General features: G+C 60.6%; 202 protein-coding genes, 2 pseudogenes and 1 other annotated feature (1 of these 205 running past the window's edge). Of the genes and pseudogenes, 106 read left to right on the top strand and 98 right to left on the bottom strand.

All coding sequences use genetic code 11. The features are described from left to right. Positions 1-190 (bottom strand): hypothetical protein (locus tag QLG02_RS14865; RefSeq protein WP_282465533.1); only part of this gene is annotated, 190 nt, incomplete at its 3' end. A 35-nt stretch (positions 191-225) separates the two neighbouring features. On the opposite strand from QLG02_RS14865, the gene QLG02_RS14860 reads away from it, so the two are divergent. Together QLG02_RS14860 and yjjG are read left to right on the top strand one after the other, a co-directional pair. Beyond that, positions 226-1,722, top strand: a complete 1,497-nt coding sequence (locus QLG02_RS14860; RefSeq protein WP_282465532.1) for a leucyl aminopeptidase family protein — start codon at positions 226-228, stop codon at positions 1,720-1,722. Positions 1,723-1,730: 8 nt separating this feature from the next. Then, positions 1,731-2,411 (top strand): pyrimidine 5'-nucleotidase, encoded by a 681-nt coding sequence (gene yjjG / locus QLG02_RS14855; protein ID WP_024946307.1) that lies wholly within the window; start codon positions 1,731-1,733, stop codon positions 2,409-2,411. 82 nt (positions 2,412-2,493) lie between these two features. Here yjjG and QLG02_RS14850 read toward each other — a convergent pair whose 3' ends face one another. From QLG02_RS14850 to elyC, 4 genes are all read right to left on the bottom strand, one after another. After that, complete coding sequence (locus QLG02_RS14850; protein ID WP_011706226.1) at positions 2,494-3,750, bottom strand: M20 family metallo-hydrolase; 1,257 nt, start codon at positions 3,748-3,750, stop codon at positions 2,494-2,496. A 1,204-nt stretch (positions 3,751-4,954) separates the two neighbouring features. Continuing rightward, positions 4,955-5,926 carry a 6-phosphofructokinase gene (gene pfkA / locus QLG02_RS14845; protein ID WP_011706225.1) on the bottom strand — a complete coding sequence of 324 codons (972 nt, stop codon included), beginning with the start codon at positions 5,924-5,926 and terminating at the stop codon, positions 4,955-4,957. Between the two features lie 147 nt (positions 5,927-6,073). After that, complete coding sequence (tpiA, locus tag QLG02_RS14840) at positions 6,074-6,829, bottom strand: triose-phosphate isomerase (protein ID WP_282465531.1); 756 nt, start codon at positions 6,827-6,829, stop codon at positions 6,074-6,076. 135 nt (positions 6,830-6,964) lie between these two features. Beyond that, positions 6,965-7,735 (bottom strand): envelope biogenesis factor ElyC, encoded by a 771-nt coding sequence (gene elyC, locus QLG02_RS14835; protein ID WP_199796293.1) that lies wholly within the window; start codon positions 7,733-7,735, stop codon positions 6,965-6,967. Positions 7,736-8,033: 298 nt separating this feature from the next. On the opposite strand from elyC, the gene cmoM reads away from it, so the two are divergent. The 13 genes and pseudogenes from cmoM (at position 8,034) to QLG02_RS14765 (ending at position 20,303) form a co-directional block, all read left to right on the top strand. Further along, positions 8,034-8,810: a tRNA uridine 5-oxyacetic acid(34) methyltransferase CmoM gene (cmoM, locus tag QLG02_RS14830; protein ID WP_029303111.1), complete on the top strand. Its 777-nt coding sequence runs from the start codon at positions 8,034-8,036 to the stop codon at positions 8,808-8,810. A 76-nt stretch (positions 8,811-8,886) separates the two neighbouring features. Beyond that, the gene (gene mukF, locus QLG02_RS14825) at positions 8,887-10,206 is read left to right on the top strand and encodes a chromosome partition protein MukF (RefSeq protein ID WP_043119003.1); all 1,320 of its coding nucleotides are present in this window, start codon (positions 8,887-8,889) and stop codon (positions 10,204-10,206) included. After that, positions 10,187-10,924 (top strand): chromosome partition protein MukE, encoded by a 738-nt coding sequence (mukE, locus tag QLG02_RS14820; RefSeq protein WP_011706220.1) that lies wholly within the window; start codon positions 10,187-10,189, stop codon positions 10,922-10,924. Before mukF ends, mukE begins: the two co-directional genes overlap by 20 nt. A gap of 27 nt (positions 10,925-10,951) precedes the next feature. Then, positions 10,952-15,379, top strand: coding sequence for a chromosome partition protein MukB (gene mukB, locus QLG02_RS14815; protein WP_282465530.1), 4,428 nt, complete (start codon positions 10,952-10,954; stop codon positions 15,377-15,379). A gap of 171 nt (positions 15,380-15,550) precedes the next feature. After that, positions 15,551-15,949 (top strand): septal ring lytic transglycosylase RlpA family protein, encoded by a 399-nt coding sequence (locus QLG02_RS14810; protein ID WP_017410169.1) that lies wholly within the window; start codon positions 15,551-15,553, stop codon positions 15,947-15,949. A 134-nt stretch (positions 15,950-16,083) separates the two neighbouring features. Then, a complete protein-coding gene (locus tag QLG02_RS14805; RefSeq protein WP_282465529.1) occupies positions 16,084-16,404 on the top strand; it encodes a putative quinol monooxygenase in 321 nt (106 codons plus the stop codon). 309 nt (positions 16,405-16,713) lie between these two features. Further along, a complete protein-coding gene (locus QLG02_RS14800; protein ID WP_282465528.1) occupies positions 16,714-17,169 on the top strand; it encodes a GNAT family N-acetyltransferase in 456 nt (151 codons plus the stop codon). Between the two features lie 26 nt (positions 17,170-17,195). Continuing rightward, positions 17,196-17,696, top strand: a complete 501-nt coding sequence (gene def, locus QLG02_RS14795; RefSeq protein WP_282465527.1) for a peptide deformylase — start codon at positions 17,196-17,198, stop codon at positions 17,694-17,696. A gap of 64 nt (positions 17,697-17,760) precedes the next feature. Then, positions 17,761-18,372 (top strand): annotated as a pseudogene (locus QLG02_RS21820) (DJ-1/PfpI family protein). A gap of 66 nt (positions 18,373-18,438) precedes the next feature. Further along, positions 18,439-18,921: pseudogene (locus tag QLG02_RS14780) on the top strand (GNAT family N-acetyltransferase); the annotation flags it as partial. Between the two features lie 55 nt (positions 18,922-18,976). Further along, positions 18,977-19,285 (top strand): hypothetical protein, encoded by a 309-nt coding sequence (locus QLG02_RS14775; protein WP_282465525.1) that lies wholly within the window; start codon positions 18,977-18,979, stop codon positions 19,283-19,285. Then, positions 19,282-19,485: a GNAT family protein gene (locus QLG02_RS14770; RefSeq protein ID WP_348994631.1), complete on the top strand. Its 204-nt coding sequence runs from the start codon at positions 19,282-19,284 to the stop codon at positions 19,483-19,485. The genes QLG02_RS14775 and QLG02_RS14770 overlap by 4 nt, the downstream gene beginning before the upstream one ends. A 5-nt stretch (positions 19,486-19,490) precedes the next feature. Beyond that, complete coding sequence (locus QLG02_RS14765) at positions 19,491-20,303, top strand: hypothetical protein (protein WP_282465539.1); 813 nt, start codon at positions 19,491-19,493, stop codon at positions 20,301-20,303. A gap of 79 nt (positions 20,304-20,382) precedes the next feature. Here the strand turns inward: QLG02_RS14765 and QLG02_RS14760 are convergent, their stop codons facing one another. After that, on the bottom strand, positions 20,383-20,586 hold the full coding sequence (locus QLG02_RS14760) for a hypothetical protein (protein WP_024946319.1): 204 nt from the start codon (positions 20,584-20,586) through the stop codon (positions 20,383-20,385). Positions 20,587-20,773: 187 nt separating this feature from the next. Between QLG02_RS14760 and QLG02_RS14755 the strand changes: the two genes are divergently transcribed. Further along, complete coding sequence (locus QLG02_RS14755) at positions 20,774-21,661, top strand: PhzF family phenazine biosynthesis protein (RefSeq protein WP_282465524.1); 888 nt, start codon at positions 20,774-20,776, stop codon at positions 21,659-21,661. A gap of 71 nt (positions 21,662-21,732) precedes the next feature. Here the strand turns inward: QLG02_RS14755 and QLG02_RS14750 are convergent, their stop codons facing one another. Beyond that, positions 21,733-23,010, bottom strand: coding sequence for an alpha/beta hydrolase (locus QLG02_RS14750; RefSeq protein WP_282465523.1), 1,278 nt, complete (start codon positions 23,008-23,010; stop codon positions 21,733-21,735). Between the two features lie 247 nt (positions 23,011-23,257). Between QLG02_RS14750 and QLG02_RS14745 the strand changes: the two genes are divergently transcribed. Beyond that, positions 23,258-24,247, top strand: a complete 990-nt coding sequence (locus tag QLG02_RS14745) for a Wadjet anti-phage system protein JetD domain-containing protein (protein WP_202000870.1) — start codon at positions 23,258-23,260, stop codon at positions 24,245-24,247. Between the two features lie 400 nt (positions 24,248-24,647). Here QLG02_RS14745 and QLG02_RS14740 read toward each other — a convergent pair whose 3' ends face one another. Beyond that, positions 24,648-25,226, bottom strand: a complete 579-nt coding sequence (locus tag QLG02_RS14740; RefSeq protein ID WP_016350625.1) for an alkylphosphonate utilization protein — start codon at positions 25,224-25,226, stop codon at positions 24,648-24,650. 225 nt (positions 25,227-25,451) lie between these two features. Between QLG02_RS14740 and QLG02_RS14735 the strand changes: the two genes are divergently transcribed. The 6 genes from QLG02_RS14735 to QLG02_RS14710 all read left to right on the top strand — a co-directional run bounded on the left by QLG02_RS14735 (position 25,452) and on the right by QLG02_RS14710 (position 30,913). Beyond that, positions 25,452-26,681 (top strand): methyltransferase, encoded by a 1,230-nt coding sequence (locus QLG02_RS14735; RefSeq protein ID WP_282465522.1) that lies wholly within the window; start codon positions 25,452-25,454, stop codon positions 26,679-26,681. Positions 26,682-26,997: 316 nt separating this feature from the next. Beyond that, positions 26,998-28,446: a chitinase gene (locus tag QLG02_RS14730; protein ID WP_282465521.1), complete on the top strand. Its 1,449-nt coding sequence runs from the start codon at positions 26,998-27,000 to the stop codon at positions 28,444-28,446. Positions 28,447-28,893: 447 nt separating this feature from the next. Then, on the top strand, positions 28,894-29,274 hold the full coding sequence (locus tag QLG02_RS14725; RefSeq protein WP_282465520.1) for a VOC family protein: 381 nt from the start codon (positions 28,894-28,896) through the stop codon (positions 29,272-29,274). 136 nt (positions 29,275-29,410) lie between these two features. Further along, entirely contained in the window at positions 29,411-29,809 is a 399-nt protein-coding gene (locus tag QLG02_RS14720) for a GFA family protein (RefSeq protein ID WP_282465519.1), read from the top strand. A gap of 49 nt (positions 29,810-29,858) precedes the next feature. Continuing rightward, complete coding sequence (locus tag QLG02_RS14715; RefSeq protein WP_282465518.1) at positions 29,859-30,248, top strand: GFA family protein; 390 nt, start codon at positions 29,859-29,861, stop codon at positions 30,246-30,248. Beyond that, on the top strand, positions 30,248-30,913 hold the full coding sequence (locus QLG02_RS14710; RefSeq protein ID WP_282465517.1) for a histidine phosphatase family protein: 666 nt from the start codon (positions 30,248-30,250) through the stop codon (positions 30,911-30,913). Before QLG02_RS14715 ends, QLG02_RS14710 begins: the two co-directional genes overlap by 1 nt. A 53-nt stretch (positions 30,914-30,966) precedes the next feature. Here QLG02_RS14710 and QLG02_RS14705 read toward each other — a convergent pair whose 3' ends face one another. Then, the gene (locus tag QLG02_RS14705) at positions 30,967-32,262 is read right to left on the bottom strand and encodes a diguanylate cyclase (RefSeq protein WP_043161635.1); all 1,296 of its coding nucleotides are present in this window, start codon (positions 32,260-32,262) and stop codon (positions 30,967-30,969) included. A 220-nt stretch (positions 32,263-32,482) separates the two neighbouring features. On the opposite strand from QLG02_RS14705, the gene QLG02_RS14700 reads away from it, so the two are divergent. Beyond that, complete coding sequence (locus tag QLG02_RS14700) at positions 32,483-32,893, top strand: SRPBCC family protein (protein ID WP_011706200.1); 411 nt, start codon at positions 32,483-32,485, stop codon at positions 32,891-32,893. Positions 32,894-32,989: 96 nt separating this feature from the next. Here the strand turns inward: QLG02_RS14700 and smrB are convergent, their stop codons facing one another. Next, a complete protein-coding gene (gene smrB / locus QLG02_RS14695) occupies positions 32,990-33,514 on the bottom strand; it encodes an endonuclease SmrB (RefSeq protein ID WP_016350633.1) in 525 nt (174 codons plus the stop codon). Between the two features lie 65 nt (positions 33,515-33,579). On the opposite strand from smrB, the gene prmB reads away from it, so the two are divergent. Together prmB and aroC are read left to right on the top strand one after the other, a co-directional pair. Then, on the top strand, positions 33,580-34,515 hold the full coding sequence (gene prmB / locus QLG02_RS14690) for a 50S ribosomal protein L3 N(5)-glutamine methyltransferase (protein ID WP_024945276.1): 936 nt from the start codon (positions 33,580-33,582) through the stop codon (positions 34,513-34,515). A gap of 12 nt (positions 34,516-34,527) precedes the next feature. Beyond that, positions 34,528-35,616, top strand: a complete 1,089-nt coding sequence (aroC, locus tag QLG02_RS14685; protein ID WP_016350634.1) for a chorismate synthase — start codon at positions 34,528-34,530, stop codon at positions 35,614-35,616. A gap of 100 nt (positions 35,617-35,716) precedes the next feature. Here the strand turns inward: aroC and QLG02_RS14680 are convergent, their stop codons facing one another. Further along, the gene (locus QLG02_RS14680; protein ID WP_282465516.1) at positions 35,717-36,532 is read right to left on the bottom strand and encodes a transporter substrate-binding domain-containing protein; all 816 of its coding nucleotides are present in this window, start codon (positions 36,530-36,532) and stop codon (positions 35,717-35,719) included. 323 nt (positions 36,533-36,855) lie between these two features. On the opposite strand from QLG02_RS14680, the gene QLG02_RS14675 reads away from it, so the two are divergent. Next, on the top strand, positions 36,856-38,256 hold the full coding sequence (locus QLG02_RS14675) for a DEAD/DEAH box helicase (protein ID WP_011706195.1): 1,401 nt from the start codon (positions 36,856-36,858) through the stop codon (positions 38,254-38,256). Positions 38,257-38,362: 106 nt separating this feature from the next. Here the strand turns inward: QLG02_RS14675 and QLG02_RS14670 are convergent, their stop codons facing one another. From QLG02_RS14670 to cra, 4 genes are all read right to left on the bottom strand, one after another. After that, a complete protein-coding gene (locus QLG02_RS14670; protein ID WP_282465515.1) occupies positions 38,363-39,052 on the bottom strand; it encodes an RES family NAD+ phosphorylase in 690 nt (229 codons plus the stop codon). After that, positions 39,052-39,456, bottom strand: coding sequence for an MbcA/ParS/Xre antitoxin family protein (locus QLG02_RS14665; RefSeq protein WP_282465514.1), 405 nt, complete (start codon positions 39,454-39,456; stop codon positions 39,052-39,054). Before QLG02_RS14665 ends, QLG02_RS14670 begins: the two co-directional genes overlap by 1 nt. 261 nt (positions 39,457-39,717) lie before the next feature. Continuing rightward, positions 39,718-40,911 (bottom strand): aromatic amino acid transport family protein, encoded by a 1,194-nt coding sequence (locus tag QLG02_RS14660; protein WP_254201261.1) that lies wholly within the window; start codon positions 40,909-40,911, stop codon positions 39,718-39,720. A 306-nt stretch (positions 40,912-41,217) separates the two neighbouring features. Continuing rightward, the gene (gene cra / locus QLG02_RS14655) at positions 41,218-42,204 is read right to left on the bottom strand and encodes a catabolite repressor/activator (RefSeq protein ID WP_201902891.1); all 987 of its coding nucleotides are present in this window, start codon (positions 42,202-42,204) and stop codon (positions 41,218-41,220) included. 305 nt (positions 42,205-42,509) lie between these two features. On the opposite strand from cra, the gene fruB reads away from it, so the two are divergent. The 4 genes from fruB to QLG02_RS14635 all read left to right on the top strand — a co-directional run bounded on the left by fruB (position 42,510) and on the right by QLG02_RS14635 (position 47,078). After that, positions 42,510-43,610 (top strand): fused PTS fructose transporter subunit IIA/HPr protein, encoded by a 1,101-nt coding sequence (fruB, locus tag QLG02_RS14650; protein WP_282465513.1) that lies wholly within the window; start codon positions 42,510-42,512, stop codon positions 43,608-43,610. Then, positions 43,610-44,599, top strand: a complete 990-nt coding sequence (gene pfkB / locus QLG02_RS14645) for a 1-phosphofructokinase (RefSeq protein ID WP_282465512.1) — start codon at positions 43,610-43,612, stop codon at positions 44,597-44,599. Before fruB ends, pfkB begins: the two co-directional genes overlap by 1 nt. Next, positions 44,596-46,320, top strand: coding sequence for a PTS fructose transporter subunit IIBC (gene fruA / locus QLG02_RS14640; RefSeq protein WP_282465511.1), 1,725 nt, complete (start codon positions 44,596-44,598; stop codon positions 46,318-46,320). Before pfkB ends, fruA begins: the two co-directional genes overlap by 4 nt. Before the next feature lie 188 nt (positions 46,321-46,508). Beyond that, a complete protein-coding gene (locus QLG02_RS14635; protein ID WP_282465510.1) occupies positions 46,509-47,078 on the top strand; it encodes a glucose-6-phosphate isomerase family protein in 570 nt (189 codons plus the stop codon). 21 nt (positions 47,079-47,099) lie between these two features. Here QLG02_RS14635 and QLG02_RS14630 read toward each other — a convergent pair whose 3' ends face one another. Continuing rightward, positions 47,100-48,107: a LacI family DNA-binding transcriptional regulator gene (locus QLG02_RS14630; protein ID WP_016350646.1), complete on the bottom strand. Its 1,008-nt coding sequence runs from the start codon at positions 48,105-48,107 to the stop codon at positions 47,100-47,102. A 212-nt stretch (positions 48,108-48,319) separates the two neighbouring features. Here QLG02_RS14630 and QLG02_RS14625 point away from each other — a divergent pair, with 212 nt between their 5' ends. The 6 genes from QLG02_RS14625 (at position 48,320) to QLG02_RS14600 (ending at position 53,935) form a co-directional block, all read left to right on the top strand. Beyond that, the gene (locus QLG02_RS14625) at positions 48,320-50,086 is read left to right on the top strand and encodes a class I mannose-6-phosphate isomerase (RefSeq protein WP_282465509.1); all 1,767 of its coding nucleotides are present in this window, start codon (positions 48,320-48,322) and stop codon (positions 50,084-50,086) included. A 5-nt stretch (positions 50,087-50,091) separates the two neighbouring features. After that, complete coding sequence (locus QLG02_RS14620; protein ID WP_282465508.1) at positions 50,092-50,523, top strand: PTS fructose transporter subunit IIA; 432 nt, start codon at positions 50,092-50,094, stop codon at positions 50,521-50,523. A 9-nt stretch (positions 50,524-50,532) separates the two neighbouring features. Then, positions 50,533-51,027, top strand: a complete 495-nt coding sequence (locus QLG02_RS14615) for a PTS sugar transporter subunit IIB (protein ID WP_016350649.1) — start codon at positions 50,533-50,535, stop codon at positions 51,025-51,027. A 12-nt stretch (positions 51,028-51,039) separates the two neighbouring features. Beyond that, positions 51,040-51,843, top strand: coding sequence for a PTS sugar transporter subunit IIC (locus QLG02_RS14610; RefSeq protein WP_011706182.1), 804 nt, complete (start codon positions 51,040-51,042; stop codon positions 51,841-51,843). Next, the gene (locus QLG02_RS14605; protein WP_052143503.1) at positions 51,843-52,691 is read left to right on the top strand and encodes a PTS system mannose/fructose/sorbose family transporter subunit IID; all 849 of its coding nucleotides are present in this window, start codon (positions 51,843-51,845) and stop codon (positions 52,689-52,691) included. The genes QLG02_RS14610 and QLG02_RS14605 overlap by 1 nt, the downstream gene beginning before the upstream one ends. A gap of 86 nt (positions 52,692-52,777) precedes the next feature. Continuing rightward, positions 52,778-53,935 (top strand): AGE family epimerase/isomerase, encoded by a 1,158-nt coding sequence (locus QLG02_RS14600; protein WP_282465507.1) that lies wholly within the window; start codon positions 52,778-52,780, stop codon positions 53,933-53,935. Positions 53,936-53,959: 24 nt separating this feature from the next. On the opposite strand, the gene QLG02_RS14595 is transcribed toward QLG02_RS14600, so the two are convergent. Beyond that, positions 53,960-54,211 (bottom strand): DUF1289 domain-containing protein, encoded by a 252-nt coding sequence (locus QLG02_RS14595; RefSeq protein WP_077096264.1) that lies wholly within the window; start codon positions 54,209-54,211, stop codon positions 53,960-53,962. Between the two features lie 150 nt (positions 54,212-54,361). On the opposite strand from QLG02_RS14595, the gene mltA reads away from it, so the two are divergent. Beyond that, complete coding sequence (gene mltA / locus QLG02_RS14590; protein WP_139387905.1) at positions 54,362-55,513, top strand: murein transglycosylase A; 1,152 nt, start codon at positions 54,362-54,364, stop codon at positions 55,511-55,513. 108 nt (positions 55,514-55,621) lie between these two features. On the opposite strand, the gene yfaE is transcribed toward mltA, so the two are convergent. From yfaE to ubiG, 5 genes are all read right to left on the bottom strand, one after another. Then, positions 55,622-55,942, bottom strand: coding sequence for a class I ribonucleotide reductase maintenance protein YfaE (gene yfaE / locus QLG02_RS14585; protein WP_168967574.1), 321 nt, complete (start codon positions 55,940-55,942; stop codon positions 55,622-55,624). Further along, a complete protein-coding gene (gene nrdB / locus QLG02_RS14580; RefSeq protein WP_282465506.1) occupies positions 55,939-57,072 on the bottom strand; it encodes a class Ia ribonucleoside-diphosphate reductase subunit beta in 1,134 nt (377 codons plus the stop codon). The genes yfaE and nrdB overlap by 4 nt, the downstream gene beginning before the upstream one ends. Positions 57,073-57,138: 66 nt before the next feature. After that, positions 57,139-59,406 (bottom strand): class 1a ribonucleoside-diphosphate reductase subunit alpha, encoded by a 2,268-nt coding sequence (gene nrdA / locus QLG02_RS14575; RefSeq protein ID WP_029300959.1) that lies wholly within the window; start codon positions 59,404-59,406, stop codon positions 57,139-57,141. Positions 59,407-59,985: 579 nt separating this feature from the next. Next, positions 59,986-60,672: an HAD-IA family hydrolase gene (locus QLG02_RS14570; RefSeq protein WP_017410131.1), complete on the bottom strand. Its 687-nt coding sequence runs from the start codon at positions 60,670-60,672 to the stop codon at positions 59,986-59,988. Further along, the gene (ubiG, locus tag QLG02_RS14565; RefSeq protein ID WP_016350657.1) at positions 60,672-61,388 is read right to left on the bottom strand and encodes a bifunctional 2-polyprenyl-6-hydroxyphenol methylase/3-demethylubiquinol 3-O-methyltransferase UbiG; all 717 of its coding nucleotides are present in this window, start codon (positions 61,386-61,388) and stop codon (positions 60,672-60,674) included. Before ubiG ends, QLG02_RS14570 begins: the two co-directional genes overlap by 1 nt. Before the next feature lie 201 nt (positions 61,389-61,589). Between ubiG and gyrA the strand changes: the two genes are divergently transcribed. Continuing rightward, on the top strand, positions 61,590-64,313 hold the full coding sequence (gene gyrA / locus QLG02_RS14560) for a DNA topoisomerase (ATP-hydrolyzing) subunit A (protein WP_348994630.1): 2,724 nt from the start codon (positions 61,590-61,592) through the stop codon (positions 64,311-64,313). A gap of 266 nt (positions 64,314-64,579) precedes the next feature. After that, positions 64,580-64,750, top strand: coding sequence for a hypothetical protein (locus QLG02_RS14555; protein ID WP_282465505.1), 171 nt, complete (start codon positions 64,580-64,582; stop codon positions 64,748-64,750). Between the two features lie 30 nt (positions 64,751-64,780). Here the strand turns inward: QLG02_RS14555 and QLG02_RS14550 are convergent, their stop codons facing one another. After that, entirely contained in the window at positions 64,781-65,836 is a 1,056-nt protein-coding gene (locus QLG02_RS14550) for a PA0069 family radical SAM protein (RefSeq protein ID WP_282465504.1), read from the bottom strand. A gap of 174 nt (positions 65,837-66,010) precedes the next feature. Here QLG02_RS14550 and QLG02_RS14545 point away from each other — a divergent pair, with 174 nt between their 5' ends. The 14 genes from QLG02_RS14545 (at position 66,011) to QLG02_RS14480 (ending at position 82,913) form a co-directional block, all read left to right on the top strand. Next, positions 66,011-66,598 (top strand): tetratricopeptide repeat protein, encoded by a 588-nt coding sequence (locus tag QLG02_RS14545; RefSeq protein ID WP_282465503.1) that lies wholly within the window; start codon positions 66,011-66,013, stop codon positions 66,596-66,598. Positions 66,599-66,834: 236 nt separating this feature from the next. Beyond that, on the top strand, positions 66,835-68,763 hold the full coding sequence (gene thrS / locus QLG02_RS14540; protein WP_282465502.1) for a threonine--tRNA ligase: 1,929 nt from the start codon (positions 66,835-66,837) through the stop codon (positions 68,761-68,763). A gap of 21 nt (positions 68,764-68,784) precedes the next feature. Next, a complete protein-coding gene (gene infC, locus QLG02_RS14535) occupies positions 68,785-69,315 on the top strand; it encodes a translation initiation factor IF-3 (RefSeq protein WP_208021905.1) in 531 nt (176 codons plus the stop codon). Positions 69,316-69,401: 86 nt separating this feature from the next. Then, on the top strand, positions 69,402-69,599 hold the full coding sequence (gene rpmI, locus QLG02_RS14530; RefSeq protein ID WP_005300673.1) for a 50S ribosomal protein L35: 198 nt from the start codon (positions 69,402-69,404) through the stop codon (positions 69,597-69,599). 15 nt (positions 69,600-69,614) lie between these two features. Then, entirely contained in the window at positions 69,615-69,971 is a 357-nt protein-coding gene (gene rplT, locus QLG02_RS14525; RefSeq protein WP_005300683.1) for a 50S ribosomal protein L20, read from the top strand. A gap of 316 nt (positions 69,972-70,287) precedes the next feature. After that, positions 70,288-71,271: a phenylalanine--tRNA ligase subunit alpha gene (gene pheS / locus QLG02_RS14520; RefSeq protein ID WP_282465501.1), complete on the top strand. Its 984-nt coding sequence runs from the start codon at positions 70,288-70,290 to the stop codon at positions 71,269-71,271. A 12-nt stretch (positions 71,272-71,283) separates the two neighbouring features. After that, the gene (pheT, locus tag QLG02_RS14515) at positions 71,284-73,671 is read left to right on the top strand and encodes a phenylalanine--tRNA ligase subunit beta (RefSeq protein ID WP_282465500.1); all 2,388 of its coding nucleotides are present in this window, start codon (positions 71,284-71,286) and stop codon (positions 73,669-73,671) included. Between the two features lie 3 nt (positions 73,672-73,674). Further along, a complete protein-coding gene (ihfA, locus tag QLG02_RS14510) occupies positions 73,675-73,971 on the top strand; it encodes an integration host factor subunit alpha (protein WP_005300715.1) in 297 nt (98 codons plus the stop codon). 54 nt (positions 73,972-74,025) lie between these two features. Beyond that, complete coding sequence (locus QLG02_RS14505) at positions 74,026-77,985, top strand: transporter substrate-binding domain-containing protein (RefSeq protein WP_282465538.1); 3,960 nt, start codon at positions 74,026-74,028, stop codon at positions 77,983-77,985. Position 77,986: 1 nt separating this feature from the next. Next, the gene (locus QLG02_RS14500; RefSeq protein ID WP_282465499.1) at positions 77,987-79,234 is read left to right on the top strand and encodes a response regulator; all 1,248 of its coding nucleotides are present in this window, start codon (positions 77,987-77,989) and stop codon (positions 79,232-79,234) included. A gap of 3 nt (positions 79,235-79,237) precedes the next feature. Continuing rightward, complete coding sequence (locus tag QLG02_RS14495) at positions 79,238-79,837, top strand: GNAT family N-acetyltransferase (RefSeq protein ID WP_077096256.1); 600 nt, start codon at positions 79,238-79,240, stop codon at positions 79,835-79,837. Positions 79,838-79,924: 87 nt separating this feature from the next. Continuing rightward, entirely contained in the window at positions 79,925-80,698 is a 774-nt protein-coding gene (gene cobB / locus QLG02_RS14490; protein ID WP_011706162.1) for a Sir2 family NAD+-dependent deacetylase, read from the top strand. An 89-nt stretch (positions 80,699-80,787) separates the two neighbouring features. Next, positions 80,788-81,264: a hypothetical protein gene (locus QLG02_RS14485; protein WP_168755288.1), complete on the top strand. Its 477-nt coding sequence runs from the start codon at positions 80,788-80,790 to the stop codon at positions 81,262-81,264. Continuing rightward, positions 81,264-82,913, top strand: a complete 1,650-nt coding sequence (locus QLG02_RS14480; protein ID WP_282465498.1) for a sensor domain-containing diguanylate cyclase — start codon at positions 81,264-81,266, stop codon at positions 82,911-82,913. The genes QLG02_RS14485 and QLG02_RS14480 overlap by 1 nt, the downstream gene beginning before the upstream one ends. 71 nt (positions 82,914-82,984) lie before the next feature. Here QLG02_RS14480 and QLG02_RS14475 read toward each other — a convergent pair whose 3' ends face one another. From QLG02_RS14475 to QLG02_RS14445, 7 genes are all read right to left on the bottom strand, one after another. Continuing rightward, positions 82,985-84,004 (bottom strand): substrate-binding domain-containing protein, encoded by a 1,020-nt coding sequence (locus QLG02_RS14475; RefSeq protein ID WP_282465497.1) that lies wholly within the window; start codon positions 84,002-84,004, stop codon positions 82,985-82,987. Then, positions 84,004-84,936 (bottom strand): ribokinase, encoded by a 933-nt coding sequence (gene rbsK / locus QLG02_RS14470; RefSeq protein WP_085734956.1) that lies wholly within the window; start codon positions 84,934-84,936, stop codon positions 84,004-84,006. Before rbsK ends, QLG02_RS14475 begins: the two co-directional genes overlap by 1 nt. A gap of 107 nt (positions 84,937-85,043) precedes the next feature. Continuing rightward, on the bottom strand, positions 85,044-85,919 hold the full coding sequence (rbsB, locus tag QLG02_RS14465; protein ID WP_010634030.1) for a ribose ABC transporter substrate-binding protein RbsB: 876 nt from the start codon (positions 85,917-85,919) through the stop codon (positions 85,044-85,046). Positions 85,920-85,940: 21 nt separating this feature from the next. Continuing rightward, positions 85,941-86,906 (bottom strand): ribose ABC transporter permease, encoded by a 966-nt coding sequence (gene rbsC / locus QLG02_RS14460; protein ID WP_011706157.1) that lies wholly within the window; start codon positions 86,904-86,906, stop codon positions 85,941-85,943. Then, entirely contained in the window at positions 86,903-88,435 is a 1,533-nt protein-coding gene (gene rbsA, locus QLG02_RS14455) for a ribose ABC transporter ATP-binding protein RbsA (RefSeq protein ID WP_282465496.1), read from the bottom strand. Before rbsA ends, rbsC begins: the two co-directional genes overlap by 4 nt. A gap of 18 nt (positions 88,436-88,453) precedes the next feature. Further along, positions 88,454-88,873, bottom strand: a complete 420-nt coding sequence (gene rbsD / locus QLG02_RS14450; RefSeq protein ID WP_282465495.1) for a D-ribose pyranase — start codon at positions 88,871-88,873, stop codon at positions 88,454-88,456. 198 nt (positions 88,874-89,071) lie between these two features. Next, a complete protein-coding gene (locus tag QLG02_RS14445; RefSeq protein WP_282465494.1) occupies positions 89,072-89,689 on the bottom strand; it encodes a glutathione S-transferase family protein in 618 nt (205 codons plus the stop codon). Positions 89,690-90,031: 342 nt separating this feature from the next. On the opposite strand from QLG02_RS14445, the gene QLG02_RS14440 reads away from it, so the two are divergent. Together QLG02_RS14440 and QLG02_RS14435 are read left to right on the top strand one after the other, a co-directional pair. Then, positions 90,032-90,769 carry a hypothetical protein gene (locus tag QLG02_RS14440; protein ID WP_282465537.1) on the top strand — a complete coding sequence of 246 codons (738 nt, stop codon included), beginning with the start codon at positions 90,032-90,034 and terminating at the stop codon, positions 90,767-90,769. A 71-nt stretch (positions 90,770-90,840) separates the two neighbouring features. After that, positions 90,841-91,518: a DUF2987 domain-containing protein gene (locus QLG02_RS14435; RefSeq protein WP_282465493.1), complete on the top strand. Its 678-nt coding sequence runs from the start codon at positions 90,841-90,843 to the stop codon at positions 91,516-91,518. Between the two features lie 84 nt (positions 91,519-91,602). Here QLG02_RS14435 and ttcA read toward each other — a convergent pair whose 3' ends face one another. From ttcA to ccoN, 11 genes are all read right to left on the bottom strand, one after another. Continuing rightward, the gene (gene ttcA, locus QLG02_RS14430; protein WP_011706151.1) at positions 91,603-92,511 is read right to left on the bottom strand and encodes a tRNA 2-thiocytidine(32) synthetase TtcA; all 909 of its coding nucleotides are present in this window, start codon (positions 92,509-92,511) and stop codon (positions 91,603-91,605) included. A gap of 67 nt (positions 92,512-92,578) precedes the next feature. Then, entirely contained in the window at positions 92,579-93,523 is a 945-nt protein-coding gene (gene uspE / locus QLG02_RS14425; protein WP_005300766.1) for a universal stress protein UspE, read from the bottom strand. Positions 93,524-93,657: 134 nt separating this feature from the next. Continuing rightward, positions 93,658-94,413: an FNR family transcription factor gene (locus tag QLG02_RS14420; RefSeq protein WP_005300768.1), complete on the bottom strand. Its 756-nt coding sequence runs from the start codon at positions 94,411-94,413 to the stop codon at positions 93,658-93,660. 68 nt (positions 94,414-94,481) lie between these two features. Beyond that, on the bottom strand, positions 94,482-95,168 hold the full coding sequence (locus tag QLG02_RS14415; protein ID WP_282465492.1) for a sulfite exporter TauE/SafE family protein: 687 nt from the start codon (positions 95,166-95,168) through the stop codon (positions 94,482-94,484). Continuing rightward, positions 95,152-95,343 carry a cbb3-type cytochrome oxidase assembly protein CcoS gene (ccoS, locus tag QLG02_RS14410; RefSeq protein WP_024945238.1) on the bottom strand — a complete coding sequence of 64 codons (192 nt, stop codon included), beginning with the start codon at positions 95,341-95,343 and terminating at the stop codon, positions 95,152-95,154. The genes QLG02_RS14415 and ccoS overlap by 17 nt, the downstream gene beginning before the upstream one ends. A gap of 128 nt (positions 95,344-95,471) precedes the next feature. Then, the gene (locus QLG02_RS14405; RefSeq protein ID WP_282465491.1) at positions 95,472-97,871 is read right to left on the bottom strand and encodes a heavy metal translocating P-type ATPase; all 2,400 of its coding nucleotides are present in this window, start codon (positions 97,869-97,871) and stop codon (positions 95,472-95,474) included. 92 nt (positions 97,872-97,963) lie between these two features. Then, on the bottom strand, positions 97,964-98,452 hold the full coding sequence (locus QLG02_RS14400) for a FixH family protein (protein ID WP_011706148.1): 489 nt from the start codon (positions 98,450-98,452) through the stop codon (positions 97,964-97,966). A 118-nt stretch (positions 98,453-98,570) separates the two neighbouring features. Next, positions 98,571-99,560: a cytochrome-c oxidase, cbb3-type subunit III gene (ccoP, locus tag QLG02_RS14395; protein ID WP_011706147.1), complete on the bottom strand. Its 990-nt coding sequence runs from the start codon at positions 99,558-99,560 to the stop codon at positions 98,571-98,573. After that, positions 99,560-99,739 (bottom strand): CcoQ/FixQ family Cbb3-type cytochrome c oxidase assembly chaperone, encoded by a 180-nt coding sequence (locus QLG02_RS14390; RefSeq protein WP_005300779.1) that lies wholly within the window; start codon positions 99,737-99,739, stop codon positions 99,560-99,562. The genes ccoP and QLG02_RS14390 overlap by 1 nt, the downstream gene beginning before the upstream one ends. A gap of 12 nt (positions 99,740-99,751) precedes the next feature. Further along, entirely contained in the window at positions 99,752-100,366 is a 615-nt protein-coding gene (ccoO, locus tag QLG02_RS14385) for a cytochrome-c oxidase, cbb3-type subunit II (protein ID WP_005300783.1), read from the bottom strand. 16 nt (positions 100,367-100,382) lie between these two features. Beyond that, complete coding sequence (ccoN, locus tag QLG02_RS14380) at positions 100,383-101,807, bottom strand: cytochrome-c oxidase, cbb3-type subunit I (protein ID WP_016350679.1); 1,425 nt, start codon at positions 101,805-101,807, stop codon at positions 100,383-100,385. Positions 101,808-102,090: 283 nt separating this feature from the next. Between ccoN and QLG02_RS14375 the strand changes: the two genes are divergently transcribed. The 14 genes from QLG02_RS14375 (at position 102,091) to rmf (ending at position 122,830) form a co-directional block, all read left to right on the top strand. Beyond that, positions 102,091-102,549, top strand: coding sequence for a hypothetical protein (locus QLG02_RS14375; protein ID WP_166464561.1), 459 nt, complete (start codon positions 102,091-102,093; stop codon positions 102,547-102,549). Between the two features lie 110 nt (positions 102,550-102,659). Then, on the top strand, positions 102,660-103,118 hold the full coding sequence (locus tag QLG02_RS14370; RefSeq protein ID WP_011706144.1) for a GAF domain-containing protein: 459 nt from the start codon (positions 102,660-102,662) through the stop codon (positions 103,116-103,118). 101 nt (positions 103,119-103,219) lie between these two features. Beyond that, the gene (gene proQ / locus QLG02_RS14365; RefSeq protein ID WP_017410055.1) at positions 103,220-103,858 is read left to right on the top strand and encodes an RNA chaperone ProQ; all 639 of its coding nucleotides are present in this window, start codon (positions 103,220-103,222) and stop codon (positions 103,856-103,858) included. Between the two features lie 8 nt (positions 103,859-103,866). Beyond that, on the top strand, positions 103,867-105,882 hold the full coding sequence (gene prc, locus QLG02_RS14360; protein ID WP_016350681.1) for a carboxy terminal-processing peptidase: 2,016 nt from the start codon (positions 103,867-103,869) through the stop codon (positions 105,880-105,882). Positions 105,883-106,016: 134 nt separating this feature from the next. Continuing rightward, complete coding sequence (gene pepN / locus QLG02_RS14355; RefSeq protein ID WP_282465490.1) at positions 106,017-108,641, top strand: aminopeptidase N; 2,625 nt, start codon at positions 106,017-106,019, stop codon at positions 108,639-108,641. Positions 108,642-108,713: 72 nt separating this feature from the next. Continuing rightward, positions 108,714-108,935, top strand: coding sequence for a DUF2835 domain-containing protein (locus QLG02_RS14350; RefSeq protein WP_005300804.1), 222 nt, complete (start codon positions 108,714-108,716; stop codon positions 108,933-108,935). A 278-nt stretch (positions 108,936-109,213) separates the two neighbouring features. Next, positions 109,214-114,052 (top strand): NAD-glutamate dehydrogenase, encoded by a 4,839-nt coding sequence (locus tag QLG02_RS14345; protein ID WP_282465489.1) that lies wholly within the window; start codon positions 109,214-109,216, stop codon positions 114,050-114,052. A gap of 76 nt (positions 114,053-114,128) precedes the next feature. After that, positions 114,129-115,139: a quinone-dependent dihydroorotate dehydrogenase gene (pyrD, locus tag QLG02_RS14340; protein ID WP_103826873.1), complete on the top strand. Its 1,011-nt coding sequence runs from the start codon at positions 114,129-114,131 to the stop codon at positions 115,137-115,139. Between the two features lie 87 nt (positions 115,140-115,226). Next, positions 115,227-115,763 carry a cell division protein ZapC gene (locus QLG02_RS14335; RefSeq protein WP_011706138.1) on the top strand — a complete coding sequence of 179 codons (537 nt, stop codon included), beginning with the start codon at positions 115,227-115,229 and terminating at the stop codon, positions 115,761-115,763. 682 nt (positions 115,764-116,445) lie between these two features. Beyond that, a complete protein-coding gene (rlmKL, locus tag QLG02_RS14330) occupies positions 116,446-118,617 on the top strand; it encodes a bifunctional 23S rRNA (guanine(2069)-N(7))-methyltransferase RlmK/23S rRNA (guanine(2445)-N(2))-methyltransferase RlmL (RefSeq protein WP_282465488.1) in 2,172 nt (723 codons plus the stop codon). Continuing rightward, entirely contained in the window at positions 118,617-118,847 is a 231-nt protein-coding gene (locus QLG02_RS14325; protein ID WP_017410049.1) for a glutaredoxin family protein, read from the top strand. The genes rlmKL and QLG02_RS14325 overlap by 1 nt, the downstream gene beginning before the upstream one ends. 74 nt (positions 118,848-118,921) lie before the next feature. After that, positions 118,922-120,844: an ABC transporter ATP-binding protein gene (locus QLG02_RS14320; RefSeq protein WP_282465487.1), complete on the top strand. Its 1,923-nt coding sequence runs from the start codon at positions 118,922-118,924 to the stop codon at positions 120,842-120,844. 8 nt (positions 120,845-120,852) lie between these two features. Beyond that, entirely contained in the window at positions 120,853-122,490 is a 1,638-nt protein-coding gene (locus QLG02_RS14315) for a DUF3466 family protein (RefSeq protein WP_282465486.1), read from the top strand. A 163-nt stretch (positions 122,491-122,653) separates the two neighbouring features. Beyond that, positions 122,654-122,830: a ribosome modulation factor gene (gene rmf, locus QLG02_RS14310; protein WP_010674759.1), complete on the top strand. Its 177-nt coding sequence runs from the start codon at positions 122,654-122,656 to the stop codon at positions 122,828-122,830. Positions 122,831-122,912: 82 nt separating this feature from the next. Here rmf and fabA read toward each other — a convergent pair whose 3' ends face one another. The 3 genes from fabA to QLG02_RS14295 all read right to left on the bottom strand — a co-directional run bounded on the left by fabA (position 122,913) and on the right by QLG02_RS14295 (position 125,976). Next, positions 122,913-123,473 (bottom strand): 3-hydroxyacyl-[acyl-carrier-protein] dehydratase FabA, encoded by a 561-nt coding sequence (fabA, locus tag QLG02_RS14305; protein WP_016350690.1) that lies wholly within the window; start codon positions 123,471-123,473, stop codon positions 122,913-122,915. Between the two features lie 81 nt (positions 123,474-123,554). After that, on the bottom strand, positions 123,555-125,534 hold the full coding sequence (locus QLG02_RS14300; protein WP_043122920.1) for a Lon protease family protein: 1,980 nt from the start codon (positions 125,532-125,534) through the stop codon (positions 123,555-123,557). Positions 125,535-125,583: 49 nt separating this feature from the next. Further along, positions 125,584-125,976: a helix-turn-helix domain-containing protein gene (locus QLG02_RS14295; RefSeq protein WP_252377175.1), complete on the bottom strand. Its 393-nt coding sequence runs from the start codon at positions 125,974-125,976 to the stop codon at positions 125,584-125,586. A gap of 124 nt (positions 125,977-126,100) precedes the next feature. Here QLG02_RS14295 and QLG02_RS14290 point away from each other — a divergent pair, with 124 nt between their 5' ends. From QLG02_RS14290 to QLG02_RS14255, 8 genes are all read left to right on the top strand, one after another. Next, positions 126,101-126,352: a hypothetical protein gene (locus QLG02_RS14290; RefSeq protein WP_017408446.1), complete on the top strand. Its 252-nt coding sequence runs from the start codon at positions 126,101-126,103 to the stop codon at positions 126,350-126,352. Then, a complete protein-coding gene (locus QLG02_RS14285; RefSeq protein WP_158513277.1) occupies positions 126,339-126,500 on the top strand; it encodes a hypothetical protein in 162 nt (53 codons plus the stop codon). Before QLG02_RS14290 ends, QLG02_RS14285 begins: the two co-directional genes overlap by 14 nt. After that, complete coding sequence (locus QLG02_RS14280) at positions 126,497-127,996, top strand: replication initiation factor domain-containing protein (protein ID WP_282465485.1); 1,500 nt, start codon at positions 126,497-126,499, stop codon at positions 127,994-127,996. Before QLG02_RS14285 ends, QLG02_RS14280 begins: the two co-directional genes overlap by 4 nt. A gap of 26 nt (positions 127,997-128,022) precedes the next feature. Beyond that, complete coding sequence (locus tag QLG02_RS14275; RefSeq protein ID WP_017408443.1) at positions 128,023-128,346, top strand: hypothetical protein; 324 nt, start codon at positions 128,023-128,025, stop codon at positions 128,344-128,346. Between the two features lie 300 nt (positions 128,347-128,646). Continuing rightward, positions 128,647-128,859, top strand: coding sequence for a Flexible pilin (locus tag QLG02_RS14270; protein ID WP_201891542.1), 213 nt, complete (start codon positions 128,647-128,649; stop codon positions 128,857-128,859). A 340-nt stretch (positions 128,860-129,199) separates the two neighbouring features. Then, positions 129,200-130,294: a hypothetical protein gene (locus tag QLG02_RS14265; RefSeq protein ID WP_282465484.1), complete on the top strand. Its 1,095-nt coding sequence runs from the start codon at positions 129,200-129,202 to the stop codon at positions 130,292-130,294. 3 nt (positions 130,295-130,297) lie between these two features. Continuing rightward, positions 130,298-130,612 (top strand): DUF2523 family protein, encoded by a 315-nt coding sequence (locus QLG02_RS14260; protein WP_282465483.1) that lies wholly within the window; start codon positions 130,298-130,300, stop codon positions 130,610-130,612. A gap of 3 nt (positions 130,613-130,615) precedes the next feature. Further along, a complete protein-coding gene (locus QLG02_RS14255; protein WP_282465482.1) occupies positions 130,616-131,818 on the top strand; it encodes a zonular occludens toxin domain-containing protein in 1,203 nt (400 codons plus the stop codon). A gap of 217 nt (positions 131,819-132,035) precedes the next feature. Here QLG02_RS14255 and QLG02_RS14250 read toward each other — a convergent pair whose 3' ends face one another. Next, entirely contained in the window at positions 132,036-132,968 is a 933-nt protein-coding gene (locus QLG02_RS14250) for a DUF2971 domain-containing protein (protein ID WP_187267199.1), read from the bottom strand. Between the two features lie 180 nt (positions 132,969-133,148). On the opposite strand from QLG02_RS14250, the gene QLG02_RS14245 reads away from it, so the two are divergent. Beyond that, on the top strand, positions 133,149-133,358 hold the full coding sequence (locus QLG02_RS14245) for a DUF2158 domain-containing protein (protein WP_282465481.1): 210 nt from the start codon (positions 133,149-133,151) through the stop codon (positions 133,356-133,358). 39 nt (positions 133,359-133,397) lie between these two features. On the opposite strand, the gene QLG02_RS14240 is transcribed toward QLG02_RS14245, so the two are convergent. The 3 genes from QLG02_RS14240 to QLG02_RS14230 all read right to left on the bottom strand — a co-directional run bounded on the left by QLG02_RS14240 (position 133,398) and on the right by QLG02_RS14230 (position 135,816). After that, positions 133,398-133,592, bottom strand: a complete 195-nt coding sequence (locus QLG02_RS14240) for a phage protein (RefSeq protein ID WP_257878338.1) — start codon at positions 133,590-133,592, stop codon at positions 133,398-133,400. Between the two features lie 353 nt (positions 133,593-133,945). Further along, entirely contained in the window at positions 133,946-135,223 is a 1,278-nt protein-coding gene (locus tag QLG02_RS14235) for a site-specific integrase (protein WP_282465480.1), read from the bottom strand. Between the two features lie 278 nt (positions 135,224-135,501). Further along, positions 135,502-135,816, bottom strand: a complete 315-nt coding sequence (locus QLG02_RS14230) for a YebG family protein (RefSeq protein ID WP_017408434.1) — start codon at positions 135,814-135,816, stop codon at positions 135,502-135,504. 173 nt (positions 135,817-135,989) lie between these two features. Between QLG02_RS14230 and QLG02_RS14225 the strand changes: the two genes are divergently transcribed. Next, a complete protein-coding gene (locus QLG02_RS14225) occupies positions 135,990-136,886 on the top strand; it encodes an alpha/beta fold hydrolase (protein WP_282465479.1) in 897 nt (298 codons plus the stop codon). Positions 136,887-136,935: 49 nt separating this feature from the next. Here the strand turns inward: QLG02_RS14225 and QLG02_RS14220 are convergent, their stop codons facing one another. Continuing rightward, the gene (locus QLG02_RS14220; protein ID WP_282465478.1) at positions 136,936-138,906 is read right to left on the bottom strand and encodes an SDR family oxidoreductase; all 1,971 of its coding nucleotides are present in this window, start codon (positions 138,904-138,906) and stop codon (positions 136,936-136,938) included. Positions 138,907-139,154: 248 nt separating this feature from the next. Between QLG02_RS14220 and QLG02_RS14215 the strand changes: the two genes are divergently transcribed. From QLG02_RS14215 to QLG02_RS14200, 4 genes are all read left to right on the top strand, one after another. Beyond that, the gene (locus QLG02_RS14215) at positions 139,155-139,736 is read left to right on the top strand and encodes a phasin family protein (protein WP_024945221.1); all 582 of its coding nucleotides are present in this window, start codon (positions 139,155-139,157) and stop codon (positions 139,734-139,736) included. 88 nt (positions 139,737-139,824) lie between these two features. Then, on the top strand, positions 139,825-141,009 hold the full coding sequence (locus tag QLG02_RS14210; protein ID WP_103850973.1) for a patatin-like phospholipase family protein: 1,185 nt from the start codon (positions 139,825-139,827) through the stop codon (positions 141,007-141,009). Between the two features lies 1 nt (position 141,010). Then, complete coding sequence (locus tag QLG02_RS14205) at positions 141,011-141,661, top strand: TetR/AcrR family transcriptional regulator (protein ID WP_282465477.1); 651 nt, start codon at positions 141,011-141,013, stop codon at positions 141,659-141,661. A 42-nt stretch (positions 141,662-141,703) separates the two neighbouring features. Further along, positions 141,704-142,504 carry a hypothetical protein gene (locus QLG02_RS14200; protein WP_282465476.1) on the top strand — a complete coding sequence of 267 codons (801 nt, stop codon included), beginning with the start codon at positions 141,704-141,706 and terminating at the stop codon, positions 142,502-142,504. An 80-nt stretch (positions 142,505-142,584) separates the two neighbouring features. On the opposite strand, the gene QLG02_RS14195 is transcribed toward QLG02_RS14200, so the two are convergent. Both QLG02_RS14195 and QLG02_RS14190 read right to left on the bottom strand, forming a co-directional pair. Next, entirely contained in the window at positions 142,585-144,009 is a 1,425-nt protein-coding gene (locus QLG02_RS14195) for a wax ester/triacylglycerol synthase family O-acyltransferase (RefSeq protein WP_044799986.1), read from the bottom strand. Between the two features lie 282 nt (positions 144,010-144,291). Next, positions 144,292-144,624: a polyhydroxyalkanoic acid system family protein gene (locus QLG02_RS14190; protein WP_041213446.1), complete on the bottom strand. Its 333-nt coding sequence runs from the start codon at positions 144,622-144,624 to the stop codon at positions 144,292-144,294. Positions 144,625-144,868: 244 nt separating this feature from the next. On the opposite strand from QLG02_RS14190, the gene QLG02_RS14185 reads away from it, so the two are divergent. Further along, positions 144,869-145,612: a hypothetical protein gene (locus QLG02_RS14185; RefSeq protein ID WP_252453753.1), complete on the top strand. Its 744-nt coding sequence runs from the start codon at positions 144,869-144,871 to the stop codon at positions 145,610-145,612. A gap of 83 nt (positions 145,613-145,695) precedes the next feature. Here QLG02_RS14185 and QLG02_RS14180 read toward each other — a convergent pair whose 3' ends face one another. From QLG02_RS14180 to prpB, 3 genes are all read right to left on the bottom strand, one after another. Next, entirely contained in the window at positions 145,696-147,141 is a 1,446-nt protein-coding gene (locus QLG02_RS14180; protein ID WP_282465475.1) for a bifunctional 2-methylcitrate dehydratase/aconitate hydratase, read from the bottom strand. Between the two features lie 129 nt (positions 147,142-147,270). Further along, the gene (prpC, locus tag QLG02_RS14175; RefSeq protein WP_282465474.1) at positions 147,271-148,398 is read right to left on the bottom strand and encodes a 2-methylcitrate synthase; all 1,128 of its coding nucleotides are present in this window, start codon (positions 148,396-148,398) and stop codon (positions 147,271-147,273) included. An 11-nt stretch (positions 148,399-148,409) separates the two neighbouring features. Then, positions 148,410-149,297: a methylisocitrate lyase gene (prpB, locus tag QLG02_RS14170; RefSeq protein WP_024945212.1), complete on the bottom strand. Its 888-nt coding sequence runs from the start codon at positions 149,295-149,297 to the stop codon at positions 148,410-148,412. 148 nt (positions 149,298-149,445) lie between these two features. Between prpB and QLG02_RS14165 the strand changes: the two genes are divergently transcribed. The 4 genes from QLG02_RS14165 to rsmF all read left to right on the top strand — a co-directional run bounded on the left by QLG02_RS14165 (position 149,446) and on the right by rsmF (position 154,852). Beyond that, a complete protein-coding gene (locus tag QLG02_RS14165; protein WP_016350706.1) occupies positions 149,446-150,078 on the top strand; it encodes a paraquat-inducible protein A in 633 nt (210 codons plus the stop codon). Beyond that, positions 150,056-150,664: a paraquat-inducible protein A gene (locus tag QLG02_RS14160; RefSeq protein WP_016350707.1), complete on the top strand. Its 609-nt coding sequence runs from the start codon at positions 150,056-150,058 to the stop codon at positions 150,662-150,664. The genes QLG02_RS14165 and QLG02_RS14160 overlap by 23 nt, the downstream gene beginning before the upstream one ends. A 77-nt stretch (positions 150,665-150,741) precedes the next feature. Further along, positions 150,742-153,294 carry an MlaD family protein gene (locus tag QLG02_RS14155; RefSeq protein WP_274278268.1) on the top strand — a complete coding sequence of 851 codons (2,553 nt, stop codon included), beginning with the start codon at positions 150,742-150,744 and terminating at the stop codon, positions 153,292-153,294. A 130-nt stretch (positions 153,295-153,424) separates the two neighbouring features. Next, on the top strand, positions 153,425-154,852 hold the full coding sequence (gene rsmF, locus QLG02_RS14150; protein ID WP_282465536.1) for a 16S rRNA (cytosine(1407)-C(5))-methyltransferase RsmF: 1,428 nt from the start codon (positions 153,425-153,427) through the stop codon (positions 154,850-154,852). A 220-nt stretch (positions 154,853-155,072) separates the two neighbouring features. Here rsmF and QLG02_RS14145 read toward each other — a convergent pair whose 3' ends face one another. From QLG02_RS14145 to QLG02_RS14060, 18 genes are all read right to left on the bottom strand, one after another. After that, on the bottom strand, positions 155,073-155,342 hold the full coding sequence (locus QLG02_RS14145; protein ID WP_282465473.1) for a RepB family protein: 270 nt from the start codon (positions 155,340-155,342) through the stop codon (positions 155,073-155,075). 179 nt (positions 155,343-155,521) lie between these two features. Continuing rightward, positions 155,522-156,550, bottom strand: a complete 1,029-nt coding sequence (locus tag QLG02_RS14140) for a site-specific integrase (RefSeq protein ID WP_282465472.1) — start codon at positions 156,548-156,550, stop codon at positions 155,522-155,524. 296 nt (positions 156,551-156,846) lie between these two features. Then, positions 156,847-157,626: a YchF/TatD family DNA exonuclease gene (locus QLG02_RS14135; protein WP_043167719.1), complete on the bottom strand. Its 780-nt coding sequence runs from the start codon at positions 157,624-157,626 to the stop codon at positions 156,847-156,849. Between the two features lie 21 nt (positions 157,627-157,647). Next, a complete protein-coding gene (gene holB / locus QLG02_RS14130) occupies positions 157,648-158,595 on the bottom strand; it encodes a DNA polymerase III subunit delta' (protein WP_282465471.1) in 948 nt (315 codons plus the stop codon). Then, a complete protein-coding gene (tmk, locus tag QLG02_RS14125; protein WP_282465470.1) occupies positions 158,580-159,221 on the bottom strand; it encodes a dTMP kinase in 642 nt (213 codons plus the stop codon). Before tmk ends, holB begins: the two co-directional genes overlap by 16 nt. After that, positions 159,221-160,222, bottom strand: a complete 1,002-nt coding sequence (gene mltG, locus QLG02_RS14120; RefSeq protein WP_016350715.1) for an endolytic transglycosylase MltG — start codon at positions 160,220-160,222, stop codon at positions 159,221-159,223. The genes tmk and mltG overlap by 1 nt, the downstream gene beginning before the upstream one ends. Next, entirely contained in the window at positions 160,212-161,066 is an 855-nt protein-coding gene (gene pabC / locus QLG02_RS14115) for an aminodeoxychorismate lyase (protein WP_282465469.1), read from the bottom strand. Before pabC ends, mltG begins: the two co-directional genes overlap by 11 nt. A 19-nt stretch (positions 161,067-161,085) precedes the next feature. Continuing rightward, entirely contained in the window at positions 161,086-162,327 is a 1,242-nt protein-coding gene (gene fabF / locus QLG02_RS14110) for a beta-ketoacyl-ACP synthase II (protein ID WP_017408413.1), read from the bottom strand. An 82-nt stretch (positions 162,328-162,409) separates the two neighbouring features. Continuing rightward, positions 162,410-162,646 (bottom strand): acyl carrier protein, encoded by a 237-nt coding sequence (gene acpP / locus QLG02_RS14105; protein WP_005300909.1) that lies wholly within the window; start codon positions 162,644-162,646, stop codon positions 162,410-162,412. A gap of 157 nt (positions 162,647-162,803) precedes the next feature. Next, complete coding sequence (gene fabG, locus QLG02_RS14100; RefSeq protein ID WP_005300916.1) at positions 162,804-163,538, bottom strand: 3-oxoacyl-ACP reductase FabG; 735 nt, start codon at positions 163,536-163,538, stop codon at positions 162,804-162,806. Positions 163,539-163,551: 13 nt separating this feature from the next. Further along, positions 163,552-164,487 (bottom strand): ACP S-malonyltransferase, encoded by a 936-nt coding sequence (gene fabD / locus QLG02_RS14095; protein ID WP_282465468.1) that lies wholly within the window; start codon positions 164,485-164,487, stop codon positions 163,552-163,554. A gap of 69 nt (positions 164,488-164,556) precedes the next feature. Beyond that, positions 164,557-165,516, bottom strand: a complete 960-nt coding sequence (locus tag QLG02_RS14090) for a beta-ketoacyl-ACP synthase III (protein WP_011706104.1) — start codon at positions 165,514-165,516, stop codon at positions 164,557-164,559. 7 nt (positions 165,517-165,523) lie between these two features. Next, positions 165,524-166,543, bottom strand: a complete 1,020-nt coding sequence (gene plsX / locus QLG02_RS14085; RefSeq protein ID WP_282465467.1) for a phosphate acyltransferase PlsX — start codon at positions 166,541-166,543, stop codon at positions 165,524-165,526. A 9-nt stretch (positions 166,544-166,552) separates the two neighbouring features. Then, on the bottom strand, positions 166,553-166,720 hold the full coding sequence (gene rpmF, locus QLG02_RS14080) for a 50S ribosomal protein L32 (RefSeq protein ID WP_005300935.1): 168 nt from the start codon (positions 166,718-166,720) through the stop codon (positions 166,553-166,555). A gap of 19 nt (positions 166,721-166,739) precedes the next feature. Beyond that, positions 166,740-167,261, bottom strand: coding sequence for a 23S rRNA accumulation protein YceD (yceD, locus tag QLG02_RS14075; protein WP_011706102.1), 522 nt, complete (start codon positions 167,259-167,261; stop codon positions 166,740-166,742). Between the two features lie 248 nt (positions 167,262-167,509). After that, on the bottom strand, positions 167,510-168,175 hold the full coding sequence (locus QLG02_RS14070) for an START domain-containing protein (protein WP_282465466.1): 666 nt from the start codon (positions 168,173-168,175) through the stop codon (positions 167,510-167,512). Positions 168,176-168,244: 69 nt separating this feature from the next. Next, entirely contained in the window at positions 168,245-169,219 is a 975-nt protein-coding gene (yidZ, locus tag QLG02_RS14065; RefSeq protein ID WP_282465465.1) for an HTH-type transcriptional regulator YidZ, read from the bottom strand. 2 nt (positions 169,220-169,221) lie between these two features. Next, entirely contained in the window at positions 169,222-170,415 is a 1,194-nt protein-coding gene (locus QLG02_RS14060) for an MdtL family multidrug efflux MFS transporter (RefSeq protein ID WP_282465464.1), read from the bottom strand. Positions 170,416-170,601: 186 nt separating this feature from the next. On the opposite strand from QLG02_RS14060, the gene QLG02_RS14055 reads away from it, so the two are divergent. Then, positions 170,602-171,183: a nucleoside triphosphate pyrophosphatase gene (locus tag QLG02_RS14055; RefSeq protein ID WP_282465463.1), complete on the top strand. Its 582-nt coding sequence runs from the start codon at positions 170,602-170,604 to the stop codon at positions 171,181-171,183. A gap of 77 nt (positions 171,184-171,260) precedes the next feature. Here QLG02_RS14055 and QLG02_RS14050 read toward each other — a convergent pair whose 3' ends face one another. Both QLG02_RS14050 and rluC read right to left on the bottom strand, forming a co-directional pair. Beyond that, entirely contained in the window at positions 171,261-171,908 is a 648-nt protein-coding gene (locus QLG02_RS14050; RefSeq protein WP_282465462.1) for an HAD-IA family hydrolase, read from the bottom strand. Then, positions 171,908-172,852 (bottom strand): 23S rRNA pseudouridine(955/2504/2580) synthase RluC, encoded by a 945-nt coding sequence (gene rluC, locus QLG02_RS14045; RefSeq protein WP_201356046.1) that lies wholly within the window; start codon positions 172,850-172,852, stop codon positions 171,908-171,910. Before rluC ends, QLG02_RS14050 begins: the two co-directional genes overlap by 1 nt. A gap of 411 nt (positions 172,853-173,263) precedes the next feature. On the opposite strand from rluC, the gene rne reads away from it, so the two are divergent. Continuing rightward, a complete protein-coding gene (gene rne, locus QLG02_RS14040; protein WP_282465461.1) occupies positions 173,264-176,401 on the top strand; it encodes a ribonuclease E in 3,138 nt (1,045 codons plus the stop codon). Positions 176,402-177,179: 778 nt separating this feature from the next. Here the strand turns inward: rne and QLG02_RS14035 are convergent. The 4 genes from QLG02_RS14035 to apbC all read right to left on the bottom strand — a co-directional run bounded on the left by QLG02_RS14035 (position 177,180) and on the right by apbC (position 181,538). Then, positions 177,180-178,649: an inorganic phosphate transporter gene (locus QLG02_RS14035; protein ID WP_076360745.1), complete on the bottom strand. Its 1,470-nt coding sequence runs from the start codon at positions 178,647-178,649 to the stop codon at positions 177,180-177,182. Between the two features lie 407 nt (positions 178,650-179,056). Then, positions 179,057-179,638, bottom strand: coding sequence for a dCTP deaminase (gene dcd / locus QLG02_RS14030; RefSeq protein ID WP_011706092.1), 582 nt, complete (start codon positions 179,636-179,638; stop codon positions 179,057-179,059). Positions 179,639-179,701: 63 nt separating this feature from the next. Beyond that, positions 179,702-180,346 (bottom strand): uridine kinase, encoded by a 645-nt coding sequence (udk, locus tag QLG02_RS14025; protein ID WP_011706091.1) that lies wholly within the window; start codon positions 180,344-180,346, stop codon positions 179,702-179,704. 109 nt (positions 180,347-180,455) lie between these two features. Further along, positions 180,456-181,538 carry an iron-sulfur cluster carrier protein ApbC gene (apbC, locus tag QLG02_RS14020; protein WP_282465460.1) on the bottom strand — a complete coding sequence of 361 codons (1,083 nt, stop codon included), beginning with the start codon at positions 181,536-181,538 and terminating at the stop codon, positions 180,456-180,458. A 186-nt stretch (positions 181,539-181,724) separates the two neighbouring features. Between apbC and metG the strand changes: the two genes are divergently transcribed. The 3 genes from metG to QLG02_RS21815 all read left to right on the top strand — a co-directional run bounded on the left by metG (position 181,725) and on the right by QLG02_RS21815 (position 184,601). Further along, a complete protein-coding gene (gene metG, locus QLG02_RS14015) occupies positions 181,725-183,758 on the top strand; it encodes a methionine--tRNA ligase (RefSeq protein WP_241872387.1) in 2,034 nt (677 codons plus the stop codon). A 207-nt stretch (positions 183,759-183,965) separates the two neighbouring features. Next, the gene (locus QLG02_RS14010) at positions 183,966-184,175 is read left to right on the top strand and encodes a glutathione S-transferase N-terminal domain-containing protein (RefSeq protein WP_282465459.1); all 210 of its coding nucleotides are present in this window, start codon (positions 183,966-183,968) and stop codon (positions 184,173-184,175) included. Between the two features lie 3 nt (positions 184,176-184,178). Next, positions 184,179-184,601, top strand: coding sequence for a glutathione binding-like protein (locus QLG02_RS21815; RefSeq protein ID WP_348994634.1), 423 nt, complete (start codon positions 184,179-184,181; stop codon positions 184,599-184,601). 79 nt (positions 184,602-184,680) lie between these two features. On the opposite strand, the gene QLG02_RS14000 is transcribed toward QLG02_RS21815, so the two are convergent. After that, a complete protein-coding gene (locus QLG02_RS14000; RefSeq protein ID WP_016350729.1) occupies positions 184,681-184,953 on the bottom strand; it encodes an acylphosphatase in 273 nt (90 codons plus the stop codon). Between the two features lie 85 nt (positions 184,954-185,038). On the opposite strand from QLG02_RS14000, the gene QLG02_RS13995 reads away from it, so the two are divergent. Continuing rightward, entirely contained in the window at positions 185,039-186,469 is a 1,431-nt protein-coding gene (locus tag QLG02_RS13995; protein ID WP_282465458.1) for a methyl-accepting chemotaxis protein, read from the top strand. 105 nt (positions 186,470-186,574) lie between these two features. Next, positions 186,575-187,768 carry a class I SAM-dependent methyltransferase gene (locus tag QLG02_RS13990; RefSeq protein WP_029300865.1) on the top strand — a complete coding sequence of 398 codons (1,194 nt, stop codon included), beginning with the start codon at positions 186,575-186,577 and terminating at the stop codon, positions 187,766-187,768. Between the two features lie 483 nt (positions 187,769-188,251). Here QLG02_RS13990 and QLG02_RS13985 read toward each other — a convergent pair whose 3' ends face one another. After that, positions 188,252-188,896, bottom strand: coding sequence for a glutathione S-transferase family protein (locus tag QLG02_RS13985; protein ID WP_282465457.1), 645 nt, complete (start codon positions 188,894-188,896; stop codon positions 188,252-188,254). 260 nt (positions 188,897-189,156) lie between these two features. Here QLG02_RS13985 and QLG02_RS13980 point away from each other — a divergent pair, with 260 nt between their 5' ends. The 4 genes from QLG02_RS13980 to QLG02_RS13965 all read left to right on the top strand — a co-directional run bounded on the left by QLG02_RS13980 (position 189,157) and on the right by QLG02_RS13965 (position 193,530). After that, positions 189,157-190,341 carry an acyltransferase gene (locus tag QLG02_RS13980; protein ID WP_282465456.1) on the top strand — a complete coding sequence of 395 codons (1,185 nt, stop codon included), beginning with the start codon at positions 189,157-189,159 and terminating at the stop codon, positions 190,339-190,341. 382 nt (positions 190,342-190,723) lie between these two features. After that, a complete protein-coding gene (gene selD, locus QLG02_RS13975; protein ID WP_282465455.1) occupies positions 190,724-191,761 on the top strand; it encodes a selenide, water dikinase SelD in 1,038 nt (345 codons plus the stop codon). Further along, complete coding sequence (gene mnmH / locus QLG02_RS13970; protein WP_282465454.1) at positions 191,758-192,858, top strand: tRNA 2-selenouridine(34) synthase MnmH; 1,101 nt, start codon at positions 191,758-191,760, stop codon at positions 192,856-192,858. The genes selD and mnmH overlap by 4 nt, the downstream gene beginning before the upstream one ends. 27 nt (positions 192,859-192,885) lie before the next feature. Next, positions 192,886-193,530 carry an MBL fold metallo-hydrolase gene (locus QLG02_RS13965; protein ID WP_282465453.1) on the top strand — a complete coding sequence of 215 codons (645 nt, stop codon included), beginning with the start codon at positions 192,886-192,888 and terminating at the stop codon, positions 193,528-193,530. On the opposite strand, the gene QLG02_RS13960 is transcribed toward QLG02_RS13965, so the two are convergent. From QLG02_RS13960 to QLG02_RS13930, 7 genes are all read right to left on the bottom strand, one after another. Next, the gene (locus tag QLG02_RS13960) at positions 193,520-194,521 is read right to left on the bottom strand and encodes an HD domain-containing phosphohydrolase (RefSeq protein WP_011706078.1); all 1,002 of its coding nucleotides are present in this window, start codon (positions 194,519-194,521) and stop codon (positions 193,520-193,522) included. The two genes, QLG02_RS13965 and QLG02_RS13960, sit on opposite strands and share 11 nt — an antisense overlap. After that, a complete protein-coding gene (locus QLG02_RS13955) occupies positions 194,518-197,688 on the bottom strand; it encodes a response regulator (protein ID WP_282465452.1) in 3,171 nt (1,056 codons plus the stop codon). Before QLG02_RS13955 ends, QLG02_RS13960 begins: the two co-directional genes overlap by 4 nt. A 204-nt stretch (positions 197,689-197,892) precedes the next feature. Further along, entirely contained in the window at positions 197,893-198,180 is a 288-nt protein-coding gene (gene rplY, locus QLG02_RS13950) for a 50S ribosomal protein L25 (protein WP_024945378.1), read from the bottom strand. 106 nt (positions 198,181-198,286) lie between these two features. Continuing rightward, positions 198,287-199,153 (bottom strand): hypothetical protein, encoded by an 867-nt coding sequence (locus tag QLG02_RS13945; RefSeq protein ID WP_282465451.1) that lies wholly within the window; start codon positions 199,151-199,153, stop codon positions 198,287-198,289. 66 nt (positions 199,154-199,219) lie between these two features. After that, entirely contained in the window at positions 199,220-203,119 is a 3,900-nt protein-coding gene (hrpA, locus tag QLG02_RS13940) for an ATP-dependent RNA helicase HrpA (protein WP_282465450.1), read from the bottom strand. Between the two features lie 226 nt (positions 203,120-203,345). Then, positions 203,346-203,768 (bottom strand): CBS domain-containing protein, encoded by a 423-nt coding sequence (locus QLG02_RS13935; protein ID WP_017408387.1) that lies wholly within the window; start codon positions 203,766-203,768, stop codon positions 203,346-203,348. Between the two features lie 84 nt (positions 203,769-203,852). After that, on the bottom strand, positions 203,853-204,923 hold the full coding sequence (locus QLG02_RS13930; RefSeq protein WP_011706072.1) for a transcriptional regulator: 1,071 nt from the start codon (positions 204,921-204,923) through the stop codon (positions 203,853-203,855). Between the two features lie 1,037 nt (positions 204,924-205,960). On the opposite strand from QLG02_RS13930, the gene QLG02_RS13925 reads away from it, so the two are divergent. Then, positions 205,961-207,649, top strand: a complete 1,689-nt coding sequence (locus QLG02_RS13925) for a phospholipid carrier-dependent glycosyltransferase (protein ID WP_282465449.1) — start codon at positions 205,961-205,963, stop codon at positions 207,647-207,649. A gap of 185 nt (positions 207,650-207,834) precedes the next feature. Here the strand turns inward: QLG02_RS13925 and QLG02_RS13920 are convergent, their stop codons facing one another. The 4 genes from QLG02_RS13920 to QLG02_RS13905 all read right to left on the bottom strand — a co-directional run bounded on the left by QLG02_RS13920 (position 207,835) and on the right by QLG02_RS13905 (position 212,057). Beyond that, on the bottom strand, positions 207,835-208,164 hold the full coding sequence (locus QLG02_RS13920) for a YbaB/EbfC family nucleoid-associated protein (protein ID WP_011706069.1): 330 nt from the start codon (positions 208,162-208,164) through the stop codon (positions 207,835-207,837). A gap of 115 nt (positions 208,165-208,279) precedes the next feature. After that, entirely contained in the window at positions 208,280-210,820 is a 2,541-nt protein-coding gene (dnaX, locus tag QLG02_RS13915) for a DNA polymerase III subunit gamma/tau (RefSeq protein ID WP_282465448.1), read from the bottom strand. A 182-nt stretch (positions 210,821-211,002) separates the two neighbouring features. Next, positions 211,003-211,548 carry an adenine phosphoribosyltransferase gene (gene apt, locus QLG02_RS13910; protein WP_016350746.1) on the bottom strand — a complete coding sequence of 182 codons (546 nt, stop codon included), beginning with the start codon at positions 211,546-211,548 and terminating at the stop codon, positions 211,003-211,005. A 131-nt stretch (positions 211,549-211,679) separates the two neighbouring features. Further along, positions 211,680-212,057 (bottom strand): YbaN family protein, encoded by a 378-nt coding sequence (locus QLG02_RS13905; RefSeq protein ID WP_011706066.1) that lies wholly within the window; start codon positions 212,055-212,057, stop codon positions 211,680-211,682. Positions 212,058-212,266: 209 nt separating this feature from the next. Here QLG02_RS13905 and dusC point away from each other — a divergent pair, with 209 nt between their 5' ends. From dusC to QLG02_RS13890, 3 genes are all read left to right on the top strand, one after another. Continuing rightward, positions 212,267-213,211 carry a tRNA dihydrouridine(16) synthase DusC gene (gene dusC, locus QLG02_RS13900; protein WP_282465447.1) on the top strand — a complete coding sequence of 315 codons (945 nt, stop codon included), beginning with the start codon at positions 212,267-212,269 and terminating at the stop codon, positions 213,209-213,211. A gap of 97 nt (positions 213,212-213,308) precedes the next feature. Then, positions 213,309-213,677, top strand: a complete 369-nt coding sequence (locus tag QLG02_RS13895) for a conjugal transfer protein TraR (protein ID WP_282465446.1) — start codon at positions 213,309-213,311, stop codon at positions 213,675-213,677. Positions 213,678-213,771: 94 nt separating this feature from the next. After that, entirely contained in the window at positions 213,772-214,530 is a 759-nt protein-coding gene (locus tag QLG02_RS13890) for a transporter substrate-binding domain-containing protein (RefSeq protein WP_282465445.1), read from the top strand. Positions 214,531-214,576: 46 nt separating this feature from the next. On the opposite strand, the gene rnd is transcribed toward QLG02_RS13890, so the two are convergent. The 7 genes from rnd to QLG02_RS13855 all read right to left on the bottom strand — a co-directional run bounded on the left by rnd (position 214,577) and on the right by QLG02_RS13855 (position 222,190). Beyond that, entirely contained in the window at positions 214,577-215,689 is a 1,113-nt protein-coding gene (gene rnd / locus QLG02_RS13885) for a ribonuclease D (RefSeq protein ID WP_282465444.1), read from the bottom strand. A 96-nt stretch (positions 215,690-215,785) separates the two neighbouring features. Beyond that, positions 215,786-217,462, bottom strand: a complete 1,677-nt coding sequence (fadD, locus tag QLG02_RS13880; RefSeq protein WP_348994633.1) for a long-chain-fatty-acid--CoA ligase FadD — start codon at positions 217,460-217,462, stop codon at positions 215,786-215,788. 198 nt (positions 217,463-217,660) lie between these two features. Continuing rightward, complete coding sequence (locus QLG02_RS13875; RefSeq protein ID WP_282465442.1) at positions 217,661-218,527, bottom strand: alpha/beta hydrolase; 867 nt, start codon at positions 218,525-218,527, stop codon at positions 217,661-217,663. An 8-nt stretch (positions 218,528-218,535) separates the two neighbouring features. Further along, positions 218,536-219,051 carry a Slp family lipoprotein gene (locus QLG02_RS13870; RefSeq protein WP_011706059.1) on the bottom strand — a complete coding sequence of 172 codons (516 nt, stop codon included), beginning with the start codon at positions 219,049-219,051 and terminating at the stop codon, positions 218,536-218,538. Positions 219,052-219,146: 95 nt separating this feature from the next. Next, positions 219,147-219,848, bottom strand: a complete 702-nt coding sequence (gene tsaB / locus QLG02_RS13865; RefSeq protein ID WP_282465441.1) for a tRNA (adenosine(37)-N6)-threonylcarbamoyltransferase complex dimerization subunit type 1 TsaB — start codon at positions 219,846-219,848, stop codon at positions 219,147-219,149. A 109-nt stretch (positions 219,849-219,957) separates the two neighbouring features. After that, a complete protein-coding gene (locus QLG02_RS13860) occupies positions 219,958-221,880 on the bottom strand; it encodes an ATP-dependent DNA helicase (RefSeq protein WP_024945368.1) in 1,923 nt (640 codons plus the stop codon). A 67-nt stretch (positions 221,881-221,947) separates the two neighbouring features. Further along, on the bottom strand, positions 221,948-222,190 hold the full coding sequence (locus QLG02_RS13855; RefSeq protein WP_011706055.1) for a hypothetical protein: 243 nt from the start codon (positions 222,188-222,190) through the stop codon (positions 221,948-221,950). Between the two features lie 186 nt (positions 222,191-222,376). Then, positions 222,377-222,501: a sequence feature (His leader region), on the top strand. Positions 222,502-222,529: 28 nt separating this feature from the next. Between QLG02_RS13855 and hisG the strand changes: the two genes are divergently transcribed. Next, positions 222,530-223,426, top strand: coding sequence for an ATP phosphoribosyltransferase (gene hisG, locus QLG02_RS13850; RefSeq protein ID WP_011706053.1), 897 nt, complete (start codon positions 222,530-222,532; stop codon positions 223,424-223,426). A gap of 12 nt (positions 223,427-223,438) precedes the next feature. Next, positions 223,439-223,795 carry the 5' end (the start) of a histidinol dehydrogenase gene (gene hisD, locus QLG02_RS13845; protein ID WP_282465440.1) on the top strand. Its footprint extends 969 nt past the window's final position, so the window shows 357 of its 1,326 coding nt (coding positions 1-357); its start codon is at positions 223,439-223,441; its stop codon lies beyond the right edge, outside the window.

The following is a 223,795-nucleotide window of genomic DNA, read 5'->3' as shown; positions in this document are numbered from 1 at the left end:
CGTCGGGCTCATAACCCGAAGGTCGTCGGTTCAAATCCGGCCCCCGCAACCAACTTCCTTTCTCTATTACGCTAACCCTCCAGTTTTTAATCCAGCCGCCTTCGCGGTCGTTCTGCTTTGTGTCGCCTTCACGCTTGATATTGATTTTCAAGTGCAAATCTGGCTGTGACCCCGCTTTGTTGGGTATCATCTCTGATATCTCTTCATGGACGAGGGCCTTGCCCAATGATGCAACCATTTACCTATTTGCCGCCGCAGATCGACATTCACGACGCCGGCCTCGCTGCCGTCCTCACCAACGGCCTGGCCGCCAATCTGCTGATCTGCGCCGAAGATCGCCGCGAAAGCCTGCTGGCCCTGCCCGAGTTTGCCGCCGTCGGCGCCCAGATCGCGCTGGGGCAGAAAGCGCCCTACAGCCTGGTGCTGCACAATACCCTGCAATTGCTGATCTTCCTGCCGGCACACCCCGCACGCGATCATGCCCTCTACAAGCAGGCGCGCGGCTGGGTTGCGCCGCTGGCCGGGCTCAAGATCGAGCGGTTGGGGCTGCACCTGGAAGGTTTTGACGAGGCCGATACCACGCTGTTGGCCGAACTGGTGCTGGCCACCTTGCTGGCCGCCAACGTGCCGCTGCCCAGTCACAAGCATCGCAGCGAAGATCCCTGGCGCTACCAGCAGATTGCGGTGTCCCCCAATTGCGTGCTGGATCTGGCGCGGATCTATGCCGAGGCGGAGGGCAACGGCCTGGCGCGCCATCTGGCGGTGTCGCCGGCCTCCGATCTGACCGCCCGCAGCTACCGGGAGTGGGTACGCCAGCTAGCCCAGAGCGAAGGTTGGCAGTGGCATGAGTACGATCAGGCCCAGCTCGCCGAGCGGGGGGCTGGCGCTTTCATCGCGGTGGCGCGCGGCTCGGAAGACAACCAGGCCGCCATGGTCAAGCTGAGCTACTGCCCGCCCAATGCGGTGCGGCGGCTGGCACTGGTGGGCAAGGGGATCTGCCACGATTCGGGCGGCTACAACCTCAAGATCTCCGGCAGCATGTATGGCATGCACCTGGACATGGGGGGCAGCGCAGTGGCGCTGGGGACGCTCCACGCCATCAGTCGGGCCAGGTTGCCCTATGAGGTGCACTGCTGGCTTGCCATCGCCGAGAACCACATAGGCCCGCTGGCCTATCGGCCGGGGGAGGTGGTGACCGCCCTCAACGGCACCACCATCGAGGTGGTGGACACCGATGCCGAAGGGCGCATGGTGCTGGCGGATACCCTCTGCATGGCGGTGCAGGACAATCCGGATCTGCTGATCGACTACGCCACCCTGACCGGGGCTTGCAAGCGGGCACTCGGCAGCCGCTACAGCGGCGCCTTCACCAACCGCCCCCAGTGGCTGGGGGAGCTGATCAATCTTGGCCAGCGCAGCGGCGAGCGGATCTGGCCCTTCCCGCTGGATGAAGACTACGACGACAACCTCGATAGCGAATGGGCCGATCTGTTACAGTGTGCGCCGGGCTCGTCGCCGGATCACATCGATGCGGCCCGCTTCCTCAGCCGCTTCGTACCCGCCCAGACCCCCTGGCTGCACCTCGACTTGAGCGGTTTTCGCAACAAGGGCGGCAATGGCGTGGTCAGCAGCGAGGTGACCGGATTCGGGGTCAGATTGACACTGGATCTGCTGGCCGGCCCGCTGGGGCGGCGCAATGAACTTGATCAACCAGAACAGTAAGGGATCCCGTGAAAGTACCAAGTTATGACTGGGTGTTGTTCGATCTGGACGAAACACTGCTCGATTTCCCGGTCGCCCAGGCGCTGGAACAGACGCTGCACATTTACGGCGTGACGCCGACCCCGCCCAAGATGGCGGAGTACCATGCCCTCAACCACCGGCTCTGGCAGCAGTACAACTCCGGCGAGATCGATGCCGCCCACCTGCAGCAGACCCGCTTCTCCCTGTTTGCCGAACAGGTGGACGTGGCGCCGATGGCGATGAACGATACCTTCCTGCAGCAGATCATCGCCCTGAGCATGCCATTGGAGGGAGTGGTGGAGACCCTGCAGGCGTTGAAGAGCAAGGTGAAGATGGGGATCATCACCAACGGTTTCAGCCTGCCGCAGCGCGGCCGCCTCGACAAGCTGGGCTGGAACGAGTGGTTCGAACCGCTGGTGATCTCGGACGAGGTACAGGTGACCAAGCCGGCGGCGGCCATTTTCCAGCATGCCCTCGAGCTGATGCAGCGCCCGGATCCGGCGCGGGTGCTGATGGTGGGGGACAACCCCAAGACCGATATCGCCGGCGCCGCGGCGCAGGGGCTGGCAACCTGCTGGTACAACCCGGCTCGCCAGGATGGTCCGTGCGAGGCGACCCACGAGATCCACCACTTTGCCCACCTCTCGGCCATCGTGCTGGGGCAGTAGGTGCAACAGACCCCCTTGCCACACAAGGAGTGAAAAAAAACAAGGCAGCCCACGGGCTGCCTTGTTTGTATCCGGCTGTTTGCTAGCGGCCGAGGCGAGCCAGCAACCAGGACTCCAGCAGTGCCACGCCGGGGGCCAGCACGGCCTCGTCGAAGTCGAACTCCGGGTGATGATGGGGCGCCGCCAGATTGGCCCCCAGGATCAGGTAGGCCGCCTCGCCACCGCTTCGCTGCACCCGTTCGATGAGAAAGCCCGCGTCCTCGCTGGCGCCGAAACGGCGGGTATGGATGGTCTCCAGCTTGAGCGCCTGGGCGAGCGGAATGATCTCTTCGAGCAGGGTCGGACTGTTGTCGATGCCGATGGCTTCACCCTGCTTGCGAATGAGGTAGGTGGCGCCCTGCATCATGGCTGCCCCTTCCACCATCTGCTGCACCTGGCTGAACATGTAGTCGTTGAGGGCCGGCGTGGCGCCCCGGGTCTCTCCCTGCAACAGGGCGTGACCCGGGATCACGTTGCGGCCGCTGCCGCCATGGAGCTGGCCTACGTTGATGCGGGTCATGCCATCGCGGTGGCGGGCGATGCCGAGCATGGCGGTGGTGGCCATGCAGGCCGCCGCCAGCGCATTGCTACCGGCGTTGGGCTCAAGCCCCGCGTGAGCGGCACGCCCCATGAACTCCACGTCGAACTTGGTGGAGCAGAGAAACTCGGTGGGATTGACCACCAGCTCGCCGCTGTTGGCATGAATGCCGATGTGCAGCGCCAGCAGGGCATCCACGTCGTCGAGCTGACCGCCGGCGGCCAGCGCCTTGCCGCCGCGACAGCCCTCTTCGGCGGGCTGGAAGAACAGCTTGATGCGGCCGTTCAACCGATCGGCGAGGGCGGCGATCCGCTCGGCCAGCACCAGCCCGATGGCGGTATGGCCATCATGGGCGCAGGCGTGCATCCAGCCGGCATTGCGCGAGTGCCACCCCTCCTGGCTGGGAGGATGCAGCTCATCCTGGCTCTCTTCGACCTCCACCGCATCGATGTCGAAGCGAAAGGCCAGGGTCGGGCCGGGACGGCCGCTGTCCCACAGCCCCATCACGCCAGTTATCTCTTCGATCCTGCCCAGCCAGTCCGGATGGGCACCCTGGCGCAGGGCTCGCTCCTTCTGGGCCTGCACGTCGATGTTGCGGCCCATGATGAGGTTGCTGGCCAGCAGCTTGTCGCCCAGCATGATGGAGAAACCGAGTTCACTGAGGTGGTGGGCGATGAGGGAGCTGGTACGAAATTCACACCAGGCCGCTTCGGGCAGACGATGAAGATCACGACGCCAATGGCTTAGCGCATCTTGTGTCATGGTAATTCCTGCATGGCGAATCCAGCGGACATTGTGACGGGCAGGGGGACAAGAGTAAATCCCGCAGACGCAAATGCAACAGGGGGAGCCACTGGCTCCCCCTGTTGACAGGCTACCTCTGGCAGGCAGCTGTAATTATGTTCGCTTGGTCGTACTAATAGCCGTATTGGTCGCTGTTTACGATGAACCACCAAAAAATGACATTAAGCGGTGAATTAACCAGCGTGGCGATGCCTGTCGTTGCCCATCAGGCTCATCGGGTGGGCAACTAACCGCCTCAAAGCTGTGACAGTGACGGCAGAGAGACGGCAACCAGAGTGAAAAACACAGTAAAAACTGCAGTAACCACAAACTCTTTCATATTTTTGTCTCCCTTGGCTGACTGTTGATGGAACCAAGATACCACAATTGTGCGGTAAAACAATAGTAAATTGCATTTATTGGCTTTAATCTGCTTAGTGAGTATCGAAAGCTTCATTTTTGCACCTTTAAGTTCATTTTATCGTCTTGATGGTCATGTCATGCGGTGTAGAGAAGTGGATTTTTAAGTTATTTCAATTAAAACAGTCTATTAGGTCATTCCATTATGATACTGTAGAGGGGTTTTATATGAGGCTTTTTTGTTTTTCTAAAATTATGTCGGCAAAAAAAGACGATTTTGAGGGGAGAGTGATGACCCCGCCATGGTTTGGGCGGCTGTCAGCGCCATTTTCCGTCTCCAACATGTTTTTGTCGCAGTCGAACGGTTTTTCCCTGTCGTGACGCCACCTTCTGACATGTCTCTTCCCGTCTTTTTGCAAAATCCCCTCTGCTGATGGTGCCCTGTCGACCCACTTTTCGTCTCTGTTCGGATCTTTTCCTGGCATGTTGGCGGCCCGATGGGGCGCCTGCGGTCGGCAACGCCAAGGGACAGAGCAAGAAGACAGAGCAAGAAGAGTGTGCAGAGAGGTGGCGCTGTTCTCGGCAGAAGCCGGACTGCAGAGGGCCGTGTACCGCGTTGTTGATGTGCAATGCCGGTTGAACCGGTTAACGGTGCAAGGAGCCTCGAAGAAGGGGGTGGGCAGGCGATAAACAGAGGAAGTACTGCGAGGAGCGCAGGGATGGTTGCAACGAGGTGGTGTCATGGCCCCGGGCGTGGCGAGCAGGGCTCAATAAAAAAGCCCTCCAGTGGAGGGCTTTTGTCACAGCAACCTGAAAGCGGGGCTTAGAACAGGGTGGTGGAGAGATCGTAGAGCTCCTGATCGAACGGGCGCTTGAGGTTCTCGATGCAGTCGATGATGTCGTGGTGCACCATCTCGTTGCGCTGGATGCCGACGCAGCGACCACCGTGACCGGCCAGCAGCTGCTCGACGGCGTAGGCACCCATACGGCTGGACATGATGCGGTCACGCGCGGTGGGGGTACCGCCACGCTGGATGTGGCCCAGGATGGTGGCGCGGGTTTCGCGGCCGGTCAGGGCTTCGATGTCCTTGGCCAGGGCGTTCACGTCGGTGACGTGCTCACAGATGGTGATGATGGCGTGCTTCTTGCCCTTGGCTTCGCCTTCCTTGATCTGTTGCAGCAGTTTGTCCTTGTCGAACGCCACTTCCGGCACGATCACGTACTCGGCACCGCCGGCAACGGCGGCGGACATGGCCAGATCACCGCAGTGACGGCCCATGATCTCGACCACGGAGATGCGATGGTGGGAGCTGCAGGTGTCACGCAGACGGTCGATGGCGTCTACCACCACGTTCAGTGCGGTATCAAAGCCGATGGTGAAGTCGGTACCGGCGATGTCGTTGTCGATGGTGCCCGGCAGGCCGATGCAGGGGAAACCCTCTTCGGTCAGCTTCTTGGCACCCATGTAGGAACCGTCACCACCGATCACCACCAGGGCGTCGATGCCGTGCTTTTTCAGATTTTCGATCGCTTCGGCGCGCACTTTCGGATCTTTGAAGGCGGGGAAACGGGCGGAGCCGAGGAAGGTACCACCACGGTTGACCACGTCGGAGACGCTGTGACGCTCCAGCTTGACGATACGGTCCTGATGCAGACCGAGGTAGCCATCATAGATGCCGTAGACTTCCAGGCCATGATGCAGACCGGCGCGCACCACGGCGCGGATGGCTGCGTTCATACCCGGTGCGTCACCACCACTGGTCAAAACACCAATACGTTTGATTTGTTTGGTCATGAGTGCCTCTGGATCTGAGTTGTCGAATACGAAATGGTTGAATGAGACAAGCCACTTTTACTATATCGGCTTTCCTATGGGATGCGGCGGCTGCCATAGGAAAAGCGATATGCAGGAGGGGGCAAGTGCCCCCTCCATGGCAGCCGATTACTTGGCCGCGCCAGAGATGATCTGGGAGAAGTCGTCCACTTTCAGGGACGCACCACCCACCAGGCCGCCGTCGATGTCCGGCTGACCGAACAGGTCAGCAGCGGTGGCGCCGGTGACGGAACCACCGTACAGGATCTGTACCTTGGCAGCCACGGCGGCGTCGAAGCCGGCCAGGTACTGACGGATGTGAGCGTGAACGGCCTGAGCGATTTCCGGGGTGGCAGTCTTGCCGGTACCGATGGCCCATACCGGCTCGTAAGCCACGACGGCGTTGTTGAAGGAGGCGATACCGCAACGGTCTATCACGGCTTTGAGCTGGGTTTCGACCACGGAGTTGGTGGTGCCGGCTTCGAACTGAGCCAGAGTCTCACCGATGCACAGCACGGGGATCAGGCCGCCTTTCTGGATGGCTTCGTACTTGGCAGCAACCACGTCGTCGGTCTCTGCGTGCAGGGTACGACGCTCGCTGTGGCCGACCAGGGAGTAGGTGCAACCGAAGGCTTTGAGCATGGACGGAGCGTTTTCGCCGGTGAAGGCGCCGGACTCGTGAACGTCGGCGTTCTGGGCACCGTAGGCAATCTTGCTGCCGGCGGTCAGTTGCTCAACCAGACCCAAAAAGATAACCGGCGGGCAGACGGCGACTTGCACAGAAGGATGAGCGGCAGCAGCCGGGGTCAGTCCTTTGATCAGAGCTTCGACGGAAGCTTTGGTGCCGTTCAGTTTCCAGTTACCCATTACCAGGTGCTGTCTCATCTTGTATATCTCCTAGGCATTTGATTGCGCGACATTATATGAATTGAACCGAGCCCAAGATAGCTGACCCGGCGGCAAATGACGTAATTTTTTTTCGCTTTCCTGATCCAAATCAGGAATGAAAGGCTCGATTGCTCAATCGTTAACCTGCCCCCGCAAACGGGCCCACCATACCCCAATCCATTCGTGAATGGCAGCCTCGGAATACATCAGATAGCGCCCTTTTGGCAGGTAGCTGTAGAGAGGTTGCGCCACCTGACTCTGCTTGGCGGTGTAGTCGGTGGGGGCGGGCACGGCGTTCAGTCCCTGACCCTGATAGAGCGCCATGGCCCGCGGCAGATGGGTTGCCGAGCTCACCAGCGCCACTCGTTTGCCCTTGAGATGACGGCTGATGCTGACCGCCTCGTCGTGGGTGTCTTTGTTGTTTTCAAACAACGTCATCCGCGTGCGGGGAATGCCGAGGCTCACCGCCATGCGGGCGTTGACCTCGGCGTTCGACAGGGGATCCCCGGACACATAACCGGAGAAGATGAGTTCCGCCTGCGGATAAGCCTGGGCCAGCCGTACCCCCTCCAGGGTGCGGGCCAGCGCAATATTGTTCTGCCAGGATCGCTCGGGCACCGCCGGGTCGCTGACATGGCCGTTGCCGAGCACCACGATGGCCTCGATGTCGGGATGCTGGCTTGTCTCGAAGGGGGGAAAGGTCTGCTCCAGCCCGCGGGCCAGCTCGTAGCTCACCGGTCGCATTCCCATCAGGGTGACCAGCAGCAGCGAGAGGGTCGCCAGCAGCTTGCCGCTCTTCTGAAAACGGGTGAACCAGAGCAGCAATAGCGCCAGCAGCAGCAGGCTGAGGGAGAAGGGGAGCGGCATCAGCAGCTGGCCCAGCCACTTTTTGAGGTCAAACAGGGCGTCCACTTGTTATTCCTTATATAACAATGCATTAAAAAATTATTAAGGATTTTGGCGCCCTTGTATAGGCGCCTCTTCCCAGGGCTGCATGGCGCCATCAAGGTACACAGGTTGTGCAGTGCCTGCCCGCACACCCCGAAAAGCGCGAAATGGGGGCAAAGTGGGCGCCAAACGATGTTTTTTCCATCACCTGGGGGAGGGAGCTGCGCCTTGAGTTTTCAGCAAATTCGGGATGTGACAGAATACCCTCTTTTTCGTCAGGCCCGTTTCCCGTGGCCACAGAGTTGAGTTCGTCTTGAAGCAAGATCAGAGTTTTGACGGGCGCGCCGACAAGTTCGCCCGCAACATTTATGACTCCACCAAGGGGCGCATCCGCACCACAGTGGTGTGGAGCGACATCGAAGCCTGCCTGGCCCGCCTTGGCAACCGGCCGCTGCGCATCCTGGATGCGGGGGGCGGCTTTGGCTATTTCGCCCAGAAGCTGGCGGCCATGGGCCATCAGGTGGAGCTGTGCGATCTGTCGGCGGAAATGCTGGCACTGGCCCGCAGCCAGATCGCCGAGAAGGGGCTGGAAGACAGAATTCGTCTCATCCATTGCCCCATTCAGGATCTCAAAGCACACGTGACCGGCACCTTCGATCTGGTGCTCTGTCACGCGGTGCTGGAGTGGCTCGCCGAGCCGCGCCAGACCTTGCTCGGTCTGTTCCCTTTCGTCAATGCCGGGGGCATACTGTCGCTGCTTTTTTACAACCGTCACGGTCTGCTGTTCCAGAGCCTGGTGGTGGGCAATTTTGACTACGTGCGTCAGGGGCTCAACAAGAAGCGCCAGACGGCGCTGACCCCCACCAATCCCCAGCTGCCGGAGCAGGTCTACGACTGGATTGGCCGAGGCGGGCTCAAGATCATCGGCAAGACCGGGGTGCGGGTGATCCACGACTACATGCGCCACAAGCAGGATCAGCGGGAAAAGTTCGACGATCTGCTGGCCATGGAGCTGCAATATTGCCGGCAGGAGCCGTTTATCTCCTTGGGGCGCTATATCCACGTGATGGCGCAAAAACCCACCGGCTGAGGCCCCTTTTTTGATGCTACCGGATGTAGCCGCGCGCAAGGCTTTGCGCCCAATACAACAACGAGATGACAACATCATGATGAGTACATCCCGTACCCTGCCCGAAATGGTGGGATGGGTCAGGCAGGAGGGGTTGGCGCTGAGCCTGCCCACCGATCGGCTGGCCTTTCTGATTGCAATCAAGACGCTGTCCGAAGATGAATCGGATCTGTCTGAAGCGGCGCTGCACGATGCCTTTGGCTATGTCAGCAACGCCTTCGGCCAGATGGACGAGACCCTCACCGGTCGCGCCAACAACGCCATCAACGATCTCATTCGCCAGCAACTGCTGTCGCGCTTCAACACCGACATGGTGGCGGGGGAGAGCCTCTATCGCCTGTCGCGCCTTGGCATGAGCATCGTCGATTTCTTCATGGATCAGCGCCAGGTTGACTCCATCAAGCTCTCCATCCTGCTCGAACACCTGGCGGCCGAGCTCGACACCGCCCGCAAGGCGGCGCTCGAGACCAACACCCGCGAGCAGTGGGATGCCGAGGTGCTGCCACGGCTCACCTTCTCGCTGGAAGAGACCCTGGGGCGCATCGATCTCACCCAGCGCGCCATGGACGAGCAGCAGAATCAGGTCAAAACCGAGATCGCGGCCCTGCTGACCCAGAACTGGGTCGATGCCATCCACAGCTGCGAAAAACTGCTGCACGAGACCGGCCAGACCCTGCGCGAGCTGCAAGATACCCTGGACGCCGCCGGCCACCGCCTGCAGGCGGGGCTGCTCAACATTCAGGAAGCGGCGCAGGGGCGCGAGGATCTGTTCCACGTCGAAGAGCTGACCCACGCCCTGCAGGGGCGGCTGGACGTCATCACCAGCTGGGGTCAGCAGTGCATCGAGCTGTGGGCCCGCTATGACAGGCACGTCCACAAGTTCATCCGCAATGCCATCGATATGGACAAGAACCGCGCCTTCAGCCAGCGGTTGCGCGACTCCATCCGCAATTTTGAGCAGCACAACTGGCTGCTGCGGGTGGCCGAAGAGCCGCGCCTGCTGGAGCTGCGGGACGAGACCATCGCCATCCACGACGAGGAGGTGACCGGCGAGGTGCCGCTCGAGATGGAGTACATGGAGATGGTGGACATCAACCAGGAGCTGGCCGAGCGCATCGAGCGCTACCTGGCCCGCTACCCCGAGCAGGGCCAGCAGCTGGATCTCGCCGACGTGCTGCGCGAGTACCTGCTGGACTACCCGGCCCATGCCCACTTCGACGTGGCGCGTCTTCTGATCGACCAGGCCGTGCGCCTGGGCCATGCCAGCGGCGAGCACCAGCTGCATCGTCAGCCCGCATGGAAACCCATTAACCAAGCTGGATCCAAGGTTCAGGCCTATGTCATTGATCAATACTGAGTTTCCCTTGCCGCTGCGGCTCGCAGAGGCGATTGCCAACCCCTTGTTTCCGCGCATCGACACCGCCTTGCGCTCCGGCCGCCACATCAGTGCCGACGAGTTCGAACAGCACTCGGCGCTGGTGGAGTACCACCAGGAGCTGGAGATCTTCTACGGCCGCTATCAGGTTGAACTGATCAAGGCGCCGGAAGGCTTCTTCTATCTGCGCCCGCGCCCGAGCGCCGACATCGGTACCACCGTCCTCTCCGAGCTCGACATGCTGGTGGGCAAGGTACTCTGTTACCTCTACCTGAGCCCGGATCGGCTCGCCTCGGAAGGGGTGTTCGCCATGGGCGAACTGCAAGAAGAGGTGCTGAGCCTGGCCGACGAGAAGCAACTGCTGCGGATGGTCAACAGCCGATCCGGTGGCACCGATCTGGACAAGAAGAAGCTCTTGGAGAAGATCCGCACTTCCATGCGCCGTCTGCGCCGCCTTGGCATGATCACCGCCCTTGGCAACAGCGACAAATTCCGGGTCAACGAATCGGTGTTCCGCTTTGCCGCCGACGTACGCTCCGATGAGGATCCGCGCGCCGTCCAGCTGCGGATGATCCAGGAGGGTGAGGCCATCTTCCACGACGACGAGATGCCGAGCAGCGATTCGCTGTTTGAGGATATCGAGGCGGATCTCGATGAAGAGCAGCTTGAACTGGAGGTGGAAGATGACTTGCAGCGTTAAATCCAAGGCCCAGATGGAGGCAAAGTCGTGAGAGGCAAATTCAAATCCCTGACCATGGTCAACTGGAACGGCTTCTTCGCCCGCACCTTCGATCTCGACCAGCTGGTCACTACCCTGTCCGGCGGCAACGGCGCGGGCAAGTCCACCACCATGGCGGCCTTTATCGCGGCGCTCATTCCCGACCAGTCGCTGCTTCACTTCCGTAATACCACGGAGGCGGGCTCCTCCAGCGCGTCCCGCGACAAGGGGCTCTACGGCAAGCTGCAGCGCGGCCACTGCTATTCGCTGCTGGAAGTGATGAACAGCCGCGAGCAGCGGATCTGGGTCGGCGTTCACCTCGAGCAGGTGGCCAACCGCGACAACAAGGTCAACATCACCCCGTTCGCGCTGGTGGATGTGCCCGAGCAGTTGCAACCCACCGATCTACTGCTGGAAAAGCTCGATGACGGCAAGGGCCGGGTACGTGCCTTCGCCGATCTGAAAGGGGCCGCCGCCGAGCTGGGGGCGCTCAAGGTCGCCAAGTTCAATACGGTGACCGATTATCACAACTTCATGTTCGAGTTCGGCATCACCCCGAAGAAGCTGCGTGATCAAAAGGATCGCGGCAAGTTCTATCGCCTGATCGAAGCCTCCCTCTACGGCGGCATCTCTTCGTCCATCAGCCGCTCCTTGCGTGAATACCTGCTGCCGGAGAACTCCGGGGTGCGCAAGGCGTTCCAAGACATGGAGGCGGCCATCTACGAGAACCGCCGTACCCTGGAGGCGATCAAGGAGACGCAGGGTCAGCGGGATCTGTTCAAGAACCTCATTACCGAGACCACCCACTATGTGGCGGCCGACTATGTGCGCAACGCCGCCGAGAAGAATCGCCTCTCCGAGCTGGCCCTCAAGGCCCGCCAGGAGCTGGCAGGCAAGCGTCGCCTGCTGGCCGAAGAAAAGCAGCGCGCCATCTATCTGGCCGACGAGGTGGAGCAGCTCACCAACCGCGAAAAATTGCTGACCGACGAGCTGGAGTCTGCCTCCGAGCACCTGGCCAAGGTGATGGCTGCGGTCAGCTTGCAGAAGAAGATCGAGATGTACCGCGCCGATCTGGCGGAGCTGATGGACAAGCTGGAGCAGCAGCAGGCGATCGTGGAGGAGATCCATGGCCAGTTGCTGGAGGTGGAAGAGCGCAAGGAGCTGGCGCAGGCAGAAGTCGACAGCCTCAAGACCCAGCTGGCCGACTATCAGCAGGCGCTCGATATCCAGCAGACCCGCGCCATTCAGTACCGTCAGGCGGTGCAGGCGCTGGAGACTGCCCGCGAGCAGTGCGAGCTGCCGGGGCTGACCGCCGAACAGGCGAGCGACACCCTGCATCAGTTCCGCGCCGCCGAACAGAGCCTCACCAGCCGGGTGCTGGGGGCCGAACAGCAGCTGGCGCTGGCCAAGGCGGCGGTGGCCGAGCATGAAGCGGCGCTGGTGCTGCTGCTCAGCATCGCCCCCGAGACAGTGCGTGAGGCCGCCTGGCCTACCGCCCAGGCGCTGCTCAAGCGTCACATTGAAAACAAGGCCCGCATCGCCCAGGGGCAGGGGCTGCGCGCCGCGCTGGCTCGCCTCGAGAAAGAGAGCGAAAGTCAGCAAGCGCTGCTGCGCTTGCGTGACGAGCTGCAGCAGGCCTCTGGCCAGCTGATCGCGAGCCAGGACGAGCTGGAGATCTTCCTCGAAGCCCAGCGCACCCGTCAGGAGGAGCTGAGTGAGTTGCGGGCAGAGGTGGATCAGCGCCGCGCCAGCTTCGAGCATCAGGGCAGCCAGCTCGGCCGCGATATCAGCGAGCTCACCAAGCTGGCGCCGCGCTGGCTCAAATCCTTTGAAAAACTCGAGCAGCTGCGCGAGCAGAGCGGTCTGCCGCTCACCACCGCCGAAGAACTTTCTTCCGGCATGCAGGGCGTGCTCGACAAGGAGCGCGAGTTCGAACAGGAGAGCAACCGCATCGCGGCGCAGAAACAGGCGCTGGAGCTGCAAATTCGCAACCTGCAGCTGGGTGCCGGCGAGGCGGATCCGCGTCTTGCCCGCATCGCCGAGCAGGTGGGGGGCGTGTTGCTCTCCGATGTCTATGACGACATCTCCATCGACGATGCCCCTTACTACTCCGCGCTCTATGGCCCGGCTCGCAGCGCCCTGGTGGTGCTCGACCTCGAAGGGGCCATCGAACGGCTGAAAAAGCTGGAAGATTGCCCGGAGGATATCTACCTCATTCAGGGCAACCCCGACTCCTTTGACGAGGATCTGGTGGAGGCGGACGAGCTGGGGGACGCCGTGCTGGTGCGCACCAGCAAGCGTCAGGTGCGCTTCTCCCGCTACCCCGAGCTGCCGCTGTTTGGTCGCGCCGCCCGGGAAAAACGCATCGAGCAGCTCGACCTTGAGCGCGAAGGGCTCATCGAGGGCTACGCCAAGGCCGCCTTCGAGCAGCAGAAGTACCACCGTCTCTACGGTCACTTCCGCGACTTTATCGGTCAGCATCTGGACATCGCCTTCCGCCCCGATCCCGAAGCCGAAGTGCAGGCCAAACAGGCCGAGCTGCGCGCGCTGCAAGGGGCCATCGGTGAGTGCGACAAGCAGCTGGCCGAGGCCAAAGCGGCCGCCGCCCAGCTGACTCGCCATATCCAGCTGGTGCAGGGCATGCTGCCCTTTGCCCATCTGTTTGCCGAGACAGATCTGGCAGCCCGCCTTGAGGCGGCTCACGCTGACGTTGAAGCCCTGAAACAGGCCGAAGCCTTTATCGCCAAGCACGGCAAGGCGCTGGAAAAACTGGAAACCATGGTGCAGGTGCTGCGTCAGGATCCGCAGGATCTGGCCGCGCTGCAGGCGGCTTACGATGAGGTGAGCGACTTGCTGGCCGAGCAGAAGCGCCGTTGCTACGCCCTCGATCAGCTGGTGGCCCGTCTGCCGCACTTTGCCTATCAGGATGCGCAAGACCTGCTGGGCAAGGCCTCCGAGATGAGCGAGCGGCTCAAAGAGAAGCTGAAAGCGGCCGAGCTGGCGGCCCGCACCGCTGGCGAGCAGCACAAGCAGATTGCCCAGCGCCACACCGAGGCGTTGCAACTGCGTACCGCCCTCAACTCCAGCGTCGAGGCCAAACGCCAGACCCTGACCGAGTTCGAGCAGGAGCTGGCGGCCATGGGGCTGACCCTCTCCGACGACATGGAAGAGAAGGCGCGCGCCCACAAGAAAGAGATTGAAGAGCTGCTGATCCGCACCCGTTCCCGTCGCACCAGCGCCGAGGCCCAGTTGCAGGTCACCAAGCGCGAGATCGAATCCCTTGGCGGTCGTCTCAAGCTGGAAGGCAAGGATTACTACAGCGCCCGTAAATCCCTGGTGGGCCACAAGGCGAGCTGGTCGCGGGTGGTGCGGCTGGCGCGGGAGACCGACGTCGAGAAGCGCCTCAACAAGCGCGAGCTGGCTTATCTGGACAGCGACGAGCTGCGTTCCATGTCGGACAAGGCCCTTGGCGCCCTGCGGGTGGCGGTGGCCCACGACGAAGCCCTGCGCGATGCGCTGCGCCTCTCTGAGGGCAACCGCAGCACCGAGCAGAAGGTGGCCTTCTACGTGCAGGTCTACCGTTACCTGAAAGATCGCATCCGTAACGACATCATCCGCTCCGATGATCCGGTGGAAGCGATCGAGGAGATGGAGATCGAGCTGGCCCGTCTCGCTGACGAGCTCAAGCAGCGGGAAACCCATCTGTCGCTCTCCTCCCACGAGGTGGCGGCCAAGATCACCAACATCATCCGCCGCGAGCAGAACCGAATCCGGGTGCTCAACCAGGGCTTGCAGAACATCGCCTTCGGTCTGGTGCGCGGGGTGCGCCTCAACGTCAATATCCGCGAGGCCCACACCCGTCTGCTGACGGCGCTGGCGGATCAAACCGCCATGCACAACGATCTGTTCGCCGACAAGGAGCTCAGCTTCTCCGAGGCGATGGCCAAGCTGTTCCAGCGCCTCAACCCGCAAGTAGAGCAGGGGGATCGCAGCTATCAGGTGATGGGCGACGTGCTGCTCGACTATCGCAACTATCTGGAGCTGGAGATCGAGGTGCAGCGCGGGGCCGATGGCTGGCTGCGGGCCGAGAGCGGCGCGCTCTCCACCGGCGAGGCGATCGGTACCGGTCAGGCCATCCTCTTGATGGTGCTGATCAGCTGGGAGGAGGAGTCCCGTCGTCTGCGCGGCAAGGACATCGCTCCCTGCCGCCTGTTGTTCCTTGACGAAGCGGCCCGTCTGGATGGCAAGTCCATCGCCACCTTGTTCGAGCTGTGCGAGCGGCAGGATATGCAGCTGCTTATCGCTGCGCCCGAGAACATCAGCCCCGAGAAGGGCACCACCTACAAGCTCATCCGCAAGGTGCAGGGCAAGCACGAGCATGTGCATGTGGTGGGGCTGCGCGGCTTTGGCTTCGCCGATGACAAGCTCATCGCCTGACAGAGGCTGACGGACGAGGTATGAAAACGGGAGGCTTGGCCTCCCGTTTTGTTTGGAAACTGTGGCAAAGTAGCGGCGCGGCCATGGCTGGCCGGCACCACGCCGGTTCGCTCATGCCCGCTACCGCTTCATTGGCATCGACAACCCCGCAGGGGAGCAAGGACAAGGCACATGGTTGAAAAGGGGCAATTTTTGCGAAAGGGGCTGCTGCTGTCGCTCACCGTGCTGCTGGCCGCCTGCAGCAGTCGCTATGACGAGAGCCACGGCGGCAGCTGGCGCGGCTATAGCGAGACGGGGCTTGCTTCCTACTACGCTGATCGCTACCACAACAAGCGCACTGCCAGCGGCGAGCCTTATCAGCGCCACGCCAACACCGCCGCCCACATGGAGTTGCCCTTTGGCGCCATGGTGCGGGTCACCAACCTCGCCAACGGCAAGAGCGTGGTGGTCAGGGTCAACGACAGGGGTAATTTCCCGCGCGGGCGCATCATCGATCTCTCCAAAGCGGCCTTCAGCGCCATCGGCAATCCCCGCGCCGGGCTTATCAAGGTGAAGATAGAGGCGCTCTAGGCGCTGATTCCTTCAGTGGCTTGAACAGAGTGTCCATCCTGCCCGGCTATATCCCGCCAGGCCGCTCCTCTTACACTGCTGCTCGATGCGAAGGTGGCGCCCGGATTGGGGCCCCTTTGCTTACCCTTGAGAACATGGAGCAGACCAAGATGAGTGAACAGAAACGGGTGTCCATCGCCGTGCTGAAAGCCCGCGCCGGCATGAGAGAGGCGCTGCACCGCGAGCTGCTCAAGCTCATTGCGCCGACTCGGCGTGAGCCGGGCAACCTGGATTACGTGTTGTTTGAACTGCAGGACGAGCCGGGCACCTTCTACATGCGCGAGGCGTTCGTCAATCAGGCCGCGCTGGACAGCCACTGCCAGACGGACTATTTCCAGGCCTTTGCCGCAGAGGCTAAGGCGCTGCTGGCAGAGCCGCTGCGGCTGATTTTTATGGAGGAGGTGAGCCTCCCTTAAACCCATCGGGCCCAAGGTTGGCCCGGTTGCTGTTTATGCTCCGACACTCATGCTTCTATGTCGCCCCGGACGTAATCCCATCATGGCACCCCTGGTCTGTCTCTGCATCCTCTACCGAGAGGTTGAGTGGGGGCTTATTGCTCTTATCCCGCCTGTTTATGCCTGCCATCTTTTCATCGCCAGATTGTCCGGTAAGATACCCAAATGAAAATCAATGTTGGGGCCAAGCGACATGACCGCCATGGCGGGTGGGCGCTCTGACGAGCGGCGGTCATCAGGCCGCCAAGGTGGTTGAGCCGAGGAGGCGGGATGGAGATCGAACTGGTGGGGATAGCGCCAAGTGAGTTTGAACAGCGCTTTGCGGCCGTCAAGGAGGGGATTTTTCCCTATGTCGAGGCAGTGTTTGGCTGGGATGACGAGATGCAGCGTGAGCGGTTGACCAGCGAATATGAGCCGCACTGGTTTTCGTGGATCCTGGCAGAGGGGGAGCGAGTCGGTCTGCTCTGCTGCAAGCCATACGACGATGCGCTGCACGTTCATCTGTTGATTATCTTCCCCCCTCATCAGGGCCGGCAGCTTGGCTCGGTCGTCATGGCTCGGCTGCATTGCAAAGCGGCATCTGAGGGGAGACTCCGGGTGACCCTGTCGAGCTTTAGCGCCAATCAGAGGGCGATAGGGTTTTATCGGCGCCTCGGTTATCAGGTGGTGGCGGAAGAGCCGGCGTTCGTCTCCTTGTCCCGGCCGGTGACGAGAGAAGAGTTGTAGGTACTAATGGTTGACGGAGAGCCCTCATGGCAAGGCTGGAGATTTTAACGGTTCCCGACCCTCGATTGGGCATCAAGGCCGAGCAGGTTGAGGATATTGCGGCCGTGCAAGGCCTGATCGATGACATGCTGGAGACCCTCTATGCCACCGACAATGGTATTGGTCTGGCGGCCACGCAAGTGGGGCGCAAGGAGGCCATCGTCATCATCGACCTGTCAGAAAAACGGGATCAGCCGCTGGTGTTGATCAATCCGCAAGTGATTCGTGGTACTGAAAAGGTGCTTGGCCAAGAGGGGTGTCTCTCCGTGCCGGATTACTACGCGGATGTCGAGCGTTACAGCTCGGTGGTGGTGTCGGCACTGGATCGCCATGGCGTGCCTATCACGGTAAAGAGCAGCGATTTCCTGGCCATCGTGATGCAGCATGAGATCGATCATCTGCAGGGCAAGGTGTTTATCGATTATCTCTCGCCGCTAAAGCGCAAAATGGCGTTGAAGAAGGTGAAAAAGCACCTCAAGGTGACATGACGTGATATTTCATGCGGCGCATTACATATCCATTTGATTATCTGCACAGGAGGGCGGGGTAGCCATGTACAAGGTTGGTATTGTTTTATTTGATGATTTCACCGATGTGGATTTTTTCTTGATGTATGACCTGCTTGGGATAAACAAAGAGAGCTGGTCGGTGAAAATACTGGGAACCAAGCCTGAGCATGGCTCTGCACTGGGTATCAACGTAAAGACGGATGGAGATGTGGCGGAAGCACGTGATCAGGATGTGGTGCTGATCACCTGCGGGCAGCGTGGTATCCCTGCCGCGCTGCAAGACCACGAGTTCATGTCCGCGTTGCGGCTGGACCCATAGCGGCAGCTGATTGGCTCAATCTGTGCTGGTTCATTCATATTGCATGAACTGGGCTTGCTGAAGGGGAAAAAATTAACAACCAACTCTGCAGCCAAAGCCCAGTTGCTGGAGATGGGGGGAGATGTTCAGGACTTTCCTCTGGTCGTGCAAGGAAATATTGCAACGGCAGGCGGCTGCCTCTCACTGGTTTATTTGATTGGTTGGGTGGCCGAACGGTGTTTTGGTCCGGAAAAACGTAGATTGATGCAATCTCAGCTTATTCCTGCCGGACAAATGGAAATCTTCGAACAGCTGATCTCCTCCACTATCAGAGAGGCTGAAGAGTCATTCGACTGATGTTATTGCTCACTGTTTATATCTGTCTGGACCCATAGCCGGTCTGCCCAAGCAAACAGGATGGCGATGAATCTCGAATTCAAAAAAATAAACCTGGCGCGTGACTATGGGTTTTGTGTGGCGTCCCGCCGGGACGCCTATGTTTGCAGCTTCCATCGCGACGAGGGATTTGAGGAGTTTCTGGCGGGCTATCGGGAGCGAATGGCGACGAGGCTGACCAGCCAGGAGTGGCATTATCTGCATGTTTGGCAGGGGGGCGAAATAGTGGGGCAGCTGGAGTTTTGCACTGTCTCAGCCGAACCGGAAACCGGCTATGTATACCTGATCTATTTGACGCCACAGGCTCGTGGTCAAGGCATGGCCGATCTGCTGTTGCAATATATCGGCCGCACCTTGTGGCAGGCTGGCAGCCGGCGAGTGGTGTTGTCGGTCAGCCGCCTCAACCTGCGGGCGCTGCGTTTCTATCGGCGCTGCGGGTGGCAATATTCGAGGCCCAACCCCAAGCATGCCGAGACAGACTTCTATGAATATTGGTTGCCGGGCCCGGCGTGCTCAGTAGTCGTATTTGAACGGAAAAAACAAAGTCCCATGGAGGGGAAAATAGATGGAAGTAAGACAAGTCCGGGTATCGGATGCAGATAACCTACTGGCCTTGATGAACAGACTCGACAATGAAACAACCTTTATGCTCTATGAGCCGGGTGAGCGCACCACAACTGAGGTCGAGCAAGCTCAAATATTGGCCTCGTTTGTCGATGCAAACAACAAAGTCATGCTGGTACTGTCGGAGCATGGCGAAATTGCAGGTTTTATTGTCGGCATCGGTCAACCGGCAAATCGCAACAAACATGTACTGTATTGCGTTATCGGCATTCAACTCTCTGCAACTGGACAGGGCTTTGGCAAAAAATGATGTCTTCGCTGGAGGCGTGGGCCAGGGCGCACGGCTTTACCCGTATGGAGTTGAGCGTCATGTGTCACAATGCCCGGGCTTGTGCGCTATACCGCGCCTGCGGATTCGAGGTGGAAGGGGTCAAACGCAATACGATGAGGGTCGATGGTGCATATGTCGATGAATATATGATGGCCAAGCTAATTGAGGAGGTGGCATGAGCAAGATGCAGTGGCAGGTTTCCTGGAACGTCGCTCGGTCGTCAAGGTGTGCGCGCAGCGGGGTGATGCTTGTGCTGCTGGGCTGGCTGCTGACCATGGCGCCAGCTTATGCCGAGGAGCCGCAGCTCGGCGCCGAATATTGCCCTCTGGTACAGAAGGTGATCGATGCCGCCAAGGCGCGGGATCCACAGGCCCTTGCCCGTCAGTTCAAATACCCCTTCAAGCAGGAGTATCCCATCCCGGTCATCAAGAATCCGTCCGAGATGGTGGCCCGTTTCGACGAGGTGTTTGATGAGGCTCTTTTAAACAGCATCGCCAGCTCCCGGGTCGGGCAGGATTGGCAGGCCATGGGCTGGCGCGGCATCATGCTGGGCAGTGGCGAGGTGTGGCTGGATTTTGATGGCAAGGTGATCGGTATCAATCACCAGACGGCGCAGGCTGCAAAACGCAAGGCCGAGCTGGTCGCCAAACAGAAAAGCGATCTGCATCCCGGTCTGCGGGAGTACCAGCGCCCCGAGCTGATGTGGCAGACCGAGAAATTTACCATTCGCATCGACGAGCTGGGTGACGGCCGTTATCGCTATGCCTCCTGGGCGAAGGGCAAGGTGCTCAGCGACAAGCCGGACCTGGTGCTCAGCAATGGCACCGTCAGGGTGGAGGGGACGGGGGGCAACCACACCTATCTATTCACCAGCGGCCCTTACCGCTACGAGTGCGCCGTGACCGTGTTGGGTGAACGGGGCATGCCGCCGGGCGAGTTGGTGGTTTATCAGAACGAGGTTGCCATCATGCACCAGCCGGTGATCAAGGTGCTCTGATATCCCGTGATCTGCCCGGAACGTTCAACGCGCGGCCAAGAGCCGCGCTTTTGTTAGCTGTAATCGCTGATGGCTTTCGCTAGCCCTGCGGCACTCGAACCCCCTTGTCGAGATAGAGGCTGCTGTAGTGGGCACGGTGGGTGACAAACATCACCTGATGACGGCTGCCATCGGAGAGGATGATGAAATCACCGGCCTGGGCGGGAGTGTGCAGGCTGATTTCATGTTCGGGGGCGGTCAGCTTGTCGACCTCCTCCTTGAAGGTGAGGGTGTAAGAATACATAGGGTGCTCCACAACAGGACCTTATACAGACACGCATCAAACGTAGCTGCTGTGGCCCGGATCTGCGGCGCCCAAGCGGCACCCGCGCACCCATTTAATTTACCGGCCGCAGCGGGCTCGCTATCTTATGGAAAGCGGCCTGCGGCAAGTGCAGGCCTATCATGTCGGCGACAGTCAGGAGCGAGCGATGACAGAGCGTGAGTGGGAACCCGAGTTGGTGCGCATTGCCGCCTTCTCCACCGGTGCCAAGGGCGGCAATCCGGCCGGTGTCTGGCTGGGGCCGCAGCTGCCCGGTGTCGAGGAGATGCAGCGCATCGCTGCGGAAGTGGGCTTTTCGGAGACCGCGTTCGCCGCGCCCTTGCCCTCGCCAGCAGCGCCGGTGGATGAGCAGGCTGGCCCGCGGCAATGGCGGGTTCGCTATTTCTCTCCCGCCGCCGAGGTGCCGTTTTGTGGGCACGCCACCATTGCCCTCGGGGTGGCGCTGGCCCGCCGGGTTGGCGCCGGCGAGTATCAGCTGCAACTCAATCAAGCCACCATCTCGGTATCGAGCTGGCTGGATGGGGAAGGGGAGTGGCAGGTGGCGCTGCAATCGCCCCCCACTCGCAGCAAACCAGCCCCTGCCGAACTGGTGAGCGCCGCGCTGGCGCTGTTTGGTTATACCCAGGCAGATCTGGATCCCCGCATTCCCCCGGCCCTCATTCATGGTGGCGCCGATCACCTGGTGCTTGCGCTCAACAGTCGCGCCGCCCTGGCGGCCATGCACTACCAGATGGCCGAAGGACGAACCCTGATGCAGCGAGAGGGGCTGGTCACCATCTTGCTGGCGTATGCTGCCCGCGAGCAGCTGTTTCATACCCGCAACCCCTTTGCCTATGGCGGCGTGTATGAGGATCCCGCCACCGGCGCTGCCACCGCGGCCTTTGCCGGTTACCTGCGGGATCTGCACTGGCCCCACGGCGGCATCATCGATCTCTTTCAAGGGGAGGATATGGGGATGGCGTCGCACCTGCATGCCGAGATCCCCCCCGAGCCCGGCAGCTCAATCCGCGTATTTGGCCGCGCCCGCCTGATGTGACTGCCAGACAATGAAAAAACCGCCGGCTGGCGGTTTTTTACTTTATGTCGGGGCAAACCGGCCGCTTTGGCCTATTGCGGGTCGTGCTCCTCAGATGGGATCTGCTCCTGGTGATCACTCTGTAGCCAGCGCAGCAGCTGGCGAGCCACCTGCAGGCTGCCGAGCAGAGCCATGTGGCTGGTGCGATAGGCAATCATGGTATGGGCGGGGAGAAAAGCCAGCTGGTGGCGTGCCTCGTCATGCAGGCCAAGGGCACTGCGCAGGGGCACCAGACCGTCACCAATCAACCGATCTGCCAGCACGCTGCGTTTGGCTGCCGTGGTGGCCGCAATGGCAAAGCAGTGCACTCCGCTTGGCAGGGGCAAGGGGGGGCGAGGATCGGTCAAGGGGGAAGAAGGGGGATTCTGGGCAGGGGATGAGTCCATCACCTTGCCGTGGCGCAGATCCTTGATGCCGACGCTGCGCAGCTGTGCCAGCCTGACGAACGGCTCGCTGTAGGCAGTCGCCGGCAGCAGTTGCTCCAGCCAGTGGCCAGCAGATTCGAGCGGTGCGCCATGATGGGGTGTACCGAGGAACAACAGGTTTTTAAGGTGAGCCGGCCAGGTCTGGGCGGCCAGGTCGGCGCTGTGACAGGCGCTGCGGATCACCAGTCCGCCCATGCTGTAGGCCAGCACGCTGATCTCGCCAAGGCCGCCGGGCCAGTGGGTAGCCAGTTGTTCCAGCTGACGGGCCAGTGCGTGACCGTTCTGTACGATGGAGAGGCCCGAGTTGTAGCGCACATAGATGGGGATGTAACCGAGCGCCTTGGCCAGCATCTCACCGTGATTGACCGGCGCATCCTGATGCCGGGTCTGCCACTGCAGATCGTTCATGCACAGCCCGTGCACCATCAGCAGCACCCGTGCGCGAGGGGGCAGTGGCGCCGGCAGGGCCGGCCAGCTCAGGGGCTTGCCGAGATAACGCAGGGTCATGGGGGTGGCCAGGGCATTGTGACTCTCGACCAGCTTGTCCCCCATCACGCCATTGAGGGTGGCGAGCAGGGCCGCGCGGCTGGGGGTGTCGGGAATTTGCTGCGAAGGCGGGGCTGGCGGCAGATGGGCAAGCAGGGCATGGATACCGCTGCCCAGCGCGCTGGCGGCGCCATGTACTCCTTTGTAAACCAGCCCGGTGATCCCCGCCGTCTTTCCTTCCTCCCGCCCCTTGAAGCCCATGCCGCTCAATACCGCCTGATGGACGGCCTCGGTGAGCTGTATCGTCGCAGGCAGGGCCTGAATGAACAGTCGGGTCAGCTCGCGAATGTCCGCAAGATGCCAGGAAGAGGCGGGTTGCGGTGCTGTAGGTTGCGTCATGAAAAGCCCCTGTGAAGGTATCGCCGGCCTGCTCCCACCCGGCAGCGGGGCGGCATGCATGACAACCAGCTTGCGCCGTTTGTCCCGAGTTTGCCAGTGACGCGCCGGCGGTTCTTGGCGAGAAGGCTACCTAGTGCGCCTAAAGGCTAGGAGCGTGATCTTTCCTTGGTGGGAGTCGGGTCACGGCAGCGGGCAGTAAAATCCACTCTACTTCTTTTCCATATGGCACCGAAATGGGGAGGCAAAGATGTCACTGTTTGATGAGCGTAGGGTACAGGATTTGTGTGTGCGCATGCTGGCGGGTACCAATGAGAAAGGGGAGTCACTTGCTAGCAGGCATGGCCGTGAGTTGCATACCCTGTTGCAGGCAGTGGACGGAATCAAGCCGGTGGGGCGAGGCGCTCGTCATGTGCTGACTGATGCCGGGCGTGCTTATCTCACCGGACAGCTAGCGCAAGTGGCGCCAACGATGGCGAACAGGCGTGACACTTTACTTGCTCTCGGGGGGGACCTGCCTACGAGCCTCAACCAGGCCAGTTTTCATGCCCTCTGGTATGGGGACAGCAAGAGCGGGATAGGTCCAGATAATGATGCTATCGAGATAACATTGACACAGGATGAGGTGGTCCGGCTGCGTACCATGAGCCCGTTGCGACTCATTGATAAGAGCGGCCAGCGTCATGATATGACGGCACAGTTGGCGCTATTGGGAGAGCTGGTCTTGCCGGAGCGTTGTCTTTGCAAGTTGCAGGACATCGAGTGGCAAGGGCAGCAGATAGTCACGGTGGAGAACAAGGGGGCCTTCGTGGATTACCCGTTGCAAGCAGGGGAGTTGTTGCTTTATGTGCCTGGCCGCAATACCAGGCTGGCGCGGCAAGTGATCCCGCTGCTGCCGGCGGTTGTTCCTTGGGCCCACTTTGGCGACCTGGATCAGCGGGGATTGGATATTGCTGCTGAACTGGCCAATGTCCTCCATCGCCCCTTGGTGCTCTGGTTGCCCGACGCATTGGTGGCGTATGTTCATCACTATGCCCGCCCGCTGACTCAGCGTCTGGAGGGGCAACTGATCAGCAGAGGTAAGACGCCCTGGAGCATTGAGCCTGAGACCGGCGGGCAGGGCAATCCGCTGGCAGAGGCGCTTATGCATCTGATTGGACAGGGTCGGTGGCTGGAGCAGGAGGTATTGGTACTGGCCAGGGGATGGCAAGCATGGCCATTGAACGTAGCTTGCGACTGATGTCGCCACAAAAAAACCGCCATCAGGCGGTTTTTTTGTTCTGCCGGCCCTTATTTCAGGGCTTTTTTCAGCTTCTTGATCTTGCTCTCGTGCTTGGCAATTTTTTCAAGGCGGGCGGCAATCTTCTGCTTGATCTCTTTCTTGCTGACTTTGGCCATCTGGTGTGCTCCTTTTGCAGTGATGACACTCGCGGTGTCGGGGGTAGGTCAGTCCATGAAACGCCAGAGTGCCACAGGGTTGCTGATGACACCAACTTTTCGCTCAAAATAACGGCAGACAGCATGCCGGCGTAGGGCCTTGTGTCGCGACGGTCCGCGGCAAGAAGAGGGGGATGGCGGGCAATCGGCAGGCACAAAAAAAGCGCCCCGCGGGGCGCTCTTGCTAGCAGGGCTGAGGGCGATCAAGCCTTTTTCAGGTAGGCGGCGACCAGCACGATCTGCACGCCGTTGACCTTGCCTTCGATGTGCAGCGGGTTGTTGGTGAGGCGGATGCCCTTCACCAGGGTGCCGCGCTTGGCGGTGAAGCCCGCACCCTTGACGTCCAGATCCTTGATCAGGGTCACCGAGTCACCTTCGACCAATACGGCGCCGTTGGAGTCGACGGTGGGCACGCTGTCGTCATCGTCGCTGGCCATGCCCGCTTCGGCCCAGGCTTTGGTCTCTTCTTCCATGTACATCATGTCCAGCATGTCCTGGGCCCAGACCTCGCCTTGAGCGGAGAGGTTCTTCAGCTGGCGCCACGCCATGACCTGTACCGCAGGTACCTGGCTCCACATGCTGTCGCCCAGGCAACGCCAGTGGTTGACCACTGTGGTCGCCGGCTGCTCCAGCTGGCCACGGCAGGTGTCGCACAGGGCAACGCTGTGATCATCATCGCTGGCCGGAGAGTGGGGGACCGCGAAGGCAGTCAGCGCCTGTTCGGCACCGCACAGTTCACACTTGGCGCCCGCGCGCGCTTGCAGGATGGCATTGATGGTCATGTTTTGGTTCCATTCACGTTGGTAAAATGGCCCGCGATGGGCAGGCCAAGATAATGAAGGGGCGGAATATACCACAAAACCCCGCTCTTTGTCAGGCTAAGCCCGGTCGCGGGCCTGCTGTCGACCAGCGGAGGCATCATTGGGACCTGTTGGCGCAGGAGGACTGCGGGACAGCTGTGATGGCGCAGCATAGATGAGAGTGCTTTTTGACGCGGGATCGCTAGAATGAGCCTCCATTTTGACGGCAGAACAGGGGCGCGCGTGCTGGCTCAACGTTTTCAACAACTGGATCGACTGCTGAGCGAAGCCCGGCACTGGTGGCAATACCAACCCTACCACCACCTGGACCTTGCCTTTGCCAAGGCGGCGCCTGCGCTGGCTGAGCGGCTCAATGCCCTGTCGCTGGCCGAGATTGAACGGCTCGATGGCGACATGCCTGCCCTGTGCGAGCTGCTGGCCCCCTGGATCCCGCAAGGGGCAGGGCTGCATGCCCTGAGTGCGTTGCCGACCCTGACGGCCGAGCCCATCCCGTGCGAGCGGACAATGGCGATGTACATGCCGGGGCGCAAGCAGGCCCAGATTGAAGCCTTCACTGCCTGTCTGCCCGCGCACCGCGGCCCCTATCTGGAGTGGTGTGCGGGCAAGGGTCACCTGGGGCGGCTGGTCTCCCTGCACCGTCAAGCCGAGGTGCTGAGCCTGGAGCTGCAGGCGCCACTGTGCGAAGAGGGGCGCCAGCTGGCCGCTCGCGACGGCGCCCGGATGACATTTGTCTGTGCCGATGCCTTCGCCGATGAGACGGCCCAGCTGATCGCCCCGGCCCATCACGCCATGGCGCTGCACGCCTGCGGCGAGCTGCACACTCATCTGATTGAACAGGTGGCGGCGCGCGGTGCCGAGGGGGTGACCCTCTCCCCCTGCTGTTATCACCTGATCCGCACCAGCCACTACCGCCCGCTCTCCGGTCCGGCCAAGGCCAGTGTGCTGCAGCTTGCCAAGAGCGATCTGAAGTTGCCGCTGCAAGAGACGGTCACCGGCGGCGCCCGCATCGCCCGCCTGCGCGAGCAGGAGGTGGCCTGGCGGCTGGCCTTTGATTGCCTGCAGCGCCAGGTGCGCGGGGTGGATGAGTATCTGCCGGTGCCCAACATGCAAAAGAGCCTGCTGACCGGCACCTTCGAGGATTTCTGTGGCTGGGCCGCCGAGCGAAAGGGACTGGTGTTGCCGGCCGGCCTCGACTACGCCGGGTTTCTGGCAAAAGGGGAGGCGCGCTATGGCGATGTCGCCCGCATGGAGCTGGTGCGTCACCTGTTTCGTCGTCCGCTGGAACTCTGGCTGGTGCTGGATCGCGCCCTCTTCCTGCAAGAGCAGGGCTACCGGGTGGAGGTGGGCGAGTTTTGCGACAAGCCCATGACCCCCCGCAATATCCTGATCCGCGCGGTGCGAGCACGGCACGGATAAGCGGCGTGCTTCGTCGCGGCGAGGCCTGTTGCAGCGCTGTGTGGTTTGCCCTTTGGTGCTTCCCGTTGATGGGATCGTGTCGTTGAAAGAGCGGCGTGACCGCTCTTTTCTCATTTTTCTTCGGTTTATTTTCATATAACCGAAAGGCTCGCCATCACATCGCTGCACAATGCATTTTATGCTCGCCAACCGGCAGAGTGAATTGGCTCACAGTTCCGGCAATATTCTTAATTTTCATCGTGAATTTAGTGGCCTGTAGGATTATTCTCGAGGCGACTCTTATCCCGACGTTATTCTGACATAAGGACTGTCTGTTATGTTCAAGCCTACACATTGTGCCTGGCTGGTTGCGGCTGCCTGCGCATTGCCAAGTTATGCCATGAATATTCAACCCGACCCGAAAAATGCCGGTGGATATGTCATTGCCGCCCCGGATCTGGCGGCGGTTGAAAAAACCAAGACGGCCAATCCCATGTACGGGATTTGGGCAAAGGCGTTGGCGACACGTTCCAATACCATTGTCGATGCCATAAAGCCAAGGGCGGCCAGCAATCCGGATAACGTCAAACGGGTCGAGCGGGTATTCACCGAATCGGATTGGGATTATTTAACCCAGATGGCGGCGCCGGAATATACCTATGAGCGCTTCTTGCGGGCGGTCGGGAAATTCCCGGCTTTTTGCGGCGAATATACCGATGGCCGCGATGCCGATGCCATCTGCAAAAAATCCATCATCACCGCCTTTGCCCATTTCGCCCAGGAAACCGGCGGTCACATCGCCAAGGAGAATGTCTCCGACAACCCGCTGGCGCTGGAGGAGTGGCAGCAGGCGCTGGTGCACGTGCGCGAGATGGGCTGGTCGGAGGGGCAGACCGGCTACACCACCGGTTGCGGCCAGAACGACTGGCAGAACAAGAAGTGGCCCTGCAGCACAGGCCAGGGCTATTTCGGCCGCGGCGCCAAGCAGCTCTCCTATCACTTCAACTACGGCGCCTTCTCCGAGGCGATGTTTGACGGCGATGCGTCCGTGTTGCTCAACAACCCCGGGTTGGTGGCCGACTCCTGGCTCAACCTCGCCTCCGCCATCTGGTTCTTCCTGACCCCGCAGGCACCCAAACCCGCCATGCTGCACGTGATTGATCGCACTTGGGTGCCCTCCCAGCGCGAGATCGCCGCCGGTATCGGCTACGGCTTTGGTACCACCATCAACGTCATCAATGGCGGCATCGAGTGCGGCGAGCAGAACAAGAACAAGGGCCAGCCGGTCAACCGCATTCGCTACTGGGAAGGGCTCGCCGAGCACTATCAGATCCCCGTCAAGGCCGACGAGAAGAACACCTGCTGGCAGCAGACCCCCTATGGCAGCCTCAACCTTAACGGCGCCACCGACGTGCTCTACACCAACTGGGACGGCAACTGGAAATACTATCCGGATCGGCCCGGCGGCTACTCGTTCGAATGTGAGCTGGTGGGGTTCCAGACCGCCTACTCGGCACTGGTGCCGGGGGATTACGAGAAGTGCGTGACCAACTTCTACGGCTCCCACGCCAACTGGCCCAAGGTGCGGGTAGTGGCCAAGCTGGATCCTGCGCCGGTTGATCCGACCGATCCTCCCGTGGGGGATGTGGCCGCCTGGAGCGCCAGCAAGGTCTACACGGTGGGCAACAAGGTGAGCTACAAGGGCGCCATCTATCAGGCCAAGTGGTGGACCCAGGGCAATGAACCGGGCAAGGGAGATCCCTGGGTGCTGGTGCCGGCGAAATAGCATAAAGCGGCTGGTATCAATAAACTCGGCAATGGATAACACCTCTCTTGCCAAGTCGGGGGACATATTGTCCCCCTTTTCGATATCCGGCCTTGGAAAATAAAACCAGTGTCTAATTGGATGGGGTAGGTTGCGGTGCTGGATGTTTATCAGTGTATAAGCGTGCTCGGGGGTAAAAATATCAGACAACAATGAGTGAGGGGGGACAGTGGGAAATATCTCGCCTGTCCTATTTTTGACCTGGGCTGTGTGCCATCCAATAGTATTTATGAGGGCCGACATTGGTGACTGCCAGGTGTTATTGCGCTGCCTCCTTTTTTCGCCAGGCACCCATCACCAGAATATTCATTTTTATCGAAGCAGGTATATCCAGCGGTTAAAAAGCATTGGCCATCACCCTGCAATGAGGTATCACTGTGCCGATGAGTGAAAATCAGAGGAGACTTCATGTTCAATATCGCCATGCATTTTGAAATCCCGGTGACGGATATGGCGCGTGCCACGGCGTTTTACCGCCGTGTGTTTGGCATCGAGTTTGAATTGACGCAGATTGATGGCAACGAGATGGCGCTGTTCCCGCTGACAGAAGGGGTAGAGGGTTGCTCCGGCGCCTTGGCCAAAGGGGAGAGCTATGTGCCCAGTATCGACGGCACGCGGATCTATCTTGCGGTCAGCGAGATTGAGCGGGTGATGGCGAGGGCCCAAGCGGCCGGTGCCCGGCAGCTCTATCCGGTGACTCAGGTTGGGGAGGGCATCAAGGTGGCCGAGTTTCAGGACTTGGAAGGCAACCGGATTGCATTGCAGGAGCGTTGGCTGCCGGCCTCGTGAGTCATCTAGCAGCCGGTTTTGTGATGAGGGCGGTGGCCGACGAGGGCGCAACATGGTACTCATCTGATCCGGCAGTGGCGGCGATGGCGCAGCCACGTCAGCGACGGCAAGCGACAACAAGAGGCAAGGAGGAGTGATGAAAGGACATTGTCTGTGCGGCGGGATTGAGGTCTCGGCCGGCGATAATAAGGAGGTGGGGATGTGTCACTGCAGCACCTGTCGGCGCTGGTCGGGCGGCCCCCTGTTTGCGGTGCACTGTGGCAAGGAGGTGCGCTTTCGCGGGCTCACCCCGGTGGCCTATCGCTCCTCGGAGTGGGCGGAGCGAGGATTTTGCCCCACCTGCGGTACCCACCTTTTCTATCACCTGTTGCCGACGGATGAGTACATAGTGCCGGCCGGCCTGTTTCAGAGCGAATCCTTCCAGCTGGCGAGCCAGATCTTCATCGATGAAAAGCCGGACTTCTACGAGTTGAAAAACGAGACACCGACCCTGACCGGTCAGCAGGTGTTCGATCAATTTGCGCCCAAGCCGTGATGAACCAGCAGGGAAGGTGAACTCGAAATTATTGACATAAGGAGTTGTAATGGAAGGCGGATGTCACTGTGGACATATCAGGTATGTGTTGTCGGCTTTGCCCTTTGCAGCCGATTTTTGCCACTGTCGAGATTGTCAGCGCACCACTGGAGCACCGGTCGGTGCTTGGATGGATTTTCATACCCTTGAAGTGAACTGGCTAAAAGGAGCTCCGACAGAATATGCCTCGTCGGATAAGGTCCGGCGTGGATTTTGCCCCAACTGTGGAGCGACATTGAGCTATCGCAGTCTCGAGTACCCCGATTATCTGACGCTGAGTATCACTTCACTCGATCATCCAGAGGAGGTGAGGCCAACCTATCATATTCACACCGATCGGCAGCTTTCTTGGATGCCGCTTGCTGATACCTTTCCACGTTACTCCAAGGGAAAGTCGTGATGGCAGAGTCAATAAATGACGATGACCAGGATCGGGCCACATTGGTAGTCATGCGCCACGGGCAAACCCCGGCCAATGCCGAGGGGCGCTATCAGGGGGCGCTGGATATCGGTTTGAGCGACACTGGGGTGGTCCAGATCAGAGCGCAGGCAAGGGCACTGGCCTTGGCGCAGGCTCCGTTTCAGCGGCTGCTGAGCTCCCCCTTGCTGCGGGCACGGCAAAGCGCGGCCCTGGTGGCGGACGAGCTGGGGTTGCCGGTGACGCTCGTCCCCGCTTTTCGTGAGCGCCATGTCGGGGTGTTCGAGGGACTGACCCAGCAAGAGGCGAGGGAGCGTTACCCTGCGCTGTGGGCACGCAACATCACCCGGCGCTGGGCCGAGGCGCCACCTGGCGGCGAGTCGCTGGACGCAGTCATTGCCCGGGTCGGGCAGGGACTGGCGGAACTGGCGCAGAGCGGCCGTCAGGAACGGGTGTTGCTGGTGGCGCACGGCGTGGTGGCCAAGGTGATCCGAGCGCTGACCGTGGCGGGATTTGACGACTTCTTCGAGTGGCAGCTGGCCAACGGGGCCGTGCTGGAGGTGTCGCTGGCATGTGGCGACGCTGGCGGGCCGCTGGGTTTCTTTGCCCGGCCGGGCAGTGAACATGGCGCCGCGGCCTTGAATTGAGACAAAGGTGCCAGGCCTGCTGAGCGTTTCTCAGGCCTGGCATGTATTACCTGTCAGGGGGAATCTGGCAGTGCCTTTCTTGAGCAGTTGCGCCCCTGTTTCTTGGCCAGATAAAGAGCGGTATCGGCCCGGCGCACCATGCGTTCCACCGTATCCTGCGGGCCCAGGCTGGCACTGATGCCGATGCTGATGGTGAGCGGCACCTCGGTGCCTGCGCCCAGCTGATGCAACTGCGACTCGACGGCGAGGCGGATCCGCTCCGCACTGGCCCAGGCCAGCTCCAGCGAGGTTTCCGGCAGCAGCACGATGAACTCCTCGCCGCCCCAGCGGCCCAACATGTCCACCTCCCGCAGCTGTTTGGCGACCCGTCTGACTAGGCTGAGAATGGCCTGATCCCCTTGCTGGTGGCCATAGGTGTCGTTGATCTGCTTGAAGTGATCGATGTCGATCAGCAGCAGGCTCATGGTGTGACCGAAGCGCTGACAGCGCTGCATCTCCAGCTTGACCAGCTCGTCGAAGCGGCGCCGGTTGGCGATCCCGGTGAGGGGATCCGTGGTGGCCGCCACCTTGAGCTCCTCCACCAGCCGGGCCCGCTCCGAGATATCTCGCAGGATGGCGGTCATCTCGGTGGTCTGACCCAGGTTGATCTTGGCAATGGTAACTTCCAGCGGAAATTCGCTGCCGTCGCGGCGCAGCCCCATCACGGAGGCGCGGGCATGCATGGGGCGCGAGTTGATGGGGGAGTTGCTGAAGGCCTTGAAGTAGCCGTCGTGGTTGGCCCGAAAGCGCTGGGGCAGCAGGGTCTCCAGCCGTTTGCCGAGGTAGCTTTCGTCCACCCCGAACATCTCGCAGGCAGCGGTGTTGATAAGTTCGATGCGCGACTCGCTGTTGACGCTGATGATGCCGTCGTAGGCGGAGTTGACCACCGCCTCGAAGCGCTTGCGGCTCATCTTGAGCGCCTCCTCCAGCTGCTTTTTGGCGGTGATGTCGATGGCGGTGACCATGATGCGGGTGATGCGGGACTGCTCGGGAATGATGGGGGAGATGACGAAACGCCACCAGCTGGTGCGCGACAGGGTGTCGATGGGCAGCTCGCTCTCGAGCCCCGTCTGCTGGCTCACGCACTCGTGCATCGGCTGCTCTATGCTGCCGGTGATGTAGCGGGGAAACATTTCGTTCAGGCGCTTGCCGATGCTGCCGAGCACGTCCAGCTCGAAGGCCTGGGCAAAGGTGTCGTTGGCGGAGACCAGGGTAAAGCGATCGTCGTCGTCGAGGGAAAACACCGCAACGGCGGCACCGATGGCATCGAGAGACGACTTGATGTCGGCATGGGAACCCTGTGTGAACATGCAACCTCCATGGCGAATAAGGTATTGATATTCAGTATAGTGCGGCCGTTTTTGATCCTTGGTCTGCAGGCAGAAGCAACGCTTTGCCACTGGGTTGGCGGTGGTCAGCCCCGCCAGATGGACTGGCTCGACGCCATCGGCTGGGCTTTACTTGCTGGCATCTGCAAGCGAGCTGGCCGGCAGGCCAGTCTTCCCACAGCAAACTGGCACGGAGCGCGTCATGAAGATCAGCATCGAGGCACATATCGAGCAGGAGATAGAGGCCGTCTGGTGGGCCTGGAACGATCCGGACTGCATCGCCAGATGGAATGCGGCCTCCAGCGACTGGCACACCACCGGCAGTCGGGTCGACTTGGTGGTAGGCGGGCGTTTTTGCCATCACATGGCCGCCAAGGATGGCAGCGCCGGTTTTGATTTCACCGGCACCTTTACCCGGGTGGAGGCGCCGACCCGTCTCTCGTTCGTGATGGATGACGGGCGCGAGGTGGATGTGCAGTTTGCGAGCGAGCCGGGCGGCACCTGGGTGCAGGAAACCTTCGATGCTGAGACGAGCCACACCCCGGCCCAGCAGCAGGCGGGCTGGCAGGGGATCCTCGACAACTTCAAGCGTTATGTGGAAGCGGCAGGCTAGGGGAGGAGCCTGCGTCCATAAAAAAACCACCGCCAGGTCGCGGTGGTTTTTTTATGCCGCTCTGCACGTACGCCAGAGCATGCCAGAGGACGAGGGCTACTCCTCGATATCCAGCAGCACCAGGATGGCGCTGTCGCCGCCCCACTCGCGGGGGGCCTGATGGAACGCCTGCACGTTGGGGTGCTGGGCCAGCCAGCTTGGAATGCGCTGCTTGAGGATATGTTTGCCGATGCCGTGCATCACTGAGGCGACGTGAATGTTCTCTTTTTGGCAGAGGGTCAGCAGGGCCGCCAGCTCCTGTTTGGCCTGCTGCTGGTTCATGCCGTGCAGGTCGAGGTAGATCTCGGGCGGATAGCTGCCGCGCTTGAGCTTTTTCAGCTCGAATTTTGACACATCTTCGCGCACGTAACGGGTCGGGCCATCCTCCTCCAGATGGGGCTGATACTCGTCGCTGAAATAGTGGTCAACCCCAAGCTTTTCGCGGCTCTCACGCAGTTCGCGTTTCTGCTTGACCGGGCGCAGGTCGGCCCTTATGGTATCTTGCTTGATTTTCCGGGTACCTTTTATCGCATCGCGGAACAGCTGGGTTTCCTCGTCTGTCGGTGAGGGCGTTTTTTTCATCAGGTACTCGTCTTGCTCGCTGTATAGAATTCTCGGGCCGGATATTACTCGACTTGGAGGTGGATTTGGACAAGATATTTATCGATGAGGTGGTTGCCGAGATGCACACCATCCAGGACATGTTGCGCTGGGCCATGAGTCGTTTCAACGACGCCGGGATCTTCTACGGACATGGTACCGACAACGCCTGGGATGAAGCCGTGCAGCTGGTACTGCCCGCGCTACATCTGCCGCCGGACGTGGATCCGGGTATGCGCCACTCCCGTCTGACCACCAGCGAACGGCACCGCATCGCCGAGCTCATCATCCGCCGCGTGCAGGAGCGGGTACCGGCCGCCTACCTGACCAACAAGGCCTGGTATGCCGGTTGGGAGTTCTACGTGGACGAGCGGGTGCTCATTCCCCGTTCCCCCATCGCCGAGATGGTGGCCAACCGCTTCGCCCCTTTCCTCAAGCATGAACCGACCCGGATCATGGACTTGTGTACTGGCTCCGGCTGCATCGCCATCATCATGGCCCACGAGTTCCCACAAGCCGAAGTGGATGCCATCGACATCAGCGTCGATGCTCTCAACGTGGCCGAGCGCAACATCAACGATCACGGGCTGGAGCAGCAGGTCATCCCGATCCGCTCCGATCTGTTCCGCGATCTGCCGGTGGGCGACAAGTACGATCTCATCGTCTCCAACCCGCCCTACGTGGATTCCGAAGACATGTCGGATCTGCCGGACGAGTTTCGTCACGAACCCGAGCTGGCGCTGGCCTCCGGCTCCGATGGCCTCAAGCTCACCAAGCGCCTGCTGGCCAATGCCGCCGATTTCCTCAAAGAGGATGGCGTGCTGGTGGTCGAGGTGGGCAACAGCATGATCCATCTGGAAGCCCAGTTCCCGGACGTGCCCTTTACCTGGGTCGAGTTCGAGAACGGCGGTCACGGCGTGTTCGTGATGAGCCGTGCCGATCTGGTGCAATACCAGGACTATTTCGCGATTTACAAGAGCTAAGCAGGAGCACTCATGGCAGGGAACAGTTTCGGCCAACTCTTTCGTGTGACGACCTTCGGCGAGAGTCACGGCCTGGCGCTGGGCGCCGTGGTCGACGGCTGCCCGCCGGGACTGGAGATCAGCGAAGCGGATCTGCAGGGGGATCTGGACCGGCGCAAGCCCGGTACCTCCCGCTACACCACGCCGCGCCGCGAGCCGGACGAGGTGAAGATCCTCTCCGGGGTATTCGAGGGCAAGACCACCGGCACCTCCATCGGGCTCTTGATCGAGAACACCGATCAGCGCTCCAAGGACTACTCCGACATCAAGGACTTGTTCCGTCCGGGCCACGCCGATTACACCTATCACCAGAAGTACGGCCAGCGCGACTATCGTGGCGGCGGTCGCTCCTCCGCCCGTGAAACCGCGATGCGGGTGGCGGCGGGGGCCATTGCCAAGAAGTACCTGAAGCAGGTGCACGGTATCGAGATAACCGGCTTTCTCTCCCAGCTCGGCCCCATCAAGGCAGAAGCCTTCGACGCGGCGCAGATCGAGCAGAATCCCTTCTTCTTCCCCGATGCGGGCAAGCTGGAAGCGCTCGATCAATACATGCGCGACCTGAAAAAAGAGGGCAACAGCATCGGTGCCAAGGTGCAGGTCATCGCCAGCAATGTGCCGGTGGGCCTCGGTGAGCCGGTGTTCGATCGCCTCGACGCCGACATCGCCCATGCCATGATGGGCATCAATGCGGTGAAAGGGGTGGAGATCGGTGACGGGTTCGCGGTGGTGGAGCAAAAAGGCTCCGAGCACCGCGACGAGATGACCCCGGCTGGCTTTGCCAGCAACCATGCGGGCGGCATTCTGGGCGGCATCTCGTCGGGTCAGGATATCGTGGTGAGCTTAGGCTTAAAGCCCACCTCCAGCATCACGGTTCCGGGCAAGACCATCACCACCGAGGGCGAGGCCACCGAGATGATCACCAAGGGGCGCCATGATCCTTGCGTCGGCATTCGTGCCGTGCCCATCGCCGAGGCGATGCTGGCACTGGTACTGATGGATCACCTGCTGCGCCACCGTGCCCAGAACCAGGGAGTGTTGACCCATACCCCGCAACTGCGCTGATCGGCCTGTTTACTGCTCGGCTGATCGAGTGGTACAGACGCAGTCACAGTCAAAAGGCGACCTCAGGGTCGCCTTTTTCATGGGCCTTCATCGCGCTGGATCACTGACCGGGCGCCACCTGCTCAGCCGCCGGGTTGTCGAGCCGGCAGGGGGGAGGCGCCACGTCACGGCCGGGTGGGGGCAGGCCGGCAATCACCCCATTGACCCGGGCGAGCTGCGCATCGGTGACGGCCGAGTTGGCAAACATCAGGCTGACCGGTTGGTGGTGGAGCAGCAACTGACAGCGGATAAAGCTGTCAGCCCCCAGCTGTTGCAGCCGGTAGCGGGCGTATTGCCACTCCATGATGACGCCGTCCAGCCGGCGAGCCAGCAACAGATCGACCAGTCGGTCATCGGCGTTGTATTCGCTCGCGTTCTTGAGGGCGGGGCACGCTTCCATCAGCTGGATGGGGCGAGTGCCGCGCAGCTTGCCAAGGCGCAGCTGGCTTTGCTGGCAAAGCTGCGGCAGGTCTGACACCGCCAGCCAAGGATCACGCTGGCCCGGGATGGGGTTGTTGCTCAGCAGCACGAAGGTACTGCGCCGATAGGGCACCGAGAAGCGGGCAAAGGCACGCCGCTCCGGCGTATCGAGCGCCCCCATGGCCACGTCCAACTGTTGCTGTTCGAGCAGATGGATGGCCCTGGCCCAGGGCAGGTTGCGAAAGTGAGATTCCAGCCCCGCCTGGCTCAAGATCTGGCGGGTCAGGGTGACGTCCAGCCCATCCAGCGTCCCCTGGGGATTGATGTAACTGAACGGGGGCCAGTGGCTCCAGGCCACCGATAGCCTGGGCTTGGCTTGCAGCGGCAGAGAGAGCCCAATCGCCAGCAGGGAGAGCAAGAGCCAGCCAGGGGCGGCTGACAGAAGATGAACACGCATGAACCTGAACCTCCTTGTACAGGACGGATGCGGCGGTATCGCCGTTATCTGGCATCAAGCATAGCCTGATTCGAATGAGTTCTTGAGCGGCTTTTCCGGGCGGGACGGTGACCTGCTTTTGGCAAACATGCTGGGAGGAACGTCACATTTTTCTCGTTTCTCCTCAATAACTCCGTTAGACTGCGCCCCTATTCTTTCCCCTTTGCTCTGCTCCCCGGGGAAATCGTTGTGTTCTCAACAGGCCCGAGTCTGGCGAGATGGCATCGGCTCAGCAGAGGAGCCCCATCCCGGATTGTCGGCGCCCCTATCCCTAGCAGGTAACTATGAGTTTTACTTCCCTCGGTCTGGCCGAACCCTTGTTGCGTGCCGTTGCCGAGCAAGGCTACGACACCCCGTCTCCCATTCAGCAACAAGCGATCCCGGCGGTACTGGCTGGCCGTGATCTGATGGCCGCCGCCCAGACCGGGACCGGCAAGACCGCAGGTTTTACCCTGCCGATGCTGCAGCGTCTGACTGAAAGCAAGCGCAAGGTCTCCCCGAATCGCATCCGTGCCCTGGTGCTGACCCCGACTCGCGAGCTGGCCGCCCAGGTGGGCGAGAGCGTGCGCAACTACGGCAAACACCTGCCGATCCGCAGCCACGTGGTATTTGGCGGCGTGAGCATCAACCCGCAGATGATGGCCACCCGCCGTGGTCTGGACGTGCTGGTGGCCTGCCCGGGCCGCCTGATGGATCTGTACAACCAGAACGCCGTCAAGTTCGACGAAGTGGAAATCCTGGTGCTGGACGAAGCGGATCGCATGCTCGACATGGGCTTTATCCGCGACATCCGCCGCATCCTGGCCCTGCTGCCGAAGAAGCGCCAGAACCTGCTGTTCTCGGCCACCTTCGCCGACGAGATCCGCGAGCTGGCCACCGGCCTGCTGGACAACCCGGCGGTGATCGAAGTCGCCCCGCGCAACAGCACCGCCGAGCGTATCGAGCAGCTGGTGCACCCCTGTGACAAGGCCAACAAGATTGCCCTGCTGAGCCACCTGGTCACCAGCAACAACTGGCAGCAGGTGCTGGTGTTCACCCGTACCAAGCACATGGCCAACCGCGTCGCCGAGACCCTCGACAAGAACGGCGTCAGCGCCGCCGCCATCCACGGCAACAAGAGCCAGGGGGCCCGTACCCGCGCCCTGGCCGGTTTCAAGGATGGCAGCGTCAAGGTGCTGGTGGCGACCGACATTGCCGCCCGTGGTCTGGACATCGACAAGCTGCCGCAGGTAGTCAACTTCGAGCTGCCGAACGTGGCGGAAGACTACGTGCACCGCATCGGTCGTACCGGCCGTGCCGGCGCCGCCGGTCATGCCATCTCCCTGGTCGCGGCCGATGAAGGCAAGCTCATCAAGGCCATCGAGCGGCTGACCAAGCAGAACATTCCGTGCGAGCAGGTGGCCGGTTTTGAAGCCTCCCGCGAGACCTTGGACAACATCGCCCGTGGCATCGGTGCGCCGCTGCGCAAAGAGCCGCGCGATCCGAGCGAGCAGCGCCGTGCGCCGCGCCCGCAAGGTCAAGGCCAGCGTCAGGGTGCCGGTCGCTCTGCCAATGGTGGCAATGGCGGCGGTAACCGCTCCGGCAACGGTGGCAAACCCAAGCCTCAGGGCGGTCAGCGTCCGGAAGGCGGTGCCGGCAAACCGGCTCAGGCTCGTCGTCCCCGTCGCGCTACCCACAACCAGTAAGCGGCCAGGGAGCCCGCTCCCTCGCTCGGTTGATGTAAAAAGCCCCGCCACTCTGGCGGGGCTTTTCTATATCCGGGAGTCGGCCGAGTGAGGCGGGCAGTGCCGGTCACTCGCCATAGAGGGTGATTTGCAGCACGTTGGCGATGGCGCTGCCGTTCCAGTGGTACTCCAGATGGCGGGGCTGATGAACGCGGCTGACCAGGCGTGGGCGATAGAGCAGGTAGCAGTCGTGGCCGCTGTGGCGCACCGAGCGGTAACAGATGCCGTCCACATCCAGGGCTTTCTGCTCGCGGGCGAAGGCCTGGGAATATCCGTAGTCGGTCGCATGGTAGAGCGGTGTGGCGAGAAAGGCCTCGCCGGTAATGTCGACCAGGCTGGCGCTGAACTCGGCATGGATCACCCGCATCTGCACCTTCTGGGCGGGTTCACGGGTGTAGCCGAAGACGCGCTCCTGGTGGTAGACCGTCTCCTTGATGGCGGTGTCGAGACTGGGGGCGCAGTAATAACCGCCAAAATCACCGGTGGTGAAGCGGGCCCCCTCCGGATTGAGGTGGGTGAAGGCGGCCATCACATGGCTGCCGCCAGCCAAGCCCACCAGCCAGTCTGCTTTCGGTACTCGCGTCAGCTCGCCGGCCTCTTCCCTCAGCCTGTCGTTGGTCAATGCCTCGATGGCCCAGACCGCCTCCAGTTCGTCGGCGTTGGCCACATCCTCATAGATGCAGATGGTGGGGTAGCGGCTCGGGATGATCCGGTAGGCGGACTCGTCCTTGAATGCACGCTGCGGGGGAGTCTGCATCAGGCCATGCCTCCGCGCCAGGCGTGCAGGCGGGTAGCGACCTCATAGAGATCGGCCACGCGGCCACCCTGCATCACCTCCATGGCGCTGCGGCCGGCGAAGAAGGGGTGGCTGTTGGACTTGCGTACCCAGCCATAGATACTCTCGTCCGCGCTGAACAGCACCCGCAGGCTCTTGTGAATGTTGAGCAGGTAGCTCATTCGCTCCTGCTGATCCGCACTCAGTCTGATCCCGCCGTGGGACTCTTTGTACTTGTTCAAGGTTGAACGGGAAGAGATGCCGAGCAGTCGCAACTGTTCATCTGTGTTGCACTGCCATTTGTCCAGGATGCGAAACACCACCGGCAGCGCCTTGCTGGGATCAACGGCGTCATCTTGCCGTTGCACGTGTGCGGTTGCGACCATGTCAGGCTCCTTGCGGGATTGAGCGTGTGTTCTGTTGCCAAAAAGGCGATCTGTTATCAGTGTACAAGAATTGTTCACATATATACAGAATGTCGATATATGGTGCATATATGAACGCGTGGTGCATCAGGGAGATGATCACCGCGCCAGCGGACCCCTTTATATCGATGGCATGTACCGATGGCATAGAAAAAGCCCCGCCAACTGGGTTGGCGGGGCTTTTGTGCTTTTGCTATTGGGGCATGCAATACCGATTCTGGCTTAGAGTGCGGGCAGCAATCCCATGCTGACGCTTATCTGCACCCCGACGATCAGCACCCCCATGGCGCCGGCAAGGCCCAGGGCCAGCACGCCACCCGGGGCGCGGTAGTGGTGCGTCTCGGTTTGCTTGCGGCTCTGCCACACCAGGGCCACCGGCAGCAGCACAGCCAGCACCGCCAGCGCGATGGCGGCGTAGCCGAGCGCCATGATGAAGCCCTGCGGGAAGTAGAGGGCAAACAGCAGGGGCGGCACAAAGGTGATGAGGCCGGTCTGGGTGCGGCCCTGCCAGTTGTCCTTGCGGCGGGTCACCTTGGCCATGAAGTCGAACAGTCCCAGCGTCACCCCGAGGAAGGAGGTGGCCAGCGCCAGATCGGCGAACAGATGCATCGCCTGGTTGAAGGCGGGCCAGCTCACCAGATTGCTGACGTTGGCCAAAAGGCTGTCCAGCGCCCCGCCGGTCTGGATCAGGGATTGTTGACCGAGCAGCCCCAGGATGGCCACTTGCCACAGTACATACAGGATGAGTGGCAGGGCGGAGCCCCACACGAAGACCCGGCGCAGCTGCTTGGGGCAGTCCCCCAGGTAGAGCATCACGCTCGGGATGGAGCCGTGAAAACCGAACGAGGTGAAGATGACCGGCAGGCCTGCCAGCAACAAGCCCTGACCGAGCGGCATGGAGAGCAGGTGCTGTCCCTCGGCGCGCGGCAGCAGCAGCCCGAGGACGGCCACCATGATCACCAGCTTGACGGTGAACATCAGTCGGTTGAGGTAATCCACCTGTTTGGTGCCGACGCAGACCATGCCGCCAAACAGCAGGGTAAAGGCCCAGGCCGCCTGCTCCTGGCTGAGGGGCAGGCCGGCATCGGCCAGCGCCTGGGCCAGCAGGCTGCTACCGCCGCTGATGTAGGCGGAGGCCAGCGAGTAGAACAGCATCAGGATGCAGAAGGAGGCAATGCGTTTGCCCCAGGGGCCGAGCAGGTGATCCGCCAGTTGGTGCAGGTACCACTTGCCGGTGTTGAGGCTCGCTTCCACCTGCAGCATGGCGGTAAAGGCCATCAGGCCCCAGAGACCGATCATCAGCAGCAGGGTGGCGGGTCCGCCAAGGGAGGAGGAGGCCAGCGGCAGGGCCAGCATGCCGGCGCCTATGGTGGTGCCGGCAATCAACAGGGTACATCCCAGGGTTTTGGTATTCATGGTGTCCATCCGAATCGAGAAACTGCGCCGTGCGCAGCAGGCATATGAGGTGTTGGCAAGGCGCCTCCGGGGTCGAGACCGGAGGCTAGCAATATCGGAGTGAACCCATCGTTACGAAAAATCCGCTGGTTGTAAAAGATGGTTGCCAACTTAGCGAATTAAAATGTTGGGTACAAGCGTGTAAAGGCGGATTTTGTACTGAGTGGGCAGAATAAGTGGAAATAAAAGATGACAGGAGTGCACTTCGACTGGTGAAAAAACGCGCCCCGGCGCACCGGGTCGCAGCGGCGCGCGATGCAGAGAGTATCAGCGGCGGCGTTTGAGGGTACGGCTCACATAGTGCAACCCGCACTGATATTCACCGCCAATCGCCTTGAGGGCCAGCTCCAGCGCCTGGCTGGCGAGGGCATCGTGCTGCTGTGGCAGGGAGTTGATGCCGAAGGGGAGAAAATCGAGCAGGCGATCGTCGCCGAAGGTGGCCATGGCCAGCCGGCTCATGTCGGTCTCCTGTTCCAGCAGATAGTCGAGCACCCCCTCCATCAGGATGTAGGAGGTGGCTATCAGTGCCTGGGGCAGCTGGCCGAGCTGTTGATGCAGCGTCTTGATCAGGCGGTAGCCCTCGGCGCGGGAGAAGTGGGCCCCTTCACACAGATGGCAAGCCGTGCTGTGGCTGGCGACGGCCTGCTCGAAGCCCGCTTTGCGTTCCCGGCTGATCGTGAGTGCCGGTAGTGCGGTGATCAGGGCGATGTGTTTGATTGCTGGCGAGAGCAGGGAGGCGGTGAGATCGCAGCTCGCCTTCTGGTTTTCGCTGGCCACGGTGACGAACTTGTCGGCCGCCATGGCCCGGTCGATGGCGAGCACCTGGATGCCGCGCGTCTGCAGGCCGAGGTAGAAGGGATCTTCGGGCGGCAGGCAACTGGCCACCAGCAGCGCGTCCACGTGGCGGCTGGCCAGCATCTCGGCCAGCTCTTTCTCGGTGGCGGGGTCATCTTCCGAGCAGACGATCAGCAGCTGATAACCCTGTACCCGCGCTCCTTGCTCCAGCCGTTTGGCGAGCTTGGCGTAACTGGCGTTCTCCAGGTCGGGCAGGATGAAGCCCAGGGTCTTGGTCTGGCCACCGCGCAGGGAGGCGGCGCGGCTGTCCGGCTGGTAGTTGTGGGCGGTGACCACCGCCATCACCTTGTCGCGGGTGGCCTGGCTGATGCGGTATTGGTCGGCCTTGCCATTGATCACATAGCTGGCCGTAGTGCGCGAGACACCGGCGAGGGCGGCGATTTCATCCAGTTTCATCATGTTGGCTCTGTTTGAGTTGCAAGGCCCACGGGCACTGCCTGGTGAGGGCACCGAAAAGTGTGCGCGGGATCATATCATTGAAAAGCACTCTTTGTGGGTACTTGATCAATTCGCTGAAACGATTCAGTCTGAGTGTAAGTGAAACGATTCAGCTTGTCAGCAGACAATCGATGGTCGGGCATAAAAACCGGGTATGACCCGCGAAGGGATGCAATCCGGTCTATTGTCAGCAGGCGAGTGGTACGAATGGTTATGTTTGATGAGCCGGTACGGTCAGGCCGCCCGGCACCTGATGGAGAATCTCTATGTTGAAGTTGGCGCGACAGCAGATCCTGCTGGGGCAGTCGGTGGCAACCAAGGCCGAGGCCATTGCCCTGTTGGCAGGCAAACTGACCGAAGCCGGTCTGGTGGAAGCGGGATATGTAGATGGCATGCTGGCGCGTGAAGCGCAGCACGCCACCTATCTTGGCAGCGGCATCGCCATTCCCCACGGCACCACTGACACCCGGCATCTGGTGAAGAACACCGGCGTCATGGTGGCCCAGTTCCCGCAGGGGATCGAGTGGGATGAGGGGCAGATCGCCTACGTCGCCATCGGCATCGCCGCCAAATCCGACGAGCATCTGGGTATTTTGCGCCAGCTTACCCACGTGCTGGGTGACGAGCAGGCGGCGGTGCAATTGAAAGAGGCCACCGATGCCGACACCATCATCAATATCCTGACCGGTGCGACGGCGCCCAAAGAGGTGCAGTTCCTGGCCCTGGCCGACTTCCCGGCCGACGATCGCGACCAGCTGCTGCTGGGCGCAGCCGCCCGCGCCAAATCCGCCGGCTGGGGCGATGCCGCCATGGTGAGCGCCCTGCTGGCAAGTGAACCCGCCTACCTGGGCGAGGGCATCTGGCTGGCGCGGGCACAAGCAGCCCAGACCGGCTGGGTGCTGGCCACCCCGAGCACTGCGCTGAGCGCAGGGGAACAACCGGTCAGCGCCCTGCTGCTGCTGTGCGCCGCAGATAGCGGCCATCTGGCGCAGCTCGACAATCTGGCCAAACTGGCTGCTGCCGGTCAGCTGGCCACGCTGGCAGGCGGCGAGGGGCTGGCCATGCTGCAAGCGGGGCCGGCGAGCGGTCTGTCCGACACCTTCACCATCATCAACCCCCATGGGTTGCACGCCCGTCCGGGCGCCATGCTGGTCAAGGTGGCCAAAGAGTATGAATCCGATATTCGCGTGGCGAATCTGGATGGCAGCGGCGAAGCGGTCTCCGCCAAGAGCCTGATGAAGGTCATCGGTCTGGGCGTCAAGTGCGGGCACCGTCTGGCGTTTCGTGTCGAAGGCCCGGATGCCGAAGCGGCGCTCAAGGGCATAGGCGCCGCCATTGCGGCCGGGCTGGGCGAGGGGGCACACTGATGGACATAGTGACCATCACCCTCAATCCGGCGCTCGATCTCACCACCCGTCTCGAGGCGATGAGCCTGGGCGAGGTGAACCTGGTGAACGAGGCCAACCTGCGTGCGGCGGGCAAGGGGATCAACGTTGCCATGGTGCTCAAGGACTTGGGCCGCAAGGTGGGCGTCACCGGCTGGCTTGGCGCCGATAACCAGCAGAGCTTTGACTCCCTGTTTACGGAGCGTGCCCTGGCCGATCACTTCGTGCGCGTGGCGGGCAGCACCCGCATCAATGTCAAGATCTCCGAGCAATCCGGTAGGGTCACCGATCTCAATCTGCCGGGGCTCACCATCCACCAAGGGGAAGTGAGCGCGCTGGAGCAGGCCATCGACCAACTGGCAGCGCACGCCGACTGGTTTGTGCTGGCGGGCAGCCTGCCCAAAGGGGTGGCCCCCGATTACTGCGCCCATCTGATCCGCCTGCTCAAGGCCAGAGGCAAGCAGGTGATCTTCGATTGCAGCGGCGCGGCCTTAAGCGAAGGGATCAAGGCGGCGCCGACCCTGGTCAAACCCAATCTGGAGGAGCTGAGCCAGTGGGCGGGTCGCCCCATCAAGACCCTGAGCGAGCAGGCCGAATGTGCCCGCGCGCTGCAGGCAAGTGGGATCCCCAACGTGGTGATCTCCAACGGCGCCGATGGCCTGATCTGGTTTGCTCCGGATGCCGTCTGGCAGGCGATTCCGCCGCGCATGCAGGTGGTCAGCACGGTCGGTGCCGGTGATTCCCTGGTGGCAGGTCTCGCCCATGGTCTCAGTCTTGGCTGGACGCCGGAGCAGACCCTGCGGCTGGCCACCGCCGTCTCGGCACTGGCGGTCAGCCAGGTGGCAGTCGGCTTTAGCGATATCAGTGTGCTCAACCCCTTGCTTGAACAGGTGCGCGTACAGCGTCTGGATGCGCTGGCACCGGTTCAATGCCATACCCCCTCAATGGAAAACTCAGGAGATGCCCAATGAAAGCAATCTTGGTTACGGCTTGCCCGGCGGGCATTGCCACCAGCTTTCTCGCTGCAAAACGCATAGAACAGCAGGCCAAACTGGCTGGCTGGGAGCTCACCCTCGACGTCGGCTCCAGCGTGCAGCCTCGCCAGGTACCGGGCAAGGAGCAGATTGCCGCCGCCGACCTGGTGCTGGTTGTCGCCAGCGCCCCGGTGGATCTCGCCGCCTATGATGGCAAGCGGGTCTATCAGGGCAGCATGGATCTTGCCCTGCAGGATCCGGCCGCCTTGCTGGACGCCGCCGCCAGCGGCGCCAGCCTCTATCGCCATCAAGCCGCGCCCGCAGCGACCAAACCGGCCGCTGCTGGCAAGCGCATCGTGGCGGTGACTGCCTGCCCGACGGGGGTGGCCCACACCTTCATGTCGGCAGAAGCGCTGGAGACCATGGCCAAACAGCTGGGTCATCAGATCCGCGTCGAGACTCAAGGCTCGGTCGGTGCCCAGAATGCCCTGACTGCCGAGGAGATTGCCGCCGCCGATCTGGTGTTCCTCGCCACCGACATCGAGGTGGACATGGCCCGTTTCGACGGCAAGCCGGTCTATCGCACCAGCACGGGCGCTGCGCTCAAGAAAACCCGTGCCGAGCTCGACAAGGCCTGGACCGAGGCGAAAACCTATCGCCACAGCGGTGCCAGCCAACCCAAGAAAGAAGAGAAGGCTGGCCCCTACAAGCACCTGCTGACCGGGGTCTCCTTCATGCTGCCCATGGTGGTGGCGGGCGGCCTCATCATCGCGCTCTCGTTCGTGTTCGGTATCGAGGCGTTCAAGGTGGAAGGCACTCTGGCCGCCGCCCTGATGAAGATCGGTGGCGGCTCCGCCTTTGCCCTGATGATCCCGGTGCTGGCCGGCTATATTGCCTACTCCATCGCTGACCGCCCGGGTCTCGCCCCCGGCATGATCGGCGGCATGCTGGCAAGTTCCTTGGGCGCCGGTTTCCTTGGCGGCATCGTGGCTGGTTTCCTGGCCGGTTACAGCGCCAAGTACCTGAGCGACAAGGTGCGCCTGCCGGTGACCCTGGAAGCGCTCAAGCCCATCCTGATTATTCCGCTGTTTGCCAGCCTGTTTACCGGTCTGGTGATGATTTACGTGGTGGGTGGCCCGGTGGCCGGTATCATGAATGCCATGACCACCTTCCTCAACAACATGGGCTCCGCCAACGCCGTGCTGCTGGGTGTCATCATCGGTGCCATGATGTGCTTCGACATGGGTGGCCCGGTCAACAAGGCGGCCTATGCCTTCGGTGTCGGCTTGCTGGCCTCCAAAACCTACGCCCCCATGGCTGCCGTAATGGCCGCCGGTATGGTGCCGGCACTGGGGATGGGGATCGCCACTTTCCTGGCCCGCACCAAGTTCATCAAGGCGGAGCAGGAAGCGGGCAAGGCTTCCTTCGTGCTGGGTCTGTGCTTCATCTCCGAGGGGGCCATTCCGTTTGCCGCCAAGGATCCGATGCGGGTCATCCCGGCCTGCATGGTGGGTGGCGCCCTGACCGGTGCGCTCTCCATGCTGTTCGGCTGTGAACTGATGGCGCCCCACGGCGGTCTGTTCGTGCTGTTCATCCCGCACGCCATCAGCAACGTCATGATGTATATCGTGGCGATTGCGGCAGGCTCGCTGCTGACCGGCGTCTCCTACGCCATGCTCAAGCGCGGTGAAGAGCAGGCCAAGCTGGCCACGGCATAATCCGCCAGCCAGTGATACGCCATACAAGAGAGCGGCCTTTGGGCCGCTTTTTTTATTGCCCAAATTAATTGTCCAAAAAGTGACGAGGATGGGGCAACCTGGCTTGTGGTTAATGGATTAACCCTCTAGCGTGGGACCCCGAAGGGCGCCGCTGCGCCTGCCGATAACCCGATCCCCAGGAGCAGATGATGACCCCCATGATCCCCCCCATTCTCGATTTTGCGACCGGCAAGCTCGGCGGCGCCGAACTGGTGGAAAAGAGCACCACCCTGGCCGACCTGCAGGGGCTTTTTGCCGACCCGCACGCCGAGGCGGCGCTTTCGCCCGATACGCCGCTCTACCGGGTGATCATGTTGCCTGGCCATGGTGGCGAGGGGGATCTCAACATGGGGGTCACCTATCTGGAGGCGGGTCGGGTTGGCCAGGAGTTCTTCATGACCCGCGGTCATCTCCATGCGCGCGCCGAGCAGGCGGAATACTACTTCGGGTTGTGCGGGCAGGGGTTGTTGCTGTTGCAGGATATGGCCGGTGTCTGTCGGCTGGAGCAGGTCTTTGTCGGCAGCGTTCACCATATCCCTGGCCATGTGGCCCATCGACTCATCAACACCGGCGAGACGCAGCTCTCGGCGCTGGCGGTCTGGCCCGCCGTCGCCGGTCACGATTACGGTGCGCTGGGATCGCGCGGCTTTGGCCTGCGGGTGCTGGCCGGGGAGGATGGCACGCCCCGCATTGTCACTTCTGCTGGGAAAGCCACTTGAAACAGCGCGTGCGGCGGCCCGCTAGGGGCTGCCGCAGGATTGGCGCACCACCAGGGTGGGGGGCAGTATGATGCTCTTGGCCGGTTCGTCGTTGCCGGCCATCCGCTCGAGCAGCAGCTCGCCGGCTTTTCGGCCGATCTCCCGCGACGCCACCGAGACGGTGGTGAGGGGTGGGTCCACCAGCGCCGTCTCCGGCAGATCGTCAAAGCCCACCAGTGCAAAATCCTGACCGATGACTCGCCCCAGCTTGCGCAGCGCCAGAATGGCGCCGAGCGCCACCACGTCCTGATAGCAGACCGCCGCCGTCACCTCGGGGTGCTGTTCCAGCAGCGCCGTGATGGCGCGGGTGCCTTCCACCCGGCTGGCGCCGCAGCCGATGATCCACTCCGGCCTTGGGGAGATGCCGTGTTCGAGCAACTTGCTCATGTAGCCGCCGAGGCGCTGGGAGCGACTGATGGAGGCAGGATTGCCCCCGACAAAGGCGATGTGGCGGTGACCCAGCTTCAGCAGGTGTTCGGTCGCCAGCTGGCAGCCCAGAAAGTTGTCGGTGCCGACGAAGTCGATCGCCACGTCCGGCACCGGCCGCACGATCAGGATGGTGGGCATGCGGCGGCGCTGCAGGCTCTCGAAGAAGCTGCGGGGAGTGGTCTGGGTGGCGCAGATCACCATGCCGGCGGCGTTGTTGCGCTGCAGCGAGTCGGTGAACTGCTGCTGCCGGGTGGCCGACTCCTCGCTGTTGGCCAGAAACAGCATGAGATCGTGATGCTCCATCTCCCGGCTCAGGCCCGCCGTCATCTCCGCATAGAAGGGGTTGGTGATGTCGTGCAGCAACAGACCAACCTGGTTGCTGCTCTTGTTGCGCAGGTTGGCGGCGGTCTGGTTGTAGACATAGCCCAGCTCGTCGATGGCCCTGAGTACCCGCTGGCGGGTGTGCTCGGAGATGCGCCCCTTGTTGCGCAGGGTCATGGAGACGGTGGCAGTCGACACCCCCAGATGGCGGGCGATGTCGGCAACGGTCACATTGCTCATGGGATGGATCCTGTCAGGGAGTAGGTTTTAAAGGTATATCGATTAACCTTTGGTTGTTAACTTGCCATGATGAAATTGCCGTCATGATCACACATTTCGCCCATGTTGGCGATCAAATGCACCATTTTATGAGGTTAATCTTGTTTATCAGGTTGTGGTTAACAGGTTAATCGATTTATCTATTTCGTAGGTGTCAACGAGAGAGCAAGCCAATGATTCATTCGAGTTACGTCTCCAACTACGACAAATTCCCGGAAGTGGTGGTCGCCGGCCATGAGGGCGCCGCCTGTGCCGGCTGGCACGAGATAGCCCGGCGACTGCAGGCCGCGGCAGACGGGCAAGGTGGGGCAAGGGTGGTGCTGGTGATCGACTGCTATCACGGCGTGGATCAGGACGAGCTGCGTAGCCAGCTGCTGGCGAGGCTTGGGCCCCACACGCTCATCGAGGTGGAGCAGGCCCGTCTGCCCGAATCAAAAGTGCTGGCGATGCTGGAGCGCTTCATTACCGACGACCGGGTCTTTGGTGTGCTGGCTCCCCACAAGATGGTGGAGTTTTTTGACCCGGCCGCGCTGGCTAGCCTGCAGCGGCAGGTCGCAGAGATAACCGGTGGCCTAGTGGTAGTGATGGGCAGCGGCGCCTCGCTGGTGGCGAGAGGGGATGTGCGGGTCTATGCCGATCTCGCCCGCTGGGAGATCCAGCAGCGACTGCGGCGCAAGGAGCTGGGCAACTGGGGGGCCGGCAACGAGGAGGAGGACATACTGCGCCGCTACAAGCGTGCCTTCTTCATCGAGTGGCGGGTGTTTGACCGCCATAAACTGGCCCAGCTGCCCACCATCGATTTCCTGCTCGATACCAACACCCGAGGCAAGCCGACCCTGGTGACGGGGCAGGCGCTGCTGGCGGGGTTGCATCAGGCCGCGCGCCAGCCGTTTCGGGTGGTGCCCTTCTTCGACCCCGGGGTCTGGGGCGGGCAGTGGATGAAGCAGGTGTGCGATCTGGACCCGGCCCAGCCCAACTATGCCTGGTGCTTTGATTGCGTACCGGAAGAGAACAGCCTCTACCTGCGCATTGGCGAGGTGCGGGTGGAGATCCCGTCGCAAAACCTGGTGCTGTGCCAGCCCAGCGCCTTGCTCGGGGAGCGGGTACACGCTCGCTTTGGCGCCGAGTTCCCGATCCGGTTCGATTTTCTCGACACGGTGGGGGGGCAGCCACTCAGCCTGCAGGTGCATCCGCTGACCGAATACATCCAGCAGGAGTTCGGCATGCACTACACCCAGGACGAGAGCTACTACCTGCTCGATGCCAAACCGGGTGCCTGCGTCTACCTCGGCACCCGCACCGGTATCGACCCGCAGGAGATGCTGGCAGATCTGGCTGCCGCCCAGCGTGGTGAGAAGCCTTTCGATGACGAGCGCTTCATCAACCGCTTTCCGGCCCGTAAACACGATCACTTCCTGATCCCGGCCGGGACCGTTCACTGCTCGGGAGAGGGGGCCATGGTGCTCGAGATCAGTGCCACCCCCTACATCTTCACCTTCAAGCTGTGGGACTGGGGTAGGGTCGGGCTCGACGGCATCCCGCGCCCCATCCATCTGGAGCATGGCAGCAAGGTGATCCAGTGGGAGCGCGACACCGATTGGACCCGCGAACACCTGGTCAATCGCATCGAGCCCATTGCCGAGGGGCCAGGCTGGCGCGAGGAGCGCACCGGGTTGCACGAGCGGGAATTCATCGAGACCCGTCGCCACTGGTTCAGTGTGCCGGTGGAACACGACACCGGCGGCACCGTACAGGTACTCAATCTGATCGAGGGGCGAGAGGCGACGGTGGAAAGTCCCGACCATGCGTTCGCGCCGTTTGTGGTGCACTACGCCGAGACCTTCATCGTCCCGGCCTCGGTGGGGCGTTATTGCATCCGCCCGAGCGGTGAGAGTGAAGGGGCGACCATCGCCACCATCAAGGCCTATGTGAGGGGGTAACCAAGATGCTGAGGATCCTTATCGCAACCCATGGTTCACTGGCGCCGGCCCTGCTGGCCAGCGCCAGCATGGTTTACGGCGAACTGCCCGCTGTGGCGACCGTCTCCCTCACCGAAGAGGGGGGAATAGCGGCGTTTCGCACCGAGTTTGAACAGACCCTGCGCTGCCATGGCGCGGGGGCTGACGGGGTGCTGGTGCTGTGCGACATGGAGTGCGGCACCCCCTACAACGTGGCGTGCCGCTTCGCGTTTGACCCCGAATGGCGGCAGCCGCTGGCGGTGGTGACCGGGGTCAACTTCCCCATGCTGCTGATGAGCGCCGAGCTGCTGGATGCCGTGGATGTGCACGAGGCGGCCCGCCAGTTGCTGGTCCAGGCGCTGGAATCCATGGTGATCGCGGCCCCGGCGGTTGCGCACCAGCAAGACGACAACTTCTAGGAGAGCGAGATGGCCATTTCATTTGTACGCATTGACGATCGGGTGATCCACGGTCAGCTGGTGACGCGCTGGGCCAGGGAGCTGCCTTGCGACGGCATCGTCGCAATCGATGACGAGGTGGCGGCCGATCCGCTGCTCTCCCAGGTGATGATCGGTGCCGTGCCGGATACCCGGGTATGGCTGTTCGACGTGGCGACGGCGATTGCCAAGCTGCCCAAAGTGATCGCCAGCGACAAGCGCTACTTCGTGATCGGCAAATCGCCGGTCACCCTGCAGCGGCTCTGCGCCGCCGGTATCTCCCTTGAGAACCACAACGGCAAGATCAACGTCGGGCCCATGAGTGCCCGCGAGCAGACCACCACCATAGGCCCCAATCAGTCGGTCACGGCGCAGGAGATCGCCGCCTTTGACTACCTGGCCGGTCTTGGCCACGACATTGACTTTCGGCTGGTGCCGGATGCCAGTCATTACAGCTGGGCGGATGCCCAGAAAAAGCTGAAATAGGGAGCAGACATCATGTTTCTGGAAGCAACACTCATCGGGATACTCTGTTATCTCGGTGCCCTCAGCAGCCCCTGGCTGCTGGGATTGACCGGGGGCTGGTACACCATCACCCGTCCGCTGGTCTCGGGCATGCTGGTGGGGGCCATCCTCGGTGATATCCAGACCGGGATCCTCATCGGGGTGGCGGTGCAGGCGGTCTACATCGCCATGGTGACGCCGGGCGGTTCCATGCCGGCGGATCTCAACTTCGTCGCCTTTCCGGCCATTGCGCTGGGCATCCTGTCGGGCAAGGAGCCGTCGGTGGCGGTGGCCATTGCTGCCACCATCGGCATCGCCGGTACCATCCTCTTCAACTTCATGATGGTGCTCAACTCCTACTGGAACCACAGGGCCGACGTGGCACTGGAGCAGGGGGACGAGCAGGGGGTCTACCTCAACAGCGCGATCTTCCCGCAGGCCAGCAACTTCGTGCTGCGCTTCGTACCCACCTTCATCGCCGTCTATTTTGGCAACCAGTACATCGAAGGCTTCATGAACAGCCTGCCGGAGCTGGTGATCCGCACCATGACGGTGGTGGGGGGCATACTGCCGGCGGTCGGCATCGCCATCCTGCTCAAGCAGATCATCAAGCAGAGCAGCATGCTGATCTATTTTCTGGTGGGCTTTGTCGGCATCGTCTTTCTCAAGCTCAACATGGTGGGGCTGGTGATGATCGGCGCCCTGCTCGCGCTCATCCACTACAACTACAAGCCGGAGCCGCGCCCTGCACCGGCTGCCCGCGCTGCCACCCAAACCGACGATGAGGATGAATTCTGATGGACGCAAAGCTGCAAGCGGGCCAGCCGGTGAACAAGGCGCCGGTGGCCCTCACTCTCAAGGATCTGCGTGCCTGCTGGCGCGCCTGGATGATGTACAACCTCTCCTCCATGAGCTTCGAGCGGCTCGAATCCTTCGGCTTCTGCCTTGGCATGATGCCGGCGCTCAAGAAGCTCTATCCCGGCAAGGCGGAGCGGACGGAGGCGATGAAGCGTCACGCCTCCTTCTACAACACCGAGCCTCAGCTTGGCGCCATCATCAACGGGTTGGCGGTAGGGCTGGAGGAGAAGCGGGCCAACGGCGAGCGGATCGATGGCGAGACCATCAACACCCTGAAAGTGGGGTTGATGGGGCCCATCGCCGGGATCGGGGACTCCATGATCCCGGGCATGCTGGTGCCCATTCTGCTCAGCATCGGCATGGCGCTGGCCGCCGGCGGCAGCGTGCTGGGGCCGCTCTTTTACATCATCAGCTTCAACGCCATCGTCATCACCGGCTCCTACATGCTGTTCATGAAGGGCTACCGGATGGGGACCGGCTCGGTGGAGGCGCTGGTGAGCTCGGAGTCGGTCAAGCTGCGCGAGGCGCTCTCCCTGCTCGGGGTCTTCGTGATGGGCGGGGTGGCGGCCAGTTACGTCAATCTCTCCACCGGGCTCGATTTCGTCACCTCGGACGGGGTCAACATCCAGCTGCAGGCCATGCTGGACGGCATCTTTCCCAAACTGATGCCGCTGCTGGTGGTGCTGGGCACCTGGTATCTGATGGCCAGACGCAACGTCTCGCCGGTCAAGGCCATGCTGGGGCTGCTGGTCGTGGCCTTTGTCGGGGTCGCCGTCGGGCTGTTCTAGGCCGGTTGAGGGTGAGCACAGACAGGGGAGAGCGGGGCTCTCCCTTTTTATGGGCTGGATGATGGGTTGGCTGGAGAGGTGCTGAGATGCATGACGAGATAAGAGAGGCGGCGCAGCGCTGCCGACGCTGGCTGGTGGAGGAGGCGCTGCCTCGTTGGGGAGCAAGGGGTTTTGATTGGGAGCGGGGGCTGTTTGCCGAGGGGCTGGATGGCGCAGGAGCGCCGCTCTGGCAGCCCATTCGTTTTCGGGTGCAGAGCCGCCAGATCTACGTGTTCAGCCACGCCACCCTGCTCGGCTGGTATGAGGGGGGCGAGCTGGCAGAGCGCTGCGCCAGGTTCGGCATGAGGCACTTTGATGATGGCGCCGGCAACCAGCTGTTTTCCCTCAATGCCGATGGCTCGCTCGCCGATGGTTCGGTGTGCTGCTACGAATACGCTTTTGCCCTGCTGGCCGAGTGCTGGCTCTACCGTTTGAGCGGCGAGCCGCGCTGGCAGCAGCAGGCCGAGTCGCGCTATCAGGCCATCGAACTGCTCTTTGCCGATCCCCTGTATGGTGGGTTTCACTCCCGCTTTCCGCCAAGCGTGCTGCGCAGTCAAAACCCTCATATGCATCTGTTCGAAGCGCTGCTGGTGGCGGCGGAGTGCTTTGATGATCCGCGCTGGCAGGGGCGCACCCATCGGCTCTATCAGCTGTTTCGCCAGCGCTTTCTGGAGCCCGTCTTGCTGCGGGAGTTCTTCGATGAACGGCTTCTCCCGACCCATCCCGATTCGCACCTGATCGACCCGGGCCATCACTACGAGTGGTGCTGGCTGCTGGCCCGTTACCGGGCATTGGCACAAGAGTGGGAATGTGGGCCGAGTGAGGGCGAGATAGGCGAGGGGATCGCCATCCTGACCCGCTTTGCCGCCGCTCACGGCCACGGGCCGACCGGGCTGGTGCTGGATGAACTCACCGATGACGGGCTGCCCCATCGGGCGACCAGCCGGCTCTGGTGTCAGACCGAGCAGCTCAAGGCGCTGCTGGCAGCCTACGAGCGGCGAGGGGAGGCTGAGACAGCCCGCCGGATTGGTGAGGTGGTGGGGCGGATCTTTGACTATTACCTGATGCCAGCCCTGCCGGGTCAGTGGCTAGATCAGGTGGATGTGACGGGGGCGCCGTTGGCCGACCATGCACCGGCCAGCACCTTCTATCACCTGTTCGTGGCGTTCAGCGAGCTGGTGCGGGTGGCGCAAAGGGAGGGGTAAAGAGGGATAAAAGAAGGGCTGGGTTTAAAAATCCCAGCCAGGTTGCTCTGGCGACTCGGGTTGGGCCCCCTCCTGCGCCTTGCGGCGAGCGGCCTCCACCCGCGCCTTGCGACCACGGCACAGGCGCATCACCTCTTGTTGCTGGGCATGGCTCATGGTGAGCCAGTTGAAACGCTCCTCGCGGCTGCGCAGGCACCCCTTGCAGTAGCCCTTGTTGTTCACTTCGCAGACCCCGATGCAGGGGCTCTGCAGCGGGAAAATTTCGAGCTGTTCCATCCATGGCCTCTCACACCCTGTTACCTTGTTATAACCCAGAAGATCCCCTTTGGAGAAATCCGCCGTCCCAGGCCTGAAGGCGTTTGCTTTCCCCCTGCAAATTTGGCATCTTCCCCGCCGAACATAACCCTTGGTGTTATATGAGGACATATGAATAAACACGCTTACTGGCTGACCGCCGCAGTGCTGGGGTTGGCCGGTTGTGCGGGCAATTCTGAGCAAGCCCAGGTGCCCAAAAACAAACCCGATGCCAGATGTTTTCTCAACTGCGAGGTGCCGGAAAATCTGGGCAAGCAGTATCTGGACGGTCCCCTGCCTGATGATCTGGTGCGAGTGGAGCGGGTCAACAGCCGACAGCGCGCCGACTACAGCAAGTTCGGCCCCCAGAGCCGGCTGGTGCTGGAGCGCTCCGGCAAGATGACCCGTCGCTATGGCGAGCTTTACCATCAACTCTCCCGCTGGGTGGCCAATGGCGGCGATCCCGCTCAGATCACCCGTTACGGCATCAGCCTGGCCCAGCTGGGCGGCTCGGATCGGATGGGCAACGTGCTGTTCACCGGTTACTACTCGCCGGTGCTGGAGGTGCGTCACCGCCCGGATGCCAAGTACAAGTACCCCATCTATGCCATGCCCAAATGTGGTGGCCGCTGTCCGACCCGGGCCCAGATCCACCAGGGGGCTCTGGCCAACCGCGGGCTGGAGCTGGGCTACAGCAAATCCCTCATCGACAATTTCCTGATGGATGTGCAGGGCTCGGGCTTCGTTCACTATGGCGATGATGATCGGCTGCAATATCTGGGTTACAGCGGCAAGAACGGTCACGGTTACGTCAGCATCGGCCGGGTGCTGATCGACCGCGGTGAAGTGCCCAAGGAGCAGATGTCCATGAAGGCCATCAAGGAGTGGGCCAACCGTCAGCCGGAGGAGAGCGTCAAGGAGCTGGTGGAGCAGAACCCCTCCTATGTCTTCTTCGAGCGTCGCCCCACCAACGACGTGATCGGGGCTGCCGGCATTCCGCTGTTGCCGATGGCGGCGGTGGCCGCCGACAAGACCCTGCTGCCGATGGGCACGCCGATCCTGGCGGAAGTGCCGCTGCTGGACAAAGAGGGCAACTGGACCGGCAAGCACCAGCTGCGGCTGTTGATCGCGCTGGATGTGGGCGGGGCGGTGAAGAAGGGCCACCTCGACCTCTACCACGGCATGGGTGAGAAGGCCGGTGTCGCGGCCGGTCACTACAAGCACTTCGGCCGGGTCTGGAAGCTGGGTCTGCACCATGGGCCGACCGCCGCGCCCTGGCTGTAAGGTCCTGTGGGGGCGGTTGTGCATCAGCCGCCCGCCTACAAGGCATAGAAAAAAGCCGCCGGAGCAATCCGGCGGCTTTTTGTTTGCTGACGCGAACCTGAGGGGGGCTCAGCGCTTCTTGATGTCCAGCCGGATGGCGCCCACCGGTTTGCAGCAGCAGGGCAGGCACTCTCCGTGGGAGACAAAGGCGAGCGGCACGGCGGCATAGTGCACCTTGCCTGCCAGCAGCGGGGTGCGGCAGGCGCCGCAATAGCCGCTGCGGCACTGGAACTCCACGTGATGACCGTGGCGCTCCAGGGTTTCCAGCACGCTCTCGCCGGGATGGGCGTGCAGCACGCCATCCTGGGTATGCACCCGTGGCGAGCCTGCGTCGCTTGGAGCGGGGGCCGCGTGCGGGGCAGGGGTCAGCGTGCTGCTGGCGTCACTCACAGTTCGAAATCACCCAGGTCTTCGGCATTCACTTCGCTGTCGATCTGACCCACCAGATAGGAGCTCACTTCCACTTCCTGCGGGGCGACCTGCACGTTGTCGGACGACAGCCAGGTGTTGATCCAGGGGATCGGGTTCTGCTTGGCCCCGGCAAAGGCTGGCTGCAGACCCACCGCATTCATGCGCAGGTTGGTGATGTACTCCACGTACTGGCAGAGGATGTCCTTGTTCAGACCGATCATGGAGCCGTCCTGGAACAGGTACTCGGCCCATTCCTTCTCCTGAATGGCCGCTTCCTTGAACAGCTTGAAGCAGGCCTGCTCGCACTCGGCGGCAATCTCGGCCATCTCGGGGTCGTCCTGGCCGCTGCGCATCAGGTTCAGCATGTGCTGGGTCCCGGTCAGGTGCAGCGCTTCGTCGCGGGCGATCATCTTGATGATCTTGGCGTTGCCCTCCATCAGCTCGCGCTCGGCGAAGGCGAAGGAGCAGGCAAAGCTGACGTAGAAGCGGATCGCTTCCAGCGCGTTGACGCTCATCAGGCACAGGTAGAGTTTCTTTTTCAGCTCGCGCAAGGTGATGGTCACGTCACGACCGGCCACCCGGTGGGTGCCTTCACCGTGCAGGTTGTAGAGCGCGGTCGCCTCGATCAGATCGTCGTAGAAGTGGCTGATGGAGCCGGCGCGCTTCAAGATCTGCTCGTTGGTGACGATGTCGTCGAACACCTGGGCGGGGGTGTTGACGATGTTGCGGATGATGTGGGTGTAGGAGCGAGAGTGGATGGTCTCCGAGAAGGCCCAGGTCTCGATCCAGGTTTCCAGCTCCGGAATGGAAACCAGCGGCAGCAGCGCCACGTTGGGGCTGCGACCCTGGATGGAATCCAGCAGGGTCTGGTACTTCAGGTTGGAGATGAAGATGTGCTGCTCGTGGGGCGGCAGGGCCTGGAAGTCGATGCGGTCGTGGGAGACGTCCACCTCTTCCGGGCGCCAGAAGAAGGAGAGCTGCTTTTCGATCAGCCGTTCGAACACTTCGTGTTTTTGCTGGTCATAACGGGCCACGTTGACCGATTGGCCGAAAAACATCGGCTCCTTGAGCTGGTCGTTTTGGGTCTGGCAGAACGTTGAATAGGCCATGGTGATTTGAATGTCTTGAATAAGGGGAAACAGGAGGGCGGGAGCTTCATGCTCCCGCCCGGTTCATCAGATCTTGCAGGCGCCGCCAGCACAACCGTCATCTTGCAGATCGGTCTGGGCATCGTCCGCACCATCACGGGTGTTGTGATAGTAGAGGGTCTTGAGGCCGTATTTGTAGGCGGTCAGCAAGTCCTTCAGCAGCTGCTTCATCGGTACCTTGTTGCCTTCGAAACGGGCGGGATCATAGTTGGTGTTGGCGGAGATCGCCTGATCCACAAACTTCTGCATGATACCGACCAGCTGCAGGTAACCATCGACGCTCGGTTGCTTCCAGAGCAGTTCGTATTGATCCTTCAGGCGGTCATACTCGGGCACCACCTGCTTGAGGATGCCGTCCTTGGAGGCCTTGACCGACACCAGGCCGCGCGGCGGCTCGATGCCGTTGGTGGCGTTGGAGATCTGGCTGGAGGTCTCGCTCGGCATCAGGGCGGTCAGGGTGGAGTTGCGCAGACCCACGGTACGGATCTCTTCGCGCAGCGCTTCCCAGTCCAGGTGCAGCGGCTCGTTGCACAGGTTGTCCAGATCCTTTTTATAGGTATCGATGGGCAGGATCCCCTGGGCATAGGTGGTCTCGTTGAAGGCCGGGCAGGGGCCGAACTCGCGGGCCAGCTGCACGGAAGCCTTCAACAGGTAGTACTGGATCGCCTCGAAGGTGCGGTGGGTCAGCGCCAGACCGGAACCGTCGGAGTAGCGGGCACCGTTCTTCGCCAGGTAGTAGGCGTAGTTGATGACGCCGATCCCCAGGGTACGGCGGTTCATGCTGCCCTTCATCGCGGCTTTGAGCGGGTAGTCCTGATAGTCGAGCAGGGCATCCAGAGCGCGCACGGCGAGATCCGCCATCTCTTCCAGATCTTCCAGCTTCTCGATGGCACCCAGGTTGAAGGCGGACAGGGTGCAGAGCGCGATCTCGCCCTCTTCGTCATCCACGTTGTTGAGCGGCTTGGTGGGCAGCGCAATCTCGAGGCAGAGGTTGGACTGGCGCACCGGCGCCACGCTCGGATCAAACGGGCTGTGGGTGTTGCAGTGGTCCACGTTCTGGATGTAGATGCGACCGGTACCGGCGCGCTCCTGCATCATCAGGGAGAAGAGATCGACCGCCTTGAGGGTCTTCTTGCGAATGCTCGGATCCTGCTCGTACTTGACGTAGAGCTCTTCGAACTTGTCCTGATCCGCGAAGAAGGCATCGTACAGGCCAGGTGCATCGGACGGGGAGAACAGGGTGATGTCGCCGCCTTTGATGAGGCGCTGATACATCAGCTTGTTGATCTGCACGCCGTAGTCCATGTGACGGACCCGGTTCTCTTCCACGCCGCGGTTGTTCTTCAGTACCAGCAGGCTCTCCACTTCGGTGTGCCACAGCGGGTAGAACAGGGTGGCCGCACCGCCGCGCACGCCGCCCTGGGAACAGCACTTCACGGCAGTCTGGAAGTACTTGTAGAAGGGGATGCAACCGGTGTGGAAGGCTTCGCCGCCACGGATGGGGCTGCCCAGACCACGGATGCGGCCGGCGTTGATGCCGATGCCGGCGCGCTGGGAGACGTAACGCACGATGGCGCTGGCGGTGGCATTGATGGAATCCAGGCTGTCGTCGCACTCGATCAGCACGCAGGAGCTGAACTGACGGGTCGGGGTGCGCACGCCGCTCATGATCGGGGTCGGCAGCGAGATCTTGAAGGTCGAGACCGCATCATAGAAGCGCTTGATGTAGTCCAGACGGGTATCTTTCGGATACTTGGAGAAGAGGCAGGCCGCTACCAGGATGTAGAGGAACTGCGGGCTCTCGTAAATTTCGCCGGTGACGCGGTTCTGGACCAGGTACTTGCCTTCCAGCTGCTTGACCGCCGCGTAGGAGAAGTCCATGTCGCGCCAGTGATCCAGGTGCTGGTTCAGCTCCTCGAATTCGGCCTGGCTGTAGTCTTCCAGCAGGTGCTTGTCATACTTGCCCATGTCCACCAGCTTGGCGACGTGCTGATAGAGGTGGGGCGGCTCGAACTGGCCGTAGGCCTTCTTGCGCAGGTGGAAGATGGCCAGGCGGGCGGCCATGTACTGGTAGTCCGGGCTTTGCTCGGAGATCAGGTCAGCAGCGGCCTTGATGACGGTTTCGTGGATATCGGCGGTACGGATACCGTCATAGAACTGGATGTGGGACTTGAGTTCCACCTGGGAGACCGACACGTTGTCGAGACCCTCGGCAGCCCAGTCGAGCACGCGGTGAATTTTATCCAGATCGATGGGTTCTTTGTGGCCGTTACGCTTCGTCACAAACAAGTTCATTGGCTGATGACCTTTAGTTGATTCCCGAAAAACCATCGCACGGCGTTCGCCTCCAGACCTGTGAGAGGCGTGGGAGGTGGGGACCTATTGTGCGATGAATCACAAGATATAGTGTTATTTTGATTTCGAGCTACAAGATAGTGAGGTCGGCCCGGCTTTGCAATCTGTGGATAAGGGATTAGCTGTGGATAAATTGTGGGTGTTCCGCTCTGTGTTAGTGGACGCTCACAGCGAGTGGGTTTTCATCCGTCCGATCCGGTAAATGCAAGTCTGATGATCGAACATGGAAAATTTAAATAACTTTTTTTGCTTGCGAAAAGGGGGTGTTTTTACTAGCAAATTCAGCCTGATTATCCCTTGTGCAGCAAGGGTCAAAAGGTGTCCGATCTCGCCGCTTCCCTGCTTGTCAAACCGCCAAAACGGGGGATCGCCAGCGATCCCCCGTGGTGACTACCGAGGCACTGCCGCGATCAATCAACAGTGCTCATCTGGCCACCCTTTGGCGGCAAAGCTGCCTTTGTGATCCATCTCTGTTGTCTGCTTCCTGTACCAGAGGGTACCCGGCACGGGCTGGCAATCTCAGCCCAGCTCGTAGCGCAGCCAGTGGTGCAGGGCCTGCACGGTGTCAAAGTGCAGGTCGGCGCCCCACTGGGCCGGATCCTCGTCGTCATTGAGATAACCCCAGCCGGCGACCGCGGTGCGCATGCCGGCGTTGCGGCCGGCCTCGATGTCGCGCACGTGATCTCCCACATATAGGCAGTGGCTCGCCTCGACGCCAAGCTGGTCGCAGGCAAAGTACATGGGGGCGGGGTCGGGCTTGCGCACTGGCAGGGTGTCGGCGCTGACGGTCACGCCACAACTGGCGAGCTCGGGCAGGGCCGCCAGCAGCGGCTCGGTGAGAAAGCCCGGCTTGTTGGTGACGATGCCCCAGGGCAGCTGCTTCTCGTCGAGCCACTCGATGAGATCCACCATCCCTTCATAGGGACGGGTGCCAACGCAGAGGTTGGCGGCGTAGTAATCGAGCAGGGCGGTGCGAAGGCGGGTGGCGCCTAGCTCTTCGAGCAGTTCGTCACCAAGACCGGCCCTGAGCAGCCCGAGCGCCCCGTGGGAGGTGGTCTGACGGATGATGTCGTCAGAGAGGGGGGCAAAGCCTTCGCTTATCAGCACGTGGTTGACGGCGGCCCCCAGATCGGGCGCGGTGTCGAGCAGGGTGCCGTCCAGATCGAACAGCACGCAGCCAAGGGGCGCAGCAGAGTGAGTCGTCATCAGCCTTGCTCCGGGCGCTCGAACGCCACCATGTAGTTGACGTCGACGTTGCGACCGAGCTTGAAGCTGTTGGAGAGCGGTGCGTAGTGCACCCCGCTCATGTCCCGTACCAGCAGGCCCGCCGCCTCACCCATGCGACACAGTTCGGCGGGGGTGATGAACTTCTTGTGGTCGTGGGTGCCCTTGGGCACCATCTTCATCAGGTACTCGGCGCCGAGGATCATCATCAGATAGGCTTTCGGGTTGCGGTTGATGGTGGAGACGAACACCTTGCCGCCCGGGCGCACCAGGGTGGCGATGGCGCGCAGTACGGAGGCGGGATCCGGCACGTGCTCCAGCATCTCCATGCAGGTGACCACGTCGTACTGGCCGGGGGCCTCATCGGCGTGGGCTTCGGCGGTGATCTGGCGATACTCGAGCTCCACGCCTGCCTCGAGGGCATGGAGGCGGGCGACCCCGAGGGGCTCCTTGCCCATGTCGATGCCGGTGACCTTGGCGCCCCGGCGGGCCATGCTCTCGGCGAGAATGCCGCCGCCGCAGCCGATGTCGAGGATGCGCTTGCCGAACAGGCCGCCGCTCTTGTCGGTGATCCAGTCAAGGCGCACCGGGTTTATCTGGTGCAGCGGCTTGAACTCTCCCTCCATGTCCCACCAGCGGGAGGCGATGGCTTCGAATTTGGCAATTTCTGTCAGATCGACATTGGCATCACTGTGCATTTTTTGATGATCCTGTGGCAAGGGCGCGCAGGCTGGGTGGGGCGCGCGCAATCTGTTGTCCTGGCGGGCATTATAACGGACGGACTTTGTCACACCAGCCCGACTTGTTACCGGATTTGTGGCTTAAGGTATTTGGCTCAGTGTGTTACCATGTCGCGCTGTTTAAGCCAAAGAACAACTAATTAGGGATTAAGGCTTTCTATGAGCGATCTGGCCAGAGAGATCACGCCGGTCAACATCGAAGAAGAGCTCAAGAGTTCCTATCTTGATTACGCCATGAGCGTGATCGTAGGACGAGCTCTGCCGGATGTGCGTGATGGCTTGAAACCGGTTCACCGCCGCGTTCTGTATGCAATGAACGAGCTGGGGAACGACTGGAACAAGCCCTATAAAAAATCGGCCCGTGTGGTCGGTGACGTAATCGGTAAATATCACCCGCACGGCGACAGTGCCGTGTATGACACCATCGTTCGCATGGCGCAGGATTTCTCCATGCGTTACATGCTGGTCGATGGTCAGGGCAACTTCGGTTCGGTCGACGGCGACAGCGCCGCCGCCATGCGTTACACCGAAGTGCGGATGGCCCGCATCTCCCACGAGCTGCTGGCCGATCTGGACAAAGAGACCGTGGACTGGGTGCCGAACTATGACGGCACCGAGATGATCCCGGCTGTCATGCCCACCAAGGTTCCCAACCTGCTGGTCAACGGCTCCTCCGGTATTGCGGTGGGCATGGCGACCAACATTCCGCCTCACAACCTCACCGAGATAGTCAACGGCTGTCTGGCGTTGATCGAGAACGGCGACCTCACCATCGACGAGCTGATGACCTACATCACCGGCCCGGATTTCCCCACTGGTGGCATCATCAACGGTCGTTCCGGCATCGTGCAGGCGTACCGTACCGGTCGTGGCTCCGTCTATGTGCGTGCCAAGGCCGAAGTGGAGGTGGACGAGAAGACCAGTCGCGAGACCATCATCGTTCACGAGATCCCCTATCAGGTGAACAAGGCGCGGCTGATCGAGAAGATCGCCGAGCTGGTCAAAGAGAAGAAGATCGAGGGCATCAGTGCCCTGCGCGATGAGTCCGACAAGGACGGCATGCGCATCGTTATCGAGATCAAGCGCGGCGAGTCCGGCGAGATTGTGCTGAACAATCTCTACAAGCACACCCAGATGCAGACCACGTTCGGCATCAACATGGTGGCGCTCGATAACAACCAGCCCAAGGTGATGAACCTCAAAGAGATCCTGGATGCGTTCCTGCTGCACCGCCGTGAAGTGGTGACCCGCCGGACCGTGTTCGAACTGCGCAAGGCGCGGGATCGGGCTCACATCCTGGAAGGCCTGGCGGTGGCGCTGGCCAACATCGACCCGGTCATCGAGCTCATTCGCCACAGCGCGACCCCGGCCGACGCGAAAGCGGGCCTGGTTGCCCGCGGCTGGGAGCTCGGCAACGTGGCCTCCATGCTGGAGAAAGCCGGTGACGACGCGGCACGCCCCGAGTGGCTGGAACCCGAGTTCGGCATCCGCGAAGGTCACTACTACCTGACCGAGCAGCAGGCCCAGGCCATCCTTGACCTGCGTCTGCACAAGCTGACCGGCCTCGAGCACGAGAAGATCCTGGAAGAGTACCAGTCTCTGCTGGATCTCATCGCCGAGCTGCTGTTCATCTTGGCGAGCCCGGTGCGGTTGATGGAAGTGATCCGTGACGAACTGCTGGCCGTGCGCGAGCAGTACGGCGACGAGCGTCGTACCGAGATCAGCATGTCCAGTGCCGAGATCAACATCGAAGATCTGATCACCCCGGAAGACGTGGTCGTGACCTTGTCTCACCAGGGTTACGTGAAGTATCAGCCGCTCTCCGACTACGAGGCCCAGCGCCGTGGTGGTCGTGGCAAGTCGGCCACCCGGATCAAGGAAGAGGACTTTGTGGAGCGTCTGCTGGTGGCCAACACCCACGACACCATTCTGTGCTTCTCCACCCGTGGCAAAGTCTACTGGCTCAAGGTGTATCAATTGCCGGAGGCGTCCCGTGGCGCGCGCGGTCGTCCGATCATCAACCTGCTGCCGCTGGATGAGGGTGAGCGCATCACCGCCATTCTGCCTGTTGAAGAATATGACGCTGACAAGTATGTGTTCTTCGCCACCGCCAACGGCACCGTGAAGAAGACCAGCTTGTCTGACTTTAGCAATCCGCGCTCCTCCGGTATTCACGCCATCAAACTCAAAGAGGGTGATGAGCTGATCGGGGTGGACATCACCGATGGCAGCAACGAGATCATGCTGTTCTCCGATGCGGGCAAGGTGGTTCGCTTCGCGGAAGGCAGCGGTCGCGCAGATGCCGATGCCACTGACGAAGTCGATACCGATGACGACGCCGGCAACGACGATGATGGCAGCGACAATGGCGAAGGCACCGAAAGCAAGGGCACCTTCAAGGGCGTACGTCCCATGGGTCGTACCGCTGCCGGTGTGCGCGGCATCAAGCTGGGCGCCGGTGACAAGGTGGTGTCCCTCATCGTGCCGCGTGGCGACGGGGCCATCCTCACCGCCACCGAGAACGGTTACGGCAAGCGCACCGCACTGGACGAATACCCGACCAAGAGCCGCGGTACCCAGGGTGTTCGTTCCATCAAGGTTGACGAGCGCAACGGCAAGGTGATCGACGCGATCCAGGTCGAGAATACCGACCAGATCATGCTGATCACCAATGGTGGTACCCTGGTACGTACCCGGGTTGCCGAGGTGAGCATCATCGGCCGTAACACCGGCGGTGTGCGTCTGATCCGTACCGGTGAAGACGAGACCGTGGTCGGTCTGCAGCGCGTCGCTGAAAGTGATGAGGAAGACGTTAAGAGATATTACTACTGCCCATGTTCCGGCTACAATCAACCTCTTTTACCACCACCTGATTATTCCTAATAATTAGGCACAGTTATGATCATGAGAGCGACCCAGGTGGTCGCTCTTTATTTATCCACTTGTTTATTTATGTCGGTAGGATCCTCTTCTGTTCCCGGTTGTCTGCCCCAGGCAGCTTGTTCCCCGTGACTGACATGGATTGCGGCCATGTCGCTTATAACAGTTCCTTCAGCTGGATGTCATCCCCCTGCCATAGAGGGCCATCATGCTGCTCCCGTTGGAGAGAAACCACCATAGACGCAGGTAACGCCTGTCAGGAGCATGTCATGACCAGCTGGGTAATGTGGGAGATCTGGTGGAGCCGGGTATGGGGCGAGGCAGAGATGGATGCGCGCGCAGGCGAATATGAACCTGAGGTGGCACATGAGCCAGCCCGTTTGCCCGCCGAGTTGATTGCCCGCAGCAGCAAGGCCAGTGCGTCGCGGCCAAGGGGCTGAGGCTTTGCCCGTGGCGGGCTTGACGGGAGCCTAGAACAATCGCAACTGCTCGCCAGGGCGGATGAAGGCATCCTGGCGCAGCTGAAAGTGGCGCTTGCCGAGCCCGAGCCGTTTGGCGATCAACCGAAAGCGCTGGGCCAGCAGATCGGCAAACTGGCCTTCTCCCCGCATCCGGCTGCCGAAGGCGGGACTGTTGAGGGCGCCGTCCCGGCTGGCCCGCAGCTGGTTGAGGATTGCCTCCTTCTGGCCGGGATAGTGCTCATCCAGCCAGTCACTGAACAACGGTGCCAGCTCGTGGGGCAGTCGCAACAGGATATAGTCGGCGCAGTGGGCTCCGGCCTCGGCAGCGCCTTTGATGATCTGCTCGAGCTCGGGCTCGTTGAGCCGCGGGATCATGGGGGCCGCCAGCACGCCGACCGGCACACCGGCCCTGGCCAGTTTCTCCACCACCTTGAGCCGGCCGGCCCCGGTGCTGGCTCTTGGCTCCAGCTGTCGCCGCAATGTCTCATTCAAGGTCGTGACCGACACCATCACCTGGCAGAGCCCCTCCCGGGCCAGCTCCGTCAGCAGCTCGAGGTCGCGCAATATCATGGCGCTCTTGGTAATGATCCCGACCGGATGGCGGTGGGCCAGCATCACCGTCAACAGCTCGCGGGTGAGGCGATAGTGATGCTCGATGGGCTGATAGGGATCGGTATTGGCTCCCAGCACTATGGTCTGCGGCTGATAGGCGGGTCTGGCAAACTCCCGGCGCAGCAGCTCGGCGGCATTGAGCTTGGCGAACAAGCGGGTCTCGAAGTCGAGGCCGGGGGAGAGCTCGAGATAGGCGTGGCTCGGTCTGGCGTAGCAATAAATGCAGCCGTGTTCACAGCCCTGATAGGGGTTGATGGAGCGGCTGAAAGGGACGTCGGGAGAGCTGTTGTAACTGATGATGCTGCGGGCGCTGATCTCCGTCACCTCGGTGCGGGGATCGCTGGTGGCAAATGCCGCTTCCCACTCGGGTTGGGACCAGCCATCGTCGACCGCATCGACCCGCTGGCCGCTGAAACGGTGATCAACATTGTGGGAACTGCCTCGACCTGCCATCGCATTACACCAATACTGTTTATATATACAGTTATCATGCTGGCCCCCATTGCCGAATGCAAGCCCTGCCGACTCAGCCGGCCATAAAAAGCATGTCAAAGGGATCTCTTGCTTGATCGCGGCGCTACATTTCGTTTACATAGACGAAATGCGAACTGGATCACGGAAATCATCATGGCACCCATCACCTCTCGCTGGCTCTTCATCGCTGTCATTGCGCTGGTTATCTGGCGTCTGATCCCGCTCTCCACCGAGCAGGAGATGGCCTCGGCCAATCGCGCCTGGCGTACCGGTCATTTTGATGAGGCGACCCGGATCTGGTCGCCACTGGCCGAGCAGGGCCAGCCACGGGCCCAGGCGCTGATGGGCTGGAGCCATGAAGTGGGGCAGGGGAGCGAGCAGGATATCAGCCGGGCCATCACTCTCTATCGTCAGGCGGCGCAGGCGGGGGATGCCTTCGGCCAATACCGGCTGGGGGAGGTCTACCTGCGGGGGGCCGGGGTGAAGCGGGATCTGCGCGAGGCGTTTCACTGGATGGAGCTGGCGGCCAAGAACGGCGATGTCCCCGCCATGTTGAAGGTGGGGGTACTGCATCTGATGGGGGTCAGCGGGCGGGTCGATCTGCCCCGTGCCAAGGAGTGGCTCTATCAGGCAGCCAAACAGGGCAACCAGCTGGCGCTCAAGGTGTTGCAGGAGCTGGAACTGGCGCAGGAGGGGAGCTCCACGTTCGATTTCAACTGGCAGTCTCTGCTGGGGGAATAGCTGCCAAGCACTTCATCTGACTGTAGAAAATCTCAGCAAACCAGATACAGCCCCGCCTACTTCTGGTAGCATGGTCCGGTTTTTGGTTTGTCTTGCGACGTTGAACGGGTTGTTTGCGTCGCGGGGCGCCTTCGCAAAGTGCTGTGGAGAGCCAGAACATCACCCATTTTTGAATGAATCTTTCCATCCCGCATGTGCCCTTTGGTAGGGGGCACCACTGTATAAGGAAACACACAATGCCAATCATTACTCTGCCTGATGGCAGCCAACGTCAATTTGCCCACGCCGTTTCCGTCATGGATGTGGCCGCGGACATCGGTCCCGGTCTCGCCAAGGCGTGCATTGCCGGTCGGGTAAACGGTGAACTGGTGGATGCCTGCGAGCTGATCGAAGCCGATGCCTCTCTGGCCATCATCACCGCCAAAGACGAAGAAGGTCTGGACATCCTGCGCCACTCCTGTGCTCACCTGCTGGGTCATGCCATCAAGCAACTCTGGCCCCAGACCAAGATGGCCATCGGTCCCGTCATCGACAACGGTTTCTACTACGACATCGATCTCGATCGCACCCTGACTGACGAAGATCTGGCGGCGCTGGAAGAGCGCATGCTGGCGCTGGCCGCCAAGGATTACGACGTCATCAAGAAGAAGGTCTCCTGGCAGGAAGCACGCGACGTGTTCGAAGCCCGTGGCGAGACCTACAAGGTCGAGATCCTGGATCAGAACATTGCCCGTGATGACCAGCCCGGTCTGTATCATCACGAAGAGTACATCGACATGTGTCGCGGCCCGCACGTGCCCAACATGCGTCACTGCCATCACTTCAAGTTGCAGAAGATGTCCGGCGCCTACTGGCGCGGCGACTCCAACAACAAGATGCTGCAGCGCATCTACGGCACCGCCTGGGCCGACAAGAAGCAGCTCAAGGCTTACCTGCAGCGCCTCGAAGAGGCCGCCAAGCGAGACCACCGCAAGATCGGCAAGCAGCTCGACCTGTATCACATGCAGGAAGAAGCGCCCGGCATGGTGTTCTGGCACAACGATGGCTGGACCATCTTCCGTGAGCTGGAAACCTTCATCCGCGGCAAGCTCAAAGAGTACGACTATCAGGAGGTGAAAGGCCCCTTCATGATGGATCGCGTGCTGTGGGAGCGTTCAGGTCACTGGGAGAAATACGCCCAGGCCATGTTCACCACCCAGTCCGAGAACCGCGAGTACGCCATCAAGCCGATGAACTGCCCGGGTCACGTGCAGATCTTCAACCAGGGTCTGAAATCCTACCGCGATCTGCCGCTGCGCATGGCCGAGTTCGGCTCCTGCCACCGCAACGAGCCGTCCGGCTCCCTGCACGGTTTGATGCGAGTACGTGGTTTTACTCAGGATGATGCGCACATCTTCTGTACCGAAGAGCAGATCATGGAAGAGGTGTCTGCCTGTATCCGCATGGTCTACGACGTCTATGGCACCTTCGGCTTCGAGAACATCGTGGTCAAGCTCTCCACTCGTCCGGAACAGCGTATAGGCTCCGATGAGGCCTGGGATCGCGCCGAGGCCGCGCTGGCCGAGGCCCTGGTGCTGAACAATCTGAAGTACGATCTGCAGCCGGGTGAGGGGGCCTTCTACGGTCCCAAGATCGAATTTACCCTGCACGATTGCCTTGATCGTGCGTGGCAATGTGGTACCGTGCAGCTCGATTTTGCCCTGCCGGGCCGTCTGGGCGCCACCTACGTGGGTGAAGACAACGAACGTCATGTTCCCGTGATGATCCATCGCGCCATTCTGGGCTCACTGGAACGTTTCATCGGGATCCTGACCGAAGAGTACGCCGGACTGTTCCCGACCTGGCTGGCACCGACCCAAGCCGTGGTCATGAATATCACCGACAATCAGGCCGATTATGCCGTGAAAGTAGCCAAAGCATTGAATGATGCGGGCCTTCGCGCAAAAGCGGACTTGAGAAATGAGAAGATTGGCTTTAAAATCCGCGAGCATACTTTGAAGCGAGTACCCTTCATGCTGGTCTGCGGCGATAAAGAAGTAGAAGCCGGCAAGATTGCAGTGCGTACTCGTAAAGGGGCTGACCTGGGCACTTATCCTGTTGAAGAGCTGATTGCTCTGTTGACCCAGGAAGTTCAGACCCGCGGACAAAAGAAAGTGGAGGAATAAGCTATAAAAGGCGGAAAAAAACTGGGCAAGCAACCGCAAGCCCGCGCTCACCGGATCAACGAAGAGATCCGTCTGAAAGAAGTTCGTCTGACTGGTCTGGATGGTGAAGCCATTGGCATCACCTCCATCCAGGATGCCCTGAACTTGGCCCTTGAGGCCGGAGTGGATCTGGTCGAGATCAGTCCGAACGCTGAGCCGCCCGTTTGCCGGATCATGGATTACGGCAAATTCCTCTACGAAAAAAGCAAGACCACCAAAGAACAGAAGAAAAAGCAGAAAGTCGTCCAGGTCAAGGAAATCAAATTCCGTCCTGGCACCGACGAAGGCGACTATCAGGTAAAACTACGCAACCTGGTTCGCTTTCTGGAAGACGGGGACAAGGCAAAGGTCACTCTGCGCTTCCGTGGTCGTGAAATGGCCCACCAGGAACTTGGTATCAAGGTTCTGGAGCGCGTCAAGAACGATCTGGAAGAGCTGGCCGTAGTCGAATCGTTCCCGAAAGTCGAAGGCCGTCAAGCTGTGATGGTCCTCGCACCTAAGAAGAAATCTTAAGGCCCACAAGAAATTGACTCATGGGGCCAGCCCCATGAGTCGGTTCGCCTTGCGATTTTGTTGTCACTCACAATGCGGAGTATGAAATGCCGAAGATGAAAACCAACCGGGGCGCCGCAAAGCGCTTCAAGAAGACTGGCTCAGGTCGCTTCAAGTGCAAGCACAACCACCTGCGTCACATCCTGACCAAGAAGAGCAGTAAGCGTAAGCGTCAGCTGGGACCGAAGTTCTTTGTTTCCGCTGCCGACCACAAACGTGTTGTCGCTTGTCTGCCGTACGCATAAGGGGGGATGTGAAAAATGCCAAGAGTTAAACGTGGTGTGACCGCTCGCGCTCGTCACAAGAAAGTAATGAAAGCCGCCAAGGGTTACTACGGCGCCCGTTCCCGTGTCTACCGCGTAGCGGTACAAGCGGTAACCAAAGCTGGTCAGTATGCCTACCGTGACCGTCGCCAGAAAAAGCGTCAGTTCCGTCAACTGTGGATTGCTCGTATCAACGCAGCAGCCCGTCAGAACGGTCTGTCCTACAGCCGTCTGATCAACGGTCTGAAGAAGGCTTCCATCGAGATCGATCGCAAGATCCTGTCCGATATCGCCGTTCACGACAAGCTGGCTTTCACCGCCCTGGTTGAAAAGGCCAAAGCAGCTCTGGTTTAATCCGGTCCTGTTATAAATGCTAAAAGGAGGCTCAGGCCTCCTTTTTTGTTGTCTGTCATTTACCGTCTGCAGACGGTGATGATTCGACCATCATGATAGCTAGGCATATGGCTCCATATGCCATCAAACTAAAATTGTGTAGCCAATCACGAAGAAGAAGCCGGTCCGGCTCGAAGCCCTACTTGATAACAAAATGATTTCTAGAGAGAAAAGGGCACCTTAACTATGGTCAGTGAAGGGGCTTTTTTTGTATTATTCCCCTCTTGACCTTATTTAGCCTAAAGGCTCCTGTACCGGGAGTGGTGACGAGGAAGACATGCAACAGCTTGAAGAAGTAGTCGGCCAAGCCAGGGCCGAAATTGAGGGCGTAAGCGACATCGCCGCCCTTGACGAAATCCGGGTCAAATATCTGGGTAAAAAAGGCTTTTTTACCGAGCAGATGAAGGGCCTGGGCGCCCTGTCCGCTGAAGAGCGTCCCGCCGCGGGCGCCGTGATCAACCAGGCCAAACAGCAGGTTCAGGATGCCCTGAACGAGCGTCGTGAAGCCCTCGAAGTCGCCGTGCTCAACCAGAAGCTGGCCGCCGAGACCATCGACGTCAGCCTGCCGGGCCGTCGCATCGAGAATGGCGGTCTGCACCCGGTGACCCGCACCATCGAGCGCATCGAGCGCCTGTTTGGCGAGATGGGCTTCAAGGTTGCCCGTGGTCCCGAGATTGAAGATGGCTTCCACAACTTCGATGCGCTGAACATCCCGGCTCACCACCCGGCGCGTACCGATCACGATACCTTCTACTTCAATCCTGATCTGATGCTGCGTACCCACACCTCCGGTGTGCAGATCCGCACCATGGAACATCAGCAGCCGCCGATCCGCATCATCGCGCCGGGCCGCGTCTATCGTAACGACTACGACATAACCCATACCCCGATGTTCCACCAGGTCGAAGGCCTGCTGGTCGACGAGCATGCCAGCTTCACCGAGCTGAAAGGGATCCTGCACGACTTCCTGCGCAACTACTTCGAGGAAGACCTGACCATCCGTTTCCGTCCTTCCTACTTCCCGTTCACCGAGCCGAGCGCCGAAGTGGACGTGATGGGCAAGAACGGCAAGTGGCTGGAAGTGCTGGGCTGCGGCATGGTGCACCCGAACGTGCTGCGCTCGGTCGGCATCGATCCGGAAAAATACTCCGGCTTTGCCTTCGGCATGGGCGTTGAGCGCCTGACCATGCTGCGTTACGGGGTCAACGACCTGCGTGCCTTCTTCGAAAACGACCTGCGCTTCCTCAAGCAGTTCAAGTAAGGGCGAGAGAACATGAAATTCAGTAAATCCTGGGTGATGGAGTGGGTCCGCACCGAGTTGAGTGACAACGCACTGGCCGAGCAGATCACCATGGCCGGTCTGGAAGTGGACGCCGTGGAAGCGGTGGCCGGCCAGTTCAACAACGTGGTGGTGGGTGAAGTGGTCGAGTGCGCCCAGCATCCTGACGCCGACAAGCTGAGGGTGACCAAGGTCAACGTGGGCGAGGCCGAGCTGCTGGACATCGTCTGCGGCGCGCCGAACTGCCGCGCCGGCCTGAAAGTGTGCGTGGCCAAAGTAGGGGCGACCCTGCCGGGTGATTTCACCATCAAGAAAGCCAAACTGCGCGGCCAGCCGTCTCACGGCATGCTGTGCTCCTTCAGCGAGCTGGGTATCGACGTCGACGCCGATGGCATCATCGAGCTGCCGCTGGATGCGCCCATCGGTACCGATATCCGCGAATACCTCGCGCTCAACGACGTCAGCATCGACGTGGATCTGACCCCGAACCGTGCCGACTGCCTCGGTATCGCGGGCCTGGCCCGTGAAATCGGCGTGCTCAACAGCGTCGATGTGGTCGAGCCGACCTGGGCGCCGGTTGTTGCTACCATCGACGCTAGCTTCCCGATCCGGGTTGAAGCGCCAGCCGATTGCCCCCGTTATCTGGGCCGCGTCATCAAGGGGCTGAACCTGCACGCCCAGAGCCCGCTCTGGATGCAGGAGAAGCTGCGCCGTGGCGGCATCCGTTCCATCGACGCCATCGTCGACATCACCAACTACCTGCTGCTGGAATACGGTCAGCCGATGCACGCCTTCGATCTGGCGACGCTTGAAGGGGAACTGGTGGTGCGCCGTGCCCACGCTGATGAGCCGATGACCCTGCTTGATGGCAACGAAGTGAAGCTCAAAGAGACGACTCTGGTGATTGCCGATGCCAAAGGTCCTGCCTGCATGGCCGGTATCTTCGGCGGCGATCGCACCGGTGTCTCCGAGACCACTACCGACATCCTGCTGGAGTGCGCCTTCTTCGCGCCGCTCTCCATCACCGGCCGTGCCCGTGCCTACGGTCTGCACACCGACTCCTCCCACCGCTTCGAGCGCGGGGTGGATCCGCAGCTGCAAGCCAAGGTGATGGACAGAGCCACCCGTCTGCTGCTGGATATCTGCGGCGGTGAAGCGGGTCCGGTCATCGAGGTCAAATCCGATGCCCATCTGCCCAAGGCTGCCCCCATCCGCTTGCGTCGCGCCAAGCTCGACAAGGTGATCGGCATCAGCGTGGCGGATGCGCAGGTGGTCGAGATCCTGACCCGACTGGGTATGCAGGTCACCGTTGAAGCCGACGGCTGGACCGCGCTGGCCCCCTCCTGGCGTTTCGATATCGCCATCGAGGAAGACCTCATCGAGGAAGTGGCCCGCATCTACGGCTACAACAACATCCCGAACCTCAAACCCGCCGCCTCCTTGGCGATGGTGGAGCAGGCAGAAGGGCAGGTGACCTTGAAGCGCGTGCGCGACCTGCTGGTTGATCGCGGCTTCCAGGAAGCGATCACCTACAGCTTCGTCGACCCCAAGGCTCAGCAGACCCTGTTCCCGCAGAGCGATGCCATCGTGCTGCCGAACCCGATCTCGGTCGAGATGTCCGCCATGCGTGTCTCTCTGTTCCCGGGGCTGGTGCAGGCCGTGGTTTACAACCAGAACCGTCAGCAGCCGCGGGTGCGCCTGTTCGAGCAGGGCCTGCGCTTCATCAAAGACGAAAATGCCGAGAACGGCATCCGTCAGGAGCCCATGCTGGCCGGCATCATCACCGGCAACCAGAGCGACGAGCACTGGGACATCAAGAGCCGCGCTGCCGACTTCTTTGATTTGAAAGGGGATCTGGAAGCGGTGCTGGACTTGACCGCCGAAGGGGCCACCTTCAGCTTCGAGCGTGCCGAGCACAGTGCCCTGCATCCGGGCCAGAGCGCGGCCATCCTGCGCAATGGCGTGGTGATCGGCCACATCGGCGTGATCCACCCGAGCCTCGAGAAGAAGCTGGGTCTGAAGAGCCGCGCCGTCATGTTCGAACTGGAGCTGGACAAGCTGACCCCGGCCAAGGTGCCGGTTGCTGCCGAGGTTTCCAAGTTCCCGGCCAACCGTCGTGACATCGCCGTGGTGGTTGATCGTCATGTCCTGGCCGGTGATGTCCTCGCAGTAATTAAAAAAGTTGGCGGAAATCAGGTAGTTGGAATAAACTTGTTTGACGTATACCAGGGAGCTGGCATGGCAGAGGACAAGAAGAGCCTGGCCATCAGTCTTGTTCTGCAAGACACCCAGCGCACTCTGGAGGAGAAAGAGATTGCCGAGACCGTAGACAATGTCGTGCGGGCCCTTGGTGAAGAGTTGAATGCATCCTTGAGGGATTGATCTATGGCGCTTACCAAAGCCGACATTGCAGAGCACCTGTTCACCCAGCTCGGGATGAGCAAGCGTGAAGCCAAAGATATGGTGGAAGCCTTCTTTGAAGAGATCAGACAAGCGCTTGAGCGTGGTGAACAAGTCAAGATTTCAGGCTTCGGTAACTTTGATCTTCGTGAGAAGAACCAGCGTCCTGGACGTAACCCGAAAACCGGCGAAGATATTCCTATCAGTGCCCGGCGGGTGGTCACCTTCCGCCCTGGTCAGAAGCTCAAGGCCAGGGTCGAAAATGTTGAGCCCAACGAGTGACAAAAAGCCAGGCAGCCGCCTGGCTTTTATTTTTTCATGAGAAAAACCAGCCTATTGCTAGGCCTGCTGCTGGCTACGCCACTGCAGGCGATGGATCTCCCCCTCTCTCCGGCGGCCAAGGCGTATGCCGATGCCACCAAGTCGCTGACCATCTGTTATCCGGCGCTGATCCGGCCGCCTTATCTCGAGGAGTCGGGAGGCTTGCTGATCGATCAGATGGAGCGGTTGGCAGAGCAGCTTCCTTTTCCGCTCCTGCACGAGAAGCTGCCCAACTGGTCAGCGGTGCAGCGTGGCTTGCAGGAGGGGCGCTGCGATCTCATTCCCAATGTCGGCCCTTCGTTGCAGGCCCTGCCAGGCATGGCGCTGAGTCGTGCCATGCTGGAGGCCGAATCCGCCATCCTCTATCGCGGCGATCTGGAGCGGGCGACCTTCCTGGTGTCTCCCATCTGGCAGGCGAACGAGGTGCTCAAGGCGCTTTATCCCCGCTCAACCCAGTTGCCCCTGACCGAGGCGGACAACTGGTACGCGGCGCTGGCGGCGGGCAAGGGGACCGCCTACCTCGGCGACTATCTGCAACTGCGCTACCTGATGCGCGAATACCCGGATCAGGGGCTGCGGCTGCGCCGGCTGCGCAGCGATGAACTGGTGGTGAGCTACCGGCTGATGATGCGCGACCAGCCGGAACTGCGCGAGCTCATCGATACCGCCATCCGCTATCTGCCGCCCGGTGCCCTCTACAAGGATCTGGACCGTTATCTGGCGCAAGGGGAGCAGGACATCAACCCGCTTCACTTCACCGACAAGGAGCAGGCCTGGCTGGTCGGCACCTCCCGTGCCATCAAGCTGGTCGTCAACCCGGATTTCATGCCCTACAGCGGTCTCGACGAGCAGGGGGAGCTCAAGGGGTGGAGCGCCGACGTACTGCGGCAGGTGAGCCAGCAGACCGGCCTCAATTTCCACGTGATCCCGACCGCCAGCAAGGAAGAGGCGCTGGCCAAGCTGCGCAGCGGTGAGGCGGACATGATGGCCGGCCTGCTGGAGACGCCGGCGCTGACCGATGCCTTCGACTTCACCCGCATCATGGCGCTCAATCGCTATGCTCTGGTCAGTCGCAAGGCGAAGTCGTTCGATACGCTGGCGGCGGTGAAGGGCGACATAGTGGTGCCCGCCACCCTCTATGACGAAGGGATGCTGGCCAGGCTGGATGGCGAACATCATTGGCGCAAAAGCGACACCTTGGCGCAGGGGCTTGCGGCGGTGCAAAGCGGTGAGGCCGACGCCATGCTGGCCGAGCTCTACCAGCTGCAATACCCGCTTCGCAACAACCAGCTGGACGGACTGGATATCAGGGAGCTGCCTCAACGCTTCGGGCTGGGGTTTGCCATCAGTCATCACAGCCCGCGACTCGCCGGGGTGATGGAGCAGAGCCTGATGGCCTTCACCAGCAGGCAGAATGACGATCTCAATCAGCGCTGGCGCCGGCTGGTGCTGACCCAGCAAGCCGGGGTCAGCTACGGGATCTGGCTGGGGTCGGTGTCGCTGGCGCTGTTGATCAGTGCTGGCGTCATCTGGCTGATCTGGCGCTCCCGCCAGCAGCTGGCCAGAGAGGTGAGCCAGCGTCAGGAGATGGAGCAGACCCTGGCGCTGGAGAGCCAGTTCAGGGAGTCCCTGTTCCAGGCGCTGCCGGTGCCGGTGTTTCTGCGGGACAACCAGGGCGAGATCATCAAGCGCAACAAGCAGGCCAAGCGGCTGGAGGCGCGCTATCTGGCCGAGCTGCACCTGCCAGAGGCCCAGTTGCAGGGGGGCGAGGGGGAGATGGCTTTGGGCGATCAGGTTTACTCCTATGCCCAGATCCCGCTTCAGCTTGGCAAGCAGTCGCCGGCGGGGGATCTCATCGCGCTCTCCAACATCAGCGCCCTGCGTGAGCGCACCCGCTTGCTGCGCCAGGCCGAGCGCCGCCTGCGGGCATTGACCAATACGGTGCCCGGGGTGGTGATCCAGTTCCTGCTGCAGCGGGAAGGCATCGCCCAGGTAGAGTTCATCAGCCGTGGCAGCTACGAGCTGCTGGGGCTGGCCAGCCAGCAGATCCGCCGCAATCCCGGTCAGGCGCTGAGCCGGCTGGATCAACATGACAGGCGCAAGATGCAGATCCCCATGCTGGAGATGCTGCAGGCCGGTCAGCCTTTTTCCTACGCGCTGCGCTATGAGCACCCGGGCAAGGGTACCCGCTGGCTGCAGTTCTACGGCCGGGGACGCAGCCAGTCCGAGCAGGGTTGGCGGGTGTACGGGGTGGTGCAGGATGTGACGACCCGGGTCGAGCAGGAGCAGGCGCTGCAGGCCTCCCACGAGCGGGCCGAGCAGGCGGTGCTGGCCAAGGGGCGCTTCCTCGCGGCAGTGAGCCACGAAATTCGCACCCCCATGAACGCCATTCTGGGGTTGCTGGAGTGGCTCAGCCACACCTCCCTCAATGCCGAGCAGCGCTCGGCACTGGCCCACGTCCGCCAGGCGGGGGACGAGCTGCTGGGCCTGCTCAACGACGTGCTGGACTTCAGTCGCAACGAGAACCGGCAGCTGGCGCTCTCGCTGCAACCCACCGATCTGGTGGATTTGTGCGAGCACGTGGCGGCCGTGCACTGGTCCAAGGCCCGCTCCAAGCGACTGCAACTGCGGCTGGATCTCGATCATCGACTGCCTGCCCAGGTGGAGCTGGATCCCCACCGGGTGCAGCAGGTGCTGCACAACCTGCTGGCCAATGCCATCAAGTTCAGCTCCCGTGGCGAGGTGGTGCTGTGGGCCCGCCGCGCTGGCTCCCAGCTGTTGTGCGGAGTGGACGACGAGGGGCCCGGCATCAGTGCCGAGCTGCTGCCGCGGCTGTTCCTGCCCTTTGAGCAGGGCGGGGAGGCGGGTCAGCCGCGGGCCCAGGGCACCGGGCTCGGACTTGCCATCTGTCGCCAGTTGATGGAGCAGATGGGTGGCGAGATCCGGGTCGAGCCGCGGCCGACCGGCGGCAGCCGTTTCCTTTGTGCGCTGCCACTGGTGTTGCTGCAGGAGATGCCGCGCTGGCGGCCACGGGTGGCCAGCGTGCATGTGCAACTCGGCGGGGCGGAGCGGGACTATCTGCTGCCCTGGCTGGGTGAGCTGGCTTTGCAGGACGATCCGGCCGGCCCGGTATTGAGCGTCCGGCTGGATGAGCAGGGATTGCGCTACTGGGACTGGCAGGGGGAACCCTGGGTGCCGGGCTCGGTGGTGAGTCTGATGCAGCCAAGGCTGGTGCCCTCTAGCCAGGGCATGATCACGCTGCCGGGGCAGGGGATGCGGGTGCTGCTGGTCGAAGATCACGAGGTGAACCGGGTGTTGATCAGCATGCAGCTGACCCAGCTGGGGGCCCGGGTGATCAGCGCCGCCAACGGCCAGCTGGCGCTCGATATCCTGCAGCATGAGACGGTTGATCTGGTGTTGACCGACCTGCAGATGCCGGTGATGGACGGGGCCGAACTCTGCCGCCAGCTGCGGGACTCGCCGCGCTGGCAGCATCTGCCCACCTACGTCATCACCGCCGATCTCAGCGAGCAGGCGGCGGCGCAGCTGGCCAGCTGTGGTTGTCGCGGTCATCTGGACAAGCCGCTGCTGCTCAAAGACCTGGCCAATCTGCTGCGCAGCCTGGGCGAGTCCGACCAGGCGCCCGCACCCGAGCCAACCCCTCAAAGCGACGTATCGACCGAAGGGGAGGTCTGGGCAGCGCGGGAAGTGTCATTGCTGGCGCCGGAGCTTATTCCCCTCTATCTGGACGCGACCGGGCAGGATCTGGCCGACATTGAGCGCTGCGTCACACAAGGGGACGAGATGGCGCTTGAAGCCGCTTTACACAAGATGAAGGGGGCCGCCAAAATGGTGGGAGCCACCCCGCTTGTTCAGGTGATCGAGCAGTGGAAACGGGATCCACGGCAACCCCTGCTACCCCCGCTGCGGCAAGCTCTGGATGAGGTGTGCCGGCGACTACGTGAGAGGCTCTGACATGATCATCACAGATGAAGAGTTACTGGCGTTGCTGAACTCGGAAGAGACGGACGAGCGCCTGTTCCACCCCGTGACCATCTACGCCCTGGACGGGGTCGCCTATCGGACGGCAAAGGCCGTCGAGCTGCCCGAGTTCGCCACCTTGCGCCGTACCCGCCCCGATGCCTGCTGGCAGTGGGAAGGGCTGTTTGCCGCCGGCGCCATCGCCCTGTTCGATCCCGACTCCCATGTGGGGGCTGACTATCTGCCACAGCTGACGGCGCAGGCCGAGGGTGTCTATCGCCTCACCGACGACTGGCTGGCGGGGGTCAATGGCCGCTACCTGGCGTGGCAGGAGTGGCTGGCCCAGACCCAGGTGCTGCTGCTGGAGGATCACCCGTTTCAGGGGGCCCACATCCAGCAGGAGATCAAGGGACTGGGGGTGCCCTGCCAGTGGGTGCAGGATGGCAACGCCTGCATCAAGGCGCTGGCCAGCGGCGAGGTGAAGCTGCTGGTGAGCGATCTCAGTCTGGTAGAGCAGGATGCCATCAGCCTGCTGATGAGCCAGCCCCAATACCAGCACAGTGGCTTGCCCATCGTGCTGCTCTCGGCCCACGATCAGACTCTGATCGACGGTGCTCGTCGCCTGCTGCACGACGCCGGTTTCAACGTGCTGGCCGCCCTGGCCAAGCCGCTGCTGGCCGACGATCTGCTGCGGCTGCTCAAGACGCTCTATCTGGGACCGCAGCGTCAGCGCCGGTTGAGCGGCCTGCGCCGCACCATCCGCACCTGGCAGGGAGAAGAGAAAGGACTGCTCGGACTCTTGTCCGATCCCCCATCGCCCTTGCCCATCTGGCTGGCGGTGACCGGCTTGCCGCCGCGCTGGGAGCGGGTGCGCGAGTGGCTGGTCCAGCAGGGCCGGGAGCCTGGCGAGCTCACCCTGCTCATCCACCGGCGCGACCACCTGCTGAGCCAGGCGGAGCGTTTTGCCCTGGTGCTGCAGGCCAGTCTGGCGGGTGCCAAGCTGGCACTGCTGCTGGACAACGATCAGCACATCCCGTTCGACTTGCTGGAGCGGATGCCGCTGCAGCACCTGCTGCTGGGACAGACTCTGCTGCCCGGACTGGAAGCCATGACCCCGGACTCCCTGCTGGGGCGTTTCATCAACCGGGCCAGGGAGCTCGGGATCGCCCTCTATCTGGACGATCCCTTCAACCTGCTGGACAGCAATCTGTGGCGCGATCAGGGCGTGGCGGGGCGCTGGTAGACTATGGCCCGCTATCTCTGCTGGCCACCGGACGAGGCCCGCTTGCGGCGCGCCCTGGCCGGCTGGCTGCATCCTCATTCACGGGCAGCCCTGCCGCTGATGATGGAGGTGGGGGGCATTCCCTGTCGCTTGCAGGAACTGGCGGGGGCCGATCCCGAGCGGATCAGGGCCGCCTATGGCGAGCTCAGTGAACAGAGTGTCTACCTGCGTTTCATGCGCGCCAAGCAGCTCCCGAGTGACGAGCAGCTCGCCTTCTTCCTCGATTACCCCAAGGAGCAGCAGATCGGGCTGCTGCTGACCGACGGTCAGGGGCGACCGCTGGCCCAGGCCCAGTCCATCCGGCGGCGACTGCACCCGGATCGGGCCGAGTTCTCCTGCATCGTCGCCGATCACTTCCAGCACCGGGGGGCGGGACGGCGCATCCTGCTGGCGCTGGCCTTGCTGGCGCGCGCCGAAGGCATTCGCGAGTGGACGGCGGAGGTGCTGCCCCAGAATCGCCCCATGCTGGCGCTGCTGCGCGGGCTGGGCTTGCCGCTCACTCTGGTGACGGGGCGGGAGCTGGTGTTCGTGCGACTCGATCTGAGCGTGCTCGACACCCTGTAACCGCGTCATAAGACCAAGGGCGAATAGGCCGGTTTTTCACCCTGTGCTAAGGTCAGCCAGAGAAGTAGCAAGAGGGAGTAGTCAGTCATGGTGCAGTCAGCGAAACACATCGTCATTCTTACCGGTGCCGGGATCTCGGCCGAGTCGGGCATCAAGACCTTTCGCGCCTGTGACGGTCTGTGGGAAGAGCACAGGGTCGAAGACGTGGCGACGCCGGAGGGCTACGCACGGGATCCCGCCCTGGTACAGGGTTTTTACAACTCCCGCCGCCACCAGCTGCAGCAACCCCACATCCACCCCAATCCGGCCCACTATGCGCTGGCCAGGCTCGAGCGCCTGCTGCCGGGCTGCGTCACCCTGGTGACCCAGAACATCGACAACCTGCACGAGAGCGCCGGCAGCAAGAACCTCATTCACATGCACGGGGAGTTGCTCAAGGCGCGCTGCCCGGGCTCGGGCCAGGTGATCGAATGGCGCGGTGATCTGCAGCAGGAGGAGCTGTGCACCTGCTGCCAGTTCCCCCAGCCGCTGCGCCCGCACGTGGTCTGGTTCGGCGAGATGCCGCTCGGGCTGGATCGCATCTACAGCGCGCTGGCCCAGTGCGATCTGTTCATCTCCATCGGCACCTCGGGCGCCGTCTATCCGGCGGCCGGTTTCGTGCACGAGGCGGGATTGAACGGGGCCCACACCATCGAGCTCAATCTCGAGCCGAGCGAAGTGGGCAGCCAGTTTGACGAGAAGCGCTACGGCCCGGCATCGTTGCTGGTGCCGGCCTACGTGGATGAGCTGCTGCAAAGTTGCGGCGTCCACCAGCCAGCGCAGATCGAGGGCCACAACTGGATGGAGATGCGCGGTCCCTGAGCTATTGTGCGACTGGACAGTTGCAATGAACCGGTGAAATCGCCACACTGGCAGCCACAAAAAATGGGACGCAGTTGGCGCAAATTACCATGACCGCAGTAAAGCAATGGATCGCTTTTTTCCTCCTGATGCTGGCCAGTGCCGGCGCATCGGCCTCGATCCCCCTGATGACCCTGGTGCTGCCAAGCGGCCAGCAAGTGACCCTCGATGAGGCGGCCCTGTCCGCCCTGCCGCAGACCGAATTCACCACCACCACCCCCTGGACCCAGGGCGCCCACCACTATCGCGGGCCGACCCTGGCAGCCGTGCTGGCGGCGCAAGGGATCCTGGATGCCCGCAAGATCGCCGTTTCGGCCCTCAACGGCTATCAGCAGGTGGTGGATCTGGCCCTGTTCGACGGCGTGCCACTGACCCTGGTGCGCCAAGAGGACGGCAAGCCGCTGACCCGGCGCAACAAGGGCCCGCTCTGGCTGCTCATTCCGTTCACCACCTATCCCAAGCTGGACGTGCCCGCCATCCACAACTGCATGGTGTGGCAGGTAACCCGCATCGAGATCGTCGATTGATGGGGCTATCCCGCCACAAACTGCTGTTGGTTGTGGTGTCGCTGCTGTTTCTGCTCTCCTCGGGCAGCAGCCTCTATCTGCAGCATCGCCAGGAGCAGCTGGTCGATACCTTTTACCGCAATATCCACTGGAACATCAGCCAGGTGATGCTGGAATCCCAGCGTTTCCTCTACGATCTGCAGCTCTATCGGGCCGGCAGGCTGGGGATGGAGACCCTGAGCCTGGATTACGATCTGCTGTGGAACCGGCTCGATATCTTCCTCATCAGCAGCGAAACCGCCGAGGCACGCCAGCGGCACGGGCTCGGCAAGGCGCTGGCCGGACTGTTCGAGCAGATCAAGCAGCTCGAACCCCAGATGGAGGCCGGTGCCCTGCGCGAGGGGGCTGAGCTTGCTCGCTTGCAGGAGGCGATCGCCAGCCAGACCCACCTCATCGAGCAGATTGGGGATCAGATCCTCTCCGGCCAGGAGCGGGAGCGTTCGGTCAGCCAGATCCGCAGCAGCCTGTTCTGGCTGCAGATCTGGCAACTGATCCTGTTGCTGACCGGCGGCGCCCTGGTGGCCGCCCTCATTCGCGCCAACCTGGCGAATCGCCGGCTCGCCCTGCTCGATCCCCTGACCCGGCTTGGCAACCGCCGTGCCCTGCAGGAGCAGCTCTCCCGCGCCCTGCATGCCGGCGAGGCGAGCGCCCTGGTGGTGCTCGATCTCAAGCGCTTCAAGCAGGTCAATGATCTGCTCGGCTATCAGGTCGGTGATCGGCTGTTGCAGACGGTGGCCGACAAGCTGCAGCAGGCCCACGGTGGCCACGCCTACCGGCTCGGTGGCGACGAGTTCGCGGTGGTGTTGACCAGCGCGGATGGCGCGCTGGAGACTCGCATTCATGAGCTGGTGAGCCTGCTCCATTTCGAGTTCGTGACCCGGGAGTGCAGCTTCGATCTGGCCTGTCGGCTCGGGGTGGCCAAGGCGCAGCAGCAAGATGCCGGCCGGCTGCTGGATCAGGCCATCCTGGCCCTCAATCAGGCCAAACGCAGCCAGGAGGGGGACATCTGCTGGTTCGAACCGGCCATGCTGCAGCAGTTGCAGTTGAGCCAGCATCAGCTTCATCAGCTGCGCGACTGGCTGGCCGGGCGCGAGCCTGCGCCGCTGCGAGTGGCGTTGCAGGGGCTGACGGACGGGCAGGGCAACGACCTGTGGCAAATGACGCTCTACTGGCGTGAGCAGGGGGCGCCCTGCCAGATGCGCTGGCTGCAGGAGTGCGGCGTGCTGGGGCCCGTGCTGGCCCGGCTGCTGCAAGCGCACGAGGCGCAGCATGTCGATGGGCGGGCGTTGTTGCTTCCGCTCGACAACCAGGCCCAGCTGGCCCATGTCGTGGCCTATCTGCCGGACGCCTCCCGCACGCCGCGGGTGCTGCTGGTGCCGGCGCTGCAGCCGGATGCAGCCTTGCTGGCGGGGTTGCGGCAGCAGGGTTGCGCCCTGGCGCTCAGCGATATTGGCAGCGCCACCCCGGCCCAGCTGGCGGCCGGCTGGCCTGTCCGTTACTGGCTGCCAGATGATGCGGAGCACAGCGAGCTGTTGCAGCCGCTGGCCCGGCGACTGGGGTTGGTGCAACTGCAGGTGCTGGTGGGCAGTGAGGCAAGACAGCTGGCTTGAGCACAAATGGCGCTATTGAACCGGCCAGAGACAAAATGCAGCAAGGCGACCCCAGGGTCGCCTTGCTGCGTTTAATGCCCGTGAATGTCAGGGGCGGGGGCGCAGGAATCCCTGATCACCAGGTCTGGGTCGACGGTGATCAGATGATCCGCCACCGCCTCGCCATTGATGCGCGCCAGCAGCCGGGTGACGGCGAGGCGACCCAGCTCCTCTTTCGGCTGATTGACGGTGGTGAGCGGCGGCGACATGAATTCGGCCAGCGCCACGTTGTCATAGCCGACGATGGAGAGATCGCGTGGGATCACCAGCCCAGCCTGATGAGCGGCGCTGATGGCCCCCATCGCCATCATGTCGTTGCAGACGAACAGCGCGGTGGGGCGCTCGGGCTGCGCCAGCAGGCGGGTCATCGCCTGGTGGCCGCTGGCACAGTCGAAGTCACCCTCCTGAAGCCACTGTGGGTTGACGGTAAGCCCGGCCTCCTGCATCGCCTGCTCGAAGCCTGCCTGACGCTGGTTGGCGGGGGCGCGGCTGTGGGGGCCGGTGATGCAGCCGATGGCGGTGTGACCCAGCCCCAGCAGGTGGCGGGTCGCCAGGTAGCCGCCGCGATGGGAGTTGTCGGCGATGAGGTCCACGTCGGCACTCTCCATCCCCCAGTCCATCACCACCACCGGCAGGCTCTTGAGCCAGTCGAGCTGGTTGAACACCTCCTGCTGCCCCTCGCTGCACATGATGAGCAGGCCGTCGACCCGCTTGCGCAGCATCATCTTGAGGTAGGAGAGCGCCGTCTCGGCCTGCCCCTCGGTGTTGCCCAGCATCAGGTTGTAGCCCTGCTCGAAGCAGTAACGCTCCACCCCGCGCACCACCTCGGCGAAGAAGGGGTTGCTGGAGGTGGTGACCAGCATGCCGATACTGTTGGTCTCCTTCACCTTGAGGCTGCGGGCCACCAGGCTCGGGGCATAGTTGAGCTCGCGCATGGCGGCGAAGACCCGCTCGCGGGTCTCTTCGGCGACGAAACGGGTCTCGTTGATGACGTGGGAGACGGTGGTGGTCGACACCCCCGCCAGCGCCGCCACCTCCTTGATATTGGCCATCAGTGCCCCTGCGCAGTCTGCTCAAGCAGGAAGGCGTCGACCTCCTGCTTGCTCGGGATGGAGCTTTGGGCACCAAACCGGGTGACGGAGAGCGCCGCGGCGCCGTGGGCAAAGCGCACGGCAGCGTCAAAGTCGGCACCGGCGAGCTCGGCCGCCAGCAAGGCGCCATTGAAGGTATCGCCGGCCGCCGTGGTGTCTACTGCTTTCACCCGAAAACCCGGGATGAGCGCTTGCTGCTGCCCCTTGCTGCAGTAGACTCCTTGTGACCCCAAGGTGATCATCACCTCTCCGATGCCCATCTGGTGGAAGCGGGCAGCCGCCTCGGCTGCGCTCGCCTCGTCGGTGACCTTGACGCCGGTCAGCAGCTCGGCCTCGGTCTGGTTGGGGGTGATGAGGTCGACCAGTGCCAGCAGTTCGCTCGAGAGCGGGCGAGCGGGGGCGGGGTTGAGCACCACCCGGGTGCCGTGGGCGCGGGCCAGGCGGGCGGCTTCCAGCACGCTCTCCAGCGGCACTTCCAGCTGCAGCAGCAGGGTGTGGGCGGCGGCGATCATCGCTTCATGGCTTTTCACCACGGCCGGGGTGAGGGCGCCGTTGGCTTCGGCGGAGATGCCGATGCTGTTCTCCCCCTCATCGCTCACATAGATGATGGCAATCCCGGTCGGGAGCTTGGGGTCGAGCTCGACGGCGCTCACGTCGATACCGTCTTTGGCAAAGCCGGTCTTCATCTGGTGGCCGATGGCGTCATCGCCGATGCGGGCGATAAAGGAGACTTCAGCTCCTAGCCGAGCGGCGGCCACCGCTTGGTTGGCGCCCTTGCCACCGGGCACCACTTGATAGCTGTGGCCGGTCAGGGTTTCACCAGGGCGAGGAAAATGGGGAACGCGCAGCACGTGGTCTGCATTGACACTGCCCAGAACGACGAGACGATTCATGTTGAGTACTCCTGATGCATCTTGGCATGGACACGAAAGCCGGATCCAGGCCGGGAGGCACCGTAAACCTTGAGTGAAAAGGGGGAGGCGAACCTCCCCCCGTCAACTTACTTGCTGACCACTTGCAGCGGAACCGGGATGGATTTTTCCACCGGCTGCCCCTTGAGCACCTTGTCGGCGGTTTCCACGCCGATGGCGCCAATCAGGGCGGGCTGCTGGGCCACGGTGGCGGCCAGTTTACCCTTGGCCACGGCGGCCTTGCCATCGTCGGTGCCGTCGAAGCCGACGATCATCACCTCTTTGCCGGCGGCCTGCACGGCGCGGATGGCACCCAGCGCCATCTCGTCGTTCTGGGCGAACACCGCCTGCACGCTCGGGTGAGCGGCCAGCAGGTTCTCCATGACGTTCAGACCCTTGGTGCGGTCAAAGTCGGCGGGCTGGGAGGCCAGCACTTCCAGCTTGTTGGCGGCCACGGCCAGGGCAAAGCCTTCGCCGCGGTCACGGGCGGCGGAGGTACCGGCGATCCCTTCCAGCTGGATCACCTTGGCACCGGCACCCAGCTTCTGGGTGATGAAATCGCCGGCAAGTTTGCCACCCGCCACGTTGTCGGAGGCGATGTGGGCCTTGACGTCACCCTGCGCCGCGCCGCGGTCCAGGGTCAGCACCGGGATGTTGGCCTTGTTGGCCAGCCGGATGGCGTTGCCCACCGCTTCGGAATCGGTCGGGTTGATCAGGATGGCGTTGACCTTGCGCACGGTGAGATCTTCCATGTTGGAGAGCTCCTTGGCCGGGTCATTCTGGGAGTCCAGCACCACCAGCTCGTAGCCAAGCTCCTTGGCCTTGGCTTCGGCCCCTTCCTTCATGGTGACGAAGAAGGGGTTGTTGAGGGTGGAGACCACCATGGCCAGGGTGTGATCGGCGGCCTGGGCGGTGCCCAGCACGGACATGATGGCGGCAGCGAGCAGGGTATTGAGCTTTTTCATCATTTCATTCCTTGTGTGTGCTTACTTGCTTTTGTTATCGATCATCACGGCGAGCAAAATCACGCTGGCCTTGGCGATCATCTGGTAATAGGACGATACGTCGAGCAGGTTGAGGGCATTGTTGAGGAAGCCGATGATCAGGGCCCCGATCAGGGTACCCATGATGCGGCCCTTGCCCCCCATCAGGCTGGTGCCACCCAGCACCACGGCGGCGATGGCATCCAGCTCGTACCCCATGCCGGCGGTCGGCTGGGCGGAGGAGAGGCGGGAAGTGACGATGAGCCCGGCCAGTGCCGACAGCATGCCGCACAGACCATACACCGCGAGCTTCACCCGGTCCACATTGATGCCGGAGAGGCGGGTGGCCGATTCGTTGCCGCCGAGGGCATAGATGTAGCGACCCAGGCGAGTGTGGTTGAGCATGAACCAGGCCAGCAGGAAGACGATGGCCATCAGCCAGATGGGCACCGGCAGACCGAACAGGTAACCGGTACCCAGCCAGGCGAAGTGATCGGCGCCGTCACTGAAACCGGTGGAGATGGGGCGCCCCTCGGTATAGACCATGGTGACGCCGCGCAGGGCGGTCATGGTGACCAGGGTAGCGATGAAGGCCTGTACCTTGCCCTTGGCAATGATGAGACCGCTGATGCCGCCAAGCAGGGCGCCGGCCCCCAGGGTGAGGGGGATCACCAGGGCAATGGGCAGCTCCATGGCGACCATGGTGGCGGCCAGGGCGCCGCACAGGGCCAATACCGAGCCGACCGACAGATCGATGCCGGCGGTGAGGATGACCAGGGTCATGCCGACCGCCATGATGGCGTTGACCGAGGTCTGACGCAGGATGTTGAGCAGGTTGTCGGCGGTGAAGAAGTTGGGGCTCAGGAAGGAGACCACGCCGATCAGCACCAGCAGCGCGACCAGGGATTTGTTCTCGATCCACCAGGCCTTGCTCATGACGCCGCGGCGGGAAAGGGTTTGGGTTGTCATTGTGCTGCCTCTTGCTCTGCTTGCCACTGTTTACCGACTGCCGCTGCCATCAGCTTCTCCTGATTGGCATCGCGGGTGTTGAATTCTGCGCTGATGCGCCCTTCGTGCATCACCATGATGCGATCACTCATGCCGAGCACTTCCGGCATCTCGGAGGAGACCAGGATGATGCTCATCCCCTCCTTCTTGAACTGGTTGATGAGCTGATAGATCTCCTTCTTGGCGCCGACATCGACGCCGCGGGTCGGCTCATCCAGGATCAGCACCTTGGGCCTTGTCAGCAGTCCCTTGGCGATGGCCACCTTCTGCTGGTTGCCGCCGGAGAGGAGCTTGATCAGCTGATCCTGACTCGGGGTCTTGATGTTGAACAGACGCACATAGTCGCCCACCGCCTGGCGCTCGGCCTGGCCGTCAATCTTGCCGTGGCTGATGAACTCGCCGAGGGCACACAAGCTCATGTTTTCGCGCACCGACAGCTCCAGCACCAGGCCGTCGCCCTTGCGATCCTCGGAGATGTAGGCGATGCCGGCGGCCAGGCCATCGGCCGGGCTCTTGGGGACCAGTGCGTGGCCATCCACGGTAATGTCACCGGCGCTGATGGGGCTGGCACCGTAGATGAGCTTCATCAGCTCGGTACGCCCGGAGCCCATCAGGCCGCTGAAGCCCAGAATTTCACCCTGACGCAGGGAGAAGCTCACCCCGCGCACGCCGGGGCCGGCCAGATCCTTGACCTGCAGGCTGACCGGCCCGAGCTCGCGGGCGAGGCGCGGGTACTGCTCTTCCAGCCGGCGACCCACCATCATCTCGATGATCCTGTCTTCGTCGAGCTCGCTCACCGCCTGCTCGCCGATCCACTTGCCATCGCGCAGCACGGTGACCCGATCACAGATTTCGAAGATCTCCTTCAAGCGATGGGAGATGTAGACGATGCCGCAGCCCTGTTCACGCAGCTCGCGGATAACCACGAACAGCTGCTCGGTCTCGGTGTCGGTGAGGGCATCGGTGGGTTCGTCCATGATGATGACGCTGGCATCAAACGACAGCGCCTTGGCGATCTCCACCATCTGCTGTTCACCGATGGAGAGAGCCCCGAGCCGGGTATCCGGGCCGTGTTTGACGCCAAGTCGCGCCAGCAGGGTGCTTGCCCGTTCGCGCAGTTGTTTGTGGTCGATGCTGCCAAAACGGGTACGAGGTTCGCGGCCGAGGAAGATGTTGGCGGCAATCGACAGCTCAGGCAGCAGGTTCAGCTCCTGGTGGATGATGCTGATCCCCTGATCCTGGGAGTCGCGGGGGCCCTTGAAGTGAACCGGCTGGCCGCGATAGCTGATGCTGCCCGCATCGGCCTGGTAGATGCCGGTCAGCACCTTCATCAGGGTCGACTTGCCGGCGCCGTTTTCGCCGAGCAGGGCCATCACCTGACCCGGATAGACCTTGAGGCCCGCCTCATCGAGGGCACGCACCCCGGGGAAGGTCTTGACGATCCCGGAAAGAGCCAGAATGGGCGAGGGGGGCATATTGGCGTTGCTCATAGCTGCTTCCTTGGGAATTTAAAACGCCACGCCGGCGCAGAGAATGAGATTGGCGTAGGGGGTCACCTCGCCGCTGCGCACGATGGCCTTGCTCTGGCGGGAGCGAGCCTTGAATGCTTCGTGCAGGCAGTACTCGATGGTGATGGGCTTGCCCTGGGCTGCGGCGTGCGCCTCCAGCTGATCCACCAGCGCCTGATGGGCGGCGGGGCTGATCTGCTTAATCTCGCTCGCCATGATCACCTTCTCCACCACCAGGTCGGTGAGCAGGGCGGTCAGCACGGTTTCAAGGCTCGGCGTCCCCGCCATCAGCGCCAGATCGATGCGCTCCGGGCCGGCCGGAATGGGCAGGCCCGCATCGCAGACGGTGATCTCGTCGGTGTGACCCATCCGTGCCACCAGGGCACTCAGGGGAGCATTGAGCAGTACGCCTCGTTTCATACAGCACCTCGGCAGGCTATGCCCGCGTATCTGATGTTAGCTAGGCAACCGGTTACGCAACCGGTTGCGTCATGGGGTGGAAGATAGGCGCTCAGGCGGTTTTGATCCACCAAGAGATGGCAGAAATGTGAAAACGATCTCAATGCGGGGCAAACATAAAGTACAAATGGGGCCAGCAGAGCGCTGGCCCGCAAGGGATTAAACGATCAGCGCCTGTTGTACTGCGGGACGGGCCAGCACCCGCGCCGTGTGGGCGGCCACCCTGGGGAACTCGTCGATGGCGATCCCGTCACTCTTGAGCCAGCTCGCCACCACGAACAGGTAGATGTCGGCCAGGCTGAAACACTCTCCCAGCACCCAGGGACCGGCGAGATAGTGGTTTTCTATTTGGGAGAAGCCATCGCGCATGTTGCGCGGCACCTTGGCCTGCATGGCGGCGATGGCCTGCTCATCATCGGCCCAGCGACTGCCACGGCGACCGTGGGCATGGGAGACGTGCACCGTGGAGGCGAGGAAGCTGTTCACCTCCTGCATGCGGGCCAGCAGGAAGGGATCGTCCAGCGGTGCAAGCCGGGCGTTAGGGAAGCGCTGCGCCACATAGAGCAGCAAGGCCGGGGTTTCGGTCAGCACGCCGCGCTCGGTGACGAGAGCCGGCACCCGGCCTTTGGGATTGATGGCGAGGTAGGCGGCGGAGCGCTGCTCCCCGGCCGTCAGGTCGAGCACCTTGATGTTATGGTGGGCCTTGGCCTCGGTCAGGGCTATGTGCACAGCCATGGCACAGGTGCCAGGGGCGAGATACAGGGTCAAATCAGACATGCAATTCTCCTTGTGAAGCGGTCGCCACCGGGCAGTCCGGATGGGCGAGTAGAAGCGGTGACGGCTTCTGGCATCCTACGCCCATCGCCGCGGCGGGCCAAGGCAGGGAGATCAGCCCCGCGAGGACGCCCGATGGCGGATGCGGATGGGGGCAAGATCCTGGCGTGGATAATCTGTTCCGGATGGACGCGGCGTCGACTGCGATGACGGGCCCTTATGAAATCAAAGACTTTTTGGTCAGCAGATAAGGGGAAAAACGGCTACGCATGCCGGGTCAAATCGCTATAATGTGCTCCCTGAATAGTGGTTTTTCTGATGTTGGATAGTCAATTGAGTAATAAAATGCGGATCGGTGGTTCCCTCGAACAATCCCTGAGTCAGGGATATCGTCTCGACCTCAAGGGGGTATTGCAGGAGAGCTGGCAACAGACGCGGCGCACCGGTTTCGGCCTGTTGCTGGCCATCGTCGGTGTCACGGCCATCTGGATATTGCTGAGCAATACCCTGCTGGCCCCCTACCTCAATCAGGAGGGGGGAATGGACATAGCCCTGGTGCTGAGCCTGCTTATCACCATCATGATGTCACCCATGACCTCGTCCCTCGACATGCTGGGATTGCAGCAGTCGGTCGGTGTGCGTGCCCGCCCGAGCCAGGTATTTGACTTCTTTCGCCACTTCCTGCGTCTGGGCAGCCTGAGTCTGCTGGGCAGCATGCTCACCAGCCTGTTCGGCCCCCTGTTTGAACTGGTGGGTCTGCCGGTGGTGCTGGCCTTCATCCCGTCTGCATTGATCGGCATGGGACTGGTGTTCTCGGTGCCGCTGGTGCTGGAGCGCGGCCTGTCGCCGGTGCAAGCCATTCTGGTGTCGCTCAAGCTGTTTGCCCGTGGCTGGCCCAGCATAGTGCTGCTGCACGGCGTCATGCTGGCGCTGTTTTTCCTGGCGCTGATCCCCATGGGATTGGGCCTTGTCTGGGTGGCCCCCCTCTACTTCAACTGCAAGGGGATCCTCTATCGGGATCTGTGCGGGGTCGCGGTCGAAGTGACCGAGGTGAGCCAGGGCCCCGATCATTTCAACGCCTGACGGCATCCAGGGCGTCAGACAACAGCAACAGATAGCGGCGCGTGCAGATGCGTGATGCAAAAGGATGGCATATGAACAATCGATACGGGATGGCGGCCGCGCTGCTGATGGCGCCCATGCTGGCAGTGGCGCAGCCCTCCCTTGAGCTGCAGTACGGCACCTTCTACAGCCAGATGAAGACCTTCGCCAAAGGGGAGTTTGGTCACGCCAGGCTGGGCTTTTATCTGACCGATCAGCAAAATGGCCGGCGCTGCCTGCTCACCTCGGCTCGGGTCTCGACTCTGGATCGGGACGTGGCGGCCGAGGTGACCATCGACAGCGAATTGCGGCTGCCCTATGACGATGATTTGAATCTCGACAAGGCGACCGTGGTGGTGGGGCTCACCGAGCCCCATGAGGCTTGCGATCTGTCGGTACAGGTGATGGCGGATGTGCCGCCGCCGGCAGACAGTCGGTGGGAGCTCAAGGTGAGCGAGCTGACGGGGCGCCAGCACGACATGCAGAGCCTGCTGGAGAAGCTGGCCGGCATGGTCGGCAAATATTTCCTGCCCGAGATGACGGGGGTGAGGGTCAGCCTGGTGCAGCCAAGCGGTACCGCCTACCTCATCGACGGTGCTCGCCAGCTGCCGCTGCCCTGGCTGGAGGGACAACTGCTGCTGAGCAACGCCCAGCTGGCGGCGTTTGCCGAGGGCAAGCTGCAGCTGCAGGGGGAGATCCTGCGGCTGACGCCCTGGCTGCACAAGGGCTAGCCCATCTTGAGCCGCTACCGAGGGTGGCCGGCATAGAAATGAAAAAGGAGCGCCAGGCGCTCCTTTTTTATGGCTGAAGTGGGCTTAGCGCACCTCAATGACGTCCAGCATGTCCATCTCGTCGATGTCCAGCAGCGGTGCCTTGGGCAGCTCGGGCGGATCAAACGCCTTGTCGCCGCCGTCGATGATGCCGGAGTCGCGGTTGATGCTCTTGAAGTCAAACAGCTTGTGATCGAGCAGGTGGCTCGGGATCACGTCCTGAATGGCGGTGAACATGGTCTCGAGACGACCCGGGAAGCGGCGATCCCACTCCTGCATCATCTGCTTGATGGCCTGGCGCTGCAGGTTCTCCTGAGAGCCGCACAGGTTGCACGGGATGATGGGGAAGGCCTTGACCTCGGCATAGCGCACCAGGTCCTTCTCCTTGCAGTAGGCGAGCGGGCGGATCACCACGTTCTTGCCATCGTCGCTCACCAGCTTGGGCGGCATGGACTTGAGCTTGCCGCCGTAGAACATGTTGAGGAACAGGGTCTCGAGGATGTCATCGCGGTGGTGGCCAAGGGCAATCTTGGTACAGCCCAGCTCCTGGGCGGTGCGGTAGAGAATGCCGCGGCGCAGGCGGGAGCAGAGTGCGCAGGTGGTCTTGCCCTCCGGCACCTTCTCCTTGACGATGGCGTAGGTATCTTCTTCGACGATCTTGAAGTCGATGCCGAGGGTGGTCAGGTATTCGGGCAGCACGTGCTCGGGGAAGCCGGGCTGCTTCTGATCCAGGTTGACCGCCACCAGATCGAAGTGGATGGGGGCACTGGCCTTCAGGCTCATCAGAATGTCGAGCATGGCGAAGCTGTCCTTGCCGCCGGACAGGCACACCATGACCTTGTCACCCTCTTCAATCATGTTGAAGTCGGCGATGGCCTGACCTACGTTGCGCCGCAGGCGCTTCTGCAGTTTGTTGAAACTGTATTTTTCTTTGGCGTTAAGCTCTTCTAGCATGACCTGAAACCCGGGACAAAAATAAGCGGCTTATTATAGCCATGTCCCGGGGGAGGGCAAGAAAGGCTTATGCTGGACGGCGGCTATCGACCGGGCAGCTGTAATCGGCGGGCTTGAGGATCAGCATGTCGCAGGCGAGACGATCCACCACGTGTTCGGCGGTGTTGCCGAGCAGAGCGGCGGAGAGCCCGGTGCGACCGACGCACCCCATGATCATCAGGGTGGCCTGCAGCTCGCCGGCGAGATCGGGCAGCACCTCTTCGGGCAGGCCTTCCGCCACCCGGGTCCAGAGATGGCCGATGCCATATTTGTCGGCGTGGCTCAGCAGCAGGCTCTCGTGGTGTTTGCGAATGGCGTCGTTGTAGGCGTTGGGGTCAAACTCCGGCAGCTCGATGGCCACGTTGACCGGGGTACCCGGGTAGGTGTTGACCAGATAGAGGTTGGAGCCGAGCAGCTCGGCGATGGCGATCCCCTCTTCGGTGATCCGCTCGTTGAGCAGCTTCTGATCCTGATCGTCGCTGGAGCAATTGATGGCGGCGATGATGTTGCCGCCCCGCTGCCAATGTCCCTCTTTCACCAGCAGCACGGGGCAGGGGCACTTGCGCAGCAGATGCCAGTCGGTGGGGGTGAAAATGAAGGTTTGCAGGAAGGAGTGGTGGTGGGTGGCTTTGACCACCAGATCGTGGCGCTGCTCCAGCACTTCCTGAATGATGCATTCGAAGGGACGGTTGTGCCAGACCACCTTGATCTCGCAATCCAGCCCTCGGGCGCGGTAGGGTTTGAGAATGTCGTCGAGCCATTCGCGGCGCTGGGCAATCACCCCGTGGCGCATCTCTTCCCGCTCATCCACCGACAGCATGGCGGTCATTTCATACGAGAAGTCGTAAATGGTGAGCAACAGGGTCAGTTGGGCGCCTTCATCCAGCTCGGCTACCTTGACCGCACGTTCGAGGGCGATTTGCCGCTCTTCTTCCGGGTTGATGACCACCAGAATTTTTCGGTACTTGACCATGTTCTCCTCCTCCTTGGCAAAAATACCAATGATGGCAGACCTTTAGCCATTACAGCTTAGCTCAGGAGGAGAGAGGGGGACGTGTGCCGGATCAAATTTCGGGGTAAACCGATCCGGCACCAGAGAGAGGAAGCTTAACCGCAGGGGGGGCGGGTTGCACCGGCCATGACGCCGAGGGCGACGTGATCCAGTACGGTAATGTACTTGCCCTTGACGCTGATGAGACCGGACTTCTGGAAGCGGCCCAGCAGACGGCTGATGGTCTCGACGGTGAGGCCGAGGTAGTTGCCGATGTCGCCGCGGGTCATGGAGAGGCGGAACTCCTTGGCGGAGAAACCACGCTCGGAGAAGCGCACCGACAGGTTGTGCAGGAAGGCGGCAAGGCGCTCTTCGGCATTTTTCTTGGAGAGCAGCAGGATCATCTCCTGGTCGCCCATGATCTCGTTGCTCATCAGCCGCATGATCTGCTGGCGGAGCTTGGGCATCTTGCCGGAGAGATCGTCGAGCACGTCGAACGGGATCTCGCACACCATGGCGGTTTCCAGCGCCTGGGCGAAGGAGGGGTGAGCCTGTTTGTGGATGGCGTCAAACCCAACCAGATCGCCAGCCAGGTGGAAGGCCGTGATCTGCTCGTCACCCTGCTCGGTAATGGTGTATGACTTGATGGTCCCGGAACGGATGGCGTAGAGCGATTTGAGCTCATCGCCGGCCTTGAACAACTCTTCACCCTTCTGGATCGGCTTCTTGCGCTCGATGATGCTGTCCAGCTGATCGAGCTCGTTGTCGTTCAGAGTGAAGGGAATGCAGAGCTGGCTGATGCTGCAATCCTGGCAATGAATTGCACAGCCACCGCTCTGAATACGTCTGCCAGGTTTCTTTTCCGGGATCATAGGCTCATACGAATAATTGATTTATATCAAACAAGTTTACCATCAACTCATCCGTTTTGGATAGGGTTTCAAAAGGACGCAATCCCGATCCAGAGGGTATGCAGCCCGTATGCGATGAGCAGCAGTGCCCCACCAAGGCGCAAACTGCGCAGGGTCAGCCAGTAGCGCAGCCGATCCGCCAGCCCCCCCAGCGCAAACAGGGTCGGCAGGGTGCCGAGGCCGAAAAAGAGCATGACCAGCGCTCCACCGCCGGCGGATCCCGCCGCTGCGCTCCAGGTCAGCATGGAGTAGACCAGCCCGCAGGGGAGCCAACCCCAGACCATGCCAAACGGCAGTGCCTGCCAGGTCGAGGTGAAGGGGATGAACTTGCCCGCCAGCGGCTTGAGGAGGGGCCACAACCTGGCGCCAATGCGCTCGAGCAGCAACACCCCCTGCCACCAGCCGGCGAGATAGAGCCCGAGGGCAATCATCAGGAAGGCCGCCACCAGCCGCAGACCGGCGATGGCGTGCTTGCCCGCGCCGAGTTCACTGGTAGTGGCCAGCAGCCCCCCGACCAAGGCACCGGCAATCACATAGCTGAGGATCCGGCCGAGGTTGTAGTTGAGCAGGTAACCGAGCCGACCCCAGAAGTGCTGCTTCTCGGCAGGAATGGCCATGGAGAGGGCGGCTGAGACGCCGCCGCACATGCCGATGCAGTGGCCGGCACCGGCCAGCCCAACCAGCAAAGCGCCCAGCAGATCAAGGGTGGCCGTCATCTTTGTGCTCGTGTTCGACGTGTTTGGGGGCGGGTTGCTCTTCGTCGAACAGGATATTGGAACCCTGGCGGTCGAGATCTTCAAACTGCTCGGAGCGAATGGCCCAGAAGAAGACGGCGCCGGCGATGATGACGAAGAGGATGGCGATGGGGATGAGGACGAAGATGATGTTCATGCAGCAAACCTTGCAATGAAAGGGGTCATGGTACACCACGTTGGTGGCCGCAGACCCGTCGATTCGATGGTGAAGGGAGCCTGACCGGAGCCAGCTCCCTTTACCCTGCCTGTCCCTGTGGCCACGGCTCAGCGGTTGAGCCGCATGGAGTTGGTGACCACGATGAGGGAGCTGAGCGACATGCCCGCCGCCGCCACGTAGGGGGGCAGCCAGCCGCTCGCCGCCAATGGCAGCACCAGCAGGTTGTAGCCGATGGACCAGGCGAAGTTCTCCTTGATGATCTTGCGGGTGCGCAGTGCCAGGGCGCGGGCATCCAGCAGGCGGGAGAGATCGTCGGCCAGCAAGATGGCGTCGGCGCTGTTCTTGGCCAGATCGGTGCCGCCGGCCATGGCGAAGGAGGCGTGGGCGCCGGCCAGCACAGGGGCGTCGTTGATGCCATCACCCACCATGATGCTGATGTCGCTGCGGGCCTCGTGCTCCTTGAGGTAGGCCAGCTTTCCATCCGGCGTGACGCCCTTGACCAGTTCGTCGACCCCCAGCTCGCGGGCCACCTCGTCGGCCTGGGCCGAGCTGTCGCCGGTGAGGATGGTGGTCTTGAGGCCAGCAGCCTTGAAGGCCTGGATCAGCGCCTTCGCATCGGGGCGCAGGGTGTCGGTCAGCAGGAAACGGGTGAGCGCCTGATCCTCGTCAGCCAGATAGATGACCAGCCCGTCCGCTTGCGCTGCGTGGGTATCGTTGATGCCGAGCCAGCGGGCACTGCCGAGGCGATAGTGGCGACCGTCGATCACCCCCTCGATACCGTGTCCGATGACGGGGGTCACCTTGCTGGCCGCCAGCAGCACGGCGTCCTCTGCGGCGTTGCTGCGAAAGGCGCGGGCGATGGGGTGTTCGGAATAGGCCTCCAGGGCGCGGGCGATGGCAAGGCAGCGAGCCTCGTCGAGATTGCCCAGGGCCTTCGTGCTGGTGAGGCTGATGTTGCCCGTGGTCAGGGTGCCGGTTTTGTCCATCACGATGCGGTTGGCCCGGGTCAGCACGTCCAGCACGTGGCCGCGGCGCAGCAGGACGCCGGCACGGGTCAGGCGGGCGGTGGCCGAGGTGAGCGCGGTGGGGGTGGCCAGCGACAGGGCGCAGGGGCAGGTCGCCACCAGCACCGCCAGGGTGACCCAGAAGGCCTGCTCCGGCTGATGGAAGTGCCAGAAAGTCCAGACGCCGGCGGCGATGAACAGCAGCACCAGAATGAAGTGGCGGGAGAGTACGTCTGCCATCTGGGCGATGGCCGGTTTGTCGTCCAGCGCGTGATCCTGCAGCCGCATGATCTGGGCCAGGCGCGACTCTTCGATGCGATGGCTGACCCTGATTTCGAGGGGGGCGTCGGTGTTGATGGTGCCGGCGTAGACGGCATCCCCCGCCTGTTTGAGCAGTGGCAACTGTTCGCCGGTCAGCATGGATTCGTTGAGGCTGGCCTGCCCAAGCAGTATGGTGCCATCCGCCGGCAGGGTGGCACCCGCCAGTACCCGCACCCGGTCGCCCACCTGCAGCGTCTTGGCGGCCACCTCGTGTTCGCCATCCTCATCGAGTCGGGTGGCCATGATGGGTACCAGCCGCGCTAGGTTGGAGCTCGACTCGGAGGCCTTGCGTCTGGCCCGCAGCTCGAGGAAGCGCCCCAGCAGCAGGAAGAAGACGAACATGGTGATGGAGTCGTAATAGACCTCACCGGTATTGAACACGGTGGCCCACATGGAGGCGACGAAGGCACCGATCAGCGCCAGCGACACCGACACGTCCATGGAGAGGTGCCCCTGCTTGAGGCTGCGCCAGGCGCCCACGTAGAAGGGCTGGGCCGAGTAGATCATGATGGGGGTGGAGAGCAGCAGACTTATCCACTTGAAGTAGACCATGAACTCCTCTTCGACACTGATGAAGAGGTCCATGTAGAGCGCCACCGCGCACATCATCACCTGCATGGAACCGAGCCCCGCCAGTGCCAGCCGGAACATGTAGCTGCGCACCTCTTTGGCGTAGAGCGCCTCCTGCTGGTGAGTCTGGAAGGGGTAGGCGCGATAGCCGATCTTGGCAAAACCCTTGAGGATATCGCTCAACGAGAGCCGGTCCGGATCCCACTTGATGCGGGCCCGGTGGGTGGTGGTGTTGACGTTGATGTAGTGCAGCCCGGCTAGGTTGCCCAGATGGCGTTCGATGAGCCAGGCACAGGCGGCGCAGGTCAAACCTTCCACCGTCAGCTGGATCTCGCGCACCTTGTGGCTGCCGGTGGCGCTGTCGGTGACAAAATCCTGCTGCACTTCGGCCAGATCGTAGTGGGTGAGGGCGGCGAGCTCTGCGGGTACCAGCTCGCCCTTGGTGCCGGGAGCGGTGCGGTGCTCGTAGTAGCTGGCCAGGCCGCACTCCAGAATGGTTTCCGCCACCGCCTGACAACCGGGGCAGCACATGGGCTGGACTATGCCTTTTATCTCGAGGGCATAGCGGCTGCCGGCGGGCACCGGCTCACCACAGTGAAAGCAGCCGCTCATGACAGCTGGCCGCAGGCTACCCGGCCTGTCGGCAAAAACAGTGAAGCGCCGGTTGCTGCTGGCGTGTCATGGTGAACAGGACGACTCATGACTCAGCGTCCTTTGGGATCGAGTTCGACGGGGGCCTTGGTGGGGAGCTGGACAGTCTCTTGCAGCCGCCATTCGTGGTTGAAGGCATCCACCCGCACGTGCCATTTGCCGGTGAGCGGCTTGTCGAGCAGCAGGCGATAGACGCCGTTGCCGTCGGCGGTCACCATGTGCTCGCTGTCCATGCCGGCGAGAGTGGGGTGAAACAGGGAGAGGTAGAGCGCCTGGCCGGCCGGGATATCCCCCGACAGCGGCTTGAGGGTCAGCTCGTTGCCGTTGACCTCCAGCGCGATGTGGATGTTGAGGGCTTCGGAGCGATCAAACTTGCTGAGATCCTGATTAATCTCCTTGCCTTGCTTGTAATAGTCTTCGGCCACCAGGTTGACGCCATCCTTGCTGGCGATGATCGCCGTGCTGATGCTGCCGATCACGGCTGCGGTCGGGAGGGCGATGATGAACCAGGGCCAGAATTGGCGATACCAGGGTTGGGACATAGTGCTACTACCGTGAAACCAGTGATTAACGAAACAGAGGAATTTCAGTCAACACAAGATAACAAAAAGCCTCGAAGAGTCGAGGCTTTTTGCTGAGTAATCACGTGTTTATCACATGTTACTGCTTATTTTGCTGGTCGTTGTGGGACAAGCTGTAAACGTAGGAGGCGAGCAGGTGCACCTTGTCTTCACCCAGAATATCCTTCCAGGCCGGCATCACGCCGTGACGACCGTGGGTGATGGTCTGCTCGACCACCTGACGGGAACCGCCGTAGAGCCAGGTGTTGTTGGTGAGATCCGGTGCCCCGAAGGCGATGCCGCCCTTGGCGTCCGGACCGTGACAGGCGGCGCAGATGGTAAAGCGCGCTTCACCCTTCTTGGCTTCCACCATGTCCACCTTGCGACCGGAGAGGCTCAGCACGTAGGAGGCCACTTCCTTGACCCCGTCCTTGCCGAGGATCTCGCCCCAGGCTGCCATCACGCCCTGACGACCGCCCATGATGGTGGTCTTGATCTGGTCGGGCGCGCCGCCCCATTGCCATTCGCTGTCGGTCAGGTTCGGGAAACCGCGACCACCGCGGGCGTCGGAGCCGTGGCACTGGGAGCAGTTCTGCAGGAACAGACGCTGACCCACCTTGCGGGCTTCCGGATCGGCGGCGATCTCTTCGATGGCGCGATAGGTCTTGCCATCGGCCTGATAGGCCAGCTCGCGGAACTTGGCGCCGTAGATCTCGTCGGCCTTGATGAGCTCGCGATCGTACTCCACCGCGCGCCCTTCAGCCTTGGCGGAGGCCGCCGCAGCCTTGGACTCGGCCAGCGAGCGTACGTCCTGGTTGGAGCTCTGCCAGCCCAGTACGCCCTTGAAGTTGCCAAGGCCCGGGAAGGCAATCAGATAGACCAGACCGGTGACGATGAAGAAGAGGAACATGTAGGTCCACCACTTCGGCAGCGGGTTGTTGATCTCTTCGATGCCGTCGAAGGCGTGTCCCATGGACTTGCCCTCTTCCACCCCCATCTTGTCGCGCAGGCACCAGACCAGCAGCAAGAAGCAGCCGAGGATGGTCCCCAGACTGATGACGGTGACAAAAATGCTAAACAAAGTGCTCATTATTGTTTCGCTCCTGCGTTCTTGTTATCAGCACTGGGTTGCTCGTCGTCGGCAAAAACCAGATTGGCAGCCTCGTCGAAGGAGGTCTTGCGGCGCTTGCTGTAGGCCCAGACGATGATGCCGATCATGATGGCCATCAACAGCAGGGTATACAGGCCGCGAAATGTGCCGTAATCCATATCCTGACTCCTTTATTTCAGGGCATGACCCAGTGATTGCAGATAGGCTACCAGCGCATCCAGCTCGGTCTTGCCCTTCACGGCCTCACCGGCACCCTGAATGTCGGCATCCGTGTAGGGTACGCCGAAGTGATCGCGGAACAGGGCCAGCTTCTTGCCAGTCAGTTCACCGGTCAGCACGTTGGTGTCGAGCCAGGGGAAGGCGGGCATGTTGGACTCGGGTACCACGTCGCGCGGGTTGATCAGGTGGGCACGATGCCAGTCGTCGGAATAACGACCGCCGACCCGGGCCAGATCCGGACCGGTACGCTTGGAGCCCCACAGGAAGGGGTGCTCCCACACGCTCTCACCGGCGACCGAGTAGTGGCCGTAACGCTCGGTTTCGGCGCGGAACGGACGGATCATCTGGCTGTGGCAGACGGTGCAGCCTTCGCGGATGAAGATGTCGCGCCCTTCCATCTGCAGAGCGGTATAGGGCTTGAGGCCCTCGACCGGCTCAGTGGTCTGCTTCTGGAAGAACAGCGGGGTGATTTCGACCAGGCCCCCCAGGCTGATGGCAAAGATGATGCCGACCACCAGCATGGGAACGCTCTTTTCAAAGATCTCGTGACGGTTATTGTTGCTCATGCTTTGACCTCTTCAATCATGCTGGCTGTGCGACAGGTTCCAGGGAACCTTTGGGCGCAGTGATGGTGCGATAGGCGTTGTAGGCCATCAGCAACATGCCGGTGACAAAGAAGCAGCCACCCAGGAAGCGCACGAAGTAGAAGGGATAAGAGGCCTGCAGCGCTTCTACGAAGCTGTAGGTCAGGGTGCCGTCGTCGTTGACCGCACGCCACATCAGACCCTGCATCACCCCGGAAATCCACATGGCGACGATGTAGAGCACGGTGCCCACGGTGGCCAGCCAGAAGTGGACGTTGATGAGCTTGATGCTGTACATGCGGCCCTGGCCGAACAAGTTCGGGATCAGGTGGTACACGGCACCGATGGAGACCATGGCAACCCAGCCCAGTGCGCCGGAGTGGACGTGACCGATGGTCCAGTCGGTGTAGTGGGAGAGGGCGTTGACGGTCTTGATCGCCATCATCGGGCCTTCGAAGGTGGACATGCCGTAGAACGACAGGGACACGATCAGGAAGCGCAGGATGGGGTCGTAACGCAGTTTGTGCCAGGCACCGGAGAGGGTCATGATGCCGTTGATCATGCCGCCCCAGGAGGGCACGAACAGGATCAGGGACATCACCATGCCGAGAGACTGGGCCCAGTCAGGCAGCGCGGTATAGTGCAGGTGGTGCGGACCGGCCCAGATGTAGAGGGAGATCAGCGCCCAGAAGTGAACGATGGAGAGACGGTAGGAGTAGACCGGACGACCCGCCTGCTTGGGCACGAAGTAATACATCATGCCGAGGAAGCCGGCGGTCAGCAGGAAGCCTACCGCGTTGTGGCCATACCACCACTGCACCATGGCATCCATGGCGCCGGAGTACATGGAGTAGGACTTCATGCCGGAAAGCGGCACTTCCATGTTGTTGACGATGTGCAGCACGGCCACCGTGATGATGAAGGCACCGAAGAACCAGTTCGCCACATAGATGTGGGAGGTGGTGCGCTTGACCAGGGTGCCGAAGAAGACCACGGCATAGGCGACCCAGACGATGGTGATGGCGATATCAATCGGCCATTCCAGCTCTGCGTACTCCTTGGAGGTGGTGTATCCCAGCGGCAGCGAGATGGCGGCCGAGAGGATGATCGCCTGCCAGCCCCAGAACACGAAGGAGGCAAGCTTGCCGCCGAACAGTCGGGTTTGACAGGTGCGTTGCACCACATAGAAGGAGGTCGCCATCAGGGCGCTACAGCCAAACGCGAAGATGACGGCGTTGGTGTGCAGAGGGCGAAGGCGACTGTAAGTCAGCCAGGGAGTATCAAAGTTGAGGGCAGGCCAGATCAACTGGGCTGCGATCAGTACGCCAACCGACATGCCGACAATTCCCCAGACAATCGTCATGATGGTGAACTGGCGAACAACGGTGTAGTTGTACTCAGGATGGTTAGTTGTATGGCTCATCGTTGTATTCCGCTTCCGATGCTGCTGTTGTTTGATTTTGTGTCCAGTGACGTGGACCGACTTCATTGGCTACTGCCTTTTCTCTTGTTAACAACTGTTAATAAAAGGAAAAGCAAAAAGTAGCTAAATGAAAATTCAATGGGAATGATACTGAACTGACAGGTAAAATAACAGTATAAACAGTGATATATTTGGCTCCGTTGGGTCTCGCCTGTTCAATTATTTACCTTGCGCGAGATCACGAAAATGTCATTTTTCAGACATCTTACAAGGCTGTTTTTTCATGAAAGAGAGACTCACTTCACGCAAAATTGTCCATTTGGCGATCGTATTGGCCATTTTGCTCGGATTGGTTGCCTATCGAACCTGGTTCGGCAACGTGCAGACCGCGGTGGCGGGATCAGAAAAAGATCAGATTTGTGATCTGTCCCACACCAGCTGCGACACCCGGCTGGGTGACAAGCCGTTGACCGTGCGTGTTGCCTCGCTGCCGGTGCAGGCCGAACGTGACTTTGTGATACAGCTTCAGGGCGGCGATCCGGCCGTGACGCCGGTGAAGGCGTGGCTGGAGGGACGGGACATGTTCATGGGGACCATTCCGGTCAACTTTGAGACCACCGAGCAGGGCTGGCAGGGGACTACCCTGGTGGGATCCTGCACCTCGCCGCTGATGGTCTGGCTGCTCAATATCGAGTGGAGCAATGGCCAGCGCCAGCAACTGGCGCTCTCCGTTGCCCGCTAAATGCCTCGCCCGATTGAAGAAAGGATGGGGGGGGAGGTGAAAATTGATTTGAATTTTTCAGGCGGGGCGTTACCTTGCACTGATTGTCAGGGAGTGAAGTTCATTTAATCATGATTGAAAAACAAGCATTTTATCGCACCCTCAACCAGCAAGCCCAGGCATTGCTGGAAGGGGAGCCGGATCTCATCGCCAACCTGGCCAACCTGTCTGCGCTGCTCAACCAGGAGCTGGCCGACATCAACTGGGTCGGCTTTTACCTGTTGCAGGGCGAGACCCTGGTGCTCGGCCCGTTCCAGGGCAAGCCGGCCTGCGTGCGCATTCCGGTCGGGCGCGGGGTATGTGGTACGGCGGTGGCCGAGGGCAAGACCCAGCTCATCGACGACGTGCACCAGTTTGAAGGTCACATCGCCTGCGACGGTGCCAGCAATGCCGAAATCGTGATCCCGCTGCGGCGTGGTGGCGAGATCATTGGCGTACTGGATATCGATAGTCCAATCTTTAACCGCTTTGATGCGCAAGACCGGATTGGACTGGAAGAAACGGTGCAAATTTTGGAAAGCATGCTCTAAGTCATTGCTTGATGGTTCGCAAAAGGCCCCAAGCTCTCTATAATGGGGCCTTTGTTGTGCTCGGGTGTGCCCGCGCGTTTATATGAAAGCCAAGGTTATACATGGAAAACACTGAGAAGCTGAAGAACAGTAAAGAGATCGTTGCCTACCTGGTCGAGAAATTCCCGGCCTGCTTCATTGCTGAAGGAGAGGCCAAGCCGCTCAAGATTGGCATCTTCCAGGATTTGGCCGAGCGTCTTGCTGACGACGCCAGAGTCTCCAAGACCATGCTGCGTTCTGCTCTGCGTCAATACACCTCCAGCTGGCGTTACCTGCATGGCCTCAAGGCCGGCCAGGCCCGTGTCGATCTGGACGGCAATCCGGGCGAGCTGCTCACCGAAGAGCACATCGAGCACGCCAAGCAAGCCCTCAAAGAGAGCAAAGAGCGTGTCTTTGCCAGCCGTCGTACCAACACCAAGGAAGAGAAGGCCAAGCAGCCACGTCGTCCTGCTCCGCGCAAGGCCGATGCTGCCGCCAAATCCGACAAGCCGAAAGCCGCTCCCAAGGCTGCTCCCGCTGCTGTCGAAGCACCGCTGGTCAAAGTGGATGCCGCTACCCTGAAAGTGGATCAGGGCGTCCGGGTTGTGCTGGGCAAGTCTCCGGTGCCGGCCACCATCAAGGAAGTGACCAAGGATGACGTTCAGGTTCAATTGCAGACCGGCATGATGCTGCGGGTCAAATTCGAGCACCTGGTTCTCTAAGGAGACAAATGTTGAAGCATGGCGTAATTCGTTTTTCCCTCGTTGCCTGTAGCCTGGCGCTTGCCGGGCTTGCACAGGCCATCGAGCCGGTGCTCAAGGAAAGTGATTTGCCTGTGTTGGCTCAGGAGAGCCAACATGCTACGGCCAGCAAGCGAATTGCCAATCTGTTTACCCGCTCGCATTACAAGCAGTTCAAGCTGGACGATGCCTTTTCCTCCGTGATCTTTGACAAGTATCTGGAGAATCTGGACTACAGCCGCAACCTGTTTCTGGCCTCTGATATCAGCCGCTTTGAAAAGTACCGTACCGGTTTTGACACCGACCTCGAAAGAGGGCGGCTGGCACCGGCTTACGAGATGTTCAATCTGAGTCAGCAGCGGCGTTATGAGCGGTTCGAATACGCCCTCAAACTGCTCGATACTCCTTTCGATTTTACCCAGCCCGACAACTACATCTTTGATCGGGAAGGGGCGGCCTGGCCGAAAGACGAAGCCGAACTCAATGAGTTGTGGCGCCAGCGGGTCAAGTTCGATGCCCTGAGCCTCAAGCTCAGCGGCAAGGAGTGGCCCGAGATCAAGGAACTGCTTGGCAAGCGTTACAACAACGCCATCAAGCGGATGTCCCAGACCGAGAGCGAGGACGTGTTCCAGCTCTTCATGAACTCCTTCGCTCGCGCCATCGAACCGCATACCAGCTATCTGTCTCCGCGCAGCGCCGATCGTTTCAACACCGAGATGAACCTCTCGCTGGAGGGGATTGGTGCCGTGTTGCAGGCCGAGGATGACTTCACCGTCATTCGCTCCCTGGTGCCCGGTGGTCCGGCTGCCAAGTCCAATCACCTCAAGCCTGATGACAAGATCGTCGGGGTAGGGCAGGACGATGGCAAGATTGTCGATGTGATCGGCTGGCGTCTCGATGACGTGGTCGAGCTCATCAAGGGACCAAAAGGCAGCAAGGTGAAGCTGGAGATCCAGCGCGGCAAGGGCGCCGCTGCCAAGACCGAGCAGATCGAGCTGGTGCGCGACAAGGTGCGCCTGGAAGACCGAGCCGCCAAGTCCAAGGTGATCACCGCCGAAGGCAAGAAGATCGGGGTGCTCGAGATCCCGAGTTTCTACGTCAACCTGCACGATGACGTGATCAAGGAGCTCTCCAGCCTCAACAAGCAGAAGATCGATGGTCTCATCGTCGATCTGCGTGGCAACGGCGGCGGCGCCCTGACCGAAGCCTCTGCCCTGAGCGGCCTGTTCTTCGCCAGCGGTCCCGTGGTGCAGATCCGGGATCACATGGGCCGCATCACCGTCAACGGTGATGACGACGGCAACGTCTACTACGGTGGTCCCATGTCGGTGATGATCGACCGCTACAGCGCCTCGGCCTCCGAGATCTTTGCCGCCGCCATGCAGGATTACGGCCGCGCCCTGATCCTCGGCGAGAACTCGTTCGGCAAGGGTACGGTGCAGCAGCATCGCAGCCTCGCCAAGGTGTACGACTTCTACGAGCAGCCGCTCGGTCACGTGCAGTACACCATCGCCAAGTTCTACCGGATCAACGGTGGCAGCACCCAGAACAAGGGCGTCGCTCCGGACATCAGCTTCCCGACTGCGGTGGCGCCGGAAGAGACGGGCGAGAGCCGCGAGTTCAATGCCTTGCCGTGGGACAAGATTGCATCGGCCAAGTACGACAAGCTCGGCAACTTCGCCAGCCTGCTGCCCAAGCTGCAGTCTGCCCACGAGGCACGGATCAACAAGGATCCGGAGTTTGCCTACGTGATGCAGGACATTGCCGACTACAAGGAGGAGAAAGACAAGAAGTCGGTCTCCCTCAACGAGGCGGAGCGTCTGGCGGATCAGGCCAAGCAGGATGAGAAGGCTCTCAAGCGCACCAACGAGCGTCTTGCCCGTCTCGGCAAGCCGGCGGTGAAGAGTCTGGATGAACTGCCTGCCGATTTCGAGGCGCCCGACGAGTATCTGGTCGAGGCTGCCAACATCACGGCGGATCTGGCCAAGCTCAGCAAACGCAGCTGATCATCGGCGAGTCAATTAATCAACAAGGGCGACTGAGGTCGCCCTTTCTTTTGCCTGAATGCAAACTATTTGACCCTGCCAACCGGTTGTGACAGCCTCTGACACGTCAATTACAAGCGTGGAAGCAAACAATAATGACCGATCACTCCCAGGCCATGACGGCCAAATATCGCCAGGATTACCGGGCTCCGCTCTACTGGATCGACAGCATCGATCTCGACTTTCAACTGCAGGAGCCGCTGACCCAGGTGACCGCCATCTCCCGTCTGCGACGCAATGGCGAGCACAATGAACCGCTGGTGCTGGATGGGGAGGGGCTCTCCCTGCACAGCGTCAGCGTGGACGGATTGCCCTTCACCCAGTACGAGCAGGGCGAGAGCAGCCTGACCCTGTTCAACCTGCCGGCCGAGTGTGTGCTGACCATCGTGACCCTGCTGGATCCGGCCGCCAACACCGCGCTGGAAGGGCTCTACAAGTCCGGCGACGCCTACTGCACCCAGTGTGAGGCGGAAGGGTTCCGGCGCATCACCTATTACCTGGACCGGCCCGACATTCTGGCCCGTTACAGCACCCGCATCACCGCCGACAAATCCCAGTTCCCTTTCCTGCTCTCCAACGGCAACAAGGTCGACAGCGGCGATCTGGGTGACGGCCGCCACTTCGTGCAGTGGCAGGATCCCTTCCCCAAGCCGAGCTACCTGTTTGCCTTGGTGGCCGGTGACTTCGATGTGGAGCGGGGTAGCTACGCTACCCGTAGCGGCCGCAAAGTGGCCCTCGAGATCTTCGTCGACAAGGGCAACCTGGACCGCGCCGGTTTCGCCATGGAGAGCCTCATCAACTCCATGCGCTGGGACGAACAGCGCTTCGGCCTCGAGTACGACCTCGACATCTATATGATCGTGGCGGTGGACTTCTTCAACATGGGCGCCATGGAGAACAAGGGGCTCAACATCTTCAACTCCAAGTTCGTGCTGGCCAATCCGGCTACCGCTACCGACAGCGACTACCACGGCATCGAGCGGGTGATCGGCCACGAATACTTCCACAACTGGACCGGCAACCGCGTCACCTGTCGCGACTGGTTCCAGCTCAGCCTGAAAGAGGGGCTGACGGTGTTCCGGGATCAGGAGTTCTCCTCCGATCTGGGCTCGCGCGGGGTCAATCGCATCAATAACGTGCGCACCGTGCGCGGCCCGCAGTTTGCCGAAGATGCCGGCCCCATGGCACACCCGATCCGCCCGGATGTGGTGATCGAGATGAACAACTTCTACACCCTGACCGTCTACGAGAAGGGCTCGGAAGTGATCCGCATGCTGCACACCCTGCTGGGTGAGGCTGCCTTCCAGGCAGGCATGCGCCTCTATTTCGAGCGCTTTGACGGTCAGGCCGTCACCTGTGATGATTTCGTGCAGGCAATGGAAGATGCCTCCGGGGTCGATCTCGGCCGCTTCCGTCGCTGGTACAGCCAGTCCGGTACCCCTGAGCTCACCGTGACCGACGAGTACGATGCCGAAAGCGGCGTCTATCGTCTGCACGTGAGCCAGCACACCCCGCCGACCCAGGATCAGCCGCAAAAACTGCCGCTGCATATTCCGCTCGACATCGAACTCTATGATGCGCAAGGGGCCGTCATCCCGCTGCAGTATCAGGGCAAGGCCATCGGCAACGTGCTCGACGTGCTGGAAGCAGAGCAGACCTTCGTCTTCGATCGGGTGGCGGTCAAGCCGGTGCCTTCCCTGCTGCGGGACTTCTCCGCGCCGGTGAAGCTGCATTTTGACTACAGCGACGAGGCCCTGGCCTTCCTGATGCGCCATGCCCGCAACGAGTTTGCTCGCTGGGATGCGGCGCAGATGCTGATCAACAAGGCGGTCATCGATGGCGTGGCCCGAGTGCAGCACGGGCAGGGGGTTGAGCTCTCCCAGACCCTGCTGGCGGCCTTTGTTGCCATTCTGGACGATGGCGAGCTGGACCCGGCCCTCAAGGCGGAGATCCTGGCGCTGCCGGGTGAGGCGACCCTGGCCGAGCTGTTCGAGGTGGCTGACATCGATGCCATCCATCAGGTTCGCAACGAGATCCACACCTCGCTGGCTCACGCCTTCGGTGCCCGTCTGACAAGCAGCTACGAAGCGTTGCGCCTGCCGGCGTATCAGGTGGTGCACGCCGACATGGCCAAACGGGCGCTCAAGGGGGTCGTGCTGGGCTATCTGGCGGCGCTCGACGCCGGCAGTGCCGATCTGCTGGTACGCCAGCAATATGCCACCGCCGACAACATGACCGACACCCTGGCGGCGCTGCAGGTGGCCAACAGCCATCTGCTGCCGTGCCGCTCCGAGCTGCTGGCCGACTTCGAAGGCAAGTGGGCCAAGGATGGTCTGGTGCTGGACAACTGGCTGCGGCTGGTGGGCTCCAAGCCGGCGGAAGACGTGCTGGAGGAGGTGAAGCAGGCGATGGCGCATCCCACCTTCAGCATCCGCAACCCGAACCGGCTGCGGGCGCTGGTGGCCAGTTTTGCCATGAACAACCAGGTGCAGTTCCATGCGCGCGATGGTCGCGGCTACCGCTTCCTGACCGATCTCTTGATCGAGCTCAACGAGGTCAACCCGCAGGTGGCCTCCCGCCTCATCACCCCGCTCATCCAGTTCAAGCGGCTCGATGAGGGGCGCAAGGCGCTGATCCGCACCGAGCTGACCCGTCTGGCCAACCTCGAGGGGCTGGCACGGGATCTGTTCGAGAAGGTGAGCAAGGCACTGCAGCAGTAAACCCGACGGGGTGGGGGAGCCATCTCCCGCCCTTTCAACATCCGGGTCGTTTATCAGATCAGAGGAGTCATCGTGAAGCAGTTTACCTTTCGCCTGTCCCTGAGCCACGACGAGGTCATGCTGATGTATCAGGGTCATGCCAAACGGCTGGTGGTACGCAGCGAGCAGGGGCTGACCCTGGAGCTGGGCATTGAGAAAATCCGGCCTTTCGTCGCCATCAGCGGGGTACATGGCTATTTTCGCCTCAAAACCCAGGATGATTATCGCTTTATCAGCCTCGAACGCATAAATTAACAAAACTTGAACATATTTCCGCGCAATTCACTGCTTTCAGTCACTATCTATCCGGTAAATCCGTAACCATCCAGTGGGATTTTCTGTTTTTTGCCAGAACGGCAAAATTTTTCACAGCTTAAGGCGTGATCTGACCCTTGTTTTTAACAACTCATTATCACCTTTGCTCGCCTTCCTTGATCCAAGACATTACACTTCGCAGCAACTCTGTACCGGTGGGCATCCAGGGTGGATGTCTCTGTGTCGGTGGTTAATGTCGTCCGATAAGGAATATAGAAATGGCATTGAAAGACGCCCCTACCTCAGTTCTGCTCGAAAACGTTCTCAGCCTGATCCATCAGAAGTTGCCCAAGAAGAGTGCCTCCCTGGTCGAGTGCTTCGTCGCCAAGTTCTACGGCAACATGGCGAGCACCGATCTGCACGATCGCAATGACAGCGATCTCTATGGCGCCGCGCTCAGCCTGTGGAATGCGCTCAACCAGCGCACCAGCACAGAGCCCTATATCCGGGTCTACAATCCCGAGCTGACCCGCCATGGCTGGCAGTCTCCCCATACCATCGTCGAGATCATTCTGCAGGACTCCCCCTTCCTGGTGGACTCCATCCGCATGGCGCTCAAGCGCCGGGGCATCACGGCGCACATGATGCTGCACCAGCCGCTGCACCTCATTCGCGGCAACGAAGGCAAGATCAGCGCCATTCTGGATATCGACAACAGTGCCGAACAGACCTCCGTCGAGACCGCCTTCCTCATCGAAATCGATCACCTCACCAGCGAGGAGCAGATGGAAGGGCTGACCGCCGAGCTCAACTCGGTGGCCGGTGAAGTGGCGCTGGCAGTCGGTGACTGGCAGCCGATGCTGGCGCGCCTGAACGAGATCATCGACGAGCTGCCCAAACGCAAGAACCCGGTCGGTCAGGCCGAAGTGGACTCCTGCGTTGCCTTCCTCAAGTGGGTAGCCGCCCATAACTTCACCCTGATGGGCTATCGCCGCTACGACGTCAAGGCGGTGGAGGGGGATCACGAGATCCTGCCCCAGGCCGACTCCAGCCTGGGTCTGATGAAGAACTCCATCAAGGAAGTGGGGCAGCGACTTGGCAACATGCCCGCCAGTGCCCGTCACGCGGCGCTGAGTTCTGATTTGCTGATCCTCACCAAGTCCAACAGCAAGTCGCGGGTGCATCGCCCGGCGTATGTGGACTACATCGGCATCAAGCGCTTCGACGAGCACGGCAAGGTGGTGGGAGAGGATCGCTTCATCGGCCTGTATGCCTCCTCCATCTACAACACCAGCGCGACCCAGATCCCGCTCATCAGTCACCGTCTCGAGCACATCATGGCCGCCTCCGGTCACGAGAAGGGCTCCCACGCCTACAAGGCGCTGCTGAACGTATTGGAAACCTACCCGCGCGACGAGCTGATCCAGGCCCGTGAAGAGGAGCTGCTGGCCACCGGTCTTGGCGTGCTGGAGATGCAGGAGCGCGACATGCTGCGCCTGTTCGTGCGCCGCGACGTGTACGGCCGTTTCTTCTCCTGCATGGTCTACGTCACCAAGGAGCGCTACAACACGGCGCTGCGGGTCAAGACCCAGCAGATCCTGCAGAAGTATTTTGGCAGCAGCGAAGAGGTGGAGTTCAACGTCTACTTCACCGAGGGCGTGCTGGCACGGACCCACTACATAGTGCGGGTCAACAACAACAACGTGGATGTGGATGTGAACGAAGTACAGAACAACCTGATTGAAGCGGCCCGCAGCTGGGATGATCGCCTCGACTCCGTGCTGCTCTCTCACTACGGTGAAGCCCGCGGCAACGAACTGCGCCGCCGTTTCAGCACTGCCTTCCCCCGCGCCTACAAGGAAGACGTGCTGCCGGGTTCCGCCGTGGCCGACATCATGGAGCTGGACAACCTGAGCGAGGTCAACCCGCTCGGCATGCTGTTCTACCGTGCCCAGGAGGAGGAGAACGATCGCCGGGTTCGCCTCAAACTGTTCCACCGCACCGAACCCATCCACCTCTCCGATGTGCTGCCCATGCTGGAAAACATGGGGCTGCGCGTCATCGGCGAGACCCCGTATCAGGTGCGCACCCCGGCGGGCGACATCTTCTGGATCCTCGACTTCTCCATGCTGCTGCATGGTGAGCAGCCGTTCGATCTGGAGCAGAGCCAGCAGCGCTTCCAGCAGGCCTTCGCCGCCATCTGGAACAAGCAGCTGGAAGATGACGGCTTCAACCGCCTGGTGCTGGGGGCCGGCCTCACCGGTCGTCAGGTCTCGGTACTGCGCGCCTATGCCAAATACATGCGTCAGACCGGCGTCTCCTTCAGTCAGTCCTATATCGAAGAGACCCTGACCCGCTACCCGGATATCGCCCAGCTGTTGTTCACCCTGTTCGAACAGCGCCTGGATCCGGCCGGCAAGCAGGACGCCAAGGTGCAGGCCAAGCTGCACGAGCAGCTCGCCGCCAAGCTGGATCAGGTCGCCAACCTGGATGACGATCGCATCATCCGCCGCTATGTGGAGATGATCGACGCCACCCTGCGCACCAACTACTACCAGCTGGACAAGGCGGGCAACATCAAGCCCTACATCTCCTTCAAGCTGGCCCCCTCCAGCATCACCGACATGCCGCTGCCGCTGCCCAAGTTCGAGATCTTCGTCTACTCGCCGCGGGTGGAAGGGGTGCACCTGCGCTGGGGCAAGGTGGCCCGTGGCGGTCTGCGCTGGTCCGATCGCAAGGAGGACTTCCGTACCGAAGTGCTGGGTCTGGTAAAAGCCCAGCAGGTGAAGAACACCGTCATCGTGCCGGTCGGCGCCAAGGGCGGCTTCTACTGCAAGCAGATGCCGGCGGGGGCCCCCCGTGCCGCCATCCAGGAAGAGGGCAAGGCCTGCTATCGCCTGTTCATCCGCGGCCTGCTCGATGTGACCGACAACATCATCGGCGGCGAGGTGATCCCGCCGAAATCCGTGGTGCGTCACGACGAGGATGACTACTACCTGGTGGTGGCCGCCGACAAGGGCACCGCGACCTTCTCCGACATTGCCAACGAGATAAGCCTGGAATACGGCCACTGGCTGGGTGACGCGTTCGCCTCCGGCGGCTCGGTCGGCTATGACCACAAGAAGATGGGCATCACCGCCCGCGGTGCCTGGGAATCGGTCAAGCGGCATTTTCGCGAGATCGGCGTCAACTGCCAGACCACCGACTTCACCTGCGTCGGAATCGGCGACATGGCGGGGGACGTGTTCGGCAACGGCATGCTGCTCTCCGAGCACACCCAGCTGGTGGGCGCCTTCAACCACATGCACATCTTCATCGACCCGACCCCCAATGCGGCCAAGAGCTTCGTCGAGCGCAAGCGCCTGTTCGAGCTGCCCGGCTCCAGCTGGGATGACTACAACCGGGAGCTGATATCACAAGGGGGCGGCATCTTCCTGCGCTCGGCCAAGTCCATCAAGCTGAGCCCCGAGATCCAGACCCTGCTCGGTACCGACAAGGCCAGCATGGCGCCAAACGAACTGATCAAGGCGCTGCTCTGCCTGAACGTGGATCTGCTGTGGAACGGTGGCATCGGCACCTATGTGAAGAGTTCCCGCGAAAGCGACGCCGAAGTGGGCGATCGCAGCAACGACGTGCTGCGGGTCAATGGCCGCGATCTGCGGGCCCGCATCGTGGGTGAGGGCGGCAACCTCGGCTTTACCCAGCTGGGCCGGGTGGAGTACGCCAGCCAGGGCGGTCGCATCAACACCGACTTCACCGACAACGTGGGCGGGGTGGATTGCTCCGACAACGAGGTGAACATCAAGATCCTGCTGAACCAGCTGGTGGCGGCCGGTGACCTGACCCTCAAGCAGCGCAACCAGATGCTCTATGAGATGACCGACGACGTGGCGCAGATCGTCATCACCAACGCCTATCGCCAGTCCCAGTCCATCTCGGTGACCAGTTTCCGCGGCGCCGAGCAGCTCAAGGAGCAGCAGCGTTTCATCCAGGGGATGGAGCGGGAAGGCAAGCTGGACCGCGCCCTGGAGTTCCTGCCCTCCGACGAGGAGCTCTCCGAGCGGATGGCGGCGGGGCAGGGGCTGACCCGTCCCGAACTGGCGGTGCTGGTGGCCTATGGCAAGATGGTACTGAAAGAGCAGCTCAACTGCCCGGAAGTGACCGACGAGCCCTTCCTCGCCAACATGCTGGTGACCAGCTTCCCGGCCAAGCTGCAGCAGCAGTTCGGGGCGGCACTGGCCCAGCATCCGCTGCGCGGCGAGATCATCGCGACCCGGGTGGCCAACATGCTGGTCAACGACATGGGGCTCAACTTCGCCAGCCGGATGAAGGACGAGACCGGTGCCTCGGTGGCGGAAGTGGCCTGCTGCTTCGCCATGGCCCGCGAGGTATTCGGCCTCAACCAGCTGTGGCGTGACATCGAAGGGTGCGACAACCTGGTGGGGGCAGAGACCCAGCTCGAGCTGATGTTCTACAGCCGTCGCATCGTGCGCCGCGCCACCCGCTGGTTCCTGCGCGCCCGCAATCGGAGCTGGAGCATCAGCGAGAACATCGCCTTCTTCCGTCCGGCCTTCGAGACGCTGGGGCAGCACCTCTACGAGGTGATGGACGAGAGCGAAGTGGCCGAACACCAGCAGGCGGTCGCGGCGTTGGTGGCCAAGCAAGTGCCACAAGCCATCGCCCGTCAGGTGGCCCACATGAGCAGCCTCTTCTCCAGCCTGGATCTGGCGCAGATCGCCGCGGAGCACAAGACCGACATCCTGCGTGCCGCCAACGTCTACTATCGCCTCGGTGCCAAGCTGGATCTGCACTGGTTCCTCGACCAGATCAACCATCAACCGGTGGGCAACCACTGGCAGGCGATGGCGCGGGCCTCCTTCCGCGAAGATCTGGACTGGCAGCAGCGCAGCCTCACTTCCGTGGTGCTGGAAGGGTGCAAAGATCAGGGAGAATGCGCTACCATACTGGCCGACTGGATTTCGGAGCATGAGCAACTCTTGTCCCGTTGGACCCACATGTTGGCCGACTTCAAGACCACCAGTACCCACGAGTTCGCCAAGTTCTCGGTGGCCTTGCGGGAGTTGAACCTGCTCCAGTTGAATTGCCGAGCACTGTAATTGCCAGTTAAGGCATGACAGCGGTATCACACCCAAAGCCCCGGCCAGTTGCCGGGGCTTTTTTTAAGGAGCAAACATGCTGTACCCTCTCGCCAGGCATTTCCTGTTCAAGCTCAACCCGGAACAGGCGCACGATCTCTCCATCAAATATCTGCCCCGCCTTCTCGGTACGCCGCTTGATTGTTTCTTCCGCCACTCCTTGCCCAAACGCCCCGTCACTGTCATGGGGCTTTCTTTTGCCAATCCGGTGGGGCTGGCGGCCGGTCTGGACAAGGATGGCGAGTGTATCGATGCCTTCGGGGCCATGGGATTCGGGTTTATCGAGGTCGGTACCGTCACCCCCAGACCCCAGAGCGGCAATGACAAGCCGCGTCTGTTCCGGGTGATTCCGGCAGAGGGGATCATCAACCGGATGGGTTTCAACAACAAAGGGGTTGACCATCTGGTTGCCCAGGTCAAGAAGGCCAAATATCAGGGGGTGATCGGCATCAATATCGGCAAGAACAAGGACACCCCCATCGAGCAGGGCAAGGATGATTACCTGATCTGCATGGACAAGGTGTATGACCATGCCGGTTATATTGCCGTCAATATCTCTTCCCCCAATACGCCGGGGTTGCGTTCGCTGCAATATGGCGATGCGCTGGATGAACTGTTGGCCGCCCTCAAGGTTCGTCAGCAGGAGCTGGCCGCGCAATATAAGAAATACGTGCCACTGGCCGTTAAAATTGCGCCGGATTTGACTCCGGATGAAATTAATCAGGTGGCCGCATCCTTGATAAAAAACGACATTGATGGGGTCATTGCCACCAATACTACCCTTGAGCGCGACATGATTTATGACATGCCCCATGCAGCTGAAGCGGGTGGCCTCAGCGGTCGTCCCTTGCAGCACAAGAGCACCGAAGTGATCCGCCAGCTGGCCAAGGCACTGGATGGTGCGCTGCCCATTATTGGCGTTGGTGGCATCGACAGTGCCATGGCGGCCCGCGAGAAGCTGGCAGCGGGTGCCAGTCTGGTCCAGATTTACAGCGGCTTTATTTATAAGGGCCCGGATCTGGTCAAAGAGATTGTGACCCATATATAAGAAATAAATCGGTGCCCTTTATTTAAAGTTGCTGAAATTCTCGACATGGAATAAAGTCGAGTAACGACTTTCAGTAAGGGCACCTGCATGTGTATCCAACCCAATGACAATTGGCAGTGGCATTATGATGCTCATGATGATCGTCTGATGCTGGATTTATCCGATCGCATGATCTTCGCCACCGAATATAAAGGGCGACAATTGGTGCCAAGCTCCTTCACCACCCAGCCTTTTTGCGTGGATGATGCAGCGCTCTATTATCAGCTGATGGACAGGGTTGCCGAACTGGAATGGAGCGTACCACATCAGGTTCAGCTGGTACTCAATGCCATCGCCGTCAGCCGCTTTTACAAACCCCTGATGCCACAAAGCTGGTTCTTTGGGGAAACCCACCCCGCCATTATTCCTGAAACCGGTGCGCTGGTGTGCATGGGCACTCCTCACGGCAAAGGGGAGTTTCTGGTGATCGAGGCAGGTGAGCAGGCCAGCGTCTGTTTAAACTTGACTGACGATCTCATATTGACCACCAGCAAGACACTGCCCCGTTTTGGTGTTATCAAGGTGATGAACAATCGCATGAGCCCAAGGCCGGTGGCACAGGCTCAATATCGCCAGGTGAGTTGAACCTCGGGTTATTTTATAGCAAGCCTTTATCCTCTCATTCAGTTCATCCTGATGAACATTCACTCGTCCCCATTCTGTTCCTATCATTAGCCTTGATTATTTCAGGTGACTGCTTTTGTGCAAAAAATGCCCTCCAATCAATTTGATAAGAGGGCGGCAAACACACACTACAGGAGGAATAAGCGGTTGTATCAACAACACGGGGTTATTCTAAATCCTGTAGTTTCTCTTGAAACCTGATAGATGTGACAGTCGGACAATAGCGATATGAACAGAGAGAGGAGGAAAAAATAGCCCTCCCGTTTACGGACGATAACGGGAGAGCCAAACACGGGGTTTACAGAAAGGACTTGCTCTGTCGTGGGAAATAATAACGAGTTGAGTCTTGTTTGACGCCTGTCAGATATGGCAGCGGGATAGCTCACCTATTCCTGACCATGGCCATGTCATATATGGTTGCAGCCTCAGCAAAGTAATGCCGTGTCAATGAGAGATGACAGGAGTACACCTGGTTATGGTTTGAACTTGCCGAGCGGCTGGTACATTTTTTATTCGTGAGATCCTTCCTGCGCGCATGCCTCGCCAGAACGGCCAAAAGGTCGGAGGCGGCGCATGTCAGATACCCTCGGTTTATGTCGTCACTGGCAAGCTTTTGCTGCTCCGGATCGCGGCTTAAGGTATAATGCTGCACTATTTTTATGGGTTCCCCGTGAGCGTGATGAAAGAATTTTTTGCAACCTGCCCCAAAGGGCTGGAAAACCTGTTGGCCGTCGAGCTGACCAACCTGGGCGCAGAGCAGGTCCGTGAGACCGTGGCTGGCGTGCATTTCAAAGGCGAACTGGCCACTGGCTACAAGGCCTGTCTGTGGAGCCGTTTCGCCTCCCGCATCGTGCTGGTGCTGTCCGAGTTCCAGATGAATGACGACCTGGATCTCTATCTGGGTGCTCACACCATTCCCTGGGAAGAGCACTTCTCCGGTACCTCCACCATTGCCGTGGACTTTACCGGTACCAATCCGGCCATTCGCAATACCCAGTACGGCGCCCTGAAGATCAAGGATGCCATCGTCGATCGCTTCACCAAGCGCGGTCACGTGCGTCCTGACGTGGACAAGAAGTCGCCGGATATTCGCATCATGGCGCACCTGGGCAAGGGCAAGGCCAATATCACGCTGGACTTGTCAGGCCCGGCGCTGCATCAGCGCTTCTATCGTCAGGGCACCGGCGAGGCGCCACTCAAAGAGAACCTGGCCTGCGCCATGATTGCCCGTAGCGGCTGGGCCGGCGAGCCCATGATGGACCCCATGTGCGGTTCCGGTACGCTGCTGGTGGAAGCCGCCTTTATCGCCGCCGACATGGCACCGGCCCTGCGCCGCGAGCGTTTCGGGTTCGATCGCTGGCTGCAACATGACAGCGAACTGTGGCAGAGCTTGCTGATGGAGGCTCAGGTACGGGCCAAGCGCGGCATGCAGCGCTGTGAAGTGAAGCTGTTCGGTTGCGATGCCGACAGCCGCGTGCTGCTCAAAGCCCGCGACAACGCCAAAGCCGCCGGCGTGGCCCATCTCATCACCTTCAAACAGGCCGACGTCACTGCGCTGGAAAACCCGCTGCCGATGCCGGCAGTGGAAGGGGAGGCTCGTCAGGTCGGCATGCTGATCTCAAACCCCCCCTATGGCGAGCGTCTTGGCGAGTTCCCGGCCCTGCTGGAAGTCCACCAGGCCCTCGGCGATGCCCTGCGTCGCAGCTTCCAGGGCTGGAAAGTCTCCATTCTTTCCGCATCCCCCGAGCTCTTGAGCTGCCTACGTCTGCGCGCCGACAAGCAATACCGCCTGTTCAACGGCGCCCTCGAGTGTCAGCTGCGCAACTACCAGATTGCACAGGACTCCGTTGCTTCCCAGAAAGAGGTGGCGCAGGACTTTGCCAACCGTCTGCGCAAGAATCTGAAGACACTGGAGAAGTGGGCACAGAAAGAGAACCTCGACTGCTATCGCCTCTACGATGCCGATCTGCCGGAATACAACGCCGCCATCGACCGTTATCAGGACTATCTGGTGGTGCAGGAGTACGCGGCGCCCAAGGACATTCCCGCCCAGAAGACTCGTCAGCGTCTGCTCGACATGGTGCAGGCCGCCATCAAGGTGACCGGCATGGACGGCGAGAAGGTGATCCTGAAGGTGCGCGAGCGTCAGGAAGGCAAACAGCAGTATCAGAAGCTCTCCGAAGAGCAACACCGGATGGAAGTGCAGGAGTATGGCGCCCGTCTGTGGGTCAATCTCTATGACTATCTCGACACCGGGCTGTTCCTCGACCACCGTCAGACCCGCCGCATGCTGGGTCAGATGGCCAAGGGCAAGCGCTTCCTGAACCTGTTTGCCTACACCGGCAGTGCCACCGTGCACGCGGGGCTCGGCGGTGCCAGCGAAACCACCACGGTGGACATGTCGCGCACCTACCTCAACTGGGCACAAGACAACATGCGCCTCAACTCGCTGGTGGGCCGAGAGCACAAGTTCGTGCAGGCCGACTGCCTGAAGTGGCTCTCCGAGGCGGACGAGCAGTACGACCTCATCTTCATCGATCCGCCCACCTTCTCCAACTCCAAGCGGATGGACGAGAGCTTCGATGTGCAGCGCGATCACCTGCTGCTGATGCAGCACCTGAAGCGGCTGCTGGCTGCGGGTGGCACCCTGGTGTTCTCCAACAACAAGCGCCACTTCAAGATGGATCTGGCCGGTCTCGAGGCGATCGGTTTCAAGGCCCAGAACATCACCGGCAAGACCCGGCCCAAGGATTTCGAGCGCAACCAGCATATCCACAACTGCTGGATCATCACCCATGCGGAGGCCCAGACCTGATGCTGACCCTGTTTCACACCGACGGCTGCCACCTGTGCGAACAGGCGTGGGCGCTGGTGGAGCAGGCCGGTCTTGCGGCCGACACTCGCCAGTGCGACATCATGGATGATGAGCAGTGGCTGGCAACCTATCGGGTCCGCATTCCGGTACTGCGCGATGAGGCGGGGCGTGAACTGGGTTGGCCCTTCACCCTGGCTGAGCTGCAAGCGTGGCTTGCCAGGCAGGGGTGAGCGGGCGATTTGACGATGAAACGGGGGGAGATCCAGTCTGCCACCCGTTTTTTCATTAGCAATAAGGAACAAGAATGGCTCTTTTGACATTGCACGGCGCATCGTTGTCGTTCAGTGATTTTCCGCTGCTCGATCAGGCCGAGCTCACCATCGAGCGGGGCGAGCGCCTCTGTCTGGTGGGGCGCAACGGAGCGGGCAAGTCCACCCTGATGAAGGTCATCGCCGGCGAACTGCCGCTAGATGACGGTCGTCTGGTGCTGCAACAAGATTTGAAAGTGACCCGTCTCGAGCAGGATCCCCCCGCGTCGAGCGAGCTCACCGTGTTTGACTACGCCGCCGAAGGGCTGGCCGGGGTAGGGGAGCTGCTCAAGCAGTATCACCATATCTCCATGGAACTGGCACACGATGCCTCCGATGCCAACATCCGCAAGATGAGCCAGCTGCAGGAGCAGCTCGACTACCAGAATGGCTGGCAGTTCGAGACTCGCATCAACCAGGTGCTGACCCTGCTGGGTCTGGATCCCGACGTGACCCTCGACAGCCTCTCCGGCGGCTGGCTGCGCAAGGTGGCACTGGCTCGCGCGCTGGCCTGCGATCCGGATCTGCTGCTGCTGGACGAGCCGACCAACCACCTGGACATCGATGCCATCAACTGGCTGGAAGAGTTCCTCAAGGATTTTCGCGGCGCCATCGTCTTCATCTCCCACGACCGGGAATTCATCCACAAGCTGGCGACCCGGATCATCGATCTGGACCGCGGCGTGATCACCTCCTGGCCCGGAAACTACGACGAGTACCTGCAGGGGAAAGAGGAGTGGTTGCGGGTCGAAGAGCTCAAGAACGCCGAATTCGATCGCAAGCTGGCCCAGGAAGAGGTGTGGGTACGCCAGGGGATCAAGGCCCGTCGTACCCGCAATGAGGGGCGAGTGCGCGCCCTCAAGGCGATGCGGATGGAGCGGACCCAGCGCCGTGAACTGCAGGGCAAGGCCAAGCTGCAGCTGGATGAGGCAAGCCGATCCGGCAAGCTGGTATTTGAGAGTGAAGGCCTGGGGCTGGACTTTGGTGATCGCACCCTGTTCCAGGGGCTGGATCTGCAGGTGCTGCGCGGCGACAAGATTGCGCTGGTCGGCCCCAACGGTTGCGGCAAGTCGACTCTGATCAAGCTGCTGCTTGGCCAGTTGAGCCCAAGTCGTGGCACGGTCAAGGGGGGCACCAATCTGGAGGTGGCCTACTTCGATCAGTACCGCGAGCAGCTCGATCCCGAGAAGACGGTGGTGGACAACGTCGGGGAGGGCAAGCAGGAAGTGATGGTGCGCGGCCGCTCCCGCCACATTCTCGGTTACCTGCAGGACTTCCTGTTTGAACCAAAACGGGCACGCACCCCGGTGAAAGCCTTGTCAGGGGGCGAAAAAAACCGTTTACTGTTGGCCAAATTGTTCTTGAAGCCCAGTAATTTACTGATCCTCGATGAACCAACCAACGACCTGGATGTCGAAACGCTGGAATTGCTGGAAGAACTGCTGGCGGACTACCCCGGCACCCTGTTGCTGGTGAGCCACGATCGTCGTTTCATCGACAATACCGTGACCGGTTGCTGGTTGTTTGAAGGGGACGGGCAGATCAGCGATTATGTGGGCGGTTACGCCGACATGATGGCTACCCGTGCTCAACAACAGGCACAGCAGTCTGCGCAGCACGTCGCCAAACAGGCGCAGAGCAAAACGCCAGAGCCTGTCGTGGCGCCGGCGCCTGCTGCCACAAAAACCAAAAAGCTCTCTTACAAGTTGCAGCTGGAGCTGGATAATCTACCGGCTCGACTGGAACAGCTGGAGGCAGAGCTGGATGCCCTGCAGACCGAGATCAACCACCCCGGTTTCTTCTCCCTGCCGAGCGACCAGACTCAAGCCAAACTGGATGCCCTGAATGCAGCAGAGGCTGCATTGGAACAAGCCTTCTCCCGTTGGGAGGAGTTGGAAGCGTTGAAACATCAGGACTAAGGAAGTAGATGAAAAAGCAATTATCCATGCTGGCCATTCTGGTCAGCGCCAGCCTGCATGCCCAGGCGGCACAAAATCCCTTTTTCACCATTGTCGATGGGTCCGACAAGGGTTACGCCAGCGGGATCAGCGGTGACGGCAACGGGCTCATCGGGATCAATACCAAGAACAACATGGCCGAGCACTTCTCGACCGTGCGTTTCGCCGACTTCCTGGTCGATCGTTTCCGTTTCGAGCAGGGCTGCATGCTCTCCAACTCGGTCTGCAACTCCTTCTGGAACGACAACAGCAACTTCGCCTATCAGTGGCGTCGTGACTTCCTTGACGGGGTCGACCAGCGCAACAACGTAGGTTACGTGCAGCTGGGCGAGACCGACGGTCTGGTGACCGCGCTGGGCGACGTACCCGGCACCCGGGCGGGCTACAAGATGAGTGGCAAGCTGCGCACTGCCTTCGCCGTGGTCGAGGAGGGCAACCCCGTCGAGCTGAAAGACGGCGCCGGCACTCACAGCCTGAGCGTGCCGACCAGCATCAAGAAACTGGACAACGGTCAGTATCTGGTGACCGGTACCGCCGCCACTGGCAAGAACATTGCCGTCAACTCCGAAACCTACAACTGGTGCTTTGCCGGCAACGACGGCCAGTACGGCGACTACCGCTACTGCCCGGGCCTCAACACCCAGGCCAGCTTCTGGCTGGTCAACAGTACCGGCACATTCAACAAGCTGCTGCAGGCCAACGAGTATGCCCGCGCCCGCAACGAAGTGGTGCAGACCGCCTCCGCGCTTGGGGTGGGTAAATTCAACGGCAATCTGTACGGGGTAGGGTACTCCTCCACCGGTGAGATCGGCACCAACTACCTTGATGGTCGCAACCTGGCCGCTTACTGGACGCTGGATCTGGATGGCAGCAAGGTAGGCACTACCCAGATCATCCCGCTGGCCGAAGGCGAGCCCGGCAAGGATGACGCCAAGCTGCAACACAGCTGGGCCGTGGGGGTCAACGACAACGGTTATGTGATAGGCAACCAGCTCTATCGCATCAACAAGGGCCAGAACCGCCCGGTCGAGATGTTCGTGTTCAACCTGAACACGCCGACCACCAACGCCGTGGTCTCCCTGCAGGACAAGCCGCTCAGCGGCTCCGGCTCGGAAGCGGCCGCCATCAACAACCACAACATGGTGGTTGGCTGGCGTGATTCCCGCCATCAGACCCAGCCCGTGGTCAACGGCACCAACCGCATGCAGGAAGGCTTCCTGCTCAACGCGGCGACCGGCAACAACTGGTATCTGAACGATCTCATCTGCGGTCTGGATGATGCGGGTGCCAAGCAGTGTGCCCAGCACGGTTACTACTACCACATCGCTTATGCCAGCGGCATCAGCAGCAACGGTACCGTCGCGGCCACGGCTTATCGCTACAACAGTGAGAGCGATCTGAACAACCGCACCAATGCTACCGTGGTCAGCGTCAAGCTGGCGCCGGTGGTAACCGACTACAAGAACAACGATCCGGCCGGTTATTTGGTCGCCAACGCACCGGTCAACAACCAGACCGGTCAGGATGGCGGCAGCGGTGGTGGCAGCCTGTTCTGGTTGACTCTGCTGGCCCTGCCATTCGCCTGGCTGCGCCGTTTCCAGCGCTAAAAAGTTGTGTCACTAAAAATTAATGCGGTTCAGTGTCTTGTGTCACAATGACCAGATAGCATGAAATTTTTTGTTTGACCCTGCCGACCCCCTGGGGTAAAGATGAAAGCGACCGATGAAAAATTGGTCGCTTTTTTTGTTCCACGGAAGAGGGTCGTAGATGATGAAGAGACAAAAACGGGACCGTCTGGAAAGAGCTCGTGCTCGTGGTTATCAGGCTGGCGTGGTCGGCAAACAGAAAGAAGCGTGTCCGTATCAATGCCTGGATGCCCGTGGGCATTGGCTTGGTGGTTGGCGTGATGCCATGGAAGGGCGGGGCTCAGGCCTCTTCATGAAGTAGCCGGTACTTCATCACTCATTGCAAAAGGAAAGGGGCCATGATGGCCCCTTTACGTTGTTCAGTTCGACCTGAAGGTCAGCACTTAGAATGCGGTGGTGTCCTTGAACAGACCCACTTTCAGATCGGTTGCGCTGTAGATCGGGCGACCATCCACTTCCACCACGCCATCGGCGATCCCCATCACCAGCTTGCGGTTGATGACGCGTTTGAAGGTGATCTTGTAGGTCACTTTCTTGGCGGTCGGCAGGATCTGGCCGGTGAATTTCACCTCGCCAACCCCCAGTGCACGACCCTTGCCGGGGCCGCCTTTCCAGCCCAGGAAGAAACCGACCAGTTGCCACATGGCATCCAGACCGAGACAGCCAGGCATGACCGGATCACCCGGGAAGTGGCAATCGAAGAACCAGAGATCCGGCGTGATATCGAGCTCTGCCAGGATTTCGCCCTTGCCATGCTCACCACCGTTGTCATTGATCTTGACGATGCGATCCATCATCAACATGTTGGGGGCAGGCAGCTGACTGTTACCCTCACCAAACAGTTCGCCACGGCTGCAGGCGAGCAGCTCTTCACGGGTAAACGAGTCTTTGCCTTGTTCACACAGGGAAAGGCGGGCATCAATGGTTGTATTGTCTACGGTCACGCTGTTTATCCTTCAAATGGGTCAAAGCCGGGCCAATTTAGCGTACAGTTGTTCGCTAAACAACTCCGATCACTTCTTTTCTCACCGTCCGAACACTCGACCAAGCAGGCGGCGCAGCACGCCCCCCTTGATGACGTCGGTGCCGTTGAGCTCATCCAGCCGCTGCTGGATCCGGCCGAACAAGGTATCCGGCATATCCGGCTCACCGGCAACACAACCGGTCAGAAGCTCGATGGCCTCTTCCACATGATCCACCGGATGGATATGGAACTGGCCGGCTTCGACGGCTGCAATCACCTCATCGGACAGGTTGAGCTGCTGGGCATTGGTGCCAGGCAGCAGGATCCCTTGTTTGCCAGTGAGACCATGGATCTTGCACACCCGGAAGAAGCCTTCGATCTTCTCGTTGACGCCACCGACGGCCTGCACATTGCCGAACTGATCGACCGCGCCGGTCACCGCAAAGTGCTGGTAGATGGGCTGGCGGGCGAGGGCAGAGAGCAGGGCACACAGACCGGTCAACGAGGCGCTGTCACCATCGATTTCATGGTAGGACTGCTCGAACACCAGGTTGGCCGACAGCGGGGAAGGGTTCTCGGCCCCAAACTTGTTGGAGAGATAACCGTGGATGATCATCATCGCCTTGGCGTGGATATGGCCGGCAAGCTCCGCTTTGCGCTCGATGTCCGCCACATCGCCATCCCCCAGATGCACGGTGGCGGTGAGACGCACCGGCTCGCCAAAATCATAGGGATGCCCTGAGACCTGGATGACGGAGAGGCCGTTGATCTGGCCCACTTCCTCACCGTCGGTCTGCAGCAGGATCTGGCCGTCGATGACGCCCTGATCGGACTGCTCGACCAGATAGTTGAGGCGATAATCCTGCTCTTCCAGCGCGCCGCGAATGTGCTCGTCGGTGACGACGTCCGCTTCCAGCTCGCGTGCTAGGCTGTCGGCCATCCGCATGATGGCAGAAAGTTGCACCTCGGAGAGTGACAGCCACTCCTGGTGGTCGCACAGCCGGCTGGCGTGGCGGCAAAGGGCGGCGAGGGCGGCCGGGGTGAAGTCCAGCAGCTCCCAGCGCTCGCGCAGCCAGGCCAGATACTGAAGATAATCGGGCAGATCCTCTTCAATGTTCACCTCGGAGACCAGATCTGCGCGCAGGAAGATGCGCTCGGACATGTCGCGGTCCAGCATTTGGAACTCGGCCACATCCAACCGATCGCCGACCAGGATCAGCTTGAGCTTGATGGGGGTGGCTTCCGGGGTGAAGAAGGGGGTCAGGGTCTTACCTTCCTGATAGGCGTTCCAGTCCAGCTCGCCTTTTTGCATCGCGTTCTTGAGCTTGAACCAGAGGTGGGGCTGGTCCAGCAGCTCATCCAGTTGCAAAATCAGATAGCCGCCGTTGGCCTGACGCAGCAGACCTGGTTCCAGCAGGTGCTGGTTGGCATAGACCGAACCTTGCTCGGTCTGATAGTTGATGGAGCCAAACAGGGTATCCCAGTTCAAATCCCGCCCATAGATGACCGGCGCTTCCTGCTCTTCATGGTGGATCAGCAGGTTGATGAGTACCGGATGTTGAAATTCGAGCCCCTGTGCCACGTGCGCCGCCAGATCGGAGAGGAAGTCATCGATCTTGGGATCGTTGTTCTGCTTGCGCATGATGCGGGTGACCAGGCGCTCGGCATCCAGATGATGGCTCATCAGCTTGAGCAATTCGCCGACCATTTCACAGAACTCGAAGCCGGTGCCGGGTTGCAGGCGCAGCCAGATGGGTTTGAACGGATTGTTCAGATTCTCGGTGTAGCAGAGATCGAACAGGTCGCCATCCTTGCCGTTGGAGGCGGCGATCAGCGTTTGGCAAACGCCTTCATAATCCACCCCGGGAAAACCGTTGAGCAGCATGACCGGGCAGTCGCCATCAAAGCTGGCGAGACGCTTGATGCCGGAAATGGCTCTAGGTTGCAAGGCGGCAAAAGGAATGGGTTCGAGTTCGCTGAGGGCAGGAAACTGTTCAATCGAAAAAACAGGTTTTAATTGTTCTGATGTTAATTCAGCCACTTAAGACATCCGGTCGGAGATAGGATCAATTGTTGCCATTATACACAGTTCAATAGGTGGTGACAGGAAACAAGATAGTTAATTTAACATAATATACATTATGCGCGGTTAGGTCATGCCCGTGGCCAGGGGCCAGAAACACCGCTGCCGCAAGGGCTACAGCCGTGCCTGCTCCTTTGGTGTACTTCGCCAGGATGTCGTACCAAGCTCGTTTCAACTCGGGATCTGTCTCTCTGGCGGCTGCCAGACTTAACAGCACTTCTTTGGCATCCAGGCCAATTTCCTCAGCCAGCTTTTTTGCAGTCGCGTCAGTGAGTTGCGACTTGCCTTTGTTCACGGCTGAAATGTAGGACGTTGTAAATCCCAGGTCTGCGGCTACTTCCTGAAACTGGCTGTACTTTTTGGCCCTCATGTAGGCCTGAATGAGCGTTTTCGAGTCCATGTTTCTGTCTCCTGAGTAGTTCGACAATGGAACCATCATACCGATTTTGGCGAAAAGCAGCTTGTTTCAATTCAACTGATCACATGGTTGAATGCAATCAACCAACCATTTGATTGCATGAGCCATGACCTACTGTAGCCCACAAAACCAGGATCTGCCGGCGCTCAACGAGCGCAAGGTCTACTGGCAGGCAGAGCCCACCGGCGATGTTTCCGCCTGTGTGGCCGGTCAGGTTGAGATGTTCCGCGACCTGCATGAGATGCGGATCTACCTGTCCATGACGTACCCCGACACCGCCTTTGAGCTTGTCGAGGTGACCGAGGACACATGGCAAGGCTTCTATGACCAGGGAGTGTTTTTCGATGACTGGTCATAGCTCCGTGATGCCGATAAATAGCGTTATCGGCGACAACCTGGATGTGAGCGTGCAGCCGCTGGTTGTCGGGTTTGGTCTGCTCCTGGTTTTCTGCCTGCTGGTCACGTTGTATGGCTTGTTGGTTGCCTTGTGGGAAAAGCAGATATGACCAGTCATAAGACCCTGATCGACTATCTCTCTTTTACCTGGGCCCCGACCGAGCTGCGCCAGATGACTGAGCTCGCCAAGCAAGGTGCCCTCTTGAAGGCTATCCCCCGCTTCGAGACCCAGAACAAGGCGATTCAAGCCGCCTTTGCCGCCCAGCCGGTCGAGGGCTTGCGTTACCTGTGGAAGCGCCCTGTCGGGTTCGCTCCCCTCACCCGCTTTGACAAGGTAACTGAGCGCCTCTATGACAAGGCCGAGCGCCTGCAGCAGGCCGCCGCGTCCCCTGCCCCTGCTCGGACGTTTGACAAGGCCACTGAGCGGTTGAGCCTCAAGGGGCTACCCAAGTCCCCTGCCCCGGTGCTGACGTCTTCCATGACCGAGATGATGGAACGTGCCCTGCACTCTGGGTACCGGTCTCGCGCCGACATGCGCCAGGAGCTCAAAGCCGTCTGCGCTGACCTGCTCAAGTTCTCCCAGTTCGAGGTGGTCGAGGGTGCCAAGTATTGGGAAGCCTATAACGACCTTATCGACAGCTACGGCGTCCAGTTCCTGGATGCCCTCTGCTGCAATGAGATCGAGCTGTGGCTGGAAGAACTCAATACCCGTATCGGGGTCCCCATTCCCGAGCCGCGTTTCACCATGCGCCCTCGCCGCTCCGGTCTGCACGGTTACGCCAACTCGGCTGACCTGCTGTGTGACGGGATGCCCTGCGGGCTGATTGGTTGGGGTGCGGCTAACCATGGCTGCATGGTGAGTTTTTCCGGCGTGGGTTGCGCGGCCCTCGATTTCCAGGCTTTGCACTCTGTTATCTCTCACGTGCCAGGTCTGCGCATCACGCGGGTGGATCTCGCCCTGGATGACTACAGCGGCAAACACATCACTTACCAGGGCGCGATAGCCGGCGCCGAAGCCGGCGAGTTTCACCCGCAGCGTGGCCGTGCGCCTTCCTGGATGAAGATTGAATCGGGTGAGTTCGTGATCACCGAGGTGGCCAAGGGCATCGCCAAGCGTTTCGGCATGGTGCCGAGCAAGGGGTGTTCCTTCTACGTGGGCAGCCGTATTAACGGCAAGTGCGCGCGGATATATGAGAAAGGCAAACAGATGCAATCGGCCGAGTTCCCAAACTGGGTACGCGCCGAAGGCGAATTACACAATAAAGACAGAGTCATTCCGCTGGATGTCCTGGTAAACCCTGACCCTTATTTCGCGGGGATGTATCCGCAATTTGCTAAATGGCTGGATGCGGTTTGCCAGGAAGAAATAACACCGGTGCGTGTGACCACCTTTAAGAATAAATTCAAAACGTCCAGGGACAACGCCGTATTTAATATGTCCAGGATGGCCGGTCGCCTTGTCAATTGGTTAGCAAACATCGAGGGGCTATCCCCAGAGAAGATTGTTAACCAATTAACAGCGCACCTGGAAGAAACCGATATTCCAGCGCGGTTAAGAATGCCAGTTCCTCCTGACCTGGACGAGCTGCCATTATTTTCGACCTAACAATGGTTCTTCAAAGGATAAATAATATGTCTCTGCTGACTGGTATTTTGGTTACCCGCGTTACTCACGGCTATGGCGTGTCCCGTAAATCTGGCTCGCCAGTTCCCTATGACTTTGCCCAGGTAGAATACCTGGCACCGGCTAATAACGTGAACAAGCCGGAATGCAATATCACCTCCTGGGGCTATGAAGTGCGCCAGTTAGCCCTGCGCAACGATGCGGCCACTATTAAAGAGCTGGCCGACTGCCCGAAATTGGTGGCGGTGGATCTTGTCCTGGAAGCGGATCCCCAGAATCCGACCCGCAACGTGGTTGTCGGTTTCCAGCCCACCAAAAAACAGCCGGTATAACCACCGCGCCGCGAGGAGGAGGAGCGAGAGCGCGCAGCGAGCGACGACGAGGGCGCGATGATGCTTTGTCTAGATATTACCTCTGAAGGATATACCCGCTTAGCTGAGGGGGATTCTTGTAAATATGTGCTCTTGACTGTCCAGGAGCACAACAAACTCACCGATATATCCGATTGGTTTCAATTCGATATATCGATTGTGGGAATAGCCTTTAGCTCCGGCATTGTGATGTGGGCTTTAGGTTTAAAAGTGGGTGCTATTGCCCGTGTAATTGTTGGTACAAAACGAGGATAAACGAAAATGCCTAATTTTTTCCGTAATGGTTGTATTGGTGTTGCCTGCTCCCTGGCTGCCATGGGCGCCAATGCTGAAACAGGTGGTGCTGCCGCCGCCGCTGCTGCAGCTCTGGATGCGGCTAAATCCGATGTGGATGCTACCTCTCCCAAGGTGATGCTGGTCGTGGCTTCTGTCGTGGCGGTCACCATCCTGATCGGCCTGATGCGCAAAGCCTAAGCCATGTCTTTGCTCATCGGGACGCTGTGGTTCCTGTTCTTTGTGGAAGGCTACAGATCATCGTTTTCGATATGACACAAAGGCGGCTCCGGTCGCCTTTTTTATTGGGGGTACTGTGCGCATCGCTTGGCTTTTATTGTTGTTTCCGCTGGGGGTTTCGGCGAGTTGTCCTGTCGGGATCCGCCTGTCCAACCTGCCGATCTCTACTGTGCTGCCGTATTGCGTGAAATGGGAAACGTCCTCTTTGGGCGGCTGTTTTGTCGCGTGTCCTGGTATCTGTATTCAGTCCCCTTCTGCTGGCACCATGGGGCCGATTGAGAGTACCGGCCAGGAGTGCTCTATGGGCGGTGGCTCTGATGGTGATGGTGGCTCTGATGGCGATCCTAATGGAGGTGGCGACAATGGTAGTAATGGCAATAACGGCAATAATGGTGATGTGGTTCCTAATTTGCCTAACGGTATTCGGGTAGGTGGTGACAAACAGGAGATGACCACCGATGCTTTGCGTCATGTTAATGAGACGCTGATAGGTGGCTTTACCAGCTTGATGTATAGCGCTGCGGGTGCTAATCGGAATGCACTAAATATTAATGTCAAAATGGATGACGTTCTGCGTTATATGAAGGCCACCAATAATGGTCAGGTCGGCATGGAGAACAGTATTCGGGAGCAGACGGCGTTAGAACATAAGTTTTACGATGAATTTCTTGGGCTTAAAAACGCCATCGTAAATCCACAGGATGGGCCTGGACAAAGCACCGGCGAATATCGAGCGCTGAAAGAATTACAAGATAACTTCTTCGGCCCTGACTTCGCCCAGAATAATATAGGCGGAAACTTATATAGCCTTGTTAGGGGGCTGGAATATGAGGTTATTTCCACGAAAGACCGTGTGCATACTGCCGCAAGTGATATTCATAACCTGTACTCTTACACCATGCAGGATATGCGCAATAACAGCTTTGAAATGAACCGCAATATAAAAGCGATTGCCGATGCTCTTAATAATGGTGGTACGGGTGGCGGTGATGGTACGGGCGGCACCGGAAATGGCAATGATGGCCCTGGTATTGATTATACACAAATGCCTGGCTCTGCAGAAAATCCGTTACATGTAACGGGTGCCGATTACGAGTCTCAAGTCTGTAAGGGTGGTGCCGAGTGTTTCTTTGACCTGGCAACTATCAATAAGACATTTGAGGAAACCAAGAATCAATTAACAGGGTCATATGACGGTATAAAAGAGCAGATGACCGATATATTTCGTTATAACTTTAGCGGCTCTGCCGCTGTGCCAGAGTGCTTTGATATGTTCTCACTGAATGGCAAGTCCTATTCTGTCTGCCCAAATGCTGAGGGCTTTTGGGAAATGATGGCAGCCATCATGATGTTCGTTTTCTACTTTTTAGCATTATTGATTGTTGCCAGGAGGTAATATATGGAATGGATGTCTGAGTTCTTTAATGGTTTTTTCAACGATATTTATCAACTGGCGGTGCAGTTTGCTGCCTGGATAAGTATTAAACTGGCGATTCAATGGGTAGAGCTGAAAATAATCTTGCTCACTTTCTCCTGGGACGTTGCTAAGCAAATTCTGATTAACCTGCAATTCAGCGACCTGATCTCCGCCTCATTCAATAACCTGCCGCCCCAGGTGAGAGGCATATTACTCTATTTGCAGTTTGATAAAGGGCTGTCGATATTGACGCAAGCCTTTGTGACCCGCTTTTTACTGAATATGCTGGGGTGGTAAACCATGTCAATCAAGATTCATCACGGCGCCCCTGGTTCCTATAAGTCGTCAGGGGCCATTCATACCGATGTGATACCGGCCATCAAAGCGGGCCGTCATATCGTGACTAACGTGCGCGGCTTTACTGCGGAACGGTGCAAAGAGGTATTAGGCAAGGAAGTGCCTGACGAGTTCCAGGTAACCTATATCGAGACAGAATCCCAAGAAGGACGCGATCACCTCGCCCGCTTTTATCACTGGGCGCCCAAAGGGGTTTTCTTCCTGGTCGATGAGGTGCAGCGGATATTTCCGCCTTCCTGGCGGCAGAGTGATTTAGACCGGCTCGATTATCCTGGCGGGCCGGATGTGGCTAAAGAAGATGGCCGACCAGAGACAATTGATGTTGCCTTTGATATGCACCGTCATCATAACTGGGACTTTGTATTTACGACTCCGAACATCAAAAAGGTGCACCAGGTAATTCGGGCTGCTGCCGAAACGGCCATTCGTCATACCAATATGGCGATATTGGGGATTGGTGGCCGATATAAGACGGTGCTTCACCTCTCTGATAACTCCGGTACGTCCATGAATGACGTACTGCAAGCCAAGCCATTTAATAAGGTGCCCAAGTATGTTTTCAAGCTTTATGACTCGACTACAACCGGTAAGGTCTCGGATACAATCGCGGGCAGCTCGATACTACGAGATCCTAAAATTCTGTTTATTATGGCGATTTGGGGACTCTGCGTTTTCTTTGGCTTCATCAAGCCTGAATATATTGATGCTCCTGCTAAGGCCGCTCAGACCGCTTCTGCCGCTGTTCCGGCTGCTGGGGCGGTGGGTGCTTCGCCCGCTGCTGATGTACGTCCTGGTGGCACTCCTGCTGCGTCTGCTGCTGGTGTCCTTGCTATAGGGCCGTTTGCTGGTCATCAGCTCGTTATCAGCTGTCACATCCTGATAAGGGATCACCTGGGCGAATACCGGGTCGAGTATTGCTTCTCGTTGCGCAAGGGTGACAACGTGCAGCTGCTCGACAAGGACGATTGGCCGGACGAGCTAGCCAGGGTGGATCCCATGAGTGCATGCCATGCAGTGGTGAAGTACCAGGGGCAGCCTGTGGACGTTTACTGCGACCCCGAGGGGGATGCCCTGCGCCGGAAATACAATGCCGCCCTCTTTGCGGGTGGCAATAACAAGCAAGCTCCTTCTGATGACCGGTCATAACTCCCCTCTCCTTCCGGTGGCCGCCTTTCTCCTGGTCGGCCACTGAACTCCAGGGGCGTGAGCCCCTATAAGGCGACACACTGAGATCCATTGTCGGGAAGGTGGTAGGTTCGCCGAAACTTGTTTGGAATGCTCCTGTGAGGCTGTAAACCCCCTTCCCTGCAAAACCGGCTTTTGAGGTCTTCCAGTTATGAGGGAAGATAACGCCTCAGCGTAGCTAGTATCTATCTAGTGAAAAATGCGTAGGGTTAATCTTATATCTAAAAACAGCAACATGATTTAAATTACTGTCTTTAGAATTAATAAGGTCAAGTATATGGTGATATTCATCATCTTTAACTCTGCAACCTAAATATATGCACTTAACTTTTTCTGGTGGGATGGATACCAGAAAAGAAATATTTCTATTTAAGGATAGTTTACTTATTAAGTCAAATTTTGGGTGGTTCGCTTCATATGATATTTCTCGATAATTTTCACCCTTATGTGTTTTCACTTCCGGCCCAAGTGAAATCATTCTGTCATCTACTAACTTTAATATTTCATCTTCAATTTCATATCCATCCTTTATATTTAGCCTGACATCATCTGCATAGCGTAAAGGGAGGATGGCGCGATGTTCTTTTTCATATATCCAGTCATCACTCTTTCTTGTTAAAACATTTACAATTAAATCTCTTCGCCTTTCATGTGGCTGTAACACACCTCTATCTAAGTTATCTTCATCAAACCTTGTGTTGTCATATTTAATTTTTATCGGTTTGTCTATCACTGGTAGCGTTACATTCCTGTCTCTAGCGGTGATTTTTAAATGCGAAAATATTTCAGGTTCAAAACCTACAACCATGCCGTTATGATTGTTAGCATAATGAGCCCACATCAGTAAATTCCTTGGCGTTTCAGTAAGTGACACAATCCCCACTTTATTAAGCAATTCAGTTACAACATCAGAATACATTGAGTCAAATACAATTTTTGGCAAATCCCTGTACCCATATACACTTCTTGTAATCTCATTCGATATATCTTTTATATCCTCGCTAGGCATGTTTTCAAATGGGTCATTTAAAAATGTTGGAACCGATAGTTTAATTGTAGGTTTATTAAAGAAGGTTTTGATTATTGGTGAATACTTGAATAGTAAGTTCATGAAAGACTCGAACGTTTGATGCCCCCCCCGTATAGTAATACGGGGGGAATTGATTGCCCAGCTCAAAGACAATGTTCGTGGGGGCATTGGTGAAGTGGCACAAAAGATGTTCTTAGACTTGTTTTTTTAATCTATGCCTCCATATCTGTGCAGAGCACGGTGCTCAGGCTCGGAGGATGTATGAAGGAATGTAAAATCGGTGATGTTGTGCGCTTGAAAAGTGGTGGGCCGATGATGACAGTGAATGGCTTTGTAAATGGAAAGCCTCTTTGTTGCTGGTTTGTTCAAGGTCAAGTGGTTTCTGCGGGCTTCTCATCTGCTGCTCTTTTTTCAGAGGATGAGGTGAAGGCTCAAGAGCGAGCAAAACAGCCTTCTGTGGGTGTTGCCTAAGTTAGGTAACAAATTATTGGGGGGCTTTTGCCCCCCTTTTTAGTTGATACCCAGCTTCTTCCTCCAGTAGAACGCCTCTTTCTGCTTCTCTGACCGCTCCACCTGGATGATGGTCAAGGCTTCAATCCTTCGTCTATCGAACCTCACACCGGTTGGGGAGATCAGGCAATCGTTCGCCATTCGCCACCCCTCCCAGGCTTTGAAAATCGTGGGCAGCTCCCGCCCTGATGCCATCCGCATAAGCCGTTTATAAACAGGAGGGATCTCTGTACCCTTATCCCAATATGTGACTTGCCTCACAGAAACGAAACATAGATTTGCCGTCTCCTCTTTCGATAAACCGCATTCAAACCAACGAAAAATGAAGTTTTTGGTCAACTCTCGTTCCATCCAAGTAAATACCTGATAAACCAGCAAAATTGCGTGGGCTGGCTTATCGGCAGGTTTCAGATGGGCATTTAACTAAACACGGCATTATGCGCGGTGTTGGGTTGTGGAAGAATCCGGAGTGATGCCTGTTAAAAAACGCTGGTCATCACAGCCATGCTCCTGAACTCCTCTCTTCGTTATCTCTCGTTTTGAAAGGCCTAGTCGTGCAACCGGTCCAGCGGTTTGTGATTGGCACTTTCGTGGCGCTCGCTGTTGCCGGTGTGCAGGTACTTGGAGGTGGTATCGATGCTGTCGTGGCCAGCATCGGCTTGTACATGTGATAACGGCCGCCCGTTGAGATTGATGTCGTGGGTGATGCCGGTATGACGAATGGAGTGTGGTGTCAGGTTGCGCATCTCGGCGCCATCCTGCACAAACCCATCTTTTTCTGCCAACTCGGCGGCGGTCTGGATGACGCTCATCACCAGATCACGCAGCTGGCGGATCCCGAGGTTGGCGTTGAGCTCGCCTTGTTCCCGGCCATGTGCCGCAGCCTTGTGGCGCACAAACAGCGGAGTCTGCTCATCGGGCGCCGGTAATGGTGAGAGAACGAGAAACGTCCGATAGCGTTGGAGGGCCTCAAGCAAGGCATGGGACACCGCCACGGTGCGGCGTTTGCCACCCTTGCTGCGGGGAATGAAATAGCCCCAGACACCGGTTTTTCCATCACGGCGGAACTGCCCCATGACGGGGGTAAATCCCGGTCTTGCCGCCACTTCCGAGATCCGTAGGTAACAGGCGTACATCAGGCTTATCAGGAAGCGGCTGCGCTCGTGCTGCTCGGGTGATTCGGCCGCCAGCAGGTCGGCTGCCTGCATCACATAGGACCACTGCAACTCGCTGAAGGCCTGGCCATGGTCGTCCGGCTCCTGCTGCATTGAGCGCTTCACCCGTTGTAGTAACAGCGCCGGGTTGCGGTCCATGTACTCTTCCTGGATCAAGAACTGGAAGAAGGCAGACAGAATGGCGAGCTTGGTCTTCATGGCCTGTTCGCTGAGGCGGTATGGTAACTCGCGGCCCAGCTCTCGTTTGCCAAGGAAGGGTCGCCATTGGGGATTTGGCAGTCGTTCTCCCCACTCCTTGTCGAGCACGAATTGGGCTACGTTGCGATAAGCAATCAGGGCCGCCGGCGGCGCCTGACAGTAATCGAGATAGCGCATCATGATGCGCCGGGTCAGATCCTTGGGGCTGATGCGCATTTCACTGAAGCACCAGTGTAAAAATGTGGTCAGCTCGCTGCGATAGGTTTTGTAGTTGTTCTCGCTGTTGCGCTGCTCCAGCAGCCAGTCGACGGCGAGCTCGTAGACCAGCCCGGCATCGGGCACATCGTTGAGGCTGAGGTTGGCAAGGTATTGATTGACCTGAGGGTTGCCCGCCTCTAGGTAGGCCAGACCATCGAACAGCGGCATGGCGGGTGGAAGTAACATAGTGGTCATGATTATGCTTGTGAATGAGAGACTCGGCTCGGGGTTTGCGTGATGGTGATGCCGATAAATGGGGTTATCGGCATCACGCGGGAATGGAACGTCGATGCTGTACAGCGAACAGCATCGCCATCAACAGCTGATGCTGCATAGTGTGTTTATTCAATGGATATGCACCTTGGTTGGAAAATTATCAGGGTAAATATCCATATAAATGCTTTAAAATTCTCATCAATGCATAAACTGAGGCTGTTTTCATGCTGTGACAGGCAGCCTCCCCCGTGTCGTCCTCACGCTACACGCTTGAGGGATTTGTCTTTTGGCTTGCCCGCCTCGCTTTGCTCTTCTTGCGGCTCCGACTTGCCGCTCCCCTGCCCCTTGGCTCCGCGCAGCACGTTTTGCAGCAGATCGCGCTGCTCGGCCAGGTAGAAGGCCAGACTCTCTTGCTGCTCCGGTTCAAGGCGAACGGGCGCGCCCGCCAGCAAATGCATCAACTCATCGGCAGTGTCCAGCAGCTTGTCATAGGCATCGGCCTCTTTCTTGCTGGCAAAGGTCATCTTCTCCACTCCCCCACGCACCACAACATATTTGATCTCAACGGCCATCGCGGCGTCCTCCTTCTGATAGTGATTACAAGTATATGTATGGATATACAGTATTGCAAATAACCCCATGCAGAAGTGTTTTATTGGCGCGCCGGCTAATGATTGCGCGTCTGCCATCACATTGATGAAAGGGTCATTTGACTTCCATGCCAAACTGGTCGGATGATTGGGTCATGACGATCACAAAGCAACTGCTGATCCTGCTGCTGGTTGAGGTGACGCTCCTTGGAGGCATCGCCCATCTGGTCATTGGCCTCTCGCTGCCGCTCTCCATCCTGTTCGTGCTGGTGGCCCTGTTGGGGCTGCGCACCCTGGTGGTGCTGCTGACCTGGGGCTTTTCCCGCTTCTACCCGGTGCCTGCCATCGGCTGGCGAGAATGGTTGCCCATGGTGGGGCGAGAGATTGCGGCCTACCTGCTGACCTTCACCTGGTTGCTGCCGTTCGAGCGCTGGCTGATGGCGCCAGACAGGCTGACGCCCTCCCCCCTGCCCCTGCTGCTGATCCACGGTTATGGCTGCAGTCGCGGCATCTGGCAGGTGCAACGAGCCAGGCTGGAGGCAGCTGGCCACACGGTGGCGACGGTCACCCTGACCCCTCCCTTCGGCCATCTCGACGACATGGTGCCGCTCTTGGCCAAGCGCATCGATGAGGTGTTGGCCGCCACCGGTGCATCGCAGCTGGTGCTGATAGGCCACAGCATGGGCGGACTGGTGTGCCGCGACTATCTGGCGGTGGCGGGCGGTGACAAGGTGGTGCAGCTCATCACCCTGGCCACCCCCCATCAGGGCAGCCAGCTGGCGACCCTGGGACTGGGCGACAATGCCCGCGAGATGGAGCCCGGCTCCGGCTGGCTGCAGCGCTTTGCCGCCGTGCCACTCTGCGTGCCCGGGGTCTCGGTGCGCACCAGCCACGACAACTTCGTGCTGCCCCAGTCCCGCCAGCGACTGGATGGCATGGAGGATGTGGAGCTCGCCGCCCTCGGCCACCTCTCCCTGCTCTACTCCCGCCGTACCACGGCCTTATTGTTGACCCTGCTCTCCCGCCCACAGCCGCAAATGAAAAGGGCCTGATTGCGCAGGCCCTTTCCGTTTTTGCTACCTCAGTTCGTTGTCGCTCCCCCTAGAAGTGGATCCCCTTGATCAGGGTGGATACCGCCATCTGATCCGCCGAGGCCTTGGACTCGTTGCCCTCCTTGGGGTCGGAGAAGGTGCGGAAGCTGGTGTTCATGATCACTTGGGCCACTCGCGGCGCCAGGGCATGGATCACCTGGCCGAACACCCCGAGCCGGGTGGCCAGTCGCACGTGCTTGTTGATGATGGTGTCGCACACCAGATCGGCGGCCTCTTCCGGCGTCATCATGGGCACCTGCTCATACACCTTGGTGGGCGCCACCATGGGAGTTTTCACCAGCGGCATGTTGATGATCGAGAAGTTGACCCCCTTGTCGGCAAACTCGGAGGCGGCGGTGCGCACCCAGGCATCGAGCGCCGATTTCGAGGCGACGTAGGCGGAGAAGCGCGGCGCATTGGTCAGCACCCCGATGGAGGAGATGTTGATGATGTGGCCCTTCTTCTTCTCGATCATGGTGGGCAGCAGCCCCATGATCACCTTGAGGGTGCCGAAGTAGTTGAGCTGCATGGTGCGCTCCAGATCGTGGAAGCGATCGAAGGAGTCCTCGATGGCGCGGCGGATGGAGCGACCGGCATTGTTGATGAGAATGTCCACCCCGCCATGCTCGGCCACGATCTGCCGGGTGATCGCCTCCCCTTGGGCGAGATCGGCCAGATCCCCCTGATAGACCTGCAGGGTCAATCCCAGCTCGGCAAACTCGGCCTGGGTCTCGGCAATCTTGTGCTCGTCCCGGGCGATGGTCAGTACCTTGGCCCCCGCCTCGGCCAGCTTTCTTGCGGTGGCTTTGCCGATGCCGGAGGTGGCGCCGGTGATCAACACCACCTTGCCCTCGACCCGACCGCGCAGGGTACGATCGATGAACAGCTCGGGGTCGAGGTGACGCTCCCAATAGTCCCACAGCCGCCAGGCATAGCTGTGCAGCGGCGGCACTTCGATGCCGGTCCCCTTCAGTACCCGCTGGGTTTCCCGGTTGTCGAAGCGGGTGGGATAGTTGATGAGCCGGAAGATGTCCTTGGGCAGCCCCAGATCGGCAATGGCGGCATCGCGAATGCGCCGCACCGGCGTCAGTGCCATCAGCATGGTCATCAGATGGCGGGGAATGAAGCTGAACAGGGCCGCGTTGATACGAATGGCGGGCTCAGGGGCATGGGCGGCGCGGGAGAAGGTGCTCAGCATGTCGCCGACCCGCATGGGATGGGAATCGGTCAGGTGGAACGCCTTGTTGTCCTCCCCTTCCAGGTGGGCGATGTGATCGATGGCATCCACCACGAAGTTGACCGGCACCAGGTTGATGCGTCCCCCTTCGACCCCGATGGCGGGCATCCAGGGCGGCAGCATGCGGCGCAGCTTCTGGATGGTCTTGAAGAAGTAATAGGGACCGTCCACCTTGTCCATCTCACCGGTGTTGGCATCACCGACCACGATACCGGGTCGATAGATGCGCCAAGGCAGCGTGCTCTCCTTGCGCACGATTCCTTCGGCTTCGTGCTTGGTCTGGAAATAGGGCATGTCGAGGTGTTCGGCCTCATCGAACATGTCTTCCCGAAACAGTCCGTCGAACAGACCGGCCACCGCGATGGAGCTGCAGTGATGGAAACAGCGAGCCTGGAGCCGCTCGGCCAGTTGCAGGGCCTGACGGGTACCTTCGGCGTTGACCTGCTGCTGAATGCCCGCCTTGGCGTTGAGATCGTAGATGGCGGCGAGATGCAGGAAGTGGTCGACCTTGCCGATGAGAGGCTCCAGCTCGGTACTGCCCACTCCGAGCAGCGGGTGGGTCATGTCGCCGACCACGGGGATGGCGCGATCCGCCTCAACCCCCCAGTAGGCCAGCAGATCGGGTACCCGATCGAGATGGGCGGCACGCATCAAGAAATGCACCCGGCTATTCGGGCGCTGCAGCACTTTTTTAACCAGCCGGCGACCAATAAAGCCGCTGCCCCCCGTGATGAAATAGTCCATGGTATTTATATCCCTTACTGATTGGGCTGTTAGTTGCTATTAGATATATCACGCTTTAACGAAAAATATTCATTCGAATATCATTCTTCGTGACCCAGACCAAAATTACCAGGGTTGCTTGTTCCGTTATTAGGTAGAACCCTCTATTTTTTCTCCATAGACTGAGGATGAAAGCCAAGTAATGCCACAACGAATATATCAAGGTTGTTGTCATTACCATCATCTATATCACGAGCAAGGAGATTGTCATGGCCAAAAAATTGAAAGCACTGGCAAGTTCGGTGACCGACAACCAACTCACCTCCACCATCAAGGAGTCCACCCAGCAGATCTGGTTGGCGGGTCTGGGTGCCTATGCCAAAGCCCAGGAAGAAGGCGGTAAAATCTTCGAAGCCCTGGTGCAGGAAGGGGAAGCCCTGCAAACCCGTACCCGCCAGAGCGCAGACGAGAAGATCGCTGCCATGACCGACAAGACTGCCGGTACCTGGGGGCGTCTGGAGCAAGTGTTCGAGGATCGCGTGGCCCGCGCCGTCGCCAGCCTCGGCATCCCGACCCGCAAGGACATCGACAAGCTCTCCAAGCGCATGGCCGAGCTGACCGAGGTGGTACAACAGCTGATCGATGCCCAGGACCTGGATGACGTTGCTCCGGCTGACGAGGCCAAACCTGCCGCCGCCGCTGCCAAGAAGCCGGTTGCAGCCAAAAAGCCGCCGGTCAAGAAAGCCGCCGCCCCCATCGCCAAGGTCAAGGAAGAGGTGAAAGCACTGGCAACGGAAGTGGAGAGCGTGGCCAAAGAGGTCAAGGAGAAAAGTGAAACCACGCTCTTCTGATCCACTGACCGGCTTGTTCTGATTGCGTAATGATCCACCGGCCCATGCCCTCTGCTGGGCCGGTTTTGCATGAGAAGGGAGGCAAATCATGAGCACGATTGCGGTTGCCCTCGCCGGAGGTGGACCTCTGGGGGGGATCTACGAGATCGGAGCCTGCGCCGCCCTGGCCGACAGCATCAAGGGGCTGCGTTTCGAGCAAGCCGATATCTATGTGGGGGTGAGCTCGGGTGCGGTGATCGCCTCGGCGCTGGCCAACGGCATCTCGCCGGACAAGCTGGTGCGGATCCTGTTAAGCGATGACACCGGCGAGTTCTTCGACCCCTCCACCCTGCTGCGTCCCGCCTTCGGGGAGTATTTTGACCGGCTCACCTCGCTGCCGCCGCTGGTGCTGACCTGTCTGGCCGACTATCTCTCCTCTCCCTGGAACAAGAGCCTGCTCGGCTCGTTGCAGGGGTTGTCCAGAGCGATCCCGACCGGCATGTTCGACAGCCGCGGGGTGGATCGGATCCTCACCCAGTTTTTCTCCCGCCCCGGTCGCAGCAACGATTTTCGTGAGCTTGCCAGCCGGCTGTTCGTCATCGCCACCGAGCTCGATACCGGCCGTGCGGTGGCCTTCGGCAGCCCGGGGCTGGACCAGGTGCCCATCTCCGCCGCGGTACAGGCCTCGGCCGCCCTGCCCGGCCTGTTCCCGCCCTCGCTCATCGATGGCCGCTACTACGTGGACGGGGCGCTGATCAAGACGCTGCACGCCTCGGTGGCGCTGCAGGAGGGGGCCGACCTGGTGTTTTGCATCAATCCGCTGGTGCCCTTTGATGCGGGACTGGCCAGCGAACACCCCGCCAAGCTGGTGGACCGCGGTCTGCCGGTGGTGCTGGCCCAGACGTTTCGCGCCATCATCCACTCGCGCATGCACGTGGGGATGGATCGCTACAAACACCAGTATCCCGACGCGGATGCCCTGCTGTTCGAACCCTCCTCGGCGGACGGCGAAATGTTCTTTACCAATGTGTTCAGTTACCGGGATCGGCGCCATCTGTGCGAGCACGCCTTCCAGCATACCCGCCAGGATCTGTGGCGGCGACGGGCCGAGCTTGGCCCCATCCTCGCCAGACATGGGCTGGAACTGGATCTGGGCGCGTTGGCCGATGAACAGCGTTCCCTGCTGACCCCGGGCACCGGCTCGGTGGCGGCGCTGGATGCCTCTTTGACCCAGCTGCAGCACTGGCTGACCCGCCGCTATGGCGGCAAGGGTCGCCGGCAATCGAAGGAGTAGCATGGACTGCAAACCCAAGCGGCGTACGCGGGATCGCATCCTGGCCACCGCCCTCGCCCAGTTCAACCTGCTGGGCGAGCCGACCGTCACCACCTCCGCCATCGCGGCCGAGCTGGAGATGAGTCAGGGCAACCTCTATTACCACTTTCACAACAAGGAGGAGATCGTCAACGCCCTGTTCGGCGAGTTCGAACAGGAGATGGCCCACCTGCTCGACACCATTACCCCGCCGTTGAACGAGGCGGAGGACATCTGGTTCTTCTTGCACCTGATGTTCGAACTCATCTGGAAGTACCGTTTTTTCTACTACGACATCAGCACCCTGATGAGCGGCAACCACAAGGTGGAGCTGCGCTTCTCGGCCCTGCTGCGGCGCAAGGAGCAGACCGCCGCCGCCATCTGTCACAGCCTCTGGCGCAGCGGCCTGCTGCAAGGCGACAAGACGCAGGTGACGGCGCTGGCCGCCAACATCGCGCTGGTCGGGACCTTCTGGATCTCCTACCAGCGGGCGCTGCATCCGCGGGCCGATGCCGACATCGCACTCGGGGTGTTTCAGGTGATGCAGCTGGTGGCCCCCCGGCTGCGAGCCGATGCCCGCGCCGATCTGGATGCCATCGCCACCCATTATCAGCCCGCCACCACGGCGAGCTGACAGCATCGTGTATTTGATTGTGTTTTTAACAGGGAGAATCATATGACCACTTCACAGCCCAAATTGTCCGATTTCACCCCCTTCCCCTGGCCGGACGCGGCCTATGACTATGCCGGGGAGCGCCTTGCGCAGCATTGGGAGCGGCTGCACCAGGGGGATGCCGAGTCCTGGCCCGAAGATGAGCAGGTGCAGGAAGCCTGGCGCGCCTATCACGCCGGTGATTTCGCCCGCGCCGTCAGCCTGGGGCTGGGCGCCGGCGAGGAGGGCCTCAACGTGGCGAACAAGGCGCTGGTGATCCACGCCAGCTACCTGCTGGATGACAAATATGCCAAGCGCGAAGCGTTCGAGCTGGCCGCCAGCAACGCCGAGAAGCTGCAAAAACGCCAGCCGGGCAACGTCAACGCCTGGTACTTCCACGCCCTGGCGCTGGGTCGCTACAGCCAGGTGATCTCGGTCTCCAAGGCGCTCTCCATCGGTATCGGTGACAAGATCAAGAGCAGCCTGGAGCAGGCGCTGAGCCTTGAACCTGACCACGCGGAAGCCCATATTGCCTTCGGTGCCTGGCATGCGGAGATCATCGACAAGCTGGGTGCCATGATCGGCGGCATCACCTACGGCGCCAAGAAGGATGAGTCCGAGCGTCACTTCAAGGCGGCGCTGGCCATCATCCCCCACTCCGCCATCGCCCGCATGGAGTACGCCAACGCCATGGTGATGATGCACGGCAAGAGCAAGATGGCGGCCGCCGAGGCGCTCTACGGCGAGGCCGCCGCGTGCGAGCCGCTGGATGCCATGGAGCGGCTCGACGTGGAAGCCGCCCGTGAGGAGCTGGAGGACGAATAGTCCGGCGGCGCTGCGCAATGAGAGAGGCCAACCCCCGGGTTGGCCTCTTTGTTTCATGTCAGGTGGCGTGCCTGAGCGGTTCAGCCGTGCAGCAGTTGATCCAGCATGTCGGGATCGTAGATCAGGTCCGGCTCCATCAACACCAGCAGCAGCAACTGCTCAAACTCCACGGCGAAGCGCTCGACGATGAGATCCGGGTCCGGCACCCGCTTCTTGTCGGTGATGAGGCCGAGCTGCACCTTGTTGTCATAGGAGAGAATGGAGACGCCGACCGCGATGTCGCCGGCTTGGGGCACCCAGAACAGCGGCTGACGCAGGCGGGCGCCGGCCAGATAGAGGGTCTGCTGCGGGCCCGGCACGTTGGTGATGACCGCGCTGGCCTTGGCCGAGAGGATGTCGATGGCCTGCTGCTGCACCGCCTTGGGCGCCATGCCCATCACTTCCAGCAAGTTGAGCACCACCGCCGGCTGCAGGGAGGACTTGAGCGCCTGCATCCGATCCCGCACCGCATAGAGCCGCTGCAGCGGGTGCTCGATGTTGAGGGGCAGATCCAGCGCCACCAGCCCGAAGCGATTGCCCAGCGCCCCCTTGTCGTCCGGGGCGCGCATGTTGACCGGCACCAGCGCCCGGATGTCGATGTCGGTCTGGTCGCCCTGCTCCAGCAGGTAGTGGCGAAACGCGCCGGCGGTGGCGGCGATCAGCAGATCGTTGACCGAGCAGCCGAGCACTCGCCCCACCGCCTTCACGTCCGGCAGCGGGATCTGTTCTGACCAGGCTACCCGCTTGGTGCTGCCGGTCTCCCCTTTGAGCCGGGTATTGGCGTCATCGGAGAGGGTGGCGATGGTGTAAAGCTCGGCGGTCACGTCCCGGCTGGTCTTGAGGTAGTCCATCGCCTTGGTGGGATGGGTCAGCACCTCGACGTACTTGGACCAGAGGGTGCCGGTCAGCTTGAGGCCGGCCCGCAACAGGCGACTGCCCTGCTGATCGTGCTCCTCGTCGCCGTCGTCGTTGGCCACCGGCTCGGGTTGCGGTCTGGGGGGGGCAACCGGGCTCTCGTCCATCATGGTCAGCATGGCCCGCACCAGGGAGAAACCGTCCCCCATGGCGTGGTGAAAACGCACCACCAGCGCCTGGCCGCCCAGAGAGGTATCCACCAGGTGCATCTCCCACAGCGGGCGCTGGTGGTTGAGCGGGGTGGAGGCAAAGTCGGCCACCAGCCGCTCCAGCTCCGCCTTGCCGGCCTTGCCAGGCAGGATCACCCGCTTGAGGTGCAGGTCGAGGTCAAAGTCGGGATCGGTGCGCCAGTAGTATTCGCCCCCTTCCAGGCTGGCCTTCTGCCCGAAGCGCGGCTGTACCCGAACTGTGTGCAGCAGGCTCTCCCGCAAGATGGCTTCATCCAGCTGACCGTCGAACATCAGCACGCCGACGATCTGCATCAAGTTGTTGGGCCGGTCCATCCGCAGCCAGGCGGTATCGACACAGGAGATGAGTTCACACACAGACATGTATTATCCCTATCGTTTCGCGTTATTTGTCTCCTGCCGTTTCATGAATTGGCTTGATCAGGAGTGAATGAACAAATAGCACTTATATGTTGGTGAAACTGCACGGCGATTAATTCAAGATGATGTTTCATGACAAAAATGGAGGCAATTCTCATGCCTCTTAAAATAAAACAAACAAAGTGTGTTCGGCCCTTTTAATAATAAATATCAGGCCGGGTAACGATAGTGGAATCGGTTATTTCATGATTGTTTCTTGCGCTGGATCAGTATTTATTGGCCTCATCAGCGCCGGGTTGGGCAAGGCAGGCGCTGATCGACGTATTCGAGAATCTCCTGCTCCAGCACGCTGCGCACCGGCAACAGCATCAGGCCGAGGCGCACCTCCAGCGACAGGGTATCGTCGGTGAGGAACAAAGAGCCGTTGACCCCGGCGCCACGAAACAGCAAGCGGGTCTCCTCCTCGTCTTCCCACTCGCAGTCGAGTTCGTACTCCTCGCTCATGTCCTGGGCAATGGCTTCGGCGGCCAGTCTGGCGCCGGCGAGGCCCAGCGGGTGTTGGCGGCTGACCTGGATGGTCGACAGGCTGCTGCCGGCAAGGGGATCGTATAGAAACATGCTAACTCTCTGAGCGATGACAACATTTATTGATATTAAACATATGAATCAAACAAGTGAAAGCCATTTGCAACATTTTTGGGACTCACTTAACAAAGCCTGTTGAGTAAAAGCTCCATCGATTCCGCCTGGGCTGCCGCCGCGTTACACTGGGCCGGCAACACGTGACGAGCCTCGGCAAGGCGCCGCCTGTCGTCATGTCTATCCGTGACAGGCCATTGGCAACAGGTCAAGAGAGCAGCAGATGACCCAACAGCAACAACCATTCGATGACCCGCAACCGGATGAAGAGAGTACCCTGGCGCGACTCTATCGCCAGCTCAACCGGGTAGCCGCGCTGCGCGAGCAGATGCGCACCCATCCGCAGGATCAGCAAGACAGGGACGCATTGCGCCAATGGCAGGCCGATCGGCTGGGGCGCACCCACCGCGACCTGTTGGAGAGCAAGCGCTACGGGCCGGCCGCGCAGTTCTTCCTGACCGACCTCTACGGGCCGGGGGACTGTGCCCGCCGGGATGCGGACGTGATGCGGGTGATGCCGACCGCCGAGCGGCTGTTGCCGGAATCCGGTCTCAAGGTGCTGGCGCAGGCCATTGAACTCGATGCCCTCTCTGAGGAGCTCGACTACCTGATGGTGGTGGCGCTGCGTCGCAGCGGCAGCATGGCGCGACTGAACGCCAAGGCCTATGCCCTCGCCTATCAGGAGGTCGGTGAGGAAGCGCGCCGCCGTCATCAGTTGCAACTGGTCAACGAATTGGGGATGACCCTGGATCGGCTGGCCAGAAAGCCGCTGCTCGGGGCAACCTTGAAGCTGATTTCGGGGCCGGCCCATCTGGCGGGACTGGGCGAGCTGTTTACCTTTGTCGAACGGGGTTACCGGGTGTGTCACCACATGGGGCGGGCCAACGAGTTTCTCGAGACCATCGCCAGCCGCGAGACGGCCATCATGCAGGCGCTGCTGGCGGGCGACGACACTGTGCTGGATTGATCTTGGGAGCCATCCGGGCAGACATGACAAAGCGGGCCGAGTGGCCCGCTTTTCGTTTATCGCTGTTTGCCTGTAGATAGCGGTCAGATCACCAGCAGATCCATAAAGGCGTGCACCGGGGTGGCGGCCAGTTGCTTGCCATCCTGGCAAAGGGCCAGGATCGCCTCGGCCCGTTTGGCCGGGAAGCGGGTGGCCAGGTTGTGGCGGAACTTCTCTACCAGCAGCGGGATCCCCTCTTCGCGGCGGCGACGATGACCAACCGGGTACTCCACCTCCACCTTGGCGGTGTGGGTGCTGTCCTTGAAGAAGACCTGGATGGCGTTGGCAATGGAGCGCTTGTCCGCTTCCAGATACTCGCGGCTGTAGCGCTTGTCCTCCTGTACCACCATCTTGCTGCGCAGCCCATCAATGCGGGGATCGGCGGCCACGGTGTCCTCGTAATCCTCGGCGATGAGGCGCCCGAAGATGAGCGGCACCGCCACCATGTACTGCAGGCAGTGATCCCGGTCGGCCGGGTTGTTGAGGGCGCCGACCTTGCTGATGATGCGAATGGCCGACTCATGGGTGGTGAGTTCGATGCGGTCAATCTCGTCGAGGCGTCCCTTCACCTGCTCGTGCAGCTTCATGGCGCACTCCACCGCCGTCTGGGCGTGGAACTCGGCGGGATAGGAGATCTTGAACAGCACGTTCTCCATCACATAGCTGGCATACCCCTGATGCAGGGCGAACTGGTTGCCCTTGAACAGCACGTCATAGAAGCCCCACTTGGGGGCAGTCAGAGCGCCGGGATACCCCATCTCGCCGCTCATGGTGATAAGGGCGAGGCGCACCGCCCGGGAGGTGGCATCCCCTGCCGCCCAGCTCTTGCGCGACCCCGCATTGGGCGCATGACGGTAGGTACGCAGGCTCTGGCCATCGACCCAGGCCTGGGAGACCGCATCGATCACCTGATCGCGGCTGCCGCCCAGCATGTGGGTCACCACGGCGGTACTGGCAACCTTCACCAGCACCACGTGATCGAGACCGACCCGGTTGAAGGAGTTCTCGAGCGCCAGCACCCCCTGAATCTCGTGGGCCTTCACCATGGCCGTCAGCACATCGCTCATGGTGAGCGGCGCCTTGCCTTCGGCCACGCGGGTACGGGAGAGCCAGTCGGCGGTGGCGAGTATGCCACCCAGGTTGTCGGAGGGGTGACCCCACTCGGCGGCCAGCCAGGTATCGTTGTAATCAAGCCAGCGGATGATGGCGCCGATATCCCAGGCCGCCTTGACCGGGTCGAGGCAGAGCTGGGTACCGGGTACCCGGGCGCCGAAGGGCACGACGGTGCCTGGCACGATGGGACCAAGGTGCTTGGTGCACTCGGGAAAACGCAGGGCCAAGAGGCCGCAGCCCAGGGTATCCATCAGGCAGTAACGGGCGGTATCGAGAGCGGCCTGGCTGGTGATGGGGTGATTGCAGACGTAATCGGCAATATCGACCAGCACCTGATCGGGGTCTGGTCTGTGGTTGACGTCGACGTTGGCGGACATCGTGACTTCCTTATCGTTGTTGTGAATGAAACAGGGTGATGAAACGGCGCCCTGCCCGCTCGTCTGCGCGCATCGACCCCGGTGCTGCCGGGGTCGGGTGAGGCGAGGGAGTGACAGGGCTGCCCATGTTTATCGCTGCTGCAGCGAGACGAAATGACGGGGCGCCGGACCGACATAATCGGCGCTCGGGCGGATGATCCGGTTGTGTTCGCGCTGCTCCATCACGTGGGCGCACCAGCCAGTGACCCGGGAGCAGACGAAGATGGGGGTGAACAGCTTGGTCGGGATCCCCATGTAGTGATAGGCGCTGGCGTGGAAGAAGTCGGCGTTCGGGAAGAGCTCTTTTTCTTCCCACATCACCTTTTCCGCCTCGCAGGAGACGCGATAGAGCCGGTCATCGCCCACTGCCTCGGCCAGCTTGGCCGACCACCCCTTGATGATGACGTTGCGTGGATCCGAGGTGCGATAGACGGCGTGGCCAAAGCCCATGATCTTCTCCTTGGCCGTCAGCTTGGCCAGCAGCTCGCGCCGTGCCTGGGCCTCATCCTGCCAGGGCTCGATCATCGCCATGGCGGCCTCGTTGGCGCCGCCGTGCAGCGGGCCGCGCAGGGTGCCGATGGCCGCGGTGACGCAGGAGAACATGTCAGAGAGTGTCGAGGCGCAGACCCGCGCCGCAAAGGTGGAGGCGTTGAACTCATGCTCAGCGTAGAGAATGAGGGAGACGTGCATCACCCGGCGCTCTAGTTCGCTCGGCGCCTTCTGGTGCAGCAGCGCCAGGAAGTGGCCACCGATGCACTCCTCGTCGGTGTCGAGGGGGATACGTACTCCGTCGTGGCTGAACTTGTACCAGTAGAGGAGAATGCCCGGGAAGGCAGCCAGCAGCCGATCCGCCACTTCATGCTCGTGCTCGAAACCATCTTCCGGCTCCAGATCGCCGAGCATGGAGCAGCCGGTGCGCAGCACATCCATGGGGTGGGCGTCGGCGGGAATGCGCTCGAGCACCTCCAGCAGGGCGGCAGGCAGGGTGCGCAGGCTGCGCAAGGTCCGCTTGTAATCTTCGAGCTGCTGCTCGTCCGGCAGCTCGCCCTTGAGCAGCAGGTAGGCGACCTCTTCGAACTGGGCGCCGTCGGCCAGCTCCTGGATGTCATAGCCGCGATAGGTGAGCCCGGTGCCGCTCTTGCCCACAGTGCAGATGCTGGTCTCCCCTGCGCTCTGGCCACGCAGGCCGGCGCCACCCAACGGTTTTTGCTGTCCCATTGCCTTTCCTCCTAGTCCCTGGATGTAAACAGACGGTCCAGCGTCTGCTCGTAGTGGTGATAACCGAGGAAGTCATAGAGCGACTCCCGGGTCTGCATGGTGTCGACGACGGCCCGCTGATGGCCATCCTGGCGAAGGTGCTGATAGACGTTGAGGGCCGCCTGATTGGCCGCCCGGCTGGCACTCAAGGGATAGAGCACCATGTCGACGCCGTGGGCGGCGAGCGCCTCCTTGTCGAACAGCTCGGTTTTGCCGAATTCGGTCATGTTGGCGAGAATGGGCACCCCGGCCGCCTGCTTGAACAGGTCATACTGACCGAGCTCGGTCACCGCCTCGGCGAAGATCATGTCGGCCCCGGCGGCCACGTAGGCGGCGGCGCGCTCCAGCGCCGGGCCAATCCCCTCCACCGCCAGCGCGTCGGTGCGGGCCATGATGACGAACTCGCCATTCTCGCGAGCATCCACCGCCGCCTTGATGCGATCGCACATCTCCTCCTGCGAGACCACCGCCTTGTTGGGCCGGTGGCCACAGCGCTTCTGGGCCACCTGATCTTCCATGTGCACGGCGGCCACCCCGGCTCGCTCGAAGGCGCGCACGGTGCGGGCGATGTTGAATGCCCCGCCCCAGCCGGTGTCGATGTCGACCAGCAACGGCACACGGGTAGCGGCAGTGATGCGCTCGGCGTCGATCAGCACGTCATTGAGGGAGGTCATGCCGAGATCCGGCAGGCCATAGGAGGCGTTGGCAACGCCGGCACCTGACAGATAAATGGCCTGAAAGCCGCTGCGCTCTGCCATCAGCGCCATGTAGGCATTGATGGTGCCGACGATCTGCAGGGGGCGTTCGTTGGCGAGGGCGGTGCGAAAACGCAGGCCTGCCGAGGGGGTAAGGCTGGACATCATGACTCCTTTCACTTGTCTGGTGAGACTATCTAATATCACGTTTACGTTAACGTCAATCATACTTTCGTGGCATGCCCCCGCCAGGCAAGACAGGACGCGGGTTTTAGGGTAAATTTCACCAATTCCTTCAACAGGTTGAATCGTAATGTCGGATCTCAATCCCGTGATCGTCTGCCCGGCTTGCGACTTGCTGATCGAACGCAAGTTATTGCCGCTGAGGCGCCACGCCCACTGCCCCCGCTGTCACCAGCATCTGTACGGGCGCTATGCATTTCGCCCCTCCCAACTGATGGCGCTGACCATCACCGGCTTCCTGTTGCTCCCGTCCGCCTTCTTCGAGCCGCTGATCTACCTGCGCCTGGCCGGCGTCAACTCGGACGCCAACTTGCTCAAGGGCATCATGGTGCTGCTGCTCGAGCACGAGATCTGGGTGGCGGGGCTGGTGTTCTGGTGCGCCGTGCTGGCGCCGGTGGGCTTGCTGCTCGGGATCTTTGCGCTGGCCTCCGGCCTTGCCAAGCGCTGGCACATACTGGCGCCGACCTTGAAGGCGGTGGAGGTGTTTCGTCACTGGGCCATGCTGGAGGTCTACATCGTCAGTCTGCTGGTCGCCCTGTTCAAGCTGATCGACATCGCCGATGTGCGCCTCGGTGGCGGCTTGCTGAGCCTGGGGATCCTGATGCTGCTCAACCTGACCCTGCTGATTCTGTTTGACCCGGCCCCCTACTGGGAGCGAGTACCGCTGGAGGAGCCGGACCATGTCCCAGACCAGCGCCCGTGAACTGGGGCTCTGCCGCTGCCACACCTGCGGCCTGCTGGTACGCTATCAGGCGGGCAGCGTCTGCCCTCGCTGTCACAGCCGGCTGCAGGTGCGCATCCCCCACTCCCTGGCCTGGTCCTGGGGGTTGCTGGCGCTGGCCAGCTTCATGCTGCTGCCCGCCAACCTGCTGCCCATCACCCATTTCTACAACAAGGGATTGTTGCAGTCCGACACCATCTTCAGCGGTATCATGATGCTCTATCGCAGCAAGATGTCGGGCATCGCCACCATCGTCCTCACCGCCAGCATCATAGTGCCGGTGGGCAAGATCCTGGGGCTGGGCTGGATCTGCTGGCAGCTGCAGCGAACCAAGCCGGTGCGCCGCAAACGCCAGCTCATCATGTATCGCATCATCGATTTCATCGGCCGCTGGTCCATGCTGGACCTGTTCGTCATCTCGCTGATGGTAGCCCTGGTGGATCGCGGGGTGCTGCTCAACGTGCGGGCCGGCCCCGGCGCAACCGCTTTTGCCGGCGTGGTGGTGCTGACCATGATGTCGGCCCGCATGCTGGATACGCGCCTGCTGTGGGACAAGGCGGCCCGTTAGGGTTGGCCATCACATATGCCTGAAACTGTTTGTCTTTATCTGAACTGCTGTTTATCTCAGCCAATTAAGGAGTCGGTATGATCGGGGCTGAACCCGTCATTGAGAAACGTCGCTGGTTGTCACCCGTCTGGTTGCTGCCCTTCATCGCCCTGTTGCTGGCGGGGGGCTTCATCTACCAGCAGTTTGCCAGCAGTGGCCAGCTGATCCGCATCAACTTCGCCCAGGGCAACGGTATCCTGCCGGGCAAGACCCAGGTGCGCTATCAGGGGGTCGCCATCGGGGTGGTGCAGGAGCTGGAGCTGGCCGAGGATGGCCGCAAGATAGCCGTGCTGGCCAAGATTGACAGCCGGGCCCGCCCGCTCATCCGCAAAGGCTCGGATTTCTGGCTGGTGAGCCCCAAGGCGTCGCTCACCGAGATCTCCGGCCTCGATACCCTGGTCTCCGGCAACTACATCAACCTGCAGCCCGGGCGGGACAACAACCCGCTGCAGGAGGAGTTCGACGCGCTGGACGGCCCTCCCCCCGGTTATCAGGCCCAGGGACGGATGCTGCACCTGACCGCCGATTCGCTCGGCTCGGTCGGCATCGGCGCCAAACTCTATTTTCGCGGCATCGAGGTGGGCAGCGTCATCAATACCCGCCTTGGCGAAGAGAACCAGAACGTGATCCTGGATCTGGTGATCGAGCCGCGTTTTGAACACCTCATCAAGGCCGACACCCGCTTCTGGAACATCAGCGGCATCAAGGGCTCCTTCAGCCTGGCAGGGGTCAATGTGGAGGCCGGCAGTCTTACCTCCATCCTGAGCGGCGGCATCGCCTTCGACTCTCCCAAGGACTCTCCGGAGCCGGAGAAAGGCCAGGTCTTTACCCTCTACAAAGGCTTGGCCGAGGCGGCCCGCGGCGAGCGAATTGACATCCAGGCGGGAGATCTGCCCATCAAGGAGGGGATGCCCATCCTGTTCGAGGGCATCGAGATCGGCCGCATCGACCCCATTCGCCTGACCGACAAGGGCCGGGTGGTGACCGCGCTGATCAACCCGGAGCAGGCGTTTCGGATCACCGGCAACAGCCGTCTGGTGTGGGAGAGCGTCTCCCTCGGCGCTGGCGGCATCAAGCATGCGGATCGCCTGCTGGCGGGACCGGCCATTCGCCTCGACTATGTGGCGGGCGAGCGGGTCAAGGCCATGACGCTGAGCAGCAAAGAACAACCGGGTGGCATCAAGCTGGTGCTGCAGGCCGACGATCTGGCCGGCCTCAACGAAGGGGCACCGCTCTGGTACAAGGGCCTGCAGGTGGGTCAGATAAGCCAGCTCACCCTGGATGGCGGCGGCAACGCCAGCGTGGCCCTGGTCGTGCAGAGCCAGTATCAGCATCTGCTCAACCGGGCCCGTTTCTATCGGGCGACGCCGCTGCAGATCGATGCCGACCTGAGCGGCATCAAGGTGGAAACCAGCCCGGCCAGCGCCTGGATCGGCGGTGGCATCAAGCTGGTGCAGGCGCCCGCTGGCGAGCGGGTCAACCGGCTCTATCCCAGCCAGGAGCTGGCCCTGCTCGGTACCCGGGATGCCAAGCCCCGGCGCTGGATGTTGAAGGCGGAGCAGGCTGACGGCATCGGCATCGGCTCCCCCGTGCTCTATCTGGGGCTCGAGGCCGGTAAGGTCAACGCGCTGCGCGCCGCCAAGGAGGGGGTGGAGATCGAACTCGAGATCGCCGGTGTCTATGCCCCCTTGCTGGAGCAGCAGCCGCAATTCTGGAAAAAGCCGGCGCTGGATACCCGGGTACGGGTGGATGGCGTGCAGGTCAAGGTGGGGAACCTCGCCACCCTGCTGCGCGGCGCCATCGAATTCGATCGGCTCGGCACGGGCCGCAGCAGTCACCAGCTGTTTGACAGCAAGGAGCAGGCGAAGGCCAAGGTACGGACCCTCTCCCTGGTGGCCGACAGCAACCCGGGACTCGGGGTCGGCAGCCCGATCCGCTACCGCGGGGTCGACATCGGCAAGATTGAACAGATTGAGCTGGAGCCGACCCTGGGCCAGGTGATCTTCAAGGCCGAGCTGGATGGTCAGTATGCCGCGCGCTTCCTGCAGTCTGGCGCCCGCTTTACCCTGGTCCAGGCCAAGCTGGGGCTGGGCGGCGTGGCCCACCTCGATACCCTGATCAAGGGCGCCTTTGTGGAGGCGCAGCCCGGTCAGGGCGCGGGCAAGGAGCGCTTCCCCCTCAGCCAAAGCGGCCCGGCCGGCCTGGCGCTCACCCTCAAGAGCGCGTCGGTCAACGGCTTGAGCGTCGGCAGCCCATTGCTGTTTCGCAAGATGGTGGTGGGCAGCGTGACCAAGGTAGCGCTGGCCCGCGATGGCAGCGAAGTGTTGATCGACGTCAACGTGGAGCAGGAGTACGCCCATCTGGTGCGGGCCAACTCCCGCTTCTGGAACGTCTCCGGGGTCAAGGCGGATATCGGCCTGACCGGTGGCACCATCGAGGTGGAGACGGTGCAGAGCCTGCTCGCCGGCGGCATCGCCTTCAATACGCCGGAGAAAGAGATGGGGCCGACCGTCAAGGCCGGCCACAGTTACCCGCTGCATGCCAAGGCGGAAAAAGAGTGGCAGGAGTGGAGCCCTCGCATCCAGCCCTGATCTCTCCCCTCACCCACGCTCACTCAAGCCCGGCACAGTGCCGGGCTTGTTTTTACCCGCCGCGCTTTCAGAATATTCCTACCCTTGTGATAAGATGTCGCCCCTCTTTTTCGGTCAACGAGACTGCACCGTGCACGACAACACCTATCTTCCCGATCACTTCTTGCGCCATATCGCGGCCATCATGCCAGCGCACCTCTCCATGGATGAGTTCGTGGCCAGTTGTCGACGACCGCTGCGGCGCAGCATCCGGGTCAACACCCTGAAGATCTCGGTGGCGGCATTTGTGGCGCGGATGCAGCCGCTCGGTTGGCAGCTCGATCTCGTGCCCTGGTGCGACACCGGCTTCTGGCTCAGCCGCGAAGACGAGAGCGTGCCTCTTGGCAACACTGCCGAGCATTTGAGCGGCCTCTTCTACATTCAGGAGGCGAGCTCCATGCTGCCGGTCACCGCCCTGTTTGCCTGCCAGCAGACCCGGCGCGACGGCATGTTGCTGGACGCGGCGGCGGCGCCCGGTTCCAAGACCACCCAGATCGCGGCCTTGATGAACAACCAGGGCATGCTGGTTGCCAACGAGTACTCCAGCAGCCGGCTCAAGGTGCTCAGCGCCAATCTGCAGCGCTGCGGCGTGACCAACGTAGGCATGACTCATTTCGATGCGAAAGTATTCGGCCAGTGGTTGCCGGAGACCTTCGATGCCATCCTGCTGGACGCCCCCTGCTCCGGCGAGGGCACGGTGCGCAAGGATGAAGACGCCTTGCGCAACTGGAGCATCGAGAGCATCGACGAGATCGCAGCGGTGCAACAAGGCTTGCTGGAGAGTGCCTTTCATGCCCTCAAACCGGGCGGTGTGCTGGTCTACTCCACCTGCACCTTGAGCCTGCAGGAGAACCAGGCCGTCTGTCAGTCACTGCTGGACAAGTTCGGCGATGCGTTCAGCGTTGACTCGCTGGCCGATCTCTTCCCCACTGCAGAACAGGCCTGCACACCGGAAGGATACCTGCACGTTTGGCCCCAAATCTTCGACAGTGAAGGCTTTTTCGTTGCCAGATTGCGCAAGCACCACTCCGTGCCCAACACCATGTTCAAACCGGGCAAGCTCGGCAAATTCCCCTTCTCGCCGCTGCCGGCCAAAGAGTCCGAGCCCATGCTGCGCGAGATTGAAGCCGCCTTCGGGGTCGTGCCACAGGGAAATCTGTTTGGCCGCAGCGAGGAGATCTGGCTCTTCCCCCAGCTGTTCGAACAGGTGCAGGGCAAGCTGCGTTTCGATCGCATCGGGCTGAAACTGGCGGAAACCTTCAAGAAGGGTTATCGGCTGACCCATGAGTGGGCGCTGGCCTATGGCGACGGTGCGAGCAAGGGATTCGTCGAGCTCGGCATTGCTGATGCGCGGGAGTTCATGATGGGGCGGGATGTGTGGCCGGAGCAAGCCGCCGGAACTGGCGAGGTGATCGTCCGTTATCAGGGTCATACCCTGGGTATGGGGAAATGGGTGGGCAGCCGGGTCAAGAATGCCCTGCCCCGCGAGCTGGTGCGCGACAACAATCTGTTCGTGTAACGAGTGTGGCCGGAGCAGGAAAACCCACACTCCGGTTGAACTTTTACGTGGATCTTGAAAAGCCTTGAGCCTTGTCTAAGCTTAAGGCTATCCGAACACCAGTTAGCGCACGGCTCTGCAAGGAGCCAATTCCCCTATGCCAGGTACAAGGAATTCGTACCTGGCTTTTTTTATGCTCGCCGTTCGCATCTAGCAATGAAGCATCATGCTGCCGGTGCGTTTACTCGAGCACCTCTGCCGGCTCTGGTACTTCGACATGCGGCGCGGCTTGTTCCTGTTCCAGCTCATGTTGATAGAGCAGATCGATGGCCTGCTCGATGAGAGAGGCCTGGCTGTCTTCGAGTTGCGACCCCAACATGGCCAACCGTTCGGCGTGGCGATTGCTGATCCAGCATTGCAATCGGCTGTGAGTTTCCTGTTTGCGTTTCACGTGCTGGCGCTGCCGCTCGGCGTTGTCTTGCGCACTGCTCACTTTCATTTCCTGGCTCATATCACCTTGCAACTTTGATTCTTATCACCTGTTATCTCTCATCGATTCTTCACCATTCGCTGACGAACGTGAGAAGCCTGACTCTCCCCCTCTTGATGGGGTGAGTGCAGTGCGCTGCAAATATATCATTGGCTCAACAAGATATCATTTAACATAAAAAAACGAGTGACGCGGTTATCTTACAGCAAGCCATCCAGGGCGTGATCCGAGAACTTGTGGGCATCGTCGAAATACTCCTGCAAGGTGCGGATGTCCTTGTGACGGGTGACCTCGATGATCTTGTTCATCGGTTTGCCGGCAGTGACCGCCGAGGTGATGAAGCCGCGGCGCAGGCTGTGGCCACTGACCTGGAGATCGTCGATGGCTTGACCGGTACGCCGCTTGATCATCAGATTGATACCCTGCGGACCGAGCGGCTCCTGCATGAGCTGACCCCAGCGATTCATGCGGCGAAACAGGGCGCCCTCGCTGATCCTGCTCTGTTTGAGCCAGCGCGCCAGTGCCGACACCGGACAATATTGTTTGCCGGGCACCAGGGCGATCTCCGTTTCATGCAGTTGATGTTTACTGGGTTTGAGCCGAAGACGGATCCCCTGCCCCACAAAGTCGAGATCATCCACTTCAATCCTTGCGGCCTCCGAGCGTCGCAAGGCGCCGCTGAACATCAGCAACAACAGGGTGTAATCCCGCAGCCCCGCCAGATTGCCGGTGTCGATTTCATCGAGCACACAAGCCAGTGGTTTCAGGGTCAGTGCACCCGTTTTTCGTTTGCGGTTGTCTCCGAGCCGCACTATGCCCCGCATCATCTCCTTTATCTCCGCGTGCTCGGTCGGCATGGGGTGGATCCCCTTCTGCTTGAAAGCATAACGAATACCGGCGAGCCGTCTTACCAGGGTGGCCGGCTTGCGGGGTTCACCGTTACGCAGCTCCCCCATCCCCTCTTCCTTGTCCAGCCAGACCCAGTCAGCCAGGATGCCATCGGCCTGATCCGCCAGGAAGTTCATGATGTCATGATGGGTGGTCTGCAGCGGATCGAGCCCATGCAGCTGACACCAGAACACGAAGATGCGGGTATCGGCCTGATAGGCATTGAGGGTGGAGTCGGCTTTGGCGCTGCGCAGGAAGCGTCTGGCCCGGCTGTTCAACTGAGGATCGAAGACACTCTGCAAAGCCTGTTGAGTTTGGGCCTGGATGTGTGGGTAGTTCACTTAACTATATGATTTAATGCGGAGTTTCGTTGGATCTTACAGGATCTTGCAGATCTATCAAGTATCGATAATGAATATTATCGATACTTATGAAGAGTCCTTTTAACCTATTTCAGCCTCCTCATTTATTCCTCAGCTCCCTCTCATCCCTGCTCCGTTTTATCAGGGTTGGGGATTTGATCTCATCAGTATCCACGATACCAAGTGAGAGATAACGACTTGCTGTGATCGTTTTTGGATGGGTCATCATAGCTGATTGTCATAGTAAAACGCCCCGCTATGCGGGGCGTTGTTTGTTATCGCTTTGCCAGCTTGAACAACTCGAAGAAGTTGTGACTGGTCGCTTGCGCCAATTCGGCCAGCGGCATTTGCCGCAGATCCGCGATGAACTGGGCCACGTCGCGCACGAAGGCCGGCTCGTTCTCCCTGCCCCGGTGCGGAACTGGCGCCAGATAAGGTGAGTCGGTTTCAACCAGCAGCCGCTCCAGCGGCAGCGCCTTGACCACTGCCTGCAGAGCTGCCGCATTCTTGAAAGTGGCAATGCCGGAGATGGAGATATAAAAACCCATCGCCATGGCCGCCTCGGCCATCTCGAGCGACTCGGTGAAGCAGTGCAACACCCCGCCGACCTGCTCGGCCCCCTCTTCGCGCATGATCTGCAGGGTATCCTGCTGGGCATCACGGGTATGGATGATGAGGGGCTTGTTCAGAGCGCGGGCCACCCGGATATGCTCGCGGAAGGAAGCCTGTTGTACCTCCTTGTTCTCCGGCGAATAGAAGTAGTCGAGCCCGGTCTCGCCGATGGCCACCACCCTTTTATCTGCCGCCTGGGTCAGCAACAAGGCGGCATCGACGCCAGGTTCCTGGTTGAGAGGGTGCACGCCACAGGAGGCAAATACCTGAGGATATGGGGCGATCGCTTCCAGCATGGTCGGGAACTGCGCCTGGGTGACACTTACGCACAGAAAATATCCCACGTTCTGCTCGGCGGCCTTGGCCAGTACATCGGCCATATTGGTCTGCTTGCTGCCATAGCTCAGGCGATCGAGATGACAATGGGAATCAACGAGTAACATATAAAACCTTTGTAGCGAGATCTATAACCAGCGAGTCAGCCAGTTCATCAGATGGATGGTGGGATTGGAGAGCTGTCCCGGCTGGCAGGCCATCTTCAGCTCGACCAGCTGTTGCTCCCCTTCCAGCAGCTTCTCGCTGGAATGAAGCTCGGCCAGTTGCTGGCTGAGCGCCGTCAGATCCGGCATCGCCAGCTGATGATGACCACAACCGGCCTGCGTCTTGAGAGCATCGCACAAGAACAGCTGCAACCAGTGCAGCCTGACCTGGGTATCGGTCGCCAGCAGACCGCACACGTGGTTGGCCCGGGTCGGCGTCTGTGCCAGCGCGAGGAAACTCTCCAGCAGATCCCGGCGGGCACTGTCTTGCTGCTCTTCGATATAGCGCAGCACCCGCAGCGGCGCCCCCTGGCAGATCCGTACCTGGGCCAGCGTGGCCTGATGACCCTGCTCGGCCAGCCAGCGCACCGTCTCACCTTCGGCAGGCAACTGGCAGACATGTTTGTGACAGCGACTGAGAATGGTCGGCAACAGACGGGAAACCTGAGAGGCGATCAGCAGCAGCAAGCTGTCGCCAGCCGGTTCTTCCAGGGTTTTGAGTAGGGCGTTGGCGGCAGACTCCGTCATGCGCTCCGCATCCGGGATGATCACCACCTTGCCGCGGCCAAGCTGGGCCGAATTCTGCAGGCGTGAACAGATCTCGCGGATGGCCTCGACCCCGATGGTCTTGCTCTCCGTCGTCAGGGTGCCCAGATCCGGATGATGGCCCTTCTCAAACAGCTGGCAGGAGTGACATTGCCCACAGGGCTCACCCCGATCGGGCCGATGACAGAGGTGCAAGCGCGCCAATTGTTCCGCAAGCTGCTCCTTGCCAAGACCGGGATCGCCGAGCAGCAACCAGGCGTGACCGAGTCGACCGGCCGCGGCGGTCTGACTCAAGGCATGCCAGTCCGGGATCAACCAGGGATACATGAGGGCTCATCTTTCAGATAGTGGGCCAATGCAGTCTCGATGGCCGCCTTGACCTGCTCCGGCGCTTGGCCGGCATCGATCACCTTGATTGACTCATCGGCGGCAGCCAATTCCAGATAGCGCTGGCGGGTGCGTTCGAAGAAGCTGAGTTGCTCGAGCTCGATCCGGTCCAGCTCACCTCGGTGGCGGGCCCGCTGCAGGCCGATGGCGGGATCGATGTCGAGATAGAGCGTCAGATCCGGTTTAAAGTCGCCGAGCACGGCCCGTTTGATGGCGCCGATGAGATTGGCATCGATGCCGCGACCACCGCCCTGATAGGCCTGGGACGAGAGATCGTGGCGATCGCCCACCACCCAGATGCCGGCGGCCAGCGCCGGCTTGATGCGGGTCTCGACCAGCTGTACCCGGGAGGCGTACATCAGCAACAGTTCGGCTTCAATGGTGAGGCGCTCGTCGTGCACTTCCTTGACGATGGCCCGCATCCGCTCGGCCAGCGGGGTACCACCCGGCTCACGGGTACACTCGATCCGTGCCACGCCGTGGCCATGCAGATAGTCGGTCACATAACGTACCGCGGAGCTCTTCCCTGCTCCTTCCAGTCCTTCAATCACGATAAATTTAGACATTAGGGTTTCTTCAATATGTATTCGCGGACCGCCCGATTGTGTTCATCGAGGGTCTTGGAGAAGTAGTGGGCACCGCCCCCTTTGGCGACAAAATAGAGGTAGTCGGTCGATTTGGGGTTGAGCGCCGCCTCGATGGAAGCCTTGCCCGGCATCGCGATGGGCGTGGGCGGCAAGCCGTCGATCACATAGGTGTTGTAGGGGTTCACATCGGTCAGGTCGCTGCGGCGGATATTGCCATCATACCTGTCCTTCACCCCGTAGATGACGGTGGGATCGGTCTGCAGCTTCATGCCAAGGCGCAGACGATTGACGAACACCGAGGCAATCTGGGCCCGCTCTTCCGGCTGACCGGTCTCTTTCTCGATGATCGAGGCCATGATCAGCGCCTCGTAAGGGGTCTTGTAAGGCAGATTGGCCTGGCGCTTGTCCCAGCTCTGCTGCAGGAAGGCCCGCATGTCCTGATAGGCGCGGCGCAGGATGGAAATATCGCTGGCATGGGTGGTATAAGCGTAAGTTTCCGGCAGGAACCACCCCTCCAGCTTGCCATTGTCGATGCCAAGCTCCTGGGCCAGATCCGCCTCGCTCTGCTCCACCGTCAAACGCTCCAGATAAGGGGCGCTGGCCAGCTGCTTCAGCCAATCCTCGAAACGGGATCCTTCGACGAAGGTCAGGCTGAAGTGAAACTCCTTGCCGGAGGCGAACAGGGAGAGGGTCTCCTTGAGGGGAGCCCCCTCCTTGATTTCATAGGTGCCGGATTTGATGGCAACCAGCTCGGGGTGACCGCGCAGCCAGAGCCGCACCGCCCAGGGGCTGGTTTCCCCCTCCCCCAGTTCGGCGATCAGGCGCGCCGCATGGGCCCCCTTCTCGACGGTAAAGAGGCGGGTCGGCCCCTTGTTGGTGAGCGTCTCCACCTGCTGCCATTTGTAATGTACATAGCCCCCGGCCACAGCAACTGTCAGCGCCGCGCCCGCGAGCAGGGTGTAAAGCCGATTAAACTTCAATGACCAAACGCTCCTGTAAACGGCGGATCAATACCGGACTGGCATATTGGGTCTCCCCGATGCCGGTCACCGGCACTATGCCCATCAGGGTATTGGTCAGCCATACCTCTTCGGCCTGCCACAGTGACTCCAGCGGAGCCTCCACGACACGCAGTTCAATGCTCATCTGTTTTAGCATCGCCATCACATGGCGCCGCATGATGCCGTCTATGCCGCAGTGGGCAAGATCTGGCGTAAACACCGTTCTGCCACGGCGCCAAAACAGATTGGCACTGACCCCTTCTACCAGAAATCCCCGGCTGTTCAAGACTATACCTTCGACTCCCGAACGCGCAGCAAGTTCGCTTTTCAGCAGCACCTGCTCCAGCCGGTTAAGGGTCTTGAGGCCCGCCAGCATGGGGGCGTCGCCCAGTCGTTGCTGGCACACCAGCAGTGGAATACCGGTTTGCTGCCACGCCGGGTAGTGAGCCGGGTAAGCAGCCAGCGACAGGATCCGGGTCGGTGCATGACAGGCAGTGCCATCATACCCCCGGCCACCACTGCCTCGGGTCAGCATCACCTTGATCACCGCCAGCGTCTGGTCGCGAGCCATCCCGGCGACCTCGTCACCAAGCTGTTGCCAGTCCAGCTCGGCAAGGCCGAGTCTGACGCTCGCTTGCTGCAGCCGTGCCAGGTGAGCCGGCCACCAGACGGGGCGACCATCCTTGACCAGCAAGGTGGTGAAATGACCATCGCCATATGCCAGGCCACGATCCATGGCGGAAACGCTGTCTGTCGGTATTCCATTGATCAGCAAAAGGATCCCTCCGATAAAAAAGGCCCGATACTGTCGTATCGGGCCCATACTATCCGCCCAGGGCGAATTATACGCGTTTGAAGATCAGTGAGCCATTGGTGCCACCAAAACCGAAGGAATTGGAGAGGGCATATTCGAAGTTGCCAGCCTTGGCAACATGAGGCACCAGGTCCAGATCGCACTCATCATCCGGGTTGTCCAGGTTGATGGTAGGCGGCGCCATCTGATCGCGCAGCGCCAGTACCGTGATGATCGCCTCGATGGCACCGGCAGCCCCCAGCAGGTGACCGGTCATCGACTTGGTGGAGCTGATCATCAGGGATTTGGCATGCTCGCCAAACACCGCTTTCATTCCGCGCAGTTCGGCCACGTCACCCAGGGGGGTGGACGTGCCGTGGGCGTTGATGTAGCCCACCTGCTCGGGGGCGATGCCGGCATCCTTGATGGCATTTTGCATGGCGCGGGCGCCACCGTTGCCGTCAGCGGGAGGCGCCGTCATGTGATAAGCATCGCCACTCATGCCAAAACCGACCAGCTCGGCGTAGATCTTGGCGCCGCGGGCCTTGGCATGTTCGTACTCTTCCAGCACCAGCACCCCGGCGCCATCACCCAGCACGAAACCGTCGCGATCTTTATCCCACGGACGGCTGGCCTTGGTAGGTTCGTCGTTGCGGTTGGAGAGCGCCTTGGCCGCCGCAAAACCGCCCATCCCCATCGGGGTGGAGGCTTTCTCGGCGCCGCCGGCCACCATCACGTCCGCATCACCGTAGGCGATCATCCGGCCGGCCATGCCGATGGCATGGGTACCTGTGGTGCAGGCGGTGGTCACGGCGATGTTCGGCCCTTGCAGACCCTTCATGATGGAGAGATGACCGGACACCATATTGATGATGGTGGACGGTACGAAGAAGGGGCTCAGCTTGCGGGGGCCGCCGTTGACCAGGCTGCTGTGGTTCTGTTCAATCAGACCCAGGCCGCCGATACCGGAACCGATCGCCACACCGACGCGCTCGGCATTTGCCTCGTTGATGACGAGACCGGCATCATCCAGCGCCTGTATGCCTGCGGCGATACCGTACTGGATGAAGAGGTCCATCTTGCGAGCTTCTTTGCGGTTGATACCGTACTGCTCGGGATCGAAATCCTTGACCTGGCCTGCGAAACGGGTCGCAAACTCGCTGGCATCAAAGTGTTCGATGGGAGAAATGCCGCTCTGCCCGTTGAGCAGGGCTTGCCAGCTGGATTCGGCAGTGTTGCCTACCGGGGAAAGCATCCCCAAGCCGGTCACCACGACTCTGCGTTTTGACACTGAGGTAGTCTCCGAGAGGTGTTTTGAAAAGGGGTAAACATAAAAGAAGCGGCCCTTGGGCCGCTTCTTTCAGAACAGGAACTTATTCCTGATTAGCGGTGATGTAGTCGATAGCCGCTTGAACAGTGGTGATCTTCTCGGCTTCTTCATCAGGAATTTCGGTATCGAATTCTTCTTCCAGCGCCATTACCAGTTCAACGGTATCCAAAGAGTCAGCGCCCAGGTCGTCGACGAAGGAGGCAGCGTTCTTAACGTCTTCTTCTTTAACACCCAGTTGTTCGATGATGATTTTCTTTACGCGTTCTTCGATGTTGCTCATGACCTGAATTTTCCTTTAAAAATACGCTATTGCGTCTGGTTGGGGTAGTTTATTCAATTGACGTGAGTTTGCAAGTGGCTTGCCGCTGGTCAAACCACGAAATTCGCCAAACTTCGGCGTACTATCGCAAATTTGAACAGATCTCACGACAAATTGATTACACCATGTACATCCCGCCATTAACATGCAGGGTTTCGCCAGTGATGTAGGCGGCATCATCCGATGCCAAGAATACCACAGCAGCGGCAATTTCTTTTGGATCGCCCAGACGAGCGGCAGGCACCTGGCTCATGATGCCGGCACGCTGCTCTTCATTGAGCGCCTTGGTCATATCGGTCTCGATGAAACCGGGGGCAACCGCGTTCACGGTAATGCCGCGGGAGGCCACTTCACGGGCCAGCGACTTGGTAAAACCAACCAGCCCCGCCTTGGCGGCCGCATAGTTGACCTGACCGGCATTGCCCATGGTGCCCACCACGGAGCCGATGCTGATGATGCGGCCATTGCGCTTCTTCATCATGGCGCGCAGCACCGGTTTGCTCAGTCGATACAGGGAAGTGAGGTTGGTGTCGATGATCTCGTTCCACTCATCGTCCTTCATCCGCATCAGCAGGTTGTCACGGGTGATACCAGCGTTGTTGATCAGGATGTCGATGTCGCCAAAACGCGCCTTGATGGCGGCGAAGACGGCTTCGATGGATTCCTGGCTGGTCACGTTCAGTGCCATGCCGCAACCCTGTTCACCCAGATAGGCGCTGATCGCCTCGGCGCCGCTCTCGCTGGTCGCCGTGCCGACGACTTTGGCGCCACGGGCCGCAAAAGTTTCGGCAATTGCACGGCCGATGCCACGACTGGCACCGGTCACCAACACAACCTTATCGGTAAAGCTCATTACTTGCTCCTGTTTACTTGATCTGGGCCAGCGCCTGCTCGAAAGAGGCGGCGTCGTTGGCATGAATACCTTCCACGCGCTTGTCGATGCGCTTGGCGAGCCCGGTCAATACCTTGCCCGGTCCCATCTCGATCTCGAGGGTAACCCCCTCATTGGCCATCCGCTCGACAGTCTCGGTCCAACGAACCGGGCTGAACAGCTGACGCACCAGAGCCTGTTTGATGGCGGCCGGATCCTGTTCACAGAATACGTCGACATTATTGATGACAGCGATGGCAGGAACCTTGATCTCGATCCCGTCCAGCGCAGCTGCCAATTTTTCTGCGGCAGGTTTCATCAGGGCGCAGTGAGAAGGCACGGAGACCGGCAGCGGCAGCGCACGCTTGGCGCCGGACTCTTTCATCAGCACGTTGGCGCGCTCGACGGCCTCTTTGTGGCCGGCGATGACCACCTGGCCCGGAGAGTTGAAGTTGACCGGGGAGACCACCTGTCCTTGTGCGGCTTTTTCGCAGTTGGCGGCGATGGCGTCATTGTCCAGCCCGATGATGGCGGCCATGGCACCGGTGCCTTCCGGCACGGCTTCCTGCATGGCCAGACCACGCAGCTCGACCAGTTTGACCGCATCGGCAAAGGCCAGTGCACCGCTGCACACCAGGGCGGAGTACTCACCCAGGCTGTGGCCAGCCATCACGGCGGGGGTTGCCCCACCCTGCTGTTGCCACAGGCGCCACAGCGCGACAGAGGCTGTCAGCAAAGCAGGCTGGGTGCGCCAGGTCTTGTTCAGATCGTCGGCCGGACCATCCATCACCAGGGCAAACAGGTCATAACCCAGCACCTGGCTCGCCTCGGCGAAGGTCTCCTTGATCACGGCATGTTGTTCAGCCAGCTCGGCCAGCATGCCGACGGTTTGGGAGCCCTGTCCCGGGAAGGCAATGGCAAATTGGGTCATCATTGATTCCTTTAGATAAGACAAAAATGAGAGCGGCAGGATGAGCCAGATTGCTCATCCCGACGACGATCAGAGGCGAACCAGCGCCGAGCCCCAGGCAAAACCACCGCCGAAGGCTTCCAGCAATACCAGCTGGCCCGGTTTGATCCGGCCGTCACGTACCCCTTCATCGAAGGCGATGGGCACGGAGGCGGCTGAGGTGTTGCCGTGCTTGTCGAGGGTCAGCACCACCTTGTCCAGCCCCATGCCAAGCTTCTTGGCGGTGGCGCTGATGATGCGGAAGTTGGCCTGATGAGGCACCAGCCAGTCCAGCTCGCTCGGCGCAATGCCGGCGGCGGCCAGGGTTTCGGTGACGATCTCGCTCAAACGGGTGACCGCCACCTTGAACACATCGTTGCCCTTCATGTACATGTAGGCTTCAAGCTCGGCCCCCGGCATGCCGCGGCGCGGCTGCGGCAGCTTGAGCAGATCGCCGTAACGGCCATCCGCATGCAGATGGGTGGAGAGAATGCCCGGCGTTTCGCTGGCGCCGATCACCACGGCCCCTGCCCCGTCACCAAAAATGATGATAGTGCCGCGATCTTGCGGATCGCACATGCGCGACAGCACATCGGCCCCGACCACCAGTACGTGGCGGGCGGCACCGGATTTGACGAACTGATCGGCGATGGAGAGCGCATAGGTAAAGCCGGCACAGGCGGCGGCCACATCAAAGGCCGGGATCCCTTGCACCCCGAGCAGGCCCTGCAATTCACAGGCGGCGGCCGGGAAGGCGTTCTCGGCACTGGTGGTGGCCAGCACTATCATGTCGAGATCGGCAGCGGTCAGGCCCGCCGCGTCCAGGGCGCGCAGAGCGGCCTGGTGAGACAGGGTGGCGACGGTTTCATCGGCACCGGCAATGCGACGTTCACGGATCCCGGTACGCTCCACAATCCACTCGTCGCTGGTTTCCACCATCTGTTCGAGATCGGCATTGGTGCGTACCGAGTTCGGCAGATAACTGCCAGTACCCAAAATTTTGCTATGCATAGAGTTCTTATAGATCCCTGTCGGAAAAGACAGATTCAAGGCGATCTGCTATTTGCAATGGAAGTTGATGCTTGGCCTCTTGCGCGGCCAGCAGGATCGCGTTACACAGGGCGCGCCGTTCGGCCCGCCCGTGGCTTTTTACCACAATGCCGCGCAATCCTAACAGACTTGCACCGTTATACTGGTCGGGGTTCAGGTAAGAAAAACGCCGTTTGAACATAAATCCGGCGATACGACCAAGAAAACTGCGTTTTTTGCGGGGATATCCGGCCAGTTGGGCCATCATCCGCACGACCCCTTCCGCCGTCTTGAGGGCCACGTTGCCGACAAAACCGTCGCAGACGATCACATCGCACTCGCCGCTGAAGATCCGGTCCCCTTCGACAAAACCGACGAAGTTGAGCGCCTGGCACTGACGCAGCAACTCGGCACTGTGGCGCACCAGGTCGTTGCCCTTGATCTCCTCCTCCCCCACGTTGAGCAGGGCCACCCTGGGAGTGGCAATGCCCTCCACCTTTTCAGCCACCACGGCGCCCATCACCGCAAATTGCAGCAGGGTATCGGCATCGCAGCTGACGTTGGCGCCAAGATCCAGCATCACGGTACGTTTGCCGGAAAGGGTGGGCAGCGCCTTGATGAGGGCGGGTCGGTCGACCCCGGGCAGGGATTTGAGCACGCACTTGGCCATGGCCATCAGCGCACCGGTATTGCCGGCGCTGACGCAGGCATCGGCCTCGCCGGCCTTCACCAGATTGAGGACGACCCGCATGGAGGAGTCTTTCAGGGTGCGCAGCGCCACGATAGGTTTGTCGCCCATGCCAACCACCTGGGATGCATGCACGAAACGAACGCGGGGGTGATTCAGCAAGCCATGTTGCTGCAAAAGAGGGGTGGCCTGGTGTTGGTCACCAACCAGGATCAGTTTTAACTGGGGTAAAAGAGACAGTGCCTGCACGGCGGCAGGCACTGTTTCCGAGGGGCCAATATCTCCCCCCATGATGTCTAGCGCGACAGTTTGCGTAGACAAAGGCAATCCTTAAGCGATTACCTTTTTACCGCGGTAGAAACCATCGGCAGTCACGTGGTGACGACGATGGATTTCGCCACTGGTCTGATCAACAGTCAGGGCAGCGGTGGTCAGCGCATCGTGGGAACGACGCATGCCACGCTTGGCACGGGTTTTACGGTTCTGTTGTACGGCCATTGTAGGCTAACTCCTAAATTCACTTACGTTTAAGCTCTTCAAGAACTGCAAAGGGATTCGGCCGCTCATCAGCAGGTTCGATTTCACCCCAGGTCATCTCCATGTTACCGCGCGGGCAAGCATCCATGGGATGCATGGCCACCTGCGGCAACGAGAGGATGAGTTCATCCTCCAGGATTTGATGAAGATCCATCTCGCCGTTTTCGTCCAACTCAATGGGCTCATAAGCTTCCGGCAGTTCTTCCTCGTTTGTTCTCTCGAACAGCGGAGTGTAGATAAATTCAGCTTCACAGAGATGCTCGAACGTCTCTCCACAACGCTGGCAAACCAGGTCAACCTTGGCATGGGCAGTGCCTTTCATAACGGTCAACTTCTGGACATCTTTGCCAAAGTGCAGCGATACATCGATATCACTCTGCAAGCCTGCGGTTGATTCCTCCAGCCTGGGCATCTGCGACTTTTCCACTATCCCGACATAATCGAGCAGCTTCGAGGCACTACGGACTGGATCAACCTTTACGGGCAACTTCACCTTTTGCATAGGGCGCGAATATTATAGGTCCAACAACTGATAGTCAAAGGAAAAAGTCCTTACCGCCGATGATTTTAACCTCACAACCCCCGCACATGGCGGAACTTGCGCTCACCGGTGGCTGATTATGCCATAAACCAACGGATCCGACACCGGATCCTGGCCGCATTTGCGTTGACGGCGGGGATCCGGCTCACTCCTTGACAGCAGCATTTCACGGTGCAGGTGGCTCAACCACTCCCCTGCTCCAACGGGGTTCATGGATGGCTGCCGCACAGCCCAACCTGACGCCCCTGCCGCATGCGGGCGCAAGGGCAAGGTTCGGGCGGGATGGCCTCCATCAGACGGCGGATGGCCCGAAAACTGTCCAGCGCGGCCTGGGCTGCGATGGGGTTGATGAGCCAACCAGGCAGGTTGTCACCCGGGTTGGTATAGGTTTCGAGGCGTATCAGGGTGGTGCCGTTGAGTTGCGGCACCGCCTCCCAGCGTCCTTCACTGGTGCGGATCCGCACCCGACCGGGATAAGGCGGCAGAGCATCAGGGGCGGCCCATACCGTCAGCACCAGAGCACAATTTGGCAGGCGTTGCAGGCGGGAGTGGGTGATAAGCTCCCGCTCCTGTACCGGCCAGGGCGCAGAGAGCCGGGTATAGACCAGATCTTCATCGGGTGCCGGCTTGGCCAGTACTCTTACCTCCAGGCTCTGGGGCAGCCACTCCTGATGGTGGGCGGTATCACGCAGCACGGCCAGCAGCGCCGAGGGCGGAGCGGCCACGTTCATCTCCAGGCGCAAAGCCAGAAAAGCGCCTGGAGGATGAGCCCGGCTCCACAGCAGTATGCCCTCCTCCCCCGCCTGCAGGTGCCAGCCCTGTGCCCAGGCCGGCATACAGAGCAACCATAACAGCCATATCCCGACTCTCATCATCCATGACCCCGCCTTGCCCATTCCTATGCTTATAGCCGTTTTTCTGGCCCTGCGAGGTAGAGGCCAGGGTTAACCCGCCCCAGCGGTCCCGATATGCTGGTGGTAAAGCCGTTTGATCTCGTCGCGCAGCCACAGCACCTTGGTGTTGTGGTTGTTGCGCTTGTGCCAGATCAGGATGAAGGCAATGTCGAGTTGCCGATAGAGGGTTTCATCCAGCGGCAGCGGCAAGGAGATCAGATTGTCGTGGTGCTGGCGGGCATAGCTGGCGCAATAGGAGGGCACCACCGCGATCAGTTCGTGGTCAGACTGGGCTGCGATATGCAGCGCCTGCTCGAAGCTGGAGACCCGGATAGGTACCTGCCGACTGAGCCCCTCATCATCCAGCAGACTGTCGAGTGCCCAGGCATCGCTCGCCTCCCACACCACGCTGACATGGGGATAGGCGAGGAAGTTGTCGAGGTTCCAGGTGCGGGCCAGCAGCGGGTGATCCTTGCGCAAAAACACCATGGGCCTGTCTTCGAACAACACCTCGTGATCGATGTAATAGGGCAGCCGGTTGACCCTGGCCAGCGAGCTGGGGTGGGTTTCCCTCGCACAGAAGCCGAGATCGGCATCGCCATTGATGATGTCGTTGAGGGAGTGATGGTCCCAGTTCATGATCCGGATGGTCGATTTGCGATAGGTTTCATAAATCACCATGGGCAGATCATTGAGAAAGCTGATGTAAAAGGGCGACTCCAGCACCAGCCTGAACGCAGCCCCCGCCGGAATAGCATTGCCGCAGAGGGAGGCGATGTTGCCCGATAGCTGGAACCACTCCTTGAGCTCTTCCTCCAGGGTGAGCGACAGATTGGTGGGCTCCAGCCCCCGCTGAGTGCGAAGAAACAGCGGGTCGTCGAACCAGTCGCGCAGCCGCGCCAGCGCCTTGCTGACGGTGGGTGCCGTGACATTGAGTTTCTTGGCAGCCTTGGTGACACTGCGCTCTTGCAGCAACAGCCGAAATACCACCAACAAATTGAGATCGAGGTCGATCAAGGGACGCATGCTCAGGGATTCTCCATGACCGGGACACCATGGGCGGGGCTGTCGAAGACCGGCCCCAGGGTGCGAAAGAGCAGATAGAGTAACACGGCGCCGAGCAGGGCACAGGCAAGCAGCGTGCTGGGTGCAAAGCCAAGCCACCCCATCAGCCAGATATAGCCGGCGCTCACGGTTATCTGGGCAAGACAGAGGGTGGCGCTGGCGAGCGCTATCTGATGACGGCAACTGGCCAGCGCCTCGCCCATGGCGATGCCGAAGCTCGCGGAAAAACCGATGCAGGTGAAGGCAAAGCCCGCCAGCAGCAGCCACAGGCCCCAGGAGCTCTCAAGATGAGAGGCCAAGATCAGCAGCAGCGCCAACCCCAACCCGCCGTGGGCCAGTGCGAGCAGGCTGTGCTTGTGGAGTCGACGCAGCAACAAGGGGGCGAAGAAGGAGGTGATCATGCTGATCATCACCATGATCATCATGATGCGGGCATACTCTGCGGTTGCCAGCCCCCTCTGGGTCATCAGGATCATGGGTGAAGTGCTGACATAGGTCAGAATGCAGGTCATGCCGACACTGCTCAACCCACACATCCAGAGAAACTGCGGCACTCGCAAGAAGGCAAAGCGGGCTGCTGACGTAGTCGAGGGTGGCTCAGGGTGCGCCGGCAGGCTCTCTTTCAGCCCCAGCAGGTTGATCAGCAATACCACGCCGCCGAGCAGCGCCATGGCCTGAAAGATGGCAGGCCATGGGAAGCCGGTCAGGATGAGATAGCCGAGCAGCGGCGCCAGCACGGGGATCACGCAGATGACCCCATTGATGGCCGACAGCACGGCCGCCAGCCGGGCCGGTGGCAACACGTCTCGCAGCACGGTAAAGGTCATGATGTAGAGCGCGCCGGCCCCTGCCCCCTGACCCACCCGTGCCAGCAGAAACTGCGCAGTGTCGTCGGCGCTGCCGGCCAGTAGTGACGCCAGCATAAACAAGCCGGCCCCGCTCAGGATCACCGGCCTGCGGCCGTGGCGATCTGCCAGCAGGCCGGCCAGCGGGACAGTCGCGGCCATGCCGAGCAGATAGAGGGAAAACGCGGTGTGCAGCTGAGCCTCGCTTGCCTGAAGGCTGGCGCCTATGTTGGGCAACGCCACCAGATAGAGATCGATCCCCACCGGGTAGAGCGTGATCATCAAAAAACAGCAGAGCATGTAACGGCCCATGGTGACTCCTCAGCGAATGGGTAGCATCGATGGGGCACTATAGCGTCAGGCCGGATGAATAAGCCGATAGCGGTGTTTTCCAATCTCGACATGCGGGAAAAGAGAGTGGCGGCGACATTTGCCCTCGCCGCACGGGGGCGATACCATCCACGCCTGCCCGTTTATGAACCTGGATACCTGATTGCCATGTCGCGCCCCCTGATCCTCGCCTCCACCTCCCGTTACCGCAAAGCCCTGCTGGAAAAGCTGGGCCTCCCGTTTGAGTGCGCCGCACCGAATGTCGATGAATCCGCGCTGCCCGGTGAAGATGCACAGACGCTGGTGGCACGGCTGGCCCATGCCAAGGCCCGTGCCATCGCCGATCAGCATGGTCAGGGGCTGATCATCGGCTCGGATCAGGTGTGCGTCTGCGATGGTCGGATCCTGGGCAAGCCGGGGACGGTCGAGCGAGCGGTGGCCCAGCTGATGGCGGCCCAGGGGCGCAGCGTCACCTTTTATACCGGCCTGTGCGTGCTGGACGCCGCGTCTGGCCGCGCCGAACAGCTGATAGAACCCTTCACCGTTCATTTTCGACAGCTGGATGAGGCGGCCATTCGCCGCTATGTAGAAGCTGAACAGCCCCTCGACTGTGCCGGCAGCTTCAAGTGTGAAGGCATGGGGATCGTGCTGTTCAAAGCCTTGGAGGGGCGCGATCCCAATGCGCTGATCGGCCTGCCGCTGATCGGCCTGATCGAGCTGCTGGCCTGCCACGGTATCGCCCTGCCCTGATGGGAGCGGCATGTCAGCCATGAAAAACGGGAGCCAAGGCTCCCGTTTTTCGTTTATTCATCTGTCATATCGCAAGGCTAATCCAGCAACCGCTGGAGCTCCGCCATGGTATCGACCACCGCCAGCGGATGGTGGGCCAGCAAGCGCGCACGGTCGTGCACGCCCCAGCTAACCCCGATCCGCGGCATGGCCAGCGCCTCGGCCATCGCCATGTCGTGGATGGAATCGCCGATCATCACCGCCTGGTGCGGGGCAATGCCCAGCTCATCCAGAATTTGCGTCAGCATCAGGGGATCGGGCTTTGAGTTGGCCTCGTCCGCCCCGCGCGTGGCAACAAAGAGCGGCCGCAACCCGGTTTCATCCAGTACCCTGTCCAATCCACGCCGGGACTTGCCGGTGGCGACCGCCAGGGCCACTCCTTGTTCATGCCAATGCTGCAACAGCTCCCTTGTACCGGCAAACAACGGGCTGGGTGTGCTGTCATGCACGTAATGGTGGCGATAACGGGCGATCAGGGCGTTGGCTCGTTCACTCCCCTGCTCCAGGGAAAACAGCCGGGGGATACCGACCTCCAGACTGAGACCGATGATCTGGTGCGTCTCGACGGCGGTGGGCACGGGCTCACCACAGTCGCCAGCCGCGTGCGCCACACAGGCAACAATCCGGCCCACCGAGTCCATCAGGGTACCGTCCCAGTCGAAGATGGCGAGCCGGATGGTCTGCATCAGCGGGCCAACTTGTTCAGGAAGTCGTCGAGTTCGGGGGCCAGCGGTGCTTCCACCTGCATCTCGCGACCATCGGCCGGATGGATGAAGCTCAGCTTCCAGGCATGCAAAAACAGTCGTTTCAGCCCCTGGCTGCGCATTTTATCGTCAAATGCGGCTTCTCCATACTTGTCATCACAGGCGATGGGGTGACCCGCATGCTGGGTATGCACCCGGATCTGGTGGGTACGACCGGTTATCGGGCTGCACTCCACCAGGGTGGCCTCGGCAAACTGACGGGCAATCCGGAAACGCGTCTCGGAAGGCTTGCCATCGCTGCTGACCCGTACTACCCGCTCGCCGGATTGCAGGTCATTTTTGCGCAGCGGCGCATTGACCACCTTGACGTGAGGCTGCCACTGGCCACGCACCAGCGCCAGGTACTGCTTGCGCATGGTCTTGACCCGCAGCTGCTCATGCAGGCTACGCAGAGCGCTGCGCTTCTTGGCAACCAGCAGTACGCCGGAGGTGTCGCGATCTAGCCGATGCACCAGTTCGAGGAAACGGGCTTCCGGGCGCAGGGCGCGCAGCCCTTCAATCACGCCAAAGCTCAGGCCGCTGCCGCCGTGTACCGCCATGCCGGACGGCTTGTTCAGCACGATCATGGCGTCATCTTCAAACAGGATCTGGCTCTCCAGACGCTGGATGCTGCCGAGATTGGCCGAGGGCAGTTCGTTCTTTTCGGCAACCCGCACGGGGGGGACCCGTACCTCGTCGCCAGTGCAGAGTTTGTATTCCGGTTTGATGCGCTTTTTGTTGACGCGCACTTCCCCTTTGCGAAGGATGCGATAGATCAGGCTCTTGGGGACGCCCTTTAGCTGAGTCTTGAGAAAATTGTCGATGCGCTGCCCTTCATGCTCAGCTTCGATGGTGAGCAGCTGCACTTGTTGATGTATCTGTGTCATGGCGCGGATTTTAACACTGCCGGCGGCCCTTGGCTGCATGCTTTGTTGAAAAATGGCGCCTTGCTATAAAAGTGGTTTAAATGGGATAATAAACAAGGTTTTGTCATTGTGTTCAAGCCTTGTACTAAGTGGCCAAAATTTATGCCACCCAATCCCGAAACACCGTGTATACAAGAACATGACGGTTCCCGGGTGCGAGGTACAGCGCATGGAGAACGCAAACAGAACCGCTAATTTGTCTCCACACCGGTATCCTTTTCATGCCTTCTCGAGAAGGCTGGACCAGAGTGCCCTTAGTTTGCGCCTCATGCATACCCCAACCGGGAGGTTGCCCCAGTATGCTGAAGACCCGAGGCCGGCGCCGGCAGGATCCTGTGGAGGAAATCAAAATGACAAAATAACGAGAACTCAATGAAAAGAATGCTAATCAACGCGACTCAGGAAGAAGAGTTGCGCGTAGCGCTGGTTGACGGACAACAGCTCTACGATCTGGATATTGAAAGTCCGGGACACGAGCAGAAAAAAGCGAACATTTACAAGGGCAAAATCACCCGCGTAGAACCCAGTCTTGAAGCTGCTTTTGTCGACTATGGCGCCGAGCGCCACGGTTTCCTGCCGTTAAAGGAAATCGCCCGCAATTACTTCCCCTCCGGTTACTCCTATCAGGGTCGTCCCAACATCAAAGAAGTGGTCCGCGAAGGCCAGGAAGTGATCGTCCAGATCGACAAGGAAGAGCGTGGCACCAAGGGTGCAGCCCTCACCACCTTTATCAGTCTGGCCGGCAGCTACCTGGTACTGATGCCGAACAATCCTCGCGCCGGTGGTATCTCCCGCCGTATCGAAGGTGATGAACGGACTGAACTGAAAGAAGCCCTGAGCGGCCTGACCGTGCCGGACGGCATGGGTCTCATCGTGCGTACCGCCGGTGTGGGCAAATCCCCGGAAGAGCTGGAATGGGATCTGAACGTTCTGCTCAACCACTGGGATTCCATCCACAAGGCGTCACAGAGCCGCTCTGCACCAGTGCTGATCCATCAGGAAAGCAACGTCATCGTACGTGCCATCCGTGACTACCTGCGTCGCGATGTCGGCGAGATCCTGATCGACAACCCGGTCATCTTCGAGCGTGCCAAGGCGCATATCGAGCTGGTTCGTCCCGATTTCCTCAATCGCGTGAAGCTGTACAAGGGTGAAGTTGCCCTGTTCAACCACTTCCAGATCGAGAGCCAGATCGAGTCGGCCTTCCAGCGTGAAGTGCGTCTGCCCTCTGGCGGCAGCATCGTCATCGATCCGACCGAAGCGTTGACCTCCATCGATATCAACTCCTCCCGCGCCACCAAGGGCGGCGATATCGAAGAGACTGCGCTGCAAACCAACCTGGAAGCGGCCGACGAAATTGCCCGTCAATTGCGTCTGCGCGACCTGGGTGGCCTGATCGTCATCGACTTTATCGACATGACTCCGGTTCGTCATCAGCGCGAAGTGGAAAACCGTCTGCGTGAAGCGGTGCATCAGGACCGTGCCCGCATCCAGCTGGGCCGTATCTCCCGTTTCGGTCTGCTGGAGATGTCTCGCCAGCGTCTGCGTCCCTCCCTCAACGAGTCCAGCAGCCATATCTGCCCTCGTTGCCAGGGGCAGGGTGTGATCCGTGACAACGAATCACTGGCGCTGTCCATCCTGCGTCTCATCGAAGAAGAGGCCATGAAGGACAACACCGAGCAGGTTCACGGTCAGGTGCCGGTCGATGTTGCCGCCTATCTGCTCAACGAGAAGCGTGCCTCCATCGCCAGCCTGGAACAGCGCAATGATGTGCGTGTCTACATCATTCCGAACCAGCATCTGGAAACCCCGCACTACGAAGTAACCCGCATCCGTCAGAACGAGATCCCGGAAGCGGCCAGCTACGAGCTGAAAACCGAGATTGCCAAGCCGGTCTACCAGCCGAAGCAGGCTCAGGTGATCGAGCGTGAACAACCGCTACTGCAAGGTTTTGTCCAGGCGCCCCAGCCGGCCCCCGCCGCGCCAGCCCCGGTCGTGGCTCCCGCTGCACCGACTGCGCCCGAAGCCGGTCTGTTTGGCAAACTGTTCAAGGCCATCTCCGGCTTGTTCGGTGCCGACACCGCCCCTGCCGACGTGAAGGCTCCTGCCGACAAACCGGCAGCCCAGCGCGAAGCACGCAAGGACGAGGGTCATCGTCATCAACGCGATGAAACCCGCAGCCGTGGTCAGCGTGGTCGTCGTGATGACAACCGTGGTAACCGCAGCCCTGCCGATGCCGCAGAGAAGCGGGAAGTGGGTGCCAATCGTGAAGGTGGCGAAAGCCGCAACCGTCGTCCCCGCAAAGAGCGTGAGCCGCGCCAGGAGCGTGAAGCCCGTGGCGAAGTGCGTGAACAGCGCATGGAACGTGAACCTCGCGAGGCTCGTGAGCCACGCCAGGAACGCGAACCCCGCGCTCCGCGCCCGGCTCGTGAACCCCGTGCTCCGCGTGAACCTCGCGCCGAAGTGGTCGTTGACGCGGTAGAAACCGTCGATACCACCATGGTCAACGACGAGCCGCGTCTGGAAAAAGAACAGAAAGTGGCTGAGCGCCGCGAACGCCGCCAACTGCGCAAGCAGATCCGGGTCGATGCCCCGGCCAGCGACGTTGCCGCCCTGCCCGCCGATGCTCCGGTTGTTGCCGAAGAGGCCTCCGACGCAGTAGAACAGCACGATGAGCAGGCCGAAGGCCAGCGTCGTTCCCGTCGTACGCCGCGCAATCAGCGTATCGAAGGCCAACGTCGCAAGCGCATCAATGAAGATGCCCGCAGCCAGCGTGAAGATGAAGAGCAGTCTGCCGAAGGCGCTGTCCCTACCCTGACAGCAGCTGCCCAGGCAGATGCCGCCCAGGTGAAAGTGGAAGAACCGGCAATCCCTGTCATCACCATTCCCAGTGCTGAAGCGGTTGCCGCCGCCCTGCAGGCCTCTGCTGCGCTGACCGAGCATGTCGTGCCAGAAGCCGTTGTGGCCGAAGCTCACGAGCAGGCTGAGGTCGTGGCTGCAGAGCCAGTGGTAACCGAAGTGGTAGCTGCTGAAGAAGCCCAGGTAGCGGTTGTCAACGAGCCAGTGGTTGCAGAAGTTGCGTCCCCGGTCGCAGCGGAAGTCGTTGCTATTGAGGCACCGGCCGTCGAGACTGCCGTGGTTGAAGCTGCAGCTGCTGCCCCGGCAGTTGAAGAAGCGGCTCCGGCAGTGGTTGTAGCCGAGGTTGCCCCTCTGGTGGTTGAACAGCCAGCTCCGGTCGCTGAAGCTGAACCTGTCATTGCTGACGAGGCTCCGGTAGCCGCTGCCGTAGCAGCCCCTGTGGCCAAGCAAGTCAAGCGTGGTGGTGGCCTGCTGGCCGGTGCCCGCAAGGCCTCTGCGCCGATGGCAACACCGGCTGCGGCCCCTGCCCTGCCGGTACGCGAGCCGGTTGATCATGCGCCGCTGGTGCGCAATGAAGTGGCAAGCTCAGGTCGCCATGGCGGCAGCACCGCTGCCGTCAACGTTGCAACCAGCCCGGCCGGTCGTCCTTGATGACTCGCTAGTCTGACAAAAAGAGCCACACATTGTGTGGCTCTTTTTTTAGATGCTATTTAGCGCCAGTTTGTCTCGGTTACCGTTCCTTTACCACGCCACGACCCACCTACTAGCACTTAGTGCCTCAAGTCTCCCTCATCATATTGAATAACCACCGCCATTGGCTCGCTGCGGCTCAACCCACACTCCTTGTTTGTCTTACTGCTGCTGCGACTGTATGGCTCCTGGCTTAGGCAGACTGGATAAGAGCCGACACTAGTTACAAATATCGCGCTGTGTAGACATCCTTCACGACACCGGTGCGCATGAACTGCATGGCCACGCCTGCCACCCATCTCGAAGTCGGTTTGAAGTGCGTATGCCGCTATCAACCGGTATCGGTTGGTCATTCGATATTCCATCCTCTCGGCAATCCAGACGTACTGCCGACCTATGCAGGCAAAGACCCCTCTTCCACGGCCGTCAACACAGTGGCCGTCATGTGCCATGAGATGACAGACATAGCCCCTTAGCCGAGTAGCTCCATTAGCAGGGGCAAAACCGCAAAAGATGCCCAATCTGCCAACCCTCTCATCTTGAATGCCTGTTGATGGGTGGGAATGAGCTTAGTGGGTGAGAGAAGTAATTGATTGGATGAAAGAATTAGTTTGATGGCATATTAAGGATGGTCAAATTGGAAACTTGGCTGGCAGGAGCCTGGCATCACACATGTGTTTTTGAGGTCATGAAAAAAGGGCCGCAAGGGCCCTTTCTCAACATGCTTTGGTATCTGCTATCAGCTGAACAGATGATGGCTGATCAGGAACAGGCCACCAGAGAGCAGCATGGTCAGCGGCAGGGTCAGCACCCAGGCCATCAGGATGGTCTTGATGGTCTGGCTCTGCAGGCCCGACTTGTTGGCCACCATGGTCCCCGCTACCGCAGAGGAGAGGATATGGGTGGTCGATACAGGCATCCCGGTCAAGCTGGCCACACCGATAGAGGCGGCAGCGGTGATCTGGGCGGCGATCCCCTGGCTGTAGGTCATGCCGGAGGAACCAATCTTCTCACCGACGGTGTAGACGATACGACGCCAGCCAACCATGGTGCCACAGCCCAGCGCCAGCGCGATGGAGACAATGACCCAGGTCGGTGCATATTCGGCAGTGGCCGTCAGATCCTTGCGCCATTTGGCAAGGTCAGTCAGCTCTTTGGCCGGCAGCGGCAGCTTGGATACCTTGCGAGCGGTATCATCGATGCACAGCAGCAGACGACGCACTTCACGGCGGTCGGTCAGGTCCATCTCTTCATAGGTCCGCACCTGGGCAAGACGATTGTCCAGCGTGGCCATAGCCTGCAGGGCACCATCAGCAGAACAGTGGGTCATCAACTCTTCCTGGGCCTGGGCAGGCACATTGAAGTTCACGACCTTGGAAACCTGCTCATGGTTGCGCTGATAGATCTCCATGATGCGCTGATTGGCATCCTGGGTGCGATCCAGGTCATAAGAGCGGCTATTCATGTCCAGTGCGAAATAGGCAGGAGCCATGCAGATCAGCACCAGCATCACCAGACCAATACCCTTCTGGCCATCGTTGGAACCGTGCACAAAGCTCACGCCCATGGCAGATGCCACCAAGGTGAGACGCGCCCAGAACGGCGGATGCTTCTTGCCATCCACCAGCAGACGCTCTTCCGGGGTCTTGTGGATCTTGCTGCCCTGCCAGACGCGTTTCATGGCGAACAACAGCAGCGCGGCGATGATGAAACCGACGGTGGGAGAGATGATCAGAGAAAGCATGATGTCGATGGCTTTCGCGACGTTGATGCCTTCCTGCAGCGGTTGATGGCTGATCCAAGCATAGGCGCCACCTACCCCCAGAATGGAGCCGATCAGCGTGTGTGAGCTGGATGCAGGGATCCCGAAGAACCAGGTACCCAGATTCCACACGATGGCGGAAAACAGCAGGGAGAACACCATGATCAGACCCTGAGTGGAGTCCATCCCCAGCAGCAGATCGATGGGCAGCAGGTGGACAATGGCATAAGCCACCCCCAGACCACCCATCATGACCCCGGCAAAATTGAACAGACCGGAGGCCACTACTGCCATGTGTGCCGGCATCGCCTTGGTATAGATAACCGTTGCTACCGCGTTGGCGGTATCGTGAAAGCCGTTGATGAATTCATAGGCCAACACAAAAAAAACGGCCAATACCAAACCGATTGACCACCACAAACCCAAACCACTAAACATTTCAAACATAAAAAACGAACCTGTTTATGAGTTGCGGCGGATTATGCCAGAAGGCTGGTAACGCCATACCCGTTGTTGAAATATTTCAGTAAGAAAAAAAAAGAGCATTCCGCCTACAAATAGCTTAGAGCCAGTCACCATGCGGCTTGTCCTTGATTAATTAAACAGACCTTGCCTGACAAAAACCGTTCCCAAACGGGAACAATTCATCATCAGTATGCCGCAGAGATCACTCTCATCGACTTCGGCTCCGTCAATTTTCGACTGACCGTATCGTCCTGTTTGTACAAATGACAGGCAAGATCACTCCCTCGCCCCGCCCTCTTCGCCACATCCACCTGCCCAAGTGAATGGAGAAGGGCGCCACCGGCGCCCTCTTTTAACACATTGCCGACGGCTCGACTGTCGATCCGATCTCAGTCCTGATTGATGCGGCTGGCCACCGCACCCTGCTGGCTCTTGTACTTGGCGTTTTCCCGTTTGTTGTAGGGACGCGCCGCCACACCGGAGAGCATCTCGAAGTTCAGCGCACCGATCTTCATCTTGGGGCGCAGCGCCAGCGGCAGCTTGCCGCCGTTGTAGAACTCCAGCACGATGCGGCCGGACCAGCCCGGATCGATGCGGTGCGCGGTCACGTGCACCATCAGCCCGAGGCGGGCCAGGGACGAGCGGCCATCGAGCCAGCCCACGATGTCGGCCGGCAGGGTGACCGATTCATAGGTCACCGCCAGCGCCAGCTGACCCGGGTGCAGATAGAAGGCTTCGCCATCCGGCACATGGATTTCATCGCTCATCACCCGATCGATGGCGTCGGCCATTTCGCTGCTGGGGCCGCTCAGATCGATATAGGGGGCGGTATGATCGCGAAACACCCGAAACTCGTTGCCCAGCAGCACGTCGACGCTGACGCCGCTGATCCGTTCAATACCGGGTCTGGGCTCAATGACGATCTTGCCTTCATCCAGATGACGTTCGATATCGGTATCACAAAGACGCATTGGGCGACTCTCCTGACAAATTGTTCATTTAAAAAAGCCGGGCATCACCCGGCTTGATATCTCTCAACCAATCAACATGTGGCGGATACGCGCCTTGAGCATGTCGATGGCGATGCGGTTCTTGCCGCCACGGGGGACGATCACGTCCGCGTACTGCTTGGAAGGCTCGATAAACTGCAGGAACATGGGGCGTACCGTCTTCTGGTACTGCTTGAGCACCGAATCCATGGTCCGGCCACGCTCCTGCACGTCACGCACCAGACGGCGCAGCAGGCAGATGTCGAGCGGCGTATCCATGAAGATGGAGGCATCCATCAGATCCCGCAAGCGACTGTCGGTCAGCAGCAGGATCCCTTCCAGAATGATCACCCGGCGCGGTGCGAACGGGGTCACTTCACTCATGCGGGTATGTTCGGTATAGGAGTATTGGGGAATATTGACCGCATCACCTTGCACCAGCTGGCTCAGGTGCTGGACCAGCAGGTCGTGATCCAGCGCGTTGGGGTGGTCATAGTTGGTTTTGACCCGCTCTTCCATGGTCAGGTGGGTCTGATCGCGGTAGTAGCAATCTTCGGTGATCACGCCAATCTGACCGGCTCCCAGCTCGGCCACCAGCTCTTCATAGATGGTTTGGGCTATAAGACTCTTGCCGGAAGCGGATGCACCAGCAATACCGATGATCACACACGAATGTTGAGTATCAGACATTGAAAATACCTAAAGAGAAGAGCAGTGGGGATGGTTTAAACCGATCCATTATATAAAAAAGGGTGAGCCATGCCCACCCTCAAATCCACCCCAGACGGTCGACCGCCGATTATTCATCCAGCGCCATGGCATAGAGAGGGGTCGCAATCGGTTTACCGCTGAAATAGAGTTCAGCTCCCACCCGACGAGCCAGTTTCAGATAGGCCTCTGCCAGCTCCCCGGTCGGGGCGCCGAACACGGTCGGGCAACCATCGTCCATGTGCTGACGGATGTCGATGTGCAGCGGCAGCTGGCCAAGCAGCGCCACCTGGTACTGTTCCGCCATCTTCTGGCCACCACCGGTACCGAACAGCGGCTCATGATGACCACAGGCGCTGCAGACGTGGTAACTCATGTTCTCGATGATGCCGAGCACCGGCACGCTGACCTTGTTGAACATGGCCAGTCCCTTGCGGGCATCGGCCAGCGCCACGTCCTGCGGCGTGGTGACGATCAACGCCGCCGTGGTCGGCACCTGCTGGGCCAGGGTCAGCTGGATGTCGCCGGTACCCGGCGGCATGTCCACCACCAGATAATCCACTTCACCCCAGCGGGTCTCGTGGAGGATCTGGGCCAGCGCCTTGCTCGCCATGGGCCCACGCCAGATGGTGGCATCCTGCTCGGCCACCAGATAACCGATGCTGTTGCTCTTGAGGCCGCAGGCCATCACCGGCTCCATCAGCTTGCCGTCATGGCTGACGGGGCGCTCCTTCAAGGTCCCGGTCATGGTCGGAATGGAGGGGCCATAGATGTCCGCATCCAGAATGGCGACCCGGGCTCCCTCTTTCTGCAGCGCCAGCGCCAGGTTGACGGAAGTGGTGGACTTGCCCACCCCGCCCTTGCCGGAGGCGACCACGATGATATTGCGAATGCCCTGCACCGCCGCCAGTCCTTGCGCTCGCGGCAGGCTGGCTACCTCGATTTCGCCAACCCAGTCGATACGGGTGGCGCCGGTGGCGCTGCGCAGGCGAGCATCGAACTCCTGCTTGATCTGCTCAAACAGGGAGTGGCCTGCAAAGGGCAGTACCAGCTTGATGGTCAGCGTCGAACCCTGCTTGTCGATGCTGCGCACGAAGCCGGCAGCCACCAGATCCTTGCCCCAGCCAGTTGGCTTAAATTCGGCGAGGATCTGTTTTACTGAATCAATCACCATTAACTCCTCATTATCTTGTCTTTATCTTGAGGTGAACGGTTACCGCACACAAATCAGTGGCTTGCCTGCTGGTCGACCAGCGTACGCCGGCAGGGCGGACGAGCCACAACCCTAGGCAGGCTACCCCCAATTCGGGTAACATGCACGGCACTCTATCATCCCAACAAGCACATCAAGAACGACTATATGGCAACTGATCCTCGTACAATGCTGGTAACCTGCGCCCTTCCCTATGCCAATGGCTCCATCCATCTTGGCCACATGCTGGAACACATCCAGGCCGATATCTGGGTTCGTTATCAGCGAATGCGCGGTCACCAGGTGCACTTTGTCTGTGCCGACGATGCCCACGGCACCCCGATCATGCTCAAGGCCCAACAGCTGGGGATCACCCCGGAAGAGATGATCGCGGCCGTCTCCAAGGAGCACCAGGCCGACTTCGCCGGGTTCAACATCAGTTTTGACAACTATCACTCCACCCACAGCGACGAGAACCGCGAGCTGGCGGAGCTGATCTACGGCCGTCTGCAGGCCGGCGGCAAGATCAAGAGCCGTACCATCTCCCAGCTGTTCGATCCTGAAAAGTCCATGTTCCTGCCGGACCGCTTCGTCAAGGGTACCTGCCCCAAGTGCAAGTCCCCGGAGCAGTATGGCGACAACTGCGACAGCTGTGGCGCCACCTACAGCCCGACCGAGTTGATTGATCCGAAATCCGCCGTCTCCGGCGCCACCCCGGTGATGAAGGACTCAGAGCACTTCTTCTTCGACCTGCCGCAGTTTGAAAAATGGCTGGCAGAGTGGGTGCGCGGCTCCGGTGCCATCCAGGAAGAGATGGCCAACAAGATGCAGGAGTGGTTCGAAAGCGGCCTGCAGCAGTGGGACATCACCCGTGACGCCCCCTACTTCGGGTTCGAAATTCCCGGCGCCCCGGGCAAGTACTTCTACGTCTGGCTGGATGCCCCCATCGGTTACATGGCGTCGTTCAAGAACCTGTGCAACAAGCGCGGCGACATCGATTTCGACAGCTACTGGAAAGCGGACTCCGAGGCCGAGCTCTATCACTTCATCGGCAAGGACATCGCCTACTTCCACTGCCTGTTCTGGCCGTCCATGCTGGAAGGCGCCGGTTTCCGCAAGCCGACCAAGGTCAATGTGCACGGCTACGTGACCGTCAACGGCGCCAAGATGTCCAAGTCCAAGGGCACCTTCATCAAGGCTTCCACCTATCTCAACCACCTGGATCCGGAGTGCCTGCGTTACTACTACGCCGCCAAGCTCAACAGCCGCATCGACGATCTGGACTTGAACCTCGATGACTTCGTCGCCCGCGTCAACGCCGACGTGGTCAACAAGCTGGTCAACCTGGCTTCCCGTAACGCAGGTTTCATCGCCAAGCGTTTCGACGGCAAGCTGGCGGCAACCTGTGCCGAGCCCGAGCTCTACGCCGAGTTCGCCAACGCCCGCACTGCCATCGCCGAGGCCTACGAGAGCCGCGAGTTCAGCCGCGCCATCCGCGAGATCATGGCGCTGGCCGACAAGGCCAACCGCTACGTGGATGACAAGGCTCCCTGGGTCATCGCCAAGCAGGAAGGCGCTGACGCCGAGCTGCAGGCGGTCTGCTCCGTCGGCATCAACCTGTTCCGGGTGCTGATGGCCTACCTCAAGCCGGTGATGCCGCTGCTGGCCGAGCGCGCCGAAGCCTTCCTGGGGGAAACCCTCAGCTGGGATGGCATCGACATGCCGCTGGTTGATCACACCGTTGCCCCGTTCAAGGCGCTGTTCTCCCGTATCGAGCCGGCCAAAATCGAAGCCATGATCGACGCGTCCAAGGAAGATCTGGCCAAAGAGCAGGCACCGAAAGCGAGCGGCCCGCTGGTAGACGATCCCATCAGCGAGACCATCAGCTACGACGACTTCGCCAAGATTGACCTGCGGGTGGCGCTGATCAAGAAGGCCGAAGCCGTACCGGAAGCGGACAAACTGCTCAAGCTGCAGCTGGATATCGGTGGCGAGACCCGTCAGGTGTTTGCCGGCATCAAGTCCGCCTACAACCCGGAAGATCTGGAAGGCAAGCTGACCGTGATGGTGGCCAACCTGGCCCCGCGCAAGATGCGCTTTGGCATGTCCGAAGGCATGGTGCTGGCGGCAGGTCCGGGCGGCAAGGATCTCTGGATCCTGGAGCCGCAGGAAGGCGCCCAGCCCGGCATGCGCGTCAAGTAAGCGCTGCCCGGTCATCAAACAACGAGGGAGGCCTGCGGCCTCCCTTTTTATTTGGCCTCTTCGCCCCCTTCCCTCTCTCCTCTCCCCACTAAACGCCCTGGGTTGTGGACGCGCTCCCCCTTTCGGTGCTTGTTGCACCTGGGTAATTTGCCTAGACTGGCGATTCACTTCGGGCCCATGGCCCCCTTCATCAGGCAAGGAGCAAGCATGATCACCTTATATGGCACCCCCGTCAGCCGGGCCCTGCGCGTATCCTGGTTACTGGAAGAGCTGGACGTGGCATGGCAGTTCCAGTTTCTCGACTTCGCCAAGGGCGAGAACCGCAGCGACTGGTTTTTGACCCTCAACCCGAGCGGCAAGATGCCGGTGCTCAAGGACGGGGAGTTTGTGCTGACCGAATCTGCCGCCATCATGTAGTACCTGGCAGAGGTATATGGCCCGAACTGGCTGCCGGCCAGAGGGACCCAGGCCTCGGCGCTGCACGCCCAGTGGGTCAGTTTCATCACCTGCGAGCTGGAGCAGCCGCTGTGGACCATCGGCAAGCACCGCTTCGCCCTGCCCGAGGCCCAGCGCCTGCCGGCCATCTTCCCCACTGCCAAGTGGGAGTTCGACAAGGCGGCGGCCATCGCCGAATCCTGGGTGCCCGAGCAGGGTTACCTGCTGGGTGAGCAAATCACCATCGCCGATCTGCTGCTGGCTCATACCCTGATGTGGGCCACCCGCTTCGAGCAGACCATTCCCCCCAAGCTGGCGGCCTATCGGGATCGTCTGGCCAAACGCCCCGCTCTGCAGGCGGTGCTGGCCAAGACCCAGGCCATCGCCGATGCCGCCCAGGCTGGCTGACTCAAGAGTGCCATCAATGCAAACGGGAGCCTGTATGGCTCCCGTTTTTCATGGCTGTTCGGCGTCATTGGCGAGGCGCTCAATTGGTATGAAAGCCGCTCCCCTTGGGCGGTGGCGCCGCTTCATACTCCATCCGGGTCACCTCGGCGGTACGCGGCCCGCGCTCCAGCCAGCCCAGCATCATTTGCACGCTCTGCTCCGGCCCGCAGATGAGGATCTCCACCGAGCCATCTTCCAGGTTGTAGGCGTGGCCTCGCAGCCCCAGTTGCAGCGCCCGCTCCCGGGTGAAGTAACGAAACCCCACCCCCTGAACCAGGCCCCACACTCGCACGACAAACGATTGCTCTCCCATTTCTCACACCTTCCCCTTAAGAAATTTCCCCCCAAGGCGATAATGAGCGCGACACTCTCATCCCCTTGCAGGACGCAATACCATTATGAAAGAAGTAAAGTTTCGGTGGGTTGACCGTTATCTCATTCACCTCACGATCAGCGAAAAATTTCTCATCACCTTCTGGTGCCCCCTCCTCTTCATCGCTTTTCTCAGCTGGTATCTGCTGGCCGACGGCCACCAGCAACAGATGCAGCTGCGCCTGGATCAGCTCAAGCAGCGGGTCGAACTCAGTGCCCAGCTCTCAAGCCAGCACGCCGCTCTCACCCTGCCGGCCGAGCTCACCCTGAGCCCGACCGGCAACACAGGGTTAACCCGGCAGGGCGACATCTATCGATATGGCGCCAGCGCCGGTCAAGCCGGGGTCATCACCGGCACCCTGGATGCCTCCCGCTACTCCATGTGGGATGGTCAGGGCACCACGCTCACCATCATCGCCGTGCTGGCTGCCCTGCTGGCCCTGGTCACCCACTACCTGATGACCTTTGTCTCCGGTGCCCTCTACTCCACCAACAAGGCGTTGCAGACCGTGGCAGATGGCGATCTCACCTTCCGCCTCAACTTCTTCCCGGTGCGCGACGAGTTCTCCATTCTGGCGGGCAGCATCGACAGGTTTACCGACCGCCAGCACAAGATAGTGCAACTGGTGGAAGAGTCCGCCGAGGCGCTCACCCTGGCCGCCGACGAGTTTCGCGATCACGCCAGCGAGGGTGAGAGCATGGCCCGCTCCCAGCGTCAGCACATGGACTCCCTGGCCGCCGCCATGGAGCAGATGTCCGCCGCCATCCGCGAAGTGGCCCGCAACGCCAACGACACTTTGCAGCAGACCCGCCAGTCGAGCGAAGAGGCGGCCAACGGCGCCGCCCGGGTATCTCGCACCATCGCCGCCATCCGTACCCTGGCCGACGAGATCGGCAACGCCTCCGGCGCAGTGGAACGGCTGACCCACAACGCCAATCGCATCAACGAAGTGGTCAACGTCATCAACGCCATCTCCCAGCAGACCAACCTGCTGGCCCTCAATGCCGCCATCGAGGCAGCTCGCGCCGGCGAGCAGGGCCGCGGCTTCGCGGTGGTGGCCGACGAGGTACGCACCCTCGCCAGCCGTACCCAGCAGGCCACGGTGGAGATCCAGCAGATGATCGAAGAGCTGCAGGCCGGCACTGGCGCGCTGAACGACATCATGGAGAAAACCGTAGGTCGCGCCGCCAGCAGCCAGGCCTTGATCAGCGAAGTGGGGCTCGACATCGACAAACTCAGCAACCACAGCGATGCGGTGCTGGAGATGAGCACCCAGATCGCCACCTCCAGCGAACAGCAGAGTTCGGTGGCCGAGGAGATCACCCGCAATCTGGATCAGGTGCGCCACGAAGCGGGCCAGGTGGAAGAGTCCGCCAGCGCCTCGGTGGCCGGCACCGCCGGCCTCAAGGCCACCGCCACCGAGCTTGCACAGGCACTGAAGGGGCTAAGAATCTGATTAGCAAGCTCCCAGAGCCTGACGCTATCTGCCAAGGTTGTTTGAGTTTTGCCAGCGGGCCACATAGAATGTGGCCCCTTTTCTTTTGACCATCTGGCAACCCCCATGAGCGCTTCCATCTATCTCGTCAAAGGCCGCGAAAAATCCCTGCTGCGTCGCCATCCCTGGATCTTCTCCAAGGGGATCGAGCGGGTACAGGGCAACCCCATCGATGGCGATACCGTCGAGATCTACACCCAGGATGGCAAGTGGCTCGCCCGCGGTGCCTGGTCCGGCAGCTCCCAGATCCGCGCCCGGGTCTGGACCTTCGACAAAGATGAAACCGTCGATCTCGACTTCTTCATCCGTCGCCTCAAATATGCCCAGGAGTCCCGCGACGGGCTCATCAAGCGTCAGGGCCTCACCGGCTATCGCCTCTGCGCCGCCGAATCCGACGGCCTGCCGGGTCTGACCATCGACCGCTACGCCGATTTTCTGGTGTGCCAAATTCTCTCTGCCGGTGCAGAGTTCCAGCGCGAGCTGATCACCCAAGCACTGCGTACCCTCTACCCCGAGTGCAGCATCTATGAGCGCTCCGACGTGGCGGTACGCAAGAAGGAAGGGCTGAAAGAGCGCACCGGCGTTATCTATGGCGAGACCCCGACCGAGCCGGTGGTGATCGAGGAGAACGGCGGCGTCAAGATCCTGGTGGATATTCGCAACGGCCACAAGACCGGTTTCTATCTGGATCAACGGGACAACCGTCAGGCTGCCGCTAAATACACTGAAGGCAAGCGGGTGCTCAACTGCTTCTGCTACACCGGTGGTTTTGGCGTCTACGCCCTCAAGGGCGGCGCCAAGGAAGTGGTCAACGTCGATCTTTCCCAGAATGCGCTGGATATCGCCCGCCAGAACGCCGAACTGAACGGGCTGGATACCAGCAACACCCAGTTCGTCCGTCACGACGTGTTCAAGCTGCTGCGTGAATACCGCGAGAAGGGCGAGAAGTTCGATGTCATCGTGCTGGATCCGCCCAAGTTTGCCGAGAGCAAGGCCCAGCTGCTGGGTGCCTGCCGCGGCTACAAGGACATCAACATGCTGGCGTTCCAGCTGCTGGCGCCGGGTGGCGTGCTGCTGACCTACTCCTGCTCCGGCCTGATGGAGCAGAGCCTGTTCCAGAAGATCGTCGCCGATGCGGCGCTCGATGCCGGCCGCGACGCCCAGATCCTGGAGCTCTTGTCCCAGGCCTCCGATCACCCCATCGGTACCGCCTATCCGGAAGGCTTCTACCTCAAGGGGCTGGTGGTGCGCGCCCGCTAAGCCGAGCAGACCAGCGCAGCCCCCTTGTCCCCGGTTCCAGATCCGGGCCAGGACTGGGTCCGGCAAGCCATCAAAAAGCCCGCGATCAAAGCGGGCTTTTTTTATGCGGCCGCCAAAGAGATAACCTCCCCCCGACTTTGCCACCAGCAGCGATGGGTGCTCCTGTCTCTCCTCTTCAACTGACGACTGCCATCCTCAAGCTGGAATTGCCGCATCGTTAGCCCGCTTCTCATCTCTCTTTCACCCCAGGCATGGCATACACAACCCGTCAGCAGAGACATTCCCGGCATTTGCTTTATGCAAAAACATGAAATATTACGCATCAACATTAAAAATTCCTTGGGGAAATATCGGCTATAAACGCATACTCACTCACCTAAATGAATACTGCTGTTTTTCCCATGCAGTTGATGCCGCCATACCCCTGTCTGCCTCGCACATTGCCCGGGGCGGCAATGCCCCGCCCGGCACAAATCATCCCGCTCAATCACGCGCCGGCGCGCCCAGCGGGAAGTAATGTCGAAATGGCCTGGCCTCCTCCACCACCCGCACGATGGAGGGATGGCTAAGCAGCCGGGCGCGATAGGCACGCAGGCGGCCATAGCCAGCGGGGATCTCGTGGGCCCAATCGGCGTAGAAGAGCGAGGGGGCGGCGGCGCAATCGGCCAGCGTGAAGCCAGCCCCGGCAATCCAGTGGCGCCCTGCCAGCCGCTGATCGAGCCAGGGGTAGATCTGATCGAGCAGCTCGCGGGCCTCCACTACGCCATAGCGGTCGCGATCTGCGACCGGGCGCAGCGCATCCAGCACCACTTTTTGCATCGGCGTCATCACATAGTTGTCGAAGACGCGATCCAGCATATGCACCTCCAGACCCGCATCGCTTGGCGGGATCAGGCTGACGGGGCCCGGGTGGTGCGCCTGCAGATGGGCGACTATGGTGCTGCTCTCGAGGATGCAGCGACCGTCATCGAGCAACACGGGGAAGCGCTTGAGTGGCCAGAGGGCAGCAAGTTCGGCGTTGGCCGCCGGCTCTTCGAGATTCCGGTACTCGAACGGGGTGGCATTCTCGTAGAGGGCGATCAACACCTTCTGGCTGTAGGATGAGAAAGGATGGGCATAGAGTTTCATCGGGACGATCCTTGCACGCTGATGGATGACTTCCCTAGTCTAGATCCCCTCTTCACCTTCGCTGCAGCGCGGATCCCTTGCTGGTTTTTGGATGATAAATGCGCATTCATGACGAAAATCACACCCGTATGGCTCTCTTTTAGGTAGGGTGATCCCGCCTGTGGCCGCCAAGCCAGGGCAGCCGACTCACCAGGGTTGATGAGCGGCACCACAACAAAAATTGATGTCAGGCCAAGCTGAACATCATCAAGGATCCCGTCATGAATCAATCATTGCCGCTGTTGACGCCGCTGCGGGGCATCGCTGCCCTGATGGTGGTGCTGTTCCACGCCCGCTTGCTGCTCTTTCCCCAGTGGATGGAGTCGATCGCCAGCCACACCCAACTCATCGAGAACGGCTACCTCTGGGTCGATCTGTTCTTTATTTTGAGCGGACTGGTGCTGGCCCATGTCTACGGGGAAGCCTTCGCCCGCTCGCCCCGCACCATAAGTTATGGCCGCTTCCTCTGGCTGCGGCTGACCCGGGTTTATCCCCTCTATCTGGTGACTCTGCTGCTGCTGGTGGGCTGGGAGCTCTACAAGGCCCACCATGGGATTGGCTTCTACGCCGGCCCCCTGTTCAAGATGTGGGAGTGGGAAGGGATGCCTCCTTTCGGCTCGCCCTTTACCCCGGCCGAGGCGCTGCCAAGCAGCCTGTTGCTGCTGCAGGTGGTGACCGATCGCGGATTGACCTGGAACTTCGCCGCCTGGTCGCTCAGCGTGGAGTGGATTAGCTATCTGCTGTTTCCGCTGCTCATCCAGCTCGCCGTCACCCGCAGCCGCTGGAGCAACCTCGCCCCCTTGCTGGCCCTGACGGTGCTGGCCTTTATCGTGCACAGTCGCGGTACCCTGGATGTCACCAGCGGGGCACTGGCCATCGGGCGCGGGGTGAGTGAATTCGTGCTCGGCCTCTGGCTGCTGCCGAAGGTCAAGGCTGCCCGCCAGTGGCCCATGATGCAGCAAGATCTGCCGCTGCTGATCGCCTTTCTGCTCCCCTTCGCGCTGATGCAGTTCACCATGACGCCGCAGCTGACCCTGCTGCTGATCAGCGCCTACGTGTTGCTGATCTGGATTGCCGCCTGCCAGGGCGATCGCCAGAGCCCGCTGCTGCGCCTCCTGGATAACCGCTTCACCAACTGGCTGGGGGATCTCTCCTACTCCATCTACCTGCTGCACGCCCTGGTGCTGCTCACCGGCTGCGAGCTTGTCCACTATCTGGCGCCAGGGCTCACCGAGTGGTGGTACGCCCAGACCAACCCGCTGCTGGGGGTAGTGGCGACCCTGTTGATGCTGGCAGTGCTGATCGGGCTCTCGGCGCTGAGCTACACCCTGCTGGAGCGGCCGCTGCAACGGCGTCTGCGCCGGCTCGGCAAGGCTCGCCAGCCGGTGATGGAGCAAGCCGGCTAAGTTCCCCACCAAAGATGGCCCCGATGGCAGCATGCTCGCCTTCGGGGCTACATTGGGGAGAGCCTTGTCAGCGTCATGGCGAAGGCTGACCCTTTCCTCTAAACCCGCCAATTCCCTGCGCTTTGTGTGAATTCCAGTTCGAACCAGAGCGGCCATTTGTGGCATAATGGCCCGTCCTGTGGCCCTTGGCGGGGCTGCGCCGGCGCATCTGTCGCCTCTCCTCCCCCGTCCTGCCAGACTGCCTTGCACGGCTGCCTGACATCGCTGCGCTCAAAGCCAGCCAAGGCCACCCGAATTTCGCGCGCATACGCGCACATTTGACGGCTCCACAGAGCCGCTGCACTTATTTGTACACACAAGTTTGCACACACAAGGGGAAAGTATGTCTTCCATTCGTCTGACCCAATACAGCCACGGCGCTGGCTGCGGCTGCAAAATCTCTCCCAAGGTGCTCGACACCATTCTCAAGAGCCAGATCCCGGGCTTTGACGACCCGACGCTGGTGGTCGGCAACAGCAGCAAGGATGACGCGGCCGTGGTCGATATCGGCAACGGTCAGGGTATCGTCTCCACCACCGACTTCTTCATGCCCATCGTCGATGATCCCTTCACCTTCGGCCGCATCGCCGCCACCAACGCCATCAGCGATATCTACGCCATGGGTGGCAAACCCATCGTCGCCATCGCCATCCTCGGCTGGCCCATCAACACCCTGGCGCCGGAAGTGGCCCAGCAGGTGATTGACGGTGGCCGTCAGGTGTGTCACGAAGCAGGGATTTCTCTGGCCGGCGGCCACAGCATCGATGCCCCCGAGCCCATCTTCGGCCTCGCGGTGACCGGTATCGTGCCGCTCAACGCCATCAAACAGAACGACACCGCCAAGGTGGGTGACACCCTCTATCTGACCAAGCCCCTCGGTATCGGCATCCTCACCACCGCCCAGAAGAAGGGCAAGCTCAAACCCGAGCACGAGCAACTGGCCCCCAACGCCATGTGCACCCTCAACAAGATTGGCCAGCGCTTTGCCGAGCTGCCCGGTGTGCATGCCATGACCGACGTGACCGGCTTTGGTCTGGCCGGCCATCTGCTGGAGATGTGCGAAGGTTCCGGTGTCAGTGCCCGCCTGGACTTCAAGGCGCTGCCGCTGCTGGACGAGGTGGATTACTACCTGAGTGAGAGCTGCGTACCGGGCGGTACCCTGCGCAACTTCGACTCCTATGGCGACAAGCTGGACGCCATGGATGACCGTACCCGCAACATCCTGTGCGACCCGCAGACCAGCGGCGGCCTGCTGGTAGCCGTCGGTAAAGAAAGTGAAGCCGAGCTCCTTGCCATTGCCGCACAGGCAGGGCTGACCCTCTCCCCCATCGGCCAGCTGCAGGCCCGCACCGGCAACCAGTTCATCGAGGTTGTCCAATGAGTGCACTGCCACTGGCCACGGATTACGCCCGGATTTTTCTCGATGACGTTCCGCTCATCGACCTGCGCGCCCCCATCGAGTTCAAGGAGGGGGCCTTCCCCTGCTCGACCAATCTGCCATTGATGACGGATGATGAGCGGGCCCAGGTTGGTACCTGCTTCAAGCAGCAGGGGCAGGCGGCCGCCATCGCACTGGGCCATCAACTGGTCGGTGGCGCCGTGCGGACCGAACGCCTCGAGGGCTGGCTGGCTCAGCTGCGCCGGCAGCCGGATGCCGTGCTCTACTGCTTTCGCGGCGGCCTGCGCTCGCAAACGGTGCAGCAGTGGCTGCATGAGGCGGGGGTCACCCGCCCGCGGATCGCTGGCGGCTACAAGGATCTGCGCCGCTTCCTCATCGACACGCTCGATGGGGCGGCGGCGCAGTGCCAGTGGAGCGTGCTGACCGGCATGACCGGCTCCGGCAAGACCCACATGCTAGCCGAGGTGGCCCAGGCGCTCGATCTGGAAGGCCATGCCCATCACAGGGGGTCGTCGTTTGGCCAGCTGCCCGGCGGCCAGCCCAGCAACATCAACTTTGAAAACAACCTGGCCATCGAGCTGCTCAAGCGCCGCCAGCAGGGTGAGCAGGCGTTCGTGGTGGAAGACGAGAGCCGCCTCATCGGCCGCTGCTGCCTGCCCAATCCACTGTTCGATGCCATGAGCCAGGCGCCGCTGGTGGTGGTCGAGGTGCCGCAAGAAGAGCGCGCCGAACAGATCCGCCAGGACTATGTGCACGACCTCTGGCTGCGCTATCAGGCGATGTTTGGCGCCGAAGAGGGCTGGCCACTGTTTGCCGCCTACCTGACCGATGCACTGGCCAGACTCAAGCGCCGGCTCGGCGATCAGGCCCATCGCGAGCTGGACGCCCTGATGCAGAGCGCGCTCACCGAGCAAGCCAGCAGCGGTGATACCTCGCTGCACCTGGCCTGGATCACCCTGTTGCTGACCCGCTATTACGATCCCATGTACCTTTACCAGCTTGGCAACAAGCGCGAGCGCATCATCTTCCAGGGTGACAAGCAGGCTTGTCTCGACTTCTTTGCCGAGCAGCGCGCCTGAATCAGCGGCCCATCAAGAGGACCCCATATGTTGAAATTCGAGGTGATCCCGGTCACCCAGTTTGCCCAGAACTGCTCTCTCATCTGGTGTGACGAGACCCATCAGGCTGCTCTCATCGATCCGGGCGGCGAAGCAGACAAGCTGCTGACCGCCATCGCCAAACGCGGGCTGACCCTGACCCATATCCTGCTGACTCACGGTCATCTGGATCACGTGGGTGCCGCTGCCGAGCTGCGGAAGAAAACCGGGGTGGCCATCACCGGCCCCCACAAAGAGGATGCGTTCTGGCTCGACATGCTGCCCCAGCAGAGCCAGATGTTCGGCTTCGCCCATACCTCCGCGTTCACGCCGGATCACTGGCTTGAGCAAGGTGACAAGGTAAAGGTGGGTCAATGCGAGCTGGAGGTGTACTTCTGCCCAGGCCACACCCCGGGCCATGTGGTGCTGCTCTCGCAAACCGAACGGCTTGCCTGGGTGGGTGACGTGCTGTTTGCCGGCAGCATAGGTCGGACCGATTTCCCCCGTGGTGATCACGGGACGCTGATCAAGTCGATCACCGAGACCCTGCTGCCCCTTGGCGATGACATCGTCTTCATCCCCGGCCACGGTCCCAGCTCGACATTCGGCCGCGAGCAGGCAAGCAATCCCTACCTGACACAACCTATCTGGTGATCCCCCGCTCCTCGCGGGTGTCCCACTGGGCCTTGAGGCGCAAGATCTCCGGCATGATCTCGAGAAAACAGGCGAGCAGCCGGGGATCAAAGTGCTGGCCTGCACCGTCACGCATCGTCGCCAGCACCTGCTCCAGCGGCCAGGGCTCCTTGTAAGGGCGACGCACGCTCAAGGCGTCAAACACATCGGCGATGGCCACGATCCGCGATGCCTCGGGGATCCCTTCACCGGTCTCTCCTGCAGGGTAACCCGAGCCGTCCCACTTCTCGTGGTGATGCAGGGCAATCTCCGCCGCCATCCGAAAGATGAGCCCGTCTGAGCGCTTCAAGATTTCGTACCCGATGCGCGGATGGGTGCGCATGATGGCCCACTCCTCTTCGGTGAGAGGGCCGGGCTTCTTGAGGATATGATCGGGGATCCCAATCTTGCCCATGTCGTGCATGGGGGCCGCCAGCTCCAGCAACTCGGACTGATCCGCACTCCAGCCCGCCGCGTCGGCCAGGGCTCGGGCATAGGCAGCCATGCGCCAGATATGTACCCCGGTGTCGGTGTCGTTGTAGTGACCCGCCTCGCTCAGCATCACGATGGCAGTGCGGTAGCTGCGCTCGAGCTGATCGAGGCGCACCAGCGAGAGGTGAGTGCGCACCCGGGCGCGCACCGTGCTTGGGCAGACCGGCTTGTATATGTAATCCACCCCGCCCGCTTCGAACCCCTGGCTCTCGCTGTCCGGGTTGTCGCTCGCCGTGATGAACAGTACCGGGATCCCGGCGTGGGCCGGATCGGCCTTGAGCCGGCGGCACACCTCGTAGCCGTCCATGTCAGGCATGCGCACGTCAAGCAGGATCAGGGCCGGTTCGTGGCGCGCCACGGCGGCCAGCCCCTCCTCGCCGCCCTTGGCAAAAAAGAGGCTGTACTCCTCCTTGAGGATTTGCCGCAACAGCCCGAGGTTGCTCGGCTCGTCGTCGATGATCAACACTCGCGGTCGATTCATGATCCAGCTGTCTCCCGATTGTCCAGATACCCCTCCAGCTTGCAGGTCGCGAGCTGGATGTCGAACAGCTCCAGGGCCGCACCGATCTCGCTCACCAGCTCAGCAGGCAAGTAACTCTTGGCCTGGCCCAGCGCCGGCTCAATCAGTTCCAGATCCTCGCTCACAAGGGCCTCACGCAGGGCGTGCAAGCACACCTCCTGCGCCTCGCCCTGCGCCAGCGGGGAGCTGACGGCCCCCGGCTCACGCCCGGCATAGAGGTCGATGGCCTGCTGCGCCCGTTCCAGCGCCTCCAGGAAGGGGGCCATCAGCTGACTGGTGTCCCCTCCCTGCTCGATGGCCTCATTCAGTTCTGCACTGATGCGCGCCACATCGGTGAGCGACAGGCTGCCCGCCACCCCCTTGAGCTTGTGTGTCAGGCTCGCGGCCGCATCAGTCTCGTGCTGGGCGATGTAGTCCGGCAGCACGGTACCGACCGTCATGTAGTCATCACGGAATCGGCGCAGGTATTTGAGATAGACGGAGGCCTCGCCCCAGTTGCGAAGCCCGGTATCGATATCGATGCCGGCCACCGGCTCCACGGCAGGTGGCGCGTCGTTGATCGTGAGCGGCACCACGCTGTCGGGCAGGTAACGCAGCAGGGTCGCAATGAGCTGCTCCACGTCGAGCGGCTTGGCGATGAAATCGTTCATGCCACAGGCCAGCGCCGCCTCGCGTTGATCCTTGAACACCCCGGCGGTGAGTGCCAGCACGGGCGTCTCCTTGTGTCCCGGCAGCTGACGCAGGCGACGGGTCGCCTCGTAGCCATCCATCACCGGCATCTGCACGTCCATGAGCACCAGATCGATACGCTGCGTCGGGTCGGCAAGACAGGCCAGGGCCCGCTCCCCGTCGATGGCGGTGATCACCTCGGCCCCCTCCCGCTGCAGCAAGCGGGTTGCCACCTCCAGGTTGATGTCGCTGTCATCGACCAGCAGTATGTGAACGCCAGGCAGGCGCAGACGGCGCTGGCCGCTCTCCAGCAGATCCACGTGCTCGCGCTTCTCATGGATGAGGCGCGCCACCGCGTTGTAGAGGCTGGAACCGGTGACCGGCTTGTGCAGCACCAGATCCACCTGCTCCGAGCCGGGGCGGCGCATCAACTCTTCCTGGGAATAGGCCGTTGCCATGATGATGATGGGCGAGCGATCCTGCTGCTCGAAGGCTTGGCGAATGGCCACGCAGGTCTCGAGACCGTCCATGCCAGGCATGATCCAGTCAAGCAGGATCACATCGAAACGCTCCCCCTGCCGCAGCAGATGGTGCAAGGCCTGCTCGCCCGACTCTACCACCCGTGACTGCCAACCGAGGGAGCCCACCGTCATCGACAAGGTGTCGCGGGTCACCTGGTTGTCGTCGGCGATAAGCAGCGAGACATGCTGCAACCGCTCGTGGAAAGCCTCGGGCCGCTCTACCTGCTCCAGCCGGACGCGGAACCAGAACTCGCTCCCCTTGCCCAGTTCGCTGGTGACGCCGATGTCGCCCCCCATCAGGTTCACCAGACGGCGACTGATGGTCAGGCCGAGCCCGGTTCCCCCAAAACGGCGGCTGGTGGAGGAGTCTGCCTGAGAGAATGCATTGAAGATGTTGGCCTGCTGCTCGGGCGGAATGCCGATCCCGGTGTCGCGCACCCGAAACAGCAAGGTGGCCATGCCGTCTTGCTCGGCTTCCAGTTCGACCTTGACCTCCACCTCCCCGCGCTCGGTGAACTTGATGGCGTTGCCGGTCAGGTTGAGCAATACCTGCTCGAGGCGCAGGGCGTCCCCAACCAGGTGGGCGGCCTGCTCGGGGGCGCTGCTCACCACCAGCTCGAGGTGCTTGTTGCCAACGCAGGTGGACATGATGGCTGCCACATGATCGAGCACCTCTTCCAGGCTGAATGGCACCTGCTCGAGCTCGAGCCGGCCCGATTCAATCTTGGAAAAATCGAGGATGTCATTGATGATCCCGAGCAGAGCCTGCCCGGCCTGATGGATCTTGCGTACCAAGGCGCGCTGGCCATCGTCGAGCCCCCCCTGTTCGAGCAGGTAAGCCAGCCCCATGATGGCGTTCATGGGGGTGCGGATCTCGTGGCTCATGTTGGCGATGAAATCCCCTTTGACCCGCGCCAGTCTGGCCGCCTCCTGCTGCGCCAGCTGCTCCCGATGCCGGCTGAGCACCAGCGAGGCCACTGCGGCGCCGAACAGCAACAGCAAGATGGCGCAAGTGGCCGAGATGATCCCCCAGATATGAGTGCGAATGGCCAGCAGCTCGCTGCGTGGCACCATTGAGGCAGCCTTCCAGGCCAGCTGATCGTGATTCAGTGCCGGGTACAGCGTGGTCCAGCTCCACAGACCGTCGGCGAGCTCAACCTGGCCGCTCGAAGCCCCCAAGAATGCCTGCCAGGCCTGGGGAGAATACTGCTTCAAGGTGAGGTCCGGACGCTCGAGCATGAAGCCCCACTCTTGTGCCGGATCCGGGCTGCGCAGCCAATAGCCATCCTGATTGAGCAGCATGGTGTGATCGGCAGCCCTGCCACTGCTGTTGGCAAAGACCTTGAGCATGCGGCCGGCCTGCACGTTGATGAGCAGCAAGCCCAGATCGCGATCCCCCAGGCGCAGGCGCTTGGCAATACGGATCATGGGATTGAAGGGGCGATCGATCACACCCTGCTCGACGTTGAGATCGAGCGGCGAGACGTAAATCCGCTCCCAGGGCAGCGCCATGGCATCGCGGAAATAGTAACGATCCTTTTTGTTTTGCAGCTGGTCATCGGGCACACGCTGCAGATGCTGGCCCTGACGATTGAAGCGCACCAACTCCATACCATCGGGCGCCAGCCAGCGTACCTGCGCATAGTCAGGATTGCGGTTCATCAACACGGTAAACTGGGCGGCAATGTTGTCACGCTCGTTGCGACCCGCCGCCTCCAGCAGGATGGGCTCTTCAGACATGCTGCGCACATGGCGCAGCGGCACCGCCAGTTCGTCGTCGAGACGACCGCTGGCGAGCGACAGGAAGGTGCTCTCATCGCTACGTACACGATAGAGCTCGCGCTCGATCAGTGCGTCCCCCAGCAGATACCCACCCACCAAAACCAGTACCAGAATGGGTGTGAACAGCAGGAAATATCCCCGTATGATTCCCTTCATCACGGTCAACATTACCCCGTATTTGGACTTGTTCGAATACTTTATAGATGCCAGAGCATCACAGTTGGTGTACTGCTGTCAATCATGCCTACAAGTAAAGACTAACAGTACTATTTGAGTATTTTATTTTTATCGGGGAAAATGCTGTAAAAACAAAGAGGCCACCCGTTTGGGTGGCCTCTTTACTGGAACGTTCGTTGTCGATTAGACGCGAACGAAGTCCAGGTGAACCAGCTTGTAACGTACCGGGTGACGCTGGATAGCTTTCACTTTCACGTTAACTTCTTCGCCGTTGATAACCAGAGTCAGTACAGACTCGTAGAATTCTGGCTTTTCTTGGGCCAGGATGAATTTCTTGTGGTCAACGGTGATGGACTGGGCTTCTTTGCCTGCACCGTAAACGATGGCAGGAACTTGGTCAGCATGACGCAGGCGGCGGCTCGCACCTTTCCCCAGGTCAGAACGGACTTCAGCTTGGAATACGAAAGACATAATGTTTATCTCATATAGATGAATGTATGGTGTTGACTGCGACCGGTCAGCACCTCGCAAAACGAGGGCGCATAGTATCACGGGCCCCGAACAGTGACAAGAGACCTTAACGCCCCTGCTCCAACCGGGCAAAGCGCTGCTGCCGCTGGGCCGGGCTCAGGGCATCGAAGCGGGCCAGGGTCTGCGGCGCCGGACAATACAGGGTGTCTCCGGTCTTGACCCGAATGCCGTTGCCCATCAGCGCCCGATTGTCATCGACGATGGCCAGCAAATAGCTGTAGGTATCTCCCGCCGCCCCCGTCACGGTACCGCTCTGGGCCAGCATAGCGGCGATGCGCCAGAGCGTCTCCCCCGCCGCGACCTGATGACATACCCGTTTGCCGCCCGCCGCTGGCGCCGCCAGCGTGAGGGTACTGCCGGTCGGCTCGCTCGCCAGTGAAACCAGCGCGGGATCCTGCCCCTCACCTGCTTGAGCAAGCAGCGTCGCAGGCGCTTGCCAGTCCGCTGCTCGCAGATTCAGAACGGCCAGCAGGGGCTCGGCATCCTCTGTATTATTGCTACGGGGCTGACCTGGTCGCTGCGGCGCGGCAAACTCGGCCATGAAGGGTACGCCAAGGGTGGCCACCTCTTGCTGCGCATGATGCTGGTAAGGGGGAACCGCAACGGGTGCCAGCCCGTAGGCCGCCTCGTCAATGCGCCTTAACCTGGCCAGATAGGCCTTGGAGAGCTCGGCCTCCCCTTCGAACAGATCGAACGGTGGCACCAGCCTGGCCGGAAACAGCACCTGCCAGCGCCCCTTCTTCTTCTTGAGTTCCAGGGTGGGAAATTGATTGCCCCGCCAGGCCACGAACATGGCGGGCGGGGTGCGTTGCAGCGGGTAGTATTCCGGGTTCAGTTGCACCCAGGTTTGCTCGGCAATGGGTTGATAGCCACTGATGTTGACCATCGCCATCCCTAACCAGATTCCAAGCATCCTTGCTCCTCCGTCAGCGTCCAACCGGCCGGTAATACGGCACCGGCCCCTCTCCTTTACAGCAGATTAGCACTGAGCGATAGCATTCAGCACCCGTTTATCGGAGACCGGATAGGGGGTTCCCAGATTCTGGGCAAAAAACGATACCCGCAGCTCCTCGATCATCCAGCGAATATTGGCCACCTCGGTGGGAATAAGCTGGGATTTGGGGATCTTGGCGAGCAGCGCCTTGTACTCAGACTCCACGCTGTGCACCTTGAGCATATAGACCCGATCCCGGTTGGGATCGATGGCGAGCTTCTCCAGGCGCCGCTCGATGGCCCGCAGGTAGCGCAGCAAGTCAGGCAGCCGCTGCCAGCCGGTCTCGGTGACAAAGCCCTTGTGAATAAGGTTGCCTAGCTGCTGCTGGATATCGGACATGGCAAAGGCGGTGTCGAGCTGCATCTTGCCCTTGAGCCGTTTCTTGATCTCATGGGACAGTGTCAGCACGGCCTCCACCTGCTTGGCCACCTCCACCACCGCATCGTTGAGCTCGGCGCGGACATACTCCTTGAGTGCCTCGAAACCGGCCTCGTCCCACGCCATACCGCCGTGCTGCTCAATCAGCTTGTCACAGCCGCAGGCGATGCAGTCATCGATAAGCTCGGCCACCTTGCCAAACGGGTTGAAATAGAGCCCCAGCTTGGCCTTGTTGGGCAGCTTTTCCTGCAGATACTTGATGGGCGATGGCACGTTGAGCAGCACCAGCCGGCGCTGGCCCGCCCACATCAGCTGCTGCTGCACCACCGGGCTCTCCACCAGCTGGATGGCGACCGAATCCTTCTGATCCACCAGGGCCGGATAGGCCTTCACCTCGAAACCGCCCCGCTTCTGACTGTACTCTTGCGGCAGCTCGCCAAAGCTCCACAGGGTGAGGCCGGACTGCTCGATATCATCGTCCGCCACTTGTGACAGGGTCTCCTGCACCTTGCCGCGCAGCGACTCTTTCAAGGCCTCCAGATCTTTCCCTTCCGCCACCTTCTTGTGTTTGTCGTCCACCACCCGGAAGGTGAGTTTCAGGTGATCGGGCACCGCAGCCCAGTCCCAGGATTCACGGGGCACAGTCACACCCGTCATACGGCGCAGCTGGCGTTCCATCTCGTCCAGCAACGGCCCCTGCTCGGGGTTGATACTGGCGAGCAGTGCATCGGCATAGTTGGGCGCCGGCACAAAGTTCTTGCGCATCGGCTTTGGCATCGACTTGATGAGGGCCACCAGCAGCTCATGACGCAGACCCGGGATCAGCCACTCGAACCCCTTAACCTCCACCTGGTTCAGGAGCGGCAGCGGAATATGCAGGGTCACGCCATCCGCCGCCTCCCCCGGCTCGAACTGATAGGTCAGCTTGAGCTTGAGACGCCCCTGCTGCCAGAAGTTGGGGTAGTCGAGATCGCTGATGTGGGCCGCATCCCCCTTCATCAACATCTCTTTCTCGAAGTTGAGCAGCTCGGCGTCCTGCTTTTGCGCCTCTTTCCACCACTTGTCGAAATGGCGGGCGGAGATCACCTCCTCTGGCAAGCGGGCATCGTAGAAGCGGAACAGATCCTCGTCATCCACCAGGATGTCGCGCCGCCGGGACTTGTGCTCCAGCGCCTCCACCTCGGCCAAGAGCTTGCGGTTGTCGCTGAAGAAACGGTGGCGAGTCTCGAAATCCCCCTCCACCAGGGCGCGGCGGATAAACAGCTCGCGGCACAGCGCCGGATCGATGCGGCTGAAGTTGATGATGCGCTCATTGACCAGCGTCAGGCCATAAAGCGTCACCTTCTCCTTGGCCATCACGGCGCCGTTTTTCTTCGACCAGTGGGGGTCGCTGTGGTGCAGCTTGATGAGGTGGCCCGCCAGCGGCTCCACCCACTCGGGTTCAATCTTGGCGTTGATACGGGCGTAGAGGCGTGAGGTCTCCACCAATTCTGCGGCCATCACCCACTTGGGCGGCTTCTTGAACAGACCCGAGGCCGGGAACAGGTGGAAGCGGCCATTGCGGGCGCCAAGGAATTCGGGCTTTTCCAGATCCTTGTTGCCGATGTGGCTCAAGAGGCCGGTCAGCAGGGCGCAGTGCACCGTCTTGAAATCCGCCGGTTCATGGTTGGCTTTAAAACCAAGCTCTTTCACCGTCTGGCGCAGCTGGAAGTGAATGTCCTGCCACTCGCGCACCCGCAGGTAGGAGAGAAACTCCTTCTGGCACATGCGGCGGAACGGGTTGCTGCCAAGGGCATCCTGCTGTTCTTTCAGGTAATTCCACAGATTGACGAAGGCGAGGAAGTCGGAATCCTTGTCCTCAAAGCGTCGGTGCTGCTCGTCGGCGGCCTGCTTCTTCTCCATGGGCCGTTCGCGGGGATCCTGAATGCTGAGGGCAGCGGTGATCACCATCACCTCGCTCAGACAGCCGGTCTGCGCCGCGCTGATCACCATCTTCGCCAGACGCGGATCAAGGGGGATGCGCGAGAGCTGGCGACCGGTCTCGGTCAGCTGCAGTTTCGCTTCGCGATCGCCGGTGGCGGGCAGCTCGCGCACCGCCTCCAGCTCTTTGAGCAGGGTCAGGCCATCCTTGATATGGCGCGACTCAGGCGGCTCGACGAACGGGAACGCCTCCATGTTGCCAAGGCCGAGCGCCAGCATCTGCAGGATGACGGATGCCAGGTTGGTGCGCAGGATCTCGGGGTCGGTAAAGGCCGGACGACCGTTGAAATCCTCCTCGGAGTAGAGGCGGATGCAGATACCATCCGCCACCCGACCGCAGCGACCTTTACGCTGGTTAGCGCTGGCCTGGGAAACCGGCTCGATGGGCAGGCGCTGCACCTTGGTGCGCCAGGAGTAGCGGCTGATGCGGGCGGTGCCCGGATCGATGACGTAACGAATGCCCGGCACCGTCAGCGAGGTCTCCGCCACGTTGGTGGCCAGCACGATGCGCCGTCCGGCATGTTGCTGGAACACCTTGTTCTGCTCGGTGTTGGAGAGGCGGGCGTAGAGCGGCAGCACCTCGGTGTCGCGCAGATTGAGCTTGCGCAGGGCATCGGCAGTATCGCGGATCTCCCGCTCGCCATTCATGAAGATGAGGATGTCCCCCAGCCCTTCGCGGGCCAGCTCTTCCACCGCATCGAAGATCCCCTGCAGTTCATCGCGCTCCTCCAGCCCCTCGCTCTTGTCACTGGTGAGCGGGCGATAACGGACCTCCACCGGGTAGGTGCGACCTGATACTTCGATCACCGGCGCCTTGTTGAAATGGCGGGAGAAGCGCTGCGGGTCAATGGTGGCGGAGGTGATGATCACCTTGAGATCGGGGCGCCTTGGCAACAGCTGCTTGAGATAGCCCAGAATGAAGTCGATGTTGAGGCTGCGCTCGTGGGCCTCATCGATAATGATGGTGTCGTACTGGGTGAGCATTCGGTCGTTCTGGATCTCCGCCAGCAGGATACCGTCGGTCATCAGCTTGATGTGAGTCTGCTCGCTAACCTGATCGGTAAAGCGCACCTTGTAGCCCACGTAGTGGCCGAGTTCGGACTCCATCTCTTCGGCAATACGGGCCGCCACGGTGCGGGCCGCCAGACGACGCGGTTGGGTGTGGCCGATGAAGCCCTTCACCCCGCGCCCGAGCGCCAGACAGATCTTGGGGATCTGGGTGGTTTTGCCCGAGCCGGTTTCGCCGGCGATGATCACTACTTGGTGCTCTTCAATGGCTTTGGCGATCTCCGCCTGCTTTTGGCTGACCGGCAGGTTGTCCGGATAGGTGACCTTGGGCACGCCCGCCAGACGGGACTGATAACGCGCCTGTGCCGCATCCAGATCGGCGGCGATGGTCTCGAGTACCACAGCCTGTTTGCCCTCGGGCAGCTTCTTGGCTCCGTGCAAACGGCTGGAGAGACGGCGGGCGTCGAGATTCATGCAGGCAGGGAGACGGCGGCGCAGCGCCTCGATAGAGAGAGACAAGGTACGAATTCCTTAAAAGAGTGCCCGGCAATAGGGCCATATCGATAGCTGGGAGAGATCCTAAAGAGCGAGGCAGGAGGGTGCAAGCCTTAAAGCAGCCGCAAAGGCGATGAAAGAGGTGTTATCCGGGTAGCCAGTTCTTCATGTCGGCATTCACCATCACCATAAGAAAGAGCAGGCCAGATGCCTGCTCTTTGGATGACAACAGTGCCTCCATCAATCGGGCTCAGGCCCGCGCCTTGCGCACGAAGCAGGCTCCCAGCTGGGCGTGGATGGCCTGCATCACGTCGTGGCGGCTGATGACCCCCAGCAGATGCCCCTCTTCCACCACCGGGTAGATCTTGGGTTTTTGCCCCATCATCATCTCGGCCAGCTCCAGAATGCTGGTATCGGGGCCGACGGCCAGCACCTCCTTGCGCATCACGTCCCGTACCTGGGCCACTTGTTCGCAGTGGTAGGCCTCTTTCAACATGACGGCGATGCAGTCCTGCTCGGAGACCCAGCCAATCAGATGACCCCGCCCATCCACCACGGGACCGCCAAGCTGGCGGCTGTTGAGAAATTTTTCCACCGCCGCCTGCACCATCATCTCCGCGCTGAAGGTGATGGGCCGAGTCTGCATGTAATCCTTTGCCTTGAGTGATTCCATCGTGCATTCCCCCAACCGGCCTCCCGGCCGGGAGGCGCGAGCCGGGCACTATGTCCGGCTCACTCCAAGCATAGCTTGCATGGATCAGGAGATGGATTGCAGCAACAGCAAGAGCTCGTTCTGGCTGTGGCAATCGGTCTTCTTGAAGACCCCCTTCAAGGTCGAGCGCACGGTTTCCACCTTGACGCCGCGCAGCTCGGCGATGTCGTTGCTGCTGTAGCCCTTGCTCATCAGCACCAGCAACTCTTTCTCGCCGATGGTGAGCGGATAGAGACTGGCCAGCGCTTCGATGTCCGGGTTGAAGGAGTGTTCGGGATCCCGCAGCACCACTTCCACATACCGCTCGAAGCGGTTGAGACCGCTCATCAGGGTGCACTGGATCAGCAACGGCCGCAGATTGGGCTGACGGGGAATGGACATATAAGCGCTGGCACCGGGCAGCAGATAGGCAAAGCCATTCAATATCTCTTTGAACTGGCGTTGCTGCTCCTTATTTTGCAGCGAGAAAATACCATTGCCTGCCCGCAACTCCACGTTCTCGTCGGCAATACGATTGAAGGCCACGTTGGAATAATGAATATGCCCTTTGTCATCCACTATGGCGCTGGGTTTATTGTGGTTTTTTACCAGCTGTTGCAGCTGATAGTTCTGGGTTTCCAGGGCTAGCAGGTTCCAATAATGTTGGCTCCAGGCCGCGAGGCCAGAATAAACTTCGCCAAGGGAAGAAATTTCCTGGGCACTGAAATCATCCTGGGTGGCCGCCCGATAGGTACACAGGCTGCTAAGCCCCCGCCCCTTCACCCGGCAGACACCACCGGCCGCGAACTGGGCGCCGAAGCTGGCCAGCAGACCCGCCGAGTTGGACAGCGTGTTGGCGCTGACGATCCCCTGGCAGCCCTTGTCCAGATAGTGATTGAACCACACATCCTGGCGATGGTGCTGGACGTAGAACTGCTGCTGGGCCTCGGTCAAGCCGCTCGCGAAGAGCTTGATGCCGTCGCTCTTGTCATCATCGCGCAACAGGAACAGCGACGAGCTGCCCGACACGTCGGAGCGGAACTGATCCACTACCAACTTAATGTCAGAATCATTAATACCGCACTCATATAACTGGCTTATATAGGGCGATACCCTTTCTTTTACTAATGCCTTCACACCCGAACTCCTAATTCTTATTTTTATTGAAGTGGCATCTTACTCTGCAATGAGAAACGCGAAAAGTAGTCAAATGAACAAAGGTTTTATAACTGATCCATAAATAGTAATGATGAAACGACATAAGCGTCTTCGAAAGCGAAAATCTTAAATCCAAGTTAATGTTTTATATGATTTTTGTCGTTGATGTTGGGTTTGTCTGCAACAAGGCAACAGGCCAGTACCACGGTCGATTGCGCGCAAAAGCACTCCTCTTGCACCATTTGTTGCGACAAGTTGCACTGCAGCGACAAAATCATCCCGCCAGCCGGGCCGTTGCCCCAGTTATTCTGGGTCTGCCGCTGGCACTACACACTCCACGATTCGCACGCATCAGCTGCAACTTGTCCAAAGATCTGCGGGCAACTACCAAGGTACTCTCGGCAACTCGAAGATCTTCATCTCAACCTTCGTCGCCGGCATTCTCCTCAACGTCTTGGTCAACATGGATCAGCTGGTGGTGATCTGGCTGCAGAATGAGCACACCCAAAAGACGCTATCACCTCACTTGCTGTTGACGTCTCCAGTCAAGCGAAGATCCCAACGCAATGCATCTGCTCTGCCTACCTTCGAGATTGCCTCGATACCTGGTGCACCTTCCATCAGGAGTCGCGCATATCGAGCTCCAGAAAACCGATATGAAAAATAAAAACATAGAAGCGGTCAGCGGTATCAAATATGGCCGGTATGTTTATCCATGGCTCGTCAAGCACATTGACGACTACAGAGAAAAAGAATAAGTGAAGCAATCAATGCATTTATGTTGCAAGTGGCAAAGCAAGACAAAATGTCTCACCACAATAAAGGTGAACCTCTTAAGTAATATTTGGTAACAACTTGTTCATTAGCATCCGTCATAATATATGATACTAGATTGACTATCGATATTTTATTGTGGTGAGCCTTCATCTATATGGATATTACCATGACCCATTCTCAGACCACGGATGTTAGTCTGTACGTTATCAAAGCACAGCCTTGCCTGCCGAGAGGCCCTCATGCAGCCCACTAGCACAGCCCCGAATACGCATCTGCACGGATTATTGCTGATGGTGCTGGCCATCACCCTGATGGGTCAGTTTGGGCACCAGTTGTGGACGCCCGACGAGCCTCGCGAGGCGGCCATCGCCTGGGAGATGTTCACCAGCCGTGAACTGGCCATCCCGACGCTGGGCGGCAGCAGCTTCATCGAAAAACCGCCCCTCTATTACATCCTCACCATTCCCTTTCTTGCCCTGCTGCACGACAGCCTCGGCGTCACAGTGGCGCTGCGTCTGGTGGGAGCTCTGTGGGCCATGGCAACCCTGCTGTTCACCGGCCTGCTGGCCAGACGGGTACTTGGCTCCAGCACTGCCGCCCTCTGGTCGGTGATCGCCCTGGGTACCATGGAGGGCTTCATCATGAACAGCCACTGGATCCGGGTCGATACCAGCCTCGCCTTTTTCGTCGCCTTCACCATGTGGGCATTTGCCGAATGGTATCTGGCGGAACGCCAGCACATGCTCTGGTGTGCGGGACTTGGGCTCTCCCTCTGCTTTCTGGTCAAGGGCCCCATCGGTCCCATCACCCTCTTCTTCGGCTGGCTGGCGCTGTTTCTGCCGGCACTCAAACGCCATCTTGCACACCAGGAGGGAGGCCGCTTCGTGATACAGCATCTCGGCATGACCCTCCTGTTTGTCGCCCCCATCGCCGGCTGGCTGCTGGCCCTGTGGCAGCATCCTGAGGGGGAGTCGCTCTGGCAGCAGTGGTTCTGGCAAAATCAGGTGGGCAGGTTGACGGGCAGCTCGGCCGAACTCGGTCACATCAAGCCCGGTGAATACCTCTTTTACCTTGGCGGGCTGGCCGAATACACCCTGCCCTGGCTGCCCCTGGTACTGCTCTGGTGCTGGCAGACCCTGAGGCAGAAGCAGTGGAGCGCCTCCCGCCTGTTTCTGCTGAGCTGGGCGCTGGGCACCCTGCTGCTGCTCAGCATCGCCTCCACCAAGCGGACTCTCTACCTCTTTCCATTGATGCCGGTCTTTGCCCTGATGATCGGCCAACTGAGCGTCTGCTGGCCTCGCTGGCTCAATGGTTATGGCCGTGGCTGGACCTTGTTCATGTTCCTGTTTGCACTGGCGTTGCTGATGGCCCCCTTTTATCTGCCGCTGTTGCCGCTGGAAATACCCGATAATGTGCTCAGGGTCATCAGTACGCTGGGTTGGCGACATGTATTTGCGGCCATATTGCTTATCTTTGCGGTAGAACAGTTGTGGCGCTGGCGTGAAATACACGGCGCAACCTTGCTGGCCAGCGCAGCCGGTATTATGTTTATGCTGACATTTATTCTGGCCTACCCTGCCATTGATGCTGCCAAGAATATGAAAGATGACACCCAACACTTCTTGTTTAAAATACCGCTAGAACAACGGGCCAATATTGCCGGCTGGCAATTTGGTGAAACCGAGCGCGGATTATTTTCGGTATATGGCAACTGGCAAATAACCAATGTCGACAAGGCCCGCCTCAATGCTATTTTGACCTGCAAGGACCCCGTCTATACCAGCCTGCTCATCAACCAGGATGACCCGCATTTCCAGCTGGCCCAACTGCTGGCAGAGCAGCCTTACCGGCTGCTGGCGACAGGCCACCCCAGGGTGGACAAGGATGTCCGAGCCATCTATTGGGTGAAGGGACGCTGCCTTCCTTGAGAGTACCCTCCTGCATAGCTGGGTAGCACTTCGCAGTTGCGCGCCAGCAGGCGAACAAACAAGACCGGCTATCGCCTTGCAAACCGGATAAAAAAACACAGCGGATACATTTCTGTATCCGCTGTGTTGTCTGGTCACGCCATAGTGCGCAAGAAACGCGGTACGGCGCACTTACCAAGCCGAGCTTAGAACGGCATCTTGAAACCGGGGGGCAGTTGCATGCCGCCGGTCAGTTCGCCCATCTTGCTCTTGTTCTGCTCTTCCACGCGACGCACGGCATCGTTGACGGCTGCGGCCACCAGATCTTCCAGCATCTCTTTGTCATCTTCCATCAGGCTCGGGTCGATCTCGATGCGGCGCACGCTGTGGCTGCCGGCCATGGTGACCTTGACCATGCCAGCGCCGGCTTCACCGACCACTTCCATCTGGGCAAGCTGCTCTTGCATCTTCTGCATGCGCTCTTGCATCTGTTGGGCCTGTTTCATCAGGTTCCCCATTCCACCTTTACCAAACATATGTCGTCTCTCGTCTTGAAATCCGGCATCCAGCGCCGGGCCGTGGGTTTACCCGTCCTAAGTGGGGACAGCCAAACCATTTTTCAACCGGGCACCAAGCCCGGCATGGTGTTTGTCAGCGACTCAGCGGCTCTATGCTGTCGTGGTGAAGCACGGCGCCAAATCGCTGCTGCAAAAATTGCACGTTGGGATCCTGCTCCAGATCCCGGGTAACCTGCTCACGCACCCCGAGATAGAGGCGATGTTCTATCTCCAGCGGCGTCTCCTGCTCGGGCACACTGCCCAGCGTGACCTCCACCTGCACCGGTTGCCCCAGCTCGGGGCCGATGATCTCGGCCAGATCGGCGCGCGCCCTGTCGCTGATCAGATGGCGCTGCTCCGGTTTGAGGGTCAACAATACCTTGTCCCCCTGCAGGCTCATGACCGAGTTGATGGCCAGCTGACGCAGCCGACCACCGACACCGGTGCGGGCAATCAGCTCGGCCCAGGGATCGCCACAGCTGTTCAGCAGAGAGGACGGGATCAATCTGGCCGCCACTTCTCCCGCTTGCGGCTGGCTGTCCCCCTCCAGCTCGTCCCAGTCGATGGTCTCCATCACCGAGGCCGCAGGCACCGGCTCGCTGGCAACGACCTCGCGAGGGGCCGTCACGGGGGCTGCAACAGGCGCAGCGCTAACCTGCCGAGGTGCACTACCCTCCAGATCCCAGGGCGGTAGATCGTCTGACTGAGGACGTGCCACGGCCGCGGGGACAGGCGCCGGTGGCGCCACCTGGGCAGTCCGCTCCGGCAGAGGGGCGCTGGCAAACGCATCGCTGAAACCTTGGCTCAAATACTCTTCGTAGTCGCTGCCGCTCTCTTCATAGGCATCGAGCGGCGGCAAGTCGTCATACCCCGTCTGCGGAGCTGGCCGGGCAGACGCCTGCCCTTGCCCATCAACCCGCGCCGGTTGCGGCTCGAAAGCCGGGGCTGGCGTGGCGGCGGCTGGCTGTATCGCAGTTGCCGGTCTGGCAGCAGCCACCGGTTTGGCGGGCGCTGTGCGCACAGAGGTGGTCGTCACAGACGGTTCGCTGCGCAGACGGCTGCGCAACAGATTGCGCTTGCCAAGCAGGCTTTGCATGCTGGAGACCGTCGAGGGGACGGTGTCTGCGTCGGCCACCACCTCGGCCTGCGGGATTGATTCGGGCTCGGCCATGACAGGCACTGAGGGAGGAACCACAGACGGCTCTGCCGGCATTTCGCCGGACGCGGCCGGCAACGTCGCCGCCTCGTAGCCCATCTGCTCGGCCTCGCGCAGCAACTCATCCTGCTCGGCAAACAGCAGCTCGGCGCCGTTATCCTGTCTCTCCAAAGCTGGCTCGACAGTTGCTGGCTCGGCCATGACTGCAGGGGTAATAGTCGCTGCAGGCGCGGCGGCTGCAACCGCAGACGAAGCCTGTGGCGCTGCACTGGCAGCCGGGGCCGGCTCAGCCCCCTGGGGCTTTCCCGGCGCCGCTGCGCCACTTCTCGCCTCTGTCGCCAACCCTCCCATGGCGGGGGGTTGCGCCGTCAGGCTGGCGGGGTGCAGTACTTCACGCCGGGGCGAGAAGGCCAGCATCCGCAGGCAGGTCATCTCCAGCGCAGTACGGCCATCGGGCGCCCAGGGCAAGTCTTTACGGCCGCCCAGCACGATTTGATAGCAGAGCTGCACCTCTTCCGGGCTCATGGCCTGGGCCAGCTGCAGCAGGGCATCGGCATCTGCCCCCTGCTCCTGCACGGTGGCCGGCAGCAGCTGCGCCATGGCGATGCGATGGAGCAAGCCTTCCAGCTCGGCGTGCAGCTGATCAAAATCGGGACCCAGGGTGGCAATTTCGGTGATCTTGGCCATGGTGGCCGGCGCATCCTGGCGCAACACCGCCTCCAGCAGCTGGTGCAGATGGCGATGATCGAGCGTGCCCAGCATGGCCAGTACGCTGTCGAGGCGCACGCTGCCATTGCCGTGGGCCAGCGCCTGATCGGTCAGGCTCAGGGCGTCGCGCATGCTGCCGTCGGCCGCCTTGGCCAGCGCCAGCAGGGCGCGCGGTTCAAAGGGTTGTCCCTCCTGATCCAGCACCCATTCGAGCTGCTTGGCGATCTGGGTCTGATCCAGACTCTTCAGATGAAACTGCAGGCAGCGCGAGAGGATGGTGATCGGCAGCTTCTGCGGATCCGTGGTGGCCAGCAGGAACTTCACATAGGGGGGCGGCTCTTCCAGGGTTTTCAGCAGCGCGTTGAAGCTGTGGCGCGACAACATGTGCACTTCATCGATGAGGTAGACCTTGAAGCGGCCACGGGCCGGCCGGTACTGCACGTTGTCGAGCAGTTCGCGGGTATCTTCCACCTTGGTGCGGGACGCCGCATCGATCTCCAGCAGATCGACGAAGTTGCCCTGATCGATCTCGCGGCAGGTGTCGCACACCCCGCACGGGTGGCTGCTGATCCCCTGCTCGCAGTTGAGGCTCTTGGCCAGGATGCGGGCGATGGTGGTCTTGCCGACCCCGCGGGTGCCGCTCAGCAGATAGGCGTGATGCAGCCGTCCCTGATCCAGGGCGTTGGTCAAGGCGGTCAGCACATGATGCTGGCCTACCACTTGTTCAAACGTATGGGGGCGCCATTTACGCGCCAGAACCTGATAGCTCATAGATCTCGATGCAGGGATGACAAGGCATTGAGGCTGGATGCTAACACAAATGCGGGGCGGGCTGTATCGGCTATCGGACAGGGCGGGAGGGATCGCTTGAATTTCAAACCGATGCCCGTACGGGCACCGGTCTGGACGCAGGCAAGGCTGACGAGACCTGCCTGCTTGGTCAGACTGAGGGCTTATTCGCCCGGCAGCTCGACCAGAGAAACTACCTTGACGCCGGCGGCAGTCAGGCGGGCGTCACCACCGAGGGACGGCAGGGAGATGATGAAGGCGGCATCCACCACTTCACCGCCAGCGCGGCGAATGAGCTTGACGGTGGCATCGACGGTGCCGCCAGTGGCCAGCAGATCGTCCACGACCAGCACCTTGTCACCGGGCACGATGGCGTCGGTGTGCAGTTGCAGGGTGTCGGTGCCGTATTCGAGGGCATAGGACTCTTCGATGACGGCGCGGGGCAGCTTGCCCGGCTTGCGAACCGGCACGAAGCCCAGACCCATGGCGTAGGCAACCGGCGCGCCGAAGATGAAGCCGCGTGCTTCGGTACCGACAATCTTGGTGATCCCTTGATCACGATAGTGATTGGCCAGCAGATCGATGGTGGCCTTGAAGGCATCGGCATTCTCGATCAGGCTGGTGATGTCGCGAAACAGGATGCCCGGCTTCGGATAGTCGGGAATGGTCTTGATGCTCGCTTCGATAAATTTCAGGGTTTCCGGATTCATGGTTTGACCGTTTGTTTTTCGACGCAGATGGTCGTTTCTCTCAGCTTCCCGCCAGCGGGAAATAAAAAGGCCCGTCACGCAAAAATGACAGGCCGACTCCATAGCATTATTGCCGCAATAGCTTAGGGACTTCACTTCTCCATTGCAACTGGCTCCAGCACTGGCAGACGCATTAACCAGGTGAGCAGGATCACCATTATGGCAATGAGCAGCAGCCTGACCCACAGCAGGGGGACTACCGCCAGCGACACCGAGAAGGAGAGCAGAATGAAGAGGATGGCGCGCCGCCGCGCATGGCGGCGAATGCCGCGATACTGCTGCCAGTCGGCAATGGGCGGCCCGAACCAGGGGTGGGCCAGCAGCCAGCGGTGGAAACGAGGGGACGAGCGGGCAAACAGGGCCGCCGCCAGCAGCATGAAGGGGGTGGTCGGCAGCAGGGGCAGCACGATGCCGATGATGCCGGTCACGAATGCCAGCCAGCCCAACCCCATCAAACACCAACGTTTCATCACAACCCCTCTTACCATGCCCTTGCGTCATCCTAACAGGATCCGCCCCCATGTTGACAACGATTCCCATTATCACGGCAACTGATGCCCCGGATCACGGGGCTTACGCGCCAATAATGGCCCATTCCCATGGTGTGACGGCTGACAACCTGTCCCGTTACCACTACAATCTGCGCTCTTTTTTCTCTGTTTGCCCTTCGGAACCGGTTATGCGCGTTATTTTGGCCCCCATGCAGGGGGTGCTGGATCACTTGATGCGGGAGGTGCTCACCTCCGTCAACGATTACGACCTCTGCGTCAGCGAATTCATCCGGGTGGTCGATCAGCTGCTGCCGGCCAAGGTGTTCCATCGCCTCTGCCCCGAGCTCAAACAGGACGGCAAGACTCAAGCCGGCACCCCGGTGCGGGTACAACTGCTGGGCCAGCACCCAGAATGGCTGGCCGAAAACGCGCTGCGGGCCATCGAACTCGGCTCCCCTGGCGTCGATCTCAACTTCGGCTGCCCTGCCCCCACGGTCAACAAGAGCAAGGGGGGCGCCGTGCTGCTCAAAGAGCCCGAGACAATCTATCGCATCGTCAAGGCGGTGCGCGAGGCGGTGCCAGCCCACCTGCCGGTGAGCGCCAAGATCCGCCTCGGCTACGATGACAAGGAGCTCTATCTGGAGAACGCCCAGGCCGTTCATCAAGGCGGCGCCAACGAGCTGGCCGTGCACGCCCGCACCAAGCGCGAAGGCTACAAGGCGCCGGCCCACTGGGAGTATGTGGACGCCATTCGCCGAGCCCTGCCCATCCCCGTCACCGCCAACGGCGAGATCTGGGATCATGCGGATGCCCTCGCCTGCGCCCAAGTCTCCGGCTGCGATACCCTGATGGTGGGCCGCGGCGCCATCTCCCTGCCCAATCTGGCCAACGTGATGAAGACCGGCTGTGCCCACATGAGCTGGGCCGAGGTGCTGCAGCTGATGGTGAGCTACACCGAGCAGGACTTGGCGAGCGAGAAGGCGGACTACTACCCGAGCCGGATCAAGCAGTGGTTCAGCTATCTCAAACGGGAGTATCCCGAGGCGGATCGGCTGTTTGGGGAAATCCGGGTACTCAAGGAGACCCATCCCATCCGGGATGCCTTGCTGCAGGCGTCGAAAACTGTGATCTAACCGTCCTTTACTTGACGCATATCATCTTGATAATCCTGTCGCTTCCCTATACTGCCCCAGATTCGTAATTCGTCTGTTGGGGGCTAGTGTGTGTGAAATGACGCAAGCTCAGTTGGCCGTGTGGCGTGATCGCCTGCTGACTGACTGGGCGCAAGTAAGAGAAGAGCTGATCGGTCAGCTCAAAGCCTGTCGGCGTGACGAGTGGGCAGAGAAGGTGGATCACTGCGAGCGGGATCAACTGGTTGATCTGACCAGCCGCCTCGACTTGCCCAGGGTGGAGCAGAGCGTGGCTCGCCTCAAGCGTATCGATGCCGCCCTCTGTCAGATGGATCTGGGCCTCTATGGCCTCTGTTCCGACTGCGAGGAGCCGCTGGCCATCGAACAGCTGGAACAGGACCCGACCCTGCAACGCTGCCCGCGCTGCGAAGCCCGCTATCGCAAGGGATTCCACGCCCACGAACTCTGAGGGATGCACGTCCGTGCATCCTCTTCTGCGGGCTGGTCAGCCCGACATTTCTATTCAATAATCAACAACAACCACGCTGAACAGGGACATCTCCGTGTACAGAGTCTTGTTGTTATGGTGTTTGTGCTGCTCCGCCTGGGCGCAGGAGTCGCTGCTGGTAGGCTGGTCAAGCTGGCACCCGTTCAGCTTTCGCGACGAACGGCAGCAACTGCAGGGGCTGGATATCGACCTGCTGGAAGCCATCTTCAACCGGGCTGGGTTTCACGCCAACTACAGCGAGATGCCCTGGGCCCGCGTGCTGCGCGAGCTGGAGTTCGGCACCATTCAACTGACCATGTCCGCCAACCAGACCGCCGAGCGCGACCTGTATGCCCGCTTTACCCTGCCTTATCGCAATGAAGAGACCGTGCTGCTCATCCGCCGTCAGGACAAGGGGCGCTGGCAGGAGATAACCCGGCTCTCCGACTTGCTCTCCCGGCCGGACTTCACCATCGGCCTGCTGCGTGATTTTGATTACGGCACCGATTTTCGCACCTTCATGCAGTCACCCCAGATGCAGCAGCGACTGCTGGTCAGGCTGAAAATGGAACCGCTGATCAAACTGCTGCTGGCCGGCCGGATCCAGGGGGTTGTCATGGACCCCATGGGGTTGCAGCAGCTCAATCTGGCCGGGCTCCCCCTCGATCAACTGACCCCCCTGCTCGACATCCAGCAGACCCCTGTCCACCTGATGTTGAGTCGCCGCACCACCACGCCACAACAGCTGCAACGGCTTGATGAGGCGATCCGGGCCCTGCTGCAGAGCCCGGAGTACGGGCAGATCCTGGCTCGCTACCGCTATCCGCTGCAGTAACACCGGCAAAAAAAGGGCCCCGAGGGCCCCTTTTTTTATCTTGTGATCACTGTGCCAGCAAGTGGCCAACCAGCTCATGGCGCCAGCCCTGCAGCAGCATCGGCTTGTCGGCCCGGGCGCGCTCTTCGTCGCTCATGCGCCAGCTCCAGGTAAAGTACTGGTGAATGATCTTCTTGCTGGCAACCAGCTCGGGCGGAATGTTGCTGGCCTTGGCCTTCTCTTCCACCATCCCCTTGATCCGCTTGAGTTCAGCCTTGTACTGGGGGTAGTCCACCAGCCGGCGAATGGGCTCGGGCCAGCTGTCGGGATCGCTCTGCTGAGCTGCGGCCACGATATCCAGCATCCGTTTGCCGTGGATCTTGATCTCGATGGGGGCCAGCCCCAGCTCGTTCAGATCGCGCAGCGAGGTGGGTCTGCGCTCCGCTACCTTGAACAGATGCAGCTCTTTGACCACGAAGTTGAGGGCCAGATCACGGCGCACCGCCTCCCGCTGACGCCAGGCGGCCAGCTCACGCAGGATAGCCAGCTCGCGGCGCCCCAGTTGCCAGGCATTGACGATGTCGAGATAGGCCTGGCGGGGATCGCTGGTCTGGGTCTTGCGGGCGGAGTGGTTCTGGCACTCCTGCTCGAACCAGGCGAACTTGCCGCTCTCATGCAGCTTGGCCATCACCTTCTCGTAGAGTGGCAGCAGATAAAACACGTCGGCCGCCGCGTACTCGAGCTGACGGGGAGTCAGCGGGCGCGCCAGCCAGTCGGTGCGGGCCTGATCCTTTTCCAGCTCCACCGCGAGAAACTCGTTGACCAGGGCACCAAAACCGACCGATACCCCGTAACCCAGGAAGGCGGCAGCCAGCTGGGTGTCGTGCATCTGGTTGGGCAGATGGCCCGCCTGATGCTGAATAAGCTCCAGATCTTCACCGGAGGCGTGCAAGATGGCGATCTGCCCTGCCCGGCCGAGCCGTTGCCAGAGGGAGGAAAGATCCAGCGCCAGCGGATCCAGCAGTGCCAGATGCTCACCGTCATAGATCTGGAACAGGCCCAACTGGGGATAGTAGGTGCGGGTGCGAACGAATTCAGTATCGATGGCCAGGGGAACGTCGGCCAGGGAGGCGAGATACTGATCCAGTTCGGCTTGCTGTGAAATGAGTTGATAGTGCATCTGTGCCTGCGCGTTGATCAGGGCCAAAAGAAAAAACCGTGGGCTGACCCACGGTTTTGCATAACGACGGCATGCTGCTTGGCAGCGCCACGCCGGTTACTGCTTGGCAATCTCCTCGTCGCGCAGCACGCGGCGCAGGATCTTGCCCACATTGGTCTTGGGAAGTTCGTCACGAAATTCTACCAGTTTCGGTACCTTATAGGCAGTCAGATGTTTGCGGCAGTGAGCAATAATCTCGTCTTCCTGCAGCTTTGCATCTTTCTTGACCACGAAGATCTTCACCAGCTCGCCGGAGATCTTGTGCGGCACGCCGACGGCGGCCACTTCCAGCACTTTCGGGTGCAGCGCCACCACGTCTTCAATTTCGTTCGGATAGACGTTGAAGCCGGAGACCAGGATCATGTCCTTCTTGCGATCGACGATCTTGAAGAAGCCCTGCTCATCGCACACCGCGATGTCGCCGGTACAGAGCCAGCCATCCTGCATCACCTCGGCGGTGGCTTCCGGCCGCTGCCAGTAACCGCTCATCACCTGCGGGCCGCGCACCTGCATCTCGCCGGGTTTGCCAAGCTCGTGGATCACCTGACCTGCATCATCCACCAGCCGAATATCGGTGGAGCAGACCGGCAGGCCGATGGAGCCGTTGTAGTCGAGCAGATCATAGGGGCAGACGCTCACCAGCGGTGAACATTCGGTCAAGCCGTAGCCTTCCAGCAGCGGCGTATCGGTCAGCCCTTTCCACTGTTCGGCTACCGCCCGCTGCACAGCCATGCCACCACCTATGGTCAGCTTCAAGCGGGAGAAGTCCATCGACTGGAACTCGCCGTTGTTGACCAGCGCATTGAACAGAGTGTTGACCCCGGTGATGCAGGTAAAGGGGTACTTTCTGATCTCTTTGACAAAGCCCGGGATGTCGCGCGGGTTGCTGATGAGCAGGTTGTAACCGCCGATGCGCATGAACAGCAGGCAGTTTACGGTCAATGCAAACACGTGATAGAGCGGCAGCGCGGTGACCACGAACTCCTTGCCCCGTTCCAGCATGGGGCCGTATACCCCGAGGCACTGCTCGACGTTGGCGATGAGATTGCGGTGAGTCAGCATGGCCCCCTTGGAGAGGCCGGTGGTACCGCCGGTGTACTGCAGGAAGGCCAGATCGTCGTTGTTGATCTCGGGCTTGATGTACTGCAGATAACGCCCCTTGGCCAGCGCTTGGCGCATGGTGCTGGCGTGGGGCAGATTGTATTTGGGCACCAGCTTCTTGACGTATTTCACCACAAAGTTGACCAGGGTGCCCTTGGCCAGGCCCAGGTTGTCGCCCATGCGGGTCAGGATCACGTGCTTGACCGGGGTGTCGTAGACCACTTTTTCCAGGGTATGGGCAAAGTTGGAGACGATGACGATGGCCTTGGCGCCGGAGTCCTTGAGCTGATGTTCCAGCTCGCGCGGGGTGTAGAGCGGGTTGACGTTGACCACTATCATGCCGGCACGCAGGATGCCGAACACCGCGATAGGGTACTGCAGCAGGTTGGGCATCATCACGGCGACCCTGTCACCCTGACTGAGCTTGAGCTCGTTTTGCAGGTAGGCGGCAAAGGCGCGGGACTGCTCTTCGAGGCGACGGTAGGTAATGGTCTGCCCCATGTTGACGAAGGCAGGCTGGTCGGCGAATTCGGTCACCGACTCTTCAAACATTTCGACCAGGGAGCTGTATTGGTCTGGATTGATCTCGGCGGGCACCCCTTCTGGATAACGCTTCAGCCAGACTTTTTCCACGAACTTCTCCTGCATAACTAGCACCTGTGCGCTCACTGTGTTGCCTCCGTCCCTGTTCACATCCATTTCAAGCAGTTGTTTTAAGCTCATACTCTAATGCCGCCCATATTTACATAGGGCAACATCAATTAACAGCAAATTAACAACGGAAAAATGTGAGGGAGAAGACAAACCTGGAATTATTGAAAGCCGTCGATTCTACCGAATTTGACAAAATTTTTCGATATAAACCGCGGTCTCTGCCGAATTTTCCATATGAAAATGGTGGTTTCCTGCCAAAACGACCCGCTCTATCTGGGCAAACGCGGCATGACGCTGTTGCCACTGTGCCTGCAGGCTGGCAAAACCCTCTGCACCGGCGATAAACAGCACAGGACAGGCAATGGCCCGGATCAGCGCCTGGGCCTGCCCTTCGCTCATGCGCATGGGGGAGAGATCCCGCAAACGAGGATCACTGCGCCAATGCCAGCGCCCTGCCCGTGCTGCCAGCTGCCGCTCGCAGATGAGGCGTGCCGAATCCGGGCCAATGTCGGCCACCTTGCAGCGCGCCGCCACCGCTTCATCGATGGACGCAAAACCCTGAGAGGCTCGCTCACGGGTGCGACTGCGATTCAGGATGGCGCGGCGCAGCTGCTCCGGCACCGCCTCGTCAGGTTGGCTCAGAGGCCCAAGCCCCTCCAGCAGGATGAGTCGCTCCACCTGCCCGGGGAAGACCCCGGCATAGGCGGAGGCGATCAAGGCCCCGAGGGAGTGACCAAGCAGCGTGAATGTCGTCCAGCCTGCCGCCTGGGCGATCTGGTAGAGATCGTCCAGCCAGTCGACGAACACATAGGGCGTGCTCTTGTGATCCGAGTGACCGTGCCCCGGCAGATCGATGCAGACCAGCTGAAAGTGGGTCAGATAGGGGGCAAGGGGCACAAAGCTCGCACTGTTGTCGAGCCAGCCATGCAGCGCAACCAGCAAGGGTTTGCTCGTTTGCTCACCCGGCACCGGCTCACTCTCAAGCAAGGCCACCCGGCGGCCATCGGCCAGGGTCAGGAAGCGCTCCTGCAGCATGGTCTTCACTCCCGGTCCTAGCGGCGCAGCGGCCGTCTCGGCCAGTAGGGATCATAGAAGGGGTCGTAGAAGTAGGGATCCACATAGCGAACCTCCACCTCCTTGACCGGCGGCCACAGCTTGCTGCCCGTCACCTTGAGCACCGAGAAGCGGTATTTGTGCTCGCCTATCTGGCTGTCGAGCGGCTTGTCGATGGTGCCGAGCACCGTCAGGCTGCGTCCCTTGGCATAGAGGGTCGGGTCGACAAAGCCCTGCATGATGGCCAGAAAACGACCGGGGCTTTGCTCGGTCTGCTCCGGCACCCCGTTGGACTTGAGCGGCAGATAGACCACCTCGATGACGCTCTGATCCGCCTTGTTGTGTACCGCCGAGATGACCCCGCTCCAGCGGGCCGGTTTGCCCTCCAGGCCGGCAAGGGCCGGCTGGTAGGCCACCAGCTGGTTGGCGGGCTCATAGGCCAGCTCTTTCGGAACCGAGCTGCAGGCACCAAGCAAGATCCCTGCGGCCCCCATCACCATTGCACGCTTCAACATGTCACGCTCCTCTGGCCGGATGAAACCGGCCTGTCAACCACCCGCAATGGGGCATGTTCCCAGCGGCGTGAGCGACATGCCTGCCACTCCCGCCCTTATTCGCGACCCGGCAGCTTCTTCCAGGTCACCTTGTCACGCAAATAGACCGGGGTCGCCTGCTCCACCGCCACCGCCTCACCAGCCAGCCAGGCGCTGCGCGCCAGCGGCAGCATGTCTTCTGCCGCCGGGAAGCGCACCTTGCTCACCGCCAGCTCATCGGCAAGACCGCTCAAAATCTCGCCATAGGTCTCAAAACCGGTGCCGACGCAGGTCACTCGACCCGCCAGCTTGCCACGGACGTCAACCAGTGCCGCGGGATCGCTCACCACCTCGTCGCCCACCAGCTGCATGCGGCCATCGATCAGTTCATAGCGACCGAAATAGACCTCGTTCATCCGCGCATCGATGGCGGTCAGCACCTGTTCGGCGCCATCCAGACGATGGGCACCTTGCGCCATGGCGGCCAGGGTGGAGATGCCGATCAGCGGCACGCCGGCCCCAAACGCCAGGCCCTGCGCCACACCGATGCCAATGCGCACCCCGGTAAAGGAGCCGGGACCACGACCAAAGGCGATGGCATCGAGCTCATCCAAGGTTATCCCGGCGTCGTCCAACACAGCCTGAACCATGGGCAGGATCTTGCGGGTGTGATCCCGCGGCGCCTCCTCCCAGCGGGAGAACACCTGCTCCCCCACCAGCAAGGCGGCGGAGCAGGCTTCGGTGGCGGTATCAACGGCCAGGATCTTCAACTCGTTCATGCTTTCCAATCTCTATAAAATCAGTCAATTACATAATCTGCAAGCAGACAGTGCCGGCAGTTTTTCAAAATGTTGCAAGGCTTGGCCGGCCGTGCCAAGGCAAACACGATCACCGCCCGGCGAGCGCCTGCTGCTCGAAGAAATTCCCCAGCATCGCCAGCTCCCGGGTCCGTGGAATGGCGGGCAGACTCTTGATGAAGGTGGCGCCGTAGGGCTTGTTGACCATGCGGGGATCACAGATGACCAGTACTCCGTGATCACCGCGATCACGGATGAGCCGCCCCACCCCCTGTTTCAAGGCGATCACCGCCTTGGGCAACTGGATATCGGCGAAAGGATCGCCGCCCCTGAGCTTGCAGTCGTCCACTCGCGCTTTAAGCTGCGGATCATCGGGGCTGGCAAACGGCAGCTTGTCGATGATAACACAGGAGAGCGCCGCCCCCCGCACGTCGATCCCCTCCCAGAAGCTGCTGGTCGCCACCAGCACGGCGCGGCCATTCTCGACGAACTCCTTGAGCAGTCGCTGCTTGTTGTCCTCCCCCTGCAGCAGGACGGTGCGCCCGATCTCCCGGCGCAGCACCTCGGCCACCTGCCGCATTACCTGATGGCTGGTACAGAGAAAAAAACAGCCCCCCGGCGTCTTGTTGATGAGCGGGATCATCAAATTGGCCAGCTGCTCGCCACGGCCAAAGGCATTGGGCTCGGGCAGAAAGCGCGGCACGCACAACCGCGCCTGCTCGCCATAGTCGAACGGGCTGTCGAGAATAAGCTCGGCGCTGCCGGCCAACCCCAGCTCGGCTTTGAAGTGATCAAAGCGCATGTCCACCGTCAGGGTGGCCGAGGTAAACACCCAGGCGACCTCTGGGCGCAGCACCTCGGCACCAAAGCGCTCGGCCACCGACAGCGGGGTCAGGTTGAGGGTAAAGTGCAGCCGCGAGCAGTCGTACCAGTAGGAGAAACCGGTCTGGTTGATGGCCAGCACTTCGCCAAGGCGGGTGCGCAGCTCACTGATCCGCTCGAAACAGTGATCCAGCTGCTCGCCGCGCCCGAGCGCCAGTTTCAGCACTTCATAACAGAGTCCGAGGGCATCGTTGAGGCGGGCCAGCGCCTGGCCCCAGAGCGGCTGGCGCAGCATGTCACGGGTATTGCCGCGCCCACCGTCCACCCCGAAGGCGAGGCGCAGATCCTGGCTGGCGATGGCGAGCCGGTCGGCCGCCTTGCCTAGCTGGGCCATGTCGTGAGCCTCGGCCCGATAGGCGAGCTGGATATCCTGCGCCAGATCCAGGATGGTGCGGCTGCCCACCGATTTGCCGAAGTAGTTGGTGGCGATCTCGGGCAACTGGTGCGCTTCGTCAAACACGTAGACCTGCGCTTCGGGCACCAGCTCGCCAAATCCCGTGTCTTTCACCGCCATGTCGGCGAAGAAGAGGTGGTGGTTGATCACCACCACCTGGGCATCCATGGCACGGCGGCGGGCCACCACCAGATGGCAGTCGTCGTAATAGGGGCAGTCGCGACCGAGGCAGTTTTCATTGGTGCTGGTGACGTGCGCGAGGATCTCGGCGTTCTCCTGCAGTCCCGGAATATCCCCCACGTCGCCGTTGTCGGTGGCGGTGGACCAGGACTTCACCTTGACCAGATCATTGAGCACTTCCGGTTTTTGCAGGTGGGATTCGCTGAGCAGCCGGTTCATCCGCTCGATGCACAGATAGTTGCTGCGCCCCTTGAGCAGGGCCACCGGCGGGGTGTAGGAGAGCGCCCCCGTGATGGTGGGGAGATCCCGGTAGAAAAGTTGCTCCTGCAGGTTCTTGGAGCCGGTGCTGATCACCACCCGTTTGCCGGATTCCAGCGCCGGCACCAGGTAGGCGTAGGTCTTGCCGGTACCGGTGCCCGCCTCCACCAGCAAGCGACCATGCTCCTTGATGGCACGCGCCACCGCCTCGGCCATCTCCAGTTGCGGGGCACGGGCTTTGAAGCCGTCGATATGGCTGGCCAGAGGGCCGTCTGGCTTGAACAGGGTCTGGATGGTCAAAAGGGCGTCCCGCAGCAAAAGGGGACATTATGCCAAAAGTGTGGCAAAAGCGGGACTGATTCTGCGCCTAGACGAAGAGATCGATCTGGTGATCGGGATCCGGCTTGTGATCGTCCTCTTCAGGTGCCGGCTGATCACGCTTGGCCGATGGATAAGGCTGCTGGCGCTGCTGGGAGTCACCGTTGTCGGTGCTGGTCTTGCGCAGCTGATGCTTCTGGCTGATCTGGGTCACTTCCCGCTTGATGTCGTCACTGCTCGGGGCAGCCGGAGCCCTGGGCAGAATGGGGAATAACAGGTCCTGACTGGGCATGATGTCGCCTCCTCTGGCTCACCTTGTCTAGTTATCGACCAGAAAACCGTTTTCTCAACTTTAATCGACCAAATCACATTTTCCGGTTGCTTTTTCCGTCAAGGCAGGTAGTTTAAATCGGGCGTCAACTACGACATCTTATTTGTAAAGGATTGATTACATGCAGTTCACCAGCCTGAAGACTCATCACCACCATCATCATCCCGAATAGTCTTTCAGGAGGTTGACTGCTGGAAGACACTTAACTGGTGACTTCCAAAAGGACCGCAAGATTCATAAGCCCTCGGAAGCACTGACTTCCGAGGGCTTTTTCGTTTTTGACTAGAAGGAAATCGAGCAATGGAAACACAACGTCTGCGCATCGCCATGCAAAAATCCGGTCGCCTGAGCCAGGACTCCCAGGCCCTGTTCAAGAGCTGCGGCCTCAAGATCAACCTGCGCGAACAGCGCCTCATCGCCCATGTCGAGAACATGCCCATCGACATCCTGCGGGTACGCGATGACGACATCCCGGGACTGGTGATGGAAGGGGTGGTCGACCTTGGCATCATCGGCGAGAACGTGCTGGAAGAGGTGCAGCTCATCCGTGCCTCCCAGGGCCAGCCCTTTGCGGTCAAGACCCTCAAGCAGCTCGACTTCGGCGGCTGCCGCCTCTCTCTGGCGGTACCGGACGACGTCACCTACACCGGGCCACAGAGCCTCGCCGGCAAGCGCATCGCCACCTCTTACCCGGGGCTGCTCAAGCGCTTCTTCGACGAAAAAGGGCTTAGCTTCAAGAGCGTGATGCTGGGCGGCTCGGTAGAAGTAGCACCGCGCGCGGGCCTGGCCGATGCCATCTGCGATCTGGTCTCCACCGGCGCGACTCTTGAGGCCAACGGCCTCAAAGAAGTGGAAGTGATCTACCGCTCCAAGGCGGTACTGGTACAGGCGCCCAACCCCTTGTCCGATGCCAAGCAGAAGATCATCGACACCCTGCTGCCCCGCATTCAGGGGATGCAGCAGGCGCGCGAGAGCAAGTACATCATGCTGCACGCTCCCAAGGACAAGCTCGATGCCATCACCGATCTGCTGCCGGGCGCCGAGCGTCCCACCATCATGCAGCTGGCGGGCGAGACCAACCAGGTGGCGCTGCACGTCGTCTCCAGCGAGACCCTGTTCTGGGAAACCATGGAACAGCTCAAGGCGCTGGGTGCCAGCTCCATTCTGGTGCTGCCCATCGAAAAAATGATGGAATAAGGAAGGGACATCATGCAGACCCTGATCTGGAAGACCCTCTCCCCCGCCCAGCAGGCCGACGTGCTGACCCGGCCGGCCCTGAGTGACGAAGCCGACATCGGCGCCGTGGTGCGGGAGATCATCGCTGCGGTGCGCAGCCGGGGCGATGAGGCCCTGCGCGAGCTGAGCCAGCGCTTCGAGCGCGCCCCGCGCCAGCAACTGCAGGTGAGCGACGCCGAAATCGAGGCCGCCTGTGCCCGGCTGGGTGACGACATCAAGGGCGCCATCGAGGCGGCCATCGCCAACATTCGTACCTTTCACGCCGCCCAGGTGCAGCCAGTGGTGCGGGTGGAAACCCAGCCCGGGGTGGTGTGCGAGCTGCGCACCCAG

It is taken from the genome of Aeromonas sp. V90_14 (genome assembly GCF_029967615.1).
GTDB classification, from domain to species: domain Bacteria; phylum Pseudomonadota; class Gammaproteobacteria; order Enterobacterales; family Aeromonadaceae; genus Aeromonas; species Aeromonas hydrophila.
Note: the sequence above shows the minus strand (reverse complement) of the source record. Positions and strands in the feature narration are given on the sequence as shown.

What these genes read in the sequence shown, in the direction of transcription:
- QLG02_RS14860 (WP_282465532.1), top strand. Translation starts at nt 226, where the DNA reads ATGATGCAACCATTTACCTATTTGCCGCCGCAGATCGACATTCACGAC.
- QLG02_RS14850 (WP_011706226.1), bottom strand. Translation starts at nt 3,750, where the DNA reads ATGACACAAGATGCGCTAAGCCATTGGCGTCGTGATCTTCATCGTCTG.
- pfkA (WP_011706225.1), bottom strand. Translation starts at nt 5,926, where the DNA reads ATGACCAAACAAATCAAACGTATTGGTGTTTTGACCAGTGGTGGTGAC.
- tpiA (WP_282465531.1), bottom strand. Translation starts at nt 6,829, where the DNA reads ATGAGACAGCACCTGGTAATGGGTAACTGGAAACTGAACGGCACCAAA.
- mukF (WP_043119003.1), top strand. Translation starts at nt 8,887, where the DNA reads ATGATGAGTACATCCCGTACCCTGCCCGAAATGGTGGGATGGGTCAGG.
- mukE (WP_011706220.1), top strand. Translation starts at nt 10,187, where the DNA reads ATGTCATTGATCAATACTGAGTTTCCCTTGCCGCTGCGGCTCGCAGAG.
- QLG02_RS14810 (WP_017410169.1), top strand. Translation starts at nt 15,551, where the DNA reads ATGGTTGAAAAGGGGCAATTTTTGCGAAAGGGGCTGCTGCTGTCGCTC.
- QLG02_RS14805 (WP_282465529.1), top strand. Translation starts at nt 16,084, where the DNA reads ATGGAGCAGACCAAGATGAGTGAACAGAAACGGGTGTCCATCGCCGTG.
- QLG02_RS14800 (WP_282465528.1), top strand. Translation starts at nt 16,714, where the DNA reads ATGGAGATCGAACTGGTGGGGATAGCGCCAAGTGAGTTTGAACAGCGC.
- def (WP_282465527.1), top strand. Translation starts at nt 17,196, where the DNA reads ATGGCAAGGCTGGAGATTTTAACGGTTCCCGACCCTCGATTGGGCATC.
- QLG02_RS14775 (WP_282465525.1), top strand. Translation starts at nt 18,977, where the DNA reads ATGGAAGTAAGACAAGTCCGGGTATCGGATGCAGATAACCTACTGGCC.
- QLG02_RS14770 (WP_348994631.1), top strand. Translation starts at nt 19,282, where the DNA reads ATGATGTCTTCGCTGGAGGCGTGGGCCAGGGCGCACGGCTTTACCCGT.
- QLG02_RS14765 (WP_282465539.1), top strand. Translation starts at nt 19,491, where the DNA reads ATGCAGTGGCAGGTTTCCTGGAACGTCGCTCGGTCGTCAAGGTGTGCG.
- QLG02_RS14760 (WP_024946319.1), bottom strand. Translation starts at nt 20,586, where the DNA reads ATGTATTCTTACACCCTCACCTTCAAGGAGGAGGTCGACAAGCTGACC.
- QLG02_RS14755 (WP_282465524.1), top strand. Translation starts at nt 20,774, where the DNA reads ATGACAGAGCGTGAGTGGGAACCCGAGTTGGTGCGCATTGCCGCCTTC.
- QLG02_RS14750 (WP_282465523.1), bottom strand. Translation starts at nt 23,010, where the DNA reads ATGACGCAACCTACAGCACCGCAACCCGCCTCTTCCTGGCATCTTGCG.
- QLG02_RS14745 (WP_202000870.1), top strand. Translation starts at nt 23,258, where the DNA reads ATGTCACTGTTTGATGAGCGTAGGGTACAGGATTTGTGTGTGCGCATG.
- QLG02_RS14740 (WP_016350625.1), bottom strand. Translation starts at nt 25,226, where the DNA reads ATGACCATCAATGCCATCCTGCAAGCGCGCGCGGGCGCCAAGTGTGAA.
- QLG02_RS14735 (WP_282465522.1), top strand. Translation starts at nt 25,452, where the DNA reads ATGAGCCTCCATTTTGACGGCAGAACAGGGGCGCGCGTGCTGGCTCAA.
- QLG02_RS14730 (WP_282465521.1), top strand. Translation starts at nt 26,998, where the DNA reads ATGTTCAAGCCTACACATTGTGCCTGGCTGGTTGCGGCTGCCTGCGCA.
- QLG02_RS14725 (WP_282465520.1), top strand. Translation starts at nt 28,894, where the DNA reads ATGTTCAATATCGCCATGCATTTTGAAATCCCGGTGACGGATATGGCG.
- QLG02_RS14720 (WP_282465519.1), top strand. Translation starts at nt 29,411, where the DNA reads ATGAAAGGACATTGTCTGTGCGGCGGGATTGAGGTCTCGGCCGGCGAT.
- QLG02_RS14715 (WP_282465518.1), top strand. Translation starts at nt 29,859, where the DNA reads ATGGAAGGCGGATGTCACTGTGGACATATCAGGTATGTGTTGTCGGCT.
- QLG02_RS14710 (WP_282465517.1), top strand. Translation starts at nt 30,248, where the DNA reads ATGGCAGAGTCAATAAATGACGATGACCAGGATCGGGCCACATTGGTA.
- QLG02_RS14705 (WP_043161635.1), bottom strand. Translation starts at nt 32,262, where the DNA reads ATGTTCACACAGGGTTCCCATGCCGACATCAAGTCGTCTCTCGATGCC.
- QLG02_RS14700 (WP_011706200.1), top strand. Translation starts at nt 32,483, where the DNA reads ATGAAGATCAGCATCGAGGCACATATCGAGCAGGAGATAGAGGCCGTC.
- smrB (WP_016350633.1), bottom strand. Translation starts at nt 33,514, where the DNA reads ATGAAAAAAACGCCCTCACCGACAGACGAGGAAACCCAGCTGTTCCGC.
- aroC (WP_016350634.1), top strand. Translation starts at nt 34,528, where the DNA reads ATGGCAGGGAACAGTTTCGGCCAACTCTTTCGTGTGACGACCTTCGGC.
- QLG02_RS14680 (WP_282465516.1), bottom strand. Translation starts at nt 36,532, where the DNA reads ATGCGTGTTCATCTTCTGTCAGCCGCCCCTGGCTGGCTCTTGCTCTCC.
- QLG02_RS14675 (WP_011706195.1), top strand. Translation starts at nt 36,856, where the DNA reads ATGAGTTTTACTTCCCTCGGTCTGGCCGAACCCTTGTTGCGTGCCGTT.
- QLG02_RS14670 (WP_282465515.1), bottom strand. Translation starts at nt 39,052, where the DNA reads ATGCAGACTCCCCCGCAGCGTGCATTCAAGGACGAGTCCGCCTACCGG.
- QLG02_RS14665 (WP_282465514.1), bottom strand. Translation starts at nt 39,456, where the DNA reads ATGGTCGCAACCGCACACGTGCAACGGCAAGATGACGCCGTTGATCCC.
- QLG02_RS14660 (WP_254201261.1), bottom strand. Translation starts at nt 40,911, where the DNA reads ATGAATACCAAAACCCTGGGATGTACCCTGTTGATTGCCGGCACCACC.
- cra (WP_201902891.1), bottom strand. Translation starts at nt 42,204, where the DNA reads ATGATGAAACTGGATGAAATCGCCGCCCTCGCCGGTGTCTCGCGCACT.
- fruB (WP_282465513.1), top strand. Translation starts at nt 42,510, where the DNA reads ATGTTGAAGTTGGCGCGACAGCAGATCCTGCTGGGGCAGTCGGTGGCA.
- pfkB (WP_282465512.1), top strand. Translation starts at nt 43,610, where the DNA reads ATGGACATAGTGACCATCACCCTCAATCCGGCGCTCGATCTCACCACC.
- fruA (WP_282465511.1), top strand. Translation starts at nt 44,596, where the DNA reads ATGAAAGCAATCTTGGTTACGGCTTGCCCGGCGGGCATTGCCACCAGC.
- QLG02_RS14635 (WP_282465510.1), top strand. Translation starts at nt 46,509, where the DNA reads ATGACCCCCATGATCCCCCCCATTCTCGATTTTGCGACCGGCAAGCTC.
- QLG02_RS14630 (WP_016350646.1), bottom strand. Translation starts at nt 48,107, where the DNA reads ATGAGCAATGTGACCGTTGCCGACATCGCCCGCCATCTGGGGGTGTCG.
- QLG02_RS14625 (WP_282465509.1), top strand. Translation starts at nt 48,320, where the DNA reads ATGATTCATTCGAGTTACGTCTCCAACTACGACAAATTCCCGGAAGTG.
- QLG02_RS14620 (WP_282465508.1), top strand. Translation starts at nt 50,092, where the DNA reads ATGCTGAGGATCCTTATCGCAACCCATGGTTCACTGGCGCCGGCCCTG.
- QLG02_RS14615 (WP_016350649.1), top strand. Translation starts at nt 50,533, where the DNA reads ATGGCCATTTCATTTGTACGCATTGACGATCGGGTGATCCACGGTCAG.
- QLG02_RS14610 (WP_011706182.1), top strand. Translation starts at nt 51,040, where the DNA reads ATGTTTCTGGAAGCAACACTCATCGGGATACTCTGTTATCTCGGTGCC.
- QLG02_RS14605 (WP_052143503.1), top strand. Translation starts at nt 51,843, where the DNA reads ATGGACGCAAAGCTGCAAGCGGGCCAGCCGGTGAACAAGGCGCCGGTG.
- QLG02_RS14600 (WP_282465507.1), top strand. Translation starts at nt 52,778, where the DNA reads ATGCATGACGAGATAAGAGAGGCGGCGCAGCGCTGCCGACGCTGGCTG.
- QLG02_RS14595 (WP_077096264.1), bottom strand. Translation starts at nt 54,211, where the DNA reads ATGGAACAGCTCGAAATTTTCCCGCTGCAGAGCCCCTGCATCGGGGTC.
- mltA (WP_139387905.1), top strand. Translation starts at nt 54,362, where the DNA reads ATGAATAAACACGCTTACTGGCTGACCGCCGCAGTGCTGGGGTTGGCC.
- nrdB (WP_282465506.1), bottom strand. Translation starts at nt 57,072, where the DNA reads ATGGCCTATTCAACGTTCTGCCAGACCCAAAACGACCAGCTCAAGGAG.
- nrdA (WP_029300959.1), bottom strand. Translation starts at nt 59,406, where the DNA reads ATGAACTTGTTTGTGACGAAGCGTAACGGCCACAAAGAACCCATCGAT.
- QLG02_RS14570 (WP_017410131.1), bottom strand. Translation starts at nt 60,672, where the DNA reads ATGACGACTCACTCTGCTGCGCCCCTTGGCTGCGTGCTGTTCGATCTG.
- ubiG (WP_016350657.1), bottom strand. Translation starts at nt 61,388, where the DNA reads ATGCACAGTGATGCCAATGTCGATCTGACAGAAATTGCCAAATTCGAA.
- gyrA (WP_348994630.1), top strand. Translation starts at nt 61,590, where the DNA reads ATGAGCGATCTGGCCAGAGAGATCACGCCGGTCAACATCGAAGAAGAG.
- QLG02_RS14555 (WP_282465505.1), top strand. Translation starts at nt 64,580, where the DNA reads ATGACCAGCTGGGTAATGTGGGAGATCTGGTGGAGCCGGGTATGGGGC.
- QLG02_RS14550 (WP_282465504.1), bottom strand. Translation starts at nt 65,836, where the DNA reads ATGGCAGGTCGAGGCAGTTCCCACAATGTTGATCACCGTTTCAGCGGC.
- QLG02_RS14545 (WP_282465503.1), top strand. Translation starts at nt 66,011, where the DNA reads ATGGCACCCATCACCTCTCGCTGGCTCTTCATCGCTGTCATTGCGCTG.
- thrS (WP_282465502.1), top strand. Translation starts at nt 66,835, where the DNA reads ATGCCAATCATTACTCTGCCTGATGGCAGCCAACGTCAATTTGCCCAC.
- rpmI (WP_005300673.1), top strand. Translation starts at nt 69,402, where the DNA reads ATGCCGAAGATGAAAACCAACCGGGGCGCCGCAAAGCGCTTCAAGAAG.
- rplT (WP_005300683.1), top strand. Translation starts at nt 69,615, where the DNA reads ATGCCAAGAGTTAAACGTGGTGTGACCGCTCGCGCTCGTCACAAGAAA.
- pheS (WP_282465501.1), top strand. Translation starts at nt 70,288, where the DNA reads ATGCAACAGCTTGAAGAAGTAGTCGGCCAAGCCAGGGCCGAAATTGAG.
- pheT (WP_282465500.1), top strand. Translation starts at nt 71,284, where the DNA reads ATGAAATTCAGTAAATCCTGGGTGATGGAGTGGGTCCGCACCGAGTTG.
- ihfA (WP_005300715.1), top strand. Translation starts at nt 73,675, where the DNA reads ATGGCGCTTACCAAAGCCGACATTGCAGAGCACCTGTTCACCCAGCTC.
- QLG02_RS14500 (WP_282465499.1), top strand. Translation starts at nt 77,987, where the DNA reads ATGATCATCACAGATGAAGAGTTACTGGCGTTGCTGAACTCGGAAGAG.
- QLG02_RS14495 (WP_077096256.1), top strand. Translation starts at nt 79,238, where the DNA reads ATGGCCCGCTATCTCTGCTGGCCACCGGACGAGGCCCGCTTGCGGCGC.
- cobB (WP_011706162.1), top strand. Translation starts at nt 79,925, where the DNA reads ATGGTGCAGTCAGCGAAACACATCGTCATTCTTACCGGTGCCGGGATC.
- QLG02_RS14485 (WP_168755288.1), top strand. Translation starts at nt 80,788, where the DNA reads ATGACCGCAGTAAAGCAATGGATCGCTTTTTTCCTCCTGATGCTGGCC.
- QLG02_RS14480 (WP_282465498.1), top strand. Translation starts at nt 81,264, where the DNA reads ATGGGGCTATCCCGCCACAAACTGCTGTTGGTTGTGGTGTCGCTGCTG.
- QLG02_RS14475 (WP_282465497.1), bottom strand. Translation starts at nt 84,004, where the DNA reads ATGGCCAATATCAAGGAGGTGGCGGCGCTGGCGGGGGTGTCGACCACC.
- rbsK (WP_085734956.1), bottom strand. Translation starts at nt 84,936, where the DNA reads ATGAATCGTCTCGTCGTTCTGGGCAGTGTCAATGCAGACCACGTGCTG.
- rbsB (WP_010634030.1), bottom strand. Translation starts at nt 85,919, where the DNA reads ATGAAAAAGCTCAATACCCTGCTCGCTGCCGCCATCATGTCCGTGCTG.
- rbsC (WP_011706157.1), bottom strand. Translation starts at nt 86,906, where the DNA reads ATGACAACCCAAACCCTTTCCCGCCGCGGCGTCATGAGCAAGGCCTGG.
- rbsA (WP_282465496.1), bottom strand. Translation starts at nt 88,435, where the DNA reads ATGAGCAACGCCAATATGCCCCCCTCGCCCATTCTGGCTCTTTCCGGG.
- rbsD (WP_282465495.1), bottom strand. Translation starts at nt 88,873, where the DNA reads ATGAAACGAGGCGTACTGCTCAATGCTCCCCTGAGTGCCCTGGTGGCA.
- QLG02_RS14445 (WP_282465494.1), bottom strand. Translation starts at nt 89,689, where the DNA reads ATGTCTGATTTGACCCTGTATCTCGCCCCTGGCACCTGTGCCATGGCT.
- QLG02_RS14440 (WP_282465537.1), top strand. Translation starts at nt 90,032, where the DNA reads ATGCGGATCGGTGGTTCCCTCGAACAATCCCTGAGTCAGGGATATCGT.
- QLG02_RS14435 (WP_282465493.1), top strand. Translation starts at nt 90,841, where the DNA reads ATGAACAATCGATACGGGATGGCGGCCGCGCTGCTGATGGCGCCCATG.
- ttcA (WP_011706151.1), bottom strand. Translation starts at nt 92,511, where the DNA reads ATGCTAGAAGAGCTTAACGCCAAAGAAAAATACAGTTTCAACAAACTG.
- uspE (WP_005300766.1), bottom strand. Translation starts at nt 93,523, where the DNA reads ATGGTCAAGTACCGAAAAATTCTGGTGGTCATCAACCCGGAAGAAGAG.
- QLG02_RS14420 (WP_005300768.1), bottom strand. Translation starts at nt 94,413, where the DNA reads ATGATCCCGGAAAAGAAACCTGGCAGACGTATTCAGAGCGGTGGCTGT.
- QLG02_RS14415 (WP_282465492.1), bottom strand. Translation starts at nt 95,168, where the DNA reads ATGACGGCCACCCTTGATCTGCTGGGCGCTTTGCTGGTTGGGCTGGCC.
- ccoS (WP_024945238.1), bottom strand. Translation starts at nt 95,343, where the DNA reads ATGAACATCATCTTCGTCCTCATCCCCATCGCCATCCTCTTCGTCATC.
- QLG02_RS14405 (WP_282465491.1), bottom strand. Translation starts at nt 97,871, where the DNA reads ATGAGCGGCTGCTTTCACTGTGGTGAGCCGGTGCCCGCCGGCAGCCGC.
- QLG02_RS14400 (WP_011706148.1), bottom strand. Translation starts at nt 98,452, where the DNA reads ATGTCCCAACCCTGGTATCGCCAATTCTGGCCCTGGTTCATCATCGCC.
- ccoP (WP_011706147.1), bottom strand. Translation starts at nt 99,560, where the DNA reads ATGAGCACTTTGTTTAGCATTTTTGTCACCGTCATCAGTCTGGGGACC.
- QLG02_RS14390 (WP_005300779.1), bottom strand. Translation starts at nt 99,739, where the DNA reads ATGGATTACGGCACATTTCGCGGCCTGTATACCCTGCTGTTGATGGCC.
- ccoO (WP_005300783.1), bottom strand. Translation starts at nt 100,366, where the DNA reads ATGAGCAACAATAACCGTCACGAGATCTTTGAAAAGAGCGTTCCCATG.
- ccoN (WP_016350679.1), bottom strand. Translation starts at nt 101,807, where the DNA reads ATGAGCCATACAACTAACCATCCTGAGTACAACTACACCGTTGTTCGC.
- QLG02_RS14375 (WP_166464561.1), top strand. Translation starts at nt 102,091, where the DNA reads ATGAAAGAGAGACTCACTTCACGCAAAATTGTCCATTTGGCGATCGTA.
- QLG02_RS14370 (WP_011706144.1), top strand. Translation starts at nt 102,660, where the DNA reads ATGATTGAAAAACAAGCATTTTATCGCACCCTCAACCAGCAAGCCCAG.
- proQ (WP_017410055.1), top strand. Translation starts at nt 103,220, where the DNA reads ATGGAAAACACTGAGAAGCTGAAGAACAGTAAAGAGATCGTTGCCTAC.
- prc (WP_016350681.1), top strand. Translation starts at nt 103,867, where the DNA reads ATGTTGAAGCATGGCGTAATTCGTTTTTCCCTCGTTGCCTGTAGCCTG.
- pepN (WP_282465490.1), top strand. Translation starts at nt 106,017, where the DNA reads ATGACCGATCACTCCCAGGCCATGACGGCCAAATATCGCCAGGATTAC.
- QLG02_RS14345 (WP_282465489.1), top strand. Translation starts at nt 109,214, where the DNA reads ATGGCATTGAAAGACGCCCCTACCTCAGTTCTGCTCGAAAACGTTCTC.
- pyrD (WP_103826873.1), top strand. Translation starts at nt 114,129, where the DNA reads ATGCTGTACCCTCTCGCCAGGCATTTCCTGTTCAAGCTCAACCCGGAA.
- QLG02_RS14335 (WP_011706138.1), top strand. Translation starts at nt 115,227, where the DNA reads ATGTGTATCCAACCCAATGACAATTGGCAGTGGCATTATGATGCTCAT.
- rlmKL (WP_282465488.1), top strand. Translation starts at nt 116,446, where the DNA reads ATGCTGCACTATTTTTATGGGTTCCCCGTGAGCGTGATGAAAGAATTT.
- QLG02_RS14325 (WP_017410049.1), top strand. Translation starts at nt 118,617, where the DNA reads ATGCTGACCCTGTTTCACACCGACGGCTGCCACCTGTGCGAACAGGCG.
- QLG02_RS14320 (WP_282465487.1), top strand. Translation starts at nt 118,922, where the DNA reads ATGGCTCTTTTGACATTGCACGGCGCATCGTTGTCGTTCAGTGATTTT.
- QLG02_RS14315 (WP_282465486.1), top strand. Translation starts at nt 120,853, where the DNA reads ATGAAAAAGCAATTATCCATGCTGGCCATTCTGGTCAGCGCCAGCCTG.
- rmf (WP_010674759.1), top strand. Translation starts at nt 122,654, where the DNA reads ATGAAGAGACAAAAACGGGACCGTCTGGAAAGAGCTCGTGCTCGTGGT.
- QLG02_RS14295 (WP_252377175.1), bottom strand. Translation starts at nt 125,976, where the DNA reads ATGGACTCGAAAACGCTCATTCAGGCCTACATGAGGGCCAAAAAGTAC.
- QLG02_RS14290 (WP_017408446.1), top strand. Translation starts at nt 126,101, where the DNA reads ATGACCTACTGTAGCCCACAAAACCAGGATCTGCCGGCGCTCAACGAG.
- QLG02_RS14285 (WP_158513277.1), top strand. Translation starts at nt 126,339, where the DNA reads ATGACTGGTCATAGCTCCGTGATGCCGATAAATAGCGTTATCGGCGAC.
- QLG02_RS14280 (WP_282465485.1), top strand. Translation starts at nt 126,497, where the DNA reads ATGACCAGTCATAAGACCCTGATCGACTATCTCTCTTTTACCTGGGCC.
- QLG02_RS14275 (WP_017408443.1), top strand. Translation starts at nt 128,023, where the DNA reads ATGTCTCTGCTGACTGGTATTTTGGTTACCCGCGTTACTCACGGCTAT.
- QLG02_RS14270 (WP_201891542.1), top strand. Translation starts at nt 128,647, where the DNA reads ATGCCTAATTTTTTCCGTAATGGTTGTATTGGTGTTGCCTGCTCCCTG.
- QLG02_RS14265 (WP_282465484.1), top strand. Translation starts at nt 129,200, where the DNA reads ATGGGCGGTGGCTCTGATGGTGATGGTGGCTCTGATGGCGATCCTAAT.
- QLG02_RS14260 (WP_282465483.1), top strand. Translation starts at nt 130,298, where the DNA reads ATGGAATGGATGTCTGAGTTCTTTAATGGTTTTTTCAACGATATTTAT.
- QLG02_RS14255 (WP_282465482.1), top strand. Translation starts at nt 130,616, where the DNA reads ATGTCAATCAAGATTCATCACGGCGCCCCTGGTTCCTATAAGTCGTCA.
- QLG02_RS14250 (WP_187267199.1), bottom strand. Translation starts at nt 132,968, where the DNA reads ATGAACTTACTATTCAAGTATTCACCAATAATCAAAACCTTCTTTAAT.
- QLG02_RS14245 (WP_282465481.1), top strand. Translation starts at nt 133,149, where the DNA reads ATGAAGGAATGTAAAATCGGTGATGTTGTGCGCTTGAAAAGTGGTGGG.
- QLG02_RS14240 (WP_257878338.1), bottom strand. Translation starts at nt 133,592, where the DNA reads ATGGCATCAGGGCGGGAGCTGCCCACGATTTTCAAAGCCTGGGAGGGG.
- QLG02_RS14235 (WP_282465480.1), bottom strand. Translation starts at nt 135,223, where the DNA reads ATGACCACTATGTTACTTCCACCCGCCATGCCGCTGTTCGATGGTCTG.
- QLG02_RS14230 (WP_017408434.1), bottom strand. Translation starts at nt 135,816, where the DNA reads ATGGCCGTTGAGATCAAATATGTTGTGGTGCGTGGGGGAGTGGAGAAG.
- QLG02_RS14225 (WP_282465479.1), top strand. Translation starts at nt 135,990, where the DNA reads ATGACGATCACAAAGCAACTGCTGATCCTGCTGCTGGTTGAGGTGACG.
- QLG02_RS14220 (WP_282465478.1), bottom strand. Translation starts at nt 138,906, where the DNA reads ATGGACTATTTCATCACGGGGGGCAGCGGCTTTATTGGTCGCCGGCTG.
- QLG02_RS14215 (WP_024945221.1), top strand. Translation starts at nt 139,155, where the DNA reads ATGGCCAAAAAATTGAAAGCACTGGCAAGTTCGGTGACCGACAACCAA.
- QLG02_RS14210 (WP_103850973.1), top strand. Translation starts at nt 139,825, where the DNA reads ATGAGCACGATTGCGGTTGCCCTCGCCGGAGGTGGACCTCTGGGGGGG.
- QLG02_RS14205 (WP_282465477.1), top strand. Translation starts at nt 141,011, where the DNA reads ATGGACTGCAAACCCAAGCGGCGTACGCGGGATCGCATCCTGGCCACC.
- QLG02_RS14200 (WP_282465476.1), top strand. Translation starts at nt 141,704, where the DNA reads ATGACCACTTCACAGCCCAAATTGTCCGATTTCACCCCCTTCCCCTGG.
- QLG02_RS14195 (WP_044799986.1), bottom strand. Translation starts at nt 144,009, where the DNA reads ATGTCTGTGTGTGAACTCATCTCCTGTGTCGATACCGCCTGGCTGCGG.
- QLG02_RS14190 (WP_041213446.1), bottom strand. Translation starts at nt 144,624, where the DNA reads ATGTTTCTATACGATCCCCTTGCCGGCAGCAGCCTGTCGACCATCCAG.
- QLG02_RS14185 (WP_252453753.1), top strand. Translation starts at nt 144,869, where the DNA reads ATGACCCAACAGCAACAACCATTCGATGACCCGCAACCGGATGAAGAG.
- QLG02_RS14180 (WP_282465475.1), bottom strand. Translation starts at nt 147,141, where the DNA reads ATGTCCGCCAACGTCGACGTCAACCACAGACCAGACCCCGATCAGGTG.
- prpC (WP_282465474.1), bottom strand. Translation starts at nt 148,398, where the DNA reads ATGGGACAGCAAAAACCGTTGGGTGGCGCCGGCCTGCGTGGCCAGAGC.
- prpB (WP_024945212.1), bottom strand. Translation starts at nt 149,297, where the DNA reads ATGTCCAGCCTTACCCCCTCGGCAGGCCTGCGTTTTCGCACCGCCCTC.
- QLG02_RS14165 (WP_016350706.1), top strand. Translation starts at nt 149,446, where the DNA reads ATGTCGGATCTCAATCCCGTGATCGTCTGCCCGGCTTGCGACTTGCTG.
- QLG02_RS14160 (WP_016350707.1), top strand. Translation starts at nt 150,056, where the DNA reads ATGTCCCAGACCAGCGCCCGTGAACTGGGGCTCTGCCGCTGCCACACC.
- QLG02_RS14155 (WP_274278268.1), top strand. Translation starts at nt 150,742, where the DNA reads ATGATCGGGGCTGAACCCGTCATTGAGAAACGTCGCTGGTTGTCACCC.
- QLG02_RS14145 (WP_282465473.1), bottom strand. Translation starts at nt 155,342, where the DNA reads ATGAGCCAGGAAATGAAAGTGAGCAGTGCGCAAGACAACGCCGAGCGG.
- QLG02_RS14135 (WP_043167719.1), bottom strand. Translation starts at nt 157,626, where the DNA reads ATGTTACTCGTTGATTCCCATTGTCATCTCGATCGCCTGAGCTATGGC.
- holB (WP_282465471.1), bottom strand. Translation starts at nt 158,595, where the DNA reads ATGTATCCCTGGTTGATCCCGGACTGGCATGCCTTGAGTCAGACCGCC.
- tmk (WP_282465470.1), bottom strand. Translation starts at nt 159,221, where the DNA reads ATGTCTAAATTTATCGTGATTGAAGGACTGGAAGGAGCAGGGAAGAGC.
- pabC (WP_282465469.1), bottom strand. Translation starts at nt 161,066, where the DNA reads ATGGGCCCGATACGACAGTATCGGGCCTTTTTTATCGGAGGGATCCTT.
- acpP (WP_005300909.1), bottom strand. Translation starts at nt 162,646, where the DNA reads ATGAGCAACATCGAAGAACGCGTAAAGAAAATCATCATCGAACAACTG.
- fabG (WP_005300916.1), bottom strand. Translation starts at nt 163,538, where the DNA reads ATGAGCTTTACCGATAAGGTTGTGTTGGTGACCGGTGCCAGTCGTGGC.
- fabD (WP_282465468.1), bottom strand. Translation starts at nt 164,487, where the DNA reads ATGACCCAATTTGCCATTGCCTTCCCGGGACAGGGCTCCCAAACCGTC.
- QLG02_RS14090 (WP_011706104.1), bottom strand. Translation starts at nt 165,516, where the DNA reads ATGCATAGCAAAATTTTGGGTACTGGCAGTTATCTGCCGAACTCGGTA.
- rpmF (WP_005300935.1), bottom strand. Translation starts at nt 166,720, where the DNA reads ATGGCCGTACAACAGAACCGTAAAACCCGTGCCAAGCGTGGCATGCGT.
- yceD (WP_011706102.1), bottom strand. Translation starts at nt 167,261, where the DNA reads ATGCAAAAGGTGAAGTTGCCCGTAAAGGTTGATCCAGTCCGTAGTGCC.
- QLG02_RS14070 (WP_282465466.1), bottom strand. Translation starts at nt 168,175, where the DNA reads ATGATGAGAGTCGGGATATGGCTGTTATGGTTGCTCTGTATGCCGGCC.
- yidZ (WP_282465465.1), bottom strand. Translation starts at nt 169,219, where the DNA reads ATGCGTCCCTTGATCGACCTCGATCTCAATTTGTTGGTGGTATTTCGG.
- QLG02_RS14060 (WP_282465464.1), bottom strand. Translation starts at nt 170,415, where the DNA reads ATGGGCCGTTACATGCTCTGCTGTTTTTTGATGATCACGCTCTACCCG.
- QLG02_RS14055 (WP_282465463.1), top strand. Translation starts at nt 170,602, where the DNA reads ATGTCGCGCCCCCTGATCCTCGCCTCCACCTCCCGTTACCGCAAAGCC.
- QLG02_RS14050 (WP_282465462.1), bottom strand. Translation starts at nt 171,908, where the DNA reads ATGCAGACCATCCGGCTCGCCATCTTCGACTGGGACGGTACCCTGATG.
- rluC (WP_201356046.1), bottom strand. Translation starts at nt 172,852, where the DNA reads ATGACACAGATACATCAACAAGTGCAGCTGCTCACCATCGAAGCTGAG.
- rne (WP_282465461.1), top strand. Translation starts at nt 173,264, where the DNA reads ATGAAAAGAATGCTAATCAACGCGACTCAGGAAGAAGAGTTGCGCGTA.
- QLG02_RS14035 (WP_076360745.1), bottom strand. Translation starts at nt 178,649, where the DNA reads ATGTTTGAAATGTTTAGTGGTTTGGGTTTGTGGTGGTCAATCGGTTTG.
- dcd (WP_011706092.1), bottom strand. Translation starts at nt 179,638, where the DNA reads ATGCGTCTTTGTGATACCGATATCGAACGTCATCTGGATGAAGGCAAG.
- udk (WP_011706091.1), bottom strand. Translation starts at nt 180,346, where the DNA reads ATGTCTGATACTCAACATTCGTGTGTGATCATCGGTATTGCTGGTGCA.
- apbC (WP_282465460.1), bottom strand. Translation starts at nt 181,538, where the DNA reads ATGGTGATTGATTCAGTAAAACAGATCCTCGCCGAATTTAAGCCAACT.
- metG (WP_241872387.1), top strand. Translation starts at nt 181,725, where the DNA reads ATGGCAACTGATCCTCGTACAATGCTGGTAACCTGCGCCCTTCCCTAT.
- QLG02_RS14010 (WP_282465459.1), top strand. Translation starts at nt 183,966, where the DNA reads ATGATCACCTTATATGGCACCCCCGTCAGCCGGGCCCTGCGCGTATCC.
- QLG02_RS14000 (WP_016350729.1), bottom strand. Translation starts at nt 184,953, where the DNA reads ATGGGAGAGCAATCGTTTGTCGTGCGAGTGTGGGGCCTGGTTCAGGGG.
- QLG02_RS13995 (WP_282465458.1), top strand. Translation starts at nt 185,039, where the DNA reads ATGAAAGAAGTAAAGTTTCGGTGGGTTGACCGTTATCTCATTCACCTC.
- QLG02_RS13990 (WP_029300865.1), top strand. Translation starts at nt 186,575, where the DNA reads ATGAGCGCTTCCATCTATCTCGTCAAAGGCCGCGAAAAATCCCTGCTG.
- QLG02_RS13985 (WP_282465457.1), bottom strand. Translation starts at nt 188,896, where the DNA reads ATGAAACTCTATGCCCATCCTTTCTCATCCTACAGCCAGAAGGTGTTG.
- QLG02_RS13980 (WP_282465456.1), top strand. Translation starts at nt 189,157, where the DNA reads ATGAATCAATCATTGCCGCTGTTGACGCCGCTGCGGGGCATCGCTGCC.
- selD (WP_282465455.1), top strand. Translation starts at nt 190,724, where the DNA reads ATGTCTTCCATTCGTCTGACCCAATACAGCCACGGCGCTGGCTGCGGC.
- mnmH (WP_282465454.1), top strand. Translation starts at nt 191,758, where the DNA reads ATGAGTGCACTGCCACTGGCCACGGATTACGCCCGGATTTTTCTCGAT.
- QLG02_RS13965 (WP_282465453.1), top strand. Translation starts at nt 192,886, where the DNA reads ATGTTGAAATTCGAGGTGATCCCGGTCACCCAGTTTGCCCAGAACTGC.
- QLG02_RS13960 (WP_011706078.1), bottom strand. Translation starts at nt 194,521, where the DNA reads ATGAATCGACCGCGAGTGTTGATCATCGACGACGAGCCGAGCAACCTC.
- QLG02_RS13955 (WP_282465452.1), bottom strand. Translation starts at nt 197,688, where the DNA reads ATGAAGGGAATCATACGGGGATATTTCCTGCTGTTCACACCCATTCTG.
- rplY (WP_024945378.1), bottom strand. Translation starts at nt 198,180, where the DNA reads ATGTCTTTCGTATTCCAAGCTGAAGTCCGTTCTGACCTGGGGAAAGGT.
- QLG02_RS13945 (WP_282465451.1), bottom strand. Translation starts at nt 199,153, where the DNA reads ATGCTTGGAATCTGGTTAGGGATGGCGATGGTCAACATCAGTGGCTAT.
- QLG02_RS13935 (WP_017408387.1), bottom strand. Translation starts at nt 203,768, where the DNA reads ATGGAATCACTCAAGGCAAAGGATTACATGCAGACTCGGCCCATCACC.
- QLG02_RS13925 (WP_282465449.1), top strand. Translation starts at nt 205,961, where the DNA reads ATGCAGCCCACTAGCACAGCCCCGAATACGCATCTGCACGGATTATTG.
- QLG02_RS13920 (WP_011706069.1), bottom strand. Translation starts at nt 208,164, where the DNA reads ATGTTTGGTAAAGGTGGAATGGGGAACCTGATGAAACAGGCCCAACAG.
- dnaX (WP_282465448.1), bottom strand. Translation starts at nt 210,820, where the DNA reads ATGAGCTATCAGGTTCTGGCGCGTAAATGGCGCCCCCATACGTTTGAA.
- apt (WP_016350746.1), bottom strand. Translation starts at nt 211,548, where the DNA reads ATGAATCCGGAAACCCTGAAATTTATCGAAGCGAGCATCAAGACCATT.
- QLG02_RS13905 (WP_011706066.1), bottom strand. Translation starts at nt 212,057, where the DNA reads ATGAAACGTTGGTGTTTGATGGGGTTGGGCTGGCTGGCATTCGTGACC.
- dusC (WP_282465447.1), top strand. Translation starts at nt 212,267, where the DNA reads ATGCGCGTTATTTTGGCCCCCATGCAGGGGGTGCTGGATCACTTGATG.
- QLG02_RS13895 (WP_282465446.1), top strand. Translation starts at nt 213,309, where the DNA reads ATGACGCAAGCTCAGTTGGCCGTGTGGCGTGATCGCCTGCTGACTGAC.
- rnd (WP_282465444.1), bottom strand. Translation starts at nt 215,689, where the DNA reads ATGCACTATCAACTCATTTCACAGCAAGCCGAACTGGATCAGTATCTC.
- QLG02_RS13870 (WP_011706059.1), bottom strand. Translation starts at nt 219,051, where the DNA reads ATGTTGAAGCGTGCAATGGTGATGGGGGCCGCAGGGATCTTGCTTGGT.
- tsaB (WP_282465441.1), bottom strand. Translation starts at nt 219,848, where the DNA reads ATGAACGAGTTGAAGATCCTGGCCGTTGATACCGCCACCGAAGCCTGC.
- QLG02_RS13855 (WP_011706055.1), bottom strand. Translation starts at nt 222,190, where the DNA reads ATGCCCAGTCAGGACCTGTTATTCCCCATTCTGCCCAGGGCTCCGGCT.
- hisG (WP_011706053.1), top strand. Translation starts at nt 222,530, where the DNA reads ATGGAAACACAACGTCTGCGCATCGCCATGCAAAAATCCGGTCGCCTG.